General features: G+C 58.1%; 221 protein-coding genes, 2 tRNA genes and 1 pseudogene (2 of these 224 running past the window's edge). 138 read left to right on the top strand and 86 right to left on the bottom strand.

Annotation, left to right across the window (positions count from 1 at the left end; translation table 11 throughout):
* Nucleotides 1-162 carry the 5' end (the start) of a ribosome biogenesis GTPase YlqF gene (gene ylqF, locus DIT72_RS10855; RefSeq protein ID WP_135955268.1) on the bottom strand. Its footprint begins 726 nt before the window's first position, so the window shows 162 of its 888 coding nt (coding positions 1-162); its start codon is at nucleotides 160-162; its stop codon lies beyond the left edge, outside the window.
* A 218-nt stretch (nucleotides 163-380) separates the two neighbouring features.
* On the opposite strand from ylqF, the gene DIT72_RS10860 reads away from it, so the two are divergent.
* Nucleotides 381-830, top strand: coding sequence for a Spy/CpxP family protein refolding chaperone (locus DIT72_RS10860; protein ID WP_135955269.1), 450 nt, complete (start codon nucleotides 381-383; stop codon nucleotides 828-830).
* Between the two features lie 160 nt (nucleotides 831-990).
* Here DIT72_RS10860 and DIT72_RS10865 read toward each other — a convergent pair whose 3' ends face one another.
* The 14 genes from DIT72_RS10865 to DIT72_RS10930 form a co-directional block, all read right to left on the bottom strand.
* The gene (locus DIT72_RS10865) at nucleotides 991-3477 is read right to left on the bottom strand and encodes an efflux RND transporter permease subunit (protein ID WP_135955270.1); all 2487 of its coding nucleotides are present in this window, start codon (nucleotides 3475-3477) and stop codon (nucleotides 991-993) included.
* 52 nt (nucleotides 3478-3529) lie between these two features.
* Nucleotides 3530-4750: a methyl-accepting chemotaxis protein gene (locus DIT72_RS10870; protein WP_135955271.1), complete on the bottom strand. Its 1221-nt coding sequence runs from the start codon at nucleotides 4748-4750 to the stop codon at nucleotides 3530-3532.
* 8 nt (nucleotides 4751-4758) lie between these two features.
* Entirely contained in the window at nucleotides 4759-5808 is a 1050-nt protein-coding gene (gene lipA / locus DIT72_RS10875) for a lipoyl synthase (RefSeq protein WP_135955272.1), read from the bottom strand.
* Nucleotides 5809-5962: 154 nt separating this feature from the next.
* The gene (locus DIT72_RS10880; RefSeq protein ID WP_135955273.1) at nucleotides 5963-7240 is read right to left on the bottom strand and encodes an O-acetylhomoserine aminocarboxypropyltransferase/cysteine synthase family protein; all 1278 of its coding nucleotides are present in this window, start codon (nucleotides 7238-7240) and stop codon (nucleotides 5963-5965) included.
* 214 nt (nucleotides 7241-7454) lie between these two features.
* Nucleotides 7455-7531: transfer RNA gene (locus tag DIT72_RS10885), tRNA-Met, on the bottom strand.
* Between the two features lie 134 nt (nucleotides 7532-7665).
* Nucleotides 7666-8406, bottom strand: a complete 741-nt coding sequence (locus DIT72_RS10890) for a 4'-phosphopantetheinyl transferase family protein (RefSeq protein ID WP_135955274.1) — start codon at nucleotides 8404-8406, stop codon at nucleotides 7666-7668.
* A gap of 20 nt (nucleotides 8407-8426) precedes the next feature.
* The gene (ychF, locus tag DIT72_RS10895; protein WP_135955275.1) at nucleotides 8427-9518 is read right to left on the bottom strand and encodes a redox-regulated ATPase YchF; all 1092 of its coding nucleotides are present in this window, start codon (nucleotides 9516-9518) and stop codon (nucleotides 8427-8429) included.
* Between the two features lie 175 nt (nucleotides 9519-9693).
* Nucleotides 9694-10284, bottom strand: a complete 591-nt coding sequence (gene pth / locus DIT72_RS10900; RefSeq protein ID WP_135955276.1) for an aminoacyl-tRNA hydrolase — start codon at nucleotides 10282-10284, stop codon at nucleotides 9694-9696.
* Nucleotides 10285-10314: 30 nt separating this feature from the next.
* On the bottom strand, nucleotides 10315-10962 hold the full coding sequence (locus tag DIT72_RS10905) for a 50S ribosomal protein L25/general stress protein Ctc (RefSeq protein WP_135955277.1): 648 nt from the start codon (nucleotides 10960-10962) through the stop codon (nucleotides 10315-10317).
* Nucleotides 10963-11118: 156 nt separating this feature from the next.
* Nucleotides 11119-12069 (bottom strand): ribose-phosphate diphosphokinase, encoded by a 951-nt coding sequence (locus DIT72_RS10910; protein ID WP_135955278.1) that lies wholly within the window; start codon nucleotides 12067-12069, stop codon nucleotides 11119-11121.
* A gap of 52 nt (nucleotides 12070-12121) precedes the next feature.
* Nucleotides 12122-12196, bottom strand: a tRNA-Gln gene (locus DIT72_RS10915).
* Between the two features lie 19 nt (nucleotides 12197-12215).
* Nucleotides 12216-13076, bottom strand: coding sequence for a 4-(cytidine 5'-diphospho)-2-C-methyl-D-erythritol kinase (ispE, locus tag DIT72_RS10920; protein ID WP_135955486.1), 861 nt, complete (start codon nucleotides 13074-13076; stop codon nucleotides 12216-12218).
* Nucleotides 13070-13714 carry a lipoprotein insertase outer membrane protein LolB gene (lolB, locus tag DIT72_RS10925; RefSeq protein WP_407657978.1) on the bottom strand — a complete coding sequence of 215 codons (645 nt, stop codon included), beginning with the start codon at nucleotides 13712-13714 and terminating at the stop codon, nucleotides 13070-13072. The genes ispE and lolB overlap by 7 nt, the downstream gene beginning before the upstream one ends.
* Complete coding sequence (locus tag DIT72_RS10930; protein ID WP_135955280.1) at nucleotides 13705-15465, bottom strand: tetratricopeptide repeat protein; 1761 nt, start codon at nucleotides 15463-15465, stop codon at nucleotides 13705-13707. Before DIT72_RS10930 ends, lolB begins: the two co-directional genes overlap by 10 nt.
* Before the next feature lie 231 nt (nucleotides 15466-15696).
* Here DIT72_RS10930 and hemA point away from each other — a divergent pair, with 231 nt between their 5' ends.
* From hemA to DIT72_RS10950, 4 genes are read left to right on the top strand one after another with little or no spacing between them, the layout of a single operon-like run.
* Nucleotides 15697-16986: a glutamyl-tRNA reductase gene (gene hemA / locus DIT72_RS10935; protein ID WP_135955281.1), complete on the top strand. Its 1290-nt coding sequence runs from the start codon at nucleotides 15697-15699 to the stop codon at nucleotides 16984-16986.
* The gene (gene prfA / locus DIT72_RS10940) at nucleotides 16983-18068 is read left to right on the top strand and encodes a peptide chain release factor 1 (RefSeq protein ID WP_135955282.1); all 1086 of its coding nucleotides are present in this window, start codon (nucleotides 16983-16985) and stop codon (nucleotides 18066-18068) included. The genes hemA and prfA overlap by 4 nt, the downstream gene beginning before the upstream one ends.
* Nucleotides 18061-18909, top strand: coding sequence for a peptide chain release factor N(5)-glutamine methyltransferase (gene prmC / locus DIT72_RS10945; protein ID WP_169450011.1), 849 nt, complete (start codon nucleotides 18061-18063; stop codon nucleotides 18907-18909). Before prfA ends, prmC begins: the two co-directional genes overlap by 8 nt.
* Complete coding sequence (locus DIT72_RS10950; RefSeq protein ID WP_135955488.1) at nucleotides 18899-19648, top strand: HesA/MoeB/ThiF family protein; 750 nt, start codon at nucleotides 18899-18901, stop codon at nucleotides 19646-19648. Before prmC ends, DIT72_RS10950 begins: the two co-directional genes overlap by 11 nt.
* 121 nt (nucleotides 19649-19769) lie before the next feature.
* Here DIT72_RS10950 and phrB read toward each other — a convergent pair whose 3' ends face one another.
* Nucleotides 19770-21170, bottom strand: a complete 1401-nt coding sequence (gene phrB, locus DIT72_RS10955; RefSeq protein WP_135955283.1) for a deoxyribodipyrimidine photo-lyase — start codon at nucleotides 21168-21170, stop codon at nucleotides 19770-19772.
* A gap of 132 nt (nucleotides 21171-21302) precedes the next feature.
* Between phrB and DIT72_RS10960 the strand changes: the two genes are divergently transcribed.
* The 4 genes from DIT72_RS10960 to DIT72_RS10975 are packed head-to-tail and all read left to right on the top strand — an operon-like array spanning nucleotide 21303 to nucleotide 24210.
* The gene (locus DIT72_RS10960) at nucleotides 21303-21800 is read left to right on the top strand and encodes an ATP-dependent zinc protease family protein (RefSeq protein ID WP_135955284.1); all 498 of its coding nucleotides are present in this window, start codon (nucleotides 21303-21305) and stop codon (nucleotides 21798-21800) included.
* Nucleotides 21797-22702: a 30S ribosomal protein S6--L-glutamate ligase gene (rimK, locus tag DIT72_RS10965; protein WP_135955285.1), complete on the top strand. Its 906-nt coding sequence runs from the start codon at nucleotides 21797-21799 to the stop codon at nucleotides 22700-22702. Before DIT72_RS10960 ends, rimK begins: the two co-directional genes overlap by 4 nt.
* Before the next feature lies 1 nt (nucleotide 22703).
* Nucleotides 22704-23771 (top strand): succinylglutamate desuccinylase/aspartoacylase family protein, encoded by a 1068-nt coding sequence (locus DIT72_RS10970; RefSeq protein WP_135955286.1) that lies wholly within the window; start codon nucleotides 22704-22706, stop codon nucleotides 23769-23771.
* 16 nt (nucleotides 23772-23787) lie between these two features.
* Nucleotides 23788-24210, top strand: a complete 423-nt coding sequence (locus DIT72_RS10975; protein ID WP_135955287.1) for a secondary thiamine-phosphate synthase enzyme YjbQ — start codon at nucleotides 23788-23790, stop codon at nucleotides 24208-24210.
* A 36-nt stretch (nucleotides 24211-24246) separates the two neighbouring features.
* Here the strand turns inward: DIT72_RS10975 and DIT72_RS10980 are convergent, their stop codons facing one another.
* The 7 genes from DIT72_RS10980 to DIT72_RS11010 form a co-directional block, all read right to left on the bottom strand.
* Nucleotides 24247-25632 (bottom strand): PhoH family protein, encoded by a 1386-nt coding sequence (locus DIT72_RS10980; RefSeq protein ID WP_206081095.1) that lies wholly within the window; start codon nucleotides 25630-25632, stop codon nucleotides 24247-24249.
* A 20-nt stretch (nucleotides 25633-25652) separates the two neighbouring features.
* Nucleotides 25653-26144: a CBS domain-containing protein gene (locus tag DIT72_RS10985; protein WP_135955288.1), complete on the bottom strand. Its 492-nt coding sequence runs from the start codon at nucleotides 26142-26144 to the stop codon at nucleotides 25653-25655.
* Between the two features lie 163 nt (nucleotides 26145-26307).
* On the bottom strand, nucleotides 26308-26562 hold the full coding sequence (gene minE, locus DIT72_RS10990; RefSeq protein ID WP_114613454.1) for a cell division topological specificity factor MinE: 255 nt from the start codon (nucleotides 26560-26562) through the stop codon (nucleotides 26308-26310).
* A gap of 3 nt (nucleotides 26563-26565) precedes the next feature.
* Nucleotides 26566-27378: a septum site-determining protein MinD gene (minD, locus tag DIT72_RS10995; protein ID WP_135955289.1), complete on the bottom strand. Its 813-nt coding sequence runs from the start codon at nucleotides 27376-27378 to the stop codon at nucleotides 26566-26568.
* Nucleotides 27379-27443: 65 nt separating this feature from the next.
* Nucleotides 27444-28208, bottom strand: a complete 765-nt coding sequence (gene minC, locus DIT72_RS11000; RefSeq protein WP_135955290.1) for a septum site-determining protein MinC — start codon at nucleotides 28206-28208, stop codon at nucleotides 27444-27446.
* Nucleotides 28205-28594 (bottom strand): HopJ type III effector protein, encoded by a 390-nt coding sequence (locus DIT72_RS11005; RefSeq protein ID WP_135955291.1) that lies wholly within the window; start codon nucleotides 28592-28594, stop codon nucleotides 28205-28207. Before DIT72_RS11005 ends, minC begins: the two co-directional genes overlap by 4 nt.
* The gene (locus DIT72_RS11010) at nucleotides 28591-28872 is read right to left on the bottom strand and encodes a DUF1244 domain-containing protein (RefSeq protein ID WP_135955292.1); all 282 of its coding nucleotides are present in this window, start codon (nucleotides 28870-28872) and stop codon (nucleotides 28591-28593) included. Before DIT72_RS11010 ends, DIT72_RS11005 begins: the two co-directional genes overlap by 4 nt.
* Nucleotides 28873-29019: 147 nt before the next feature.
* Here DIT72_RS11010 and dinB point away from each other — a divergent pair, with 147 nt between their 5' ends.
* The 8 genes from dinB to glpK all read left to right on the top strand — a co-directional run bounded on the left by dinB (nucleotide 29020) and on the right by glpK (nucleotide 39095).
* Nucleotides 29020-30084, top strand: a complete 1065-nt coding sequence (dinB, locus tag DIT72_RS11015; RefSeq protein WP_135955293.1) for a DNA polymerase IV — start codon at nucleotides 29020-29022, stop codon at nucleotides 30082-30084.
* Between the two features lie 84 nt (nucleotides 30085-30168).
* The gene (locus DIT72_RS11020) at nucleotides 30169-31206 is read left to right on the top strand and encodes an NADP(H)-dependent aldo-keto reductase (RefSeq protein ID WP_135955294.1); all 1038 of its coding nucleotides are present in this window, start codon (nucleotides 30169-30171) and stop codon (nucleotides 31204-31206) included.
* 275 nt (nucleotides 31207-31481) lie between these two features.
* Nucleotides 31482-31796, top strand: coding sequence for a hypothetical protein (locus DIT72_RS11025; RefSeq protein ID WP_135955295.1), 315 nt, complete (start codon nucleotides 31482-31484; stop codon nucleotides 31794-31796).
* 168 nt (nucleotides 31797-31964) lie between these two features.
* Nucleotides 31965-34172 carry an acetyl-CoA hydrolase/transferase C-terminal domain-containing protein gene (locus DIT72_RS11030; protein ID WP_135955296.1) on the top strand — a complete coding sequence of 736 codons (2208 nt, stop codon included), beginning with the start codon at nucleotides 31965-31967 and terminating at the stop codon, nucleotides 34170-34172.
* Nucleotides 34172-34630, top strand: a complete 459-nt coding sequence (locus tag DIT72_RS11035) for an FKBP-type peptidyl-prolyl cis-trans isomerase (RefSeq protein WP_135955297.1) — start codon at nucleotides 34172-34174, stop codon at nucleotides 34628-34630. The genes DIT72_RS11030 and DIT72_RS11035 overlap by 1 nt, the downstream gene beginning before the upstream one ends.
* A 302-nt stretch (nucleotides 34631-34932) precedes the next feature.
* Nucleotides 34933-35670 (top strand): response regulator, encoded by a 738-nt coding sequence (locus tag DIT72_RS11040; protein WP_135955298.1) that lies wholly within the window; start codon nucleotides 34933-34935, stop codon nucleotides 35668-35670.
* Nucleotides 35671-35728: 58 nt separating this feature from the next.
* Complete coding sequence (locus DIT72_RS11045; RefSeq protein ID WP_135955299.1) at nucleotides 35729-37303, top strand: ATP-binding protein; 1575 nt, start codon at nucleotides 35729-35731, stop codon at nucleotides 37301-37303.
* Nucleotides 37304-37613: 310 nt separating this feature from the next.
* Nucleotides 37614-39095 (top strand): glycerol kinase GlpK, encoded by a 1482-nt coding sequence (glpK, locus tag DIT72_RS11050; RefSeq protein WP_135955300.1) that lies wholly within the window; start codon nucleotides 37614-37616, stop codon nucleotides 39093-39095.
* A gap of 20 nt (nucleotides 39096-39115) precedes the next feature.
* Here the strand turns inward: glpK and DIT72_RS11055 are convergent, their stop codons facing one another.
* Both DIT72_RS11055 and argF read right to left on the bottom strand, forming a co-directional pair.
* Entirely contained in the window at nucleotides 39116-40186 is a 1071-nt protein-coding gene (locus tag DIT72_RS11055; RefSeq protein ID WP_135955301.1) for an ABC transporter ATP-binding protein, read from the bottom strand.
* Nucleotides 40187-40190: 4 nt separating this feature from the next.
* Complete coding sequence (gene argF, locus DIT72_RS11060) at nucleotides 40191-41105, bottom strand: ornithine carbamoyltransferase (RefSeq protein WP_135955302.1); 915 nt, start codon at nucleotides 41103-41105, stop codon at nucleotides 40191-40193.
* A gap of 328 nt (nucleotides 41106-41433) precedes the next feature.
* Here argF and grxD point away from each other — a divergent pair, with 328 nt between their 5' ends.
* Nucleotides 41434-41760 carry a Grx4 family monothiol glutaredoxin gene (grxD, locus tag DIT72_RS11065; protein ID WP_135955303.1) on the top strand — a complete coding sequence of 109 codons (327 nt, stop codon included), beginning with the start codon at nucleotides 41434-41436 and terminating at the stop codon, nucleotides 41758-41760.
* 73 nt (nucleotides 41761-41833) lie between these two features.
* On the opposite strand, the gene DIT72_RS11070 is transcribed toward grxD, so the two are convergent.
* From DIT72_RS11070 to DIT72_RS11085, 4 genes are all read right to left on the bottom strand, one after another.
* Nucleotides 41834-44059: a DUF1631 domain-containing protein gene (locus DIT72_RS11070; protein ID WP_135955304.1), complete on the bottom strand. Its 2226-nt coding sequence runs from the start codon at nucleotides 44057-44059 to the stop codon at nucleotides 41834-41836.
* A 187-nt stretch (nucleotides 44060-44246) separates the two neighbouring features.
* Nucleotides 44247-44849: a Yip1 family protein gene (locus DIT72_RS11075; protein ID WP_135955305.1), complete on the bottom strand. Its 603-nt coding sequence runs from the start codon at nucleotides 44847-44849 to the stop codon at nucleotides 44247-44249.
* Between the two features lie 123 nt (nucleotides 44850-44972).
* Entirely contained in the window at nucleotides 44973-46250 is a 1278-nt protein-coding gene (locus DIT72_RS11080; RefSeq protein WP_135955306.1) for an HlyC/CorC family transporter, read from the bottom strand.
* Between the two features lie 90 nt (nucleotides 46251-46340).
* Nucleotides 46341-47147 (bottom strand): cytochrome C assembly family protein, encoded by an 807-nt coding sequence (locus tag DIT72_RS11085; protein WP_135955307.1) that lies wholly within the window; start codon nucleotides 47145-47147, stop codon nucleotides 46341-46343.
* A 179-nt stretch (nucleotides 47148-47326) separates the two neighbouring features.
* Here DIT72_RS11085 and ffh point away from each other — a divergent pair, with 179 nt between their 5' ends.
* The 13 genes from ffh to ung all read left to right on the top strand — a co-directional run bounded on the left by ffh (nucleotide 47327) and on the right by ung (nucleotide 61093).
* Complete coding sequence (ffh, locus tag DIT72_RS11090) at nucleotides 47327-48715, top strand: signal recognition particle protein (RefSeq protein WP_135955308.1); 1389 nt, start codon at nucleotides 47327-47329, stop codon at nucleotides 48713-48715.
* A gap of 143 nt (nucleotides 48716-48858) precedes the next feature.
* Entirely contained in the window at nucleotides 48859-49104 is a 246-nt protein-coding gene (rpsP, locus tag DIT72_RS11095; protein ID WP_135955309.1) for a 30S ribosomal protein S16, read from the top strand.
* Nucleotides 49105-49137: 33 nt separating this feature from the next.
* Entirely contained in the window at nucleotides 49138-49665 is a 528-nt protein-coding gene (gene rimM, locus DIT72_RS11100; RefSeq protein WP_135955310.1) for a ribosome maturation factor RimM, read from the top strand.
* 3 nt (nucleotides 49666-49668) lie between these two features.
* The gene (gene trmD / locus DIT72_RS11105; RefSeq protein ID WP_135955311.1) at nucleotides 49669-50427 is read left to right on the top strand and encodes a tRNA (guanosine(37)-N1)-methyltransferase TrmD; all 759 of its coding nucleotides are present in this window, start codon (nucleotides 49669-49671) and stop codon (nucleotides 50425-50427) included.
* A 26-nt stretch (nucleotides 50428-50453) separates the two neighbouring features.
* A complete protein-coding gene (gene rplS, locus DIT72_RS11110; protein ID WP_135955312.1) occupies nucleotides 50454-50810 on the top strand; it encodes a 50S ribosomal protein L19 in 357 nt (118 codons plus the stop codon).
* Nucleotides 50811-50918: 108 nt separating this feature from the next.
* Nucleotides 50919-51851: a site-specific tyrosine recombinase XerD gene (gene xerD / locus DIT72_RS11115; protein ID WP_135955313.1), complete on the top strand. Its 933-nt coding sequence runs from the start codon at nucleotides 50919-50921 to the stop codon at nucleotides 51849-51851.
* Nucleotides 51852-51989: 138 nt separating this feature from the next.
* Nucleotides 51990-52736, top strand: a complete 747-nt coding sequence (locus tag DIT72_RS11120) for a DsbC family protein (protein WP_135955314.1) — start codon at nucleotides 51990-51992, stop codon at nucleotides 52734-52736.
* A 113-nt stretch (nucleotides 52737-52849) separates the two neighbouring features.
* Nucleotides 52850-54151 carry a homoserine dehydrogenase gene (locus DIT72_RS11125; protein WP_135955315.1) on the top strand — a complete coding sequence of 434 codons (1302 nt, stop codon included), beginning with the start codon at nucleotides 52850-52852 and terminating at the stop codon, nucleotides 54149-54151.
* Between the two features lie 12 nt (nucleotides 54152-54163).
* Nucleotides 54164-55567 (top strand): threonine synthase, encoded by a 1404-nt coding sequence (gene thrC, locus DIT72_RS11130; RefSeq protein WP_135955316.1) that lies wholly within the window; start codon nucleotides 54164-54166, stop codon nucleotides 55565-55567.
* Nucleotides 55568-55572: 5 nt separating this feature from the next.
* Nucleotides 55573-57306, top strand: a complete 1734-nt coding sequence (recJ, locus tag DIT72_RS11135; protein ID WP_135955317.1) for a single-stranded-DNA-specific exonuclease RecJ — start codon at nucleotides 55573-55575, stop codon at nucleotides 57304-57306.
* A 354-nt stretch (nucleotides 57307-57660) separates the two neighbouring features.
* A protein-coding gene (prfB, locus tag DIT72_RS11140; protein WP_135955318.1) for a peptide chain release factor 2 occupies nucleotides 57661-58756 on the top strand; the annotation gives its coding sequence in 2 pieces (ribosomal slippage) (nucleotides 57661-57732 and nucleotides 57734-58756; 1095 coding nt in all).
* Nucleotides 58757-58810: 54 nt separating this feature from the next.
* Nucleotides 58811-60343 carry a lysine--tRNA ligase gene (lysS, locus tag DIT72_RS11145; RefSeq protein WP_135955319.1) on the top strand — a complete coding sequence of 511 codons (1533 nt, stop codon included), beginning with the start codon at nucleotides 58811-58813 and terminating at the stop codon, nucleotides 60341-60343.
* Nucleotides 60344-60346: 3 nt separating this feature from the next.
* Nucleotides 60347-61093, top strand: coding sequence for a uracil-DNA glycosylase (gene ung / locus DIT72_RS11150; RefSeq protein ID WP_135955320.1), 747 nt, complete (start codon nucleotides 60347-60349; stop codon nucleotides 61091-61093).
* Nucleotides 61094-61252: 159 nt separating this feature from the next.
* Here the strand turns inward: ung and DIT72_RS11155 are convergent, their stop codons facing one another.
* The 5 genes from DIT72_RS11155 to nadB form a co-directional block, all read right to left on the bottom strand.
* Complete coding sequence (locus DIT72_RS11155; protein WP_135955321.1) at nucleotides 61253-62086, bottom strand: HDOD domain-containing protein; 834 nt, start codon at nucleotides 62084-62086, stop codon at nucleotides 61253-61255.
* A 117-nt stretch (nucleotides 62087-62203) separates the two neighbouring features.
* Nucleotides 62204-63202, bottom strand: a complete 999-nt coding sequence (gene ygfZ, locus DIT72_RS11160; protein WP_135955322.1) for a CAF17-like 4Fe-4S cluster assembly/insertion protein YgfZ — start codon at nucleotides 63200-63202, stop codon at nucleotides 62204-62206.
* 14 nt (nucleotides 63203-63216) lie between these two features.
* The gene (locus DIT72_RS11165; protein WP_135955323.1) at nucleotides 63217-63717 is read right to left on the bottom strand and encodes a hypothetical protein; all 501 of its coding nucleotides are present in this window, start codon (nucleotides 63715-63717) and stop codon (nucleotides 63217-63219) included.
* Complete coding sequence (locus DIT72_RS11170; protein WP_135955324.1) at nucleotides 63701-63955, bottom strand: FAD assembly factor SdhE; 255 nt, start codon at nucleotides 63953-63955, stop codon at nucleotides 63701-63703. Before DIT72_RS11170 ends, DIT72_RS11165 begins: the two co-directional genes overlap by 17 nt.
* Before the next feature lie 44 nt (nucleotides 63956-63999).
* Entirely contained in the window at nucleotides 64000-65604 is a 1605-nt protein-coding gene (nadB, locus tag DIT72_RS11175) for an L-aspartate oxidase (protein WP_206081096.1), read from the bottom strand.
* Nucleotides 65605-65803: 199 nt separating this feature from the next.
* On the opposite strand from nadB, the gene rpoE reads away from it, so the two are divergent.
* The 14 genes from rpoE to pdxJ all read left to right on the top strand — a co-directional run bounded on the left by rpoE (nucleotide 65804) and on the right by pdxJ (nucleotide 79132).
* Nucleotides 65804-66421, top strand: coding sequence for an RNA polymerase sigma factor RpoE (gene rpoE, locus DIT72_RS11180; protein ID WP_135955326.1), 618 nt, complete (start codon nucleotides 65804-65806; stop codon nucleotides 66419-66421).
* Between the two features lie 14 nt (nucleotides 66422-66435).
* Complete coding sequence (locus DIT72_RS11185) at nucleotides 66436-67014, top strand: sigma-E factor negative regulatory protein (protein WP_135955327.1); 579 nt, start codon at nucleotides 66436-66438, stop codon at nucleotides 67012-67014.
* 40 nt (nucleotides 67015-67054) lie between these two features.
* Nucleotides 67055-68092, top strand: coding sequence for a MucB/RseB C-terminal domain-containing protein (locus DIT72_RS11190; protein WP_228283231.1), 1038 nt, complete (start codon nucleotides 67055-67057; stop codon nucleotides 68090-68092).
* Nucleotides 68089-68538 (top strand): SoxR reducing system RseC family protein, encoded by a 450-nt coding sequence (locus DIT72_RS11195; protein WP_135955328.1) that lies wholly within the window; start codon nucleotides 68089-68091, stop codon nucleotides 68536-68538. The genes DIT72_RS11190 and DIT72_RS11195 overlap by 4 nt, the downstream gene beginning before the upstream one ends.
* Nucleotides 68539-68670: 132 nt before the next feature.
* The gene (locus tag DIT72_RS11200; protein ID WP_135955491.1) at nucleotides 68671-70095 is read left to right on the top strand and encodes a DegQ family serine endoprotease; all 1425 of its coding nucleotides are present in this window, start codon (nucleotides 68671-68673) and stop codon (nucleotides 70093-70095) included.
* A gap of 108 nt (nucleotides 70096-70203) precedes the next feature.
* Nucleotides 70204-70848, top strand: a complete 645-nt coding sequence (locus tag DIT72_RS18430; RefSeq protein WP_228260791.1) for a CHASE domain-containing protein — start codon at nucleotides 70204-70206, stop codon at nucleotides 70846-70848.
* Nucleotides 70849-70857: 9 nt separating this feature from the next.
* Nucleotides 70858-72930 carry a bifunctional diguanylate cyclase/phosphodiesterase gene (locus DIT72_RS11205; RefSeq protein WP_228260792.1) on the top strand — a complete coding sequence of 691 codons (2073 nt, stop codon included), beginning with the start codon at nucleotides 70858-70860 and terminating at the stop codon, nucleotides 72928-72930.
* A gap of 105 nt (nucleotides 72931-73035) precedes the next feature.
* Complete coding sequence (gene lepA, locus DIT72_RS11210; protein WP_135955329.1) at nucleotides 73036-74838, top strand: translation elongation factor 4; 1803 nt, start codon at nucleotides 73036-73038, stop codon at nucleotides 74836-74838.
* A gap of 11 nt (nucleotides 74839-74849) precedes the next feature.
* Entirely contained in the window at nucleotides 74850-75635 is a 786-nt protein-coding gene (gene lepB / locus DIT72_RS11215) for a signal peptidase I (protein WP_135955330.1), read from the top strand.
* 29 nt (nucleotides 75636-75664) lie between these two features.
* Nucleotides 75665-76054 carry a DUF4845 domain-containing protein gene (locus DIT72_RS11220; RefSeq protein WP_135955331.1) on the top strand — a complete coding sequence of 130 codons (390 nt, stop codon included), beginning with the start codon at nucleotides 75665-75667 and terminating at the stop codon, nucleotides 76052-76054.
* Nucleotides 76051-76740 carry a ribonuclease III gene (rnc, locus tag DIT72_RS11225; protein ID WP_135955332.1) on the top strand — a complete coding sequence of 230 codons (690 nt, stop codon included), beginning with the start codon at nucleotides 76051-76053 and terminating at the stop codon, nucleotides 76738-76740. The genes DIT72_RS11220 and rnc overlap by 4 nt, the downstream gene beginning before the upstream one ends.
* Entirely contained in the window at nucleotides 76740-77657 is a 918-nt protein-coding gene (gene era / locus DIT72_RS11230; protein WP_135955333.1) for a GTPase Era, read from the top strand. Before rnc ends, era begins: the two co-directional genes overlap by 1 nt.
* A 7-nt stretch (nucleotides 77658-77664) precedes the next feature.
* Nucleotides 77665-78393, top strand: coding sequence for a DNA repair protein RecO (recO, locus tag DIT72_RS11235; RefSeq protein WP_135955334.1), 729 nt, complete (start codon nucleotides 77665-77667; stop codon nucleotides 78391-78393).
* Nucleotides 78383-79132, top strand: coding sequence for a pyridoxine 5'-phosphate synthase (gene pdxJ, locus DIT72_RS11240; protein WP_135955335.1), 750 nt, complete (start codon nucleotides 78383-78385; stop codon nucleotides 79130-79132). The genes recO and pdxJ overlap by 11 nt, the downstream gene beginning before the upstream one ends.
* A gap of 19 nt (nucleotides 79133-79151) precedes the next feature.
* Here pdxJ and DIT72_RS11245 read toward each other — a convergent pair whose 3' ends face one another.
* Nucleotides 79152-82034, bottom strand: a complete 2883-nt coding sequence (locus DIT72_RS11245) for an ATP-binding protein (RefSeq protein WP_135955336.1) — start codon at nucleotides 82032-82034, stop codon at nucleotides 79152-79154.
* A 247-nt stretch (nucleotides 82035-82281) separates the two neighbouring features.
* Between DIT72_RS11245 and cysM the strand changes: the two genes are divergently transcribed.
* The 5 genes from cysM (at nucleotide 82282) to DIT72_RS11270 (ending at nucleotide 88171) form a co-directional block, all read left to right on the top strand.
* Nucleotides 82282-83175 carry a cysteine synthase CysM gene (gene cysM, locus DIT72_RS11250; RefSeq protein ID WP_135955337.1) on the top strand — a complete coding sequence of 298 codons (894 nt, stop codon included), beginning with the start codon at nucleotides 82282-82284 and terminating at the stop codon, nucleotides 83173-83175.
* Nucleotides 83176-83210: 35 nt separating this feature from the next.
* A complete protein-coding gene (gene rlmD / locus DIT72_RS11255; protein ID WP_135955338.1) occupies nucleotides 83211-84548 on the top strand; it encodes a 23S rRNA (uracil(1939)-C(5))-methyltransferase RlmD in 1338 nt (445 codons plus the stop codon).
* Between the two features lie 58 nt (nucleotides 84549-84606).
* A complete protein-coding gene (gene relA / locus DIT72_RS11260; protein ID WP_135955339.1) occupies nucleotides 84607-86844 on the top strand; it encodes a GTP diphosphokinase in 2238 nt (745 codons plus the stop codon).
* Nucleotides 86841-87698: a nucleoside triphosphate pyrophosphohydrolase gene (mazG, locus tag DIT72_RS11265; protein ID WP_135955340.1), complete on the top strand. Its 858-nt coding sequence runs from the start codon at nucleotides 86841-86843 to the stop codon at nucleotides 87696-87698. Before relA ends, mazG begins: the two co-directional genes overlap by 4 nt.
* Before the next feature lie 128 nt (nucleotides 87699-87826).
* The gene (locus tag DIT72_RS11270) at nucleotides 87827-88171 is read left to right on the top strand and encodes a pilin assembly protein (RefSeq protein ID WP_135955341.1); all 345 of its coding nucleotides are present in this window, start codon (nucleotides 87827-87829) and stop codon (nucleotides 88169-88171) included.
* A gap of 78 nt (nucleotides 88172-88249) precedes the next feature.
* On the opposite strand, the gene DIT72_RS11275 is transcribed toward DIT72_RS11270, so the two are convergent.
* Nucleotides 88250-88483, bottom strand: coding sequence for a hypothetical protein (locus DIT72_RS11275; protein ID WP_135955342.1), 234 nt, complete (start codon nucleotides 88481-88483; stop codon nucleotides 88250-88252).
* Nucleotides 88484-88584: 101 nt separating this feature from the next.
* On the opposite strand from DIT72_RS11275, the gene ppc reads away from it, so the two are divergent.
* From ppc to DIT72_RS11310, 7 genes are all read left to right on the top strand, one after another.
* Entirely contained in the window at nucleotides 88585-91230 is a 2646-nt protein-coding gene (gene ppc, locus DIT72_RS11280) for a phosphoenolpyruvate carboxylase (RefSeq protein WP_135955343.1), read from the top strand.
* 61 nt (nucleotides 91231-91291) lie between these two features.
* Nucleotides 91292-92662 carry an HDOD domain-containing protein gene (locus DIT72_RS11285; protein ID WP_135955344.1) on the top strand — a complete coding sequence of 457 codons (1371 nt, stop codon included), beginning with the start codon at nucleotides 91292-91294 and terminating at the stop codon, nucleotides 92660-92662.
* A gap of 204 nt (nucleotides 92663-92866) precedes the next feature.
* Entirely contained in the window at nucleotides 92867-93520 is a 654-nt protein-coding gene (gene adk, locus DIT72_RS11290; RefSeq protein WP_135955345.1) for an adenylate kinase, read from the top strand.
* Nucleotides 93521-93524: 4 nt separating this feature from the next.
* Nucleotides 93525-94220: a tRNA (adenosine(37)-N6)-threonylcarbamoyltransferase complex dimerization subunit type 1 TsaB gene (tsaB, locus tag DIT72_RS11295; protein WP_135955346.1), complete on the top strand. Its 696-nt coding sequence runs from the start codon at nucleotides 93525-93527 to the stop codon at nucleotides 94218-94220.
* A gap of 35 nt (nucleotides 94221-94255) precedes the next feature.
* Nucleotides 94256-95053: an undecaprenyl-diphosphate phosphatase gene (locus DIT72_RS11300; RefSeq protein WP_135955347.1), complete on the top strand. Its 798-nt coding sequence runs from the start codon at nucleotides 94256-94258 to the stop codon at nucleotides 95051-95053.
* Nucleotides 95054-95161: 108 nt separating this feature from the next.
* Entirely contained in the window at nucleotides 95162-95524 is a 363-nt protein-coding gene (locus DIT72_RS11305; RefSeq protein ID WP_135955348.1) for a UDP pyrophosphate phosphatase, read from the top strand.
* Nucleotides 95524-96333, top strand: a complete 810-nt coding sequence (locus tag DIT72_RS11310) for a class I SAM-dependent methyltransferase (RefSeq protein WP_135955349.1) — start codon at nucleotides 95524-95526, stop codon at nucleotides 96331-96333. Before DIT72_RS11305 ends, DIT72_RS11310 begins: the two co-directional genes overlap by 1 nt.
* Nucleotides 96334-96354: 21 nt before the next feature.
* Here DIT72_RS11310 and plsB read toward each other — a convergent pair whose 3' ends face one another.
* Nucleotides 96355-98823 (bottom strand): glycerol-3-phosphate 1-O-acyltransferase PlsB, encoded by a 2469-nt coding sequence (gene plsB / locus DIT72_RS11315; RefSeq protein ID WP_135955350.1) that lies wholly within the window; start codon nucleotides 98821-98823, stop codon nucleotides 96355-96357.
* A gap of 143 nt (nucleotides 98824-98966) precedes the next feature.
* On the opposite strand from plsB, the gene nudC reads away from it, so the two are divergent.
* Nucleotides 98967-99791 carry an NAD(+) diphosphatase gene (gene nudC, locus DIT72_RS11320; RefSeq protein WP_135955351.1) on the top strand — a complete coding sequence of 275 codons (825 nt, stop codon included), beginning with the start codon at nucleotides 98967-98969 and terminating at the stop codon, nucleotides 99789-99791.
* On the top strand, nucleotides 99788-100636 hold the full coding sequence (gene murI, locus DIT72_RS11325; RefSeq protein ID WP_135955352.1) for a glutamate racemase: 849 nt from the start codon (nucleotides 99788-99790) through the stop codon (nucleotides 100634-100636). The genes nudC and murI overlap by 4 nt, the downstream gene beginning before the upstream one ends.
* 37 nt (nucleotides 100637-100673) lie before the next feature.
* On the opposite strand, the gene DIT72_RS11330 is transcribed toward murI, so the two are convergent.
* Both DIT72_RS11330 and DIT72_RS11335 read right to left on the bottom strand, forming a co-directional pair.
* On the bottom strand, nucleotides 100674-102848 hold the full coding sequence (locus DIT72_RS11330) for a putative bifunctional diguanylate cyclase/phosphodiesterase (protein WP_135955353.1): 2175 nt from the start codon (nucleotides 102846-102848) through the stop codon (nucleotides 100674-100676).
* 22 nt (nucleotides 102849-102870) lie between these two features.
* On the bottom strand, nucleotides 102871-104850 hold the full coding sequence (locus DIT72_RS11335; protein ID WP_135955354.1) for an HDOD domain-containing protein: 1980 nt from the start codon (nucleotides 104848-104850) through the stop codon (nucleotides 102871-102873).
* Between the two features lie 327 nt (nucleotides 104851-105177).
* On the opposite strand from DIT72_RS11335, the gene DIT72_RS11340 reads away from it, so the two are divergent.
* The 4 genes from DIT72_RS11340 (at nucleotide 105178) to DIT72_RS11355 (ending at nucleotide 111221) form a co-directional block, all read left to right on the top strand.
* Nucleotides 105178-106506 carry an AAA family ATPase gene (locus DIT72_RS11340; protein ID WP_135955355.1) on the top strand — a complete coding sequence of 443 codons (1329 nt, stop codon included), beginning with the start codon at nucleotides 105178-105180 and terminating at the stop codon, nucleotides 106504-106506.
* A 245-nt stretch (nucleotides 106507-106751) separates the two neighbouring features.
* Nucleotides 106752-108290 carry a fatty acyl-CoA reductase gene (locus tag DIT72_RS11345; RefSeq protein ID WP_135955356.1) on the top strand — a complete coding sequence of 513 codons (1539 nt, stop codon included), beginning with the start codon at nucleotides 106752-106754 and terminating at the stop codon, nucleotides 108288-108290.
* A 274-nt stretch (nucleotides 108291-108564) separates the two neighbouring features.
* Nucleotides 108565-110511, top strand: coding sequence for an acetate--CoA ligase (acs, locus tag DIT72_RS11350; RefSeq protein WP_135955357.1), 1947 nt, complete (start codon nucleotides 108565-108567; stop codon nucleotides 110509-110511).
* Nucleotides 110512-110555: 44 nt separating this feature from the next.
* Complete coding sequence (locus tag DIT72_RS11355; RefSeq protein ID WP_114613525.1) at nucleotides 110556-111221, top strand: response regulator transcription factor; 666 nt, start codon at nucleotides 110556-110558, stop codon at nucleotides 111219-111221.
* A gap of 201 nt (nucleotides 111222-111422) precedes the next feature.
* Here DIT72_RS11355 and DIT72_RS11360 read toward each other — a convergent pair whose 3' ends face one another.
* The gene (locus tag DIT72_RS11360; RefSeq protein WP_135955358.1) at nucleotides 111423-112403 is read right to left on the bottom strand and encodes a D-2-hydroxyacid dehydrogenase; all 981 of its coding nucleotides are present in this window, start codon (nucleotides 112401-112403) and stop codon (nucleotides 111423-111425) included.
* 258 nt (nucleotides 112404-112661) lie between these two features.
* On the opposite strand from DIT72_RS11360, the gene DIT72_RS11365 reads away from it, so the two are divergent.
* From DIT72_RS11365 to DIT72_RS11375, 3 genes are read left to right on the top strand one after another with little or no spacing between them, the layout of a single operon-like run.
* Nucleotides 112662-113888 carry a pyridoxal phosphate-dependent aminotransferase gene (locus tag DIT72_RS11365; protein ID WP_135955359.1) on the top strand — a complete coding sequence of 409 codons (1227 nt, stop codon included), beginning with the start codon at nucleotides 112662-112664 and terminating at the stop codon, nucleotides 113886-113888.
* Nucleotides 113889-113893: 5 nt separating this feature from the next.
* A complete protein-coding gene (locus DIT72_RS11370) occupies nucleotides 113894-114085 on the top strand; it encodes a CPXCG motif-containing cysteine-rich protein (protein ID WP_135955360.1) in 192 nt (63 codons plus the stop codon).
* 39 nt (nucleotides 114086-114124) lie between these two features.
* On the top strand, nucleotides 114125-114694 hold the full coding sequence (locus DIT72_RS11375; RefSeq protein WP_135955361.1) for a DUF1439 domain-containing protein: 570 nt from the start codon (nucleotides 114125-114127) through the stop codon (nucleotides 114692-114694).
* 1 nt (nucleotide 114695) lies between these two features.
* On the opposite strand, the gene DIT72_RS11380 is transcribed toward DIT72_RS11375, so the two are convergent.
* Nucleotides 114696-115847, bottom strand: a complete 1152-nt coding sequence (locus DIT72_RS11380) for an isocitrate/isopropylmalate dehydrogenase family protein (RefSeq protein WP_135955362.1) — start codon at nucleotides 115845-115847, stop codon at nucleotides 114696-114698.
* 193 nt (nucleotides 115848-116040) lie between these two features.
* On the opposite strand from DIT72_RS11380, the gene DIT72_RS11385 reads away from it, so the two are divergent.
* Nucleotides 116041-116823, top strand: a complete 783-nt coding sequence (locus DIT72_RS11385) for an EAL domain-containing protein (protein WP_135955363.1) — start codon at nucleotides 116041-116043, stop codon at nucleotides 116821-116823.
* Nucleotides 116824-116829: 6 nt separating this feature from the next.
* Complete coding sequence (locus DIT72_RS11390; protein WP_168355051.1) at nucleotides 116830-117186, top strand: hypothetical protein; 357 nt, start codon at nucleotides 116830-116832, stop codon at nucleotides 117184-117186.
* Here the strand turns inward: DIT72_RS11390 and DIT72_RS11395 are convergent, their stop codons facing one another.
* Complete coding sequence (locus DIT72_RS11395; RefSeq protein WP_135955364.1) at nucleotides 117187-118080, bottom strand: LysR family transcriptional regulator; 894 nt, start codon at nucleotides 118078-118080, stop codon at nucleotides 117187-117189.
* A gap of 121 nt (nucleotides 118081-118201) precedes the next feature.
* Here DIT72_RS11395 and DIT72_RS11400 point away from each other — a divergent pair, with 121 nt between their 5' ends.
* The 5 genes from DIT72_RS11400 to DIT72_RS11420 all read left to right on the top strand — a co-directional run bounded on the left by DIT72_RS11400 (nucleotide 118202) and on the right by DIT72_RS11420 (nucleotide 123180).
* Nucleotides 118202-119413, top strand: coding sequence for an acyl-CoA dehydrogenase family protein (locus DIT72_RS11400; RefSeq protein WP_135955365.1), 1212 nt, complete (start codon nucleotides 118202-118204; stop codon nucleotides 119411-119413).
* 369 nt (nucleotides 119414-119782) lie between these two features.
* Nucleotides 119783-120598 (top strand): SDR family oxidoreductase, encoded by an 816-nt coding sequence (locus DIT72_RS11405; protein WP_135955366.1) that lies wholly within the window; start codon nucleotides 119783-119785, stop codon nucleotides 120596-120598.
* A gap of 41 nt (nucleotides 120599-120639) precedes the next feature.
* Nucleotides 120640-121704 (top strand): phosphotransferase family protein, encoded by a 1065-nt coding sequence (locus DIT72_RS11410; protein ID WP_135955367.1) that lies wholly within the window; start codon nucleotides 120640-120642, stop codon nucleotides 121702-121704.
* Complete coding sequence (locus DIT72_RS11415) at nucleotides 121704-122393, top strand: histidine phosphatase family protein (RefSeq protein ID WP_135955368.1); 690 nt, start codon at nucleotides 121704-121706, stop codon at nucleotides 122391-122393. Before DIT72_RS11410 ends, DIT72_RS11415 begins: the two co-directional genes overlap by 1 nt.
* 16 nt (nucleotides 122394-122409) lie before the next feature.
* Entirely contained in the window at nucleotides 122410-123180 is a 771-nt protein-coding gene (locus DIT72_RS11420; RefSeq protein WP_135955369.1) for an SDR family oxidoreductase, read from the top strand.
* Nucleotides 123181-123182: 2 nt separating this feature from the next.
* Here DIT72_RS11420 and DIT72_RS11425 read toward each other — a convergent pair whose 3' ends face one another.
* From DIT72_RS11425 to dacB, 4 genes are all read right to left on the bottom strand, one after another.
* Entirely contained in the window at nucleotides 123183-124055 is an 873-nt protein-coding gene (locus DIT72_RS11425; protein ID WP_135955370.1) for a DUF6279 family lipoprotein, read from the bottom strand.
* Nucleotides 124056-124260: 205 nt separating this feature from the next.
* Nucleotides 124261-125070 (bottom strand): OmpA family protein, encoded by an 810-nt coding sequence (locus DIT72_RS11430; RefSeq protein WP_135955371.1) that lies wholly within the window; start codon nucleotides 125068-125070, stop codon nucleotides 124261-124263.
* A 26-nt stretch (nucleotides 125071-125096) separates the two neighbouring features.
* Nucleotides 125097-125471, bottom strand: a complete 375-nt coding sequence (locus tag DIT72_RS11435; protein WP_135955372.1) for a DUF4398 domain-containing protein — start codon at nucleotides 125469-125471, stop codon at nucleotides 125097-125099.
* A 265-nt stretch (nucleotides 125472-125736) separates the two neighbouring features.
* Complete coding sequence (gene dacB, locus DIT72_RS11440; protein WP_407657972.1) at nucleotides 125737-127320, bottom strand: D-alanyl-D-alanine carboxypeptidase/D-alanyl-D-alanine endopeptidase; 1584 nt, start codon at nucleotides 127318-127320, stop codon at nucleotides 125737-125739.
* Nucleotides 127321-127589: 269 nt separating this feature from the next.
* On the opposite strand from dacB, the gene DIT72_RS11445 reads away from it, so the two are divergent.
* Complete coding sequence (locus DIT72_RS11445) at nucleotides 127590-128513, top strand: aldo/keto reductase (RefSeq protein ID WP_135955373.1); 924 nt, start codon at nucleotides 127590-127592, stop codon at nucleotides 128511-128513.
* Nucleotides 128510-129196 (top strand): DUF6064 family protein, encoded by a 687-nt coding sequence (locus DIT72_RS11450; RefSeq protein ID WP_135955374.1) that lies wholly within the window; start codon nucleotides 128510-128512, stop codon nucleotides 129194-129196. The genes DIT72_RS11445 and DIT72_RS11450 overlap by 4 nt, the downstream gene beginning before the upstream one ends.
* Here the strand turns inward: DIT72_RS11450 and dkgB are convergent.
* The gene (gene dkgB, locus DIT72_RS11455; RefSeq protein WP_135955375.1) at nucleotides 129165-129974 is read right to left on the bottom strand and encodes a 2,5-didehydrogluconate reductase DkgB; all 810 of its coding nucleotides are present in this window, start codon (nucleotides 129972-129974) and stop codon (nucleotides 129165-129167) included. The two genes, DIT72_RS11450 and dkgB, sit on opposite strands and share 32 nt — an antisense overlap.
* Nucleotides 129975-130097: 123 nt before the next feature.
* Here dkgB and DIT72_RS11460 point away from each other — a divergent pair, with 123 nt between their 5' ends.
* A complete protein-coding gene (locus tag DIT72_RS11460; RefSeq protein ID WP_135955376.1) occupies nucleotides 130098-130511 on the top strand; it encodes a GFA family protein in 414 nt (137 codons plus the stop codon).
* A gap of 10 nt (nucleotides 130512-130521) precedes the next feature.
* Here DIT72_RS11460 and DIT72_RS11465 read toward each other — a convergent pair whose 3' ends face one another.
* Nucleotides 130522-131646: a PQQ-dependent sugar dehydrogenase gene (locus DIT72_RS11465; RefSeq protein WP_135955377.1), complete on the bottom strand. Its 1125-nt coding sequence runs from the start codon at nucleotides 131644-131646 to the stop codon at nucleotides 130522-130524.
* Between the two features lie 214 nt (nucleotides 131647-131860).
* Here DIT72_RS11465 and DIT72_RS11470 point away from each other — a divergent pair, with 214 nt between their 5' ends.
* Nucleotides 131861-134035: a TonB-dependent siderophore receptor gene (locus DIT72_RS11470; protein ID WP_135955378.1), complete on the top strand. Its 2175-nt coding sequence runs from the start codon at nucleotides 131861-131863 to the stop codon at nucleotides 134033-134035.
* A gap of 129 nt (nucleotides 134036-134164) precedes the next feature.
* Here the strand turns inward: DIT72_RS11470 and DIT72_RS11475 are convergent, their stop codons facing one another.
* The 6 genes from DIT72_RS11475 to DIT72_RS11500 all read right to left on the bottom strand — a co-directional run bounded on the left by DIT72_RS11475 (nucleotide 134165) and on the right by DIT72_RS11500 (nucleotide 141109).
* A complete protein-coding gene (locus tag DIT72_RS11475) occupies nucleotides 134165-134962 on the bottom strand; it encodes a (2Fe-2S)-binding protein (RefSeq protein WP_135955379.1) in 798 nt (265 codons plus the stop codon).
* Nucleotides 134959-137004 carry a Fe(3+)-hydroxamate ABC transporter permease FhuB gene (fhuB, locus tag DIT72_RS11480; protein WP_135955380.1) on the bottom strand — a complete coding sequence of 682 codons (2046 nt, stop codon included), beginning with the start codon at nucleotides 137002-137004 and terminating at the stop codon, nucleotides 134959-134961. Before fhuB ends, DIT72_RS11475 begins: the two co-directional genes overlap by 4 nt.
* The gene (locus tag DIT72_RS11485) at nucleotides 136994-137896 is read right to left on the bottom strand and encodes an ABC transporter substrate-binding protein (protein WP_228260793.1); all 903 of its coding nucleotides are present in this window, start codon (nucleotides 137894-137896) and stop codon (nucleotides 136994-136996) included. Before DIT72_RS11485 ends, fhuB begins: the two co-directional genes overlap by 11 nt.
* Before the next feature lie 19 nt (nucleotides 137897-137915).
* Complete coding sequence (locus tag DIT72_RS11490) at nucleotides 137916-138689, bottom strand: ABC transporter ATP-binding protein (protein ID WP_135955382.1); 774 nt, start codon at nucleotides 138687-138689, stop codon at nucleotides 137916-137918.
* 94 nt (nucleotides 138690-138783) lie between these two features.
* Nucleotides 138784-140574 (bottom strand): ABC transporter ATP-binding protein, encoded by a 1791-nt coding sequence (locus DIT72_RS11495; protein WP_135955383.1) that lies wholly within the window; start codon nucleotides 140572-140574, stop codon nucleotides 138784-138786.
* Between the two features lie 82 nt (nucleotides 140575-140656).
* On the bottom strand, nucleotides 140657-141109 hold the full coding sequence (locus DIT72_RS11500) for a YaiI/YqxD family protein (RefSeq protein WP_135955384.1): 453 nt from the start codon (nucleotides 141107-141109) through the stop codon (nucleotides 140657-140659).
* Nucleotides 141110-141390: 281 nt separating this feature from the next.
* Here DIT72_RS11500 and DIT72_RS11505 point away from each other — a divergent pair, with 281 nt between their 5' ends.
* The 6 genes from DIT72_RS11505 (at nucleotide 141391) to DIT72_RS11530 (ending at nucleotide 144463) form a co-directional block, all read left to right on the top strand.
* Nucleotides 141391-141975, top strand: a complete 585-nt coding sequence (locus tag DIT72_RS11505) for a histidine phosphatase family protein (RefSeq protein WP_135955385.1) — start codon at nucleotides 141391-141393, stop codon at nucleotides 141973-141975.
* A gap of 31 nt (nucleotides 141976-142006) precedes the next feature.
* Nucleotides 142007-142384 carry a phosphate-starvation-inducible PsiE family protein gene (locus tag DIT72_RS11510; RefSeq protein WP_228260794.1) on the top strand — a complete coding sequence of 126 codons (378 nt, stop codon included), beginning with the start codon at nucleotides 142007-142009 and terminating at the stop codon, nucleotides 142382-142384.
* Nucleotides 142385-142535: 151 nt separating this feature from the next.
* Entirely contained in the window at nucleotides 142536-143048 is a 513-nt protein-coding gene (locus DIT72_RS11515) for a copper chaperone PCu(A)C (RefSeq protein ID WP_169450012.1), read from the top strand.
* 6 nt (nucleotides 143049-143054) lie between these two features.
* Nucleotides 143055-143381 (top strand): YkgJ family cysteine cluster protein, encoded by a 327-nt coding sequence (locus DIT72_RS11520; protein ID WP_135955387.1) that lies wholly within the window; start codon nucleotides 143055-143057, stop codon nucleotides 143379-143381.
* A gap of 74 nt (nucleotides 143382-143455) precedes the next feature.
* Nucleotides 143456-143806 carry a DUF3147 family protein gene (locus tag DIT72_RS11525; RefSeq protein WP_135955388.1) on the top strand — a complete coding sequence of 117 codons (351 nt, stop codon included), beginning with the start codon at nucleotides 143456-143458 and terminating at the stop codon, nucleotides 143804-143806.
* 21 nt (nucleotides 143807-143827) lie between these two features.
* Nucleotides 143828-144463 (top strand): methylated-DNA--[protein]-cysteine S-methyltransferase, encoded by a 636-nt coding sequence (locus DIT72_RS11530; protein ID WP_135955389.1) that lies wholly within the window; start codon nucleotides 143828-143830, stop codon nucleotides 144461-144463.
* Nucleotides 144464-144499: 36 nt separating this feature from the next.
* Here the strand turns inward: DIT72_RS11530 and DIT72_RS11535 are convergent, their stop codons facing one another.
* Both DIT72_RS11535 and DIT72_RS11540 read right to left on the bottom strand, forming a co-directional pair.
* Nucleotides 144500-144940, bottom strand: coding sequence for a universal stress protein (locus DIT72_RS11535; RefSeq protein ID WP_135955390.1), 441 nt, complete (start codon nucleotides 144938-144940; stop codon nucleotides 144500-144502).
* A 135-nt stretch (nucleotides 144941-145075) separates the two neighbouring features.
* Entirely contained in the window at nucleotides 145076-145516 is a 441-nt protein-coding gene (locus DIT72_RS11540; RefSeq protein WP_135955391.1) for a universal stress protein, read from the bottom strand.
* A 202-nt stretch (nucleotides 145517-145718) separates the two neighbouring features.
* On the opposite strand from DIT72_RS11540, the gene ndhC reads away from it, so the two are divergent.
* From ndhC to nuoN, 13 genes are read left to right on the top strand one after another with little or no spacing between them, the layout of a single operon-like run.
* Nucleotides 145719-146120 carry an NADH-quinone oxidoreductase subunit A gene (gene ndhC / locus DIT72_RS11545; RefSeq protein WP_135955392.1) on the top strand — a complete coding sequence of 134 codons (402 nt, stop codon included), beginning with the start codon at nucleotides 145719-145721 and terminating at the stop codon, nucleotides 146118-146120.
* Nucleotides 146117-146794 carry a NuoB/complex I 20 kDa subunit family protein gene (locus DIT72_RS11550; RefSeq protein WP_135955393.1) on the top strand — a complete coding sequence of 226 codons (678 nt, stop codon included), beginning with the start codon at nucleotides 146117-146119 and terminating at the stop codon, nucleotides 146792-146794. The genes ndhC and DIT72_RS11550 overlap by 4 nt, the downstream gene beginning before the upstream one ends.
* 49 nt (nucleotides 146795-146843) lie before the next feature.
* Nucleotides 146844-148616 (top strand): NADH-quinone oxidoreductase subunit C/D, encoded by a 1773-nt coding sequence (gene nuoC, locus DIT72_RS11555; RefSeq protein ID WP_135955394.1) that lies wholly within the window; start codon nucleotides 146844-146846, stop codon nucleotides 148614-148616.
* Nucleotides 148616-149131, top strand: coding sequence for an NADH-quinone oxidoreductase subunit NuoE (gene nuoE, locus DIT72_RS11560; RefSeq protein ID WP_135955395.1), 516 nt, complete (start codon nucleotides 148616-148618; stop codon nucleotides 149129-149131). Before nuoC ends, nuoE begins: the two co-directional genes overlap by 1 nt.
* Nucleotides 149128-150489 carry an NADH-ubiquinone oxidoreductase-F iron-sulfur binding region domain-containing protein gene (locus DIT72_RS11565; protein ID WP_135955396.1) on the top strand — a complete coding sequence of 454 codons (1362 nt, stop codon included), beginning with the start codon at nucleotides 149128-149130 and terminating at the stop codon, nucleotides 150487-150489. Before nuoE ends, DIT72_RS11565 begins: the two co-directional genes overlap by 4 nt.
* Nucleotides 150490-150497: 8 nt before the next feature.
* Nucleotides 150498-153215, top strand: coding sequence for an NADH-quinone oxidoreductase subunit NuoG (gene nuoG / locus DIT72_RS11570; protein ID WP_135955397.1), 2718 nt, complete (start codon nucleotides 150498-150500; stop codon nucleotides 153213-153215).
* On the top strand, nucleotides 153212-154189 hold the full coding sequence (gene nuoH / locus DIT72_RS11575; protein ID WP_135955398.1) for an NADH-quinone oxidoreductase subunit NuoH: 978 nt from the start codon (nucleotides 153212-153214) through the stop codon (nucleotides 154187-154189). Before nuoG ends, nuoH begins: the two co-directional genes overlap by 4 nt.
* A 9-nt stretch (nucleotides 154190-154198) precedes the next feature.
* Nucleotides 154199-154801 (top strand): NADH-quinone oxidoreductase subunit NuoI, encoded by a 603-nt coding sequence (gene nuoI / locus DIT72_RS11580; protein ID WP_135955399.1) that lies wholly within the window; start codon nucleotides 154199-154201, stop codon nucleotides 154799-154801.
* A gap of 18 nt (nucleotides 154802-154819) precedes the next feature.
* Entirely contained in the window at nucleotides 154820-155338 is a 519-nt protein-coding gene (gene nuoJ, locus DIT72_RS11585; RefSeq protein ID WP_135955400.1) for an NADH-quinone oxidoreductase subunit J, read from the top strand.
* On the top strand, nucleotides 155335-155643 hold the full coding sequence (gene nuoK / locus DIT72_RS11590) for an NADH-quinone oxidoreductase subunit NuoK (protein ID WP_135955401.1): 309 nt from the start codon (nucleotides 155335-155337) through the stop codon (nucleotides 155641-155643). The genes nuoJ and nuoK overlap by 4 nt, the downstream gene beginning before the upstream one ends.
* Entirely contained in the window at nucleotides 155640-157508 is a 1869-nt protein-coding gene (nuoL, locus tag DIT72_RS11595; protein ID WP_135955402.1) for an NADH-quinone oxidoreductase subunit L, read from the top strand. Before nuoK ends, nuoL begins: the two co-directional genes overlap by 4 nt.
* The gene (gene nuoM / locus DIT72_RS11600) at nucleotides 157505-159037 is read left to right on the top strand and encodes an NADH-quinone oxidoreductase subunit M (protein ID WP_135955403.1); all 1533 of its coding nucleotides are present in this window, start codon (nucleotides 157505-157507) and stop codon (nucleotides 159035-159037) included. Before nuoL ends, nuoM begins: the two co-directional genes overlap by 4 nt.
* Complete coding sequence (gene nuoN / locus DIT72_RS11605; RefSeq protein ID WP_135955404.1) at nucleotides 159037-160476, top strand: NADH-quinone oxidoreductase subunit NuoN; 1440 nt, start codon at nucleotides 159037-159039, stop codon at nucleotides 160474-160476. Before nuoM ends, nuoN begins: the two co-directional genes overlap by 1 nt.
* A gap of 4 nt (nucleotides 160477-160480) precedes the next feature.
* On the opposite strand, the gene DIT72_RS11610 is transcribed toward nuoN, so the two are convergent.
* From DIT72_RS11610 to DIT72_RS11620, 3 genes are read right to left on the bottom strand one after another with little or no spacing between them, the layout of a single operon-like run.
* Nucleotides 160481-161689, bottom strand: a complete 1209-nt coding sequence (locus DIT72_RS11610; protein WP_135955405.1) for an efflux RND transporter periplasmic adaptor subunit — start codon at nucleotides 161687-161689, stop codon at nucleotides 160481-160483.
* Between the two features lie 19 nt (nucleotides 161690-161708).
* Nucleotides 161709-164087: an ABC transporter permease gene (locus DIT72_RS11615; protein ID WP_135955406.1), complete on the bottom strand. Its 2379-nt coding sequence runs from the start codon at nucleotides 164085-164087 to the stop codon at nucleotides 161709-161711.
* A 4-nt stretch (nucleotides 164088-164091) separates the two neighbouring features.
* Nucleotides 164092-164832 carry an ABC transporter ATP-binding protein gene (locus tag DIT72_RS11620; protein ID WP_228260795.1) on the bottom strand — a complete coding sequence of 247 codons (741 nt, stop codon included), beginning with the start codon at nucleotides 164830-164832 and terminating at the stop codon, nucleotides 164092-164094.
* 155 nt (nucleotides 164833-164987) lie between these two features.
* On the opposite strand from DIT72_RS11620, the gene DIT72_RS11625 reads away from it, so the two are divergent.
* Nucleotides 164988-165212, top strand: a complete 225-nt coding sequence (locus tag DIT72_RS11625; protein WP_135955407.1) for a hypothetical protein — start codon at nucleotides 164988-164990, stop codon at nucleotides 165210-165212.
* A gap of 44 nt (nucleotides 165213-165256) precedes the next feature.
* On the top strand, nucleotides 165257-165715 hold the full coding sequence (locus DIT72_RS11630) for an ion channel (RefSeq protein ID WP_135955408.1): 459 nt from the start codon (nucleotides 165257-165259) through the stop codon (nucleotides 165713-165715).
* Between the two features lie 27 nt (nucleotides 165716-165742).
* On the opposite strand, the gene DIT72_RS11635 is transcribed toward DIT72_RS11630, so the two are convergent.
* The gene (locus DIT72_RS11635; RefSeq protein WP_135955409.1) at nucleotides 165743-166561 is read right to left on the bottom strand and encodes a M90 family metallopeptidase; all 819 of its coding nucleotides are present in this window, start codon (nucleotides 166559-166561) and stop codon (nucleotides 165743-165745) included.
* A gap of 201 nt (nucleotides 166562-166762) precedes the next feature.
* On the opposite strand from DIT72_RS11635, the gene DIT72_RS11640 reads away from it, so the two are divergent.
* The 3 genes from DIT72_RS11640 to DIT72_RS11650 all read left to right on the top strand — a co-directional run bounded on the left by DIT72_RS11640 (nucleotide 166763) and on the right by DIT72_RS11650 (nucleotide 168212).
* A complete protein-coding gene (locus tag DIT72_RS11640) occupies nucleotides 166763-167221 on the top strand; it encodes an MgtC/SapB family protein (protein WP_135955410.1) in 459 nt (152 codons plus the stop codon).
* A 27-nt stretch (nucleotides 167222-167248) separates the two neighbouring features.
* Complete coding sequence (locus DIT72_RS11645; RefSeq protein ID WP_135955411.1) at nucleotides 167249-167920, top strand: SDR family oxidoreductase; 672 nt, start codon at nucleotides 167249-167251, stop codon at nucleotides 167918-167920.
* Between the two features lie 97 nt (nucleotides 167921-168017).
* Nucleotides 168018-168212 carry a hypothetical protein gene (locus DIT72_RS11650; RefSeq protein WP_135955412.1) on the top strand — a complete coding sequence of 65 codons (195 nt, stop codon included), beginning with the start codon at nucleotides 168018-168020 and terminating at the stop codon, nucleotides 168210-168212.
* 74 nt (nucleotides 168213-168286) lie between these two features.
* Here the strand turns inward: DIT72_RS11650 and DIT72_RS11655 are convergent, their stop codons facing one another.
* The 6 genes from DIT72_RS11655 to pdhA all read right to left on the bottom strand — a co-directional run bounded on the left by DIT72_RS11655 (nucleotide 168287) and on the right by pdhA (nucleotide 173304).
* Nucleotides 168287-168706, bottom strand: a complete 420-nt coding sequence (locus tag DIT72_RS11655) for a universal stress protein (protein ID WP_135955413.1) — start codon at nucleotides 168704-168706, stop codon at nucleotides 168287-168289.
* A gap of 175 nt (nucleotides 168707-168881) precedes the next feature.
* Nucleotides 168882-169088: a cold-shock protein gene (locus DIT72_RS11660; RefSeq protein ID WP_027831301.1), complete on the bottom strand. Its 207-nt coding sequence runs from the start codon at nucleotides 169086-169088 to the stop codon at nucleotides 168882-168884.
* A gap of 442 nt (nucleotides 169089-169530) precedes the next feature.
* Nucleotides 169531-169794 carry a hypothetical protein gene (locus tag DIT72_RS11665; RefSeq protein WP_135955414.1) on the bottom strand — a complete coding sequence of 88 codons (264 nt, stop codon included), beginning with the start codon at nucleotides 169792-169794 and terminating at the stop codon, nucleotides 169531-169533.
* A gap of 65 nt (nucleotides 169795-169859) precedes the next feature.
* Complete coding sequence (locus DIT72_RS11670) at nucleotides 169860-171227, bottom strand: dihydrolipoamide acetyltransferase family protein (protein ID WP_135955415.1); 1368 nt, start codon at nucleotides 171225-171227, stop codon at nucleotides 169860-169862.
* A gap of 12 nt (nucleotides 171228-171239) precedes the next feature.
* Entirely contained in the window at nucleotides 171240-172220 is a 981-nt protein-coding gene (locus tag DIT72_RS11675; protein ID WP_135955416.1) for an alpha-ketoacid dehydrogenase subunit beta, read from the bottom strand.
* Nucleotides 172213-173304: a pyruvate dehydrogenase (acetyl-transferring) E1 component subunit alpha gene (gene pdhA / locus DIT72_RS11680; RefSeq protein ID WP_135955417.1), complete on the bottom strand. Its 1092-nt coding sequence runs from the start codon at nucleotides 173302-173304 to the stop codon at nucleotides 172213-172215. Before pdhA ends, DIT72_RS11675 begins: the two co-directional genes overlap by 8 nt.
* A 291-nt stretch (nucleotides 173305-173595) precedes the next feature.
* On the opposite strand from pdhA, the gene DIT72_RS11685 reads away from it, so the two are divergent.
* Nucleotides 173596-173793, top strand: a complete 198-nt coding sequence (locus DIT72_RS11685; protein WP_135955418.1) for a hypothetical protein — start codon at nucleotides 173596-173598, stop codon at nucleotides 173791-173793.
* A 91-nt stretch (nucleotides 173794-173884) separates the two neighbouring features.
* On the opposite strand, the gene DIT72_RS11690 is transcribed toward DIT72_RS11685, so the two are convergent.
* On the bottom strand, nucleotides 173885-174091 hold the full coding sequence (locus DIT72_RS11690) for a cold-shock protein (protein WP_027831301.1): 207 nt from the start codon (nucleotides 174089-174091) through the stop codon (nucleotides 173885-173887).
* A 346-nt stretch (nucleotides 174092-174437) separates the two neighbouring features.
* On the opposite strand from DIT72_RS11690, the gene DIT72_RS11695 reads away from it, so the two are divergent.
* From DIT72_RS11695 to DIT72_RS11720, 6 genes are all read left to right on the top strand, one after another.
* Entirely contained in the window at nucleotides 174438-174761 is a 324-nt protein-coding gene (locus DIT72_RS11695) for an antibiotic biosynthesis monooxygenase family protein (RefSeq protein ID WP_135955419.1), read from the top strand.
* Nucleotides 174762-175352 (top strand): CPBP family intramembrane glutamic endopeptidase, encoded by a 591-nt coding sequence (locus DIT72_RS11700; RefSeq protein ID WP_228260796.1) that lies wholly within the window; start codon nucleotides 174762-174764, stop codon nucleotides 175350-175352.
* A complete protein-coding gene (gene thpR / locus DIT72_RS11705) occupies nucleotides 175345-175896 on the top strand; it encodes an RNA 2',3'-cyclic phosphodiesterase (protein WP_135955420.1) in 552 nt (183 codons plus the stop codon). Before DIT72_RS11700 ends, thpR begins: the two co-directional genes overlap by 8 nt.
* A gap of 72 nt (nucleotides 175897-175968) precedes the next feature.
* The gene (locus DIT72_RS11710; RefSeq protein WP_135955421.1) at nucleotides 175969-176364 is read left to right on the top strand and encodes an acyl-CoA thioesterase; all 396 of its coding nucleotides are present in this window, start codon (nucleotides 175969-175971) and stop codon (nucleotides 176362-176364) included.
* A 35-nt stretch (nucleotides 176365-176399) separates the two neighbouring features.
* Entirely contained in the window at nucleotides 176400-176846 is a 447-nt protein-coding gene (locus DIT72_RS11715; RefSeq protein WP_206081097.1) for a PaaI family thioesterase, read from the top strand.
* Nucleotides 176821-178113: a serine hydrolase domain-containing protein gene (locus DIT72_RS11720; RefSeq protein WP_228260797.1), complete on the top strand. Its 1293-nt coding sequence runs from the start codon at nucleotides 176821-176823 to the stop codon at nucleotides 178111-178113. Before DIT72_RS11715 ends, DIT72_RS11720 begins: the two co-directional genes overlap by 26 nt.
* Here DIT72_RS11720 and DIT72_RS11725 read toward each other — a convergent pair.
* Together DIT72_RS11725 and DIT72_RS11730 are read right to left on the bottom strand one after the other, a co-directional pair.
* Nucleotides 178052-178465, bottom strand: a complete 414-nt coding sequence (locus DIT72_RS11725; RefSeq protein WP_135955422.1) for a DUF2721 domain-containing protein — start codon at nucleotides 178463-178465, stop codon at nucleotides 178052-178054. The genes DIT72_RS11720 and DIT72_RS11725 overlap by 62 nt on opposite strands.
* A 50-nt stretch (nucleotides 178466-178515) precedes the next feature.
* Entirely contained in the window at nucleotides 178516-178869 is a 354-nt protein-coding gene (locus tag DIT72_RS11730) for a gamma-glutamylcyclotransferase family protein (protein WP_135955423.1), read from the bottom strand.
* Nucleotides 178870-179077: 208 nt separating this feature from the next.
* Here DIT72_RS11730 and DIT72_RS11735 point away from each other — a divergent pair, with 208 nt between their 5' ends.
* From DIT72_RS11735 to DIT72_RS11745, 3 genes are all read left to right on the top strand, one after another.
* Entirely contained in the window at nucleotides 179078-180439 is a 1362-nt protein-coding gene (locus DIT72_RS11735; protein WP_135955424.1) for a glycine cleavage T C-terminal barrel domain-containing protein, read from the top strand.
* A 77-nt stretch (nucleotides 180440-180516) separates the two neighbouring features.
* The gene (locus DIT72_RS11740; protein ID WP_135955425.1) at nucleotides 180517-181446 is read left to right on the top strand and encodes a methylenetetrahydrofolate reductase; all 930 of its coding nucleotides are present in this window, start codon (nucleotides 180517-180519) and stop codon (nucleotides 181444-181446) included.
* Nucleotides 181427-183163, top strand: coding sequence for a formate--tetrahydrofolate ligase (locus DIT72_RS11745; protein WP_135955426.1), 1737 nt, complete (start codon nucleotides 181427-181429; stop codon nucleotides 183161-183163). Before DIT72_RS11740 ends, DIT72_RS11745 begins: the two co-directional genes overlap by 20 nt.
* On the opposite strand, the gene gbdR is transcribed toward DIT72_RS11745, so the two are convergent.
* Nucleotides 183155-184294, bottom strand: a complete 1140-nt coding sequence (gbdR, locus tag DIT72_RS11750) for a choline metabolism transcriptional regulator GbdR (protein ID WP_211578803.1) — start codon at nucleotides 184292-184294, stop codon at nucleotides 183155-183157. The two genes, DIT72_RS11745 and gbdR, sit on opposite strands and share 9 nt — an antisense overlap.
* Nucleotides 184295-184574: 280 nt before the next feature.
* Between gbdR and DIT72_RS11755 the strand changes: the two genes are divergently transcribed.
* Nucleotides 184575-185957, top strand: a complete 1383-nt coding sequence (locus DIT72_RS11755) for an L-serine ammonia-lyase (protein ID WP_135955428.1) — start codon at nucleotides 184575-184577, stop codon at nucleotides 185955-185957.
* Between the two features lie 26 nt (nucleotides 185958-185983).
* Here the strand turns inward: DIT72_RS11755 and DIT72_RS11760 are convergent, their stop codons facing one another.
* Nucleotides 185984-188554, bottom strand: coding sequence for a GcvT family protein (locus tag DIT72_RS11760; RefSeq protein ID WP_135955429.1), 2571 nt, complete (start codon nucleotides 188552-188554; stop codon nucleotides 185984-185986).
* A gap of 145 nt (nucleotides 188555-188699) precedes the next feature.
* Complete coding sequence (locus DIT72_RS11765; RefSeq protein WP_135955430.1) at nucleotides 188700-189755, bottom strand: alpha/beta hydrolase; 1056 nt, start codon at nucleotides 189753-189755, stop codon at nucleotides 188700-188702.
* A gap of 177 nt (nucleotides 189756-189932) precedes the next feature.
* Between DIT72_RS11765 and DIT72_RS11770 the strand changes: the two genes are divergently transcribed.
* The gene (locus DIT72_RS11770) at nucleotides 189933-190334 is read left to right on the top strand and encodes a DUF2784 domain-containing protein (RefSeq protein WP_135955431.1); all 402 of its coding nucleotides are present in this window, start codon (nucleotides 189933-189935) and stop codon (nucleotides 190332-190334) included.
* 15 nt (nucleotides 190335-190349) lie between these two features.
* Here the strand turns inward: DIT72_RS11770 and ftsH are convergent, their stop codons facing one another.
* Nucleotides 190350-192236 (bottom strand): ATP-dependent zinc metalloprotease FtsH, encoded by a 1887-nt coding sequence (gene ftsH / locus DIT72_RS11775; protein ID WP_135955432.1) that lies wholly within the window; start codon nucleotides 192234-192236, stop codon nucleotides 190350-190352.
* An 81-nt stretch (nucleotides 192237-192317) separates the two neighbouring features.
* Between ftsH and DIT72_RS11780 the strand changes: the two genes are divergently transcribed.
* The 8 genes from DIT72_RS11780 to DIT72_RS11815 all read left to right on the top strand — a co-directional run bounded on the left by DIT72_RS11780 (nucleotide 192318) and on the right by DIT72_RS11815 (nucleotide 198230).
* A complete protein-coding gene (locus DIT72_RS11780) occupies nucleotides 192318-193358 on the top strand; it encodes a sodium:calcium antiporter (RefSeq protein ID WP_168355052.1) in 1041 nt (346 codons plus the stop codon).
* A gap of 106 nt (nucleotides 193359-193464) precedes the next feature.
* Nucleotides 193465-193938: a carbon-nitrogen hydrolase family protein gene (locus tag DIT72_RS11785; protein ID WP_228260798.1), complete on the top strand. Its 474-nt coding sequence runs from the start codon at nucleotides 193465-193467 to the stop codon at nucleotides 193936-193938.
* Between the two features lie 6 nt (nucleotides 193939-193944).
* Nucleotides 193945-195870, top strand: a complete 1926-nt coding sequence (locus tag DIT72_RS11790) for a YdbH domain-containing protein (RefSeq protein ID WP_135955433.1) — start codon at nucleotides 193945-193947, stop codon at nucleotides 195868-195870.
* Nucleotides 195871-195939: 69 nt separating this feature from the next.
* Nucleotides 195940-196104, top strand: coding sequence for a YnbE family lipoprotein (locus tag DIT72_RS11795; RefSeq protein ID WP_407657980.1), 165 nt, complete (start codon nucleotides 195940-195942; stop codon nucleotides 196102-196104).
* Between the two features lie 29 nt (nucleotides 196105-196133).
* On the top strand, nucleotides 196134-196478 hold the full coding sequence (locus DIT72_RS11800; protein WP_135955434.1) for a YdbL family protein: 345 nt from the start codon (nucleotides 196134-196136) through the stop codon (nucleotides 196476-196478).
* Complete coding sequence (locus DIT72_RS11805; protein WP_135955435.1) at nucleotides 196479-197153, top strand: spermidine synthase; 675 nt, start codon at nucleotides 196479-196481, stop codon at nucleotides 197151-197153. It abuts the gene before it with no gap.
* Nucleotides 197154-197274: 121 nt separating this feature from the next.
* Nucleotides 197275-197808, top strand: a complete 534-nt coding sequence (locus DIT72_RS11810) for a hypothetical protein (RefSeq protein ID WP_135955436.1) — start codon at nucleotides 197275-197277, stop codon at nucleotides 197806-197808.
* A gap of 26 nt (nucleotides 197809-197834) precedes the next feature.
* Nucleotides 197835-198230 carry a hypothetical protein gene (locus DIT72_RS11815; protein ID WP_135955437.1) on the top strand — a complete coding sequence of 132 codons (396 nt, stop codon included), beginning with the start codon at nucleotides 197835-197837 and terminating at the stop codon, nucleotides 198228-198230.
* On the opposite strand, the gene DIT72_RS11820 is transcribed toward DIT72_RS11815, so the two are convergent.
* A complete protein-coding gene (locus DIT72_RS11820) occupies nucleotides 198227-199087 on the bottom strand; it encodes a PA4780 family RIO1-like protein kinase (protein ID WP_135955438.1) in 861 nt (286 codons plus the stop codon). The two genes, DIT72_RS11815 and DIT72_RS11820, sit on opposite strands and share 4 nt — an antisense overlap.
* Before the next feature lie 174 nt (nucleotides 199088-199261).
* On the opposite strand from DIT72_RS11820, the gene DIT72_RS11825 reads away from it, so the two are divergent.
* From DIT72_RS11825 to DIT72_RS11845, 5 genes are all read left to right on the top strand, one after another.
* Nucleotides 199262-199954: an SDR family oxidoreductase gene (locus DIT72_RS11825; protein WP_135955439.1), complete on the top strand. Its 693-nt coding sequence runs from the start codon at nucleotides 199262-199264 to the stop codon at nucleotides 199952-199954.
* Between the two features lie 35 nt (nucleotides 199955-199989).
* Entirely contained in the window at nucleotides 199990-200403 is a 414-nt protein-coding gene (gene arfB, locus DIT72_RS11830; protein WP_135955440.1) for an alternative ribosome rescue aminoacyl-tRNA hydrolase ArfB, read from the top strand.
* Between the two features lie 55 nt (nucleotides 200404-200458).
* Complete coding sequence (locus DIT72_RS11835; RefSeq protein WP_135955441.1) at nucleotides 200459-200836, top strand: thiol-disulfide oxidoreductase DCC family protein; 378 nt, start codon at nucleotides 200459-200461, stop codon at nucleotides 200834-200836.
* Nucleotides 200837-200926: 90 nt separating this feature from the next.
* The gene (locus DIT72_RS11840) at nucleotides 200927-201244 is read left to right on the top strand and encodes a putative signal transducing protein (protein WP_135955442.1); all 318 of its coding nucleotides are present in this window, start codon (nucleotides 200927-200929) and stop codon (nucleotides 201242-201244) included.
* A gap of 24 nt (nucleotides 201245-201268) precedes the next feature.
* Nucleotides 201269-201907: a class I SAM-dependent methyltransferase gene (locus DIT72_RS11845; protein WP_228260799.1), complete on the top strand. Its 639-nt coding sequence runs from the start codon at nucleotides 201269-201271 to the stop codon at nucleotides 201905-201907.
* Here DIT72_RS11845 and DIT72_RS11850 read toward each other — a convergent pair.
* From DIT72_RS11850 to DIT72_RS11865, 4 genes are read right to left on the bottom strand one after another with little or no spacing between them, the layout of a single operon-like run.
* On the bottom strand, nucleotides 201895-202899 hold the full coding sequence (locus tag DIT72_RS11850) for a PA2778 family cysteine peptidase (RefSeq protein ID WP_228260800.1): 1005 nt from the start codon (nucleotides 202897-202899) through the stop codon (nucleotides 201895-201897). The genes DIT72_RS11845 and DIT72_RS11850 overlap by 13 nt on opposite strands.
* 12 nt (nucleotides 202900-202911) lie before the next feature.
* On the bottom strand, nucleotides 202912-203313 hold the full coding sequence (locus DIT72_RS11855; RefSeq protein ID WP_135955443.1) for a PA2779 family protein: 402 nt from the start codon (nucleotides 203311-203313) through the stop codon (nucleotides 202912-202914).
* A gap of 19 nt (nucleotides 203314-203332) precedes the next feature.
* On the bottom strand, nucleotides 203333-204430 hold the full coding sequence (locus tag DIT72_RS11860; RefSeq protein ID WP_135955444.1) for a carboxysome shell carbonic anhydrase domain-containg protein: 1098 nt from the start codon (nucleotides 204428-204430) through the stop codon (nucleotides 203333-203335).
* 20 nt (nucleotides 204431-204450) lie between these two features.
* On the bottom strand, nucleotides 204451-205887 hold the full coding sequence (locus DIT72_RS11865; RefSeq protein WP_135955445.1) for a phospholipase D-like domain-containing protein: 1437 nt from the start codon (nucleotides 205885-205887) through the stop codon (nucleotides 204451-204453).
* A gap of 216 nt (nucleotides 205888-206103) precedes the next feature.
* Here DIT72_RS11865 and DIT72_RS11870 point away from each other — a divergent pair, with 216 nt between their 5' ends.
* The 3 genes from DIT72_RS11870 to DIT72_RS11880 are packed head-to-tail and all read left to right on the top strand — an operon-like array spanning nucleotide 206104 to nucleotide 208870.
* The gene (locus DIT72_RS11870) at nucleotides 206104-207759 is read left to right on the top strand and encodes a serine/threonine-protein kinase (RefSeq protein ID WP_135955446.1); all 1656 of its coding nucleotides are present in this window, start codon (nucleotides 206104-206106) and stop codon (nucleotides 207757-207759) included.
* Nucleotides 207756-208505: a PP2C family protein-serine/threonine phosphatase gene (locus DIT72_RS11875; protein WP_228260801.1), complete on the top strand. Its 750-nt coding sequence runs from the start codon at nucleotides 207756-207758 to the stop codon at nucleotides 208503-208505. The genes DIT72_RS11870 and DIT72_RS11875 overlap by 4 nt, the downstream gene beginning before the upstream one ends.
* A gap of 14 nt (nucleotides 208506-208519) precedes the next feature.
* Nucleotides 208520-208870 (top strand): FHA domain-containing protein, encoded by a 351-nt coding sequence (locus tag DIT72_RS11880; protein ID WP_135955447.1) that lies wholly within the window; start codon nucleotides 208520-208522, stop codon nucleotides 208868-208870.
* A 3-nt stretch (nucleotides 208871-208873) separates the two neighbouring features.
* Here DIT72_RS11880 and DIT72_RS11885 read toward each other — a convergent pair whose 3' ends face one another.
* Together DIT72_RS11885 and DIT72_RS11890 are read right to left on the bottom strand one after the other, a co-directional pair.
* Nucleotides 208874-209587, bottom strand: coding sequence for a glutamine amidotransferase (locus tag DIT72_RS11885; protein WP_135955448.1), 714 nt, complete (start codon nucleotides 209585-209587; stop codon nucleotides 208874-208876).
* 1 nt (nucleotide 209588) lies between these two features.
* The gene (locus DIT72_RS11890; RefSeq protein ID WP_135955449.1) at nucleotides 209589-210323 is read right to left on the bottom strand and encodes a YebC/PmpR family DNA-binding transcriptional regulator; all 735 of its coding nucleotides are present in this window, start codon (nucleotides 210321-210323) and stop codon (nucleotides 209589-209591) included.
* A 180-nt stretch (nucleotides 210324-210503) separates the two neighbouring features.
* On the opposite strand from DIT72_RS11890, the gene DIT72_RS11895 reads away from it, so the two are divergent.
* Together DIT72_RS11895 and DIT72_RS11900 are read left to right on the top strand one after the other, a co-directional pair.
* Nucleotides 210504-210926, top strand: a complete 423-nt coding sequence (locus tag DIT72_RS11895; RefSeq protein WP_135955450.1) for a tetratricopeptide repeat protein — start codon at nucleotides 210504-210506, stop codon at nucleotides 210924-210926.
* A 154-nt stretch (nucleotides 210927-211080) separates the two neighbouring features.
* On the top strand, nucleotides 211081-211635 hold the full coding sequence (locus DIT72_RS11900; RefSeq protein WP_135955451.1) for a hypothetical protein: 555 nt from the start codon (nucleotides 211081-211083) through the stop codon (nucleotides 211633-211635).
* 3 nt (nucleotides 211636-211638) lie between these two features.
* Here DIT72_RS11900 and DIT72_RS11905 read toward each other — a convergent pair whose 3' ends face one another.
* Together DIT72_RS11905 and DIT72_RS11910 are read right to left on the bottom strand one after the other, a co-directional pair.
* Nucleotides 211639-212445, bottom strand: a complete 807-nt coding sequence (locus DIT72_RS11905; protein WP_135955452.1) for an oxygen-binding di-iron domain-containing protein — start codon at nucleotides 212443-212445, stop codon at nucleotides 211639-211641.
* 141 nt (nucleotides 212446-212586) lie between these two features.
* Nucleotides 212587-213015 (bottom strand): SRPBCC family protein, encoded by a 429-nt coding sequence (locus tag DIT72_RS11910; RefSeq protein WP_135955453.1) that lies wholly within the window; start codon nucleotides 213013-213015, stop codon nucleotides 212587-212589.
* 218 nt (nucleotides 213016-213233) lie between these two features.
* On the opposite strand from DIT72_RS11910, the gene DIT72_RS11915 reads away from it, so the two are divergent.
* Together DIT72_RS11915 and DIT72_RS11920 are read left to right on the top strand one after the other, a co-directional pair.
* Nucleotides 213234-214379: a zinc-binding dehydrogenase gene (locus DIT72_RS11915; protein ID WP_135955454.1), complete on the top strand. Its 1146-nt coding sequence runs from the start codon at nucleotides 213234-213236 to the stop codon at nucleotides 214377-214379.
* Between the two features lie 2 nt (nucleotides 214380-214381).
* Complete coding sequence (locus DIT72_RS11920) at nucleotides 214382-215425, top strand: proline racemase family protein (protein WP_135955504.1); 1044 nt, start codon at nucleotides 214382-214384, stop codon at nucleotides 215423-215425.
* A 359-nt stretch (nucleotides 215426-215784) separates the two neighbouring features.
* On the opposite strand, the gene DIT72_RS11925 is transcribed toward DIT72_RS11920, so the two are convergent.
* A complete protein-coding gene (locus DIT72_RS11925) occupies nucleotides 215785-216063 on the bottom strand; it encodes an ACT domain-containing protein (protein WP_135955455.1) in 279 nt (92 codons plus the stop codon).
* On the bottom strand, nucleotides 216060-217760 hold the full coding sequence (gene ilvG, locus DIT72_RS11930; RefSeq protein ID WP_135955456.1) for an acetolactate synthase 2 catalytic subunit: 1701 nt from the start codon (nucleotides 217758-217760) through the stop codon (nucleotides 216060-216062). The genes DIT72_RS11925 and ilvG overlap by 4 nt, the downstream gene beginning before the upstream one ends.
* Nucleotides 217761-218083: 323 nt before the next feature.
* Here ilvG and DIT72_RS11935 point away from each other — a divergent pair, with 323 nt between their 5' ends.
* From DIT72_RS11935 to DIT72_RS11945, 3 genes and pseudogenes are all read left to right on the top strand, one after another.
* Nucleotides 218084-219166 carry an efflux RND transporter periplasmic adaptor subunit gene (locus DIT72_RS11935; protein WP_135955457.1) on the top strand — a complete coding sequence of 361 codons (1083 nt, stop codon included), beginning with the start codon at nucleotides 218084-218086 and terminating at the stop codon, nucleotides 219164-219166.
* Nucleotides 219167-219171: 5 nt separating this feature from the next.
* Nucleotides 219172-222150 (top strand): annotated as a pseudogene (locus tag DIT72_RS11940) (efflux RND transporter permease subunit); the annotation flags it as partial.
* A gap of 258 nt (nucleotides 222151-222408) precedes the next feature.
* Nucleotides 222409-223035, top strand: coding sequence for a methyltransferase family protein (locus DIT72_RS11945; RefSeq protein WP_135955459.1), 627 nt, complete (start codon nucleotides 222409-222411; stop codon nucleotides 223033-223035).
* A 22-nt stretch (nucleotides 223036-223057) separates the two neighbouring features.
* Here the strand turns inward: DIT72_RS11945 and djlA are convergent, their stop codons facing one another.
* Nucleotides 223058-223828: a co-chaperone DjlA gene (gene djlA / locus DIT72_RS11950; protein WP_135955460.1), complete on the bottom strand. Its 771-nt coding sequence runs from the start codon at nucleotides 223826-223828 to the stop codon at nucleotides 223058-223060.
* A gap of 57 nt (nucleotides 223829-223885) precedes the next feature.
* Between djlA and alkB the strand changes: the two genes are divergently transcribed.
* Nucleotides 223886-224536 carry a DNA oxidative demethylase AlkB gene (gene alkB / locus DIT72_RS11955; protein WP_135955461.1) on the top strand — a complete coding sequence of 217 codons (651 nt, stop codon included), beginning with the start codon at nucleotides 223886-223888 and terminating at the stop codon, nucleotides 224534-224536.
* A 6-nt stretch (nucleotides 224537-224542) separates the two neighbouring features.
* On the opposite strand, the gene DIT72_RS11960 is transcribed toward alkB, so the two are convergent.
* The gene (locus DIT72_RS11960) at nucleotides 224543-225823 is read right to left on the bottom strand and encodes an MgtC/SapB family protein (protein WP_135955462.1); all 1281 of its coding nucleotides are present in this window, start codon (nucleotides 225821-225823) and stop codon (nucleotides 224543-224545) included.
* A 141-nt stretch (nucleotides 225824-225964) separates the two neighbouring features.
* On the opposite strand from DIT72_RS11960, the gene DIT72_RS11965 reads away from it, so the two are divergent.
* Nucleotides 225965-226151, top strand: the 5' portion of a protein-coding gene (locus DIT72_RS11965; protein ID WP_135955463.1) for a LysE/ArgO family amino acid transporter. Its footprint extends 425 nt past the window's final position; only the first 187 of its 612 coding nucleotides appear in the window; it begins with the start codon at nucleotides 225965-225967; its stop codon lies beyond the right edge, outside the window.

Raw genomic sequence — 226151 nt, forward strand, 5'->3', positions numbered from 1 at the left:
GATCACCGGCGTATCGCCCCTCAGGGAAGGAACCAGCGGATTCTCACTGCTGAACGGCAGGCGTGCATCCAGAACCTCGATGATGAGATCCATCTGGGGCATTACTTTTTTGATCTCCTTGCGGGCCTTGTGCATATGCCCTGGAAACCAGTTAATGGCCATGGTTGATACTCCGGAAATGGCTGAACGGCGCCATTATGGACGGGAATGACTAAATTTTCACATTTCTCTCAACCCGCCAGTGGCGGGAGCTGAGGGTTTTACTGGAGGGTAGTATGTACAAAAAGAAGGGGGTTCGGGATGAAATGTCCTGTTGTTTTGTTTTAGGGTGTAATGCTTGAAGACCCAAAGCGACCCAAAATCGATTAGTGGAGATATCTATGAAGCTCGTGAAACTGTTCGGAATTGCCCTGATTGCAGTTGGGCTGTCTTCTCCGGCGATGGCCCAGCAATCTGGCGGGCAGCCGGACCAGGTTGATCAACTGGCTCAGATGGTTGGCCTGAGCGATGACCAGCAGAAAGAAATCCGCAGCATCATCGAGGAGATGCAGCCTGAGATTCAGGAGCTTCAGGGCGAGGCCCAGCAACTGCAGCAGGAGATCCAGGCGCAGATCAAGCCGGATTACGATGAAGACGAGATTCGTGAAAAAGCGGAGGATTTTGGTGACATTACTGGCGAGATGACCGCCATGTCTACCCTGATGCAGGCGAAGGTTGATGCTGTGTTCACCGAAGCGCAGCGTGAAGAGCTGAACAAGCGCATGCAGCAAATGCAGCAGCAGATGCAGCAACAGCGTCAGATGCAGCAGCAACAGCAGGGCATGCAGTAAGCGCTGGTAGTTCGTTATACCTTCCGGGTTAACCCCCGGAGCCTGAAAAACCGCCTGGGCCGATGGCCTTGGCGGTTTTTTTGTGCCCGTAGCCTGCTGGTTGTGAGCCTGTCGCGGCGGAGCGATTACTCCAGATCTTGGAAGGCTTGGGGAGTAAGTCTCACAAGTTAGCCCCGAACGGTTTAACCAGAACAATAAGCCGAGGCAACAGGGTAAGGGCCCCAACCAGAGCCATAAACATGGCAAAACCGGTGAATAACCCGAAGTAGATGGTCGGGATGAAGTTCGACAGCACCAGTATCGAGAAGCCGGTAATGATCGTCAGCGAGGTGAAGAACATCGCCTGCCCGATACTGCGGTGGCAGCGGTGCATGGTGGCGACGTAATCGCCGTCTTTCGGGAACTCCGTTTTGAAGCGATGGATGTAATGGATGGTATCGTCCACCGCGATCCCTACGGTGATCGCCGCCACGGTAATCGTCATCATATCCAGCGGAATACCCAGCCAGCCCATCAGGCCCAGAACCGAGCCCGCCGCAATCAGGTTCGGCGCCATGCCAATCAGCGCCAGCTTTATCGAACGGAACAGAATCAGGAACATGATCATGATCGCCAGGAACACCACGCCCAGCGTCTTGATCTGTGAATCGAACAGGCTTTGCAGCATGTTGTTGTACATCACCGTCATGCCTGTGAGCTGAACCTGATCGTCTTCAAAGTCCATTTCCCCGGTCAGGTGATTGCGTATACCGTTCAGCAGTTCATCGCGGCGCAGGTCCGGAGAGGTTTCCAGGATGCGGATGCCGAAGCGCGCCTGGTCATGCTCCTCGTTGATATAGGGCGTCAGCAGAATGTCCTGCAGGTCGTCCGGTACCGCCGAGGGCACAAACGCCAGCTCTACGGCGTTGAGGGGTTCACCGCCGTTGACCTGGGCCAGAATGTCCAGCGTGGTGGCGATGGACTGCACCTTGCCGGTTTGCGGCAGGCTGTCGAGGTACTCGTGGACTTTGCGAAGGCGTTCCATTTTCTGGTAGGTGAACCAGGTGTCCCGGTACTCTTCCTCCTGCTCACAGTCTTCCACAAAGGGGTCGCAGTCGCTGGCAAAGGGGTCACCTCCGCCATCGCTCTCGGGGGGCCGGTCGTCGGTGATGATCACATCCAGCGGGGTGGTGCCTCCCAGGCGGTCGTCGATGGTGACCATGCCCTGATGAATTTCTGTGCTGGATTTGAAGTAGTCGATGAAGCTGTTCTCCACGCTCAGTCGGCTGATGCCGATGACGCAGAGCACGGCGATGACGGCTGAGCCGTACAGCACCGTTTTGCCGTAGTGCTCGGTAAAACGCGCGAACAGGTCGGTAAATGGTATCCGGTCAGAGCGGACCCGTTCATCCACTGGCGGTGGCAGCAATGTAAGCAGTGCCGGGAAAATCACGAAGGTGATGAGGAAAGCCACTGCCAGTCCAATGGTCATCATCCAGCCGAAATCGATCACCGGGCGGATGCCGCTGAATGTCAGAGAGCCAAAGGCGACGATGGTGGTGATCGCCATGTAGAAGCAGGGTTTGACCATCGCCAGCAGAGTGTTGCGAAGGATATCTTGCGATGCTGCTTCCGGGTCGTCATGCTGGAACTCCCGATAGCGGACGATCAGGTGAATCGTCAGCGACAGGGTCATGATCAGCAGCAGCGACACGAAGTTGGAGGAAATGACCGTCACCGGCCAGCGGGCCCAGCTCAGGTAACCGATCACCAGCCACACGGTAAAACTGCAGCACAACAGCGGCACCAGTACCCAGCGCCACTGGCGGAAGATAATCGCCAGGGTCAGCAGCAGGAACACCAGCACGCCTACGCCGAAGGTGGACAGGTCGTTCTCGATAAAGCGGATCATGTCCGCGACAATCATCGGCACGCCGCCGAGATGGATTTCTGCTCGGCCCCTGTAGCTGTCGAGAATGTTTCTCACCTGCGCGATGGTCCGGTCGCGCTCTTCGCCCTGGGCCTCAGTGAACTCAATGAACTCGCGGCTCACGCTCTCCAGTTGCTGCTCTTCTTCTGCGGTGGCCTTGCCCTCGTCAACCCTGTCCCGCAGTTTGTTGCGCTCACGAAGCAGTTCAAAATAGCGTTCCGGAGTGGGCAGATTGACCTGTATGGCGGTGGTGCGGGCGTCTTCGCTGATCAGAAGATTGGGATACAGAGGATTACTGAGAAGTGCCTCTCTGGCGGTGTCCGGGTCAACCTTGTCTTCGTCAATGGTCTTTATTTCGGAGTCCACGGTGTCCAGGGTAAGATCCGGGCTGTGGAGCAGGGGAACGTTGAGAATGCTGTTGGTGGAGCTCACCCTGTCCAGTGCTGCCAGCTCATCCCGTAGCGATCGCAGGAGTTTCAGGCCATCATCACTGAACAGTTCCTCCCGGGGTGTGAAAGTGACGATCAGGAAGTCGTCGGAATCGGTAAACCGCCGGTTTACCTCCCGATATTGCTCCAGTGAGCGGTCGTCTTCCAGGACCAGGGACTCGGCGGAGGCGTCCAGGCGGAACTGGTCCAGCCGCAGGCTGGCGACCACCAGTACGACGCCGAACAGCAGCAGTACCAGAACAGGATGGGGGAAAATCAACCGGTCGTAGAAGGATCGAAGCCAGGACATCGCAAGAATTACCCTACACAGTGAAAACGAGTGCGGAGTGTGCCACAAACCGTCAGCCGACGGTGACCCTGTTGGACGCTTCTTCCAGAGAATCGATCAACTGTTTCAGGCGTTTACTCATATCCGCGCTTTCGGTGAGTTGGGTGACCATGCTATCGGTGGTGTCGCGGATGCTCTGAACGTTGGCCAGGACTTCGTCGGTGGAGGCCGTCTGATCAGCGGATACATTGGCGATTTCCCGGTTGGTCTCGTCAATGCGCCCTACCACAGAGTTGATGGCATCCAGGGATTTGCGGGCCTCTTCCGATTCATCCACACACACAGAGGCGTCCTCCGAGCTTGCGGTCATCTGCGTGACCGCGTCGCCCATGGCGGTGAGCAGGCGGTCAATGGTGCCCTGGATCTGACCGGTGGAATCCTGTACCCGCTGGGCCAGGCTGCGCACTTCGTCCGCCACCACGGCAAATCCCCGGCCCTGCTCACCGGCACGGGCGGCCTCAATGGCGGCGTTCAGTGCCAGCAGGTTGGTCTGCTCTGCAATACCCCTGATCTCGGCAACGGAGTGGCTGATCTCGTGGCTGTTTTCAGCCAGCGCCTGTACGCTGTTCGCCGAGCTCTGGATCGCGGTCGCCAGTCGGCGGATAGAGTCCGCACTGCGGCCAACCCTTTGGCTGCCGTCAACGGTGGCATTTCTTGCCTCGTGGGACAGGGTTTTGGCGATGTCTGCCTGTTCGGCTATGCCGGTAAAGCTTTGCAGCATGTTTTCCACGACTTCGGCGCTGCGATCGGCGCCGGACTGTTGCCGCCCCAGGTCGTCCCGGCGCGACTCTGCGGCAATCGCCAGCTCTTGTACTTCACGATGCAGGTGGTCGATGGCCTGCTTCATGCTCTTGACCACGCCCATGGTGCGGTCCTGCATGGCATTAAAGGCCTGGCCCATTTCGCCAATTTCATCGGTGGAATCCACGTGGGCACGTTCACTCAGGTTGCCGGAAGCCTGCACGGAAACCATAGTCCGTTTCAGGCGATACACGTGCCGCTCTATGAAAGAGATCAGTAGCTGCGAACCGGCCATTTCCAGCACCATCAGACCGGCAACCACCAGCGCGAAACCGGCGGCGGTTTCGTTGAAAACCTCTGAAAACGGCCGCCCAGTCAATCCTGATATTGTGCTCATGGCATAGAGCACCAGCAGGCAGAGCACCACAAACACAACAATATTGAGCAGCCAGAATTTGTATTTAAGCCGGGCATTCCTGAGTAGTTGCAGCATGGAAGGTCTCAGTCAACCGCCTTGACGGGGATTTGCTGGGCTTTCGCGGAAGCAGCGGGCACTTCCGGCACCGCAAGGCCGAGGTTGTTCTTCTCGAAAACCCGGTCAGCACGGTAGCTGGAGCGAACCATGGGGCCTGATGGCACCTCCATGAAGCCTTTTTCCAGGCCGATCTCGCGATAGCGGTTAAAATCGTCCGGGGTCACGTACTTTTCGACCGGCAGGTGATTCTGCGTCGGGCGCAGGTACTGGCCCAGGGTCAGGATATCGACACCGACGGCCAGGAGATCGTCCATGGTTTCCAGAATTTCTTCTTCGCTTTCACCCAGTCCCAGCATAAGGCTGGTCTTGGTGAGTACATCCGGGCGGTGCTTCTTGGCGTGGGCAAGAACACTGAGGGTTTTTTGATAACCGGCGCGGGGATCCCGCACGCGGGTAGTCAGGCGCTTGACGGTTTCCACGTTCTGGGCGAACACATCCAGGCCGGAGTCCACCACCTTTTCCACGTGGTCCATTACCGCATCAAAATCCGGTGTCAGGGCCTCAACAGCAACGTGCGGCGTGCGCCGCTTGATAGCGGATACGCACGCGGCATAGTGCGCTGCACCGCCGTCGTCCAGATCGTCCCGGTCCACAGAGGTGAGAACAATATAGCGCAGCCCCATGAGTTCTACCGATTTGGCGGTATTTTCCGGCTCCTCTTGGTCGAGCCAGCCTTTGGGATTGCCGGTATCGACAGCGCAGAAACGACAGGCGCGGGTACACACCGATCCCATCACCATGATGGTGGCAGTGCCATTGGTCCAGCACTCACCGATATTGGGGCAGTGGGATTCCTGGCATACCGTGCTCAGACGGTGGTCGCTGACGTTCTTGCGAACAGATTCGTAACGCTCTCCACCGGGCATGCGGGCCCGCAGCCAGGAAGGTTTGCGCTGGGTGCCGGTGTCGATAATGCCGGAGCCCGAGCGCTTGATGCCGTCCTTGATGGCGGAAAAACCATGTTCATTGCGGAACTTGGAACCACTGGTGACACGGGGCTTGGCACTATCGCTCATTACAACGGGGCTCTCTGTCTGTTGGCTTCTGGACGGCTTACATGAAGTTTAGCTGACTCTAAAGAGTAATCCGCACCCGCCGAGGATACAAGACAGGTACGGATAATCACGGGGATTCCGGGCGCGACCCTGGTCGTGCCCGTTGGTTAATCCGTCAGGCTGTTGCTTTATCCAGCGCCTGCCTGATATCGGCAATAATGTCGTCCACATGTTCAATGCCGATCGACAGCCTCACAAGATCCTCGCTGACCCCTGCGCTTTTCAGCTCTTCCGGGTTGAGCTGACGGTGGGTGGTGGTGGCTGGATGGCAGGCCAGAGACTTGGCATCGCCAATGTTCACCAGGCGGTAAATCAGTTGCAGGGCATCGATAAATTTTGCACCGTTCTCGCGGCCACCGGTAATGCCGAAACTGAGGATACCGGATGCGCGACCACCACAGATCTTGTCACAGGTAGCCTTGTAGGGGCTGTCTGCCAGCACCGCGTAGTTGACCCATTCAACGGCCGGATGGTTCTGCAGGTAATCGGCCACTTTCTCCGCATTCTCGCAGTGGCGCTCCATGCGTAGTCCGAGGGTTTCCAGGCCCTGCATGATCAGAAACGCATTGAACGGTGAGAGAGCTGCACCGGTATTGCGCAGAGGAACGACGCGGCAGCGTCCAATGAAGGCAGCTTCACCAAGCGCTTCAGTGAAGACCACACCGTGGTAGGACGGGTCCGGCTCATTCAGCATGGGGAACTTCGCCTTGTTGGCAACCCAGTCGAACTTGCCGGAATCCACCACAACACCGGCAACCGTCGTGCCATGGCCACCGATGTACTTGGTGAGGGAGTGAACCACGATATCCGCACCATGCTCGAAGGGGCGGCACAGGAATGGTGTTGCCACTGTGTTGTCGACAATCAGCGGAATGCCGTGTTTGTGGGCAATCTCTGCCCAGCGCTGGATGTCCACCACGTTGCCGGCCGGATTGCCAATGGACTCGCAGAACAGGGCACGGGTATTGTCGTCAATCGCCTTATCCAGGGCGTCAAAGTCATCGTGTCTCACCATACGGCAGTCGATGCCCTGGTTCGGCAGCGAGTGGGCAAACAGGTTATAGGTGCCGCCATAGAGCTGGCCGGTACTGACAATGTTGTTGCCCACCTTGCAGATGGTCTGCAGGGCATAAAGGATAGCGGCCATACCGGAAGCGACCGCCAGTGCGCCCACCCCGCCTTCGAGCTGAGCCATGCGCTCTTCCAGAACGGCATTGGTGGGATTCATGATGCGGGTATAGATGTTGCCCTGTACCTTCAGGTCAAACAGATCGGCACCGTGCTGGGTGTCGTCAAAGGTATAAGAGGTAGTCTGGTAAATGGGCGTGGTGGCAGCGTTGGTTGTCGGGTCGCCGTTAAAGCCGGCGTGGAGGGCAAGAGTCTCCGGTTTCATGATTGGACATCCCTTTTTGTTGCGTTTTTGTTGCGTTGAGCGCTTCTGTTGAGATTGAAGTACGTGTTCGAGTATGCCACAGGCTCAGGAAAGTGGGCAGAGTTTCGTTTTGACAGGTCAGCTGTGGATGCTTTGCCATGGAGTAGCGGGATCAGAGCAGGCGGGAACCAGACAAAAAAGGGTCCCAGCTCAAGCGGGGACCCTTTCATAATACTGGTAGCAAGGGGCGGAGTCGAACCGCCGACCCCGGCATTATGAGTGCCGTGCTCTAACCAACTGAGCTACCTTGCCATATCCGTTCGGGCTGTGCTCCAAACGAGGCGCGTATTTTCTGGATTTTATCCGGTGCTGTCAACCCTTTTCCGGGTTTGCCTGGCCAAGAAAGTCCTGTTGTCCGGCAAGGTGCTCTGGAACAATCCCGCCAACTATGCTGAATGGTTGCTCGTAGTGTAGGCAGGGATGGCAATCAGGCTCATCAGGCGATCATCCTCCTGGACGAACCGGGCTTCCAGCCCGGTGTGGGAAGGCCATGCCGGAGAAAGGGTGGTCAGCAGGCGCAAGCTGGCGGTGCCATCCGGGTGCCAGGCCAGTAGTTCTGCATGTTCGAAGTAGAAACGCCGTTGCACCAGAGGGTAGAGAGCCTTGAACAGCGTTTCCTTGAGGCAAAAAACCAGGGTAACAAAGAATCCGGCCTGACTGGCGAGTTCGGAGCGAAACCGGGCCTGTTCCGATCGGGTCAGAATCTGGCGGGAAAGCGGCAGCGCCCGGTCATCGGTCATGATGATTTCAGCATCCAGGCCGAGTCCCGCGTAATGCTGTTGCTGGCCAACCACGGCCGCCGCCCGGCCCCGGGTGTGGGTGATTGACCCCACGCATCCGGTTGGCCATACCGGTGCCCGGTCACTGCCCTGCGCAGGCGTGTCAGGCCGCCCAGTGGCGCGCAGAACCCCCTCACGAGCGCAGAACCGACCGGCCAGATATTCCGCCTGGCGCTTGGAGACTGCCCGTTCCACGGAGGGCGGCGGAAGAATATCGCTGCGTGCGAAGTCGTCGGGTTCGAAGCGGCCTGATTCAAAATCCAGGGCGATCAGGTGGAGGCCCGGCACTGACTGCGACCAGGGCCACCGGTCCTCCGGGCGGCTGCAGCACGCTGGCAGAAAGTTCACCGTCAACGTCTCCGGTACACTCAGACATTGAACCGGAAGTGAATGACGTCACCGTCCTGGACGATGTAGTCCTTGCCTTCCAGGCGCCATTTTCCGGCATCCTTGGCCCCGGCTTCGCCGTTATATTTGACGAAGTCTTCGTAGCTCACCACTTCCGCGCGAATGAAGCCGCGCTCGAAGTCAGTGTGGATCACGCCTGCCGCCTGGGGAGCCGTGGCGCCGACACGGACGGTCCAGGCGCGGACCTCCTTGGGACCGGCGGTGAAATAGGTTTGCAGATCCAGCAGGCGGTAGCCGCCACGGATTACCCGGTCCAGGCCGGGCTCGTCCATGCCCATTTCTTCCAGGAACACAGCTTTTTCGTCGTCTTCCAGTTCTGCGATTTCCGCTTCCATCTTGTTGCAGATGGGCACGACAACCGCGTTCTCTGCCTCTGCAATCTCCCGTACCTGATCCAGGTAAGGGTTATTCTCGAAGCCGTCCTCGTCCACGTTGGCGATGTACATGGTGGGCTTGACGGTGAGCAGGCACAACTCGCGGATCAGTGCCATCTCATCCTTGTCGAGCCCCATACTGCGCACGGGCTTGCCTTCGTTCAGTACTGGCAGCAGGCGCTCAAATATCTCCAGCTGGGCCTTGGCGGTCTTGTCACCGCCTTTGGCAACGCGTTGAACCCGCTTGATGGCTTTTTCCACGGTGTCCATGTCTGCCAGGGCAAGCTCGGTGTTGATCACGTCTATGTCCGAGGCGGGGTGGATCTTGTTGGCCACGTGAATCACGTTGCTGTCGTCAAAGCAGCGTACCACGTGGGCGATGGCGTCGGTCTGGCGGATGTTGGCCAGGAACTGGTTACCCAGGCCCTCACCTTTCGAGGCGCCTGCTACAAGGCCGGCAATGTCGACGAATTCCATGGTGGTGGGCACCACGCGCTCGGGTTTTACGATTTCTGCGAGCTTGTTCAGGCGCGGGTCTGGCATACCCACCACACCAGCATTGGGCTCGATGGTGCAGAACGGGAAGTTTTCTGCACCGATGCCCGCTTTGGTCAGTGCGTTGAACAGGGTGGATTTGCCGACGTTGGGAAGGCCGACGATGCCGCAGTTAAATCCCATGGAATGCCTCTGCTGGTGCTGGAAAATTTGGCCGGATTATACCGGTGTCTGGTGGTGTAAGCGAATAAGGGGAAATCTTCAGCGGGTGTCGGATTACGCTGCGCTAATCCGACCTGCGGGCGTGCAGATATCCGCAGGTTGGATTAGCCGCAGGCGTAATCCAACAGCGCCCGGCTCAGGGGTTCGGTCTGAAACTGTGCAATCTGTTCATGGCCGCTGAGAGCTTGCCGCTGGCGGCGTCTGGCAGTACCCGGATAATTTCGTCGATCACGGCGTTGAGTTCTTCACTCTCCCGTTTGCCCAGGCGGCCAAGTACGTAGCCGGTTACCTGGCGGCTGTCGCCGGGGTGGCCGATACCGATGCGCAGTCTCTGGAAGTCGTTGGTGCCCAGGTGGGCGATGGTGTCCCGCAAGCCATTATGTCCGCCGTGGCCGCCGCCTTTCTTGAGCTTGGCAGTGCCGGGAGGCAGATCAAGGTCGTCGTGTGCAACCAGAATCTGTTGCGGTTGAATCTTGAAAAAGTCCGCCAGTGCCTTGATCGAGAGGCCGCTGCGGTTCATGTAGGTGGAGGGATTCAACAGGTGCAGGTCAAGACCCTGCATTTGAATACGGGCGTAGAGCCCGTGGTACTTCTTTTCAGGGCGAAGCGTCTGGCCCGCTTCCCGGGCCAGAGCTTCGACGAACAGGGCGCCGGCATTATGGCGGGTATTCGCATAGTCGGGGCCGGGGTTACCCAGCCCCACCACCATGAGAATATCCTGTGCCATCTGCCGTTGCCCTCGTCAGTACAGGAGCGATTACTCCTTGTTTTCGCCTTCTTCGCCTTCCTCACCTTCTTCGCCTTCGTCATCAACCTTGGCGCCGCGAGGCTTGTGGATGGCAACGACCGGCAGATCGTGATCTTCGCCCTGAAGCAGAGCGGCAACCTTGACGTCTTTCGGCAGTCTCAGGTCGCTCAGGTGAATGACCTGGTCCATTTCCACGGTAGCCATGTCCACTTCAATGAACTCTGGCAGGTTCTGCGGCAGACAGATCACTTCCACTTCGGTGATCTGGTGGTTGGCAACGCCGCCCTGCAGCTTGATAGCCGGTGCCGAATCTTCGTTCAGGAAGTGCAGCGGTACGTTAACGTGGATCTCGTGATCCTTGTCAACGCGCAGGAAGTCGGCGTGGGTCAGCAGCGGCTTGTACGGATGACGCTGCAGATCCTTGAGGATCACGCTTTCTTTCTTGCCTTCCAGTTCGATGGTCAGAACGTGAGAGAAAAAGGCTTCGTTTTCCAGAGCTTTTTTCAGCTCGTTGTGCCAGATGGAGATGGAAACGGCTTCCTTGTTACCGCCATAGACGATAGCCGGGATTTTCCGTTCCTCGCGACGCAGGCGGCGGCTCGCACCTCTCCCCTGATCGCCACGAGGAAATGCTTCAATAAGAAATTCCTGAGACATGGTTATAACCTCAATTTTCACCCGAGCGGCCCGCGACCAGGTCCTGAACAGGTGACATTTGCGAAATGCCGGAAGCTTTTCCGGCGGACTAGACAGACCGGGAGCCCACTGGGCTCCCGGTCCGGATTCTTCTCAGTAAATCAGGCGGTCAGCTGATCAGGCGTTCTCGAACATCGCGCTGATGGACTCTTCGTTGCTGACGCGACGAATGGATTCCGCCAGCAGTCCAGCCATACTGAGGACGCGGATCTTATCACAATTATGCGCTTTGTCACCCAACGGGATGGTGTCACAGACAACCAGTTCGTCCAGTTCGGAGGCATTGAGGTTGTCGACAGCCGGCCCGGACAGGACAGGATGCGTGATATAGGCGACCACTTTCGAGGCACCATGCTCTTTCAGGGCATTGGCGGCTTTACAGAGAGTGCCGGCGGTATCGATGATGTCATCCACCAGAATACAGGTCTTGTCTTTGACATCACCGATAATGTGCATGACCTGGGATACATTGGCCTTCGGGCGACGCTTGTCGATGATCGCCAGGTCAGCATCATCCAGGCGTTTGGCCACGGCGCGAGCCCGAACAACGCCGCCGACGTCAGGAGATACCACGACAAAGTTCTCAAAGCGCTGTTTCTCGATATCTTCGAGCATGACCGGGGTGGCGTAGATGTTGTCAACCGGGATATCGAAGAACCCCTGGATCTGGTCGGCATGCAGGTCCAGTGTCAAAACCCTGTCGACGCCGATGCTGGAGATCATGTCTGCAACCACTTTTGCGCTGATGGCAACGCGGGTGGAACGAACGCGGCGATCCTGGCGAGCATAGCCATAATAGGGAATAACCGCAGTAACCCGGGTAGCGGAGGCGCGACGAAGTGCGTCGGCCATCACAATCAGTTCCATCAAATTGTCGTTGGTGGGGTTGCAGGTAGGCTGGATGATAAAGACATCATGCCCGCGAACGTTCTCATTGATTTCAACAGTGGTTTCACCGTCGCTGAAGGTTCCAACGGTGGCCTGGCCCATGGGGATGTGGAGTTTCTGGGCGATGGCTTTGGCAAGCTCGGGATTGGCGTTGCCAGTAAAAATCATCAGTTTGGACACGACGGCATCCTTCTCGGTAACGGCGTTTGAATCAGAAGAAGCGGGAGAAAGGTGGCTGGGGTGGCAGGATTCGAACCTGCGCATGACGGGATCAAAACCCGTTGCCTTACCACTTGGCGACACCCCAATATCGTGCTTTTTTGGCATCATTTCAGCTCTGTCAGCTTTTTGTGAAGTGGTGAAATGTTCACCCCTTTAGCCACGAACCCCTTGATGCCGGAGGGTTTGCTTTCCCAGATAATCCGGGCTGCGGATTCTGTCGGGAAACGTCCAAATATGCAAGCCCCGGTTCCGGTTAATCTTGCAGGTCCGAATTGTGCAAGCCATTCCAGGCTTCGATGAACCTCAGGATACAGTCTTCGAACTACATCCTCACAGTCGTTTCGGTACCTCGAGGCGTCTCCCTCAAAAGCGGGCGCTATTTTGATTCCGGGGGTATCCCTTGTCAAGCCTTGCTGGGAAAAAATCTCTTTGGTGCTTATATCGCATGGTGGTTTTATAACCACAAACCAGTCTTCAGGGGGATTGGCGTCGGTCAGCCGTTCACCCACACCTTCGCCCCAGGCAGCATGCCCGTGCACGAAGACCGGCACGTCGGCACCCAGGGCCAGGCCCAGCTCTGCCAGCTGGTCGGATGAGCGGTTGAGCCGCCACAGGTGGTTCAGCCCCAGCAGTGTAGTGGCTGCATTGGAGCTGCCGCCGCCCAGGCCTCCCCCGAGGGGTAATTGTTTGTCGATGGTAATACTCACACCGGCAACTGTGTTGTTGGTGGTAGCCGCCAGTTGCCGGGCAGCGCGGACAACGAGGTTGTCCTCATCAGGCACGCCGGGCACGGGTTGCTCCAGCACTATCCGCCTGTCGGTGCGGGGCCTCAGGGTGATCGTGTCGCCATAATCAAGGAACTGAAACAGGGTTTGCAGTTCATGGTAGCCATCCGGGCGCTGGCCAAGGATGTGCAGGAACAGGTTCAGCTTTGCAGGGGAGGGCAGTACCAGGTCGTTCACCAGACTTCCCCGTTGCGCTCGTGCCAGTTGCTTACCACCAGCCTTACACGCTTTTCGCCCTTGACGGCTGTCAGTCGGGCAGGCAGCGGCGGGTAGCCTTCGATGAACGGTTGCCACCGGTCATAGCGGATTTCCCAGCCCTGCTGGCGGATCACGGCAAGCTGCTCCTGGTCATCGAAAAACAGGCGGAAATCACCGTCAGGACCGGGCAGCCCGCGAATCCACCAGGTCAGGCTGTTGATCGGTAGTTGCCAGCCAGTGGCAGCCTCAATCAGGGCTTCCGGATCACCGGACTGATACCGGTCGCCACCAGGGAGGGTGAGTTCTATGAAGCCGGGAACGCCTTCCAGAGTGGTGCGGCCCATGCCCAGGAACGACGAGGACAGGGCCAGTTCGTAGGCTTCCCCGTCCTGCTTCCAGTAATTGATCACGGCAGTACCGCTGTCTGACGGCTGCCTGACGGCAAGTTTCCCGCTGAGCTCCCACTGCTGGAATTGTTGCAGGCGCGCGCGTTCTTCACTCCAGCCCGAAGGGGGTTGCTCTGTCAGGCCTTCCGGCAAAGGATCGACCTGCAGGGAGGTGCAGCCGCCCATGATAAGGGCGGAGAACGTCAGGGCAATGGCCGCTGACCTCACAGGGATTGCTCCCCCGTCAGCCTCTCAACGGTCTCGATCAATATCGGGTGGTCCGGGTCCTGGTCAAAGCCTTCCTCCCAGACAATGCGGGCCTGTTCCTGTTCACCGGTCTTCCACAGTACTTCGCCGAAGTGGGCGGCCACTTCCGGATCGGTAAAGGCCTCCCAGGCGCGGGACAGGTACTCGAGCGCCTTTTCGATTTCGCCCTGTTGATAGAGTACCCAGCCCATGCTGTCGAGGATGGCAGGATTTTCCGGGTCGATCTCCAGTGCCCGCTCAATGTAATCCCGGGCTTCGGCGTAGCGGTCCGAGCGAGTAGTGATGATATAGCCCAGAGCGTTGAGAGCGACAGCATTCTGCGGTTGCTCGTCGATGATCTTTTTCAGGTCTGCCTCTGCCTGCTGTGGCTGGCCCATGGAATCCAGCAGCATGGCCCGTGCGTAGCGGATGCGGACATTGTCCGGGTAGTCTTCCAGCGCTTTGTTGGCGGCTTCCAGCGCCTGCTGGTTCTTTTCCTGGTCCAGCAGCAGGTTGATTTCCAGCAGATGGAAGTTCTCTTCCTGCGCGGGGTTGTTGTTTCGCAACTCACGGATTGCGGCCAGTGCTTTGTCAAGATCGCCCTGTTCCGCCATGAGTTCGCTGGCCCGCGCCAGGGCAGGGAAATAGTAATTACCTTGTTTTACATTGTTGTAGAAGCCGATAGCCTGCTCGGTGTTGTTTTCTTCGTCGGCAATCCGGCCCAGGTAGTAGTGGGCTTCATCAGTGTGATGGCCCTGCTCGATCAGCCGGGTCAGCTCTTCCTCGGCGAGATCGGTCTGGCCATTTTCAAGCGCCACCAGTGCGTGTGAAAGGCGCAGGCCGGGTACGTCGGGGAAACGCCTGACCAGCCTGCTGAATTCATCCTGGGCTGCCTGCAGCTCACCTTCGCCAATCAGCATGCGGCCATAGAGTGTGCCCATCTGGCGGTTGTCGGGAAAGCGCCGGGTGTTGCGCAACAGATGGTCCAGTGCCCGGTGCTTCTCGCCGACCTGGTATAGCAGGTCTCCCTTGAGAACCAGTGCTGGCTGGAAGTCGGGCTCCTCGTCGAGCAGGGGCGCTAGTTTGTCGAGAGCCTGCCGGGGTTCGCCGGTGACCTTCAACAGCAGCGCGATACTGTACTGGAGCTCGGGGTTGTCAGGATGCCGCTGCTCCATCTGCCGGTAGAGCTGCAGCAGTTCCTGTTGTTGCTCTGGTGGCAGGCTGCCGGCCATTGCGGCCAGACTGTCAAAGTCTGCATCGCCGCCCAGGTCCATGATGCGCTCCATATGGCCCAGGGCAGTTTCCAGGTCGTTGTTTTTCACCGCCTGGATAGCGGAGATCCGGTGCGCCTGCATGTTGTCTGGGTCCACGTCCAGCCATAACTCGGCCAGTTTTTGCTGGGCATTGTCGGCGTTGAGGGACTGGGCAATGCGCATGGTTCTCTCGATCACCGCCCTGTCTCGGGATTGCTGCGCCGCTTTCATGTAGTTGACAAGAGTGACATCAAAGCGGCCACGCTGGGCCGCAATCTCGCCCGAGAGGAGCAGATAGAGTTCCTCCGGCTCGAAATCGGCGTAGCGGATTTCCGGTTTCTGATCCTTTTGCGCCGCTGGTTCGGTGTTTGCGGTATCCGCCGGCGACGTGTCGGATTGCTGCTCCTGATCGCCCTGGAGAAAAGCGCAGCCGGACAGGGAAAGCCCGAACAGGCAGGTAACAAGCAGTAATGCAGACTTTTGCATGCAACATCCCATGATCTGTGTACAGTGCACCTGATCGGCCGGGAATGACTCTGGCGGCAGTCTCAGATGTGGCGTAAAGCAACGAGGTTCTATGATGGCACAAGCGCCTGATATTGCCCAACCTGTCAGCAGTTCCCGATATCACTGTGGTTTTGGGTGGCGACAGACGTCCGTGACCGTTAAAATGGCTTTAATACTCCGTCTTCAGGCATAAGGCAGTCTAATCCCGATATGGCACTGGTCACTCTCGGAATCAACCATCGTACCGCACCGGTCGAGTTACGTGAGCGCGTCGCGTTCACTCCCGAGCGAATGGCAGAGGCCTTTGCCGAACTGCGCGCCACTTCTGGTGCCAGCGAGGCTGCCATTCTGTCGACCTGCAACCGCACTGAACTTTACCTTGCCGGTGACGATGATTGTGCGCCCGCCGTGCTGCGTTGGCTTGCGGGATTTCACAGCATGGAGGCAGGGGACCTGGAAGAAGTGCTCTATGTTCACCGGGACTCGGACGCCGTACGCCATATGATGCGGGTTGCCGCCGGCCTGGACTCCATGGTGCTGGGTGAGCCGCAGATTCTGGGTCAGCTCAAGGATGCCTATGCCATGGCCCGCGAGCATGACGCCAGCGGCGCCTTCCTTTCGCGCCTGTTCGAGCATACCTTCTCCGTTGCCAAGCGGATACGCACCCAGACAGCGATCGGCGAGAACCCTGTGTCAGTGGCTTACGCTGCAGTCAGCATGGCTCATCATATTTTTGCAGACATGTCCCGCAACAAGGCGTTGCTGATTGGCGCCGGCAAAACCATTGAACTGGTTTCCCGGCATCTGGCGGATGCCGGCGTAAACAGTTTTCTGGTGGCTAACCGTACCCTGGAACGCGCTCAGGCGCTGGCGGAGCCCCGGGGTGGCAAAGGCATTCTGCTCTCGGAGATTCCCGAGCACCTGGCCGATGTGGATATCATTATTTCGTCCACCGCCAGCCCGTTGCCGATTCTGGGCAAGGGCGCGGTAGAGCGGGCACTGAAAAAGCGCAAGCATCGTCCCTATTTCATGGTGGATATCGCTGTTCCCAGAGATATCGAGCCGGAAGTCAGTTCGCTTGCAGATGTCTACCTCTATACCGTTGATGACCTGCGACAGGTCATTGAAGAGAATGTGCGCTCCCGTGAGGGGGCCGCCCGGGAAGCTGAAAACCTGGTAACTGATGGCGTACAGCAGTTTCTCAGCCAGCTGCGGGCACTTGATGCGGTGTCTACCCTCAAACAGTTCCGCCAGCGCGCAGAAACCCTGCGGGATGCGGAGACCGAGAAGGCGATCCGCGCCCTGCGTAACGGTGCCGACCCGGAGACCGTTTTGCGGGGCATGGCCCGGGGGCTGACCAACAAGCTGCTCCACGAACCCTCCATCCAGGTTCGCAAGGCGACAACGGAAGGCAGAATGGAAGTCACCCAATGGCTCAGAGAGTTGCACCAGCTTGATGCGCTGGATGCCGACGCGCCCATCATCCCGGAAAAACTATGAAGTCATCGATTCAGTCCCGCCTCGAGCAGCTCGCTGACCGCTTCGAGGAAGTCAGCGCGTTGCTGAGTGATCAGGATACTATTGCCAATCAGGATAAATTCCGCGATCTTTCCAGGGAGTTCGCCGAAATTGAGCCCATTGTTCACTGTTTCCAGGCCTGGCAGAAGTCGCGCGAGGATATAGAGGAAGCGACCGAGCTGGCCCGGGATGGCGATGCCGACATGCGGGCCATGGCAGAAGAAGAGTTAACCCTCGCGGAACAGAAAAGCGGGGAACTGGACGAAGAACTCCAGCGCCTGATGCTGCCAAAGGACCCCAATGACAGCAAGAACGTGTTCCTGGAAATTCGTGCCGGAACCGGCGGCGACGAAGCCGCCATCTTTGCCGGCGATCTGTTCAAGATGTACATGCGTTACGCCGAGCGCCGGCGCTGGCAGGTGGAAGTCATCAGTGAAAGTGAAGGCGAACACGGTGGCTACAAGGAAATCATCGTTCGCATTGCCGGTAGCGGCGTTTACGGCGCCCTGAAATTCGAGTCCGGTGCCCACCGCGTGCAACGGGTGCCGGAAACCGAGTCCCAGGGGCGTATCCATACGTCTGCCTGCACGGTGGCCGTAATGCCGGAGGCGGACGAAACCGAGGCCGTCGAGATTAACAAGTCCGACCTGCGGGTGGACACCTTTCGTGCCTCCGGTGCTGGCGGCCAGCATGTCAACAAGACCGACTCCGCCATTCGCATCACCCACATTCCCACGGGTATTGTAGTGGAGTGCCAGGAAGAGCGCTCCCAGCACAAAAACCGGGCCAAGGCGATGAGTTTTCTTGCTTCCCGGCTTCAGAATGAGGAAATCGAGCGGCAGCAGAAAACCATGGCGGCAACGCGCAAAAGCCTGGTGGGCAGTGGTGACCGCTCCGAGCGCATTCGTACCTACAATTTCCCCCAGGGCCGGGTGACTGACCACCGCATCAACCTGACCCTCTACAAGCTGGATGAGGTGATTTCCGGTGACCTGGATGCTGTCATCGCGCCCCTCCAGCAGGAACACCAGGCCGACCTTCTGGCCTCGCTGGCTGATGAGTGACTCAGCTTTATCCTGTGAGGCGCTGTTGAAAGACGCCGCTGCGCTTATCGGCGGCGAAACCCCGCGCCTTGATGCCGAGTTATTGCTCAGTCATGTGACCGGCTCGTCCCGGACCAGTTTCCGAGCCTGGCCCGACCGTGAGGTGGGTGTCGTTGAAGTAGCCCGCTTTTGTGCGCTTGTAGATCAGCGTTGTGAAGGCCATCCGGTGGCACACCTGCTGGGCGAACAGGAATTCTGGTCGCTGCCATTGAAGGTGACCCCCTTCACACTCATCCCCCGGCCCGACACCGAGTGCCTGGTAGAGGCCGCGCTGCTACTGGATTTGCCAGAGAGCGCCAAGGTGCTCGATCTGGGCACGGGCACGGGTGCCATCGCGCTGGCCCTGGCCAGTGAACGGCCGGGTTGGCAGGTTGCCGCCTGTGACGCCGTCACCGAAGCCGTGGACCTGGCAACCGAAAATGCCACCCGCCTGGGCCTGCCGGTGACGGTTGCGCGCAGCGACTGGTTTGCGGATTTGCCAGCCGGCTCTTTTGATCTGATCATTTCCAATCCCCCCTACATTGCTGGCAACGATGTCCACCTGGCCGAGGGCGACGTACGGTTTGAGCCAGAGTCGGCACTGGTGGCCGGCGACGACGGCCTGGATGATATCCGGCGGATTACAGCCGGGGCCCCAGCCAGGCTCTCAGCCGGTGGCTGGCTGATACTGGAACATGGCTATGAACAGGGCGAAGCAGTGCAGCGGCTTTTCAGTAATGCGGGATTGACCGATGTGGAAACCCGCCAGGACTACGGCCGCCGTGACCGACTTACCATTGGGAGAAAGCATCGTGCTGAATGATGAAGAACTGCTGCGTTACAGCCGCCAGATACTGATGCCCCGGTTCGACATTGCCGGTCAGGCCAGGTTGAAGTCCGCACAGGTTCTGGTCGTTGGCGCAGGTGGCCTGGGCTGCCCGGTAGCCCTGTATCTGGGCGCTGCCGGCGTTGGCCATCTGACTCTGGTCGATGATGACAAAGTAGAAGTAGCCAACCTGCAGCGCCAGATCGCGTTCGAGCAGTTTGATCTTGGCGAATCCAAGGCCGAACGTCTGGCAGACCGTGTACGACGGATTAATCCGGAGGTTTCCGTAACTGCATTGCCCCAGCGGCTTGAAGGAAACGAACTGCAGCGGCAGGTCAAGTCGGTAACCCTGGTCATCGACTGCACCGACAACTTCAGTACCCGCTTTGCCCTCAACCGCGCCTGTGTTTCGGCTCGCGTGCCGTTGATATCGGGTGCGGCCATCCGCGGCGAGGGGCAGTTGGCCGTTTACGACGTTCGGGATGCGGCAAGCCCCTGCTATCACTGCCTTTATTCCGAACAGGGAAACGAAGACCTCAGCTGTTCTGAAGCCGGGGTGATTGGCCCTCTGGTGGGCATGATCGGAGCCTCCCAGGCGATGGAAGCCATCAAGGTAATTACCGGTATTGGCAAGTCACTGACAGGCCGATTACTGATCCTTGATGCCTGGGAAATGGAATGGCGGGAAATGAAACTGACACGAGACCCGGGTTGTCCGGTCTGCTCAGGCCTTTAGCGTTGGGAGCTGGAGCCAGCGGGCAGGCCCTGCCAAAACACGCTGTGAATACATCCCTGTACGCTCGGCTCCGCCATCCATGGCTCCGCACGGTTTTGCAGAGCCTGCCCGCTGGTTCCCCCTAGCTCTTCAGTGCCTGAAACTTTGAAATTGCCTCCTTTCTGCTTTCTTTGAGGTCAACGATAGGTCGTGGATATCCTCCGGGAATAACACCGCCCGCCCAGGGCTGGTGAATCCGTTTGTTATCCAGCTTTGCCAGCTCATGAACGTATTCGCGGATAAACTCGCCGTCCGGATCGAACCGTTGGCTCTGGGTGGCCGGATTGAACACCCGGAAATAAGGCGCGGAATCAGTGCCGGTGGAAGCGCTCCACTGCCAGCCGCCGTTGTTGGAAGCCAGAAACCCGTCTACCAGTTTTGACATGAAATAGGCTTCACCGAGTCGCCAGTCGATAAACAGGTTTTTGGTGAGGAACATGGCCGTGATCATCCGCAGCCGGTTATGCATCCAGCCAGTCCGGTTTAACTGACGCATGGCTGCATCCACAATGGGGATGCCGGTATTGCCGGTTTTCCAGGCTTCGAAATTTTCTCCGGGGGTATTCCACTGCAGGGCCTCGGTCTCTGGCTTGAAGGCCCGGTGCATGCTTACCCTCGGGTAGTGGTAGAGAATATTGATGTAGAAGTCGCGCCAGGCGATTTCGTTGGTCCAGGTGGCCAGGCCCTCCTGGTTGCCGCCCATGCCCTGATGCTGGCGGGCGGCGATCAGGCATTGCCTGCCTGACAGTACACCGTTGGCGAGGTAGGGTGAGAGCAGGCTGGTGCCGTCCACTGAGGGCAGGTCGCGAAGATTCCTGTAGTCACCCGCGCGATTGTCCAGGAACGCCTGCAGCTGGTGATGGGCCGCGTCTTCGCCGGTCTTCACCAGCGGGGGTGGAGGGCTATCGAATCCTTCGGGGGGCTCGTCATAGCTGGCGGCCGCGACGACATCTCCGACGGGTTCTGGAACAGGGAGCAGGGTTGGCTGAGCCGCGTCTATCCAGCTGCGCCAGCGGCGGGAGAAGGGCGTGAACACGGAATAGGGCTCTTCCTGCTGGGTCAGGATGCTGCCAACGGGTGCCACGGTCTGATCGCGGTACTTGTTCACTGCGATGCCGTCGGTGTCGAAGGACTGTTTGAGGGTTTTGTCCCTGCGTCTTTCGTTAACTCCGTATTCCTCGTTGAAGTGAACATGCCGGATACTCTCGCGCCGGCAGAAATCCTTCAGCTTTTCAATGCTGTCCGTAAAGGTTGTGGCGGTGATAAACGACAGCGCAATGCCCAGTCCGGCCAGCTCCTCCGACAGCGCGTTGGCGTGATCCAGCACGAAACGGACACGCGCGGGTGACCAGTCGTGCGCGCGCCACTGCTGCGGAGTCACGATAAAGCAGGCGCGTACTGGTTGCTGCTGTTTACAGGCAGCGGTAAGCGCCGCGTTATCGGCTACGCGCAGGTCGTTTCGGAACCAGACGAGCTGAGTCATTGTGCTTCCTGTATCCGGTGTGGGTTTGATGGCGGCGGATGGATATTCGCTGGAACATGCTGATTGGATTATAGTTAATGACAGAAATCATGGACAAAGAGCCGGAAACCGCAACCAGCAAGGGAGAACCGGATGCCGACAAGAACGGATGAAGCCGCCAAAGCCGGCCGAGTACCGAATACCGACGGAAAACTGGCCCTGGGCTGGCGTGAATGGGTTGCCTTGCCGGAGTTTGACATTTCCCGCATCAAGGCAAAAGTAGATACTGGCGCCCGTACTTCGTGCCTCCACACTTTCCGGACGGAGCCCTATACCGAGAATGGCGAGCGCCGGGTCCGCTTCTGGGTTCATCCGGTGCAGAATGATCTGCAACATGTAGTGGAATGCGATGCGCTGGTGCTGGATGAACGCAACGTGTCGGACTCCGGAGGCCACAAAGAGCTGCGGCTGGTGATTGAAACCCGTCTGGTACTCGGCGATACCGAGTGGCCTATTGAAATGACCTTGACCAACCGTGACTCCATGCGTTTTCGTATGCTGCTTGGCCGCACGGCAATGGCCGGGCGCGCCATTGTACTTCCTGAATGCTCATATCTTGCCGGTGAACCGGCCCTAAGGACGAAAAAATGAAGATTGCGATTCTGTCGCGTAACCGTCATCTCTACTCGACACGTCGTCTGGTGGAAGAGGGCGTTAACCGGGGCCATGAAGTGAAGGTGATTGACTGCCTGCACTGCTCCATGAACATTACCTCCGCAGACCCGAGAATCCACTACCACGAAGAAGTACTGGAAGACTTTGATGTAGTGGTTCCCCGTATTGGTGCGTCGGTAACCTTCTACGGCACCGCGGTGTTGCGGCAATTCGAGATGATGGGCGTTTTCCCGGTCAACGAGTCTGTGGCCATTACCCGTTCCCGTGACAAGCTGCGTTCACTGCAGCTGCTGGCCCGGAAGGGCGTGGGCATGCCGGTGACCGGCTTCGCCAACAAACCGGATAACGTGCCGGAACTGCTGAAAATGGTGGGTGGTGCGCCGGTTGTGATCAAGTTGCTACAGGGCACCCAGGGCATCGGCGTGGTGCTGGCGGAAACCCGCAAGGCTGCCGAAAGCGTGATTGAGGCCTTTATGGGCCTGAAAGCCGACATTCTGGTGCAGGAGTTCATCAAGGAAGCCGGCGGCGCCGATATCCGCTGTTTTGTTATTGGTGACAAGGTGATTGCAGCCATGAAGCGCCAGGGTGGCGAAGGAGAATTCCGTTCCAACCTGCACCGGGGGGGCACTGCATCACTGATTCGCATCACACCGGAAGAGCGTCGCACAGCGATTACTGCGGCCAAGTCCATGGGGCTGAACGTGGCAGGTGTGGATCTGCTGCGCTCCAGCCGCGGCCCCCTGGTGATGGAGGTAAATTCCTCGCCGGGCCTGGAAGGTATTGAAAACGCCACCGGCAAGAACGTGGCTGGCATGATCATGACCTGGACCGAAAAGAACCAGCAGCCCTGGAAGACGCGCACCAAGGGGAGGGGCTGAGATGGCCGCCAGGGCGCCCTTTATCATGGCCGGCAACGAAATCGGGGCTGGCACCCGGCAGACGGTGGAAATACCGGTTGCCAAGCTGTATACCCATACGCCGCTCCATGTTCCTGTCGAAGTGGTACATGGTCGGCGCGGCGGCCCGGTACTGATGGTGTGCGGTGCGATTCACGGGGATGAAATCAACGGTGTAGAGATTGTGCGCCGGGTGCTGACCAATTCCGCCCTGCGTCACCTGCGGGGCACACTGGTGGCGGTGCCGATCGTCAATATCTTCGGCTTCGTGCAACGTACCCGCTACCTGCCGGACCGCCGTGATCTGAACCGCTGTTTCCCGGGAAGTGAATCCGGCTCCCTGGGCGGGCGCATCGCCTACCTGCTACGCACCCAGATCATGGAAAATGTCACCCATATTATCGACTTGCACACCGGAGCCATACACCGTTTCAATCTGCCGCAGATTCGCGCCGAGCTGAAGAACCCGGAAACCATCCGCATGGCGGAAGCGTTCGGGGCGCCGATTATCATCAATGCCAGCCTGCGGGAAGGCAGCCTGCGGGCCTACGCTGATTCCCAGGATATTCCGGTGGTGACCTTCGAGGGCGGTGAAGCCCTGCGGTTTGACGATGTAGTAATCTCAAGCGGCGTGAAAGGTGTGATCCGGGTGATGCGGGAACTGGAAATGATACCCGCAAAGAAAGGTCCCAAGGCACCAAGAAAGCGCTCGGAAACCGCTGCCAACTCTCAGTGGGTAAGGACAGATACAGACGGCATCATGCGCCCCGTGGCAAGCCTGGGCCAGAAGGTACGCAAAGGCCAGAAACTGGCCATGGTGGCAGACCCGTTTGGAGAGTCCGAAACCGCCGTACTTTCACCCTGCTCCGGCATTGTGATCTGTGTAAACAATCTGCCACTGGTTAACGAGGGTGAGGCGATCTATCACATCGCCCGGTTCGATGAACTGAGCGAGGCAGAAAAGGCCATGGATTATTTTCGCAGCAGCTACGAAGGGGATGTGGGCGACGATATGATTCCCGTTCACCCCTGGGACGACCGGCAGAGATAATGAAGGGACACTAACCATGATCTGGGATCAGACCTTTATCGAACTGGCGCCCCTGCCGAGGGGGTTCCACCTGGTCACCAACGAAATTCTGGCCCAGGCGCCCGCGCTGCAGAATTGTGAGGTGGGGCTGCTGCACCTGTTCATCCAGCATACCTCGGCCTCCCTGGCCATCAACGAAAATGCCGATCCGGACGTGCGCGGTGACCTGGAGCGGCATTTCAACGCGATGGTGCCGGAGAATGCCCCCCACTATGAGCACACCATGGAAGGCCCCGATGATATGCCTGCCCACATCAAGAGCGTTCTGGTAGGCCCGTCGCTCACCATTCCGGTGAATGACGGGCACCTGGCTCTGGGCACCTGGCAGGGAATCTATCTGTGCGAGCACCGTGATAACGCCGGTAGCCGACGCATTGTGGCGACACTCCAGGGGCGGTAATGAGCCCCCCTGTAAGGGTCGCCAGGAACCCTGAAATCAAAGATTGGCTTCGGCATACTCTGCCAGCACCGACCTTGGCACACCCTGCAAGTGGATATGCCCGCCATGACGGAAGGTCTTGAAGCGTTCGGTCATGTAGGTCAGGCCCGAGCTCAGGGCGCTCAGGTACGGCGTGTCGATCTGCGCGAGATTGCCCAGGCAGATCACTTTGGAGCCATTGCCGGCGCGGGTGATAATGGTCTTGATCTGGTGCGGTGTCAGGTTCTGGGATTCGTCGATGATGATCAGGCTGTGCTGGAAGCTGCGACCGCGGATGTAATTCATGGACTTGAAGTGCAGAGGCACCTTGCTGAGGATGTAATCCACACTTGCGGTCATGTTCTCGTCATCTTCGTGGAGAGCTTCCAGGTTGTCCACGATGGCGCCCAGCCAGGGTTCCATTTTCTCGGCCTCGGTGCCGGGCAGGAAGCCGATATCCTCGTCAAGACCCTGGGTACTGCGGGTGGCAATAATCCGTTTGTAGATCTTGCTGGCAACCGTCATCTCGATACAGGCGGCCAGTGCCAGTATGGTTTTGCCGGAACCGGCGGAACCGGTAAGGTTTACAAGGTGGATGTCCGGGTCCAGCAGCAGGTTCAGGGCGATGGCCTGGTAGATATCCCGTGGCACCAGGCCCCAGACTTCCTCGTTCATCAGGTCATGCTGGTACAGGTCACGAATAATAATCCGGTCGTCGCTGACATCGGACACCTTGCCGACAAAGCCCTGTTCGTCAATCACAAACTCGTTGATGGTCAGTTTGGCCAGGTCGCCCTCTCGGCGCAGAAGGTGCTCGGTGATGCCTTCCCGCTGGACGGTTTCCACTTTCTCGATAGTATCCCAGAAAGAGTTGGGGAATTCCTTGTAGCCCTTGGGCAGCAGGTCGATGTCGTCCAGCAGCATGTCGTTGTGGTAGTCCTGGGCTTCCACGCCGAAGCCGCGGGCTTTCAGCCGCATGTTGATGTCTTTGCTGACAAGGATGATATCCCGGGACTTGTGACGGGACTGCAGAGCCGCCAGGGTGTTGATAATCTTGTTGTCGTTGAGATGCTCCGGCAGGCCGTGGTTATCCTGGTGTTCGGTGCTCATCAGTATTGACAGGGCCCCCAGGGGTTCTGCCTTTTTTGCGCGCACGATGGGAACGCCTTTCTCGATTTCTCCCGGGCTGGCGTCGCCCAGCAATTTATCAATATTGCGAATCGCCTGGCGGCAGTCAGCGGCGACCGCCTGCTTGCCGGATTTAAGGCTGTCGAGTTCTTCGAGGACCGTCATCGGGATGATGACATCGTGTTCTTCAAAATTCAGGAGGGCGTTCGGGTCGTGGATGAGGACGTTGGTGTCGAGGACATACATCTTTCTGCGAGCCTGCGGTGCTCTTGGCATAGGGTGCGATACCTCTCTGGTCAGCCGTTACCGGCACAGCGGTTGGTGAGCTCCTGGTCGGAGATCAGTTTGAGCATGTCGTACGTGGTCACAATTCCGGTGATCTTCTGATCTCTGGTAATGAAAATCCGGTGAAGGTGTTCACGCATCATGATATCGGCAATGTCGCGCACAGGCGTTTGCTCGTCAACCGATAAAACGATGGGGGTCATGATATCCCGAACTTCCACCGGCACCTTGCCCATTTCCTCAAAGAGGACCATGCGCAGACGCCTGGCTTCCTGTTCCTCTTCCGGGGTCATACGGGTATCGGTTTCAGGCCGGCTGGCGTTCCAGCGGAATTCGGTGATGTCCTTGAGGGTAGCAATGCCGACTATCTGACCGGATTCATCAGTAACCGGGCTGCCGGTGATCTCGTTGTCGGTGAGGAATCTTGCCAGCCGGTCCATCGTCCATGACTGGGGCACGGCCTTTATGTTCGGGGTCATGATCTCGTAAGCGAGAACGGTCATTGACGATTCGGCTCCGTTAACAGGTCCTTTGTAAAGAGCTTAACTGTTACTGCCTGGCTAGTCATCCTCTCATTGGGTTTTGACGACCACATCCGCCAACCCGGCATTGTGATCAACGCCTGCAGCCAGTGAGCCGGGATTGATCACCGAATGCCGGGGCCGGTTACTTCTCCGGCAGCGTGACGTTCAGCTCCAGCACCGAGCAACTGTCGTTACGGTCGACTTCCACCTGAACCATATCGTCACTGATCTGGACATACTTGCGGATAACCTCAAGCAGCTCTTTCTGCAGTGCCGGCAGGTAGTCGGGCTGTTCACGCTGGCCCCGCTCATGGGCAACGATGATCTGAAGCCGTTCTTTGGCAACGCTGGCGGTCCGGTTGTCCTTCTTGCTCTTGAAATAATCGAAGAAACTCATCCGTCAGCCCCCCTTGAACATCCGTGAGAAGAAACCCTTTTTCTGGGACGACATAAAGCGGTGCTCGCGCTCTTCACCCAGCAGACGGGCGACGGCATCTTCATAGGCCTGTCCGGCGTCACTGTCTTCCTCGAGAATCACCGGAAGCCCCTGGTTGGAAGCGTTCAGTACAATCTGGGATTCCGGAATCACGCCCAGCAGGGGAATGGCGAGGATTTCCTCCACGTCCGCCACGGACAGCATCTCGCCCCTGTTTACCCGGTCCGGGTTGTAGCGGGTAAGCAACAGGTGTTCCTTGACCGGGTCCTGGCCCATTTCTGCGCGCCGGGACTTGCTTTGAAGAATGCCAAGAATCCGGTCCGAGTCCCGCACCGAGGACACTTCCGGGTTGGTGACCACCACGGCTTCGTCGGCATAGTAGAGCGCCATCAGGGCACCGTGCTCAATGCCGGCGGGCGAATCGCAGACAATGTAGTCAAACCGCTCGGACAGTTCGTTGATCACCTTTTCAACGCCCTCTTTGGTGAGGGCTTCCTTCTCCCGGGTCTGGGAGGCCGGCAGGATATAGAGGGTATCAACGCGCTTGTCCCGGATCAGGGCCTGGTTGAGTGTGGCTTCGCCCTGGATCACGTTTACGAAGTCGTACACCACCCTGCGCTCGCAGTTCATGATGAGATCCAGGTTGCGCAGGCCCACATCAAAATCGATGACCACGGTCTTGTGGCCACGTTTGGCCAGCCCGGTGCTGATAGAGGCGCTGGTTGTGGTTTTACCTACGCCACCTTTTCCTGAGGTAACGACAATGATTCTAGCCAAGGTTGCATTCCTGTTTTGCGGTGGATTCGTCGTTTTCCCCGCCTGGACGGGTAGTTACGTTCTGATCAGGCCTTTTCCAGTGGCGTTACCACCAGCAGGTCATCCCTGAGCTGGATCTGTACGGCCGTTTTCCAGCCGTTGTCCTGAAGATCTTCAGAGATTTTATAGTGTCCGGCGATGGACACAAGCTCTGCTTCAAGAGACTGGCAGAATACTCTTGCGTGTTCGGAACCGTGAATACCCGCCAGAGCCCGTCCACGTAGTGGTCCATAGACATGGACGTTGCCCGCTGCCAGCACTTCGGCACCGGCCTGTACCGGCGCCAATACAATCAGGTCACCAGCGGGGGCGTAAACCTGCTGGCCGGAGCGTACCGGCTGGTTGATGATTTTTGCCGGTGCCGGTTCGCGATGGCTTTCGACCCTTGCCGGTGTCGGGCTGTCTGCGGCCCCGGTTGTCTCAGCCTCCGGCACGGTGTCTATTTCCCGGTCGCGCTGGTTGCCGCCGGGAAGCAGCGCCAGGGAGGCTCCCCGTGCCAGCCGCCGCTGGTCGTCGTTACCGCCGCGCACGCCAATCACGTGGATACTGTAACGGCGGCAGGTGCCGATAATCTTGAAAAAATCCAGTTCGCTGCTCAGGCCCTCGTATTTCTCAAGGCTGATGATCAGTGGAATATCCTTGAAGAAACCGGGCGCCTGGCTGATCTTGTCCCGCAGGGTACTTTCAAATTCCCCGTCGTCAAAAAAATAGAGTTCCAGTGCAGTCATCGACACGCTGGCACTCTTGAGCTGGAAACAGTGTTTTACCCCGGGTATGGCGGTTTCGCTCATGGCTGGGTCTCTTCCGTGGTGTCGTCCTGGGTGGTGGTCGGGCGCTTGCGAAGCGCCGGACCTTCAAAGCGGATGCCGGACCAGCCGGTTCCCATGAACTGGCGGATGTTGCCGTGGCTGTCGCCTGCCGGCTCATCCAGAACCTGCCGGTAATGCTGCGCAAACAGCCGCAACGTATCGGCCTCGGTCAGACTGCAATACTGTGCCAGGGAAAAAACCCGGCAGGAGCCGGCATTCTCGCCAGCGCTGTTGTACAGGGGGCCATTGTGGAACCCGGTAGGCTCGTATTCAAAAAAACGGTCGATCAGGGCCAGGGTATCCTCAAAGTCGCCATGGCCCGCGTCTACAGACGCCAGATGTATGCGAACCGCATCACCGGGGTTCATGCGCCGTGATCCTTTTTGGGCCCTTGCTGATACCGGGCTTTCCACTGCTCGTAAGGCATTCCGTAAATGATCTCGCGAGCCTGTGGATCTGACAGCTCGAATCCTCTTTCGGTTGCTTCCGCGCGATACCACTTGGAGAGACAGTTGCGGCAGAATCCTGCCAGGTCCATCAGGTCAATGTTCTGCACCTCGGTGTGTTCCCGCAGGTGACTGACCAGTTTTCGGAATGCGGCGGCTTCGATTTCCGTCTGTGTTTGTGCTGGTATAGGGTTTGTCATGATCGCTTGCACCGGTTTCTGGAGTTGCGGTTGAAAATTCTTGTGTAGAGTTCCTGCTCCTGCCTGAGAGCTCCTGACATTCTCGGCATGTTACCGTAAGATACAAGGCTGTACATATGTACAGATAATTTACCTGATTGAAGAGACATGGCCCAGCGCAAGATTATCCATGTAGATTGCGACTGCTTTTACGCCGCCGTGGAAATGCGGGACGACCCCTCATTGAGTGAGGTTCCGTTAGCGGTGGGCGGTGAAGGTGGACGCGGTGTGGTGACTACCTGCAATTACAGGGCGAGGGCTTTCGGGGTGCGTTCCGCCATGCCGGGTGGTGAGGCCCGGCGCCTGTGCCCGGGGCTGGTTACAGTGCCGACGGATATGGCCCGATACCGGGCAGTGTCGAAACAGGTCATGGCCATATTGCGGGAGCTGACCGAACTGGTAGAGCCGCTGTCCCTGGACGAAGCATTTCTCGACGTCAGCGAAGTGAGCGAGCACAAGGGCAGTGCCACCCTGATGGCACAGCATCTGCGGCAGCGGGTTAAGGAGGAAGTGGGCATCACCATTTCCGCCGGTGTGGCCCCGAACAAGTTCCTGGCAAAGATTGCCAGCGACTGGAAAAAACCCGACGGCCTGTTTGTGATTCGCCCGGAGGACGTCGACAGCTTCGTTAAGGATCTCAGGATTGAAAAGCTGTTCGGGGTGGGGCAGGTAACTGCCGGCAAGCTTCACGCGCTGGGCGCTGCGACTTGCGGCGACCTGCAGAACATTCCTGCCGATGTCCTGCTGGAAAAATTTGGCAAACAGGGATATCGGCTGCGGGAAATGGCTTACGGCCGGGACGACCGCGATGTGGTGGTGTCTCGCATTGCCAAGTCCGTCAGCGTGGAGCGTACCTTTTCCCAGGATCTGCCGGACAAGCGTGCCTGCGAGTCGGTGATGGCATCACTGGTGGCCGACCTGAACCTGAGGCTGAGCCGCAAGGCCGCCCGCAAACCCATTCACAAGCTGTTTATCAAGATCCGCTACAGCGACTTTTCCACCCATACCCTGGAGCGGGTTCGTGAACAGATCCGGGAGCCGGCCATGGACGATTACCAGCCTTTACTGGATGAGCTGGTCAGCAATACCGAGCGTCCCGTGCGCTTGCTGGGACTGGGAGTGAGGTTTCGCAGTGATGAATCGCCGGTTATGCAGTTGCGGCTATTTGACTGAAGACACCGTACAGTATGAAAAATCCGGCGTGACACCGTCCGTGGCAGTCCCTTTACCTTTTCAGCAGCAACACTGGGAGCAAACATGAAAACCCGCAAACTGGGCAGGACCGATATCGATGTCAGTGAAATCTGTCTGGGCACTATGACCTGGGGACAGCAGAACACTGAGCAACAGGCCTTTGAACAACTGGAGCTGGCTACCGCTGAAGGTGTCAATTTCATTGATGCGGCGGAGATGTACCCGGTGCCGCCGCGGCCCGAGACCCAGGGGCTGACTGAAACCTATCTGGGAAACTGGCTGGCGAAGCGTGGGCGCAGGGACGATCTGGTCATTGCATCCAAGGTGGCGGGGCCCGGCAATGGCCTGAGCTATCTGCGTAATGGTCCCCGCCTGACCCGGGATCATATTCGCCAGGCTTGTGAAGACAGCCTGCGCCGGCTCCAGACGGACTATATTGACCTTTACCAGGTGCACTGGCCGGACCGTAATGCCAACTTTTTTGGCAAGCTCGGTTACAGGCATTGCGCAGATGAGCAGGCTACACCCATTGAAGAGACGCTCGGGGCGTTGGCCGAACTGGTGAATGAGGGCAAGATCCGCCATATCGGCCTTTCCAATGAAACCCCCTGGGGCACCAATGAATACCTGCGGCTGTCGCGGGAGCGCAACTGGCCCCGCATTGTCAGCGTGCAGAACCCGTACAATCTGCTCAATCGCACCTTTGAAGTGGGAATGGCGGAAATCGCCTGCCGCGAGCAGGTGGGGCTGCTGGCTTATTCACCGCTGGCGTTCGGCACGCTTTCCGGCAAATACCTGGGTGGCACGCACCCGGAAGGTGCCCGGATGACCCTGTTTGAACGGTTCACCCGTTACACCGGCCGCCGTGGTGAAGAGGCTACCCGTGCCTATGTAGACCTGGCCGCCAGCCACGGATTGTCGCCGGTGCAGATGGCGCTCGCGTATGTTACCAGCCGTGATTTTGTCACCAGCAATATTATTGGTGCCACCACGGTGGCGCAGCTTCGTGAAAATCTGGGATCCACATCCGTGTCTCTGGGTGACGATGTGCTTGAGGCGATTGAAGATCTTAACCGGGACTACACCTATCCCTGCCCATAGGTAACTGGGGGAACAGGTGCCCGGGAAGGGTTACGATTTTTTAATACCTTGGGTGGGGGGTGAATCGTCGCTTCACAGGCTGTGATTACGCGCAACAACAGTCTCAACTACAATCTGCAATAAAAATTGCTATATTTTTGACAAAAAACGGTGACATGGTGACGAAAAATCGGCGCCAATGTGTGGAAGGTCACATCTTTCCGGCGGTTAATCATTAGACTTAAGCATTACGTGACAGTAGACTTCCGTTTCGCTGAAAGGTCGCCAGAAAACTCATGATTATTCGTCTCTTCGTCGCACTCCTTGCCCTCAACATGATCGCTTTCGTGGTTCGTGCCGAAGCCAGTGAGCACGTATTCGCCGATGACAGGCCTGTGGAAGACATCTATCAGTTGCAGGATCAGATGTCGGGCGATTTTGAAAGTGATGAAGTGGATATGTATGCCAATCTCGGTTCACGTTTGCTGAGCCTCGGTTTCAGTGGCTCGGACGCCCGCACAAGAGCTTACGCCTCTGATCCTGCCCGCGCGGATCACGGCATAGCGTTGCTCGAAGAGGGCGCCTGTCTCAATCTCAAGTGGAATTTCTGAATCCGCTATCGATACCTCTCCGGCAACCCCGGAGCCGACTTTGATTTTCCCTCTCCGCACTGAACTTCCTGAATTGCCGTTTATATGACCGGGTGGATTGCCTGCAGCGTTTTTGCATGTGATTATCCATGTCAAATGTTGGTTGACGCATAGAAACGGAGTAAGGCCATGTCAAAGGAACAACCGGTAACGCTGGGAACTGGCGCTGAGTGTGTTGATGAGTTGATCCGCCGGCTGGGGAAGAACATCACGCTCGGTTTGCCGCTTGGCCTTGGCAAGCCTGTTCGCTTCGTGAATGCCCTTTATCAGCGTGCCAGGGATGACTCATCCATTCAGCTCCATATCGTGACCGCATTGTCCCTGACGGCCCCGGGAGGAAGTTCGTCGCTGGAGAAACGTTTCATGGGGCCTTTCGTTGAACGGCTCTACGGGCAGATTCCGGAACTTGAGTATGCCCGGGACGTGATTCGGCAGACGCTGCCGGAGAATGTGAAAGTGTCGGAATTCTTCTTCAAAGCGGGGTCCTTCCTCCACAATGAGACCCAGCAGCGAAATTATGTCTGTACCAACTATACCCACGCGGTCCGTGATCTGCTGGCGATTGGTGTCAATGTGGTGGCGCAAATGGTGGCACCGCCCACAGAGCCGGAGCATCAGGGGAAATTCAGTCTGAGTTGTAACCCGGACCTGACCCTCGACCTGATTCCCCTGCTGAGGGAAAAAGAAGAAGCGGGGACACCGGTAGCGATCATCGGCGAAACCAATAGCCACTTGCCCTACATGGGCAACGACGCGGTGGTGGAACCGGGTAGTTTCGATATTGTTCTTGAGCACGCGCCGTCAGACTATCCCCTGTTCTCGGCCCCGCAGATGTCGGTTAGCCCGGAAGATCATCTGATTGGCTTTTACGCCAGTGCCTTGCTGAAGGACGGGGGCACCCTCCAGGTGGGGATAGGATCGCTGGGCGCGGCACTGGTGCACAGTGCGATCCTGCGGCACGTCGACAATGACCACTGGAAAAAGGTGTTTGATCACCTGAAAATTGCCGAGCGCTTTCCGGTTGTAAGCGAGTATGGCGGCACCGACAGGTTTACTGAGGGCCTTTATGGCTGTAGTGAGATGATGGTTGACGGGTTCATCTATCTCATGGAAGCCGGTGTGCTGAGCAGGGAAGTGTTTGACCACGCGGGCCTGCAGACGCTGATTAACCGTGGAGAGCTGTCTGACAGTATCTCGCTGGATACACTGGACGTGTTGCGGCGGGAAAAACTGATTGACTCGCCGTTGCGCGCCCGCGACGTGGAGTGGCTTTGCCGCTACGGCATCTTCCACCCGGGGGTGGAATTCAAGGGAGGGCGCCTGCGAATCGGCGACCAGTCGCTTGAGCCGGAACTGGATAGAGAAGACGCCAGGCAGGCAATTGCTTCCCTGGCACTGGGTGAGCGACTGGCCGGGGGTACTGTTCTCCACGGTGGTTTCTATGTCGGGCCGGAGCAGTTCTACCAGCGCTTGCGTGACCTGTCGCCACAGGATCGACAGCGTATCTGTCTGACCAGCGTGAATTACATCAACCACCTTTACGATCACGCGTTCGGCGATCAGCGCCTGAAAGTCGCACAAAGAATCCATAGCCGTTTCGTCAATTCGGCGATGATGTACACCCTCAGCGGAGCAGCGGTGTCTGACGGTCTGGATGACGGCCGTGTCGTCAGCGGCGTGGGTGGCCAGTACAATTTTGTAGCCATGGCTCATGAGCTGCCCGGTGCGCGTTCGGTGATGACATTGAGCAGTACCCGTAGCTCCGCCGGTAAGACCCTGTCCAACATCGTGTTCAGTTACGGCCACTGCACCATTCCTCGCCATCTGCGGGATATCGTGGTCACCGAATATGGCATTGCGGACCTGCGTGGTCAGTCAGATGAGCAGGTATATCTGCGTCTGATCCGCATTGCCGATTCCCGCTTCCAGCAAGACCTGCTGAAGCAGGCCCAGAATGCCGGAAAAGTGGATGCGACGTTCCGTCTGCCACCAGAGTGGTGCAACAATACGCCGGAGGCAATCGAGGCTGCCATCCAGGCGGCGGGTGACAGGGAGGTATTTCCTCCCTTCCCGTTTGGCAGGGATTTTACCGATGAAGAGCTGAGGCTGGGCAAGGCATTACAGACCCTGAAGGCCGCGACGGCCACTGGCCGTGGTAAACTGGCAACCTTATGGCATGCAATGAAGGCAAAAGACGATCAGGGCCGGTACCGGTCGTTGCTGGAACGCATGAGCCTGGAGAAACCCAGGGGGCTGAAAGCCAGGCTGGAGCAGCGTCTGGTGATTCATGCACTGAACCTGACTGACACACCGGACACAGGAAATCGTACTGCCTGATGCAAAAACCTGCTGTATTAACCGTTCATTATGTGCTCAAGAACAAGCTGGGAGAGCTGGTCGACACTTCCGAGGGCAGCGAACCGCTGCACTTCCTGGAGGGCAGCCCGGAAATCATTGAAGGCATCCAGAAAGCAGTCAAGGATCGTAACGTTGGCGATTGCCTGGAAGTCACCGTGCCGCCTGCCATGGCCTATGGCGAGCACAAACCCGAGCTTATCCGCAAGGTGCCCCGCTCCATGTTCGAGGGGATCGAGAACCTGCATGTGGGGATGAAGTTCCAGACCAACACCGGTGATGCCGCCCAGGTAGTTCAGGTGGTGGGTATTGACGGCAATCTGGTGCGGGTGGATGCCAATCACCCGCTGGCGGGCTTCACCCTCTATTTTGACCTTGAAATCATCGGCAAGCGCGAAGCCACGGAAGAAGAAATCAACGCCGGTCATCCGCTGAGCTGAGACCACACCTCGGGCCTGGCGACAGCCGTCTGCCCGGCCTTCTGCAATTCTCTGTGTGTCTTTCATAAGTCGCAGCCCTCCCGAAGCGCTGCCAGGGCGCTGGTGTTGGGTTGCGATCTTTGTCACGGGCTGTAACGAACAGGCGGTTCCATGTATATTTCTGAATAGCATGTATAATTGCTGTTACAGGAGGTAGCCTGTATTGTCGGTCACAAGGCAGGCTTTATGACAGACGACTTCTCCCCGACCAGAAGGGGTGACCGTGGCGGGAAGCTTCAGAAACCGGAAAAACAAAATCAGAGATGGATGGCGTGGAACAGACGAACGAAAGTTGGCGGATTCTTATAGTCGAAGATGATGAGAGGTTGGCGGAGCTGACCAGGGAGTATCTGGAAAGTAACGGTCTGACGGTCGCTCTCGAAACCCATGGTGGCAACGCAGTAGAGCGTATCCGCAAGGAACAGCCTGATCTGGTTGTACTTGACCTGATGTTGCCCGGCGAAGACGGACTATCCATCTGCAGACGTGCCAGGCCTTTCTATTCCGGCCCCATCATCATGCTGACGGCCCGTACAGATGATCTGGACCAGGTGCTTGGCCTGGAAATGGGTGCCGATGACTACATTGGCAAGCCGGTTCAGCCCAGGGTTCTGCTGGCAAGAATACGCGCTTTGCTGCGGCGGATCACCGATAACAGCTCGGCGGCTGCGGAAGAGGGTGGTGGCGAAGAGCCTGTCAGGCTGCAGTTCAACGATCTGGTGGTGGATCGTTCCATGCGCGAGGCGTGGCTGAGCGATGACAGTATTGACCTGACCAGTGCCGAATTCGACCTGCTTTGGCTGCTGGCGAGTAACGCCGGCCGTGTTCTCAGCCGTGAAGAGATTTTTACCGCGCTGAGGGGCATTGAATACGATGGCCAGGACCGTTCGATCGATGTTCGGGTTTCGCGGATACGGCCAAAAATCGGCGATGATCCCATCCATCCGAGGCGCATAAAAACCGTACGCAGCAAAGGCTACCTGTTTGTAAAGGAAGCCTGACCGTTCAGTCTCTGGCGCTGGCCCCTCCGGGCCGGCGTTCAATGCCAGGGTTATCGCAATGCCCCTCAAGTTTTTTCTCAAGCTCTATGCCCGCCTGATTGGCCTGACCTTTCTGATTCTCCTGCTTTGTGCAGCACTTTTTCTGGGTGTGAATTCGGTGCGGGAGCAGTTCTGGCAGGAGCGGTTTTCCGCGCCACTGCTGCGCTGGATTGCGGCAACCCCCCATCCTCAGCAACAGTACCACTGGCTTGTGTCTTTCTATGATTTTGGAGTGGCCTCTCCCGGAGACCTGCCATTCTCCGATGTCATCACGGAGCGTCTGTCCTATGGCCAGGTCGTGGTGCTGGAAACCAGTATCGGTCAACAGGTGATGATTCGGGATGGTCAGGGCCGCATTCTCAACCTGCGATTCGGCGACATCTACACTGACGTTGCCGAAGCAACTGCGCTGATTGCCCGTATCCATCTGGACAACATACCGGTAGAGGGGCGCAACGAAATGATGGAACAGGTTTCGGGTGCTCTCGGGGTGGAAATGGCTCCGGTCCAGGACCAGTCAGCCCTCCCTGGCCCGGACGTTCTGGAACGGGTGTCAGAGCGCGGCATCTCGCTTTATCATCCTCCATCAGCGGATCGCGCCCATGTGTTGCTTCGCCTGGATGATGGCACTCTGGTGGATCTGGCGATGCCGCCGCCTTTCAATCCCTGGGCCTGGCCGGTGGTCATGTTGCTGCTGACAGTGGCCGGAGGTGTACTGGCACTGGCGCTCTATCTCGCTTTGAGAGGCGTCGACAGTAATTTGCGCGCTGTGGAATCCGTTGCTATCCGCATTGCCCGCGGAGAGATGGGAGCTCGAGTCGATGCCGGTGACAGCCGGCTGGTGTCGCGGCTCGCCGTCGCCTTTAATAGCATGGCAGAACACATTCAGAGGCTTGTGGGCGTGCAGCGGGAAATGATCCATGCGGTGTCTCACGAACTGAGAACCCCGGTTGCCCGTATTCGCTTTGGCATCCAGATGATCGAGAGCGCCAGCAGCCCGGAAGCATTGCAGAAGCAGCTTGACGGCATCGATGGCGATATCCAGGAACTGGACGAACTGATCGACGAGATACTGACTTACGCCCGGCTCGAGCAGGGAGGCCCGGTGTTTGCGCTGCAGGAAACCTCGGTTTCCGACATTGTCCGACAGGTAGTCAGCGAGCAGCAGATGACCCGCCCCCGGCACAGTATTGAGGCGGATATTGATGAAGAGTCCGAGCGCTGGTCGCTGTCGGATGTGGAACCGCGATACCTGCACCGGGCTATCCAGAACCTGGTGGGGAACGCCGCTCGCTACGCCGACCACAGAGTCCGGGTCCGTTGCCGGTTTGATGAGGATAATTGCCGCATCGACGTAGAGGATGACGGTCCGGGCATTCCCGAGGAGGACTGGGAGAAAGTGTTTACGGCCTTTGCCAGGCTTGATGACAGCCGTACCCGGACTTCCGGCGGCTACGGTCTTGGTCTGTCCATTGTGAGAAGAATTCTTTACTGGCATGGCGGTCAGGCGTTTGTCAGCCGCAGTGAGGAACTGGGCGGCGCACGGTTCAGCCTGGTATGGCCCCGGAAGAAGCCGACAGAACCTGCTCTGTGACTGATTTTGTGACGGCTTTCTCGATCCCTCACCGGATGTAACAAACAGGCAACACGACTGCAACTGAAGACAGGGGCGACCCGCAGGATACTGAGGTTGTAAGGGATGACTTTTTGAGGTTGTAGTTCTTACGAACTTTCCTTGTTTCATTCGTCATTTGAGGGCCGGTTTTCCGGTCCTTTTTTTTGTTGCTTTTCCGAATATTTCCCTCCATCTCTCCGGCACCTTGCCCATGGCCTTCTCCGCAATGCTTTGAGAAGATTGCAGTGCCAACAAAAACGATACTGACCTATCTGAAAGGACGTCTGCAATGACCCAGTACCTGCTCGCCATCGATCAGGGCACCACCAGCTCCCGTGCCATTGTCTTCAACGCTTCCGGTAACTCTGTCGCGACCGCACAACGGGAATTTCACCAGTATTTTCCCGGAGACGGTCGAATTGAACATGATGCCCGGGAAATCTGGAACAGTACTCTGGCGGTCTGCAGGGAAGCGCTGCAAGAATCGGGCGTCAGTGCTTCAGAGCTGGCGGCTATCGGTATCGCTAACCAGCGTGAAACCACGGTTATCTGGGATAGGAAAACCGGCGAGCCCATTCATCAGGCTATCGTCTGGCAGGATCGGCGGACGGCGTCGGTTTGCGCGAAGCTTAAGGCCGATGGCCATGAAAATACGGTTATTGAGCGTACGGGTCTGCTGATTGACCCCTACTTTTCAGCCACCAAGATTGCCTGGATTCTGGATTACGTTGAGGAAGCCAGGGCCAGAGCCGAGGCCGGGGAGCTTGCCTTCGGCACTGTAGACAGCTGGCTGCTCTGGAACCTCACCGGTGGCCGCTGTCATCGCACCGATGCCACTAACGCCTCCCGTACAGCCCTGTTTAATATCCACCAGCAGCAGTGGGACGATGAATTGCTGGCCCTGTTCCGGATTCCCTCGACGTTGCTTCCGGAGGTGCTTGATTCGGCGGCGGACTTTGGCGTCGCTGAAGCGCACTGGCTTGGCGCTCCCGTGCCGGTGGCGGGTATCGCGGGCGACCAGCATGCGGCTCTTGTTGGTCAGGCATGCTTTGAACCGGGCATGGCGAAGAGCACTTACGGAACCGGTTGCTTTGTGATGCTGAACACCGGCGACAAAGCGCTGCGCTCGGAGAACAGGCTGCTGACTACCATGGCCTATCGCCTCAATGGTAAGCCTTGCTACGCCATGGAGGGCAGCATATTTGTCGCCGGTGCAGCCATGCAGTGGTTGCGTGACGGGCTCCGGCTGATTGGCCACGCCGGCGAGTCGTCTGCCTATGCCACTGAGGTGGGTGTCGACAATCCCGTATACCTGGTGCCGGCGTTTACCGGGCTTGGTGCCCCCCATTGGGATCCCCATGCCCGCGGGGCGATTATGGGATTGACCCGGGATACCGGAATCGGTGAAATCGTCACCGCCGGCCTGCAATCCGTCTGCTACCAGACCAAGGATCTGATCAGGGCTATCCTGAACGATGGTGGGTCGGTCCAGGAGTTACGGGTGGATGGCGGGATGGTGGTGAATGACTGGTTGGTGCAGTTTCTGGCGGACATTCTCAACGTTCCGGTGGACCGTCCCCGGGTAACGGAGACTGCGGCGCTAGGGGTAGCCTACCTGGCCGGCCTGCAAACCGGTGTTTATCAAAGCCTGGAAGAGATAGCCCGGTTATGGGAGCGCGAACGCAGGTTTGAGCCGGTGATGCGTCCGGCCCTGAGGGAAAAACTCTATGCCGGATGGCTGGATTCTGTTGAGCGAGTCTGTAATAACTGAAGAAGAACAGATTGCCCGGTTCAGATCCGCTCAAACGCGATCAGATGGTCGGCTTCCACCCGCACCGGTACATGTTCGCCCAGGTGGAAGTCCAGGTGGCTGCGGAACAGCGCCTCGAACTCGGTTTCCTCCGAGCAGCGGAAACGGTACAGCGTTGAGGTGCCGGCAAAGGTCTTTTCCACGACCCGGGGTTTCAGGTCCGACTCTGCGTCGTAAACAATGTCATCCGGCCGGATCAGAACATCCACCAGTGTGCCAGGCTTCCATCGGTAGGCCCGGTTGCCATGGATAACTCCCAGCTCTGATTCAATCGTATCCGGGCCCAGTGTTTTGCCGGGTATGAACCCGCCCTGGCCAACAAAACCTGCCACAAAACGATTGGCGGGCTCATGATAAAGGTTGTAGGGCACATCCCACTGCTGGATGCCGCCATCCTTCAGCACTGCCACCTGATCACACATGGCAAAAGCTTCCTGCTGGTCGTGGGTGACCAGGATGGCGCTGATGCCCAGGGTCTTCAGGATTTCCCTGACATCGAGACTGAGCCTGCGCCGAAGGTCCGTGTCCAGATTCGAGAAGGGCTCGTCCAGAAGGATCAGTGTCGGCTCGGGGGCGAGCGCCCGGGCAAGCGCGACCCGCTGCTGCTGGCCGCCGGACAGTTCATGGGGGTAGTTCCTGGCAAGATCCTGCAGGTGGACAAGCTGCAGCAGTTCCATCACCTTCTGGCGCTTCTCTTTACGGTCTTCGTTGCGCAGGCCGAAGCCGACGTTTTCGGCAATCGTCAGGTGAGGAAACAGTGCGTAGTCCTGGAAGACCATGCCGATACGCCGCTTTTCCGGGGCCAGGGTGCGGCCCGGGAGGCTTATGGAACTGGATTGCAGGCGGATCTCACCGGTGTTGATGGGCAGAAACCCCGCCAGGGCGCGCAGAATGGTGCTTTTGCCACAGCCGCTGGGGCCAAGCAGGCAGCCGATATCGCCGTGGCTGAGGGCAAAACTGACGTCTTTTACCACGGAGCCGTCGCCATAACCGCAGGACAGATTGTTTACTTCCAGCAGCCAGTCGGCGGATTGAATCAGGCTTTCAGTCATCCAGTCAGTCCAGTCGGTTGAGTATCAGGAACTCAAGCAATGCTTTCTGTGCATGCAGCCGGTTCTCGGCTTCTTCCCAGACCACGGAGCGTGAATGTTCCATCATCTCTGCAGAGATTTCCTCACCGCGATGGGCCGGCAGGCAGTGCATGAACAGGGCATCCTTGTCTGCAAGGTCCATCAGTTCAGAATTGATCTGATAATTGCGGAAGGCCTTTTCACGGGCTTTTTGCTCATCTTCCTGACCCATGGAAGCCCAGACATCGGTGACCAGCAGGTCCGCGCCTCTGGCAGCCTCGGCCGGGTCGCGAACAATGGCAACATGGTCTTCCAGGCCGTCAACCAGTTTCTTGTCCGGTTCGTAACCTTGCGGGCAGGCCACGCGAAGGTTGAATCCGAATTGCGCGGCTGCATTGATATAGGATTGGCACATGTTGTTGCCGTCGCCAATCCAGGCCACAGTGCCACCGCGGATGCTGCCCCGATGTTCGCGATAGGTCTGCATGTCGGCCAGCAACTGGCAGGGATGGAAATCGTCTGTAAGGGCATTGATAACAGGTGCTCTTGATGCCGCAGCAAAGCGTTCGACCGTGGAGTGGGCGAAGGTGCGGATCATCACGGCGTCCACCATGCTGGAAATCACGATGGCAGAATCTTCAATGGGCTCTCCGCGGCCGAGCTGGGTATCGCGGGGAGACAGGAACAGGGCTGCGCCGCCAAGTTGTGTCATGCCCGCTTCAAAGGACACGCGGGTGCGGGTCGAGGATTTCTCGAAGATCATGGCCAGGACACGGTTTTTCAGGGTTTCCCGCACCGTGCCCTGATGCCACTCTTTGCGCAGCCTGGTACCGTGATCCAGCAGTTGCTCAAGCTCATCTGAGCTCAAATCGTTGAGTGTGAGAAAATGTCGTGCTGCCATGCTGCGGCCCTTAGTTGATCGATAACCCTGTCTCTGAGTGTCGGGGCATATTCGTGGTTACAACCGGCCCGCAGCAGTCATTGCCCTGAAACGACAACACGCCAGCGCGCGGCGGAGGCCACGATGGCGGGATACGAATACGGGGATTGCCTGGCTGCCTGAGAGACAGGGGCCCAAGTCTAGCTCCTCAGTGGTCTGAAGACAACGCTACGCACCATGCGGTTGCTCTGGATCAATGCCGGTGTTTGGTGGCAGTGTCCGTACGTGTACAATAGAAGGAGTAAGGTTGCCGCAAGGCGATCCCGTTTTCAATGAGAGGTACGTGCCCATGGATATCAACGAAACCATCAAGAGCCAGCTTGAAGAAAACCCCATTATCCTCTACATGAAGGGTACACCGCAGGCACCACAGTGTGGCTTTTCCGCAAAAACCGTCCAGGCCCTGATGGCCTGTGGTGAGCGGTTTGCCTTCGTGAACATCCTTGATAATCAGGAATTGCGTGAGGGCCTGAAAAACTATTCAAGCTGGCCAACCTACCCACAACTGTATATTGGCGGCGAGCTTGTCGGTGGTTGCGATATTATTCTGGAAATGTCCGAGAGCGGAGAGCTGGCCGAGCAGGTCAAGGCTGCTGCCAAGCAGGCTGAAGCCTGAGAAGCCGTTTTTTTAAAGCGCTCCGGGGTGAGGTCAGTTCAACCCCGAAGCGCTTCCTCGCGGGGATTACCGCTCATCCCGCCTTGCTCCGCAAGTTCCCCACAACAGCGTCCAGTGCCCGGTCAATCAGCGCGCCCTGTTCAAGAACGGTGAGGCGCCCGCGCCGCATTTCATGGGCGAGGTCGGTACGGGACTTCTCTATAACCTTGAGTCCCATCCGGTTAACGAATACGAAACTGTCAGCCTCTTCGATAATTGCAGACAGTTTGCAGCGGAAGCTGGCGCCGTTTACCAGATTGAATTCCACCCAGTTGCCAATCTCAATGGCATCAATCTGTGCCACGTGCTCCGCAATTGCTGCATCCTCCAGTTCCTGTTGCCGGTGTATCGCTGTCTGGTGGCCGACAGAGTCTTCCTCCTCGGGTTCCGGGCCGGGAACGTCTTCCATGGCTTCTGCAAGTGCATTGGCGCGGAACGCTTCGGTTAGCTCATGCTTGAGCTCCGTCATCATCTCATCCAGTCTGGATGAGTTGTAGGACACTTCCTCAAGGCCGGCTCTGAGTGATTTCAGCAGCCCGGGAACTACCCTGACCCACTGGTCCCGTTCATCATCGTCCTGGTGCGGATGCAGGCACCATATCAGATCGTCCACAACCCGGACCGTTTGAAGCCAGCGATGCTCTACGTCGTCCCGGAGGTAGGCCAGAAACATGACCCGGCTCCAGCCGTTCAGCAGAATGTTGCGCACCGGTTCCCGGAGCCTGTACCGGGACAGCTTTTTCTGCAGTAACTGATCAACAGTTTCCTGGGCTTTCTGCGATTTGATGCGGCCCCGCTCGGATTCCCGGGTGCGTTGCTCCACCAGGGAAGATTTGCGGTTCTCTCTGGCGAGAAACTGTTCAAATTCCTCATTCAGGGTTTCAAAGAGCGTCACGTCACCGTCAAATTCGTTCAGGATGCGGGCAACAGCGGCATGAATCTGCTCATAAAGTTTGTCCCGGGCTTTCTCGTCACTTTCGCTCCAGCCTATGCCGGCACGGGCAAGTGAGTTAAGCAGGCGCCGGGCTGGATGGTTAGCTTTGCTGAAAAACGTCTTGTCCTTGATAACCACTTTGAGAATGGGTATCTGCAGGCGGCTGATCAGCACCTGTACCGGCGCTGACAGGTTGTAATCGTCCAGAATGAATTCAAACAGCATGGACACGAGGTTGATCAGGTCCTCGTCCATTTCGTTCAGTGCCGGCTTTTTGCCATCGCTGGTGGTTTCGGCTTGGACGAGCAGCTGTTGGACCACCTGGTACAGATCAACCATCACGGGCTCGCCAGCACTGAGATTACCGCTGACCTGCTCGCCCCTGGGTTGCTGGGGGAGAGACCCGAGAAGGTTGGCGAGCTCTGCGCCACCTATGACATGGATGTTCGGATCGGATGCCTGGGGCGCAATGCCGTTATTGGTGCGCTGATGGGCGAGCATCTGCCTGATCTGCTCGAACATTGCACCTTCGTGATGTCCCTGCTGGTCGCCGGCTGTCGGTGCCATTTCGCCAGCCGGTTGCTCGGCAGTGATGCCCGGCTCCCCGCTGCCGTGTTGTTTGCCCGCCTTGCCGTGGTAACGGAAGTTTGGAATGACACCGGCCTGGATCAGTATCCGGTTGGCTTCATCCAGTAACATGCCAAGGTTGGATACCACGTAACGGTCAAACTGCTTGAGCAGGATCAGGCGCTCGCGAATCTGTATCTCGAGGGCCTGAATGGCCTCGACAAAGGCACTGCACAGGTGCTCGGGGGCCATGGGGTTGACAGGTATTTCTTCACTTGCGTCAGGGTAAACAACACTGAATCGGGTTTGCAGCTGAAGCAGCGGGCCCTGAAAGTGAACCCTGGACTTGGTAATCATGGCGTTGAGAGCAACCTGTTCTTCCAGGTCGTCATCACCTACCAGCGAGAGGCTGTCGGAGTTGCTCTGGCTGGCCAGGCTTTCACCAGAGGCCACGTCACCACTTCTGGGCGGGTTGGCGAACAATTGCGCAACCGCATTCTGAAAATGGCGTTCCACGCCCTTCCGTTTGATGCGGATTTCGCGCATGGCTTCGAAATAGCGGTTCTGCTCGTTGTTGCTTCTGGCGTTGTTTGCCAGCTCGAACAGCGAGTCATCAACTGCGTCAAATGCGCCCTGTAGCAAATCGCCCAGTCCGGCGACGACAGTGTCACGGATACGGACCACCTGTGCAGGTACGGGGTTTGTGCTCCCAGCCTCCCGATGCTCGCGGAGATAATGTATGCCGGACTGCTTATTCATGGCCGACTCCTGTGTACGCCTCAACCGGATACATGACCGAGCTTACAACTGTCTTTATTATTTATAAGTTAAATTTACCTCATTTTAACACTCGGTAACATGACCAAATGCTAATAGAGTCCTTAAATAAAAAAATACCGGGAGACCCGAAGGTCTCCCGGTATTCAGATAGTGGAGCTCGCTGGTGTCAGCTTACATACACCGGGCCGATGCCCACGCTCCAGATCACGACGGAAATGGCGAGAAGGCCAACAAACATTACCAGACCGACGGTCAGTACCGCGGTGGCGAACATGAAACCCCGGTCCTCCGGTATTTTCATCAGTATCGGCAGCCCTTCATAGAGCAGGTAGACTGCATAGGCAACGGCGATCAGCCCCACTATCATGTTGATCCAGATGTTGGGGTATACGGCGGTAATTCCCAGCATAAACACCGGTGTTGCCGTGTAGGCTGCCAGTGTAATCCCTCTCGGGGTGCTGTCCTTGACCTCATAGGTTGCGGCAAAAAAGTCGATGAAGCGCCCGATGATATAAATGCCTGCCAGCATGGCAGCATAAAAGAGAACAGAGAGCTGCAGGGCGCTGGTGGATGTCAGCCTGATTATCTGGCCGTCTCCAATCTGCCAGCCAACCTGGGTGCTGCCGTAGAAACCGGCAATAGCGGGGATCAGCGCCAGCAGCAAAACGTGGCCGAAGTAAAGCTTGCCTAAGGATTCGGGTTCGTTGCGAATGGCTTCCCATTCGCGGTCCGGATGCGTAAGCAGACCCAAAGTATGGGTTAGACTCATGGACGTACTCCTGATAATTATTGTTGTGTTGTACATCTTCAGTCTTGGCGGGAACGGCTGTTGGGTCAAGGGAAAGATTAAATTTTGATCTTTCTAAAGGAATCTCTTTTATAACCGCACGGTCTAACTTGCTGTGCGCTTTTTCCGCTTCCGGGGATGAACAATGGCAGCCTTGACCACATTATCCTTGATCTGCAGGACTTCAACCCTGTGGCCTCCCACTTTCAGGCAGACGTTGGTTTCGGGAATGTTTTCCAGGGTTTCGGTGATCAGGCCGTTGAGCGTTTTGGGGCCGTCAGTCGGAAGCTTCCAGCCCAGGGTCTTGTTGATGGTCCGGACAGCAGAGGTGCCATCGATAATAAAAGTGCCGTCTTCCTGGGGAATGATGTCCGGGCTCGTGGCGGCGTAATCGGTGGTAAACTCGCCGACAATCTCTTCCAGTATGTCTTCCAGGGTGGCAAGCCCAAGAACCTCTCCGTACTCGTCCACGACGATACCGAAGCGTCGTTTTTCCTTCTGGAAGTTGATCAGTTGCGTGTTCAGGGGCGTGCTTTCCGGAATGAAGTAGGGCTCCCTGCATAGCTGCATCAGCATGGCCTTGCTGATGTCGTCCTGCAGCAGCAGTTTCGAGACATTACGCAGGTGAAGCACGCCCTGTATGTTGTTGATGTCCCCCTCGAAGACCGGCAGCCGGGTGTGCTGACTGCTTCTGAGTTGGCGCAGGATGGTGTCAAGATCGTCTTCCAGGTCGATGCCTACCACTTCATTCCGTGGCACCATAATGTCATTTACGGTGACCTTCTCAAGATCCAGAATGCTGACCAGCATGTCCTTGTGCTTCGCCGGGATCAGCGCGCCCGCCTCGTTAACAAGGGTTCTGAGTTCTTCACGACTGAGATGCTCGTTGGCAACGTCGTTGGCAGATACGCCGATGATCTTCAGTATGGCCCCGGTGAACAGATTGACAGCCCAGACAACCGGGTAAAGGATCTTCAGTAGCGGGCCCAGCACGTGACTGGCCGGGAAAGCGATTTTTTCCGGAAACAGTGCCGCGAGGGTCTTTGGTGTGACTTCCGCAAATATCAGAATGACAATGGTCAGTAGCACTGTGGCAATGGCAATGCCGGCATCGCCCCATATGCGAATCGCTATGACGGTCGCAATTGCGGAAGCAAAAATATTGACGAAATTGTTGCCGATCAGGATGACGCCGATCAGCTGGTCTGTGCGATTCAGCAGGGCCTGTGCCCGCTTGGCACCCTTGTGTCCGGTCTTGGCCATGTGCTTCAACCGGTATCGGTTAAGCGACATCATGCCGGTTTCCGAACTAGAGAAAAATCCGGAGAGTACGATCAGCCCTACCAGGATGATGAACAGCGCTGTAAGCGATGTCTCGTTCAAGACGGGGTGTCCTTATATTGCTGACAATTAGCGAAAATAGGTGGTCAGGGTCTGGGGTGTCAAGCGTCGGCCTCACCGGTGCAGGGCTTTTTAGCCGCCTCGATGGAATACCAGTTCGAGCACAAATTTGCTGCCGTAAAAAGCGATCATCAGCAACGCGCAGCCGGCGAGAGTCCAGCGGCTGGCAGTTATGCCACGCCACCCGCGCGTGTATCGCCCCGTCAGTAACGCCAGGAATACAATCAGGGACAGTAGCGAGAACACGGTTTTGTGAGCCAGGTCCTGGGCAAAGATATCGTCTATGAAGATTGCTCCGGTGACAATGGCCAGCACCAGCATCACCACGCCTGCCCAGACCATTTCAAACAGCAGGGACTCCATGGTCTGCAGGGGTGGCAGGTTTCTGATCAGTATACTGTTGTAATTGTGCTTGAGCTGACGGTTCTGGAGGTAGAGTAACGCTGCCTGTATGGCCGCCAGGGTGAACAGGCTGTACGCTGTAACCGAAAGAGCGATATGCGAGAGCATGCCGTAGCTGTATTCTGGAGCCATCTGGGAGGGGGAATGGGTAATCAGTCCCATTATGATGGTCAGCGCCGCGATGGGATAAACGCCAAGAAAGAGACTCTGGACCGGCTTGCGAAGGTTGAGCCCTAACAACAGGAAGACAATCAGCCAGGAAATCAGCACTGAACTCTGGAAGAATCCGAAATCGAATCCGCCCTCCCGATGAACGGTCTGGGCGATCAGAAGGCCGTGAGCAGTCAGTGCCAGCATGCCGATGAGGGTGGTAATTGCAATGTTGGTATGCACCTGGCCCCTGAAGCTGAGCGCCTGCAGGGCGGTACCGATGCTGTACAGTAATAATGAAGTGACCGCGAGAATCAGCGTTCCCATGACTTCCTTTTAACCACTCTCTGACTGGGGGTCGGCGGGGTTTGACGCCGATTTGACCGGGCTGGTCGTTTCAGGGCGATAGTCTGGTTATAATGTCGCGATTATGCAACAGGAATCAAGGAACCAGATCGGGTTCCCGTGTTTCATGCACTCAATTAATCCGGGTACGGAAGATCAACATGTTTGAAAACCTCCAGGACCGACTTTCCGGCAGTCTGCGCAAGATCTCGGGTCAGGCGCGACTGACCGACGACAATATAAAGGAAACGCTGCGTGAAGTTCGCATGGCGCTTTTGGAGGCAGACGTTGCCCTGCCAGTGGTCAAGGCGTTTATAGAGGGCGTTCGTCAGCGGGCCATTGGCCAGGAAGTCCAGCGTAGCCTCAGCCCGGGGCAGGTATTCGTGAAAGTGGTCCAGCAGGAGCTGGAGCGCGTGATGGGGGATGGCAACGAGTCCCTCAATCTTGCGGTGGCCCCCCCGGCGGTGATCATGATGGCCGGTTTGCAGGGTGCGGGTAAGACCACCACCGTTGCCAAGCTTGCCAGATTCCTGAAGGAACGGCACAAAAAGTCCGTCATGGTTGTGAGCGCAGACGTGTATCGTCCGGCAGCGATACGCCAGCTGGAAACCCTGGCCGGGGAAGTCGGTGTCGAGTTTTTCCCCAGCTCTGCGGATCAGGACCCTGTCGACATTGCCAATGGCGCGATGGACGCCGCCCGCAGGAAGCATATAGACGTGGTGATCCTGGATACTGCAGGCCGTCTCCATGTCGATGAGCAGATGATGGGCGAGATAGGCCGCCTGCACAAGGCAGTGAATCCGGTTGAGACCCTTTTCGTGGTGGATGCCATGACCGGTCAGGACGCTGCCAACACCGCCAAGGCCTTTAACGATGCGCTGCCGCTGACGGGTGTGGTTCTTACCAAGACCGATGGTGATGCCCGCGGTGGTGCTGCGCTGTCGGTGCGCCACATCACCGGCAAGCCTATCAAGTTTCTGGGTGTGGGGGAGAAAACCGACGCCCTGGAGCCGTTCCATCCTGACCGGGTGGCGTCACGGATTCTGGGGATGGGGGATGTGCTTTCCCTGATCGAGGAAGCCGAACGCAAGATTGACCAGCAGAAAGCCCAGAAACTGACCAAGAAGATCAAGAAGGGCAAGAGCTTTGACCTGGAAGATTTCCGCGACCAGTTGCAACAGATGAAAAACATGGGTGGTATCGGCGGCCTGATGGACAAGCTGCCGGGCATGGGGCAGATGGCGCAAATGGCCCAGCAGCAGGTGAACGACAAGTCCATGGGGCAGATGGAGGCTATCATCTGCTCGATGACGCCGAAGGAGCGTCGTTATCCGGACGTGATCAATAATTCCCGCAAGCGCCGCATTGCAACTGGTTCCGGTACGCAGATCCAGGATGTCAACCGACTGCTGAAACAGCACAAGCAAATGCAGAAAATGATGAAGAAAATGGGCAAGAAGGGCGGAATGGCTAACATGATGCGCGGTCTTGGCGGTATGATGCCGCCGGGCGGAGGTGGCGGTGGAATGCCGCCCCGTGGGCGTATGTAGAAACCGGGATGTATTGCCTGTTTTCTTTGGCGTTGATTTAGCATAGAATAGCGCCCCTTTCGAGTATGGGTCTTCGCGCCGGCCTTGGTTTGGCGGGTGTGAATCGTACAAAGTTCGTTCAACAGAACAGGATATTGGTCGAAATGGTAATAATCCGTTTGGCTCGCGGCGGCTCCAAGAAGCGCCCGTTCTACCATCTGACAGTGACAGACAGCCGCAAATCCCGCGACGGTCGTTTTATCGAGCGCGTTGGTTTCTTTAATCCGATCGCGCGCGGTCAGGAAGAGCGTCTGCGTATCGATCGCGATCGCATTCAGCACTGGCTGGGCCAGGGCGCTCAGACCAGCGAGCGCGTTGCACAGCTGCTGAAAGGCGCTGCGGCAGAGTAACAAAGAGTCATGTTTCATCACCGGGGTTAGGTTATGGCGCAGCATTCGCAGGAAACTGTGATTGGTCAGATCACCTCGGTATTTGGGGTTAAAGGGTGGCTCAAGGTTTACTCTTACACTGACCCCAAAGAAGGGATACTGAACTACCGTGACTGGACGCTGGTCCGCGACGGCAAGCGTATCCCGGCAAAGCTTGAGGAAGGTCGCCGGCAAGGCCAGGGGATCGTTGTCAGGCTCAAAGGCATTGATGATCGTGAAGTGGCGCTCGGTTACAGCGGCGCCGATGTCGTTGTGTCTACCGAAGAGCTGCCGGAGTTGCCCGAAGGGGAATACTACTGGCAGCAACTGGAGGGCCTTGACGTGTTCACGACAGAGGATGAATGCCTGGGCAGGGTGCATCATCTGATAGAGACAGGCTCCAACGATGTTCTGGTGGTGAGGGCAACCGATGCCTCCATTGACCAGCGCGAGCGGCTGATTCCCTATCGTCCGGACGCGGTTGTCCTGAGCGTGGATCTGGCCGGCTCGCGGATGGTGGTTGACTGGGATCCGGAGTTCTGACGGGTGTGGATTGGCGCAGTCAGTCTGTTCCCGGAGATGTTTGCGGCGGTGACAGATTACGGGATTACCGGCAGGGCGGTCAGGGATGGTTTGCTGACTTTCAGTGCGTGGAATCCCCGGGAATTTACCCATGATCGTCACCGCACCGTTGACGACCGGCCTTATGGTGGTGGCCCGGGCATGCTGATGAAAATCCAGCCACTGCGGGACGCCATTCATGCGGCAAGGGCGTCGGCACCCGGTGAAGCCTGCGTGGTCTATCTGTCTCCCCAGGGAGAACCGTTGGACCAGGGCGTGGTTGAGTCACTGGCGGCAGAACAGAACCTCATTCTGGTAGCCGGGCGGTACGAAGGCGTCGATGAGCGCCTGATATCGGCCGAAGTCGACCGGGAGGTGTCACTGGGTGACTTCGTGCTCTCCGGTGGCGAACTGGCAGCCATGGCTGTTATTGATGCGGTCACACGCCTCATCCCCGGAGCGCTGGGTCATGCGCAGTCGGCAGAGCAGGATTCCTTTGCTGACGGTTTGCTGGATTGTCCGCACTACACCCGGCCCGAGGTTTATGAGGGTCAGGCGGTGCCGGATGTTTTATTGGGCGGTCACCATGATCAGATCCGGCGTTGGCGGCTTAAACAGTCGTTGAGGCGAACCCGGGAGCGACGCCCCGACCTGCTGGAAAAGCGGGTGTTTACGGACGAAGAGCGTGAGCTGCTGGAAGAGATTTTGAATGAACCGGGTGCCTCTGAATCATCAGGGCATTAAAAGATTGGGTATCAGGAGCACAAACGATGAGTGGCAAGAACAACATCATCAGTCAGATTGAATCAGAACAGATGACCAAGGAAATCCCTGCCTTCGCGCCGGGTGACACCGTGGTTATTCAGGTGCGCGTAACTGAAGGCAACCGCGAGCGACTGCAGGCGTTTGAAGGCGTTGTTATCGGCAAGCGCAGCCGTGGCATGAACTCTTCCTTCACCGTGCGGAAAATCTCCTACGGCGTTGGTGTTGAGCGTACTTTCCAGACTTTCTCCAAGCTGATCGACAGCATCAGCGTGAAGCGGCGCGGTGACGTACGTCAGGCCAAGCTTTATTACCTCCGCGACCTGTCTGGCAAGGCAGCCCGGATCAAGGAAAAGCTGGGCTGAGCAGCACCGGTTGCTGGTCACAGTTCGTCAGAAAAAGGCAGCCCTCGGCTGCCTTTTTTGCATCCGCCCCCGGCACTGCTCTGTGCGTTGTGTTTCGAGTAAACGGCCATGATCCGGAAAACCACATCCAGAGCTGAACTGCGGCCGCAGGACGAAGTGGTTATTGTCCGCTTCAGCGATGCCGTATGGCTCGAGGACGGGCTGGGTGAGAAGACCCGGCAGGCATATCGCAGTGATCTCGAACGCCTGGCGGCCTGGTTGCAGGAGCAACCGGGAAAGCCTCTGCTGACAGAAGTGCGTCGCAGCGATCTGCTGGCCTGGATATCCCGCGGGCTGGCGGATGGCTTCAAGACTTCCACCGCCGCCCGTCGCCTGTCCGGTTTACGGCGCTTCTTCCGCTATCTGCTGCGGGAGGGCGTGATCGCGGAAGACCCCACGCTTCGCATTGACAGCCCCCGGCTTCCGCGGCGATTGCCAGACTCCCTGTCTGAGGAAGACGTGGACAACCTGCTGTCAGAGCCCGACCCGGCCGTCCCCATCGAGCTTCGCGACAAGGCCATGATGGAAATTCTGTATGGCTGCGGTTTACGGGTCTCGGAGCTGGTAGAGCTTACCGTTGACGAGGTTAATCTGCGCCAGGGTGTGGTCAGGATTGTGGGAAAAGGGAACAGGGAGCGTCTGGTTCCCCTTGGGGAGGAAGGCATCGACTGGTTGCTGCGCTACATGAAGGAAGCGCGAAGCGAGCTTCTCAGAGGACGACCCTGTGACGCCCTGTTTCCCGGTAACCGCCCGGCCGCCATGACCCGGCAAACCTTCTGGCATCGGATCAAACACTATGCCGCCCGGGCAGGAATCCACAAACATCTGTCGCCCCACACCCTGCGTCATGCCTTCGCGACCCATTTGCTGAATAACGGTGCCGACCTGAGGGTAGTGCAGATGCTACTCGGTCATTCGGATCTGTCCACTACACAGATATACACCCATGTGGCACGTCAGCGGTTGCAGTCACTGCACCAGTCCCACCATCCACGGGGTTAGTGTGCAGTCTGGTTAGGCGCCAGCGACGCGCCTTGCTACACTGAACTTTTTGAGGCGGCCGGTGTCGCAACATCGCGGCGGGAAACCCGTCGACCTGATAACCGAATATCCTGTGAGCCCTGGAAACTGGAAGCCTATATGTTGATCAAGAGCCTGTTCAAGTCCTGTCTGCTGTTTGTCACCGCCGTCCTCGCCATGGCCGGAGCATCAACCCTTCAAGCGGGTGAGATCGAGGATAACATTACCGAAAAGCTGACGGCAGCGGTTCCGGGTCTGAAAATTTCCGAGGTTCGCAAGTCGGAAGCCGGGGGCCTGTACGAGGTGTACACCAGTAATGGGGATACTATTTATACCACCGCTGATGGCCAGTACCTCCTGACCGGTGACCTCCTGAAGATTACCAGCGGTGGCATCGCCAACGTTTCCGAGCAGGAAAGAGCCTCGCAACGGGCCCGGACGATGGACGATTTTGGTGACAAAGGGACAATCACTTATGCTGCCAGGGGCACGGAGAAGGCCTCCATTTCCGTGTTTACCGATATTGACTGCCCATATTGCCGCAAGATGCATGACGAAGTGCCAAAGCTCAATGAAATGGGGATTACGGTTCACTATTATGGGTTCCCCCGCTCCGGGCCCAACACGCCCTCATTCCGCAAATACATTTCAGTCTGGTGTGCGGATGACCAGCAGGCAGCCATGGATGCCGCCAAACAGGGCCGTAGCGTGCAAGAGCAGAGCTGTGACAACCCGGTCAGGGAGCAGTTCCAACTGGGTGGTCGCGTCGGTGTGACAGGTACCCCGGCGATTGTGCTCGAAGACGGCAACATGGTGCCTGGTTACGTACCGGCAGAAAAACTGGCTGAAGGCCTTGGGCTGCTCTGATAGTCTACCGAACTGATGCTCGGGCTGTTGTGTTGCTCGGGGCTTATTCGGGCGCACGTTAACCGTTATACTGTCGCTCCCCACAGCAACCCATCGGGAACAGAGGTGAAAGCTTGAAAGACGTTAATGTCGGAATCTGCGGACTGGGAACAGTCGGTGGTGGTACGTTCAACGTACTGACCCGGAATGCCGGACTGATCAAGGGCCGGACAGGTTTCAATATCCGGATTGCCAGGGTGGCGACACGCACACCCCGCACGGATATTGACCTTGGTGATATTCCGTTCAGCACCGACGTATTTGACGTGGTGAATGATCCGTCCGTGGATATTGTGGTGGAACTGATTGGCGGCTACGAAACTGCCCGGGAACTGGTGCTGGCAGCTATCCACAATGGCAAGCACGTGGTGACGGCCAACAAGGCCCTGATTGCGGTTCATGGCAACGAGATCTTTGAGGCTGCGGCAAAGAAAAACGTGATTGTTTCCTACGAAGCGGGTGTTGCTGGCGGGATTCCTGTCATCAAGGCGGTTCGTGAGGGTATGGCGGCCAATCGGGTCGACTGGATTGCCGGCATCATCAACGGAACCGGTAACTACATCCTGACCGAAATGCGCGCCGGCCGTGAATTCGCTGAAGTGCTCAAAGAGGCCCAGGATCTGGGTTATGCCGAAGCCGATCCCACCTTTGACGTCGAGGGCATTGACGCCGCTCACAAGCTGACCATCCTGGCCTCGGCCGGTTTCGGTGTGCCACTTCAGTTCGAGAAAGCCTATACCGAAGGAATTTCCGAGATCACCCCTTACGACATCGCCCATGCCGAGGTTCTGGGGTATCGCATCAAACATCTGGGTATCGCCCGTCGTCGCGATGACGGCATCGAGCTGCGCGTCCATCCTACACTGGTTCCCCGCAGCCACCTGATTGCTCAGGTCGACGGTGTGCTGAACGCGGTACTGGTGGATGGCGATGCCGTTGGCCAGACCATGTATTACGGCCCCGGCGCGGGCGATGAGGCCACTGCTTCTGCGGTGATTGCCGATATCATCGATGCGGCCCGTTCCGTCGCGGCTGAAAGCACCCAGCGTGTGCCTTATCTCGGCTTTGAACCGTCGGCCATGGAAGATCTTCCGGTGCTGCCTATGGAAGACGTCCAGTCAGCCTATTATCTGCGTATCCAGGCACTGGATCGCCCCGGGGTGCTGGCGAAAGTAGCCTCCACCCTCAGCGAGCACGGCATCAACATCGAGTCCATCATGCAGAAGGAATCGGAGCTCAAGGATGGCCGTATTCCGGTGATCATCCTGACCCACACGGTTCAGGAGCGCCAGATCAACCGCGCCATTGAAGAACTCGAAGCCCTCAGTGACATCGACGGAAAGGTCGTTCGCATCCGTGCCGAAAACTTTAACTGACAGGAACGCAAGGTGAGATACATCAGTACACGGGGCGAAGCTCCCGCCCTGGGCTTTGAAGATGTCCTGCTGACAGGCCTGGCCACCGACGGTGGCCTCTATGTCCCGGAATCCCTGCCACATTTCAGCCTCGAAGAAATCCGCAGTTGGCGTGGGCTTTCCTACAGTGAGCTTGCCTTCAAGGTAATGCATCCGTTCGTGGACGATGCCATTCCGGCGGAAGATTTCCGCAAAATGCTTGATGAGACCTACGGTGATGTGTTCGCCCACAAGGCGGTTGCGCCACTGGTTCAGCTGGATACCAACGAATGGGTCATGGAACTTTTCCGTGGCCCCACACTGGCGTTCAAGGATTTCGCCCTGCAACTGCTGGGACGCCTGCTGGACTACGTTCTTGAGAAACGCCAGCAGCATGTGGTGATCATGGGGGCAACCTCCGGCGATACCGGTTCCGCTGCAATCGAAGGTTGCCGTCGCTGCAAGCACGTGGATATCTTCATCCTGCATCCCCACGAGCGTGTCTCCGAGGTGCAGCGCCGCCAGATGACCACCGTGAAGGGTGACAACATCCACAATATCGCGGTACGTGGCAACTTTGACGACTGCCAGCGCATGGTCAAGGCAAGCTTCGGTGATCAGTCGTTCCTCGGCGGAAAAACCCAGCTTGCTGCAGTGAATTCCATCAACTGGGCCCGGATCATGGCTCAGATTGTCTACTATTTTCATGCCTCCCTGGCCCTTGGCGGCCCGGACCGCAGCATGGCCTTCTCTGTGCCAACGGGTAACTTCGGCGACATCTTTGCCGGTTACCTGGCCAGAAAAATGGGGTTGCCGGTCTCCCAACTGGTGATTGCCACCAACCGCAATGACATCCTGCACCGGTTCATGAGCGGCAACCGGTACGAGCAGCTGAAGCTGGAGCATACGCTGTCGCCGAGCATGGACATTATGGTGTCCAGTAATTTCGAGCGCCTGCTGTTTGATCTGCACGGCCGCGATGGCATTGCTGTAAAAGAGTTGCTGGAGAATGCCTCGAGGGGGCCGGTGAGCATCGAAGACTACCGCTGGAAGCATGCCCGCAAACTTTTTGACAGCCACGCCGTGAGCGACGAAGACACCACGAACACCATCCGTGAAATCTTCGGGCAGAATGAATACCTGCTGGATCCCCACACCGCCATCGGTGTGCGAGCAGCCCGTAACTGCCGTCGGGACCCGGCCATTCCGATGATAACCCTCGGCACCGCGCACCCTGCCAAGTTCCCGGATGCGGTGTTGCGATCCGGCGTCAAGGCAGAGCCGGCACTGCCGGCGCACATGTCTGATCTGTTCGAGCGGGAAGAGCAATATACCGTGCTGGATAATGACTTGCCTGCGGTGCAGGACTTCATCGCCAGACACTGGAAGAATACCTGACCTGTATGGCACCAAAAAAGATCCTGCGTCGCTCTGGTCCGGAAACCACCCCGGACTGGGGTAAAAGCTTGCCGCCTCTACTCCGCCGCCTCTACGCCGCCCGTGGCGTCAGCTCGGATGAACAATTGAGCTACACCCTGAAGCATCTGGCATCACCCATGGATCTTCAGGGTATCGAGGGGGCTGTGGCACTACTGGCGGAGGCGATTACCGGCCAGCAACGGGTTCTGATCCTGGGTGACTTCGATGCCGACGGTGCCACCAGTACGGCGGTGGCCATGCTGGGCCTGGGTATGCTGGGGCTGAACGATATCGACTTCCGCGTGCCCAGCCGATTTTCCGATGGCTATGGCCTGACGCCCGGAATTATTCACCGGCTCCAGGAAGAAGATTCCCTGCCGGACCTGCTGGTAACTGTGGACAATGGCATTTCTGCGATTGACGGTGTCCAGGCCGCCCGGGATCTTGGCATAAAGGTGGTTGTGACCGACCATCACCTGGCGGGGGAAACCCTTCCCGATGCCGATGCTATCGTGAACCCCAATCAGCCCGGATGTCCCTTCCTGAGCAAGAACGCGGCAGGTGTGGGCGTGATGTTCTACGTGCTGACAGCTTTGCGCAAGCATCTGCGGGAACAGGGTTTACTGCCGGATCCCCAGCCCAACCTTGGCAACCTGTTGGATCTTGTCGCCCTGGGCACCGTGGCTGACGTGGTGCCGCTGGACCATAACAATCGCATCTTCGTGGAGCAGGGACTGCGCCGCATCCGCCAGGGCGAAGCCCGTCCGGGAATCCTGGCACTGCTGGAAGTGGCGGGGCGCGACCACAGCGAAATCAGCTCCACCGACCTCGGATTCGTGGTTGGCCCCCGCCTCAACGCAGCCGGGCGCCTGGATGACATGAGCGTTGGTATTGCCTGCCTGCTGGCTGACAGCCGCGATGAGGCCCTGCGCCTGGCCCGTGAGCTGGACACATTCAACCGCGAAAGGCGGACTATCGAAAAAGACATGAAAACCCAGGCCCAGGACCTGTTGGCGTCGATGTCGCTGGATATTGAGGGCCTTCCGTGGGGCCTGGCTCTGTTCGACACTGACTGGCACCAGGGCGTGATCGGCATACTGGCCGCCCGCATCCGCGAACAGACCCACCGCCCGACCATCGCTTTTGCTCCGGACGACAACGGCGAGGACATCAAGGGCTCTGCCCGCTCCATCCCCGGACTTCATGTCCGGGACGTACTTGCGGTGGTCGACGCCCGCCATCCCGGCATGATGAAAAAATACGGCGGCCACGCTATGGCGGCCGGCATGACGCTGTCCCGAACCGATCTGGACGCTTTCAGCAAGGCCTTTGACAGGGCCGTGCGCGAGACCGTCCGGGCGGAAGACCTGGAAGCTGCCATCACCACTGACGGCCCCCTGAGTCCGGACGAACTCCACCTGGACACCGCCACCCTGCTCAAACGGGCCGGCCCCTGGGGTCAGCATTTTCCTGAGCCACTGTTCGACGGCAACTTCCGCGTGGTCAGCCAGCGCATTGTCGGTGAGAACCACCTGAAGCTGGTTCTCCAGCCGGAAGAGGGCGGCGCCATCATCGACGGTATCGCCTTTAATACGGGTCCGGAAGTGCCCGACTACACCAGGACCGGGGCCCGGCTGGTTTACAAGCCTGATGCCAATACCTTTCGTGGGCGTACCAACTTGCAGCTTCTGGTGGATTATCTGGAGCCTTTGGTCTGATTCTTCGGGACCTCGGCAATGGTGGGCTGGGCCTGGAGTGGGGGTATCTTTTCTGTGGAAAAAGAACTCGCTTCGCTCAGACACCTTTTTCTGGCAGAAAATATACCCCCCCCAGGCCCGATCAAACCTGAGAGTTAACGCCGTATAACGTAGGTACGGATTAGGCCTGAAAGGCCGTAATCCGACAAAAAGCCAGAGAGCCAACGCCAAAGGCATAATTAACGAAACAAACCGAAGCCGACCAATGCATGCACCCAACTAAAAACCCACCGGCTGATTTAGAAACAGATTTCCGGTAGAATCTCGCGTCTGATTTTTGATCGCATCCATTTTCCGAGAGTGAGTAAGGATTTCATGGAAATCAATCCCATTGTTACGAAGATAAAAGACCTTCGTGAGCGCACTGAAGCGCTCAGGGGGTATCTTTGACTACGATCAGCGTAGTGAGAGACTGACCGAAGTAGAACGCGAGCTGGAAGTACCCTCGGTATGGGAAGACCCTGACCGGGCCCAGGCGCTGGGCAAGGAGCGGTCCGATCTTGAGTTGATTGTACGTACCATCGACAACCTCACCACCGGCCTGGACGATGCCGAAGGGCTGCTGGAAATTGCGGCTGAGGAAGAGGATGAAGGTACGGTTGCAGAGATTGAGGCCGACCTGGAAAGTCTCGACAAAGAACTTGAAAAACTCGAGTTCCGCCGTATGTTCTCGGGCGAGATGGACGCCAATAACGCCTACCTGGACATCCAGGCCGGCTCCGGCGGTACTGAGGCCCAGGACTGGGCGAATATGCTGCTGCGCATGTACCTGCGCTGGGCCGAGCACCGTGGGTTCAAGGCCGAGATCGTCGAGTTGCAGGAAGGCGATGTGGCGGGTATCAAAAGTGCCACCGTCCACATCCAGGGTGAGTATGCCTTCGGCTGGTTGCGTACGGAAACCGGGGTTCACCGGCTGGTGCGCAAATCGCCGTTTGATTCCGGCAACCGTCGCCACACCTCATTCTCGTCGGTGTTTGTATCGCCGGAAGTGGATGACAGCTTCGAAATCGAGATTGACCCGTCTGATCTGCGGGTGGATGTTTACCGCGCCTCGGGCGCTGGTGGCCAGCACGTTAACCGGACCGAGTCCGCAGTGCGTCTGACCCATAATCCCACCGGTATTGTTGTGGCCTGTCAGGCTGGTCGAAGCCAGCACCAGAACAAGGATCAGGCCATGAAACAGCTCAAGGCCAAGCTGTTCGAGCGTGAGATGCAGGAGCGTAACGCCGAGAAGCAGAGGGCAGAAGACGCCAAGGCCGACATTGGCTGGGGCAGTCAGATTCGGTCCTATGTCCTGGATGACGGCCGGATCAAGGATCTTCGCACCAGGGTGGAAACCAGCAATATCCAGGCGGTACTGGATGGTGATATCGACAAGTTTATCGAAGCCAGCCTGAAGATGGCGCTGTGACCGTCGCCTTCGCCATGCTGACCCGGACCATTCCCGATTTTTTTGTGAGCCAACATGACTGACCACACACAGAATGCACACCCAGAGGACAACAAGCTGATTGCCGAGCGCCGCGCCAAACTGGCCGAGATGCGCGAGCAGGGCAACGCTTTTCCCAACGACTTCCGTCGCGATGCTACCGCTGCCGAGCTTCAGGCCAAATACGGCGACAAGAGCAAGGAAGAACTGGCGGAGATGGGTGTCCGGGTGGCCATTGCCGGCCGCATGATGCTGGATCGCAAGGCGTTCAAAGTGGTCCAGGACATGACCGGGCGCATCCAGATCTATGCCTCAAAAGATGTCCAGAAAGACACCAGACACTGGGATCTGGGTGACATCGTGGGCGTGCGTGGCATCCTGTGCAAATCCGGCAAAGGCGATCTGTACGTGAGCATGGATGAGTATGTGTTGCTCACCAAGTCCCTGCGGCCACTGCCCGAGAAGCACAAGGGTCTGACCGACACGGAGGCGCGTTATCGCCATCGTTACGTCGATCTTATGGTGAATGAAGACAGCCGCCGGGTGTTCTACGCCCGCTCGAAAATCATCAGTGTCATGCGTCAGTACTTCACCGACCGGGACTTCATGGAGGTGGAAACCCCGATGCTGCAGGTGATCCCCGGTGGTGCCACGGCGCGCCCGTTCGTGACCCATCACAACGCCCTGGGCATCGACATGTACCTGCGCATCGCCCCGGAACTCTTTCTCAAGCGTCTGGTGGTGGGTGGTTTCGAGCGGGTGTTCGAGATCAACCGTAACTTCCGCAATGAAGGGCTGTCTACCCGCCACAATCCGGAATTCACCATGGTTGAGTTCTATCAGGCCTACGCCGACCACAATGACCTGATGGACCTGACCGAAGACATGATCCGCACCATCACCGAGAAGGTGTTGGGAACCACGACCGTGGTGAATACCCGCATGCTGGCGAACGGTGAGCAGGAAACCGTTGAATACGATTTCGGCAAGCCGTTCGAGCGCCTGACCGTGGTGGATGCCATCCTGCGCCATAATCCCGACATCAAGGCCGAACAGCTGGCCGATGAAGCCGGGGCCCGCGGGTTGGCCAAGGAGCTCGGCATTTACATCAAGAATGGCTGGGGACTTGGCAAGGTCCAGATCGAGATTTTCGAGGCAACCGCCGAGCACCGCCTGATGCAGCCGATCTTTATTACCGATTATCCGAAAGAAGTGTCCCCGCTGGCCCGCTGCAAGGACAACGATCCGTTTGTTACCGAGCGCTTCGAATTTTTTGTCGGCGGCCGCGAAATTGCCAACGGCTTTTCGGAGCTCAACGACGCCGAAGACCAGGCCGAACGCTTCCAGGAGCAGGTGGCGGAAAAGGACGCCGGCGACGACGAGGCCATGTTCTACGACGAAGACTTTATCATGGCACTGGAGTATGGCCTGCCGCCAACGGCTGGCGAAGGCATCGGCATCGACCGCCTGGCCATGTTGCTGACCGATTCCGCATCCATTCGCGACGTTATCCTGTTCCCCGCCATGCGTCCGGAACAGAAAGCCGAAATGAAGAAAGACGAGGGCTGAGCCATGCATCCGGTGGAGATGCTGGCCAGCCAGCTCAAAGCCGGGCGGGGCTGGCGCGAGCACCTTGGCAACGAATTCAGCCAGCCCTACATGCAGCGGTTGGCTGACTTTCTGGTGGCGGAGCAGCAGGCCGGAAAAACCATCTTCCCCCCCAGCCACCTCTGGTTCAATTCCCTGAACAGCACCCCGCTGAACCAGGTCCGTGTAGTCATCCTCGGCCAGGACCCCTACCACGGTCCCGGCCAGGCCCACGGCCTGTGTTTCTCCGTGCGCCCTCATGTAGCCGTCCCGCCATCCCTGATCAACATCTTCAAGGAAATCCGCGACGACCTCGGCATCCAGCCACCAGACCACGGCTGCCTCCAACCCTGGGCCGAACGCGGCGTGCTGTTGCTCAACAGCGTCCTCACCGTCGTCCAGGGCCAGGCCGGCGCCCACCGCGGCAAAGGCTGGGAAACCTTCACCGACCGGGTCATCGAAACCATCAACCGGGAGCGGCAGGGTGTGGTGTTTCTACTCTGGGGAAGTTACGCAAAAAAGAAGTGCCAGCACATCGACCGCAGCAAACACCTGATACTGGACGGCCCGCACCCGTCCCCGTTAAGCGCCTACCGCGGCTTCTTCGGCTGCCGGCACTTCTCCCGGGCCAACGAGTGGTTACAACAAAACGGTCTACCGACCGTTGATTGGTCTTTACCAAACAAATCAGAGTTACTGGAACAATACGGGAAAAGTCAGCCCAGCTCTTGAAGGAACCGCAAAGGGCGGCGGCCTGCAACGGGTATAATCGGCCGGAGGTGGGGGTATTTTCTCTGACAGGAAAAGGTGTCTGAGCGCAGCGAGTTCTTTTCCCGAAGAAAAATACCTCCACCTCCGGCCAGCCACCCGAATTACGAGGCCAGGAAGGAGCTATTTAAGAAGCGCCATAGCCGCTTCCATCTGCGCATTCAGGTCCTCTTCCTCATTCATGTCCACCTCCGGATCCAGCCCCAGCCGATCAAACGCCGAAATCGTCTTCCAGTCCACCTCTGTCCAGGGATGATCCGTACCCGCAATCAACTGCAGATTCGCCACCAATACCAGATCCGCATAGTCGGCAGCAGGCACCTCACGGTGCAGATTTGCGTATTCCAGAGGCACATTCTGCAACTCCTTCGGGAACTCCCACTTCTGCAGAATCATCGCCCCGATGCGTGGATGGATCTCATCAATCACATTATCCAGCATGATACTGCTGATCTGGATATCACGGTCTTCCACATAACGCAGAATCGGCAGCACTCCGATACGATGCACCAGCCCGGCCAGTGTAGCCTGATCCGGCTTCAGTCTGGTGTAATGCTGCGCCAGCACATGGCACACACCCGCCACCTCGGTGCTTTTCTGCCAGGTGGCACGCAGGCGTTTGTCAATCATGTCGGATGTGGCCTGGAACATCTGCTCCATGGCCAGGCCCATCGCCAGATTGCTGGTGTAAGCCATTCCAAGGCGGCTGACTGCCATGTTCAGGTTTTCAATGGCGCGGCTGCCACGGAAAAGCGGGCTGTTGCAAACCCGGATGATACGCGCAGAAAGCGCGGTGTCATTACTGATGACCTTTACCAGATCCATAATCGCTGAATCCTCATTTTCAGCAATTTCCCGTACCTGCAACGCAACTTCCGGAAGCGTCGGGAGTACAAGTTTGTCGTTTTCAATGGCATCAGTGAGATCGGTTTTTATGGTTTCGACAATGTTCGACATGGTCAGCTGTGGTCCGCCTGTTGAGTGTTATCTGGCCGGCAGGAGAGTCCGGAAAGGCCAAATTGTTCAGGTATATTAGGTACTTTATAGCAAACTTTCCGGGTCCTTCCTGTCAACTTATGTATCAGACGTCCCTGTTTGTTCACGTTCCGAAACCGAATAGGGTAGCGGGCGCAGGGAAAGGGAGTTGTCCGGGGCACTCTCCGGGGCAAGGCTGAGCTCCGCCGCATCGTGCCGGACCACCGCAAGAATTTCGGCAGTGCCATCAGGCAGAACCACGGAATTGATCACGGTACCCACAGCGCGGTCACCATTTACAATAGCTTCTCCGGGAGCCGGTGGGTTTTCGGTCCGGCCGGCTGAATACCGGAAAAGACTTTTTTTCAGTTGCCCCAGAAAATGCATTCGGGCAATGACTTCCTGCCCGGTGTAGCAACCCTTTTTAAAGTGAATCCCCCCTACGTGCTGCCAGTTCAGCATTTGCGGCACAAAGCCTTCTTTTGTGGCCGGGGTGAGCACAGCCACTCCGGCCGCAATCTCGGAAGCATACCAGTCCGCCAGGGTTGCCTCCTGAATGTTACTGAGTGCGCGCTGAATCGACTCGTCCAGAACCCCGGTCTGCCAGAGTTCATAGCGGGCCACACCTTCCCCGGTGTTCATTGTGCGTATCAGGTGCCCCCCCTGGATGACGACCGAATCGCCCGCTGCTGCCAGTCTGTCGGTGGCATCAGTCAGCAATTGTTCTGCCGTGGACGCTCCTATCAACCCGATTATCCTGGCGTCCGGTTCCACCTCCATGGACGCGCCACGAAAAAGCATCAGGTATTTGCGCAGATGGCCAAGGGTGTCGTCTGCAAGTTCCCTGGGCAGCTCCATCAGCACGTCTTCACCATCCCTGACGAGTCTGGTCAGACAATAGGCGCGACCTTTCGGGGTGCAGGCTGCAGCCCTGGGGGAGTGGGCCGGGATGACATCATCAATCTGCTGACTGAATTGCCCCTGCAGGAACTTGTCAGTCCCCGGGCCGGCTATTCGCACAATTATCCGGTCGGGCAGGGTAATGCGGGACGGATGAAGCAGTGGATGGTTGGCAGCCGGATTTTCGATGTCTGACATGGAGCGCTCCAGAATCAGTGGATTTCCTGAACATTGGATGGTTGCTGGTCGCCGGCCTCGCTGGCACGGGGACCTGGTCCCAGGCGAAGCCAGACCCGCAATTGCCGGAATGCTTCCGGTGAGGTGTTGGAGAGCCCCGGCGAGAACGCAACCAGAACAACAGGATATCGGCGATATATGGAGCCGTTGCATCGCAGTTTCAAGATCGCGAACCTGGCGCTCATGCGGCTTTCATCAGCGGGCACTACGGCAACGTCCGCACCGGAGCGGAGGCGAGCGTACAGATGCCGGTTCTCAATCCTTAGCCCGACGACGGCGTCCGGACCCGCCAGCAAACCGCCGCGACGATACTGGAAGATGGCCCCGCAAAGAGTGACGGCAACGAGAGTCACCAGGACCAGACCATGATCGCTGGCGATAAGCGCCACCAGCGCCGTCAGCAACAACCAGGGCAGTGCGCACAGAAACGCCACCGGGTGCGATGGCGAAATCCTCAGGTCAATCCGGCTGGACACGTTTCAGCATGATATCGACGATGCGTTGCAGATCGGGGTCTTGCGGACGGCTGCGCTGCATGAACCACTCAAACAAGTCGCTGTCTTCGCAGGTGATCAGTTTCCGGTAGCGGGCCTGGTCTTCTGCCGGCAAATCCCGGTAGGCCTCTTCCAGGAACGGGATCAGTAATACGTCCAGCTCAAGCATGCCGCGACGGCTGTGCCACCACAGGCGGTTAAACTCGGTGTTATCAGACATGAATACTCTCAGTTGCCCAGTGGGATCGGTGTGAACCGCCCCGGTCAGGGGGCGGGTCGTCTATAGGTTGTCGGAACCAGTACGGTATCTTTTGCTTCGGCGAGCAGTCCCGGGAAATCCAGTGTGTAGTGGAGACCACGGCTTTCCCTGCGCTGCAGGGCAGAGCAGATAATCAGGTCGGCAACGGTAACCAGATTCCGCAGTTCCAGCAGGTCGTTGGACACCCGGTAGTTGCTGTAGAACTCGCCAATTTCGCGCTCCAGCAGATCAATACGGTGTTTGGCTCTCTGCAGACGTTTGGTAGTGCGAACAATACCTACATAATCCCACATGAAATGCCGGAGCTCGTCCCAGTTGTGGGAGATTACCACGTCCTCATCGGAATCCCGCACCTGACTTTCATCCCAGTCAGGTGCCTGTGGCGGGGCCGGGATGTCCGATTCACGCCGCGCGATATCGGCCGCGGCGGCCCGGCCATAGACCAGGCACTCCAGCAGGGAGTTGCTGGCCATGCGATTGGCGCCATGGAGGCCGGTAAACGCAGCCTCGCCTACAACATAAAGCTGGTTGATGTCGGTGCGTGCCCGTTCATCGCTGAGCACGCCACCACAGGTGTAGTGCGCCGCAGGCACCACCGGAATGGGTTCGCTGGTGATATCGATGCCAAAGGTCAGGCATTTCTCGTAGATGGTGGGAAAATGATGCCTGACGAAATCGGCCGGCTTGTGACTGATGTCCAGGTATAGATGATCCGCACCCAGGCGTTTCATCTCATGGTCAATGGCGCGGGCAACGATGTCCCTGGGAGCCAGTTCGCCCCGCTCATCGAATCTGTCCATAAACCGCGTGCCATCCGGAAGCAACAGCGTGCCCCCTTCGCCCCGAACCGCCTCGGTGATCAGGAACGACTTGGCATGTGGGTGATACAGGCAGGTGGGATGGAACTGGTTGAACTCCATGTTGCCTACCCGGCAACCTGCCCGCCACGCCATGGCGATGCCGTCCCCGGATGCGCCGTCGGGATTGGTGGTGTAGCGGTAGGCCTTGCTGGCGCCACCGGTCGCAATAATGGTGAAGCGCGCGCGGAATAATTCCACATGGTTGTCTTCGAGGTTGAGGATATAAGCGCCTACACAGGCATTGCCCGGCAGCGACAGCTTGCGGTTGGTAATCAGGTCAACCGCAACCCGACCCGACATCAGGGCAATATTCGTGCGCGCCTGGGCTTGCGACGTCAGGGTTGTGGAAACCGCATGGCCGGTGGCATCGGCGGCGTGGATAATGCGCCGGTGACTGTGTCCACCTTCCCGTGTCAGATGGTAGTGTGACTCATCATCACGGGTAAAGGTGACGCCGCTGTCAATCAGCCAGTCAATGCTCTCGCGGCCATGCTCCACGGTGAACCGGACGGCGTCCTCGTGGCAGAGGCCACCACCTGCGCTCAGGGTGTCGCTGATGTGGTTTTCAAGGGAGTCATCGTCGTCCAGTACCGCTGCGATGCCGCCCTGAGCCCACAGTGTTGCGCCGCTGCTGATGTCAGCCTTGCTGACCACAGCAACCTGAAGGTGTTCAGGCAGATTGAGGGCAACAGTCAGACCGGCTGCGCCGCTGCCGATTATCAGAACATCGAATTCGTAGGATTGTGGCATCGGGTTGTTATCGCAGGCCATAATGTGGAAGTGTATTGAACTAAACTTTGTGCCTGCTGTCTATTTGGCCTGACGGGGTGCACCCATTGAAGCGGGAGCACCAGGGTCTCATCGGACACCGGACAGCAGCATGAATCCACCGAAGTATAGGCAAGCTGACCGAATGGTCGCTCTCTATGGGAACTCCGGCACTCCGTCCATGACTGTGGAAACAGAACACCACAAGGAAGAAAACAGTGAAAGCCAGACAGACCTTCAACTGGTAAGGAAGGTCCGTCAGGGTGATCGGCCTGCCTTTGATCTTCTGGTGGTCAAGTACCAGTCACGGGTAGCGTCAATCATCAGTCGGTATGTCTACGACAGTCAGGAAGTGATGGACCTGACCCAGGAAACTTTCGTCAAGGCCTATCGTGCAATTGACCGTTTCCGGGGTGACAGTGCTTTTTATACCTGGCTTTACCGCATTGCAGTGAACACGGCCAAGAATTTCCTGGAGTCCCGCAGTCGCCGTCCGCAGGGGAGTGCCGACGCCATCGAGGCCGAGAACTTCGATAATGGTTCAAGGCTGAGAGACAACGCCTCACCGGAAAAGCTGTTGCAACGGGACCAGTTGCAGGAAGCGCTCAGGGAGGCCATCGGCAATCTTCCGGAAGAGCTTCGGTCAGCGTTTCTGCTCAGGGAGTATGACGGGCTCAGTTACGAAGATATCGCCGGTATTCTCGAGTGCCCGATCGGTACAGTCAGGTCGCGGATTTTCAGGGCGCGGGACGCGGTGGATCGTCACCTTGGCCCATTATTAAACGATTCCCGGACATAATGAGGTTGCGTCCTATGGATGATCGTCTCAAAGAAACCCTGTCGGCAATGATGGATGACGAGGCGGATGAACTGTCTGTCCGCAGGCTGTTGTCTCACGCCCGGCAGGATGAAGTTCGTTCGCAGTGGCAGCGCTGGCAGCAGGTGCGCGACCTGATGCATCAGGGAAGCCTGGCTGATGACCGGGTGGATATCAGCGCCGGCGTCAGGAATGCGCTGGATGGTGGCCTGCAGAAGGCCTCCGGTCCGGTAGCTCTGCCCGAGATTGGCAGGCAGCGTAACTGGCATTGGCCCGCGGTCGCCATGGTGACCCTGGCACTGGTCGTGGGTTTTGGCGCAGGCGCTGGCTGGGAATCCGTGGAGAGTCCCGCCACGATCGCCGGTACCGGCGTTGCCGCCGGACAGTCTGAAGGTCTGCAGGCCGACACTATGGGCGAACCGGTGCAGGAGGTTGCCTTACAGGGGCTGGATGAAGAGCAATGGGAGCAGGTCAGCCGCTACCTTCTGGAGCATGCACAGCATAACAGCGTTGGGGCAGGCCGTGGGTCGGTTGGCTACGCACGGCTGGTAAGTGCATCCGGGCCGGGCTACTAGGCCTGCGATTTCATCGTGAATAACAGCCGGAGTTGAATAATTGATTCGCAAAACGGTAACCGGAGTCCGGGCTCAGTGGTTGAACCAGGGCAGGCGTCTGTCGGCGCTGCTTGTGGTTCTTTGTGTTTTCCTCGTGGGCCAGGCGGTTGCCGACACCGGTCCGAGGAATGCAGAGTACTGGCTGGACCGCCTGGGACCCGCCCTGAACATGACGTCTTACCGTGGCGTGTTCGTTTACGCGCGTGGTGATCAGGTGAGCTCGATGCAGATTGCCCATCGTTACCGGAACGGCATCGTTGAAGAACGCCTTGTTCCCCAGGATGGTGCCAGTGGTGAAATTGTCCGCAAGGGAATGCGTGTCGTCTGCGTGCTTCCGGATCACGGGCGCATCCAGCTCGATCAGGTCATCCCTTCCGGTCCGTTTGCAGAAGCATTTTCCAGTCAGCTTATGCCGGTCAGCCGCTGGTATCAGCCAGAGCTGGTGGGCGACGATCGAATAGCCGGTTACGAGGTGGTCAAGCTTGCCCTCAGGTCCAAAGATGAACTTCGTTACAGCCACCAGTTGTGGCTGGAAAAGTCCACTGGCCTGCTGGTAAAAAGCCATGTGCGTTCTTCTGACGGCAAGGTTCTCGAACATTTCCAGTTCACCAGTCTTGAGATTACCGACAGCCTGTCAGACAGCGAATTCGTGATCCGTACCGAGGGGAAAGAGATTGCCAGGGAACTGGCACCGACCAAAACCTCTTCCCCGGCCCCGCGAATGGACGGCTGGACTCTGGAGTGGCGGCCGGATGGATTCATTCCTGCGGCGGCTCCACGTTCCGGAAAAGGCCAGGCTGTGGCTTTTTCAGATGGTTTGGCGGCATTTTCCGTGTTCGTCGAACCTGCCCGCAAGATTATGTTGCCCACAGGGGCCTCACGCATCGGCGCTACCACCGTTTACATGAAGCAGCTTGAAGTCGATGACATGGACTTTTTTGTGACGGTGGTTGGCGAAATTCCTCCCACAACGGCGCGCAAGGTTGCTGAATCCATTAACGTAGACGATACGCTGGCGTTCGGAGCTATCGGGGAATGATTACGGAAACTGGCAGAGTGGTTGCCGTGAGTGGCGACCGGGTGTGGGTCCAGACAATCCGGACCAGTGCCTGCGAAAGCTGCTCGGCGCGCAATGGCTGTGGTCAGCGGGCGCTGGCCGGTGTGTCTGGCGGGCGTGCCAACCAGGTACTGGTCGCCAACAGTCTGGATGCCAGGGTTGGCGATGAAGTCACAGTCGCCATTGAAGAGTCGGCCCTGGTGGGCGCCTCTCTGCTGGTGTATGCACTACCGCTGGCGTTGCTGGTGGTTGGCGCTGTAGCCGGGCATCAGCTGTCAGGCGGGCACGATGCAGCAGCCATGCTTGGAGCCGCCACGGGAATGGCAACCGGTTTTATGGTGGCCAGGCGGATCGGCTCGAACCCTGCGCGGGGTTATGAGCCACGTCTGGTAAAAGTCAGACAGGAATTGTCCGGCCCCGGCTCTTGAATCAACGCCGGCTGGTTGAAAATATCGGTTATTGACCAAACAATAATCCAAAGTGAATTGCTGATCAGGGGGTCCTGAATGCTTGAAATAAAGAATGGTGGTCAAACGTCGTCCCGCCCAAGAAGCCGGCGTATGGTAGCGGCCGGGCTGTATCTGCTGTGCCTGTTGCTGCCGCTGTCACTGGCTCAGTCGGCCTCGGCCGGCAGCTTGCCGGATTTTACCGAACTGGTTGAAGACAACTCTTCGGCCGTGGTCAACATCAGCACCACGACGGAGCCAAAGGCGGGGCAGAATCGCTCCCGTGGTCTGCCGTTCGATGAACGCCAGCTTGAGCAGTTGCCTGATTTCTTCAGGGACTTTTTCGGTGGCCCCCAGTCGCCTTTCGGGGGAGGTCCCGGGGGTTCAGCCCCTCGTCAGTCCATGGGGTCCGGGTTTATCGTTTCCAGTGACGGCTATGTACTGACCAACAACCACGTTGTGGAAGGCGCGGATGAGATCATTGTGCGGCTGAACGACCGCCGGGAATTGCCGGCGAAACTGGTGGGAACCGATCCGCGTTCGGACATGGCGGTGCTGAAAATTGAAAACGAAAAGGACCTGCCCGTCGTTCAGGTGGGAAGTTCCAAAGAGCTGAAAGTGGGCGAGTGGGTATTGGCCATCGGCTCTCCCTTCGGTTTTGATTATACGGTGACTGCCGGCATAGTGAGTGCCATCGGCCGTTCCCTGCCGTCTGAAAACTATGTTCCGTTCATCCAGACCGATGTGGCAATCAACCCCGGCAATTCCGGCGGACCCTTGTTCAACCTTGACGGTGAGGTTGTCGGCATCAATTCCCAGATCTATACCCGCTCCGGTGGTTTTATGGGGGTATCGTTTGCCATTCCCATCGATGACGCCATGAACGTATTCCGGCAGCTCAGGGACAAGGGAACGGTTTCCCGTGGCTGGCTTGGTGTGTTGATCCAGGAAGTGAACCGGGATCTGGCGGAGTCTTTCGGCCTGAAACGTCCACGTGGTGCTCTCGTTGCGGAGGTGATGTCAGGCTCACCGGCGGAAGAGGCAGGGCTCAAAGCCGGCGATATCGTGCTTGAATATGACGGCGAGGATATAATCCTGTCATCTGATCTGCCGCCTATGGTTGGCCGCACGCCTATCGGCGAAACCGCCACCCTGGAGATCATGCGGGAAGGCAAGCAGATCAGCCTGGACGTTGAAATCGGCAAGCTGCCGGAGGAAGGTCAGGAGCGTGCATCCGCACCGGCCTCCGGGGACAGCGGTCCGTCATCCGCGCCATTGGGGATGACCGTTGAACCTCTTCCCGACGACGTCAGGGACTCGCTGGGGGTTTCCGGCGGTGTGTTGGTGTCGGATATCGCGCAGGGGCCTGCGATGGATGCCGGCATCCGTCCGCGGGATGTGATCACCGAGCTTAACCGTCGTCCCATCAACTCTGTCGAGGATTTCCGGGAAACGGTCGCGTCATTGCCGGAGGACAGTGCGGTATCGGTTCGTGTTGTACGGCAGGGGCGGGCTATTTACCTGGTCATGAAACCCTGAGGAAAGACAAAATGCCCCGCTGGTTGTCGGTTAAAGGACAACCAGCGGGGCATTTTGTTATAGTCCGGCAAATAATCAGATAAATGGCCATGGACCGGACCTGCCCGAATGGTGAACAAAAAGGATCTTCCTCTCCGGAAACTGCTTCAGCCCCGTTACTCATGGGCGGCATGGTTGTTATTGGTTGCCTCTCTTGCGGCAACGGTATTGTTGTGGCAGGTGTCCATTCGCCTGGTTGATGATCGCACTGAAGCACGTTTCAAAACCCAGTCACTGCAGCTTAAAACCGCTATTGAAGAGCGGCTGCTGAACTATGAACAAGTGCTGGCCGGCAGTGCTGGCCTGTTCGCTGTTGCCGGCGACGTCACCAGGGAAGACTGGCGCGAATACATCGACAGTGTCGATATAAACCGCTATTACCCCGGCCTCCAGGGGATCGGTTATATCAGGAAAATTGGTGTTCGCCAGATGGCGGAACATATCGCATCGGTGCGACGGAATGGCGTTCACAACTATCTGGTTGCGCCATTGGGCACCGGGCCGTATTACTACCCGATGGTGTACCTGGAGCCGGGTACCGAAAGAAATCGTAAGGCGCTGGGTTACGATGCGTTCAGCGATCCGGTCCATCGCCGTGCCATGGTGCGCGCCAGGGACCATGCCGAGCCCAGGGTAACTGGCAAGGTGGTGCTGGTACAGGAAGAAGTGGCTGAAGACCAGGCGGGTTTTTTGATGTACTACCCGGTCTTTTAGGGTGGTGCTGTGCCGGAAAGCCGGGTGGAGCGCCAGATGATGCTGGCAGGCTACGTCTTCAGCGCATTCAGGATGAATCATCTGCTGGATGGCATCGTCGGTCTGATCTCTCCGTTTCTGGATGTGAAGCTCTACGACAACGGCGAAATCTCCCGGGATTCACTGATGTACGGCTCCAATCTTGGCTCCCTGGACGAGAACTTCAGTTTTGAAATGAGCCAGACGATTACCCATGGTGGCCGGGACTGGCTGCTACAGACCCGTTCCACACCGGCCTTTGATTTTCTTGCGTCTGACCCGCGCCCGCCTATTGTCCTCGGGTCCGGCATTCTGATCAGCCTGCTGATGTTCCTGTTCGTCCTTGCCATGATCCGCAGCCGTATCCAGGCGCAGTTCAGCGCTGGCCGCTATCGCGCTATCACCGAAGGGGCTGCCAATGTCACTCTGGTGCTGGAACCCAGCGGCAATCCCCGTTACGCGAGCCCGTCCAGTCGTGACATTCTCGGTTTTGATCCGGAACAGGTTTACCGCCTGGATCTCAACTCTCTCGTTCATGCAGAAGACCGACCCCAGTTGAAGGCCGGTTTTGACGAGGCGATCAAATCGCCTGGCAAACAGATTCCGGTTACCCGTGCCCGCATACGGGATTCGGAAGGGCAATGGCGGGACATGGAGGGCACCTGCACAGCCATGCTCAACGTACCGGGTGTAAATGGCGTGGTTGTCAGTCTGCGCGACCTGACCCAGCTCAAGGCGGCGGAGTCGGAACTTCATCGGCTGGCATTCTACGACCCCCTGACAGGTCTGGCCAACCGGCAGCTGTTCAAGGATCGCCTGAACAATGTGGTGCGCCGTAGCCGCCGCAGCGAAGAGCCTGCCGCCCTTATGTTCCTGGATCTGGATGGTTTCAAGCGCATCAACGATACCCTTGGTCATGATAGCGGCGATGAGCTTCTGAAGCAGGTGTCCCAGTGGCTGACGGGATGTGTAAGGGAAGACGACTCGGTTGCCAGGCTGGGCGGAGATGAATTTGTCGTGCTGTTGTCACGTATCAGTGGTCCGGATGCCGCTGGCAAGGTTGCCGAGACCATCCTCCGGCGCCTGTGTCAGCGCATTCGCCTGAATGATCATGAAGTGGGCATTACAGTCAGTATCGGTATCACCATGATTCCCTGCGACAGCCAGGATCCGGGCACCCTTATGAAATACGCGGACCTTGCCATGTATCGGGCCAAGGAGTTGGGGCGAAATACCTATCAGTTCTTTACTCCCGCAATGAACATCAAGGCAGCCCGGCGCCTGCTGCAGCAGGAGGAACTGGCAGCGGCACTGGATAATGACCGCTTTGTGCTCCATTACCAGCCCAAGATCAACCTGGAGAGTGAAAGGGTGATCGGGGTTGAGGCTTTCCTGCGGTGGCACCATCCGGAAAAGGGACTGGTCAGCGCCCAGCAGTTTATCTCCCTGGCAGAGGAAACCGGGCTGATTGTCCGCCTCGGTGAAATGGCGCTGCGCCAGGCCTGCATCCAGGTGCAGGCGCTCGAGCGTGCCGGATTCGAATCGCTGAAAATGGCGGTTAACCTGTCGGTGCGTCAGCTGACAGATCCCGGTTTTCTGGACATGATGCGCCAGGTGATCACCGAAACCGGCGTGTCGCCGGAGTGCCTGGAACTGGAGATGCCGGCGGAGCTGCTGAACGAGGATCCCCGCATGCTCAGGGAACGTCTGGTGTCCCTGCACGATATGGGTGTCTGTCTGATCCTGGATGATTTCGGAACCGGTTCCTGCTCGCTGGTTGCCCTGCAACAGCTGCCGCTGGATGTGATCAAGATTGACCACCGCTTCATCCGCGACATCCCCTACAACGTCAGCGCAACGGATGTGGCTTCGGCTGTTATTGCACTGGCGCGAAAATTACACCTCACCGTTGTTGCCGAAGGAGTGGAAACTCCCCAGCAGCTGAGCTTTCTCAAAAGCGCCGGCTGCGCCCAGTGCCAGGGCAACCTGTTCAGCTATCCGCTGGACGAGGATGCCCTCATTGGCTTCCTGATTCGCCAATATGAGCACCCGCTAACTTCCTGATCATGGCAATGGTGACCGGTAACCGGTAAAATCACGCGGTCGCCGGATTCCGGCAACGGCCCATCCGGGCTCAATCCTTCGTATTTTTATGAGTATTCATTGTCTGTGACTGAACTGAGCCGAATCCGAAATTTTTCGATCATCGCCCACATTGACCACGGTAAATCCACTCTGGCAGATCGCTTTATCCAGATCTGCGGCGGCCTCACGGAACGTGAGATGGCCGAGCAGGTGCTTGATTCCATGGACCTGGAGCGCGAGCGCGGCATAACCATCAAGGCCCAGAGTGTGACGCTGAACTACACGGCCCGGGATGGTAAAGAATACAAACTGAACTTTATCGATACCCCCGGCCACGTGGATTTCTCTTACGAAGTGTCGCGATCGCTCTACGCCTGCGAAGGCGCGCTACTGGTGGTGGATGCCGGCCAGGGTGTTGAGGCACAGTCCGTGGCCAACTGCTACACCGCCATTGAGCAGGGCCTGGAAGTGGTTCCGGTGCTGAACAAGATGGATCTTCCTCAGGCAGAGCCCGAGCGAGTCGCACAGGAAATCGAGGATATCATCGGTATTGCCGCCACCGAGGCGGTTCGGTGCAGTGCCAAGAGCGGCATTGGTGTAGAAGATGTACTGGAAGACCTGATCGCCAGGATTCCGCCACCCAAGGGCGATCGCAGTGCTCCCCTGCAGGCGCTGATTATCGACTCCTGGTTTGACAATTACCTGGGTGTTGTTTCCCTCGTGCGAGTGACCGAGGGCACGCTGAAAAAGGGCGACAAGATTGTCATAAAGTCCACCGGCAAGGCCTGGAATGCCGACAAGGTGGGCATTTTCAATCCCAAACCCAAAGATACGGATATTCTGGAAGCCGGGGATGTCGGCTTCGTGGTGGCCGGGATCAAGGACATCCATGGAGCGCCAGTGGGCGACACCATCGTGCAGCAGAAAGGCTCGGACGATATTCCGATGCTGCCCGGTTTCAAGAAAGTGAAGCCCCAGGTCTACGCTGGCCTGTTTCCGGTCAGTGCCGATGACTACAACGATTTCCGTGATGCGCTGGAAAAACTGACCCTGAACGATGCCTCGCTGTTTTTCGAGCCGGAAAGCTCGGATGCGCTGGGCTTCGGTTTCCGTTGTGGCTTCCTCGGCATGCTCCACATGGAAATTGTTCAGGAGCGTCTGGAGCGTGAATACGACATTGACCTGATTACCACTGCGCCAACGGTAATCTATGAAGTCGTTACCAAACAGGGTGAGACGCTGTCGGTGGACAACCCTTCCAGTCTTCCGGATATTGGTTCCATAGAGGAAATGCGTGAGCCGATCGTGGAGGCCAGCATCCTGGTACCCCAGGAACACCTGGGCAATGTCATCAAGCTCTGTGAGGAAAAGCGCGGCATCCAGAAAAACATGCACTTCATGTCGACCCAGGTGCAGGTGACCTACGAACTGCCGATGGCGGAAGTGGTTCTGGACTTTTTCGACCGGATCAAGTCTGCCAGCCGGGGCTTTGCCTCGCTCGACTACCAGTTCGTGCGTTTCCAGACTGCGAACCTGGTGAGGCTGGACGTGCTGATCAATGCGGAGCGCGTGGATGCGCTGGCGCTGATTGTGCATAAGGATCAGGCCCACTATAAGGGGCGCGCCCTGGTCGAGAAAATGAAAGAGCTGATCCCGCGGCAGATGTTTGATATTGCCATTCAGGCGGCCATCGGGAACCAGGTGGTATCGCGGGTCACCGTCAAGGCGCTTCGCAAGAACGTCACCGCCAAGTGTTATGGCGGCGATGTCAGCCGCAAGAAAAAACTGCTGCAGAAGCAGAAAGAAGGTAAAAAACGCATGAAGCAGCTGGGCAATGTTGAAGTGCCTCAGGAAGCGTTCCTTGCCGTACTGAAAGTGGATAACTAAAAGGCACCTGAATGGATATTGATTTTCCCCTGGTTCTGGTAGTTCTGACGTTTGTAACCGGGCTGATCTGGCTGTTGGACAGGCTCTTTCTCCGCAAACGCCGGCTGGAAGCGGCCGGGTTGGAGCCGGGGAAGGTCGAGGGCGGTAAAGAGCCGAAGGAACCTTACCTGGTTGATCTCAGCCGATCGTTCTTCCCGGTTCTGGCGGTAGTACTGGTACTGCGTTCATTCCTGGTGGAGCCGTTTCAGATTCCTTCCGGCTCCATGTTGCCCACCCTGGAGGTCGGGGACTTTATTCTGGTCAACAAGTACGCCTACGGCCTGAGGCTGCCGGTTGCCGGCACCAAGATTCTGGAAGTGGATGACCCGGAACGGGGCGATGTCATTGTTTTCCGTTATCCGGACGATGGCAGTACCAATTACATCAAGCGGGTTGTGGGCCTTCCCGGCGACTATGTCCGCTATCAGGACCGCAAGCTGTTCATTAATGGCGAGGAAGTCGAGACCCGCTTTATTGCACGATTGCCGCCGGTAGAGCTGTGGCGTGAAACCCTCGGTGATACAACACATGATCTGTTGCTGACCATCGGGCGTTCCGGCCGCTCAGGTGAGGGAGAATGGCTGGTGCCGGAAGGCGAGTATTTCGTAATGGGTGACAACCGCGATAACAGCAATGACAGCCGTTACTGGGGTACGGTTCCGGATGAGATGGTGGTCGGCAAGGCATTTGCGATCTGGATGCACTGGCAGTCGCTGACCAGCCTGCCGTCTTTCGATCGTGTGGGTGGCATAGAATAAATGCAGTGTAATTCAGGGGTGTCTTTATAATGAAGAAAAACAGTTTTTCATCCATGCGGCAGCAGGCAGGTGCCTCGTCACTGGTGATCCTGATCATGGTGCTCTTCTTCGGTGGCCTGCTGACACTGGTGATCAAGCTTGGGCCGGCGTATCTGGATGATATTACCATCCAGGAAGCACTGGAAAGCCTGGATGGCACCGAGGATCTCTCTACCATGGGGCCGCCCCAGGTCAGAAGTCTTATCAACAAGCGACTGAGTGTCAACAATGTGAGAGGCTTTGACGCCAAGAACATCACTGTTGAGAAAAACGGCGAGTTCGTGGTTATCAATGTGGATTACGAAGTCCGCAACAACCTTTTCCGCAATGTGGATACGGTTATCCACTTCCAACACGAGTATGAGATGAAGGGCAAGTGAGTTCGCAACCGGATCTGGAGCAGTTACAACAGCGCATTGGTTATCGGTTCAAGGCTCCAGAGCGTCTGCTGCTGGCCCTTACCCATCGCAGTTATGGTAACCAGAACAATGAGCGCCTGGAATTTCTGGGTGATTCCATTGTCAATATGGTTATAGCCGAATATCTGTACCTGCACTTCGAGAAGGCCAGGGAGGGGCAGTTGAGCCGTCTGCGCGCACGGATGGTCAAGGGGGTCACACTGGCGGAAATCGGTCGCGAATTCGAGCTGGGAAAATACCTTCGTCTGGGTTCCGGGGAGTTGAAAAGCGGTGGGTTCCGCCGGGAGTCGATTCTTGCGGATGCCGTCGAATCCATTATCGGCGCTATTTACCTGGACAGTGATTTCCATACCTGCCGGGAGCAGGTCCTGCGCTGGTTCGACGTGCGCCTGAAGCAGCTCGATCTGCAGGATACCCAGAAAGATCCGAAAACCCGGCTGCAGGAATATTTACAGTCGCGGCAGTTTCCACTGCCGCTCTATGACGTCATTTCCGTGGATGGTGAAGCCCACGCCCAGACGTTCCATGTTTCCTGTGCTCTGCCGTCGCTGGACCGGAAAACGACCGGTACCGGCAACAGCCGCCGGATTGCCGAGCAGCAGGCCGCCCGCAATGCCCTCAAGCAACTGGGCGTGGAGAATGATTGATGAATGATGTAACCCGTCCAGAAAACCCTGACAGCCGTTGTGGCTTTGTGGCGATTGTTGGCCGCCCCAACGTGGGCAAGTCTACATTGCTGAACCATATACTTGGCCAGAAGCTGAGCATTACCTCCCGCAAGCCCCAGACCACGCGTCATCAGGTTCTGGGGATCAAGACCGAAGGCCCGGTACAGGCCATTTACGTGGATACGCCGGGCATGCACGAGGAAGAGCCTCGTGCCATCAACCGGTACATGAACAAGGCGGCCACCTCGGCACTGAAGGGCGTTGACGTGGCGGTGTTTGTGGTTGACCAGATGGCCTGGACCACCGCCGACGAGATGGTGCTGGAAAAACTGGGCAGCCTGAAATGTCCGGTGATTCTGGCAGTGAACAAGGTCGACCGCATCGAGAATCGTGAAGCGCTGCTGCCTCATCTGGACATGCTGTCAAGAAAGCGGGATTTTGCCGAAATTATCCCGCTGTCGGCCCTGAAAGGCATGAACCTGGCACCTCTGGAAGAAGCTGTGGCTCGTTTCCTGCCCCAGAGCGTTCACTTCTATCCGGACGATCAGATCACCGATCGCAGCGAGCGGTTTATGGCCTCCGAGATGGTGCGGGAGAAAATCACCCGGCAACTGGGAGCTGAGCTGCCCTATTCGGTTGCGGTGGAGATCGAGGAATTTCGCAAGGATGGCAAAACCCTGCACATTTCCGCGTTGATTCTGGTGGAGCGCGAAGGCCAGAAGAAAATCATGATTGGCGACAAGGGCGAGCGTCTGCGCCGTATTGGCCAGGAAGCCCGGGCTGATATGGAGCGCCTGTTCGACAGTAAGGTCATGCTGAGACTCTGGGTCAAGGTCAAGCGAGGCTGGGCTGACAGTGACCGGGCACTGAAAAGTCTTGGTATGAACGACTTCTGAGGCCTTTATGACAGGCCCAGCACATCAGGAGCCGGCGTACGTCCTCCACCGCCGGCCGTGGCGGGAAACCAGCCTGATGGTGGATATTTTCTCACTCAATGCCGGCCGGATAACCATTATTGCCCGCGGCGGCAATAGTGCAAAAAGCCCGTTGAAGGCACAACTGCAGCCTTTCCAGCCATTGCTGCTGGACTGGACCGGCCGCAGTGACCTGAAGACACTGACCCAGGCGGAAGTCCGTGGCGGGCCGGTGCTGAAACACACTCTGGCCCTGTACAGCGGGCTTTACGTGAACGAACTGTTGCAGCGCCTGTTGCCTCTGGCTGATCCACATCCCCAGCTTTTTGCCTCCTACATCGACGTGATTGCCGAGCTGTCTGCAGCCAGTGATATCGAGCCGGTACTGCGGCATTTCGAACAGTCCCTGGCGGCAGAACTGGGTTATGACTTCGCGTGGGATATGGCTACCGACACCGGTTCTATGGTCGAGACCAATGGGCATTATTGCTATGATCCCGAGCAGGGGATTCTGGCCATGCCTTCAGCTGGCGCCAGGCTTCAGAACCTTTCCGGTGCCACCCTTCTGGCCCTGGCTGCCGGTAACCTGGAGTCAATAGAATGCCGGCGTGTCGCCAAGCGGGTAACCCGTGTCCTGGTGGATTACCTTCTTCAGGGCCGGCCTCTCAACAGCCGAAGCCTGTTCAGTCATCATCGAGGAGATCGCAATGAATCCTAGCCTGACAAATCCCAGAGTGCTGCTGGGCGTCAATATCGACCATGTCGCAACACTGCGCCAGGCCAGGGGCACGCGCTATCCGGATCCGGTTCAGGCTGCCATTCTTGCGGAAGAGGCGGGTGCCGACGGCATTACCATTCATCCCCGGGAGGACCGTCGTCACATCCAGGACCGGGATGTACTTCTGCTCAAGGAAATCCTGACCACCAAGATGAATCTGGAAATGGCGGTTACCGACGCCATGCTGGCTTTTGCTGAACAGGTGCGCCCGGAGTGCGTGTGCCTGGTACCTGAAAAGCGTGAAGAGCTGACGACAGAAGGCGGGCTTGACGTGGATGGCCAAGAAGCCCGTGTCGCCAGGGCTTGTGAGCGGTTGACCAGGATCGGCGCGGAAGTATCCCTGTTTATCGACCCTGACATCGCGCAGATTGATGCCGCGGTCCGATGTGGCGCGCCGGTAGTGGAACTTCACACGGGGGAATACGCCGAAGCCGATACCCCGCAAGCGGAAGACGCCGCATTCGCTACTCTGGTGACAGCCGTTGAGCATGCCCGCAAAAGAGGGCTGATCGTGAATGCAGGCCATGGTCTGCATTATCACAACACTGAGCGGGTGGCTGCCATCGGGGGTATCAATGAGCTCAACATCGGCCATGCCATCATTGCGCGGGCCGTCTTCTCTGGTCTCAAGGAGGCGGTCAGGGATATGAAGGCCATCCTGGCTGGCGCCCGCGGCTGATTGGCCGCCACCAACAGGGTCAATCCGCAGCGGCCTGCTGGTTATGCTGGCGGAACAGTTGCTGCCAGTCTGTCTGTTCACTCCAGGCTTGCAGGCGTTCCATGGCGGCAAGCAGCTGATCTTTCAGATACTCAGCATCCGGTGCGGTGCGCTTCAGCGCCGTTTCCAGCTGGCTTGCGGCGCCGCGCAGTTCCGGTACCCCGCAGTAGCGGGTCGCACCATGCAGTTTGTGTACGCATTCCAGTAACTCCTCCCGCTCTCCGTTGTCCCAGAGCTGGTTCACACGGTCCAGGTCGATACGGATCTGTTCAACCAGCATGCTGAACAATTCCTCTGCCAGGTCTGCTTTACCGGCGGCTAACTGAATACTTTCAGTGACGCTGATACAGTCCGGTTGTCTGTTGCGGGTAGATGGCCGCGGGGCTCGCCGGGTATCGCGAATCTCAGGCATCGGCGGGTAGCCGCTTTCTGTTCCCCCATCGCAGCTATAACCGGTGTAGTCGTAAATGATGTCAACCAGCTGGCTGTTACTGATCGGCTTGGCAAGATACCCGTCGAAGCCCTGGCCAACCAGCCGATCATGCTCTTCTGCCAGGGCATGGGCGGTCAGGGCGATGATGCGGGTGCGGCGGCTGTTACCATCCAGGGCCCTCAGTCTTTCGGTGGTTTCAACGCCATCCATGCCCGGCATCTGCAGGTCCATGAACACCAGATCAAATGACTTCTGTCGAGCCTTGCTGAGAGCTTCGAAGCCGCTGCTGGCGCCCTCGGCTTCAATCAGACAATCCTTTAACAGGGTCAGTACCAGTTTCAGGTTGGCATCATTGTCATCCACAGCCAGTACCCGTGGCACCCTGGCGGATGGTTTTGCCGTCTCTCGTGCTGCAGCCGGGGAATGGAGCTGTCGTTGTCCGCTACTGATGCCGTGGACCAGCAAAAGCAGCTCGTCGTACAGGGCGTCACGGCGCACCGGTTTGGTGAGATGGCCGCTGGCCAGACCCGAGAGCGGTGTGTCATGGGTGTCCAGGGTGGGAGTCAGCAGAAGCGTACGGCAGTCTCTTTCCAGTTCGAGGATCCGTACCAGCGAACAGTACTGGCTTGAGTTGAGCAGATGACGGGTTATACCCAGCAGCGCAACAGCATAGCCGGACTGCGCTTTCTGGGCCTCCTCGATCTGTTCCTGCATAACGCCCGGAGATGAAACCCTGTCCACCGTCATGCCCCATTCCCGCAGCATGTGCTCAACTGCCAGGCCGGTAGTCTTCTGTTGTTCCAGGTAGATCACCCGTTCTCCGCGCAGGGCATCTTTGGGCGCAATAGCCTCGCCGGCGGATGACAGCTCTGAGGTGAGAGTAAACCAGAAGGTGGAACCCTTGCCGAGTTCGCTTTCCAGGCCTATCTTGCCGCCCATCTCCTCAACCAGGCGTTTGGAGATGGCCAGGCCAAGTCCGGTGCCGCCGTATTGCCTGGCGGTAGAGGCATCCGCCTGGCTGAAGGCATTGAACAGGGACTGTTGTTGGGCGCGGGACAACCCGACACCGGAGTCGGTAATGCTCAGCCGAAGGGTGATCCGGTTGTCTTCTTTGTCTTCCTCTTCAAGGCTGGCGCGCAAAACCACTTCACCGGTCTGGGTAAACTTGATGGCGTTGTTCACCAGGTTGGTGATTACCTGCTTCACCCGGAGCGGGTCGCCCATGATGTTGTCGGGGACATCGTTATAAACCAGTGGTACCAGGTCCAGATTCTTGCTGTGGGCTGCCGGGGCAAGCATGACCATGACTTCTTCGACAATGTCCCGGAGCTGGAACGGAATGCGGTCCAGAATCAGCTTGCCGGCCTCGATCTTGGAGAAGTCCAGGATGTCGTTGATGATAGTCAGCAGGATTTCCGAGGACTTGCGGATGGTGCTCAGGTGGTCCCGTTGCTGCCGGGGCAGGGGGCTTTTCAGCAGGAGCTCGGTAAAGCCGATAATGCCGTTCAGCGGTGTGCGGATCTCATGGGACATGTTGGCCAGGAATTCCGACTTGATGCGGCTGGCTTCGAGCGCTTCCTTGCGGGCAAAATCCAGCTCGATATTCTGGATTTCGATGGTTTCCAGGGTTTCCCGCAGGTCTTCCGTGGCCTGGTCAACGTTTTGTTGCATTTCCGCCTGGGCTTTGCTCAGCTCTCCGGCCATTTCGTTAAGCCCGGATTCCAGTTGCTCGAATTCCGGGCCGGCGCCGGTGTGGACACGGGTATCCAGCTTGCCTTCCTTGAGCCTCGCAACAGCTTCATTGAGTTCAAAAACCGGGTCTGTAAACGCGCGGCTCAGGCGCAGTGCGATAGCCAGACTCAGAAGAACCCCGCCAAGAACCAGAAGTAATGAAATCAGCAGCGCCTTGTAGGTTTCCTTCTCGGTGCGAATATGGGACATCTCCACCGAGACCCAGCCAATCGGCTTCTTGTTACCATTACCCGCCTCCGGTCGGGAGCCCGGCTCGAGCGTGCTTTGACTCATCAGGTCCCGCAGGTAAACCGGAGTGACGAACACGGTGCTGTCCGGTCTGTTGATCTGTCGGGGGTCCTCGCCGTTCAGGGCTTCTTTGCCGACGTCGTCGGAGCTGCCGGGGCCGGTGTGAAGAATCCGGTCGTGCTCGCCGTCAAAGAAGGTAATGGAGCGCACGTCCTGTTCTTCCAGAAGTGCATTGGAAAGGCTGCTCAGGAGGCTGCGATTGGCAGTAAAAAGGCCATACTCGGAGCCGGCGGATAATTGCCGCGAGAGAGATTCGCCCCGGTCTTTCAGCAGGTTTTCAATATTGGTGACCCAGCTGTAGGTAAAGAAAAGTCCCAGCAACAGTGTGGTCACAAGGGTGGGGACGAGTGTCACCACAAGTACTTTTTTGCGTATGCCCCAGCGCCGCATAACTAATTCCCGATAGACTTCGCAGGCCGGATATCCGGCATTCCTCCCTGTCAGAATAGACGACCCCATCCAGTCTGGCCGCGATGGAACTCCCGGATATAGCCCGCAGTCATGGAGATAGCGAGAAGCTGTATTGGGAGACAGCGGGTATTCCGCGTATCATGCAAATCCGGAGTGTATCACACGCTTGTGTTGCTGGCGTTAATGGCTGGCCGCGGGTTGCGGAAGATTTGAGGAAGGTAAAAGCATGCATTTCCCGACCATAGAAGACTACGTAGGGCATACGCCCCTGGTAAGATTGCAACGGCTTCCGGGTGAGACCAGCAACGTGATTCTGGCAAAGCTGGAGGGCAACAATCCGGCGGGTTCAGTGAAAGACCGTCCGGCTATCAGCATGATTCAGGAAGCGGAGCGGCGCGGCGAAATCAGGCCGGGTGATACGCTGATCGAGGCAACCAGTGGCAATACCGGTATTGCCCTGGCAATGGCGGCGGCCATCAAGGGCTATCGGATGGTTCTGATCATGCCTGCAAATGCCAGCGAGGAGCGCCGGGCCTCCATGCGGGCCTATGGCGCCGAGATCGTCAATGTCACTAAAGAGGAAGGTATGGAAACTGCCCGTGACCGGGCTCAGCAAATGGAGGCGGAAGGCAGGGGCAAGGTGCTGGACCAGTTTGCCAATCAGGACAACCCACTGGCGCACTACCGCACCACGGGTCCTGAAATCTGGGAGCAGACCGGCGGCAGCATTACCCATTTTGTCAGTTCCATGGGCACCACCGGCACCATTATGGGTGTTTCCAGGTATCTCAAGGAACGTAACCCGGGCGTTGAGATTGTGGGGCTGCAGCCGCAAGAAGGCGCCTCCATACCAGGGATCCGGCGCTGGCCGGAACCCTACCTGCCCAAAATCTATGAAGCCTCCCGTGTCGACACGGTGCTGGATATCGGCCAACAGGAGGCCGAAGACACCATGCGGACACTGGCCAGTAAGGAAGGTATCTTCTGCGGTGTGTCTTCCGGTGGATCCATTGCCGCTGCACTGAAATTGTCGGCCCAGGTTGAAAACGCGGTGATCGTGGCCATTATCTGTGACCGTGGCGACCGCTACCTGTCTACTGGCGTGTTTCCAGGCGCCTGAATGTATCAAGACCAGATCCCAACAAGAGACGCCCTATGAGCAGAAGACGCAGGAAAGTCCTGCCCACCGAGCCGGTGCGCTGTGTTATTGAAACCCTCAGTCACGATGGCCGTGGCATCGCCCGGGACAATGGCAAGACCCAGTTCGTTGACGGCGCGCTGCCCGGTGAGACGGTGATGGCAAAGGTGGTCAGCTCCCGCAGCAGGTTTGACGAGCTGCGGGCGGTCGAGGTGGTGAATGCCGCTGATGCCCGGATCACGCCACCCTGCGAGTTCGCGGACCTGTGCGGAGGCTGCAGTCTGCAGCACATGGACAGTGATGCCCAGATCCGGTTCAAGGAAGACACATTGCGGGAACACTTTGCCCATTTCGGGGGCATTGAGCCGCAGGAATGGGTCCCCCCGATGCGCTCACCTGCGCTCGGTTACCGTCGCAAGGCGAGGCTGGGGGTGAAATATGTCCCTGCACGGGAATCGGTACTGGTCGGCTTCCGCGAGAAGCGCAACAGCTTTCTGACTGACATTGACCGGTGTGTGGTTCTTGATCCGCGTATTGGTGAGTGCATCACCCCACTGCGGGAAATGCTTCATGGCCTGGAAGCCTATCGCCGCATTCCCCAGGTGGAAGTGGCCTGTGGAGATCAGGAGGCGGCCATGGTTTTCCGCAACATGGATCCGTTGAGTGAGGCAGACACTGCAGCGCTGATCCGTTTCGGTCAGGACCATCAATTGCATATCTACCTGCAGCCGAAAGGGCCGGACACGGTTTACAGGATCTGGCCCGAGTCTGGTGAAGAGCGGTTGTCCTATTACATGGAAGAGTTCGACCTGACCATGAAATTTCATCCCATGGATTTTACCCAGGTCAATGCAGGGATCAATCGCACCATGGTACACAGGGCAGTGGAGTGGCTGGACATCCAGCCCGGTGAGCGAGTACTGGACCTTTTCTGCGGGCTGGGGAATTTTACCCTGCCGCTGGCACGTGGTGCTGCGCAGGTCGTCGGTGTTGAAGGTGATGAGTCCATGGTGGTTCGGGGCCGGGAAAATGCGGAACTCAACGGGTTATCGAATGTCGCATTCCACGGCGCTGACCTGCAGGCTGATTTCACTGCGCAGCCGTGGGCAGCTGAAGGGTTCGACAAAATTCTGATCGATCCGCCCCGCTCCGGGGCCCAGGAGGTGTGCGAATACCTGACCGCTTTCGGGGCAAGGCGAATTGTGTATGTATCCTGTAACCCTGCCACTCTGGCCAGGGATGCGGGGGCCATGGTGCGCAACGGTTACCGTCTGGTGAGGTCGGGGGTTATGGACATGTTTCCCCATACCACGCACGTTGAGTCCATGGCAATGTTCGAGCGCGTGGATAACTGATCAATCTCGGTGCCGGTCACGGATGGCCGGGTAAGCGACCAGGAAGAATAAGAGCGATATGGTAAAAGTTCGCGAAGATTATGCAGTGACGGGCGACGGTCAGGTCGACATCGAACGCTGGGTTCGCCAGATCGAGTCACAGACTCACCTGGAAAATGCCGAACAGTTCCGGCGGGCCTGCGAAAAAGCCGCAGCGATCGATTTCCAGGCTGTGCGTGAAGACCGGGTGTGGGCCCCCGGCGCCAGCAGCTTCCGCACCGGTATAGAAATGGCCCAGGTGCTGGTGGAATTGCACCTGGACCAGGCCAGCCTTGTCGCTGCGATTCTTTACCGGGCCGTGCGGGAAGAGCGCATCCCCCTGGAGGAAATCCGCAAAGAGTTCGGTGAGGAAGTGGCCGGGCTGATTGACGGCGTGCAGCAGATGGCAGCCATATCCTCCATCCATCATCCGCTCAAGGGCAATGTGCTTGGCCAGACCGAAGGCCAGCTCGACAATGTCCGCAAGATGCTCGTCACCATGATTGACGATGTCCGGGTAGCGTTGATCAAGCTTGCCGAACGGACCTGCGCCATCCGTGCGGTGAAAAATGCGCCCGAAGAAAAACGCATGCGCGTAGCTCGCGAGGTTTTTGACATCTACGCACCGCTGGCGCACCGCCTGGGTATCGGCCATATCAAGTGGGAGCTGGAAGACCTGTCTTTTCGCTACCTTCATGAATCGGCGTATAAAAAGATTGCCAGGCTTCTGGACGAGAAGCGCCTGGACCGCGAAAGTTACATCAAGCGTGTGATTACCTCCCTCAAGGATGAGTTGAGTGCTTCCGGCATCGAGGGGGAACTGGCGGGACGCGCCAAGCACATCTACAGCATCTGGCGGAAGATGCGCCGCAAGGGTATCGATTTCTCCCAGGTCTATGATGTGCGCGCGGTGCGGATACTGGTTCCGGCTGTGCGTGACTGCTACGCCGCACTGGGCATTGTGCATACGCTGTGGCGCCATATCCCCAACGAATTCGATGATTACATTGCCAATCCCAAGGAAAACGGCTACCAGTCCCTCCACACTGCTGTGATCGGTCCCGAAGGCAAGGTGATGGAAGTGCAGATCCGTACCCATGCCATGCATGAGGAGGCCGAGCTGGGTGTGTGTGCCCACTGGCTGTACAAGGGTATGGACAAGGGCAACCGCTCGGTGGGTTATAATGCCAAGATCAACTGGCTGCGGCAGGTCCTGGAATGGCAGGAAGAGCTCGGTGACCTGTCCGGGCTGGCGGATCATCTCAAATCGGATATCGCTTCGGACCGTGTGTATGTGTTTACCCCGGAAGGCCATGTCGTGGATCTTCCACAGGGCGCCACGCCGGTTGATTTTGCCTACCGGGTACACACCGAAATCGGCCATGCCTGCCGTGGCGCCAAGGTCAACAACCGCATCGTACCGTTGATCTATCCACTGAAAACCGGGGATCAGGTTTCCATCCTTACCTCCAATACCCAGGCGCCAAGCCGTGACTGGCTTAACCCCAGTCTGGGCTATATCCAGACCTCGCGCGCTCGCGCGAAAGTGACCCACTGGTTCAAACAGCAGGACCGCGACCGCAATATCACTGATGGCCGCGCGATCCTGGAAGATGAGTTCAGGCGGCTGTCACTTTTTGGCGTCGACTTCGATGAACTGGCCGGAAAGGTCAATTATCAGGAGGCGGATGATATGTTTGCGGCAGTGGGAGCGGGCGACCTCCGTCCCACCCATGTGGCCAACATCGCCCAGCAGATGCTGGAGCCGAAATCCGAGCAACTGAACCTGAAGCTCAGCGGACTGAGGCGCCAGCCCTACGACACCGAAGCGGATATCCAGATCCGCGGTGTCGGCAAACTCAAGACCCAGGTGGCGAAGTGTTGCAAACCACTGCCCGGTGATCCAATCGGTGGCTACATCACCGTTGGCCGTGGCGTGACGGTGCACCGGCAGGACTGCATCACTTTCCTCAATCTCAGGGAAAAGGAGCCCAACCGCATTATCGAGGTGAGTTGGGGCGGGCGGCCCGTTGCCGTTTATCCAGTGGATATCGAGATCGACGCGTACGATCGTTCCGGGCTGTTGCGGGACATCACGCAGGTGCTGTCCTCGTCCAAAAGTGATGTCCTGTCACTGAACACCAGGTCCAATAAGGACGAGAACACCGCTACCATGATAGTGACGGTGGAAATTTCCAGCCTTGATCAATTGGCAAAGCTGCTGGCCCAGATTCGTAACCTGCCCAACATCATCGAAGTCAGGCGCAAGCGCTCATGAGCTATACTATCGACGATCTGAAAACCCTGATGGCGCGGCTGAGGGATCCGGATACCGGGTGCCCCTGGGATACCCGTCAGACCTTCAGAACCATTGTGCCCCATACCCTGGAAGAAGCCTACGAGGTTGCTGACGCCATCGACCGGGAGGACTATCCGCACTTGGAAGATGAGCTTGGTGATCTGTTGTTCCAGGTGATTTTTTACAGTCAGATGGGGAAAGAGCAGAGCCATTTCGATTTCGACTCGGTGGTGGATAACCTGGTGCACAAACTGGTCCGGCGCCATCCCCACGTGTTTCCGGATGGCACGCTGGAGAGTCGGATTGATCCGGATAATCGCCCCGGAGAAGCTGAAATCAAGGCCAGCTGGGAACGTATCAAGGCGGAAGAAAGGGCCGCGAAACCGGAGATGCCGGCAGACTCCGGGCCTGCCGGCCGGCTGGATGGTATTGCCCGCACACTCCCTGCAATGGTGCGTGCTGAGAAACTTCAGCGCAGGGCGGCCAATCACGGCTTTGACTGGCAGGATGTGGAACCGGTGTTCGACAAACTCCATGAAGAGCTTGATGAGCTCAAGGAAGCCTGGTATGCCGCGCGATCCGGGGCAGGTCCGGTAGACGCGGTGGAGGATGAACTGGGGGATCTGCTGTTTGTCTGCGTTAACCTGGCACGCTTTATGAAGGTCAATCCCGAGCAGGCCCTCAATAGCACCAACCATAAATTTGAAACGCGATTCCGTGCTATCGAGGAACACCTGGAACGCGAAGGCCGTGATCTGGACAGTGAATCGCTGGAGGCGCTGGACGCTGTCTGGCAAATCGTCAAAGGGGTTGAAAAGCAGCGAAAAAAGTAACGGATAAGTACAATCCGTTACCAATATTTCCGCCCCCGGTGCGGTTGCTTCGTCTACACTTCCGCCTACGGAAGCACACTTCGTGTGCGTATCGTGGGCCACCAAGAAGATGCAGGAGTGAAGGCACCATGAAAATCAAAGATCTGGTCAATTACTGGGATAAACATGCTCGTGGTCGGCTGACCCGGGATGTGTATTTTGCCAACCTGTCCGACCAGCATCACAAGCGACTGGAAAAGCTGGCAGCGCTTTATCCGATGAAGTCGTCACAGGATCTTCTCCGCGACCTGATCTCTGCCGCCATTGATGAACTGGAAACCAGTTTCCCCTATGTCCAGGGCTCGAGAGTGGTTGCTTTCGATGAGGATGGCTTCGAGATCTATGAAGACAAGGGCATGACGCCTCGCTTCATCAGTCTGAGCCAGAAGCATATCCAGAAGCTGAAGGCTCGCCAGCTGGACTCGGTTGCCTGATCACGTCAATTGCCTGATCAGGACATACCCGCAATAACCACGGGGTGGTCCCGCCACCCCGCAGTAAGCTGACCCCCTCTATTTTTCCTTGCCTTCGAGCTTGTCTTTCAATGGGCTGAGCCTGACAAGATCGTCGAGCGCAGCACCAATCATGTCATTGAGAATGTCGCTTTCCGAGCGGTCCGGATAGAGTTCTGCCAGCGCAGCTATGCGCGCAGCATCTTCCAGCGGTAAACGGAGGTTATAATCGTGGCTCCGTTCGACCATTTCTTTTTTGCCTTCCCAGTGTTTGGGCAGATCGGTAACTTTCATGAATACTCCTTGCGGCGACAGGCTTTAACCGTTAGACAGGCTTTAAGAGTAAATAGTATCGTAAGTTTACTTCATCTCCGTCAATTTAAAAGGACGTCAATGTGACCGAGCTACACCCTGAACTCCGAGAAAATGTCCGCATGCTGGGGGAGTTGCTGGGACAGAGTATCCAGCGCCATCCCGGTCAGGACTGTTACGAGCGGATTGAAGAAGTGCGCGCGGCCGCCAAGGCTGATCGCCGACAGGAGAGTGGTTCCGGTCAGCGCCTGGTTAGCCTGCTGGGCAAGCTGAGTGATGACGAACTGTTGCCGGTAACCCGTGCCTTTAACCAGTTCCTGAACCTGGCGAATCTGGCCGAGCAGTACCACGGTATCCGTCGCAAGCGTGGCCATCAGTCGGACCTGATGGTGGAATCACTCAGTGACGTGTTCGGTCGCCTCAAGAGCGGTGGTATCAGCGCGGAGGATCTGCATCAGCGGGTCGCCGATCTGCGTATTGAATACGTTCTCACCGCCCATCCCACAGAAGTGGCGCGTCGGACACTGATCATGAAATACGATGAGATGTCAGACTGCCTGGCTCGTCTGGACCATGATGATCTCATGACTGCAGAGCGGGAGGAAATCGTTGATCGGTTGCGGCAACTGGTCACCGAAGCCTGGCACACGGATGAAATCCGCCACGAGCGCCCCACCGCTGTGGATGAAGCCAAGTGGGGGTTTGCGGTTATCGAGAACAGTTTGTGGCAGGCGCTGCCGCGCTTCCTTCGCAGCCTTGACGTGTCACTTTCCGAAGCCACAGGCAAGGGCCTGCCGCTGAACGCATCGCCGATTCGTATCGCCTCCTGGATGGGGGGCGACCGTGACGGCAACCCTAATGTGACTCACAAAGTAACCCGCAAGGTGTTCCTGCTTGGCCGCTGGATGGCCGCCGATCTTTATCTGCGAGACATCCAGGCTTTGCGTGCCGAGCTCTCCATGTGGCAGGCCAGTGACGAGTTGCTTGCAGTCACCGGTGATTCCCGCGAGCCCTATCGCATGGTGCTGGCAGGACTGCGGGAAAAGCTGATTAAAACCAGGGATTGGGCAGAGGCCAGCGTGGCGGGTGAATCGGCAGACACCACCGATACCCTGTTTGCCAACGAGGATTTTACCGGTCCGTTGGAGCTGTGTTATCGCTCGCTGATCGACAGTGGTCTGGAAACCATTGCCAATGGCCCGCTGCTGGATACCATTCGCCGGGCCCACACCTTTGGCCTGCCGTTGATCCGCCTGGATATCCGTCAGGAGGCCTCCCGCCATGCGGGAGCAGTTGCCGAGATGGTGGATTACCTGGGTATGGGCGACTATCTGTCGTGGTCAGAACAGGAACGGCAGGATTTTCTGGTGCGTGAGCTTAAAGGCAGGCGGCCACTGGTGCCCAGAAACTGGCAGCCTTCGGAGGAGGTCGCGGAAGTGCTTGCGACCTGTGAAGTGGTGGCGGAACAGACACCGGAGGCGCTGGGTTCCTACGTTATCTCTATGGCCAGCAAACCGTCAGACGTGCTGAACGTGATTCTGTTGCTGCGCGAAGCGGGCATGGAAAACCCCATGCGCGTGGTGCCGCTGTTCGAGACCCTGGATGATCTGCGGAGTGCTCCCGACAGCATGGCGGCGCTCTATAACGTGGACTGGTATCGGCACTACTGCGAGGGCCGCCAGGAAGTCATGATCGGCTACTCCGATTCTTCCAAGGATGCCGGCCAGATGATGGCTGCCTGGGCCCAGTACCAGGCCCAGGAAAGACTCACGGAAGTTGCCGGCAAGTACGGTGTTCACCTGACCCTGTTCCACGGTCGCGGGGGTACTGTCGGCCGTGGCGGCGGACCCGCCAACCGCGCCATCCTGTCCCAGCCCCCCGGATCGGTCAACGGCAGCTTCCGGATCACCGAGCAGGGCGAAATGATTCGTTTCAAGTTCGGCCTGCCGCGGCTGGCGGAACAGAGTCTCACGCTCTATACCACCGCCGTGGTGGAAGCCACCCTGGCGCCGCCCCGCGGGCCTGAGCCGGAGTGGCGCGAGGTCATGGACTGGCTTACCGAGAGGTCACTGAAAGCCTACCGCGACGTGGTTCGGGACAACCCCGATTTCGTCCCCTATTTCCGCCAGGTCACCCCGGAACAGGCACTCGGCAAGCTGGCTCTGGGCAGTCGCCCGGCGCGACGCAAACCTGGCGGTGGCGTGGAAAGCCTGCGGGCGATTCCCTGGATTTTCGCCTGGACCCAGATGCGCCTGATGCTGCCCAGCTGGCTGGGCAGCGACGTGGCCCTGCAAGAAGCTTTCCGCAACGATCGGGTGCCGGTGCTGCGGGAAATGATGCAGAAATGGCCATTTTTCAAGACCTACGTGGACATGCTGGAGATGGTACTGGCAAAATCCGACCTGCGGATTGCCAGCTATTATGAACAGACTCTGGTGGATGATCCGAAACTCCTGGAGCTGGGTAAAGACCTGCGTGAGCGTCTGCAGGGGTGCATCCGCCACTTGCTGGAGTTGAAAGAGCAGGACACATTGCTTGAGCAGGAACCGGTGTTTGCCCATTCCATGCGGGTACGTAATCCGTATACTGACCCGCTACACTATCTGCAGGCCGAACTGCTGAAGCGCGACCGTGAGAGTGAAGGCAAGGGCGAAGTGCCCGACATGGTAGAGCGCGCGCTGAAAGTGACGATGGCAGGGATCTCGGCAGGCATGCGTAATACTGGCTGATCTGGGCCTCAGGCCTGAGGGCTGCAGAAGTCCACCAGACAACAAAAACAGGAGTAACGCCGTGGCGTTAGCGGCAAGACTGGCAGGTTTTCTGACTCGCAAGGGCATCGCCTACCGGGAACTGGCAATCGATCAGGTACTCAACTTTGATGCCGCGGTTATGGCTTCCGGTCGGCCCCAGGACGAGTTTATCCGGGCTACGCCGCTGATCGATATCAATGGCGTGGTCATGGCAGTTCACGGTTATAACACCAGCCTGGATATGGATCTGGTTCACCGGCTCACGGGCCGGCGCCTTCAGCCACTCACCGCCCGTCAGAGTGCGCGGCTGTTTGCTGACTGTGATCCCGGTTTTCAGCCTCCCGTCGGGGCTGCCTATGACATACCGGTACTGGTGGATGAGGACGTTCTGGGCTATCCCCGCACGCTGATGTGTGGCGGTACTGACAATACTCTCCTGGAACTGGATCGAACCTCTCTGGCGAGGGCATTGGCGGAGGCAGATCAGGGACACCTGGTAATCCGCGGGCAGAACACCGGCGAACGCGAGGCGCTGACGCTGGAAGAGGTGGCGGATAAACTCCAGAAACTGTACCGTCTGCCGCCGATGCCGGCACTGGCCTTGCGCATTCTCAGGCTGACCGCCAACACCGACGCCTCTGCCCGGGAACTGGCCGAGTTGATCGAGTTTGACCCCAGCCTGACGGCCCAGGTCATGCGCTACGCGCGTTCAGCGCTCTTCAACTACCCCGGCCAGATCAACTCTGTTCAGGAAGCGGTTACCCGTGTCCTGGGCTTTGACAGAGTAGCTCACATAGCCCTGGGCATCGCCTCGGTACGTGCCTTTGATGTGCCCCGCCAGGGTATGCTGGGGATGGACCAGTTCTGGCGGCATTCCCTGTATTGTGCCTTCCTGTGTCAGCGCATGGCGCCCAGATGCAATGCCGACAAGGGGCTGGCCTACCTCTGCGGCTTGCTGCACAATTTTGGCCTGTTACTGATCGGACACCTCTTTCCACAGGAGTTCAAAGAACTCAACACCCTTCGCGAAGCCAATCCGGAAGCCAGCATGCACTCACTGGAGCAGCAGGTATTCGGTGCCGATGACAACCAGCAGATGCTGGCTGTTGGTCATGGGGCTATTGGCGGTATTCTGCACCGTTTATGGGAATTGCCGGATCCGGTCGTCAAGGCTGCAGGCATGCACCAGCAGCAGGGATATCAGGGCGAGCATGAAAATTACGTGCTCATGGTTCAGCTTGCCAACGCTTTGCTCAAGGAGAAAGGTATCGGAGATGAGTTCAATCCGGATGATCTTACAGCCCTGGCATTGCCACTCGGGCTTTCCGACAGCGATATCACGATTCTGAGTGAGGAGATCGGGAGGGTTTCCGGTGATCTGGACGCACTGGCACTTTCCCTGTCATCCTGATAGTTGCATGATCGCAGATCAGAACGTGATGCAGCCTTCAGGCGCATGCTACAGAGGTCCACTTTCTCTGCCGTGACTGAGTTCGTATAATGCGTCTTACCTGGCATGGCTCATCGGGCCGGGGCCGGCGAGAGGCTGTCGCAAAGCCGCAGGATTTTGCCACAGCTTTTCAAATGATAAAGACTACAATGGGAGCACAGCGTTATGAGAATCATCATGTTAGGCGCGCCAGGCGCGGGTAAGGGAACTCAGGCCCAGTTCATAACCGAGCGGTTTGGCATCCCCCAGATATCCACCGGTGATATGCTGCGTGCTGCGGTCAAGGCCGAGTCAGAGCTTGGCAAACAGGTCAAGGAAGTGATGGCCTCCGGTGGCCTGGTGTCTGATGACATCATCATTGCGTTGATTGAAGAGCGGGTCAAGCAGCCGGACTGCAGGAATGGCTTCCTGCTGGACGGTTTCCCCCGCACGATTCCGCAGGCCGAAGCCCTGAAAAACCAGGGTATCGACATCGACTACGTGGTCGAGATCGCCGTTGACGATGAGGAAATCGTCAGTCGTTTGTCCGGTCGTCGCGTACACGAGGACAGTGGCCGCGTCTATCACGTGAAGTATGACCCGCCCAAAATCGAAGGTAAGGATGACAAAACCGGTGACCCCCTTGTTCAGCGCGACGACGACAAGGAAGAAACGGTTCGCAAACGCCTGAAGATCTATCATGAGCAGACTGCACCGCTGGTCAACTATTATCAGGAGTGGGCGAAGAAAGACCCTGCCACTGCCCCCAAGTACGTGCGTGTTGAAGGCGTCGGGAGTCTGGATGATATCCGCGACCAGATCCTTGCCAAGCTGAAGTAATGGCGTGAAATTACTGGCAATGGATACATCGTCTGAGGGCTGCTCCGCAGCTCTTCTGATCGATGGCAGTATCAGTGAACGTTTTGAGCTTGCGCCCCGTGCCCATACCCGCCTGCTGATGCCAATGATCAGAGACCTTCTTGCGGAACAGGGCATGGTGCCTGCCGAACTTGATGCCCTGGCGTTTGCCTGTGGTCCGGGATCGTTTACCGGCCTTCGAATTGCCACCGGTGTTGTCCAGGGCCTGGCTTATGGACTGGACGTGCCCGTTATTCCGGTATCGTCGCTGTCGGCCGTTGCTGCGGATGGCATTGCCCGTTTCTCGCTCTCGGAAGGAGAGGGCATCGCTGTCGCATTCGATGCGCGGATGGGCGAGATTTACTGGGGGTGCTTCGTATGTCGGGCGGGCCAGCCGGAGCTGATTGGTGACGAGCAGGTTTGTGTACCGGAATCGCTTACCCTGGCGTCCGGCATTTCCAGTTGGTTCGGTGTTGGCCAGGGCTGGGGATTACGGGACGGCTTCCCGGCCAATGTAACTGGCGCCATGAAAAAGATCGACGATTCCCTGGTTCCCAGAGCGTCCCGGGTCGCTGAGTTGGCTGGCCTTGCCCTCCGGGAGGGTACCGGTGTCTCGGCCGCGCAGGCGCAGCCAGTCTATATTCGTGATGAAGTGGCCTGGAAGAAACTCCCCGGCCGCTGATCACCCCTCCCTGCTACCATCCGGAAACACCGTCCATGGAACTGTGGCACATTGTTGTATTGGCTGTTATTCAGGGGCTGACGGAATTTCTTCCGATCAGCAGCTCTGCCCACCTGATTCTGCCGTCACAGATTCTGGGCTGGCCCGACCAGGGCCTGGCTTTTGATGTGGCGGTCCATGTGGGTACCCTGGCGGCGGTGGTCTGGTATTTTCGCAAGGAAGTTTACAGACTCACTGTTGCCTGGGCAGGAGACACGGCCCGTGGTCGGGTGGGGCAGGACAGTGGGCTGGCCTGGGCGGTGATTGCCGGTACCATTCCGGCCGGCCTGGCAGGGCTTCTGCTCAACGATTTTATCGAGTCTACCCTGCGCTCGGGCCTGGTTATTGCCGCTTCTACCATCGGTTTTGGCCTGGTGCTCTGGTGGTCGGATGCGGTAGGCCGCCGCTCTCGCGATTTGCCGACCCTGACCATGAAAGACGCAGTGATTATCGGGTTGGCCCAGGCGCTGGCGCTGATTCCCGGTACTTCCCGTTCCGGTATAACCATAACGGCTGCACTGTTCCTGGGCTTTGGCCGCGAGGCAGCGGCACGTTTCTCGTTTCTGCTATCCATCCCGTTGATTCTCGCCGCCGGCCTGTTGAAAACTCTCGAACTGGTAGAGCAGGGTGGCGCAACCGACTGGACGGCTATTGCTCTGGGTGCCGCACTGTCGTTTGTCAGCGCGGTGATCTGTATCCATCTGTTCCTGAAATTCCTCGAGCGGCTCGGTCTGATGCCGTTTGTCGTCTATCGCATGGTGCTTGGTCTGTTGCTGATTGTCATGCTGTGGTAGATCTTGCTGTGATAGAGGGCAGAGCAGAATGTGAACAGCCAGCTTTTAAAACCTCGATAAATCTTCCATAATTGCTGTCAAGCTGTAATCAAAAGCGGTGGGCCTGAAATGATTGGCGGTGTAAATCCAAACAGCGGTCTTCCTTTCCAGTCCGGTAACAACAGCCCGGTCAGGGAGCGCAGTGATGTGGCCCGGGCCCCTGCGACGACCCCCGATAACAACAGCGATGCGGTCCGGCGGGATCTGACGGAAACCCGGTCCCGAAATGCTGACGAACGGCCGATACCCTCGACAGAGTCTCTTGAGCGTCGCATTGAAGCACGGCAGGCTGCGGAGGACGTAAGGCTGGAGCGTTTTCGCGCCGATGAAGTACCTTTGAATACCTCACGAGCCCTATCCACCTTTGCCGATGTGGCCGCCCGCGGCGATGTCTCCGATACCGGCCTGTCCGGCATTGATATTCTGGTTTGATGACCTCCCGAAACAACGCTTCCGGACTTGCCGTTGCCTGCAGCCCTCTGGGTGATGGTCTTGTTGCACGAAATCTGGCCGAACAGCTGGAGCTGCCTTTTCTGGGCACGGTGAGGCCTCGTGATATCCGGGATTATCCGGTTCTGTTGTTTTCTGACGAAAACGGTCTTGGCCTGCAGGTGACCGGCAAGGGCGCTCCGGGCCCGGTCAGGGCTGAGTTCGTGACGGGTAAGGCGGGATACCGCCGAGAGCACGGAGGTGGGACCGGCCAGCTGATAGCAAAGGCTGTCGGCCTGCAGAAAACCCGGCAACCGCTGCATGTTCTGGACGCGACCGCGGGCCTTGGCCAGGATGCGTTTGTACTGGCCTGCCTTGGCTGCCGGGTTACGCTTTTTGAGCGCTCACCGGTCGTCCATGCCTTGCTCAGTGATGGTCTTGCCAGGGCTGCGCTGAACGAGCAGAGCGCGCCGCTGGTCAGCCACATGGTTTTGCAGCCAGGCAACAGTATTGACTGGTTGCGGCGGGCCGGGAAAGGGGCCGCGGATGTGATTTACCTGGACCCGATGTTCCCTCACCGGGACAAATCCGCTCTGGTAAAAAAGGAAATGCAGGTCTTCCGCACGGTGGTGGGGGATGACGATGATTCCCCCGAGCTGCTGGCAGCGGCGTTGGGTGTGGCAACCTATCGGGTGGTAGTCAAGCGCCCGCGCAGGGCCGAGCCGGTCAGCGGCCCGGAACCCACCACCCGCATCGAGGGCAAAAGCAGCCGCTATGATGTCTATTCGATCAGGGCGTTCCCGGCCGGATAACAGCGTATGATGCCGGGCCGGTCAGGCTCCCAGCATGGTCACCTGCTGAATGGCCTGACGTTTTTCCACGCTCAGAACCAGCCGTGCGTCTTCGGCAACCTCATCCAGACCCTCGCTGTAACACAGCAGTCCGTTTTCGTCGGTGGTGATAACGCCGTTTTCCTGCATGTTGGCGATAAAGTTGCGGAACAGGGTTTTGTCGAAAAATTCCGGAGCATTGAGTCCGAACAGGATAGACATGCGTTCAGCCAGCAGGGTGCTCTGTTCCTCGAGTTCGCTGGCAGTAATTTTTCCCGATCCGTATTTGCGCAGAATGCCGATGACAATATGGTAACGCTCAAGAGTCTGGATAATGAGCCGTGACAGCATCCGCAAACGGAGCATGGACTCGGTGCCCGCTTCGGGACGGCTGATTCTGTCGCCTTCCTCCTCGAAAAGCAGGCCTCTGGACACCAGTACTTCAATCCACTGGTTGATGACCCCGGGGATCTCATTCTCGTGGTATTTCAGGAACAGTTCCGATTTCAGGTAAGGGTAGGCGACACCGGCAAGGAACTCGATCTTGTTCCTGCGCAGGGATTGTTTGTTCTCGAACAGGCTGGCGATCAGTGACGGCAGCGCAAACAGGTGCTGTATGTTGTTACGGTAGTAAGTCATCAGAATGGCATTGCTACCTTCCAGGGCAATGATATCGCCGAGCTTCTGGGGCTGGCGAGTGATCAGGCCCATGCTTTCACAGTAGGCAACCCAGTCCCTGCCACTGCCTTCGGGCAGTGTGACGGTCTCCGCGTAAGGGAAAGCCTTGAGCAGGTCTGCGTACTGATCCATCAGGCGGGTCAGTTGGCCTTCATCCATGGCGAGACGTTCTGTGCCCAGCAGCGCCGTGGCGGTAATGCCAATGGGATTGACGGCCACTGAGGCGTTGATGTGGGAGGCGACGCGAGTGGCCAGATCGGATACTGCGCGATTCAGCCATTTGGGCCGGTAGTTGGAATCATAGGCCTGTTCCCGCCAGCTGGGCTCGACTTCGTCCAGCACGTCGGCGAGGGGAATGGCTTCTCCAAAATTCACCGCCACTTTGCCGAAGGAGTTGTTCAGCTTGCGCACGGTCCTGGCCAGGGCGAATACGTTTTCCTTCTGTTTTTTCTTGCCACGCAGTTCACCAAGGTAGGACCGGCCTTCCATCACCTTCTCGTACCCGAAGTAGACCGGTACAAACACGATGGGCTTGCGATGGTCCCGCAGAAAGCTGCGCACGGTCATGGACAGCATGCCCGGGCGCGGTTGCAGCATTCGCCCGGTGCGGCTGCGCCCGCCCTCCACGAAGTACTCAACGGAATAGCCGCGGGAGAACATCACGTGCATGTATTCATTGAACACCGTGGCGTATAGCGGGTTGTCACGGAAGCTCCTGCGCATGAAAAAAGCGCCGCCACGGCGCAGGATGGGGCCGACAAGAGGCATGTTCAGGTTGATGCCGGCAGCGACATGCGGTGGCATCAGGCCATTTTTATAGAGCACATAAGACAGCAGCAGGTAATCAATGTGGGAACGGTGGCAGGGAACATAGACCACGGCATTATCCTGGGCCACTTCCTTGGCCACCTGGATGTTGTTGATGGAAATACCGTTATAGATGCGGTTCCAAAGCCAGGACAGCAGCACTTCCATCACGCGGATGGTGACAACCGACATGTTGGCGGCGATTTCATCCGCGTACTTGTAGGCTTTGGCGCGGACCTTCGCCGGCGGGATGTCGTCTTTACGGGCGGCTTCCCGTATGGCTTCCTTGACTGCCTGGGTGCGTATCAGGCCGCCGACCAGGGTGCGGCGATGGGACAGATCAGGGCCGAGGACAGCCTGGCGCACACCACGGAAATGGGTGCGAAGAATACGGGCCAGTTTGCGGTTCGCGCGTTCTTCACTGTCACGGTACTCATCAATGACCTGTTTCAGGGACAGGGGCTGGTTAAACTGCACATAAGTGCTGCGCCCGTGAACCAGGATGATCAGAAACTTCTGCAAACGGCCGGCGACAGACCAGGTATCCGATAGCACCAGCTTGACGAGTGACTTTTCCTTGTCCGGTGAACGCCCCCAGAACAGTGACACCGGGACTATCTGCACGTCCTGTTCGGGATGCTCAAGCCCGTGGCGAACGAGCGCCCGGAATTCGCTGGTGGGCACGGGTGCCCGGCGTCGCCGGAACAGTCCTCCAATCCTCCGGTACAGGAAGAAAAACGAATGGTTTTGCCCGTTCTTGACTGGCAGTGAGGATTCAGCACCGGGCAGGCCGGCACTCAGCACTTCCTGCTCCAGCACCAGGCGGCTGGACAGCGAACTGTACTGCAGTACGTAACAGACGGGTTTTTCGGGGTCCAGTCCCAGGGCTTCGGAGCTGTTGCCGCTTACATCCGTCCGGACCCACAAAAACAGAATCTTGCGGAAAAGGGTCAGGATCAGGCTGCGAAGGCCCAGGAAAAAACGCATGAATGGTTGCTCCGGTTCACAGGAAGAGGCGCTAAGTTTACTTGGTTGCGCGCAGTGCCGAAAGACATGGTGTCGTTCAGTTGTGTCGTATCGGTATGATACATTCCCAGTTCTGACCTCATAATAGCTGCAGGATCCGGATTATGGCGATATGGACACCCGGTTGGTCGAAAAAAGCTCCCCAGGGCAATGACCTTGTGCTGGCCATTGCCGGCAATGCGGTTCTTAAGCCTGAAACCGGGTGGCTGAATCCATGGCAGACGGTATCGCCGTTTGCCCTGGATGAGGCGGGGGCAATTTACGTTGGCCAGTATGATGGCCAGGCCGTGTACGTTGCCGGGGTAGATGCCGACGCTCTTCCGGACACGCCGGAGCCTGTGCCTTTGAGGGACGCAATACTGATGATGGAGGACGCGCCGGCAGACATGCTGAGTACGGCCTTCCAGGTCCACCAGTGGTGGCGGGACCATCGGTTTTGTGGCCGCTGTGGCGGGGCGACCGGACTTCACCCCCGGGAACGGGCGAAATGGTGCGAGGCTTGCAGCATTCCCTGGTATCCACGGCTGGCGCCCTGCGTGATTGTTGTCATTCGCCGGGGAGATCGTATGCTGCTGGCCCGTTCATCACGGGTGAAGCGCCACTTTTTCAGCCTGATTGCAGGCTTTGTGGAGCCGGGTGAAAACATTGAAGCAGCGGTGGCCAGGGAAGTGAAAGAGGAAACCGGCCTGGATGTTAGCGGTGTCCGCTATCAGGCGTCCCAGCCATGGCCATTTCCCCATCAGCTGATGTTGGGATTTTTTGCAGACTATGCTGGCGGTGACCTGGTATTGCAGGAAGACGAAATCGCCGAGGCAGGCTGGTACCGGCCGGATGAACTGCCACCTGTGCCACCTTTGACCACCATTTCCGGCCAATTGATTGATGCCATGGCACGAAACATCGTCGCGAAGGAGGGAGCACAAGGGTGACAACGCCGAGAGTGCTGGTTTTCGATTCCGGTGTCGGTGGCCTGAGTATTGCCGCCTGTATCCATCAGCAGTTGCCGGCAGTGAAATTGGTGTATCTTGCCGATAACGCCGCCTTCCCCTATGGCAATAAGGCGGAATCGGTGGTTGTTGAACGCAGTCAGGCCCTGATTGCAGCCGCATTGGGCGAATTCCCCTGTGACGTCATCGTTGTAGCCTGCAATACGGCAAGCACTGTCGTGCTTCCATATTTGCGTGCCATGACGTCCATCCCGGTAATCGGCGTTGTCCCCGCCGTCAAACCTGCGGTGGTTTTGTCAGTCAATCGCCGTATTGGTGTGTTGGCAACGCCGGCAACGGTGCGGCGTCCTTACCTGGTGGACCTGATCAGTGAATTTGCCGATGGCTGCAAGGTTGAGCGCCTGGGGCATCCGGATCTGGTTTACTGGATTGAGCGCCTTGTCACCGGCATTCCGATCCCCGGAGAGTCATTGTCCGGGGCGTTACAGCCGTTTCGTGATGCGGGTGTGGATACGGTGGTGCTGGGCTGTACCCATTATCCGTTGATCACTGAGCTGCTACGGGCACAGTTACCCGGAGTGAAATACTGGGTGGATTCCGGCGATGCCATTGCGCGCCGCACGGCCTGGCTGCTGGAACAGCAGGGGAGCCCGGCCGACAGTCTGAAACGCCCGATTGATCACAGGCCTGTTGAAGTAGCCCTGTTCACGGGTGCCGCGCCGCGCGGGCTGGGGGCCTTCCTGAGCCGGTTAGGGCTGGGGGATGCGAAAATCCGGGGGGGCTGGCCCGCAGCCGTCGAGTCGATTGCAGCAGCCGGAGCGGTTTGAATATTGCCAGCAATTCCAGGGCCGGTTTTGCGGCAGGTCAGAACGCGACGGCGCGGGCTGGTACGTGGCCGAGGATCTTCTCGATAACATCAGCGGGCCGGGCCGGGCCGTAGAAGAAACCCTGAACCTGATGGCAGCCAAGGCTTTTGAGGTAAACCAGTTGTTCGTCGGTTTCCACGCCTTCAGCCACGATTTCCAGTTTCAGGCCATGGGCCATGGCGACAATGGCGTTGACGATGCAGGCGCCCTCCTCGCCACTGCGAATGGCCTTGACGAAGGACTGGTCCACTTTCAGGGTGTGGATGGGCAGGCGGTGTATGTAGTTCAGGGAAGAGTAGCCGGTGCCAAAATCATCAATTGCAATTCTTACACCTAATGCGGCCAGTTCCCGGAGTTTCTGACTGATCTGCTCAAGATCGTTCATAATGACGTTTTCTGTAATCTCGATCTCCAGGTTATGCGGCGGGAAACCATGGGCGTGAATCTGCTCCATGAGGGTCTCGACAAACCGGGGATGCTCCACCTGTACCGGTGACAGGTTGACCGCCAGCCGCAGGTCACTGTGGCCATCACGGATCCATTGCCCGACATCGTGACAGGCCCGGTCCAGTACGCATTCGCTGAGTTTGGCTATCAGTTTGGTTTCTTCCGCCAGTGGCAGGAAGTCGCGGGGATACAGCAGGCCCCGCTCAGGGTGTTGCCAGCGCACAAGTGCTTCCAGACCTACTATCCGGTTACTGGTGGAACAGACCTGGGGTTGGTAGAACACCCGTAGCTCGTCCCTGTCCAGTGCCAGTCTCAGGTCCCGCTCCAGGTTCAGGCGGTTGGCGGTGTCGATGCTCATGCTCTCGGAATAGAAACGATAGCCATCCTTGCCGCGGGCCTTGACATGGTACATGGCGATGTCGGCATTCTGGATCAGGTGGTCCATCGACTCACCCGCCTCCGGATAGATGGCAATACCGATACTCACGCCCACGAACACTTCGTGATCACCCAGCTGGAACGGCGCTCTCAGGGCCTTGATCAGCTTCTTGGAAATCTGCCGCGCATCCTCGTGGCTGTGGATAGAGGGTAGCAGCAGTGTGAACTCATCGCCGCCAAAGCGGGAGAGGGTGTCCCCCTTGCGGAGGCACCGCTCCAGTCTCTGGGTAACCGCCTGCAGCAAACGGTCGCCCATGGCATGACCCAGGGTGTCATTGATGACCTTGAAACGGTCCAGATCAAGGAACATAACCGCCAGTTTCTGCTTACTGCGGCGGGCGTGGGTAATGGCCAGATCAAGCCGGTCCTTGAACAGGGCACGGTTGGGCAACCGGGTCAGCAGGTCGTGATAGGCCTGGAAATTGATAAAGGCTTCTGCTTCCTTGCGCTCGGTGACATCGCGGGCAGTGCCGTAATAGCGGGCTTCCCGGCTGTGCCGTCGGTCGCTTTCGTTATTGGCGTGGGGCCAGGTTTCCGGATCGATGGGAAAAGCCGTGATCTCGAAGTGCCGGTTGGCCTTGCTGCTACCCCGGGTTTTCAGGCGTACTTCCAGAGTGCGGGGATTATCTGCGGTTACGTTGGGGCCTTTCAGGGCGTAGGTGCCCCTGGCGATGTCCCGGTCATCGAGGATGTGACGAAAGTGCCTGCCGACAAGTTCAGCGGGCCTGTAACCAAGCAGGCTCTCAATCTTGCTGTTCACAAAGCAGAAATGGCCACCGCCATCAAGCATGAAAACGATATCGGGAGAACTGTTGACGATGTAACGGTGAAGCTCTTCCGACTTCTGTAGACGGCTGCTCACGTGCTCGTGGGCACGGATCAGCGAACGTTTGCCGAGCACGCTGTTCACCGTGGTCAGCAGTTCTTCCGGGTCAAAGGGCTTGCGGATATAATCCAGTGCGCCTCTGCGCAGGGCCCGGCTGACAGAGCTGAACGAACTTTCTCCGCTGACCACGATGACACCACAGTCAGGCTGGCGCGATGATAACCGTTCCATGACATCGAATCCGTCCACATCGGGCATTCGCAGATCCAGCATTGCCAGGTCAAAGGATTCAGTCTCGAGGATCCGGTAAGCCATACGGCCGCCTTCCGCCTCGGCGACCTCATAGTCTTTACCCCTGAGCAGGGATGCCAGGCCGGACAGCAGTCTCGGATCATCATCGACGACGAGAATGCGTGCCTTTGCGCCGCTGCCGGAGGTCCACTCGGTGCTTGAAGGTTTCATTTTTTAAGCCCGTCGCTTTTCATCATTCGTCATCGTTTTTGTTATTTGCCGCCGAGGGGAACAGTATTCGGAATGCTGTCCCGCCACGCCCTGTGCGGCAATTAATGATGCCCTCCATGTCATCAATCAACTGTTTCACCACGCTCAGGCCGAGACCGCTGTGGCCCTTGCCCTTGGTGGATTGAACCGGAGAAAACAGGTTCTTGCGGATATCGGCAGGAATTCCGTTGCCGGTATCCGCTATCTCCAGTTCAACCCAGGTCTTGCCGTTCTGCCATACAGGAGCGAGTGTGTGAACAGACACTTTGCCGCCCTCAGGCAAGCTCTCTACGGCATTGCGGACCAGGTTGATCACCACTTGCCGGATGACCGCGCCCGGCACAGTAACGTCAGTGGATTCGTCGCAAAGATCCAGCGTCAATGCCTTTTCGTTGTCGCTGAAAAGGCTGTCCTCCAGCAGGTCCCGCAGTATTCGTAGTTCGTCGTTCAGGTTGCACGCGCCCGCCAACTCCGCTTTTCCATGGTCCGGAGCGCGGCTGATCTGGAGCAGGAGGTCGCTGGCCCGGTCGAGTTCATCCCGTATGACGTCAAGCTCTTCCTGAATTTCGTCATCTTCAAGCCGGTTTCTCAGCTGATAGATATACTGCCGGATGATTGTCAGTGGATTGCTGACCTCGTGAACCTGGCGCCGGATAGTGTCGCGGGCCAGTTCGGCTTTGATGCTGTCCTGGCTATCGTTGCTGTCAGCCTGCATGGCAGCAACCGCCTGCGACAGCTTCTCGCTGAACAGCAGCCCGAGCTCTTCCGTCTGGCCCGAGTTGTCCCTGTCCGTACCGACGGCAAATACTCCGGTGCACTGGTCATTACCACTAACAGGAATGGCGACCAGTGACGGGGTTTTGAGCAGGGATAGCAGTTGCCGGTCCAGCACCGTTGGCGGGCGGTCGCCGAGGCACAGGGCTACTCCACTGGCGAATGCTTCGGTCAGAACACTGATGGCTGGCCCACTGGCAATCGTGAGGTCGGGGATGTCGCCATTGCTGGCAGAAAGCAGCGTCAGGCCATCTCCAGCAGAGCTGAAATACAGTGCTGGCAGGCCGGTAATCAGTGTCAGGCTGTTGACCGTTGCTGCCAGATGCTCGTGGGCGTTGCCGTGAATGGACGACAGCTCCAGTGCCTGGTTGGCCATGGCCTGCTTCAGTATTGTCTGCTTGAGCTTGTCGTTGGAGTGGCTGGCATCGTACCCATCAGACAACGGTATTCCGAGAGATTCGGCCATCCCGCCGACTTCCTGGTCAATGCGCCGGTTGATCTCCCGGGTCAACTCTTCGTTCAGGCCGAATATGGTGCCGGCGGCGGCAATACCGGCGGCATCGGATAGCGCCAGCCTTGTGGAAAGGCCTATAAGTTTGACCAGGTGGCCGGCATCACGGATTTCTGTTGGCACTGCCTGCTGGTAACGCATGGCATCGGCAGCCATGGGGCCGAGCCCCCAGGAACTGACCAGCTCTGCAGCGATGTCGGCATGGTGGTCAAAATAGTACTGTTGTATATCCCCTGGCGGCGTCTTGAGGGCGATCAGTTCGCCCACATTATGCAGCATGCCCAGCATGAAGGCCTGGTCAGGTTCAGGGTAGCGAGTCAGTGTTGCCAGTGCCCGGGCAGTGAGCGCCGTGGTCAGTGAATGGCGCCAGAAATCCCTGAGTTGTTGCCACTGGTCTGCCGCCAGTTCATAAAGGATCTGGCGCAGCGCAGCCGTCAGTACCAGCGTTCGGAAACGGTGTGTTCCAAGCCGGAGCAGCGCCTGGTCGATTGAACGGATTTCCGCAGCAGGACCATAAAGTGCCGAATTAGCGAGGGCAAGTACGCGGGACACCAGCGCGGTATCTGCTGAGACAATGTCACTGATGCTGCGGTAGCTCTTGTCCTGATTACAGGCTTCCAGCGCCCTGAGGGTCACTTCCGGGAGACTCGGTAACTGTATGTCAGGGGCAATCTGCATAAGCCTGCCTGTGATCAATACCGGGGATTAGTCGTCAGTTTCTGTTTCTGACAGTTTGTTCATAAATGCACGTGGCTTCCGAGCTTAGACAATAAGTCGGAGTTATTAAACAGTTAATGTCCCTTTTCTTGAAAGAGTATTACCCGCCTTCGGGTATGTGTAAACTTTTTACAGATAAAATGTAGCCGATTATTCCAGGTTTTGCTGATTGGACAGTACCTTTTTGGCTACAGTTCGAACTTTGATCGGGTTACACTTGAACCAGTTCACAAATTTCCTCCCGGAATTGTGCCAGTCAACGGATCAGGCAGCGCCTATCAGCAACACATGACAGACTCCCTTGCTCCCAAGCAAAATCAGAGCCAACCCAGAACGCTGGCGATTACCGGTGGCAAGGGCGGTGTGGGCAAAACATCGGTTGCGCTGAATCTCTCCCTTACTCTTGCCCGTGAGGGTCACAGGGTTCTGTTGCTGGACGGAGACACAGACCTTGCGAATGTCAGCATTATGCTGGGTCGCTATCCCACCCGGACCCTGGCCAACGTAATGGCCGGAGAGTGTCATCTGCGCGATGTGATCATGGAGGCAGAGTGGGGGCTTCACATTATTCCCGGGGCGTCCGGTGTGGAACAATGCGTGGAGATGGCCGCCGACGAGAGCCTGCGGATACTGAAGGCCCTCTCCCGACTCGAGAAAGCTTACGATTATGTGATTATCGATACCGCTTCCGGATTGCAGAAAACCGGTATGCATATGATTGCAGCGGCGGAACTGGCCTGCGTCGTGGTCACTCCCGACCCCGCCTCGCTGACGGATGCTTTTTCACTGATCAAACTGCTGCTGCGTCGCGGTTACAGGCGGACGCCCAGTGTGCTGGTGAATATGGCCCAGGGCGCCAGCCAGGCAAGATCAGTATTTCAGCGCCTCGAGGCTGCGGCCCAGCGTCACCTCGGGGTAAAGCTGCATTATCTGGGGGCTATCTGGCGGGATGAAACGCTGCGTCAGTCTGTGCTGAATCAACGACCGGTAGCGTTGATGCCGACGTCGGACCCTTCCTGTCGCCAGTTTCGTACCCTGGCGGATATGCTCAATGTGCGACTGCGCCAGCTCACTCCACGAAAAGCCGGAATTGCGGCCTATTGGCATCGCGTGTCTTCGGCGCCTGCGGCACCTGTCCCCTCCATCCGGCCTGATGAGCAACGCCCGCCCCCGGATCCGGCTTCGGAATGCAAACGGTTGATCAATGATATCGGGAAATTGCTGGCGGATAACAGCGATGCAACTCTGCTGCGTGATGAAGCGTTTACCGGTTTTTTTGCACTGTTGGGGCGCACAATGGATGCAGACACTATCGAAATTCTCCAGAAGGGTCTGGCGGCTCTTGACTGGGAGCGGCTGGGTAAGGATCAGCGGATCCATCTGGCGACCCACCTTCGCCACATCGCCGCTGAGATCGACCCGGGCCCGGATCAGTCCGGTTCAGGTCAGGACAGCGCGCAACGGGAGGCGCCCGGGACAGAGCGGATTCCCTATTATGACCGTATCAGCTTTGGCGACCAGAGCCGGCTTGTGAGAGCGCTCAGAGAACAGCCCTCCGATATTTCCCTGGATCAGTTATTACGGTCTCTCACAGATACTGACGGGAAGGGATCCTGACCCTTATTTCTGTCGCCTTTTTTTCCTGGAAATCACCTTATTAAATCGTCATGTTGTTTACTCTTTTTGTAGGGTAACTTTGCTGTGTCACCGCACTGTAATGTCCTCTGTGCAACGATCGATTTTATTTTCCGGAATCGTGGCCCGCAAAATGCAATGTGCAAGGGTCGGGAAAACAATCTTTCCTGCTCTGAAACCCACTGCACTTGATGGCCGCACAGCCAGAACGAGAAGGAGTTCAAGCCATGGCAAAACAGCAACCAAAAACCGGAACCTCTGTGTCCGGTGTTCTGGAGCAGCTACGAGGCAGAGATGTACTGATTACCGGCACTACCGGGTTTCTCGGTAAGGTGGTGCTGGAAAAACTGATCCGTACGGTGCCCGATATCGGCGGCATTCATCTTCTTATCAGGGGCAACAAACGCTATCCGGATGCCCGCGAGCGTTTCCTCAACGAAATCGCCAGCTCATCGGTATTCGAGCGTTTACGGCAGCAGGATAACGAGGCCTTCGAGCGTTTTATCGACGCTCGTGTTCACTGCATTACCGGTGAAGTCACGGAGTCGCGTTTCGGCCTGACACCCAACCGCTTCCAGGCGCTTGCGGGCCAGGTAGATGCGTTCATTAATTCCGCCGCCAGTGTCAACTTTCGTGAAGAGCTCGACAAGGCTCTGAAGATCAACACCCTGTGCCTGGAGAACATAGCTGCTCTGGCGCGGCTGAACAGCAAAATGGCCGTCATCCAGGTATCGACCTGTTATGTGAATGGCAAGAACTCCGGGCAGGTGACCGAGTCTGTTATCAAGCCGGCAGGCGAAGCCATTCCCCGTAGTAACGGCGGTTATTATGAAATTGATGAGCTGGTGCACCTGCTGCAGGACAAGATTGCCGATGTCCGTTCCCGTTATTCCGGCAAACTGCTCGAGAAAAAACTCGTCGACCTCGGAATTCGCGAAGCCAATATCTATGGCTGGAGTGATACATACACCTTTACCAAATGGCTCGGTGAGCAACTGTTGATGAAGGCCCTGTCAGGTCGCTCACTCACTATCGTGCGTCCATCTATCATCGAGAGTGCGCTTGAGGAACCATCGCCCGGCTGGATTGAGGGTGTGAAGGTTGCCGATGCCATCATTCTGGCCTACGCCCGCGGAAAGGTGTCCCTTTTTCCGGGAAAGCGCAGTGGAATCATCGACGTGATTCCGGTGGATCTGGTTGCCAACAGCATCATTCTGTCGCTGGCAGAAGCGATTGCCGAGCCAGGCCAGCGCAGGATTTACCAGTGTTGCAGCGGCAGTTGCAATCCGGTTTCACTGGGTGAGTTCATTGATCACCTGATGGCCGAGGCGAAATCCAGCTATGCCGATTACAGCCAGCTGTTCTATCGCAAGCCCACCAAACCGTTTATTGCCGTAAACCGCAAACTGTTTGATGTCGTAGTAGGTGGTATGCGCTTGCCATTGTCCTTCGCCGGCAAGGCGCTCAGGCTGGCAGGCCAGAACCGGGAGCTGAAGGTTCTTAAAAATCTGGATACAACACGGTCGCTGGCAACCATCTTCGGGTTCTATACCGCGCCGGACTATATTTTCCATAATGACGGGCTGCTGGCACTGGCCTCCCGCACGGCGGAAGTGGACCGGGTCCTGTTTCCGGTGGATGCCCGGCAGATCGACTGGCAACTGTACCTGCGCAAGATTCATCTTGGCGGTCTCAATCGCTATGCGCTCAGTGAACGCAGGCTCTACAGTCTTCGCGCGGCCCAGCCTCGCAGGAAGGCAGCCTGAAACCCGCAGGCCCGGAGGTCCCTGTCCCCCGGGTCGCTGTACTTGTTGTTTCTGCCAGTGGGTCTATCCTTTAAAGGCCGGCTTCAGAACAACGGGGTCACCCCTGGTCAAGTCGTCATTCTGGCTAAAAGTGCTGGCGCATTAGGACGTTAGTCTAATTCATTGTTCACTGGCACGCATGTTGAACTATGGGTATCCGTCTTCAGGGCTTGTTTGCCCGCACGCTCTATATTACATAACCGATAATGACAACAGACTCTAAAAGGGGAGCACAATGACTGATAAACAGGTTTATCCGGTAACTCCGGACATGGCCAAAGAGGCTTTGCTGAACCGCGATCAGTACGAAAAAATGTACCGCCAGTCGGTGGAGGACCCGGAAACCTTCTGGGCCGAACATGGCAAACGCCTCGAATGGATCAAGCCTTTCTCGAAAGTGAAAAACACCACGTATGATTACGACAACCTTTCCATCAAGTGGTTTGAAGATGGCCAGTTGAACGCTGCCGCCAACTGCCTGGACCGTCACCTGGAAAAGCGTGGCGACCAGACGGCGATTATTTTCGAGGGTGACGACCCCGCCGATTCCCGTCATGTGACCTATCGTGAACTGTATGAAGAAACCTGTAAGTTCGCCAATGTCCTGAAAGATCAGGGTGTGAAAAAAGGCGATGTGGTCACCATTTACATGCCCATGATTGTTGAAACCGGTGTTGCCATGCTGGCCTGCGCCCGCATTGGTGCCATCCACTCGGTTGTTTTCGGGGGTTTCTCTCCGGAAGCCCTCGGTGCACGCATAGCCAATGGCAAGTCCCGTTTTGTAGTAACTGCTGACGAAGGTGTTCGCGGTGGCCGCAAGATTCCGCTGAAAAAGAACGTGGATGCGGCACTCAACAACGAAGCCGGTGCCGATGTCGACAAGGTGATTGTGGTCAAGCGTACCGGTGGTGATGTGGCCTGGACAGACGGCCGTGACCAGAGCTATGAAGAACTGATGAAGGACGCATCGACCGACTGCCCCGCAGAGCCGATGAACGCGGAGGATCCGTTGTTCATGCTGTACACGTCCGGCTCCACCGGCGCTCCGAAAGGCGTGCTGCACACCACCGGTGGCTACATGGTCTACACCTCCATGACCCAGCAATACGTGTTCGACTACCACGATGGTGACGTTTACTGGTGTACAGCAGACTTTGGCTGGGTCACCGGCCACAGCTATATCCTGTATGGCCCGCTGGCCAACGGTGCAATCACTGTGCTGTTCGAGGGCGTGCCCAACTACCCGGATAGCTCCCGCATGGGGCAGGTTGTGGACAAGCACAAGGTGAACATCCTGTATACCGCACCAACAGCGATTCGCGCCCTGATGGCGGAAGGTGAATCCTGCATGAATGGCACCACCCGTGAAAGCCTGCGCATTCTGGGCTCGGTCGGTGAACCCATCAACCCCGAAGCCTGGGAGTGGTACCACCGCGTTATTGGTAACGGCAAGTGCCCGATCGTGGACACCTGGTGGCAGACCGAGACCGGCGGCATCCTGATCTCGCCGCTGCCCGGTGCCATTGATCTGAAGCCCGGGTCAGCTACAGTGCCGTTCTTCGGCGTGAAACCGGCGCTGGTAGACAATGATGGCAATATCCTGGAGGGCAAGGCCGAGGGTAACCTCGTTATCCTGGACAGCTGGCCAGGCCAGATGCGCACCATCTACGGTGACCATGAGCGCTTCAAGCAGACCTACTTCAGCACCTATAAGGGTATGTACTTTACCGGTGACGGTGCGCGCCGCGATGAGGACGGTTATTACTGGATTACCGGCCGTGTGGACGATGTTCTGAACGTATCCGGTCACCGCTTGGGTACCGCTGAGGTAGAAAGCGCGCTGGTGGCTCATGACAAGGTTGCTGAGGCCGCGGTGGTTGGCTATCCACATGACATCAAGGGGCAGGGCATTTATGTCTACGTGACTCTGGTTCATGGCGAAGAGCCTTCGGACGAGCTCAAGAAGGAACTGGTTCAGTGGGTGCGCAAGGAAATTGGTCCGATTGCGTCTCCGGACATCATCCAGTGGGCGTCTGGGCTGCCCAAAACCCGTTCTGGCAAGATTATGCGGCGGATTTTGCGTAAGATTGCGGCAAATGAGCACGACCAGCTGGGTGATACCTCCACACTGGCAGATCCGGGTGTAGTGGATGACCTGATCAGCGGTCGTAGTAACAAGTAAGGCCTGCTTGTGATCAGGCTGTTTACCTGTGAGGAATCTGTTGAATGACACAAACCATTATCGTCGCCGATGATCACCCGCTGTTTCGGGCAGCCCTGAAGCAGGCGGTCAGTCAGGCGGTACCTGATGCCAAAACCGTGGAAGTTGACAGCATCAAGGCACTGCAGGCGGCGGTAGAGTCGCACCCGGATGCGGATCTGGTATTGCTTGATCTGAACATGCCGGGCGCCCATGGCTTTTCGGGGCTCGTGTTCATGCGGGGTCAGTATCCGGGGTTGCCGGTAGTGGTTGTGTCAGGATCGGAAGAGATGCAGGTGATGCGCCGTTCGATCGATTACGGGGCGTCTGGCTTCATTCCGAAGTCCGCCCCTTTGCCGACTATTACCGAGGCAATTCAGGCGGTCCTGGAAGGGGATGTCTGGTTGCCGGTAGGTGTGGCGGACAAGATCGAGCGGATGCATTCGGACATGACCGATTTCTCCGAGAAACTGGCATCACTGACGCCGCAGCAGTTCCGTGTCCTGGGTATGTTGGCCGAGGGGCTTCTGAACAAGCAGATCGCCTATGATCTGGATGTATCGGAGGCAACCATCAAGGCGCATATCACAGCAGTTTTCCGGAAGCTGGGAGTGCGTAACCGGACCCAGGCGGTGATTGCCATTCAGCAGATGGAAATTGATCCTTCGGATACGTCGTTGTCTGGTAGCTGAATAGCGCAGGCAGTTTTAGTTTTTATGGAGACAGAAAAGCGGGAGGCCTCCAGTGGTTTTGTCGGATTACGCCTTTGGCTAATCCGACCTACATGTGAAGCAGGCCCCGGAAAGTAGGTCGGATTAGCGAAAGGCGTAATCCGACGACTCTGCCACGACTACCGGTATCACCCACACACCGACGGCACCCCCCCCGGCAAATCACTTGCTGGCGTACCCCAACTTCTTGTCCACCAGATTAAATAATTCTTCACCTCTGCTCCACCGGTCCAGGTTTTCCAGAAACTGGTCAGTAAGCGCCCGTTTCCAGCCGATGAAATCCCCCGACATGTGTGCAGTCATGATCACGTTGTCCATGTCCCAGAGTGGGTGATCCGCCGGCAGGGGTTCTTCTTCAAACACGTCCAGGGCGGCGCCGGCGATGTCGCCGTTGTTCAGGGCGGCTATCAGGTCGTCGGTCTTTACCACCGGGCCGCGGCCGATGTTGATCAGGCGCGCAGAGGTGCGCATGGCCCTGAATGCCTTCTCGTCAAACAGACCTTCGGTCTGGGGGGTCAGCGGGGCGGCGATGACCACGAAATCCGCGAGGTCCAGCTGCTCCGTGAGGTCGTCATTGCCGTGTACAGCAATAAAATCGGGATCGTCATGACGTGGCTTGCGGGCAATGCCATGGGGTTTCAGGCCGGCAGCTTTGCAAAGCCGGGCGATCTGGCCGCCAATGGAGCCGGCGCCGACGATCAGCACCTGCTTGCCTTCGGCTCTCTCGGTATCCCGGTGCTGCCATTTGTGCTCAGCCTGCAGTCGCAATGAACGAGGGAAATCCTTGGCGAACATCAGAATGGTGCACAGCACATATTCGGCAATGGTGCGGTCAAAAATGCCCCGGGCGTTGGTAACCACCACATCGCCTTCGGTCAGATCAGGGAACATCAGTGCATCAACGCCGGCACTGGTGGCGTGGATCCACTTCAGCTTGTCGGCCGAAGGCCATGCGGCGGCAAGCGCTTCGGTTCGAAAATCCGTTACCATCATCACGTCCGTACCCGGCAGGGTATCCCGGAGGGTGGGCTCATCTGAAGCAAAGCGGACCTCCGCCCGGGCCCGCAGCGCATCCATTCCTGGTGGTTCTTTTTCTCCGGGTGCTGTCAGAACGGTCACAACCGGTTTTTTGTGTTGGGTCATCTGTCCTCCGCCAATACAGTTTGTCCGCGTCCGGTCGCGGGAATCGACAGTCCGGATGTCAGCAATACAGTCTGGTATCTGTGTGTGGGCTGGTCAACCTGAGCCGTTACAGGATAAAGGTCGTAATCCCTTTAGCGCCAGCGCTGGCAGCCTTTCAGTCCGACCGCTGAATCTTTCTGTTTTATCTCTTGTACGCCCCCTGTTTACTGTCTAACCTGCAGGGGTATCTATTGTTTGCCCCGTCCCCAGGAGGTGTTTATGGCAGAAGCCGCCAACAAAGAAACCGGCCAGACCAAACCGCGTAAAGTGAAATACCGGAAGAACAAGGCCAGTTGGAATCCGGCGATGCAGGCGGTACCGGTGCCGGGCATCCGTCGCATGGTGAATATGGCGGCCACCATGAAGGATGTCATTCATCTTTCCATCGGTCAGCCTGATTTGCCGACACCAAAACATGTTATCGATGCCTATATCGATGCCCTGAATGCCGGGCAGACGGGTTACACCATGGATGCGGGCCTGCCGGAGTTACTGGTGGCGCTGCGGGACTATTACGGCGCCCGCTACGACCGCAAGCTGACCCGGGATAACATCCTGGTTACCAGCGGTGCCACCGAGGCCATGTACCTGGCGATTTCAGCCACCTCAGCGCCGGGGCGGCAGTTTATCGTAACGGATCCGTCGTTCCTGCTTTATGCGCCTCTGATACGCATGAACGGCGGTGAAGTGAAATTTGTTCCCACCCGCGCGGAAAACGATCACCAGCTGGACCCGGATGAAGTCATCCGGGCGATGGGATCACGTACTTTTGCACTGATTCTCAACAATCCGAATAACCCCACGGGCGCCGTGTATCCCCGCAGTACCATAGAGACAATCCTGGAGGAGTGTGCCTACCGTGGTATTCAGGTTTATGCAGATGAAGTCTATGACCACCTGATTTTTGATGATGATGACTTTGCCAGCGTGCTCAACTGCTCGATGGACCTGGATAACATCATGTGCATCAGCAGCTTCTCAAAGACCTACAGTATGGCCGGGTTGCGGGTAGGCTGGGTGATTTCGAGCCAGGCCGCTATCAAGTCCCTCCGCCGGCTGCACATGTTCACCACCTCGGTGGCAAACACCCCATCGCAGTTCGCCGGCGTGGCTGCCCTGACCGGCGACCAGCAGTGCGTCACGAACATGGTGAACATCTACCGGGAACGTCGCGACAAGGTGGTGGAGCTGATTGATCAGACACCTTATATGACCGGTTACAAACCCGGTGGTGCCTTCTTCGCGTTCCCGGACCTGCCGCCGCATGTGGATGGCTCAGATTTGGCGCTGCGGATGCTCAAAGAGACCGGGGTCTGCCTCGTACCCGGTGACGCGTTCGGTGAAGGTTGCACCAATGCCGTCCGGATCAGCTTCTCGACAACCTGTGAAAAGCTGGAAGAGGCGTTCGACAGGATCATTCCCTGGATGGCCAAGCAGCAGTTCTGACGATCATGTCAGCTCTGGATTGGGTGTTTGTGCAATGCCCCTACTGTTGGGAGACGCTGGAAATCAGCGTCGATCCCTCAGTGACCGATCAGGAATATGTGGAAGATTGCCAGGTTTGCTGCCAGCCAATCGTGGTTCATGTGGTTCTTGACGAAAACCTGACACCCTCAGTGGATGTCCGGCCCGAGAATGAATAAGGCGAGCACGAATAAGGCACCAATAAGGAGAGTCCCCTGATGTTCACAACACCGCAGCGTCTGTTATCGACGTTTGCCCTGATTTCCCTGGCGTTACTGGCGGGCTGCGCCAGCCTGTCCCCCTATTCCATATCCGAGGCAACACTGGAGCGACACCTCCAGGACACCGTCAGTGACTTTGACCAGCAACAACTGCAAAGCGGCTCACCTCTCAGCCTGAGCCTGAGCAATGCGGATATCACCCTGGGGCCGGACGGCCGTGACGTGGCGGTGATTGATCTGCGGGGCCAGGTATCCCTCAACGCTCTTCTGGCAAAGCTGCCGGTGGACATTGCCCTGAAAGTGGAAGGGGCCCCGGTCTACGACAGCGAGGAAAAAGCAATTTACATCCGCCGTCTGCAATTACTCGAGAGCAGCATTGATTCGCCATATTTCAAGGGCGACCTGCAGCCGGTAACCGACACCGTGATGCGAGCTGTTGCCCAGATGCTGGAGACCATGCCTGTGTACCGGCTGGATGAGACAGACTTTGCCCAGCGTATGTTCGGAATGGTCCCCATGGGTGTGAGGGTGGCCCCGGGCCGGCTGGAGTTTGTGATGGCCGAGTAGGCTATTTCAGGCGGTCACGGACGGCCTTGCCGATTTCCTGGGTGCCTCGCCTGGTACCGGCATTTTCTGCCAGATCCGCGGCAACGGCATCGAATAATTCCCGTCCGGCATCGGCTACTGCCGGGTTATTCCGCCCCAGCCATTCCAGCATGCGTGCCGTGGTAAAGAGCATGGCAGTCGGGTCGGCCAGCCCTTGTCCGGCGATGTCTGGCGCACTTCCGTGGGTTGGCTCGAACATGGATGGCATGTCCGGGTCGTCCGGGTTCAGGTTGCAGGAGGGTGCCACTCCCATGCCGCCGGACAGCACCGCCGCCAGGTCGGTCAGGATGTCGCCCTGCAGGTTGCTGGCAACCACCACATCAAAAGCCCAGGGCGCCTGAACAAACTTCATGCAGGCAGCGTCGACCAGCTCATGGTGCGTTGCCACATCCGGGTATTGCTTTGCCATTTCCTCGAAGGCTTCGGTGTACATGTCACCCCAATAACGCAGTGCATTGCGTTTGGTGACGATACAGACCTGGCTTTCGCAGGTTTTGCCGTCCAGTGTCTGGAAATGGCGGGTTCTGCCCTCTTCGGCGCGGGCTGCGGCCCGCAGGCGAGCCTGTTCAAAACCGTAGCGGATAATCCTGTCGGTGGCCCGGCGGGTGAACACCTCCATCTGGGTTGCTACTTCGTCCGGCAATCCTTTGCGGAGCCGCCCACCCTGGCCCACGTACTCGCCTTCGCTGTTCTCGCGAATCACCAGCATGTCGATGTCTTTGGCGCGCTCGTCGGCCAGGTACTGGCGGGCGCCGGGGAGAAGCCTGGCCGGCCGCTCGCAGACCCACTGGTCGAACCCCTTGCGCATATCCAGCAGCGGTGCCAGGGAGATGCTGTCCGGTAACAGGTAGCGGTCAGGATCGTCTACCGGCCCGGGATCCCCGAGAGCGCCAAGGAGGATGGCGTCATACTTTTTGAGCTGGTCCAGGGCATCCGCTGGCATGGATTCGCCTTTCTCTTCGTGCCAGGCATGGGAGGGCCAGGGAAACCGTGTCCACTCGAGTGGAAGGTTGTGGCTGGATCTCAGTGCTTCCAGGCAGTGCACTGCCTCGGCAACCACTTCAGGGCCTATGCCATCACCGGGTGTGACGGCAATACGGATTTTCTGGACCATTCCGGATACTCCTTTGGGGTCGCTTTGTTGGTAACGAAAGATGTGTGGTTCAGTGTAGTCATGTGACACGGGGAATCCACACGATTTAACAATACTTGGTTTTACCGGCAATGACTGGATGGCTATAGTTGATTGTATTGCTTTAAGATGTCGGGTCCTGTTTATTGAGCTGTTACGTTGTTCAGGAGTTTGAGTGGATAAGCCAACCGAATTGTTTGATGAGTCTCATTGTGAGCAATGTGCTTGCGGAGAGGGCCTCGATTTTTCATTCACCTTCGCGTTCCAGCCGATTGTTGATATTACTGACGAAAGTGTCTATGCGTACGAAGCCCTGGTTCGCGGGCCTGAGGGTGAAGGCGCGTTCAGTGTGCTGTCAAAGGTCAACGAGGTAAATCGCTATTCCTTTGACCAGATCTGCCGGGTAAAAGCGGTGAAACTGGCGGCCCGTTTGGGCATGAAAACCATGCTCAGCATCAACTTTATGCCCAATGCCGTCTACAACCCCGAGTACTGCATCAGAACCACGCTGGCCGCGGCACAAAATTACAACTTTGATACCCGCAAGATCATCTTTGAGTTGATTGAGACTGAAGATCTGTCTTCACTGGATCATCTTGTAAATATCATCAACTCCTATAAGGAGATGGGCTTTCACACCGCCCTGGACGACTTTGGTGCCGGCTATTCACGTTACAACATCCTGATAGCAAGCCCACCCGATCTGCTCAAGCTTGATATGGCCCTGGTACGGGATATTCATCAAGAACCCAACAAACAGGCGGTTGTTGCCGGTATCATCACAATGATGACGCAGCTTGGCGGTCGAATTGTGGCCGAGGGCGTGGAAGTTGAAGAAGAATACTTCTGGTTGCGGTCACAGGGCATTACCCTGTTTCAGGGCTACCTCTTTGCCAAACCGGGGTTCGAGTGTCTGCCGGAGCCTTACTTTCCCTGCCAGAAAAACTATCGAGGATAATAAACTTTGTTCTATCGCCTGATTACCATCGTTGGCGGACTCATTTTCGTCATTGTCCTGTTCGCCCTGATCTGGTTCCTCTGCAAGCAGTTCCTGCTTCGTCACGGCGTAAAGGAACAGGTGCCGGAACGCTCTACCGAGCTGGCGACATGGACATTTGCCGGTGTGGCGGTGGGCCTTGTCTTCGCGGTGTTGGGCGCTTTTGTTCTTGGCCCCTGGGCTTTTTACCGCACGCTGCGTGGGCATGAGATGCCGGTGTCTGATGCTGCTGCTATCTGGTGGGGCTTCGGTATTGTCGCAGCGTCGCTGGGCATTACCGCGGCCGGGTTTCTGGGTTTCCTGAAGCTCGTAGGCGCCTTCTAGTCAGGCAATACTGTTCAGTTGTTCCCGGAACCAGAGCAGCGCCGGCTCCCGTTCATAGGCCTTGTGCCAGTATAAATGGACATCAATAGCGGGGAGATCCGCCGGCGCGGACAGAATGTCGATATCCGCGCGTTCGGCAATGATCCGGGCGTAGTTTTCCGGCATGGTCAACAGCAGGTCGGTTCCTTCCGTTACCCGGCAGGCAGCGTAATAATGCTGGCATCTCAACCGAATGCTCCGCTGCACCCCGAACCGTGACAGCTCGAAATCCTCGATGCCCGGCCCTTCGGAACGGGATGATACCAGTACGTGTTTTGCCTCCAGGTAATTTTCCATGGTCAGCCCCTCGCGGGTCAGCGGGTGTCCCTTTCTGGCAAGAACCACCAGCCGGTCTCTTCGCAGCAACTCATGGGCGGTCTGGTTGCTCACCGGCAACAGCACGTCAACGGCAAAATCAAGCTTGCCTGCCGCCAGCTGGGTCTCCATATCCCGCCGGGGCACTCTCTGGCTGATAATCTCCAGCTCCGGATAGCTCTCCAGCCTGCCCATCAGCTTTGGCAAAAAGGTGGACTCCAGAATGTCCCGTAACGCCAGCGAATAGGTTTTACGCTGGTTGGCGGGGTCGAATGCGTGAAACTGGTTAACTGCACTCTGTATCTGGGTAAGCCCGGGCCGCATGGATTCCAGGAAACGGCGTGCCAGCGGCGTCGGCACCATCTTGTTGCCCTGACGGCTGAACAGTGGGTCGTCGAAATGCTCCCGCAACCGTGACAGGGAATGGCTGACTGCCGGCTGGGTAAGATGCAGGGCCCTGGCGGCACGGGTCAGACTGCCTTCCCGGTAGATGGTGTCGAATACATGCAGCAGGTTCAGATCCAGCCGGTTGAGTGCCATAGGGTGCCTCCTGGTGGTGAATAAACGGCTCTTATGATAAAGGATAAGAATAATTCAGTCGCGTAATAGTTCGGGGAAATCTAGACTGGTCCCATATCGGTCAAACCACGAGGATACGGCGATGGATTTCACGATTTCCGAAAAAGGTCAGGACTATCTCGAGCGCGTCAAAACCTTCATGAAGCAAGAAATCTTCCCCATTGAAGAGCAGTACCACAAGGAATTGATGGCGCAGGAAGACCGCTGGGTCGTGCTGCCTGTGATCAGGGAACTGAAGGAAAAGGCCAGGGCCGAAGGCCTCTGGAACATGTTCTTTCCGGACGAGAAAAACGGTTGCGGCCTGCTTAACTCTGACTATGCACTGATTGCCGAAGAAACCGGCCGCAGCTTTATCGCGCCGGAAATCTTCAACTGCAATGCGCCGGACACCGGCAATATGGAAGTGTTGATCCACTACGGCTCTGACGAACAGAAAGCCGAATGGCTGCCGCGCCTGCAAAGTGGCGAAGTACGTTCCGCGTTCTGCATGACAGAGCCGGGCGTCGCTTCGTCCGACGCTACCAACATGGAAGCCACAGCCATCGTGGAAGGGGACGAAGTTGTCCTCAACGGCCGCAAATGGTGGAGTACCGGTGTCGGCCACCCGGACTGCAAGGTTGCCATCTTCATGGGCCTAACCGATCCCGATGCCCACAAACACCGCCGCCACTCCATGGTGCTGGTGCCGCTTGATGCCCCGGGTGTACAAATCGAACGCATGCTGCCCGTTTTCGGCGCCTACGACGAGCCCTACGGCCACGGTGTGGTTTCCTTCGAGAACGTGCGTCTGCCCAAAAGCGCCTTTATCGCCGGCCCCGGCCGCGGCTTCGAAATCGCCCAGGGCCGTCTGGGTCCGGGCCGTGTTCACCACTGCATGCGAGCCATTGGTGCGGCGGAACGTACCCTTGAACTGCTGATCAGGCGCGCCACCAGCCGCGAGGCTTTTGGTCGTCCCATTGCCAAACTGGGCGGCAATCCGGACATCATCGCCAATGCCCGCATGTCGATTGAGCAGGCGCGGTTGCTGACGCTGAAGTGTGCCTGGGCCCTGGATACCAAGGGTATCGCCGGTGCCTTGCAGGAAGTCTCCATGATCAAGGCGGTGATTCCGCAGATGCTTCAGCAGATTGTGGACGATGCGATCCAGATTCACGGCGGTGCCGGCGTCAGCGACGACGACTTCCCACTGACCCAGCTGTTCGCCTATGCTCGGGTGCTGCGCCTGGCTGATGGCCCTGATGAGGTTCACCGGGCGATGGTTGCCCGGTTGGAGTTGGCTAAATACCGGAAGTGAGGCCACTAACTTCGGAGTGTGAGCGGACGGACGGGGCGTTCTGAAACACGCTCAAGCACATCCATGTGGCGCTTGAGCTCCGCCATCCCTGGCTCCGCACAGTTTCAGAACGCCCCGTCCGTCCGCTCAGTCGAATTTTGGGAGTCGGACTTCAGTGCGTTTCAGTGTCGAGCGGGGATCAAGCAGTTCACTGACATGTTGGGGAGCTGGAGCCGGATTACTCTTCCAAAACCCTGCGGAGCCATGGATGGCGGAGCGGAGCGTACAGGGACGTATTCACAGCGTGTTTTGGAAGAGTAATCCGGCTCCAGCTCTTGCACGGATTCAGATAAAACGAACTCAGATAACTAAGACAACGGTGAAACACAGATGACACAGCGAGTATTTATAACCGGCGGGGCCAGTGGTCTGGGCCGGGCGATTGCGTTGAAGTATGCCAGGAAAGGCGCCAGAGTCTGCATTGGTGACATTAATCGGGAACAGGGTGTTGCTGTTGAGCGGGAAATCAACAATTCTGGTGGCGAAGGTTACTTCGTTGAGTGCGATGTGCGCCGGCTGACGGATCTGGAGAAAATCTGTGAGGATCTTACCGGTAAGTGGGGTGGGGTGGACGTCGTTGTGAACAATGCCGGTGTTGCCTCCGCAGGCTCCATTGAAGACACCACCATGGCCGACTGGGAATGGATCATGGACATCAACGTGCTGGGTGTTGTTCGGGGCTGCAAGGCCTTTACCCCCCAGTTCAAGAAACAGGGCACCGGCGCATTTGTGAACATTGCCTCCATGGCAGGGCTTATGCTCGCGCCGCTGATGGACAGCTACAATGTATCCAAGGCCGGTGTGATTGCGCTCTCGGAAACCCTTAGCCAGGAACTGAGAGATTCCGGTATTCACGTCAGCTGTGTGTGCCCGGCGTTTTTCCAGACCAACCTGACCAGCAGCATGCGGTCGGATATTCCCGGCATACAGCAGAACGTGAACAAGCTGATGAAACGCTCCACCATCACTGCGGGGGATGTGGCTGACGATATCATCCGCTCAGTGGAGAAGGGTGATTTCTGGGTGCTGCCCCACGCGAAAGAACGCCGGATGTGGATGGTCAAGCGCCACGCGCCCAAAGCATTTGACTGGCTGATGCACCAGGAAAGCAGGCGCTGGATGAAGAAAATGGGCGGCAAGACCTGAACGCGGCCGGCTGCCATATTGGAAACAGAGGAGAGCCCTGAATGACCCAGATCGACCAGGCTGTTGATATCCGCGAAGGCGAAGAGCTGGATGTCGCGGCTGTTGACCGCTTCATGAAGCAGGCCGTTCCGGACCTGGAAGGCGTGCCTGCGATCAGGCAGTACCCCGGTGGTGCGTCCAACCTCACCTACCAGGTGGATTACGGTGACCGTTCCTACGTATTGCGCCGGCCGCCGTTCGGAAAGATCGCCAAATCCGCCCACGACATGCTGCGGGAAGCGAAAGTGATGCGGGCCCTCAAGCCCGAATTTCCCTATGTTCCCGACATCGTTGCCATCTGCGACGACCATGACGTACTGGGCTGCGATTTTTACGTCATGGAGCGCCTGAAAGGCATCATCCTGCGCCAGGATTTCCCCGCAGATTTTGAGCTCAGCGAGGCGGATACCCGCAAGCTGTGCCTGAATGTGATCGACAAGCTGGTGGACCTGCACAGTGTCGATGCCAGAGCCACGGGTCTGGATAAGCTGGGCAAAGGCCCCGGTTATGTTCAGCGCCAGATTGGCGGCTGGAGTGACCGTTTCCGCAAGGCCAGAACCGACGACGTGGGCGATTTTGAAGCCGTCATGGGCTGGCTCAGTGACAAGATGCCGGAGGACATTGCCCAGGTGGTCATTCATAACGACTACCGCTTCGATAACGTGGTGCTGAACCCGGACAACCCGTTTGAAGTGATTGGTGTGCTGGACTGGGAAATGGCCACCATTGGCGATCCACTGATGGATCTGGGCAACAGCCTGGCGTACTGGGTTGAAGCAGACGATGAAGGTGCTTTCCAGATGCTGCGTCGGCAACCCACCCATCGGCCAGGTATGCTGACTCGCAACGAAATGGTCGCTTACTATGCGGAAAAATCCGGCGTTGAAATCGACAACTTCGACTTTTATGAAATCTACGGCCTTTTCCGGCTGGCGGTGATTGTCCAGCAGATCTATTACCGCTATTACCATGGCCAGACCAGAGACAAGCGTTTTGCGGCGTTCGGCCATGCCGCCAATTACCTGGAAAAGCGCTGCCAGAGGCTGATTGAGGCGAGTGAACTGTAATGGCAACGATCTATCTGATTCGCCATGGCCAGGCCAGTTTCGGCGAGGAAAACTACGACCAGTTGTCGCCCCGTGGCTGGGAGCAGAGTCATGTTCTTGGCCGTTGGCTGGCGGGCAAAGTGACGCCCAGTGCGGTATTCGGCGGCAATATGAAGCGCCACCGGGAAACCGTGGAAGCCCTTGCCAGTGGTTACGGCGATGCGCTGCCGGATATGCAGGTGGTTGAGGGCTTCAACGAGTTCGACCATCTCCAGGTGGTCGAGCGTCTGCGTCCGGAATGGCAGGACCGTGAGCGTATGACGCGGGATCTCGCCGCCTTTCCCAAACCCGCGAGAGCTTTCCAGCAGGTATTCGAGGAAGCCATGGCCCGATGGGTCGGTGGTGAGCACGATGGCGAGTACGCCGAAACCTGGGGCGATTTCCGCGAACGGGTGATCACGGCACTGGAGCAACTGATTGAATACGCAGACGGCGGCGACACCCTGGTGTCCACTTCCGGCGGCCCCATTGCCGTTATCGCCCAACATCTGCTGCAACTGAGTGACCGTAAAGCCCTGGACATAAATTCTGTCATTGCCAATACCAGCGTTACCCGGATTCTGCACTCAGGGCCCCGCCGCAGCCTCGCGGTTTTTAACAACTACAGTCATCTGGAAGCTGAAGACGCCTCCCTGGTGACCTTCCGATAACGAATTGAGGTGAAGAATGAGCAAGCAAGACCTGTTTGACCTGAGCGGTAAAGTTGCCCTGATCACCGGTGCCAGCCGCGGTATTGGTGAAAGCATCGCCCGCACCCTGGCCAGCTATGGCGCCCATGTGATTGTCAGCAGCCGCAAGATCGACGGTTGCGAAGCCGTGGCCGGCAGCATTCGCGAGGCTGGTGGCAGTGCCGAGGCCTATGCCTGCCACATCGGTGAAATGGACCAGATAGAAGACATCTGGCAGCACATCGAATCAAGACACGGCAAGCTGGATATCCTCGTCAACAACGCGGCGGCCAATCCCTATTTCGGCCCGATTGAGGACACGGACCTGGGCGCCTATCACAAGACAGTTGACGTCAATATTCGCGGTTATTTCTTTATGTGTGCCCGTGGTGCGCAGATAATGAAGAAAAATGGCGGGGGCTCTATCATCAATGTGGCATCCGTCAACGGTGTTAATCCTGGCCATTACCAGGGTATCTACTCGGTAACCAAGGCAGCGGTCATCTCCATGACCAAATCCTTCGCCATGGAGCTGGGTCAGCAGAATGTGCGGGTGAATGCCCTGTTGCCGGGCCTGACCGACACCAAATTCGCCAGTGCGCTGACCAGCAACGAAGCCATCAAGAAGCAGGCCATGGCCCACATCCCCATGAAGCGGGTGGCCGATCCTGATGAAATGGCGGGGACAGTGCTTTATCTGGCCTCTGGTGCCTCCAGTTACACCACAGGCACCTGCATCAATGTGGACGGTGGCTATCTGACGATCTGACGTCAGCCATTACCGCTTTCGGTATCCTCGCTGGCACAGGCGAGGGTATCGAAATCTCTTTCCAGTTCCGCCGCGCGTTCCGCCAGGTGATCCAGGTGGCGTTGATCCGCCTGCTGTAACAGTTCGGTCATCAGTTCCGACAGCGCTGTCCGGCTTTCGGAAATCATCTGCTGATACCTTTTCCCGCGTACCGCTTCGTTGTTGTCGATCAGGTAACTGATCCGGTCGGCAAAGCTATCGCTATCCCTTCTTTCCTTCAGGGCCTCCAGCAAGGCCTGTTGCCAGTTGCGCCGGCCTTCCAGCCAGATTTCGGTCTGTTCACCACGGGCGCCGGACCAGGCGCTGACAGTTTCCCGCTGGCGCTTGTTCAGTGAGCCCAGCCAACGCTCAATCCGCTCAATGGTGCGCTCCGCCCGGGCCGCCCTGGTTTTCTCGGGACTGTCCGCCAGGAATTCGGCTTCCAGCTCTTCCTGGCTGTCCTCCATATTGGCGGCCAGCTGCTGCACCTGGTCATCACTCAGACTTGCCAGAAGGCGGGTAGCTGCAGGCTTCGCCCGATTGACCAAGGGCTGGAAGAAAGAAAACAGCGTTTCCTGATGGCCGGCAACTGTCGCCTGGTCCAGGTCACCAGCGTGAACATCGCTATGCAGCTGAGTCAGCCACCGGGAATAGAGAGGTAGTTCAGTGCTGCAGTGCCACTGGCGGAGCTCCCGTATGTCCTGCTCAAGCCGGGATTCCTGCTCCGCTGTCATGGGAATATAGTCGTCCACCCACCAGATAATGCCCCAGTCCGCATAGCGGTAGGCCAGTTTGGTGGAGCTGCATCCTGCCAGCAGCAGCAAACCGATTAATGCAATACACACGGGGCGCAACATGGAATTCAACCCTGATACGTTGTCCGGATGATACGTTGATGGAAAGTTTTCAGATGGAATTCTATTGCGTAGTCGGTATTCAATTGATAGCCAAACTGATCCGGTCAAGGGGCTCAACACGTAATCAGGTATAACTATTCAAAGCGTTGATAGTTCAGCCCCGGATCATCCGGGGCTTTTTTTAGCTTACATCTCCGGAATCCCATTACCGCGTATCGATATTGCCTTCCTGGTCGGAGATGACAATTTCTACCCGGCGGTTCTGTTGTCGTCCGCCAGAAGTCTCATTGCTTGCTACCGGGTATTGTTCGCCAAATCCTTTGGTTTCTACCCGGTCGGGGCTGATGCCCATCGCCACCAGTGCATCACGCACACTTTCCGCACGGCGCTCAGACAGCGCCTGGTTGTAGGATGCCTCGCCGGTGCTGTCTGTGTAGCCCTCCACACGCACACGGCGCTCCTCATACTCTTTCATGAACTCTGCCAGCCGCTCAACAGTCTCTTCACCGGAAGGCTTCAGTTCTGCCCGGTTGAGGTCGAACAGCACATCACCCAATGTCAGCACCATTCCCCGGTCTGTTTGCTCGGCCTGCATTTCTTCCATCTGACGGCGGAGTTCTTCAGCCTCCCGTCTCGCTTCTTCAGCGGCGCTGGAGCTCATCTGCAATTCAAGTTCCTTGCGACGTTCTTCGGCAGAAGTGATCTGTTGCTGCAATTCGGCCCGCTGGCCCTGCTCTCTGGCAATCTGGGCGTGGCGCTTGGCAAGGTAGGCAGCGTGCTCAATCTCGGCCACGTCTTCGCCTTCTTCGAGCAGGGTTTCGGCGCGGGACAACTGGTTCCTGGCGCTTCTTAACTGGCGATCTCCACTGCGGGCGACGTTCGGATCATCCCTGATCTCTTCGTAGACGGTCCTGGCCTCATCGACCTTTTCGTTGTCCTGGGGTGTGCTGGCACATCCGGCCACCAGCACAGAAAAGCTTACCGCCATGCCCAAAGTCATGTTGCGCTTGTTCATAACAATCTCCTTTTTCCGCTGAGGCCTTACTGGCGATTTTCAATTCGTTGGCGCAGAGACTCGATGCTTCTATTGATCTCTTCTACCGCCTGCTTTGCCTTCGTGGTGTCTGAGCGGGCACCGGCCAGCTGCGCATCCACGGTTGCCTGCTCAAGAAGCCGGCCAGCTTGCCGATAGTTTTCCTTTTCGATCAGTTCTTCGGCATCGGCTACTTTGTTTTGTGCCTGGTTAAGCAATACCGGCTCAAATTCCCTGGCATCCGAGGACACCGCCTGCTGGATAGCAGACTCTGCGGTTTGCAGCTTTCCATCCGGCCGTTCGGCGGAACTGGCACAGCCACCTACAATGACCGCGATGCCGAGAATACTGGCAGCGCCTAACATCGAAGTATGCTTGTTCATGCACTATCTCCTTACAGTGAAGGGCAGGGACGGTAGCCCTGCCTGAACTTGATCAGACACCCTGTATTTCGAACCCCGGCTTCAGGGAATGCGTTCCACAATCAGGATATCTGCTGCGGTTACGATTAAGGTTAGCAGCCAGTTCAGCATCTGGCCTGATGGAATGGCAATAAACTTCGCCAGTCACGGAGTGAGGCGGTGAGATTCGACCCCGATGACTCGCTGGATGCAGGTATCCGGAGTCAGTCACTTGGGAGTGTTGGGATCAGCGAATCCCGGTGCCACCGGACGGCGCCCGGGAAAGGGTTGTTCCGGTAGGTGGACGATGGTGGAGAGAATAGATAATCCGGTCCAGTACCGCCTGACCGTTCCAGGCCGGGTCATTGTTGACCATGCCGACAACGGCCCAGGTAGTCTCTGTATCATCCCGGGTAAAGCCGGCAATAGAGCGTACGTTTTCCAGATATCCGGTCTTGATGCGGCCTTTGCCGTCAAGACCGGCATTTCTAAGCCGTCTGGCCATTGTGCCGTCCATTGCAATCAGCGGCATGGAAGCCATCAGATCGGCTGAGTAATCGCTGTTCCAGGCGTGCTGAAGAATCTGTGCGCCCTGGCGGGCAGTGATGCGGCCGTGACGGGTCAGGCCGGCGCCATTATCGATAACCATGCCAGCAGTATTGATGCCCTTGTCCTGAAGCCACTTGTAGATCACGCGGATGCCGGCAACCCGGTCATCTTCATCGCTGTCCAGCCGGTACTCGGCGCCAATGGTCAGTAACAGCTGACGGGCCATGACATTACTGCTCCACTTGTTGATGTCCCGCACCATCGTCACCAGGTCAGGCGAGGTGGTTTTCAGTAACAGCCGGGCATCTTCCGGTGTGCTGGCCAGCAGACTCTTGCCGCTGATCTCGATGCCCATATCGGTAAGCAGCGAGCGTATCAGGGAAGCGGTGTACTGCTCGTGAGGCAACACAGACAGATACGCGGTTGTGCGACAGCCCCGGGGTAATTCACCGGTGACCCTGACGGTTACCCGGTGGTCCTCGTGGAAGATCGGTTTCCAGTCAAAGCGTCTGCGGGCAGGGCAGGGCCCTTCGGCTACTGCGGTTACCCTGTTGTCGATCACAACATCGTTCAGCGAGGGCGCACTCCAGGCCTGGGTGCCGCGTTCGTCGGCCCGTACCTGGAAGTGCACCAGGTTAAGATTGGTGAGGTAGGGTGACGGTTGGACCAGGAACGGCGCATGGGGGTTGTCACCATTGTCGTCGAAGCCGGGCAGTCCGTCAGCCAGCCTGAACACGTCGCCATCCAGTACCAGGTTGCCATGGATGGCGCTGATGCCCATGCCGCGAAGCTCGATCAGGGTGCTCCAGAGGCGCTCGATGGTCAGTTTCGGATCTCCGCCCAAATCAACATAGAAGTTGCCGTTGAGCGTGTCGCCCACGAGGTCACCATCGGTATAAAAGCTGGTGTTCCAGTGATAGGTTGGACCCAGAGTTTCCAGCGCGGCATAGGTGGTAATCAGCTTGATAATGGATCCGGGGCTCATCAGCGCGTCGGCGTTAATATACTGCTCAATGCCCGGGCCGTTGAGGGGAATCGCAGCCATGCTCAACGCCTGCTCGTCATTCAGCGACCGAAAGGCGTAATCGCGCATCTGGCCGCTCCAGGTTTTCTTGGATGGGGTGGCTGTTTCGGTGGTGGTCGATGAATCGGAAGCGGATGCGGTGCCCAATGAGAGTAAGAGCACCATGGCAGAAACGAGCAGGCGCGGCACTGCCCGACTTTGCTGGCGGCCTGTTCCGTTATGGGTCTTGTAACAATGGCTTCGTGCCGTCAGCAGCATGGTGCAACGCTCGTTGATTCTCGATCTACCTACAATAGCCCAAAATTCCTGCCCGTACTATGTGGAGAGACTATATATGACGTTAAAAAATGCCAGTAGTGTCGTTGTTTATACTGGCTTTTTGTTAATAGTTGTAAGTGCTCCATTTAATCAACAGGTTAGCGCACGAGCATCCTCAGCGTTAGGATATCAACAAGGGCAGAACCTGAACTGAAGTTGTGCGGGTACGTAATGCAATCATGAGCGCAATGGATACCGGAGACTGAGCTATGGCAACACAATGGACCCGAAGGCAGTTCCTGGCCACACTGGCGGCCGCCGGCCTTTCAGTTCGCATGTCGGCGCTGATGGCTGCGCCCGGCGCAGAAGCTATCACGCGGCCGATTCCGTCTTCGGGAGAACCACTTCCCGTGATTGGCATGGGCACCTGGCGCACCTTCAATGTGGGTGGCGATCAGCATCTTGTGAGTGAGCGTACGCAGGTGTTGAAGACGTTCTTCGAATGGGGGGGCACGCTGGTGGACTCGTCGCCCATGTATGGCTCGGCCGACGACGTGATGGGCGAGGCACTGGATGCTCTCAATGCCCATGAGCGGGTATTCGGCGCCAACAAGATCTGGACCCGCGACGGTGGCGCCACACGGGAACAGGACAGGGCATCGCGCCGGAAGTGGGGTATCGATCGTTTCGATCTGCAGCAGGTACATAACCTGTTGGCCTGGGAACCTCACCTTGAGACCCTCAAACAGATGAAGGCGGACGGGGATATCCGTTATCTGGGTATCACCACCTCCCACGGGCGCCGCCACCGGGATTTCGCACGAATAATGGAGCAGGAGCCGCTGGATTTTGTGCAGCTCACCTACAATGTGCTGGACCGGGAAGCCGAACAGCGGCTGCTGCCTCTGGCCAGAGAGCGGGGCATTGCCGTCATCGCCAACCGCCCGTTCCAGGGGGGCAGCCTGTTCCGTCGCTACCAGTCCGAACCATTGCCCGGATGGGCGGCAGAGGCAGGGTGCGGCAACTGGGCAGAGTTTTTCCTCAAGTTCATCGTGTCCCATCCCGCCGTTACCTGTGCCATTCCGGCGACAACCAAAGTGAAACACATGGAAGAGAACATGGGAGCGCAGTACGGGAACCTTCCGGATGAGCAACAGCGCCGGCAAATGGCCGACTACGTGGCGGGGTTATGACTGACGTATTCTGGTTCAGCTACTCGCTGTCGGATTTCCTGATGTTCGGGCCGGAGGTGTTTCTCCGGCTCTTTGTTCGTATCAATCAGGATTTCTGGCCCTGGCAGGGCGGCGCGGTTGCCATGATGGTGCTGGTTGCGGGGCTGCTGGTGCGCGGCGACAAGCCTGCGAAACGGGCCGTTCTGTTGCTGCTGGCGGCAGCATGGATATGGAGTGGTGCCGGGTTCCTGATGGAGTATTACGGCCCCATCAACATACCAGCCACCTGGTTTGGCTGGGCTTTTATTCTGCAGGCCGCGCTGCTGACGGTAGCGGCCCTGGTTTGGCCGTGGGATGGAAGCCCTGAAAAGCCTGCACGCCAATGGCATGCCGGCACCGCCTGGTTGGCGATGACAGCGCTGCTGTCTCTGCTGGCCGTGGCCCAGTCCGGCAACTGGCAGGCCATTGCGCTGTTCGGGATTGCGCCCGATGTGACAATTGCTGCATCAGTGCCTTGCCTGCTGCTGTTACCGAGGCGGGTTCGCTGGCTGTTTCTGCTGCTGCCGTTGCTGTGGTCTGTGTTCAGTGCAGCAACTCTGTGGACCCTCGGCACCCGGCTGATGTTTGTCCTCCCGCTTTTCACGCTGGTGCTGACGGTCATGAGCTTCTGGTTCAGTCCCAGGCCGGTGCAAAATCGGGATTAGCAATACGCTCGCCCCGGTCCAGCTTGTCGATCCCGGCAATTTCCTCTGCACTGAGGGGTATGTCGAGCGCATCCAGGTTGGCCTTCTGGTGCTGGGGCCGGGTCGATGAAGGAATTGGCACCACGCCACGAGAGGCAATCCAGGCAATGGCAATCTGCGCCGGTGACGCATTGTGCTCACGGCCGATGCGGATCAGGGTTTCATCTTCCATCACTTTGCCCACGGCAAGAGGCATATAGCCCGTCACAGTGATGCCCAGCTTCTGGGCATGGCCGACTACCTTGCGATTGGCGAAGAAGGGGTGTACCTCTACCTGGTTGGTGAAGATGGGCGTCTCTCCCAGAATAGCCTTCGCCTGGTCCATCTGGGCGCAGGTAAAGTTCGAAATGCCGATGTGTGTTGTCAGCCCCTCCCGCTGTGCGTCGCGCAAGGCACCGAGATATTCTTCCATGGGCACCTCGTCGTCCGGTGACGGCCAGTGGATCAGGGTCAGGTCCACGTGGTCCGTTTTAAGTCGTGCCAGGCTATCGTGGAGGCTGTTGATCAGGTCACTGCGGCGAAGCTGGTCGTACCAGATTTTGGTGGTCAGGAAAATCTCGCGACGCGGAATGCCACTGGAGGTAATGCCATCGCCCACTTCAGACTCGTTTTCATACATCTGGGCGGTATCGATATGCCGGTAACCGAGTGAGAGGGCGCTTTTCACCGCGTCTCTCGCATCATTACCCTTCAGACGGAACGTACCCATTCCGATTTTCGGAAGTGTGCTGAATGCCATGGTGTCCTCCTTTGTGAACGCTGTGACCTGTATCTGGTGTTCGCCCGCTGGTTCTTCAAGTGCCGGGTGGTTATCATACCGGCCCTGAAACACGGCAAGCCGATTAACGATCGAGGTCAAATCATGCTGACAGGGCAATGCCTTTGCGGCGATATCAAACTGGAATACGATGGCCCGCTGGGACCGATTGCTCTGTGCCACTGCAGCCAGTGCCGGCGCGCCCACGGCAGCGCGTTTTCCGCCAGTGCGCCGATACAGAAAATCCGTGCCCGATTTACGGCGGGTGAGGAACTGATCCGCGAATACGAATCCCGCCCCGGCAAGTACCGGGGTTTCTGTCCACGCTGTGGCAGCCAGCTCTACAGCCGGGTTGATGCCATTCCCGGTATCCTGCGTCTGCGGGTCGGTATGATCAACGAGCCTCTGGGCAAAGGGCCGGCATCACACGTTTATGTCGGCTCCAAGTCGGACTGGTTTGCCATTACCGATGATATTCCCCAGTACGACAAAACCGAAAGAAGCTATGATCCGAACTGACGGTGCCGGATCATTCCGCAGGTACTATCCGGTAAACCTTGCCATCGGAATGGTCTGTCAGTAACCAGAGGGCGCCGTCAGGCCCCATCCGTACGTCGCGGATGCGCTCCCCCAGGCCTTCCAGAAGATCCTCTTCCTCTTTGACATCCTCGTTTTCGATGCTCAGCCGCACCAGTTTCTGCATTTTCAGCGCCCCCACGAACAGGTCCCCCTGCCATTCGGGAAACTCGTCACCAGTGTAAAAGGCCATGCCGGAGGGGGCGATGGAGGGGTCCCAGTAATGCAGTGGGTCGGTTACGCCCTCCATGGTGGTCCTGTCAGTAATCGGTACCCCTGAATAGTCGATGCCGTAGGTGACGTCGGGCCAGCCATAATTGTTGCCGGCACGAATGATATTGATTTCGTCACCACCCCTGGGCCCATGCTCATGGCTCCAGATTTCGCCGGTGTCCGGGTGAATGGTCATGCCCTGGATGTTGCGGTTGCCGTAGGTAAAGAAGGTGTCGTTTACGGAAGGGTCGTCGGTGAACGGATTGCCGGGTGCGGGTTTTCCGTCAGTGGTCAGGCGATGAACGCCACCGGCGTCGTCGTCGGTTTTCTGTGCGCGGTCCATCTCACCACGGTCCCCCACGGCAACGTACAGGTAACCATCCCGGTCAAATTCCATTCGGCCTGCGAAGTGGCGGCTTGTGTTACCCCGCGGCAATGCCTCGAAAATAACCTCGACATCGGATAACCGATCGCCTTCGAGCTTCGCCCTTGCCACCCGTGTGGTCATGCCTTCGCCGCTGATCTTGTGGGCATAACTGAGAAACAGGGTCCGGTTGTCGTCAAATTCCGGGTGCAGGATGACATCCAGCAGTCCGCCCTGGCCTGAAACCACCAGATCAGGCACGCCGCTGACGGGCTCTTCTTGCAGTTTGCCATCCCGAATGCGCCGCAATCGGCCCTCACGCTCGGTGACCAGTTGGGAGCCGTCTGGCAGAAACGCCAGGCTCCAGGGATGTTCAAGATTCTGTGCCACCGTTTCCAGCCGGAATTCCGCTTTGTCGGAAGAGAATGTCTGTTCCGACAGGGCCGGTGCTGAAGCAAGCACAAAACTGAGGCCAAGGATCAGGCGTTTACAAGTTCGCATGGGAACCTCCGTTTCTGTTGGCGCCGTTCAATACCTGTTGATATTTGAGGATAGCAGTTGGAGCGCTCCTGCGAGGAGCCTTGTCTGCAGAGAAAACAGGTCGGGCCCTAAAAAATCAGGGAATCAGTGATTCTTTGTTTTAAACGATAATGATTCGTATTAAGATAAGCAAATAAGACTTGAGCCCACACTGAACCCTGCAACGGAGAAAAAGATGCCCCGAATTCCGGAACCCCTGTTCCGCCGCAAGGCGCTGTTCACCGCGATCGTTTGTACAACCCTGCCCGCTTTCGCTTCTGCCCAGGAAAATCAGCCCATAACACTGGAGGCACTGGATGTATCCGCCGAGCGCGGCGAGGTGTCGTCAGAGTCCACCGGCAGTTACACCAGTGGCACTACCACAACAACCATGAAGATGGAGCTCGGCCACCGGGAAACACCGCAGGCAATAACGGTGGTGACCCGCGAGCAGATGGACGATTTTGCACAGAACGATATCAACGATGTTCTCGAAGGCACCACCGGCGTGACGGTAGAATCGGTTGAGACTGATCGCACCTATTACACCTCCCGCGGTTTTGACATCAACAACTTCCAGTATGATGGCGTCGGCCTGCCGGCGGTCTACGATAACGTCCAGGGCGAACTGGACACCGCATTTTTTGACCGGGTCGAGGTGGTGCGGGGCGCCAATGGCCTGATGACCGGCTCCGGTAATCCATCGGCAACCGTTAACTTCATCCGCAAACGTCCGACGGCAGAGACCAATGCCTCGGTTGCTGTCACCGGCGGATCCTGGGACCAGAAGCGTATCGTCGGGGATGTATCTGGCGCGGTTTCAGAATCCGGCGCCATCCGTGGCCGGGTAGTAGCCGGTTACGAGGACAAGGATTCGTACCTGGACCGTTATAGCAATGAGAAACAGATGTTCTACGGCGTGCTTGAGGCAGATCTGACGGACACCACGCTGCTGACACTGGGCCACTCCATCCAGACCTCCGATACCGACAGCCCGCTGTGGGGCGCTTTGCCGCTGTTCTACACCGACGGCACCGCAACAGATTTCGCCCGCTCAACCAGCACCGCTTCGGACTGGGCCTACTGGGATAACACCCAGCACAACAGTTTCGTGGAGTTGCAGCAGGAACTGGCTGGTGGCTGGCAGGCCAAGGGCACTGTATTCCGGCTGGAGAATGACAGCGAATCAGAACTCTTCTACTGGTGGGGCGCGCCAGCTCCCGATGGCACGGGGGTTACTCCTTTTCCTAGCGAATATACATTGAATACTGAACAGTTGATGGTGGATATTTATGCAACCGGCCCCTTCAGCCTTGCAGATCGTACTCACGAGCTCGTTCTAGGTGCCAGCTGGTCGCGTTCAGAGACGACAGACAAGTCTTTGTTTACCTCGGAAACGTTGCCTCCTCTTCCACCACTGGAGCAATGGACTGGAGATTATCCGAAACCCGCATTTGATAGCGATGGCGGTGGATCGGACTGGACAGACCGAGAGACCTCAACCTACGCCGCTGCGCGCTGGACCCTGACTGACAGGCTGACGGCCATTACCGGGCTTCGTCTCACCTGGCTCGATAGCGAAGGCACCAGCTACGGCCTCACAAAAACAACCAGTTATGAAGCGGTTGAAACACCTTACGCCGGGCTGATCTATGATCTGAACGACGACCATTCCGTTTACGCCAGTTACACCGAAATCTTCACCCCACAAGCCGAACTGGACATCAACCGCGACCGGCTGGACCCGATTGATGGCGTGAACTATGAGCTGGGGCTCAAGAGTGAGTTCGCGGATGACCGCGTGAACACCACTATTGCCCTGTTCCAGACTGAGCAGCAGAACGTGGCAGAGGCCGCCGGCACATTTCCCGGCACCGCAGACCCCTACTACCGTGGCATCGACGGTCTTCAGAACGAGGGTGTCGAGCTTGAATTTGTTGGTGACGTTACCGACCGCATCCAGCTGTTCGCTGGCTACACCTACGTGAACATCGAAGACGCGGATGGCAACTCTGCCAGATCCTTTGTGCCGGAGCACCTGGCACAGCTACGGGGAACGTGGAAAGTACCAGGCGTCGAAGGCCTGGAGGTCGGAAGCCAGGTGCGCTGGCAGTCGTCCATCAGCCAGGAGCAGGGCGAGGCCACAACCGGTCCCAACGCTGGAGCGAAGATCGTTACCGAGCAGGAAAGCTACGCGGTGGTGGATCTGATGGCCAGCTACGACTTCGCCCGTGACTGGAACGCCACGCTGAACGTCAACAACGTGACCGATGAGAAATACATCGAGAGCCTCAAGAAGTTTGGCGCTTCTGCCCAGGGTTTCTACGGAGCCCCGGCGAACGCCAGCCTGACGGTCTCCTGGGTTTACTGACCGGAAAGCCGGGGGCGGGGAATCATTTTCGCCCCCTCCTTTTGACTTAGCGACAGAAGGAAGGAAAAGGAATGACGCCCGAACAGGAAATGATTGAAGGATTAAAGCTTGCTGCCGGTGCCGGCGCGGTTATCGGCCTGGTTGCCATTGGCCTGGCCCTGGGTTCGGCTGTTGGTGCCTGAGGGCTGCCAGTCGCGGCTTGCGATAGACACCACAGGTGCCGCAATAATCACCTTCGGGTAACAGATACTTCAGGCAACACCCCTTCCGCTGCGGGATAGCCGTCGTCTGCCCACCAAACACGGCGGGAATCCAGTCGATGAACCGGTTGGCGTCGTTGCTGAACTCTCCGAGCCAGCGCTGGGCCAGATCACAGATTTCATAAGGCTCTGCCAGGTTCCACACCATCGAAAATGGCGCCCCCAGTCCAAGGCCGATACTGCTCCAGTAGGCTCCGGGGCTCACCTCCAGTTGCTGCCTGAACACGGGATACCACGCTCTTGTCTGCCTCCCGACCGAGCGGACAAAATGTGCTTCATCCACGGCCGGCGCACCTGGCGTCTGGAACCATCGTGAGGTGGTCGTCTCTCCATCCTCCGCAGGAGCGAGAAAAATGCGCTCGGGATCGGGCAGGGCAGCCTGGCCGTACCGGAACAGGGATATGGTGAGTGGGGCAATCACATTCAACGCCAGATCCTGTTGAAGTACGGAAACCCGGGCCCGGACTGCGCGAGTATCGGAGGCCTGCGGGCAGTCAGCTTTGACCTGATCAACCAGCAGCGCCGGCTGCTCCAGGCACTGCGCAAGAGAAAAAAGACCACGACGTTCAATGGGAGAAGGTTGAAGAGCCTGGGCGAAGATGGATTCCCGGTTCAGCCTGGCTGACACCAGCAGCCGGGCGTAACGCTCGACCCATGTGGCCGTCATTCTGGCGTTGTCAGGTGCGGCCCATGGCGGCTTAATCCCCACAGGAAATAGACACCGCCTACCAGCGCAGCCAGCAAGCCGGCCGGCAACTGGTTGGGAAAGACCACGATCCGTGACAGGTAATCCGCCACGGCAAGCAGGAGGCCGCCCACCAAAGCTGCCACGATTAACTGCCTGCCAACCGTCTGTTGGCCCAGCACCCTTGCCAGGTGCGGTGCGATCAGCCCCACAAAACTCAGTGGGCCGATAACGACCGTCGCCGAGGCCGTCAACACCGCCGCCAGTAACAGCAGCAGCAGCCGTGCACGCGCCACCGAAAGTCCGAGGGAGGATGCCGCCGTATCGCCGAGGGGCAGAATCGTCAGTGGGCGCACAATCAACAGCAGTAAACCGCTGACCAGCACCATAAAGCCCAGTAGTCCCAAAGCCTCGCTCTCAGAAATCAGCCAGGTGGAACCGTACATCCAGTTCAGCAGTTGCGAGGCAACAGTCCCCCCAGAAGCCATAACCAGCCGCAGGCCGGCGTCCATGAACACATACAGGGCCAGCCCGCCAAGCAGCAACTGATTACCTGCAAACCGGTGTCTGCGGGCGAGCAGAATCAACAGGCCAAGGGCGCCAGCGGCACCCAGTGTGGCCGCGCCAAGCTGGCCAGGCCGGCTGACTTCCGCGCCCGAGAGTACAATCAATACCATGACCAGTGCGGCGCCACCGCTGATGCCCAGCATTTCCGGGCTGCCCATGGGATTGCCCGTCATCCTCTGGATCAGCGTGCCGGCCAGTCCCAGCGCCACGCCGGCAAGCATGGCTGCCAGCAGCCTCGGGCCGCGCCATACCCAGGCCTGGTCCCATTGCGGGATCGCCGTCCAGTTCCAGCCGTCCAGGCCCGGAGCCCAGCCCATGGACACAATCACGGTGATGAAAAGCAGTGCGGTAATAATGCCGGTAACCAGAACGGGTGAACGGCGTCTGGGCAGGAAACCCGCCGGACCGGATTCCTGTCCCGGCATGTGATGGGTGTTCCGAAAACTCTGCAGGGCCAGCAGAATGACAGGGCCGCCAATCAGGGCGGTGGTAGTGCCCGTGGGGACGAGAGAACCGTCACCCCAGGTGGAAGCCCAGTGTGCGAGGGTGTCTGCCAGAAGCAGCAGGCCTCCCCCCATGAGAGTACCCCAAAGCAGCCTGTTGCCCAGTGTACGGGCACCCAGCAAACGGGCCAGCACCGGTGCGGCCAGTCCCACAAAGGCCACTACGCCAACCCGGCTGACAATCGTGGCTGTCATCAATACCACCAGCAATAATGCCAGAGCACGAATCAGCCCGACCCTGGCACCCAGGGCACTGGCGGAAGTCTGCCCCAGTTGCAGCAATTGCAGAGGGCGCATCAGGAGCAACATCAGAATGGCAAGGAGGGTCACTCGAGGCCAGAGCTCCATGAACGGGCCCCAGTTATTCTGTACCAGGGACCCGGCTCCCCAGATAAACAGGTTACCCAGCCATTCACCCTTGAGCAGCAGGAACGCCATATTCATGGCGCCGAGGAAGAAGGTGATCACCAGCCCCGCCAGGATAACGGTAACGGGTGAGAATCCGAGCCGCCAGGTAAGCGCAATGACCATGCCTATGGCCAGCAAACCTCCGGCAATGGCTGCCAGGTCGGGGCTGAAGGCCAGTAAGCCCGGCGCGAACAGTGTTGCGACGGTAATGCCAAACTGGCCACCGGCCTCCACGCCAAGGGTGGTGGGAGAGGCCAGGGGGTTGCCCAGTATCTGTTGGGTAACGGCTCCGGCCAGACCCAGCCCGCAGCCGATCAGGATGGCGATGGACACCCGGGGAGCCCAACTGTAGTGCGCCAGTACCGACGAATAATTATTGGGATCAAAGGTCCAGAAGGCAGACAGCAGCGCCCCGATGTCCAGTTCGTTAAACCAGGGCGCAGAGCTGGCAATCAGGGCGCCGAACCACAGTACAACCGCCGCCACTGGCAGCTTTGCGGGGATGGCAGGGCGCGACGCGGGCAGCCCGGAAGCTTCAGCGTACATTGTCCGAGCCTCCTTCCAGCAGGGCATCCGTGAGCATGATTGCCAGCCGCTTGACCGGGAAAACACCGCCGAATGGCCACACGGCGTCTACCTGGTACACCTCGTTGCGTGCGATCGGGGGCAGGTAGGTCCAGAATGGGCTGTTGGCCAGGGTGCCGGCGAGCCCGGGCAAAACCGGGGAAATCACCACAATGCGGCTGTTCCGGTAGGGAGCGATGGCTTCCAGCCCGACAACGGAAAAACCCCAGAAATTGCCTTGCCGGGGCCAGGCATTTTCAAGCCCGAGGGCGCTCAGCGTGCTCTGATACAGGCCGTTGGGTGCGTATATGCGCACGTGGCGGTCATCCAGGAAGTTGACCAGGGCAACCGGCCTGTCTGTCATCCCGGACTCTTCGAGCCGTCGGCGCTGGGCTTCCAGGGTCTGCTCGATGTCCGCCAGAATGGCGTTGGCGCGGTCTTCACGGCCAAGCATTTCGGCGAGTGTTATCAGCATCTCGGTAGCTTTTTCGAACGGTCTGTTGTCTTCACTGTACACACTGATTGCGTAAGTCGGTGCGATGCTTGCCAGCAGACCGGAGGCGGGCGCCATTTCCGAACTGGTAACGATCAGGTCCGGGTTGAGTTCCGCGATGGCCTCCAGGCTCGGCGCCACGCGGGTTCCGATATTGGGAACTCCGGCTGGAAGCGCCGGCTGATTCACCCATACGTCATAGCCATCACGGTCTGCCACGCCCACGGGCGTTACGCCCAGCAACAGGAGGGCTTCCGTCGCTGCCCAGTTCAGGGCAACGATCCGTTCCGGTGCTTTGTCCAGGGTGATGGTACCGTGCTCGTGTTGCCAGGTTCCGGCGCTGGCCGGTAACGACAACAGGCCGGTGAGCAGCAGAGCCATAAAGGCTCTGACAGACGACTCAGTGAACATAGGAGACCCACTGGCCCGGCGCACGCTCCATCACGCCCATGGGTACACCGTAGATGGTTTCCAGCACCCTCGGGTCCATAATGTCCCGGGGGTTGCCGTCAGCGATCAACTGCCCGGTTTCAAGGGCCACCAGCCGGTCACAGAAACGGGCGGCCAGGTCCACGTCGTGCAGCACCACAATCACTGTAAGTTCCCGTTCTTCCGCCAGTCGGTGCACCAGGCGCAGGGTTTCCACCTGATGTTTTACATCCAGAGCAGAGATGGGTTCATCCAGCAGCAGACAACGGGTTTGCTGGGCCAGCAGCATGGCTATCCATGCCCGTTGGCGCTCGCCCCCGGACAGGGTATCAACAGAACGGTGCTGAAAGTGGTCAAGCCCAGTGTCGGCTATGGCCTGGTCGATCAGCCCGTGGTCCTCATCGTTGTATCGGCCCAGAGGCCCGCGCCACGGATAGCGGCCCAGGGCGACGAGCTCCCGCACTGTCAGGCCATCAGTGCCCGGCGGATGCTGGGGCAGGTAACCAACCATGCGGGCAAATGCCCGTGCGCCGGTGGTGCGCACAGACGTGCCAAGCAGGCTGACCTGGCCCGCAGTGGGTGACATCTGCCGGGCCAGGACTTTCAGCAGTGTGGACTTGCCTGAGCCATTGTGCCCGAGCAGCGCGGTAACCTCACTTTCCCGGAACTCAATACTGATGTTCCGAAGGATGGAGGTATCGCCGATGTTCACATCCAGGCTGGATACTTCGAAGAACGCAGACATGCAGGCTCCCGTGTTTCTGAGGCCTGCAGAATAATCTAAATGCGAATCACTATCAATCTAGTATTATGTATTCAGTGGCACCACTGGCCTGGATTCATGCCTGGCCAGTCTGCACCCGCCATTGGGCAGCGTAGGGGCCATCAGTGTTCAGTAGCTCCTCATGGCGGCCTGACTCCACAATCTGCCCCCCATCCACGACAGCGATGGTGTCAGCCTCCACAATGGTGGAGAGCCGGTGGGCGATCATGATCACCGTGCGGTTGTGGCCGATGCGCTTGAGAGATCGCTGGATGGCAGCTTCGGTTTCGTTGTCGACGGCGCTGGTAGCTTCGTCCAGTACCAGGACAGGCGGGTCTTTCAGCAGCGCCCGGGCCAGGGAAAGTCGCTGGCGCTGACCGCCTGAAAGGCGCACTCCGCGTTCGCCCACAGCCGTGGACAACCCTTCTGGCAGTGTTTCGATGAAAGACCAGGCTTCAGCGGTTTTTGCCGCTTCAATGATCTGTTCATCACTGGCGTCGGGGAACCCATAGGCAAGATTGTCACGGATACTGCCCTCGAACAGGTAAACATCCTGGCTGACCAATCCGATGGCCTGGCGCAGAGATTTGAGGCTGACGGACTGAATGGGTTGCCCGTCGATGCGAATCTGCCCTGCGGCGGGGTCGTAGAAGCGCAACAGCAGTTTGATCAGGGTCGACTTGCCGGAACCGGTAGCACCAACCAGTGCCAGAGTGTTCCCGGCGGGAACCTGAACCGATACGTTGTTGATGCCAGCACCGCTGGACGGGTAGTGAAAGCTGACGTTCTCGAAGGTGACTTCGCCCTTTACCGGCTGCAGAAGAGCTTTGTCAGCATCGTCCCGGACATGCACCGGCTCAGCCAGCAGGTCGAGGATGCGGCGGGTACTGGCCATGGCCCGTTCAAACAGGTCAATCACTTCGGCAAGACCGGTGAGGGGCCACAGCAGGCGCTGGGTCAGGAACACCAGTACCCCGTAGGCGCCAACATTCAGGGTACCTTCCAGCGCCATCATGCCACCCACGGTAAAGGTGGCAAGGAAGCCCGCCAGGATGGCCATGCGGATCACCGGGATAAACGCTGAACTGATACGAATGGCCCTGCGATTGGCCTCCACGTAGGCCTCGCTGCTGGCCTTCAGGCGTTCCGCTTCACGCTGTTCCGCGGTAAAGCTCTTGATGGTGGCAATGCCACCCAGATTGTTGGCGAGGCGGCTGGACAGGTCGCCCACCTTTTCCCGCACATCCGCGTACAGCGGGCCGGCCTTGCGCTGGAAGTAGAAAGCGCCCCAGACGATTAGCGGAATGGGTGTGAAGGCCAGCAGGGCAATCAGTGGTGACAGCACAAAGAACACCGCTCCCACCGCAACAACAGTTACCACTACCTGAATCATGGCGTTGGCGCCACCGTCCAGGAACCGCTCCAGCTGGTTGACGTCATCGTTCATGGTGGCAACCAGCTGGCCGGAGCTGCGGGCCTCGAAGAAGCTCATGTCCAGTTTCTGGGCGTGTTCGTAGGCATCCTGTCGCAGGTCCGACTGCAGGCGCTGGGCCAGATTGCGCCACAGAATCTGGAACAGGTACTCGAATATGGATTCCCCGGCCCAGATAAAAAAGGTGAGCACGGCAAGGATGGTGATCTGTTCCTGTGCGGTGTCGAAACCGAGGCCGGCGACAAAACTCTCTTCCTTGTTCACCACCACATCGATGGCAATACCGATCAGAATCTCGGGGGCAATATCGAACAGCTTGTTGATGATGGAGCAGGTGGTCGCAGCGATAATCTGCCTGCGGTAACCCCGGGCGTACTTCAGCAGGCGGCCGAGGGCGGCAAAGCTGCTGGTGGCGTGATGACTGTGTGCGGACATACTACGCTCGTCTCCCGTGAATCTGCAGACAAAAGGGCGGCAAGGGTAGCGGATTTTCCGGGATTTTAAAACAGAATCATTATCACTTGCGGGTGTTGCGTTGCAGCCAGCGGTCCAGCTTGTCAGCAAATTCCTTGCGGTCAGTCTGGGCGAGTGGCGGCGGGCCGCCGGTGACCTGGCCGGCGTTTCGCATTTCTTCCATGAAGTTGCGCATGGCCAGGCGCTGGCGGATATTCTCCCTGGTGAATGCCTGTCCGCGGGGATTGAAGACGTCCGCACCCTTTTCGATGGCTTCGGCGGCCAGGGGTATGTCCTGAGTAATAACAAGGTCGCCCTGGTGCATCTGGTCCATGATTTCGTTGTCGGCGACATCAAACCCCTGGGGGACCTGCCGGCGTTTGATGTAGGGGCTCGGCGGCAGGTTGATGGCGTGGTTGGCGATGAAGGTCGTCTCAACCTGCCAGCGGGTGGCGGCGCGGCAGAGAATTTCCCTGATGGGGACGGGGCAGGCGTCGGCATCGACCCAGATTGGCATGGCTGGTTCCTTCTTGGTTCAGTTCTGGGTGGAGTTTACCTTTTGTTGTTGTGAGCCTGGTAGTTGTGTTCCGCGTATTATTTGCCAGGTCTGCAGGTTTGGCGGGCTGCACTATTGAGAGGGGCTGTCCAAAAAACGCTACAAGCACTTCCCTGTGCGCTTGATTCCGGCCATCCATGGCCTCCAACATTTTTGGACAGCCCCTCTCAATTGTGCTTATAAACTTCAGAGGTATATCCGCGATAGCCGGGATAATGCCACGCTAAAGGACTGGGATCCCGATGAAAACGCATAGTATTTTTACTTTGTATCTTGCTGTAGTGCTTGGTCTTATTCTCATACCGGCGGGTACTGCACAGGCTGACGAATCAGAAGCCTGGGAAGCCCTCCGAGAGGGCCGGGCTGTTTTGATGTTGAGGCATGCACTGGCGCCGGGTACCGGGGATCCGGGTAACTTTGAGGTTGATGACTGCAGTACCCAGCGCAATCTGAACGACAGGGGCCGGGAGCAGGCAAGGGCCTGGAAGCCTTTGTTGGCAGAGCATGGCATCACCGAAGCGCGGGTGTTCAGCAGCCAGTGGTGCCGTTGTCTTGAAACGGCCCGGGAAATGGATGTGGGGCCGGTGGAGGAGATGACATCGCTGAATTCTTTTTTCCGCAACCGCGGAAATGGGCCGATGCAGACTGAGCAGACGATTGCGATTGTGAACGAGCTGGAACCCGGGTTGCCGGTGGTACTGGTTTCGCACCAGGTGAACGTGACGGCGTTGACGGATGTGTTTCCCTCATCCAATGAGGGAGTGATTATTGCCTTACCACTGTCCGGGAATCCGACGGTGCTGGCGAAGGTTTCGCCGGGAAGGTAGTCTGCACCGGATCATTGGCTTTGCGAGTCGGGTGCTTGCGGTACTGATGGTTGCTGTAATTCTCTGGGGCGTTGGCGATGTTATCTACATCATCTATGACAGGCTGATCACACCACCTTTCCTGCTGTTGAACATTAACGATATTTTCTACACCTTCGGCGCCTTCATGGCAGTGCTGATTGCCGTGGAAATCTTCATTAATATCCGGCTCTACCTTGGCACCAATGTCTTCCCGGTTCAGCTGGTTGTTGCTACCGCCCTCATGGCCATCGCCCGGAAAGTCATCGTGCTGGATTTCGATACCCTGACACCTATGTACCTGATTGGTATTGCCGCAACCACGCTGGCGCTTGGCATTACCTACTGGCTGTTGAGGCAGGGCAATCAGTATCACGATTGGGATGACTGATTGCCCTCCTGCGTCGGTATCGGCCTGGTTGCCGGAATACGGCACCGGACTGAATACGAGATTACGGGAAACACTTGTCATCAGGGACGACGAAAGTGAAACTGGTGACTTGCTGCTAACCTGCTCATACAAACTCCTAAAGCGAGGCTCCATGAAAACACTCACTGCGCTGGTCGCCAATGTGCTGTTAGGCTTCAGCATCCTTGCTGGCATGCTTTCCACCACTGCATTAGCCGATGAATACACCACAGGCACGGTCACCATCAATAATCCCTGGAGCCGCCCGACACCGCCGGGTGTTCCCATGGGTGTCGGCTATATGGCTATTACCAACCACGGTGACAGTGACGTGACCCTCACCGGTGCGGCCACTCCCAGAGCAAAAGATGTTTCCATCCACGAAAGCACCATGAAAGACGGCACCATGAGCATGCGCCCGTTAAAAGACGGCCTGAACATCCCTGCCGGCGAAACCGTGAAACTCAAACCCCACGGTTATCACCTTATGCTGGAAAAACTGGATGCGCCGTTGCAAGAAGGGCAGAGCATACCGATGACGGTGAACTTCTCCGGTGCCGAAACCATGGCGATTGAGCTTGACGTGGCGCCTCTGGATGGTGACATGCAGAGGAAAGAGCAGGAAATGGATCATTCAGGGCATTGACGGACCATGAGCGGAAATATAATACCAACGCGTTCGTATGATAGCGGTTTAATCGACCCCGGGATTTCCTGCTCCAATTGTCAGGCCTGTTGCTGCCGGCTGGAAGTTATGATTATCAGTGACACCGGTGTGCCTGACCGCCATATTGCGTTTGATGAATGGGGCGGTGAAACCATGCTGCGGCTGGCGGATGGCTGGTGCTCTGCGTTAGACCGGGAAACGTTCATGTGTACCATTTATGAAAATCGCCCCTGGATCTGTCGTGAGTTTGAAATGGGTTCCTATGAATGCCGTGAAGAGAGAACAGCAGTGATGGGAGTCCAGATTTCATGATTGAATTTCTAAATCAATGGCTTGTAATTCAGTAGGCTGGATATTATGCCATTGGACGCAAGGGGTAGGGACAGTTGACCTATTACATTCTAAAAGTTGCGATTACTGCTGTTCTGGTCGTCCTGATCTCGGAAATCTCCAAGCGTAGTTCCTTTATCGGAGCTGTTCTTGCCTCAGTACCTCTGACTTCAGTCCTGGCAATGCTCTGGCTTTATGTAGATACGGGAGACGTTGGCAAAGTCAGTGACCTTGCAAGCAGTGTATTCTGGCTGGTACTGCCGTCGCTGGCGCTGTTTGTTGCGCTGCCGGTTCTGTTGGCGCAGGGCGTCAATTTCTATCTTGCCCTGGTGGTATCTATCGGAATCACAGCAATCTGCTACTGGGTAATGGTGATTGTTCTTCGCTATTATGGGGTAGAGCTTTGAATTGTAGACGAGGTGCAGGTGATGTCTGTCCACAGCCGAATTGAAAAGGCGATGTCCTTTATGTCGGAGCACGCATCCGGTCAGTCAACGCTGGAGGCGGTAACGCCCGGTGAGTACAGGCGCCGCGGCCAGGGCGTTGCTATTCAGTACGGACTTCATGACACGCCTTTGGGTAAAATGTTTGTAGCGGTCACCCGGCGTGGTGTTTGTCGAATGGAGTTTCTGGAAGACAGATCCGCCGATGAGGTATCCGTCGAACTCCGCAACGCCTGGCCTGAGGGAGAATTGGCAAGGAATGACAATGCCACGAGCCATGTCATCGATATGCTGTTCAACGAACAGGGGGCTTGTCGACATGGTTCCTGGTCGTTGCATGTGGTGGGCACTGATTTCCAGGTCGCGGTATGGCGAGCGCTGCTGAAGATTCCACCCGCAAAATTGGCGAGTTACTCTGAAATTGCCAGCGCATTGGGTCGTCCCAAAGCCTCAAGAGCAGTGGGCAATGCGGTTGCAGCGAATCCGGTTGCGCTGCTGATTCCATGCCACCGCGTTATCCAGAAAAGCGGTGCCATCGGCGGATACCGCTGGGGAACAAACAAGAAACAGAGGGTGCAGATGTGGGAGAACCTGCGCCGGGAACAAACTGAGCTTCTTTAATACGCTGAGCTCCCACAGCAACCCTGAGGCATGAGGTTATTCGCTTACCACGGTAACCGGCCCGTTGGCATGCCGGACAACCTTCTCGCTGGTGCTGCCCAGGGTAAGGCTGCGCACCATTGAGTGTCCACGTCTTCCCAGAACCATGTGTGTCCCCGGATGGTTTTCCAGGTATTCAATGATTTCTTTGGCAGGTTCGCCCTGCAGAAGGACATCCTCCTTTGGCTCGACTATCCCGCTCACAGACTCTCTCACCGTCTTGAATACTTTGCGCCCATAATCTTTGGCCTCTTCCTCCAACTCAGTGGGCCACACGCCGGTAACAACCAGTTGCTCTACCTTTGTACCCGGAAACACGGCTAACAGCTTCAGCGGCTGGCCGGTCGCTTTGGCAAGATCGGCTGCCATTTTTGCGGCGTGTAACGAATGCTCTGAACCGTCACAAGCAACCACAATGCTCTGAGTATCTGTGGGCATGGTATTCTCCGTTTCTGTCAGATGTATTTTCAACATAACATTGCAGCGAGCCGCCAGCGGTTGACTCAGGTCAGCACCGCCGGACAGGTCCGGCGGTTGTGATGGAAACCGTCTCCCCCGGCAGCTCAGACAATATTATTCGCTTACAACAGTAACCGGCCCGTTGGCATGCCTGACAACCTTTTCGCTGATGCTGCCCAACGTAAGGCTGCGTACCAGTGAATGGCCACGCCTACCCATAACCAGGTGAGCGCCGGGGTTTTCATCGAGATACTCGATAATTTCCTGGGCAGGATCACCTTTGAGCAGGACGACTTCCGAGGGATCGGCTGTCTCACTTACCGCTTCTCTCACGTCATCGAATACGTCGCGCGCATACTGCGCTTCTTTTTCCTCAAGCTCATCCGGCCTTAGGCCGGCGATTATGAGCTTCTGCGCTTTTGAACCCGGAAACACGGATAACAGTCTCAGTGGGTGCCCGGTGGCTTTAGCCAGGTCGGCTGCCATTTTTGCCGCATGTATCGACTGCTCTGAACCGTCACACGCGACCACAATGCAAGGAGTAGCTTTAGCCATGTAGGCCTCCACGTCTTTATTGAGTGCTTTAATAACGTAGCATCAATTTGCATACCATTCGAGTGCCGGGCTCCTGAACCGGTCCGGGACCAGTATTTGCGCAAACGTTAATCCGCTGTTAGGTTTTTAAATAGGGCTTTACCTGAAGCTTCCCCGTTTTCCCGACGGCAGCCGCCGCTACGCAGCTATGGATGGAGAGTGTATGGCAGATACTGTCACCGAATTGCTGGCCCGCTATTGGGCCACCGGCTTCTTTATCGTTGCCACGATGGGCCTGTGTGCCTTTATGGTGGGCGTTTCCAGTCTGCTGGGCGGGCGCAGCCAGGGCGTCAGCAAATCCCTTCCTTTCGAGTCAGGCATTGTCGGTACCGGCGATGCCCGCCAGCGGTTTTCCGTCAAATTCTACCTGGTGGCAATGTTGTTCGTGATCTTCGATATTGAGGCCGTGTTCCTGTTTGCCTGGGCCATTGTCATCCCCGACGTGGGCTGGCCCGGATTCTGGGGCGCAGCGGTCTTTATTCTGATCCTGCTGGCCGGCCTGCTGTATGACAGTCGTACTGGTGCCCTGGACTGGGCGCCCGAACCATCTGGAGACGAAGTATGACCTACACCCTGACAAGGGCAGAGCAACCGGCAGAAGGTAGCAGCCGCTATCCGGTGCACCACCAGCAGCCGGCAGAAGACCCGGTCAAACGCCAGCTTGAGCGCAACGTGTTCACGGGCAAACTCAGTGAAGTGCTCAATTCTGCAGTCAACTGGGGGCGCAAAAACTCCCTTTGGCCCTACAACTTCGGGTTGTCATGCTGCTACGTGGAGATGACCACCGCCTTCACCGCGCCCCATGACATCGGGCGCTTTGGCTCCGAAGTCATCCGGGCCTCGCCGCGACAGGCGGATTTCATGGTCATCGCCGGTACCTGCTTTATCAAGATGGCGCCGGTGATCCAGCAACTCTACGACCAGATGCTGGAGCCCAAATGGGTGATCTCCATGGGTTCCTGCGCCAATTCCGGTGGCATGTACGACATCTATTCGGTGGTGCAGGGCGTGGACAGGTTCCTGCCTGTGGATGTCTACGTACCCGGCTGTCCGCCCCGGCCCGAGGCTTTCCTGCAGGGGCTGCAGTTGCTGCAGGACTCGATCCAGGAAGAACGCCGGCCATTGTCCTGGGTGGTCGGAGACCAGGGCGTCTACAAGGCGGATATGCCCTCCCAGCGGGAAAAATGGCGGGATCAGCGCATCCAGGCCACGGAACTGCGGACGCCTGACAAGCTTTGACCCGTTGACCTTTGTTTTATCATTAATTTTCACGAGCCGGACTGTGATCATGGACACGGATACTGTCAGTAACGCGGACAACGCCGGTGACGATCTGGTTGAAATCCTGAGACGGGATTTCGGCGATGCGGTGCTCCATGAGCAGCATACCCTCACCGGTATGCCGGTGCTCTGGGTGACACCGGCTGCGCTGACAGACGTGCTCGGTTACCTGAAAGGCCTGAGCGCGCCCTTCGACCTGCTCTACGACCTCTCCGCGGTTGACGAGCGCCTGCGCAGTGATCGTCGCGGCTTGCCGCCGGCTGACTTCACGGTGTTCTACCAGCTGCTTTCCGTCACCCGTAACGCGGACGTCATGCTTAAAGTGGCCCTTTCAGCCGATGACCTGAGCCTGCCCACTGTGACCGGGATTTTCCCGGCGGCTAACTGGTACGAACGGGAAGTCTGGGACATGTTCGGCATCAGCTTTGCCGGTCATCCCCACCTGACACGCATCCTCATGCCGCCGACCTGGTCCGGCCACCCGCTACGCAAGGACTACCCGGCCCGGGCCACGGAGTTCGACCCCTACACCCTGACCGTGGAAGGCCAGGACAGGGAGCAGGAGGCCATGCGGTTCGATCCGGAAGCCTGGGGGATGAAGCGGGAGCGGAATGGCGCCGAGTTCATGTTTCTTAATCTGGGCCCCAATCACCCGTCTGCCCATGGCGCTTTCCGCATCGTACTGCAGCTGGATGGCGAAGAGGTTGTCGACTGCGTGCCGGACATCGGCTACCACCACCGGGGCGCCGAGAAGATGGCTGAACGCCAGTCCTGGCACAGCTTCATTCCCTACACCGACCGCATCGACTACACCGGGGGAGTGATGAACAACCTGCCGTACGTACTGGCGGCGGAAAAGCTGGCGGGTATAGAAGTGCCGGAGCGGGTAAAGGTGATACGGGTGATGATGGCAGAGATGTTCCGTGTCACCAGCCATCTTCTGTTTCTGGGTACCTTCCTGCAGGACCTGGGCGCCATGACGCCGGTGTTCTACACCTTCAGTGACCGGCAGCGGGGCTATGAGGTGATCGAGGGTATAACCGGCTTTCGCATGCACCCGGCCTGGTATCGTATTGGCGGTGTCATGCAGGATCTTCCCCAGGGCTGGGAGAAACTGGTGCAGGGGTTCGTTGACTGGATGCCGCCGCGGCTGCGGGAGTATGAACGGGCGATGATGGAAAACGCGATCGTGCGCGACCGGACCCGTCATGTGGCCGCCTTCAATACAGCAGAAGCGCTTGAGTGGGGCGTGACCGGGCCCAACCTGCGGGCTACCGGCTGCAATTTTGATCTGCGTAAACAGCGCCCCTACTCGGGCTATGAACAGTTCGATTTTGAAGTGCCACTGGGCCACAACGGCGATGTGTTCGACCGGGGCCAGTTGCGCATCGAGGAAATGCGCCAGAGCCTGAGAATTATCCAGCAGTGTGTTGACCACATGCCCGCCGGCGACTACAAGGCGGACCATCCGCTGACCACGCCGCCGCCGCGGGAGCGCATGCTGGAGCATATTGAAACCCTGATCACACATTTCCTGCAGGTGTCCTGGGGCCCGGTTCTCAAGCCCCAGGAATCCCTGCAGATGGTGGAAGCCACCAAGGGTATCAACAGTTACTACCTGACCAGTGACGGCAACACCATGAGTTACCGCACCCGCATCCGCACCCCGAGTTTTCCGCACCTGCAGCAGATACCGTCGGTGATGCGCGGTGGTTTTGTACCGGACCTGATTGCCCATCTGGGCAGTATTGATTTCGTGATGGCAGACGTGGACCGCTGATGATGGCAGACACACCACAGACAACTGTGCTGATTGGCAGTGATGTTTTCGATCTCGATCCGGCCGATGAGGCCGCGATCGTTGACGAAATGGCGCATTACGAGCACCCCCGGGCGGCCTGTATCGAAGCATTGAAAATTGTCCAGCGCCGTTATGGCTGGGTGCCGGATGGCGCTATTGCTGCCGTTGCCAGGGTACTTGGTATTGGTCCGGGCGAGGTCGAAGGTGTGGCTACGTTCTACAGCCTGATTTTCCGTCAGCCGGTGGGCCGGCACGTAGTGCTTGTGTGCGACAGCAGTGCCTGTTTCCTCACTGGCTTCCAGGAGTTAAGGCAGGCCCTGGTGGCCCAACTGGGTATTGATTACGGCCAGACCACCGCAGACGGTCGTTTTACGCTGTTGCCGGTCTGCTGCCTGGGCGCCTGCGATGGCGCGCCGGCGCTGATGATCGATGGTGACACCTACGGCCCGGTGTCTCCCGGTGACCTGCCTGGCCTGCTGGAGGATTACCGATGAGTCATTCCATCGCCAGACAGCGTGACTCGGTTCGCTACCGTAGCCGGCTGATGCAGCCCGAGGCAGAACGCCGGCCGGATACTCATCCACTGACATGGCGGTTGCGGGACGATGGCGGGGTGGTATGGCTCGAAGAGTATCTGCGCAAGGACGGCTACCAGTCCGTGCGCAAGGCGCTGGCCGAGAGTGATCCACAGGCCATTATCTCCACCATGAAGGACGCCAATGTGGGTGGTCGGGGTGGTGGCGGTTTTTCCGCCGGCCTCAAGTGGAGCCTCACCCTGCAGGGCGGCGACATCCCCCGGGGCTACCTGATCTGCAATGCCGATGAGATGGAACCGGGTACCTTCAAGGACCGGTTGCTGATGGAGCAACAGCCGCACCTTGTCATCGAAGGCATGATTCTCGCCGCCCTGGCCAACAACTCTTTTTATGGCTACATCTTTCTACGGGGTGAATATGTGACGGCCGCCCGGGTACTGAGTCGGGCGTTGGACGAGGCGCGGGCCGGGGGCTGGCTGGGCAGGGATATCGACGGCAGCAGCTTCGATTTTGACATTGCCCTGCACACCGGTGCCGGTCGTTACATCTGCGGCGAGGAAACCGCCCTGATCAATTCACTGGAGGGCAAGCGCGCCAACCCCAGAGCCAAGCCGCCGTTTCCCGGACAGTCCGGGGCCTGGGGCAAGCCCTCCGTGGTGAACAATGTGGAAACCCTGTGCAATGCACCGGGGGTGATCCTCAATGGTGCCGAGTGGTATCAGGGCCTCTCGGGGGACCGGACTGACGATGGTGGCAGCAAGCTTTACGGTATTTCCGGCCTGGTCGAAAATCCGGGATTGTGGGAATTGCCTATGGGTACGACAGGCGCCGAGATCCTTGATCGGGCCGGGGGCATGCGTAACGGTCGTCAGCTCAAGGCCTGGCTGCCCGGTGGTGCCAGTACCGGCTTTCTGCTGCCGCAGCATCTGGAGCTTGCCCTGGATTTCGACACCGTGGGCAAGGAGGGCAGTCGCCTTGGTACCGGCCTGATGACGATGGTGACCCAGGAGCAGAGCATGGTGGCGCTGGTACGCAACCTGGAGGAATTCTTCGCCCGGGAATCCTGTGGCTGGTGTACCCCGTGTCGCGACGGCCTGCCCTGGACGGTCAGGGTGCTGCGGGCCCTGGCGCTGGGGCAGGGTGAAATCGGCGATATTGAACTGCTGGAGAAGCTCGCGGCCGACTGCGGCCCGGCGCAGACCTTCTGTGCCCATGCGCCCGGAGCAGCAATGCCCCTGCAGACGGCGTTGAGGCATTTTCGGAGTGAGTTCGCGCAGGGGATCAGCGAGCCCCGCATTAAAGCGGAAGAGGGATAGGCAGAGTCATGGCGACGATTCACGTGGATGGACAAAGTTACCAGGTCAACGGAGCTCATAATCTGCTGCAGGCGTGCCTGTCCCTGGGCCTGGATATTCCCTATTTCTGCTGGCATCCGGCCATGGGCAGCGTGGGAGCCTGCCGCCAGTGCGCTGTGCGGCAGTATAAGGATAAGAACGACGACAAGGGCATGCTGGTGATGTCCTGTATGGCCCCGGCAGCCGATCAGACCCGCATTGACATCGAGGACGAAGAAGCAAAAGCGTTCCGTGCCAGCGTGGTGGAGTGGCTGATGATCAATCACCCCCACGACTGCCCGGTCTGTGAGGAGGGCGGCCACTGTCACCTGCAGGACATGACGGTCATGACCGGCCATGACCGTCGCCGTTACCGGTTCGGCAAACGCACCCGCCGCAACCAGTTTCTGGGGCCGTTCATCGGTCATGAGATGAACCGCTGCATCACCTGCTACCGTTGTGTGCGCTTTTACAATGACTATGCCGGTGGCAGCGATCTCGGCACCTTTGGCAGCAAGGACAATGTCTATTTCGGTCGTTACCAGGAAGGTACCCTGGAAAGCCCCTTTGCGGGCAACCTTACCGAGGTGTGTCCTACCGGCGTATTCACCGACCAGAGCCATTCCGATCACTACGCCCGCAAGTGGGACATGCAGTTTGCCCCCGGCATCTGCCATCAGTGCTCCATGGGCTGCAACATCAGCCCGGGGGAACGCTATGGTGACATTCGCCGGATTGAGAACCGCTATCATGGTGAGGTAAACAGTTATTTCCTCTGTGATCGCGGTCGTTTTGGCTATGGCTACGTCAACCGCTCCGACCGTCCACGTCTGCCGGAGCGGCGGGAGGGCCCGGACAGCGAACCGGTGAGTATTGGTGTGGCTGATGTCCTCGCCCAGGCAAGTGACGCCCTGCGTCACGCTCGCCGGGTTATCGGCATTGGCTCGCCAAGGGCCAGCCTGGAGAGTAATCACCAGTTGCAGGCATTAGTCGGAGAGAGCAACTTTTCCACCGGCATTGAAGCCCGGGAACAGGCCTGCCTGGAGCTGATGATTCAGCTCCAGCGCCACGCTGGCCTGCCGACTCCGACGCCCCGCGGGATTGAAAACCATGACGCCGTGTTCGTGCTCGGGGAAGACCCGGTGCAGAGCGCCGGTCGTCTGGGTCTGAACCTGCGCCAGGCGGCGCTTTCCCGTTGTAAGGCACTGGGAGGGACCATTGGCATACCCGAGTGGAATGCTGAAGCTCTCAAAACCCTGGCACAGGACCGTTACTACCCGCTGTTTATCGCCTGGCCCGCACCAACAGACCTTGATGACGTGGCCGAAGCCCGTTATGCCATGGACCCGGATGGTATTGCCCGGCTCGGGTTTGCCGTGGCCCACGCCATTGATCCGGCGGCGCCGGCTGTGGAGGGCCTGGCTTCCGCCGAAGACCAGGCGGCGCGACGAATAGCCTCGGCACTGATGGCAGCGGAGCAGCCGCTGGTGGTCAGTGGTGGCTCGCTGGTTTCTGAAGCCGTGCTCGAGGCTGCAGGCAGTGTCGCCAGGGCCCTGTCCCGGCGAGCCAAAAAAGGTGGGCTGGTGCTGATCCGGCGCGAGGCCAATAGCACGGGATTGTCCCTGTTGGGCGGCCAGCCCCTGGACTGGGCGTTGGGGGAACTGGCCCGGGGGAATGCTGATGCAGTGGTGGTGCTGGAAAATGACCTTTATCAACGTCTGCCCGCAGGGAGAGTGGATGCAGCACTGTCGCGGGCGGAAATTCGCATAGTGCTGGATCACCAGCGCACGGCCACAGCCGAGCGTGCAAACTTTCTGTTATCCGCTGCCAGCTTCGCCGAGTCCGGCGGCACCCTGGTAAACCTGGAAGGTCGCGCCCAGCGCTTTTTCCAGGTCTACGATCCCGGCTATATGCGGCCGGAGACCCGCATCCATGAAAGCTGGCGCTGGTTATACGTGCTGGGGGCAACTCTGCGGGGCGAAACCGCCGGCGATATCAATCTGGATACCGTTGTTCATGCCTGCGCCGGCGCCCATCCCGCCCTGGCTGGCATGGTTGATGCAGCACCGGATTCGAACTACCGCATCGATGGCCAGAAGCTGGCACGGGAGCCGCACCGGTACAGCGGCCGCACCTCCATGCGGGCCAACCAGAATGTCAGCGAGCCGCGGGTACCCCAGGACCCGGATTCGGCTTTTGCTCATTCCATGGAGGGCTACAGCGGCTACCAGCAGCCCCGGCAACAGGTGCCGTTTGCCTGGGCGCCGGGCTGGAACTCGCCCCAGGCCTGGAACAAATTCACCGATGAGGTGGGTGGCCACGTGCGCGGCGGTGACCCCGGGGCGTGCCTGATTCACCCCGTGCCCGGGCAGGGTAGCTACAGTCAGCCGGTTCAGGGGGCCGGGGACACCGATACCCTGAGAGCCCTGATCCTGCCGCGGCTATTCGGAGGAGAAGAGACTTCTGCCCGGGCCACGCCCATCCAGCAACGGACGGAATTACCCTGTATCACTCTGAGCCCTGAGGATGCCCTTGGTCTGGCGGTGAAGCACGGAAACGTCGTGACCGTCAATGAGGTGACCAGGCTGCCGGTATACGAGCAGGAGAGCTGGCCCAATGGCTGGGCGGGCCTGCCGGCCGGACTCATTGCCGGATTATTGCCGGGGGAATCCCTGACACTGCGCAAGGTAGAGGAAGGTCAGCGATGAGTTGGTGGACGCCGCAAGTGGCAGCCGTTGCATGGTCCATGTTCCAGGCACTGGTGATTCTTCTGGGCGCCGTGCTGCTGGGTGCCGTGCTGACAGTGGTGGAACGCCGCCTGCTGGGGCTCTGGCAGGACCGTTACGGACCCAATCGGGTAGGGCCGTTCGGCACTCTTCAGCTGATTGCCGACATGATCAAGATCTTCTTCAAGGAAGACTGGATACCGCCTTTCGCCGACCGGCCATTGTTTGTTCTGGCTCCGGTTATTGCCTTTGCTTCTTTGCTGCTGTCGTTCGTGATCATTCCCATCACCCCTGGCTGGGGCGTGGCGGACATGCACATCGGCCTGCTTTTCTTCCTGGCCATGGCGGGCATCAGTGTGTACGCGGTGTTGCTCGGCGGCTGGGCCAGTGGCAACAAATACGCCTTGCTGGGCGCCTTGCGGGCCTCGGCACAGACCCTCTCCTACGAGGTGTTTATGGGGCTGTCGCTGATGGGGGTAGTGGCCCTCGCCGGGTCCTTCAATATGCGCGACATCGTCAACGCCCAGGAAGGCCTCTGGTTCATCATTCCCCAGTTTTTCGGATTCGCCACCTTTTTCATTGCCGGCGTCGCGGTGACCCATCGCCATCCCTTTGATCAGCCGGAGGCCGAACAGGAGCTTGCAGACGGCTACCACATCGAATACTCCGGCATGAAATTCGGCCTGTTTTTCATTGGCGAGTATGTGGGCATGGTGCTGGTATCGGCGCTGATCGTTACCCTGTTTTTTGGCGGCTGGCATGGCCCCTGGCTGCCACCGATCCTGTGGTTCGCGCTCAAAACCGGCTTCTTCCTGATGCTGTTTATGCTGCTGCGGGCTTCCCTGCCACGGCCGCGCTACGACCGCGTAATGAGTTTTGGCTGGAAGGTCTGCCTGCCACTGACGCTGATTAACTTACTGGCCACCGGAGCGGTGATGCTTCTGGCAGGTGCATAGGGAGGTTTTATGGAGAACGAGGAAAAACGGGAAAAAGAAAAGGTCCCACTGATCCGGTCATTGTCCTCGACCTCTTTCCTGAGGCTGGTGCCGGCGACCTGGTCCCAGATACGAACCCTGGGCATGGTGTTCATGCACAGTTTCCGCAAGCGTGAAACGGTGAATTATCCGGAACAGGAAGTGTACCTGCCCCCACGTTACCGGGGCCGCATCGTGCTGACCCGCGACCCTGATGGTGAAGAACGCTGTGTGGCCTGCAACCTGTGCGCCGTTGCCTGCCCGGTGGACTGCATTTCCTTGCAGAAAGGAGAACAGGAAGACGGTCGCTGGTACCCGGAGTTCTTCCGCATCAATTTTTCCCGCTGCATTTTCTGCGGCATGTGCGAGGAGGCGTGCCCGACGTCCGCCATCCAGTTGACTCCGGATTTCGAGATGGGCGAGTACGATCGCCAGCAACTGGTGTATGAGAAAGAAGACCTGCTGATCAATGGCCCCGGCAAGGATCACGACTATCACTTCTACAAGGTGGCGGGCCTGGCCATCGGCGGCAAGGACAAGGGTGAGGCGAAGAACGAGAAGGCACCGGAAGATGTACGTACGCTTCTCCCCTGACTCGACAAGGAGGCATTGATGGAACTGGCTTTCTACCTCAGCGGCCTGGTGGCGATTCTGGCCACAGTGGGCGTGATTACTGGCACCAACGCAGTGCACTCAGTGGTTTACCTGATTGTATCGCTGATTGCGGTAGCCCTGGTTTTCTTTGCGCTCGGGGCACCCTTTGCCGGTGCGCTGGAGATCATTGTCTACGCCGGTGCGATCATGGTGCTGTTTGTGTTCGTTGTGATGATGCTCAACCTGAGTCCGGAGGAGGAGCGCGAACAGACCTTGACGCACCCCCGTTACTGGGCGGGGCCATCGTTGCTGGTTCTGGTTTTGCTGGTGGCGGTGCTGGCACTGATCGGCCAGGGAACTGCAGGCGGGACCATTGACGGCGAACTTCTCACCGCCCGGACGGTGGCGCTGCTGCTGTTCGGCCCCTGGCTGATAGTGGTGGAGCTGTCGGCCATTCTGCTTCTGGCGGCTCTGGTTACGGCCTCTCACGTGGGTCGCCACCGCAATTCCCCTGGTAAACGTGGAGACGCCTCATGACGGGCATTCCCATGGAACACGGGCTGGTCCTGGCGGCCATATTGTTCAGCCTCGGGCTGTTGGGGCTGATGTTGCGCCGCAATATGCTGTTTGTGCTGATGAGCCTGGAAGTGATGCTCAATGCAGCGGCACTGGCGTTCGTGGTCGGTGCCACTGCCTGGAATCAGCCGGATGGGCAGGCCATGTTCCTGCTGGTGATCACCCTGGCCGCTGCGGAGGCCAGCGTGGGCCTGGCGCTGATGATCCAGCTGTATCAGCGTTTCCGCACCCTTGATCTGAATGCAGTCAGCAGGATGCGCGGATGATGGCAGCAGCAGTAACACTCTCGTTTCTTATGCCCCTGGCGGGCACTCTGATCCTGGCGTTGTCGGGTGGCCGGCTGCGGACCCGGGCCAGCGTCATTATCGGCGTGGGCAGCATAGGTCTGGCGGCCCTGGCGACACTGTCGGCGGTGCTCGGCCATAACGGCGCCACCCAGAGCGTGACCCTCTGGACCTGGATTGCAGTGGGGGAGTTCCGGCCCACCATCGGACTGGCGGTGGATGGCCTGGCGCTGGTGATGATGTCGGTAGTCACCGGAGTGGGCTTGCTGATCCACCTGTTTGCCGCCTGGTACATGGCGGGCGAGGAAGGCATTACCCGTTTCTATGCCTGGATGAACCTGTTCGTGTTCAGCATGTTGCTGCTGGTGCTGGGTGACAATCTGCTGTTGCTGTTCCTGGGCTGGGAAGGCGTCGGTTTATGCAGCTACGGGCTTATTGGCTACTACTACAGCAACAGCGCGAACGGGCAGGCTGCAGTGAAGGCCTTTGTGGTTACCCGCATCGGCGATGTGTTCCTCGCCCTGGGGATGTTCCTGATCTTCATGGAACTGGGTACTCTGGACATTGCCACGGTGCTGGCCCGGGCGCCGGAACTCTGGCAACAGGGGAGTGCCACCGCCAACCTTGCTGCCCTGCTGGTACTTGGCGGCGCCCTGGGCAAGTCCGCGCAGGTGCCGCTGCACACCTGGCTGCCGGACGCCATGGCCGGCCCGACCCCGGTGTCGGCACTGATTCATGCCGCTACCATGGTGACCGCCGGCGTCTACCTGATTGCCCGCCTGAACGGGCTGTTCCTGCTGGCGCCGGATGTAATGCTGCTGGTGGGGGTGATCGGGGCCGTCTCCCTGCTGCTGGCAGCCTTCGCGGCCCTGGCCCAGACCGATATCAAGCGTGTGCTGGCCTATTCCACCATGAGCCAGATCGGCTATATGTTCCTGGCGCTCGGTGTCGGGGCTTTCGATGCCGCCATCTTTCACCTGGTCACCCACGCTTTTTTCAAGGCGCTGCTGTTCCTGTCCGCCGGGGCGGTGATCATCAGCTGCCACCACGAACAGGATATGCGCCGCCTGGGCGGCCTCTGGCGCAGGCTGCCGGTGGCGTATGGTGGCTTTATCGTGGGCGGCGCGGCACTGGTGGCACTGCCGCTGGTGACTGCGGGCTTTTTCAGCAAGGACGAGATTCTGTGGCAGGCCATGGCGGCAGATCAGACCGGCCTGCTGGTAGCAGGTCTTCTGGGGGCGGTGCTCACCGGTGTTTACACGGTGCGATTGATCCTGGGAACCTTCCATGGTGAGGCTGGCAGCGATCACGCCCGCGATTCCGAAGCGGGAACCAGCCTGTTCACCCATCACCTGCCATTGGTGGTGCTGGCAATTCTGTCCACCTTTATCGGCGCGTGGCTCTACCCGGGCCTTGGCGAGCTGTTTCCGGAAGCCCCGGGAGCCAGCGCCGACACAGGCCACACCCTGTTACAGGTGCTGGCGATGGGTGCGGCGATCGCCGGTGTGGTGTTGGCGGCATGGCTTTTTCTGTGGCAGCGGGAATGGCTTGCCGAAAAGGTCCGCGATGGCGCCGGTGCGCGCCTGTGGATGCTGTGGCACAGGGCCTGGGGCTTTGATGCCCTGTTCGACCGGGTTCTGGTCCGGCCCTGGCAGTTGATGGTGAAGTACCTGCGGGTTGATCTGGTAAACCTTGTGATGAACCTGCCGGCACTGGCGGCGCGGGCGCTGAACGCCGGCCTGGTGCGAAGCCAGAACGGCCGGGTGCGCAGCTACGCCGTGGTGATGGTGCTCGGTGCCACGTTGATACTGGTCGCACTGTCGCTGGCACCGGGAGGTGGCGCATGATCCTGGTGTGGCTGATCCTGATTCCCTTCCTGGGGGGGTTGCTGTGCTGGCAGGCGGAACGCTGGAGTGATCAGGCGCCCCGCTGGATTGCCCTGGGCACCATGCTGTTCGTGCTGGTGATCAGTGTTGTGCTCTGGTGGGGTGTGGATTTCAGCCTGCCCGGCGGTGCCGGGAGTCAGTGGCTTCTGGAATGGCGGGTGCCCTGGATTCCCCGCTTTGGCATCGAGATTCACCTGGCCCTGGACGGCCTGTCGTTGATTCTTGTGGCGCTGACCGGTTTCCTGGGGGCATTGGCGGTGCTCTGTTCCTGGCACGAGATCGCCGATCGGATCGGCTTCTTTCACCTGAACCTGCTGTTTATCCTTGGCGGTGTGGTAGGCGTGTTCCTGGCCCTGGACCTGTTCCTGTTCTTCCTGTTCTGGGAGATGATGCTGGTGCCCATGTATTTCCTGATTGCGCTTTGGGGCCACAGTGGCTCTCCGGGGCAGACCCGTATCCGCGCCGCCACCCGCTTCTTTATTTATACCCAGGCCAGCGGCCTGTTGATGTTGGTGGCGATTATTGCACTGGTGTTCGTAAACTTCAGCAACACCGGCGAACTGTCCTTCAGCTATGACGTGCTGCGCAAGGCTGATGTACCGGAGCCCCTGGCTTTCTGGCTGATGCTGGGATTCTTCATCGCTTTTGCGGTCAAGCTGCCGGTGGTGCCCTTCCACGGCTGGCTTCCGGACGCCCACGCCCAGGCGCCCACGGCCGGCAGTGTTGACCTCGCCGGCATCCTGCTGAAAACGGCTGCCTATGGCATCCTGCGGTTCGCACTGCCGCTGTTCCCGGAGCAGTCCCAGGCATTTGCGCCTGTCGCCATGACGCTGGGGCTGGTGGGTATTATCTATGGCGCTGTGCTGGCGTGTGGGCAGCAGGACATCAAGCGGCTGATTGCCTACACCAGTATTTCCCACATGGGCTTTGTGCTGATTGCGCTCTATTCCGGCTCGGAACTGGCAATCCAGGGCGCCATCGTGCTCATGGTGGCTCACGCGTTTTCCAGCGCCGGCCTGTTCATTCTCAGCGGCCAGCTCTATGAGCGCATCCATACCCGTGACATGCGCATGATGGGCGGACTCTGGGGACGCATTCCGGTGTTGCCGGGGTTCACCGTGTGTTTGGTGGCAGCGTCACTGGGAATGCCTGCCACTGCAAACTTCGTGGGGGAATTCATGGTGCTGTTCGGTACCTTTCCCAGTGCGCCGGTGACGGTGGTGATCGCCAGCATCGGGCTGGTGCTGGCGGCGATCTATTCGCTGTTGCTGATGCAACGGGTGCACCATGGTCCCGCATACCGCGCCGGCCCGCTGGCCGGGCCTGACGCCAGGGAGTACGGCATAATGCTGGCGCTGCTGGTACTCACGCTGGCGGTGGGGCTTTACCCGCAACCCCTGCTGGACACCACCGCTGATGTTGCCGCGCCGATTGCAGAACTTTTCACTGGCAGTACGGAACTGGCAGTCAGGTCAGGGGAGGTGAACTGATGCTGACTCTGGCGAATCTGATGGCGATTCTGCCGCTGATTATCGTTGCCGCCACCGCAATCCTTGTGATGTTGGGCATCGCCTGGCAGCGGCACCATGGCGGAACGGTAATGGTGTCTGCCTCCGGACTGGTGCTGGCCCTGATAAGCATGCCGCTGGCGATATCGGCCCTGTCGTCACCACCGCTGTTGACTGTGGATGGCCTGGCGATCATGGGCAGCGTGCTGGTGCTGCTGTGCGCACTGGTAACCGTGGCCCTGAGCCATCATTACCTGGCTGGCTATACCGGCCCAAAGGAAGAGTTCTACCTGTTGCTGCTGTGTGCGGTGACTGGCGCGCTGGGGCTGGTGGCCAGCAGTCACCTGGCCACCCTGTTTATCAGTCTGGAGCTGCTTTCCATGCCCCTTTACGGCATGCTGGCCTACAGCTTCCGGACGGAGCGGTCCCTGGAAGCCGGTATCAAGTACCTGATCCTGTCAGCCGCAGCCACCGGTTTCATGCTGTTCGGCATGGCGTTGATCTACGCCCGCACCGGCCAGCTCGACCTTGCCGGGCTGGCTGCGGGTATGACAGCCGGCCCTGACGCCTGGGCTCTGGCCGGAGCCTCAATGATGGTGGTAGGACTGGGGTTCAAACTGTCGATTGTACCCTTCCATCTGTGGACGCCGGATGTATACCAGGGCGGTCCGGCGCCGGCGACCATCTTCCTGGCCACGGTCAGTAAACTGGCAGTGTTTGTGCTCCTGCTGCGTCTGACGATGACCGCGCCGGTGTTCAATAATGACTGGCTGAATTCCCTGTTCACCTTGCTGGCGCTGATCACCATGCTGGGCGGCAACCTGTTGGCGTTGTTCCAGTCCGATATCAAGCGCCTGTTGGGATACTCATCCATTGCCCATTTTGGTTACCTGTTGGTGGCGATTGTGGCGGGAGGATCGTTGGCGGCGGAAACGGTTGGGGTTTACCTTATTACTTACCTGCTTGCCACCCTCGCGGCTTTTGGTGTTGTTACCCGGCTTTCCAGTCCTTCCGTGGGTGAAGACGCGGCCGGCCTGCACCATTACCGCGGCCTGTTCTGGCGCCGGCCCTGGCTGGCGGCGGTGATGACGGTGAGTTTCCTCTCCCTGGCCGGAATTCCGCTTACCGCCGGCTTTATAGGCAAGTTCTACGTGCTGGCCCTGGGTGTTGCCGATAGCCGCTGGTGGCTGGTGGGCGGTATCGTGGCAGGCAGTGCCATCGGGTTGTTCTATTACTTGCGGGTGATGGTCACACTCTATCTGCCCGCGCCCGGAATGCGACGAATGGACGCCACCAACGACTGGGGTAACCGGATAGGCGGCCTGACGCTGCTGGTTGTTGCTGTGTCGATCCTGGTGTTAGGGGTGTACCCTATGCCCATCATCCTGTGGGTATCAGAACTATCAACGATCGCTTTTTGAGCGGTTACCTGAAACGGATACTGTCGCCGTCACTCAATTCCCGGCCGGGATGTCGTACCACCTCGTCGCCTTCGGCCAGCCCGCTCTCCACCGCAGTCACCAGGCCGTTGCTGCGGCCTGTTTTCACGGTTTGCATCACTGCCTGCCCGTCTTTCGCCAGAAAGACGGCGGGTCCGTTGTCGTGTTGGAAAACGGCGGATGCCGGCACCTGGAGCACATCCGCTGACTGCCATAGGATGAACTCTGCATCCACGCGGTAACCGTCTCCCAGCATTTCCCAGTTCTCACGGCCAGTGACCATATCGGCGATCACCCTGACGCGCTGCTCCTCCACGCCGAGGGCGGAGATGTCTTCAAACCCGACGGGTTCTACTCGTCGAACCACGGCCTCCAGGGGGGTTCCGCCCCAGCCATTGAGCCGCGTTTGTACGCCGGGCTGCAGTTTGACCGCATCAAAACTGAGGACATCGACCACCACTTCCAGGGCACCCGGGTCACCCAGTTCGAGGATGGGCTCGCCCGCCTGGATGACGCCCGCGCTTTTGCGCAGCATGCCCAGAACGCTGCCGTTGACCGGCGAGCGCACTGCCAACCTTTCTGCGGGCTTTTCCCCTTCGGTCCGCGCTGCGGAAACTTCCAGGCGGGTCCTGGCTGCGGTCAGTTCGTGGGCAGCGACTTCCTCATCAAAGCGGGCGGATCGCAGAATCGCCTGGGTGCGGGCGGCATTAGACTGGGCCTGTTGCAGGCGCTCATCCGACACGAAGTCGGAACGATCAAGATTGAGTAATCGCTGATACTCCGCTTTCGCCAGTTCGGCGTCGGCCGCGGCTGCCTGGGTTTTCTGACGGAGGGAGTTCAGCGCTGAACGTGCAGCCTCCACTTTTGCTTCTGCTTCCGCCCGGCTGCGGGCGTCCAGGGCACTGGCCGGCATCGGGTCCACCTCGGTCAACAACTCGCCGGGAATGACCTGGTCACCCACATCCAGCTCCACACGGTGCAGATAGCCTGCGACGGGGGAGGACACCACGTAGCGGTCTTTTACCCGGCTTTTTCCTTCTTCCAGAATGGTGATCTCCATGGGGCCCCGTTGTACTGTCGCCAGGTCTACCCAGACCGGCTCGGGCCGCAGGACATAAATCACAACAACGATTGCCACAACGCCGAGAGCAGACCAGAAGAGCCATTTACCCGTTATACGCTTTCCTTCCGTCATTAATGAGTTCCCTGTCTGTCTATTCCCGGGTTTTCAGCACCGCCACCAGATCCAGTTTACTCAATCGCCACCAGGTAATGCATCCGGATGCCAGGGCAGACACGATTACCACATTGGCTGCCAGGGCCAAGGTTCTGCCGGTGATGATCAACGGTACCCGGTACAGCTCGGTCTGCATCATGGCGACCACCAGGCTTGCCAGTCCGTGGCCTATGGCCCAGCCCAGAGGAATGCCCAGTATCAGCAGGATGGCCAGCTCACCCAGCAGGATATGAGCGACTTCATTGTGGCTGTAGCCCAGTACTCGCAGGCTTGCCAGATCCCGCCCGCGCTCTGCCAGTGAGATGCGCACGGTATTGTAGATGACGCCAAAGGCGATGACACCGCCCAGCAGGCTGATCACCAGAGTATAGGTGAGAAAGGTTTTTGCCAGTGTTTCGAAGAAACTGTCCAGCATTGCCTGGCGTATATTGATGGCCATGACACGTGGTGTGTCCCGCAGGTCGCGATAAACGGTTTCCGCCTGCCCTGGTTCCAGGTTCATCAGTACCTGGTTGATAACTGGCCCTTCCTTCAGTGCGCGGTTCATTGCGGCCAGGTTCATGTAGGCTCCCACGCCGAGAAACTCGCTGGTGACTCCGCTGACCTGCAGGTTGAGCACTGGTCGATGGCCTTCCAGAACCTGCACCTGAACCGGGTCGCCGGCGGCAAGCCCCAGCTCTGCTGCCAGGAAATCAGTCAACAGCAGCCCGGCAGGAGGTATGGCCACTCTGTTAAGGTGCTCGTCCACCACGAACTGCAACCGGGCGTCGTCAGGAATGCCGGTCAGGGCGGTTCGCCACTGCCGATGACCATTGACCAGCTCAACCGCTACAACGCGTCGGCCCTCGGTGTAACGCACACCCGGCTGGCGCGTCATACCGTACATGGCAGACTGATTGACCGGGTCGGTCAGGCTGACGGTCAGGTCCTGTTGCTGAACCCGGGCAAACTGCGTGTGTACCATCAGAGACACGGAGCTGAACTGGAAGTTGCCCACCATCACAATGGCCGTTGCCATGGCGATGCCAGTTACAGACATTGCAGCGCGGGCCGGGCGCCGTGCCAGTTGCCGCACAATCATGCGCGATGGCTGGCTGAAGCGAATCCACGACAGCATGCGTTCGGTGATGGTTACCCGGTAACTGGCAGGCGCCTCCGGTCTCATGGCTTCGGCCGGGGGCAGGGCAGCGGCACTGCCAATGGCGCGCCAGCCCCCGAGCAAGGCCACCAGAAGAGTCAGCAAGCCCAGCAGTAATACCCACAAGGGGCTGATGCTGAACAGCAGTTCCGGAAACCGGTAGTAGTCCATGTAGAGCTCACCCAGAGCCCGCCCCAGCCAGACACCTGCAACCGTTCCGATCAGCAGACCGATGAAGGCGATGGACAGCACCAGCTGGCTGTAGTGCCAGCCAATCTGCCAGTTGCTGTATCCAAAGGCCTTCAATACCGCAATGATGTCCCGCTGGGTGCTGATCAGCCGGGTGATCACGACATTAAGCAGGAACATGGCTACCGCCATGAAGATGGTTGGGAATATCACTGCCATGGTTTTCAGCTGGTTCAGTTCGTCGCTCAGGAAACGGTGGGAAAACTGTTCTTCCCGGGCGTAGGCGCCTGTGCTGCCGTAAGGGGCCAGCAAGCGGTCAAGCCGATCTATCACACCGGCAACCGGCAACGCCGGGTCCACCTGCAGCACCAGGCTATTGAAGGCGCCGCGCATGTCCATGGCCGACGCCAGTGCCTCCCGGGCCATCCAGAGCACTCCGTAGCGCTCGTAGTCAGGCAACATTCCGCCCGGGGGAATGACATAAATGAATTCCGGTGATTCAACAATGCCCACGACAGTCAGGCTCTGGCGCCGGCCATTGATGATGGCCCCCAGGCGGTCACCCAGCAGCAGGTCGTGGGCTTCGGCAAAGCTGCCAATCACGGCTACTTCGTCGTTGCGCGCTGCATGGGGCAGGCGCCCGTGGCGAAGGTAAACCCGGTTGACGTCCGGTTGGCCTTGCGGCGGCAATGAAACCAGGCGTGCAGACGCCGGATCATTGAAGCCGGGCACTTCAAGTTTGGCGACGCCTTCCACCCTGCCACTTATGCGGGTTACGCCAGGGATGTCCGCCACCCGCGGGAGTACATGCCTGGGGGCACGTTTCAACGAGGTGAACACATCCGCAAACTGGCGTTCCTGGTAGTACTGGGTGCGGGTGGCTGTCAGCGACGAGTAATTCACCAGTGACAGCAGGCACACTGCGATGCCACCGGCGATTACCAGGGCGATGGCCAGGGTCTGGCCGCGCATCTGCCATAGTTCCCGGCGTAGTTTGGTGTGCAGAGCACTGGCGCGAAAGAGTAGCATGGCGTTACCAGCTCAGGGTCCGCGGGTCCTGCCGCGTTGCGTTGCGGTATTCGCCACTGATGGTTCCGTCAGACAGCGTAATTACCCGGTCTGCCATCTGTGCGATGGAAGCGTTGTGGGTGATGATCACGGTGGTGGTGCCGGTTTCGCGGTTGGCGGTATCCAGTGCCGCCAGAACCAGTGCGCCAGTGGCAGAGTCAAGGGCGCCAGTAGGCTCATCACACAGCAACACTTTTGGGCGCTTGGCAATGGCCCTGGCGATAGCTACCCTTTGTTGTTCACCTCCCGAAAGCTGGGCGGGAAAGTGGTCCATACGCTTCCCCAGCCCCACCAGTTCCAGCGCCGCCTCAGGACTCATGGGGTCGCGAGCGATTTCGGTGACGGCGATAACGTTTTCCCGCGCGGTTAGGCTGGGGATCAGGTTGTAGAACTGGAACACGAAACCGACATAGTTCCGGCGATAACGTGTCAGCTCCCGGTCTTTGGCCCGCGTCAGGTCGATGTCCTGGTATTTCACCTCGCCGCTGGTAGGCACATCCAGCCCGCCAAGAATATTGAGCAGGGTGGACTTTCCGGATCCGGAGGCGCCCAGCATCACCACAAGTTCACCTGAAAACAGGTCCAGGCTTACTCCTCGCAGGGCGTGCACCTCGACCTCCCCCTGCTGGTACGTCTTCGTCAGCTCCGAAGTGTGGAAAACCGGTAGGCAGGAGGTTGCTTTGTCCATGTAATAGGCCTTTGCCATAAATTGGCTCGTGTCCATGGACATCGACCGGGTGGTTCGACCGATGGAGGTACAACACAATCTATTCCGATAGACTTCTCTATAGTAGAACAGACTGAGACCTTTTAATATTCAGGGGGTAAGCCATAAACCGAAAGGCGTGTGCTGAATTGACTTTGAGCCCTCAAGAACTTGAAACCCTGTTGGAAACCATCCCCGATGCACGGGATGGCCTTACCCGCACCGAGCGGATCATCTTGTATGTGTTGCAGGAAACCCGGCGCGAGCTGAACGGGCGCAATGTGCCCACGGTGATGCTCTACGGCCGGGTGGTGGAGCACGTTAATATCAGCGAGGCAGAGCTTCACGTTTACCTCGATCGGTTGGGCGTGAGGGGCTGAAGATCATGCCTGAGCACTGGATTTAGTAATTAAGGAGATTTTTCGTGGAGGGCGAACTGGTTGTTGTATCGGTCACGGCTCTGGTGGTCAGCCTGGTGGTCGTCTTTCATTTTGAGGTCACTCAGCTGCTGAACCGTTATTGCCCCAGCCGGCATATTTCGTCACCAAACCGGTTTCGAAACCGGCCGATCATACTTCTCAACATGTTCGTACTGTTGCTCGCCCATATCGTAGAGATCTGGATGTTTGGCGTGGCTTTCTGGTATCTGCTGGACCTGGGGGGGCTTGGGGCTATCAATGGTTATGGCTCAGTCAGCTTGCTCGACTGTGTCTATTTTTCCGCGGCCAATTACACCACCGTGGGGTGGGGAGATCTGGCGGCAACCGGTCATATCCGGTTCCTGGCCGGCACCGAGGCATTGGTGGGCTTCATGATGATAACCTGGTCAGCCTCATTCAGTTACCTGATCATGGCCCGTGCCTGGGGTAGCGAAAATGATTGATAATGGTGGTCAGTGGCCAACGCCCGGTTATGCTTTGGTCAGGGTGGCCGGATCCAGTCGATAGAACCCGCAGAGTACTTCGTATACCTCTGGTTGCTCCTCTTTCAGGTGGCGGGGATGCTGAAAGAAGGCTTCGGTCAGCACGGCAAAAAACTCGGCCGGCTCCGTCGCGCCATAAGGGTCCAGCCAGGGCTTCCTGTGATGACGGAGCGAGTGACGCAGGTGTTCGTAGGCCCGCGTCATGGTCTGCTGCCAGTGCCTTGCCTGTTCACCGCTGAGCGGGGGTGCGCCGTCAGCAGTGCCGTCCAGGTAATCCAGCTGGTGGGCAAATTCGTGAAGGATCACGTTGTGCTGCCCGGCCGGATTGACGGCACCTTGTTCGCACTGGGTCCATGCCAGCACTACCTGGCCGTGGCTTGAAGCTTCGCCGGAGCGGATCTGATTGCTTTCGCTCACGACAATCCCGTCACTCTCCACATTTCTGACATGATAGGCGTCCGGATACACCAGAATGCTGCTTATCTCGTCGAAATCGGAGAAGCTGCGGGCAACGATCAACAGGCAGGCGTGCCCGGCAATGGTGAGTCGCACGGTATCGTCCACTTCGAACCCGTCGCAGCCGTAAAAGGATTTTTCCGCGAGAAAAAGTTGTATGTGCTGTTCAAGCTGTTGCCTCAGGTCCGTGGGCAGCCTGTTATACACAGGCACACGGGACTGGAGAATTTCCCGCCAGTACTTCGGAAACGGCCGCTGCAGCTGACGTTCCCGTCGCCACCCCCGATAGAAAAAAAGATAGAAAACCGAGAACCCGATAATGGCCAACATACAAAGGGTGTAAATCAGCATTGGCGGGGCTCCGGTTGAGGATTCTGTTGAAGGGCTGACAGTGTAATTCCTATCCGTAGTCGTCACCAGGTTCCCCACTGCCACTAACAATTTGGGGTGAAATCCGTTCAGATATTTTGGCTTGAAAGTCATAACGCCTGCGATGCTATCCTTGAAACACGTTGACGCCGGTTTTTAACCTGATCTTCTTTAAGGAAAGCCATGGAAACCGAGATCGCTCCTCTGGACATGCTGCTCCGCCTCTCTGTTGCTGCCGGCCTGGCATTGTTTCTCGGCCTTGAGCGGGAGCTGCGTGGCAAGCCCGCCGGATTGCGCTCCCACATGCTGGTATCGCTGGGCTCGGCAACGTTCATTATTATCGGTATGAGCGTCCTGTTTGCCACAGCGCAGGGTGATCCCTCCGCCCGCATAGATCCAACCCGTGTCGTCCAGGGTGTGATAGGCGGTATCGGTTTTCTGGGTGCTGGCAGCATCATCCGTAGTGGCGGGCATATTCAGGGTATTACCACGGGTGCCTCAATCTGGCTTGCAGGCGCCATTGGCGTTTCTGCCGGAATTAATAACTTCTACCTGGCAGGGATGGTAACTGCTCTTGCACTGGTGATCATGGTGGTTCTTGGCCACTTTGAGCGTGGGCTGGTTTCCGAACACAAACAGTAAATTTTTGACACAGAACAGGAGATTTCCATGTCCGATAACAGAACCGTTGTCATTACCGGTGCCAATCGTGGCATCGGCCTTGAACTTGCCCGTCATTATTCCAGCCAGGGGTGCAATGTAATCGGTGTTTGCCGGGAGGTGTCTGCAGAGCTGAAAGAGGTGGCAGCCCGCAGCATTGATGGTGTCGAAGTCACGACCGACAACGGCATCCGGAAGCTGACGGACGGGCTCATGGGGCAGTCGATCGACCTGCTGATCAATAATGCCGGCCTGCTGCAGGACGAGAAGCTGGGCAGTATCGACTTTGACTCCATCCGCACCCAGATGGAGGTCAACGCCTATGCACCGCTGCGTGTGGCAGAAGCGTTGGTGCCACAGATCCCTTCCGGCGGTAAAATCGCCAATATCACCAGCCGCATGGGCTCGATTGCCGATAACGATTCCGGCGGCCGCTATGGTTATCGCGCCTCCAAGGCAGCGCTGAACGCTTTCGGAAAATCGCTGGCTTTGGATCTGAAGCCAAAGGGTATTGCGGTGGCTCAGCTTCACCCAGGCTATGTACAAACCCGAATGGTGAACTTTGGCGGGCTGATCACTCCGAAAGAGTCGGCTAAAGGCCTGGCAGCGAGGATTGACGGGCTGAACCTGGAGAATACCGGTTCATTCTGGCATAGCAACGGCGAGGCGTTGCCGTGGTAAGAATAGAGTCATTGTAAGTCTTTGTTTCGTTGATTTACAGGTGTCCGATCCTCTTCTATCCTTAAAAGTGGAAATTAACTACTTGGAGAATAGTCTGATGAGCAAAGCGTTGAATGGAAATTTTACGTCAAAGGACCAGGCCAAGAACGTTTGGGATGATCTGGTTGGGTCAGGAATTCCTCAGGACAATATTTATATCGATAATGACGAGCAAGTGATCAAGGTGATGATCCCGACGGAAGAACGTAAAGAGATAGAGGAAATTTTTGATCGTCACGGTTTGACCTATTAGGTCCTGCCGTAAAGATCTGGGTCAACAGGAAAGGCAGCGGAAGCTGCCTTTTTTATGTTTGAAACGTCCTGACCCTAGCGCACCACAAAAACAGAGATGTCACTGTGTTTGACAATATTGGCGCCATTGGAGTGCAGAATATGCAGTTTATCGCCGATGCCGGGTGCGTGGGAGGCCATAACGACCAGATCGGCTCCGCAATCCTCGATGACTTCGAGGAGTTTTTTGTCGAGCTCAACCGCGGTATCGGCAGTTGTTATGACCTTGCTCTCAGTTTTCAGGCCATGTGATCGGCCCTGCTCAGAGGCAAAGGTTGCCAGCTTTTCGGCGAGTTCTTCAGGATTGTGGGCGGCTTCTGAGGGCGTCGTGTTTGTGACGGTTACATAGTAGAGACTTGCCTGGTAGTGCTTGGCTATGTCGATAGCGGTGTTCAATGCCTTTGACATTTTTTCTTCATGTGCCAGATCTACCGGCACCAGTATTTTGCTGTACATGGTCATCTCCAGAAATGTTCAGGACAGGATTATTCCAAATCTACACTTTTAGAGTCTCAACGCATAGTGTCAGCTGTCAAAGCCAAAGCAGTGATTATTGATCCACAACAAGGCGTTAGATTGCCCATAAAAAAAGGCAGCCGAAGCTGCCTTTTTCAAACGTGCTGGCTGTTATTTAAACAGCAACTACGTTTTCTGCCTGAGGACCTTTCTGGCCTTCAGTAACGGTGAAGTCGACTTGCTGGCCTTCAGCCAGAGTCTTGAAACCGCCACCCTGAATTGCGCTGTAGTGAACGAAGACGTCCGGGCCGCTTTCGCGAGTGATAAAGCCGAAACCTTTTGCTTCGTTGAAGAACTTGACAGTACCGGTAGTAGTAGACATATAAACTTATCCTGGATTAAACATCAGATGTGCCGCCATTCCACCACAGTGGTGGTTGATCAGCTATGCGCGGAAAAAAAATGAGGAATCAAAACCAGGACGGTGCACTTACCAGTAACAACTGAGGAACGTCTTATTCTGAAATTCTTTGCCAGATCTTTTCTACCCCTGCACTTTAACACAAAAGAGGCTTTTGCCAAGGACTGTTTCGTAGGTAAAAACCTCTGGCCTTGAAAAACTGTGCCGAGACCAAGGTTCAGGATAGAGACCGGCAATCGCAGTACCCAGGGGAGGCTACCGTCCGGGACGCATCTGGTACCCGAAACCGGAGATAGCCATGTATGATATTTCGAGTGGAAAGCGAAGGGAGTTTGATTCTGAAGATACTGACTCCTAACACCCACAAGGGCCTTAGTCATTTCAATCGCCGGTTTCTCCTGCCTCAACTGCGGGATGCAGTGTTCATCTGGGCCTGCGTGAAAACCATCGTCAACGGCAACTCGCGATGCTCTGCGACCTGGTGGAGTCCATTCCCGAGAGCGAGCCAATAACTGTCGCCAGTGACTTCAACGACTGGCGTGGTAAGGCCCGTAGGGTAATGGAGGAATGCGGACTCATCGACGTTTTCGCAGCTGACCATGGCGTCCCTCCCAAAACCTTCCCGGCTGCCTTTCTGCTGCTGGTAGCCTGGCTGCTGTTCACCCATGGCGGGCCTGGCGCATCCTTTTCTCCAGTTTATTTCTCCAACCTCCCTCCACCGCATCGTTCCGTTCAGGACGAGAGCATAAGGGCCTCCGGATCCTCCAGAATATCGACGATGGTTTTCAGGAACTCGGCGGCATCGGCGCCGTCGTTGACCCGGTGGTCATAGCCCAGGCAAAGGGGCATGCGCAGGCGGGCTTCCAGCCTGTAATTGTCGATATCTCCCGTCGCCACCGGCTCCAGTTGCGCACTTCCCATGCCCAGAATACCCACTTCGGGGTGGTTGATAATGGGGGTGAAGCTGGTCGCACCGATAGGACCGGGATTGGTGAGGCTGAAGGTGGCGCCCGCCATTTCCTGCTTCGTCAGTTTTCCCTCCCGTGCCTTGTCCGCCAGCCGGGCCAGATCGGTGGCGAGCTCGATGGCGTCCTTGCGGTCCGCCCCGCGAACCACCGGTACCAGCAGCCCGGCGTCGGTGGCCACGGCAACGCCGATGTCGTAGTAGTCCTTGTAGACCAGCTCGTCGTTGTCCACATCAAGACTCGAGTTGAACCTCGGGAACTGCTTCAGCGCCACCACCAGGGCCTTGATTGCCAGCACCGTCATGGTCAGCTTGCCCCCGCGCTTTGCCACCTCGTCCTGGTGGCGGCCGCGGAAACGTTCCAGCTCTGTGATATCGGCAACGCTCTGGTGTAGGACATGGGGAATCTCCTGCCAGGAAAGGCTCATGTTGCGGGCGATGGCCTTGCGGATGGCTCCCAGGGGCTCCCGCCGGGTTGCGCCCCATTGGCTGAAGTCCGGCAGTTCCGGCGACTCGCCGCCGGCTTTGGAGGATTCCTTCGAGGCCGCCTCCTCTGAAAACTCCTCAATGTCTTCCTTGGTTACCCGGCCGTCGGGGCCGGAGCCTTCCACCTCGTGGAGGTTAACGTGAAGCTCTCTTGCGAGCTTGCGGGTGGCGGGAGCGGCGGGCACCGGCTGGTCGGATGACTTCTCCCGGTCTTTCGATCCAGCCTTTTGCTGCTTCTTGTCGTGCTTCTTCCGATCGCCGGACTTTTCACGGGGCTCTTCATGGGACTCTTCATGGGACTCTTCATGGGACTTGCTGTCGTCCTTTTTCCTGTCCGACTTTTTGCTTTTGTGGTCTTCCTTGCCGGACTCATCGTCCTCCTCGTCGGAGGAGGCCTTCCCTTCGTCGCCTTCACCATCACTGTAGGTGACCAGCACCTGGCCCACCTTGATGGTGTCTCCCTCGCTGACCTCGACGGACTCGATCGTGCCATCGAAGTCGGCTGGAATTTCATTGGCGGCCTTGTCGGTTTCCACGGTGAGCAGCGGGTCACCGTCCCTGACCTTGTCGCCTTCGCTCACCACGATCTCGACAACATCCGCTTCGGTAATGCCCTCGCCGGGGTCTTCAAGCCTGTACTCTTTTGACATGAACAATGACTCCTAGTCGGCCATGGCCTGGCGTGCGCCTGTGATAATGCGGGCGACATCGGGAATGTAATCCTGCTCCCGGGCAAAATACGGGGTGATCACGTCGTAACCGGTGACCCGCTGGATCGGCGCTTCCAGGTAATAAAAAGATTTTTCGTTGATACGGGCGATGATTTCCGCGCCCGGGCCAAAGCTGCGATGGGCTTCATGAACAATGACCACGCGGCCCGTCTTACGGACCGACTCGCTCAGCTTTTCATCGTCCAGGGGCGAAATGGATAGCAGGTCGATGACCTCCGCCTCGATGCCGTCTTCCTCCGCCAGCTTCTCCGCGGCCTCCAGGGTGCGGTGGGTCATGGCGCCGTAGGTGATCATGGTCAGATCACCGCCCTCCCGCGCGATCTGTGACTCTCCGAGGGGGATGGTCTCCTCCTCGTCGGGCACTTCCTCCCGGAACGCCCGGTAGATCGCCTTGCCCTCAAAGAAAATCACCGGGTCGGGGTCGCGCATGGCGCTTACCAGCAGGGCGCGGGCATTGCGGGGTCCGGAGGGAATCACCATTTTCAGGCCGGGGGTGTGGGCGTAGTAGGCCTCCCGGCTCTCCGAGTGGTGCTCCAGTGCCCGTACACCGCCGCCATAGGGTATGCGGCACACCATGGGCACGTTATAGCGTCCCCGGGTACGCCAGCGCATCCTCGCGGCCTGGCCTTCAAGCTGGTGAAAGGCAAAGTAGCTGAACCCGGAGAACTGGAGTTCACACACCGGTTTCAGGCCCGCGATGGCCATACCAACCGACATGCCCACGATGGCGGACTCCGCCAGTGGTGTGTCCATGACACGGTCTTCGCCGAATTTCTTCAGGAGGCCATCGGTCACCCGGAAGACACCGCCGTCGACCCCGACGTCCTCGCCCAGCACGTGGACGCTGTCGTCCTTTTCCATTTCCTGTTCCAGCGCCAGGTTTATGGCCTGCACCATCGTCAACTCAGCCATCGTTGTCCTCCCGGTACTGCTTCATGGTCTGCCGCTGCTCCTCCAGGTAGGCAGGTCGCTCTTCAAACAGATGATCGAACATAACCAGTGGATCATCCAGGGATTCTATCTGCTCCTCGACCTCGTCCCAGGCGGATTTCACTTCGTCGTCGATTTCCTTCTCAAGGGCATCGATGTCCTTCTTGCGTAATATCCTGCGGTCCTTCAGATATTGCTGGAAGCGGGGAATCGGATCCCGCTCCTCCCACTTTTCCTCCTCCTCTTCGTCCCGATACTTGCCGGGGTCATCCGCGGTGGTATGAACGGAGAGACGGTAGGTGACGCACTCGATCAGCGTCGGACCATCGCCCTTGCGGGCCCGTTCGGCCGCCTCGCGGGTGGCCGTATAGACCGCCAGCGGATCGTTACCATCTACCTGGATTCCAGGCATGCCATAGGCCAGTGCCTTCTGGGCCAGAGTCCGGGATTCGGTCTGTTGCTCCCGGGGAACGGAAATCGCCCATTGATTGTTCTGGCAGATGAAGATGTTGGGGGTGTTGAAGACCTGGGAAAAGTTCAGAGCTTCGTGGAAGTCCCCTTCCGAGGTGGCGCCATCGCCGAAGTAGGACACCACCAGCCGGTCCTTCTTCTGCATTTTCATGGCATAGGCAATGCCCACGGCCTCGGTGATCTGGGAGGCCACGGGAATGGAGATGGGCAGGTCGTTCTGGCCTTCCGGGATTTCGCCGCCTTCGTTGTAGCCGGCATTGAACAGCAGCAGACCGCTCATGGGCGTACCGCGCCAGAGTGCCACCGAGGTCTCCCGGAAACTGGGCACCATCCAGTCGTCGTCTTCCACCGCGGCGATGGAGCCGATCTGGCTGGCCTCCTGGCCCTTGGCCGGGGCGAAGGTGCCGATGCGGCCCTGCTTTTGCCATCGCAACTGGTATTCGTCGAAGCGCCTGCTCAGCAGCATGGTCCGATGCATGCGAAGCAGGGTGTCCTTGTCGATTTTGGGGTCAAGGTCCTTGTCGGGTTTGCCCTTTTCGTCAAGAATCGAAAGATACTCGACGGAATGCTCAAGCTTGATTTTCTTTCGTGGCATATCGATCCCTTTCGCTGATTGTCACCTATAGGTGTAGGCCTTATCGGCGGTTTTTCCAAGTGTCATTCGACCTGTGCCAGGTCTCGAAGCCCGAGTGCCATTCAAAGCCGTTGCTGAATGTGCCAACAACGCTATCACAGGCCGTATTGGCAAGAAATAACTCAGGTTACGGGGCACAACATGGGAAACATTTTCAGTGTCCGGGGGGCATGGCAATAATGCTGTGCGCTGTTAAGGAAAGGAAGCTGGCCCATTTTCTTGTGGGGATTTCACGCCGTCTGCAGCGTACCAATGCCCGGGTGGAGGATTACCTGGTTCTGCCCTTGCTCAGACGTGGTGGCGGGTGCCCTGGAGCTCAGCTCCGTTCGTGTGAGCCGCACGTTCCATGATTTCCGCAACGAAGAGTTGCTGGGCATCAGGGGCCTGGAAGAAATTTCGGGTTTCGACGGTGATTACATGGAGCAGGGGGGGCAAGCTGCACTAAGGTGATCTGAAAGGCCTGGTGGCAGCTGCTCTTTTCGGGCCTCAGCAACAAAAAAAGGCAGCCGAAGCTGCCTTTTTCAAACGTGCTGGCTGTTATTTAAACAGCAACTACGTTTTCTGCCTGAGGACCTTTCTGGCCTTCAGTAACGGTGAAGTCGACTTGCTGGCCTTCAGCCAGAGTCTTGAAACCGCCACCCTGAATTGCGCTGTAGTGAACGAAGACATCCGGGCCGCTTTCGCGAGTGATAAAGCCGAAACCTTTTGCTTCGTTGAAAAACTTAACAGTACCGGTAGTTGTAGACATAATCATAATCCTGAATTCGATAATTTAATGTGCAGCCAGACCATCCGAAATGATGACTGGTCAGCGTTGTGCGGAAACAAAAAACGCGCGGAATCAAAAACAGGACAGACAACTACTTAAATCAATCGAGATGCGTCTTATTCGTGAACTGCTGTGCTAAATCTTTCCTACGAGAGGCACTGTACTCCTATATTCCCGGGAGTAGCAAGTTTATTTTGACAGGCATTTATCACCATGGTCCAGAATATGAATAATTTGCCGGCCACAGTCACTGGTTTTGCGGTAGCCGGGCGACAAGGTAAAGTCAGGCTTTGACAACACGATAAGTCCACGTGGGAGGCAATTGATGAAATACATCTTTGAGGTTCGCATCCGTGAGGGGCACACCGCTGAGGAATACGCCGACGCCTGGGTTCGCGCCAGCGAGATCATCCAGCAGGCACCGGGTGCGCGTGGAACGGAGTTGCACCGCAAGATTGACGACCCGAACGTGCTGGTTGCCATTGCCAGTTGGGACAGCAAGGCCGACCGGGACGCAATGGAAGGGCAGCATAACCCGGAGGTTGCCCGCATCATCCGCAGTGCCGCGCCGTTTTGCGAGATTACCCCGATCGGAGAATTTGAAGACCCCGAATGGGTGGTGATGCCACAAAACAGGCGAGGTGGCTGAGTGACAAAGACTGGAAAGCGTCCTCAGATTTCGCCGGCTGCGGCGTTGCTGTTCCAGGGTGGTATCGGCGCGGTGGGCCTGGCGGCCATCGTTCTTTTCGGCATTCCTGTCCATTACCACGGCGTCAGCATCGGTACTACTGTTGTCTGGGGCGTGGCCGGCAGTGTGGCGACGTATGGCGTGATCATGATGCTTACCCGGCTGCCTGGCTTGCTTCAGGATTCACTGGAATCCCAACTGGAGAAATTGCACCGGTTTGCGTGCGATTATTCCTGGCCGGTGCTGATTGCGCTGGCAGCCCTGGCGGGTGCCGGGGAAGAACTGCTATTCCGGGGTGCGATACAGGGCTGGCTGGCCCAGCACGTGCACGGTTCGGTCGCAATTGTGGCCGCCTCCTTGCTGTTCGGACTGGTGCATTATCTCTCTTTAATCTATTTCATAGTGGCGACCGGGTTGGGTCTGGTGTTGGGGGTGGCCTATGCACTGACAGACAGTCTGGTCCTGGTGATGATCTGGCATGGGGTATACGACATGATTGCGCTGTTTTGTCTGCGCCGGTTTCCGGAATGGTTTGGGGTGCGGGTTGGATAAAGAAGCAACACGTCGTCTGTTCTTCGGGCTGGAAATCCCGACATCGGTCAAGCAGCGGCTGCTGTCGATTCAGCAGCCGGTCGCCGGTGCGCGCTGGCAGCGCGCTGATCAATTGCACCTGACCCTGGTATTTCTCGGCAGGGTAGAAGCTCAACAGCTCCCGGCTATTCGTGAGGCGGCCCGGAATCTGCCCGTGAAACCGTTTGATCTGACTGTGACGGGGCTTGGTTGCTTTGGCAGTCCTGATCATCCCAGAAATCTCTGGGCCGGGGTGCAGCCAGTGGGAAAGCTGGCCGAGATGCAAAGCGCACTGAGTAAACGTCTGGCGTCATCCGGGTTCGGGCAGGAGGGGCGCAGCTTCCAGCCACATATCACCTTGGCCCGCTTCAAGCGTGATGCGGGTTCGGTTGCCGAACTGCTCCAGACCCATGAAAGGCGACATGCAGGGTCCTTTTTGGTGGGCTGGCTCACCCTGTTTGAGAGCCTCCCGCGACAGGGAGGTTCCGTCTACCATGTGGTCGACAGGTTCCCCCTCGCGGGATGAGAGTGAGATCGACCACCCACGCAAGGCGAATTTTCGGTAAGATTCGAGTTTAAACCGTTTTGGGGTGCACGAATGTTCTACCACGAAGTCGAACCACGATTCAGCGATACCGACGCGCTCGGACACATCAACAACACCGTCTACCCTGTCTGGTTTGAGCAGGCAAGAACGCCGGTTTTCCGGATTTTTCATCCCTCCCTGACCCCTGCGGGCTGGCCGCTGATTCTCGCCAGGATGGAAATAGACCTCAAGGCACAGTGCTACTGGGCCACTCCGGTGGAAATACGTACCGGTTTTGGCAAGATCGGTAATTCATCCTTTGAGGTTATCCAGGAAGCGTGGCAGGACGGTGCACTGGTGGCGCGTGGGGTGACGGTACTGATTCATTTCGACTATGAGACTCAGAAATCCGTCGCTGTTCCTGATGAGATTCGCAGCCAGCTTGCCGCCCACAACTTTGAAGAATAAAGGTGGATTTTCAGTAAACAAAGCCAGGAGGTGCTGTGAACAGCTTTAACAGGAACGAAGTGGAGCGGATTTTTTCGTCAGCGCCATTTACTGCCGACATGGGCCTGGAACTCGTTGCTATCGAAGCGGGTGAATGCCGCTCCAGATTGGTGCTGGCAAGCAGGCACCTGCAGCAGGATGGTTTTGTTCACTTCGGGGTTCAGGCCACATTGGCGGATCACACGGCTGGAGCGGCGGGTGCCTCCATGGCAAAACCCGGGCAGATTGTGCTGACGTCAGATTTCTCCCTGAAGCTGTTAAGGTCCGCCAGAGGCACCCGGCTTGAGTGCATTGCCACCGTGCTCAAGGCCGGTTCATCCTTGACCGTGGTGGAGTCCGAGGTATTTTGCGGCATCGATGAGGACATGCGGCTGGTCTCCAAGGCAACGGTAACACTGGCTGTTGTGAGCCCCCGTGATGCTGCTGATACCCGGCCGGTTTGATGTCAGCTCCCGCCCCGACATGATGACATCAGCCATCCCCCCAGAGAGCTTTATCGACCTGCTGCTGGACGCAGTCTGTGTGGTTGGCCGACTCATTCCCGATTTTGTTTATCCCGCGGACACGGGGAAAACACAGCTGGCGATCACGGAGACCCTGCAGGGCGCCGGCGTCGGAAGCCATGAAGGCGGCGCCATGTACCTTGTGAAAAAAAGGGGAAAATTGAGCAGGCTGTTGCGCGGTTTGACCCTTGCCCTGCTGGTGACGCCCTTGACGGTTTTCACCTCACCTGCCGCGGCGGAGAAATCAGCTCCCCTGTTTCCCGGGCTTGTGGAACAGGCTGCCGGACTTGAACGTCTGCATAGCCTGGTGATCGCTGTGGAGGGTGAACCTGTGTTTTCCAGGGCCTTCCGGGGCCCCGGAACCGATGAGCCAGCCAATATAAAATCCCTGTCCAAGACAGTACTCTCTGCGGTGGTCGGCATCGCTATCGACCGTGGGGTTTTCGCAAGTGTGGATCAGCCCATCGCCGACATTCTGGCTGTGCCGGCCAGTGCCAGTGACCGTGTCGACGAAGTGACCATTGGCCATCTTTTATCCATGCAGGCCGGCCTGCAGCGAACGTCCGGCCGATATTACGGGGAGTGGGTCAACAGCCGGAACTGGGTGGATTACGCCCTCAGCCGTCCCTTTGTGGCGGAACCCGGTGCTGAAATGCTCTATTCCACCGGCAGTTACCATCTGCTGTCGGCGGCACTTACGGCAAGTACCGGGCGCAGCACTCTCGATATTACCCGTGACTGGCTGGGCGATCCGCTTGGCATACAGATTTACCCATGGCTAAGGGACCCCCAGGGGATCTACTTTGGTGGCAACGACATGCGTCTGTCTCCGATGGCGCTGCTTGAAATCGGTGAACTGTATCGCAACGACGGTGTGCATGAGGGCGAGCAGATACTTTCAGAGGAGTGGATCGACCAGTCCTGGACACAACGCGGCACGTCCCGATACACCGACGACCGTTATGGCTATGGCTGGTTTGTCACCGACCTGGGAGGACATCGCGCCTATTACGGCCGGGGTTACGGTGGACAGATGCTGTATGTCTTTCCCGACCTGGCGATGACGGTGGTAATGACGTCCGACCCAAAACCGCCGGCGTCCCCCTCGTTCATGCAGAAACAGAATGCGCTTCTGGAGCAATTTGTCATACCCGCTTTTCCGCTTGCCCCTGCTTCCTCGCCTCAAAGCTCTCAAGCTCAACGTTGATGGCATTGGTCGAGATCACGATTTCGTAAAGCGAATACAGCAAGGATACTGAAAGTAATATCAGGCTGATGCCAAACGCTATGGCGCCGGCAAGCTGAGCCCCGAGAAACACAACGAACATCGACATGGTGCACACGAAAAAGCTCAGTACGCCATAAGTTTGCATGCGTTTGGTCAGCACAATGCGTTTGCGCAGCATGCTGATCTGCCGTGCGATAAGAGCATGGTCCTCTTCGGTATCCATCTGCCTGAGCTGGCGGATCAGCTGGGCAAGTACAAGAAAGCGATTGGTGTAGGCAAGCAGCAGTAACGAAATGGCAGGGAATAGAAGGGCGGGGGTGGTGAGTGTCAATGTCTGCTCCTTGGTTTGCAGGGGACCGGCTGATCGGATCCGGTAAGGAACTACCAGTTGCCGTCCGTGATGTACTGGCCACTCCGGACTGGTCTGTTGTACAGATAGACCCAGGCGAGACCATGACTGGTCTGAATCTTTCTGCGCACATACAGGCTTGTTTTTTCCGCCCCTGAATCGTAACCCTCCAGTTCATCCAGCATCGCCAGTAGCGGGTCGTTTACGGCGTATACCTCCACCGTCACTCCGTCAGACGGTTTTGCCAGTGCGCCGGGGTAGGGGCCAAGGTTATACAGGCTCAGGCTGGTGAGCGTGTCCGAACCAATATAGCAGGCTTTGTCCAGCAGGTGATGGTTGCCGTAACCGCGCTTCAGCGAACCGTAGACCGCAACAAAATGTTTCATTGGTCCCCCTGAAGAAGGCAAAAACAACCGAGAGTCTAAAATGTCGGAAGGCATTGATCCAGTCGGCCTGCAACTGATTGGTATAGTCAGGCCATGACGGCGCTCTCATTGACGTTTTTGGTTGTGCCAGTGTCGTATTGGTTCAACCCGATAACCGCAAACAGGGCCACATTAGAGCTATCAACAACCCCGTAAGGGAGAGATAGCAATGGCCGTTAAATTCGAACAAGCACTTCTGGAATATCCGCAACAACGGGCGGGCGCCGCACGCCAGCCTGACAGCGTCGATCAGTCCGACCGTCGCGTTCCCATCAACCTGCGCCAGTCCGGCCCGACACCGGTAGAGATGCTGATTTCCACACGGGTGCGTAAATCACCCTACTGGCACCTTGCCTACGAGGCTGGCTGCTGGCGGGCGACCGTATACAACCGGATGTACCATCCGCGGGGCTACGTTCGCCCGGAAGACGGGGGTGCCATGGTCGAATACGAGTCCCTGATCAATGACGTCACCATGTGGAACGTGGCGGTGGAACGCCAGATCCAGGTCAAGGGTCCGGATGCGGAACGGTTCGTGAACTACGTGATCACCCGGGATGCCACCAAAATCAAGCCCATGCGCGGCAAGTACGTCATCCTCTGCAACGAGGAGGGCGGTATCATCAATGATCCGGTATTGCTGCGGATTGCCGAGGATGAATTCTGGTTCTCACTGTCCGACAGTGACCTGGAACTCTGGATGCGGGGCGTGAACATGGGTATGGGCTTCGACGTCAGCATCGCGGAAATCGATGTGGCACCGGTCCAGATCCAGGGTCCCAAGTCAGAGGCGCTCATGACCGATCTGTTCGGTGAGGGGGTAAAAGACATCCCCTATTATGGCCTGATGGAAGGCCAGGTTGCCGGCCACGACGTGATCATTTCCCAGACCGGTTTCACCGGTGAAAAGGGCTACGAGATCTACCTCAAGGAAGCCACCAGGTACGCCGAGGATCTCTGGTACACCGTGCTTGCCGCAGGCGAACCACATAATCTGAAGGTAATTGCCCCGGCGCATCACCGTCGCATTGCCGCGGGCATTCTCTCCTGGGGTCAGGATGTGGACCAGGAAACCCTGCCGTTCCAGTGCGCCCTGGCCTACCAGGTACCGCGCAACAAGGACGCGGATTACATCGGCAAGCAGAAGCTTGAGAAAGTCCGCGAGCAGATTGATGCCGGCCGTCCTCCCTTCAGCCATATCATGGTGGGCATCCGCTTCGGTGGTGGCAAGGTGACTGACTATGCCAACGATTTCTGGCTGATCAGTGGGCCTGATGGTGGCGAACCGGAGGGCTACGTCACATCGCCCTGGTACTCGCCGGAGCTGGAGACCAACATCGCGCTGGCTTATGTGCCGTTTGACCTGCGCAGTGTGGGCACTTGTCTGACCGTGCATCTGCCGGTGGAGTATGCGGCAGCGGACGGTTCAACTGCGGTGGAGGCAGAAGTGGTGGAAGTTCCGTTCCGGCCATCGGTGAACCCCAACGCCCGCGAGCGGGCCAGGGCAAAGGGTATTGACTTCGCCGACTAGCAGAAGTGGCAGGGCAGGTGCTGGCAGCTGCCTGATCCCTGCCTGGTCCACACGGGTAGCAATGGGGTGCGCAGCTTATGAAACTGGTGAGCGAAAAACAGGCAGCCAATCCCCGGGGCAAGGAAGCGGCAGCACGGCTCCGTGCTCTGGTGCGCTCGGCCTCCATCGAGGCGACACCGCGGCAGATACTGACAACGGAGCACCTGACGGACCTTCTGCCCGCGGGCACCTGTGTCTACGTTCCGTTCCTGCCAAAGGGCCGGTTCAGCGACACTCTTGATGCCTGCCGGCATCTCCTCAGCATAGGTATGCAGCCGGTCCCGCACATACCGGCGCGAATGGCGGAAAGCCGTGGGCAACTACGGGACTGGTTGGCACAACTGGATGAAAACCGCATCGACCGGTTGTTGCTGATTGCCGGTGACAGCGATGCGGTTGCCGGTCCTTTTCCGGACACGCTTGCAGTGCTCGAATCCGGCCTGCTGGCCCAGTTCCGGTTTCATGGTATCGGTGTCGCAGCACATCCTGACGGACACCCCATGGCAGACCGGGCCACCCTGGGCCAGGCCCTCAGCATCAAGCGCGAATATGCCCGCACTACCTCAACGCGATTGTGGGTGGTGACCCAGTTCACCTTCGATGCCGATGTGGTGATCGACTGGCTGCAGAGCCTGGGCGACATCCTGGAAGAGGTGCCTGTCTATATTGGCATGGCCGGGCCTACTCGGGTGAAAACTCTCATCGCCTACGCTGCCCAGTGCGGCGTAGGAGCCTCTGCCCGAACAATGTTGCGACGCCCGGGCAGCGCCAGACTGCTGCGCGCCTGGACACCGGACGGCATGGTGCGTGCACTGGTCCAGTATTGCCTGGATAACCCGGAGACCCTGCTGCGGGGTATCCATCTATTTCCGTTCGGCGGTCTGCGCCAGTCGGCGCAATGGATTCAAGAACATAGCGGGTCCGTCGAGGACCAGAGGGGACAGCTCCATGAGCCTTCAGTACAATAAGCTGACATCCGCAACACCGGCGCCAGCGGAGTTTCTGCCGCCAGGCACCCCGGATATCGAGATTGCCCGCTCGGTACAGCCTCAGTCCATGCTGCTGTTGGCCCAGCAGCGTTTTGGCTTGCCGGCTGAGAGCCTGGTGCCTTTTGGCCACTATAAGGCCAAGCTGGACATGGCCTATGTGGATACTTCCGACACCGCCCCCCGCGGCAAGCTGGTACTGGTGACCGCCATTACGCCAACGCCGGCGGGGGAGGGCAAGACCACCACCAGCGTTGGCCTGAACGATGGCTTTAATCGGCTGGGGGTACGCTCTTCGGTGTGCCTGCGTGAGCCATCCCTGGGTCCCTGTTTTGGCATGAAGGGGGGTGCTGCCGGCGGAGGCCGCGCCCAGGTGATTCCGATGGAGGATATCAACCTGCATTTCAATGGTGACTTTCACGCCATTACCACGGCCCACAATCTGCTGGCATCGCTGATCGACAACCACATCCACTGGGGTAATGAAGCAGGCCTGGACCCGCGCCATGTAAGCTGGCGAAGAGTTCTGGACATCACCGACCGTTCCCTGCGCAACATGGTGTGTGGCCTGGGTGGCGCGGCCCATGGCGTGCCCCGAGAGACCGGCTTCGATATCACTGTCTCATCGGAGATCATGGCGATCCTGTGCCTCGCAGACGGACGCGAGGACCTGAAGCAGCGGCTGGGTAATATCATCGTCGGCAGACGTCCCGACATGTCTCCGGTCACTGTTCGTGACCTGGGCGTGGAGGGCTCACTGACCGTTCTGCTGAAAGAAGCACTGCAGCCGAACCTGGTGCAGAGCCTGGAGCACAACCCGGTATTCATCCATGGCGGACCCTTTGCCAATATCGCCCATGGCTGCAATTCCGTCACTGCCACCCGCGCTGCCCTGGCCCTGAACGATGTGGTGGTGACCGAGGCTGGTTTTGGTGCCGATCTTGGCGCCGAGAAGTTCATCAATATCAAGTGCCGGCACACCGGCCTGCGGCCCGACGCCGCCGTGGTTGTCTGTACCATCCGGGCCCTCAAGATGCAGGGCGGTGTTGCCCGCAGCCAACTGGGTATTCCCGACCTGGCGGCATTGCGTAAGGGCGCTGCCAATCTGGAGCGACACATTCGCAATCTGCAACAGTTCGGTCTGACACCGGTGGTGTGTATCAATCGCTTCCCGGACGATGCTGAAGAGGAAATGGCACTGGTTCAGTCCATCAGCGAAGGCCTGGGAGTAAGGGCAGTGCCCGCCGACCACTGGGCAACCGGAGGTGAAGGCGCCACGGAACTGGCCCAGGCGGTGCTTGATCAGATGGACGAGGGCACGCCGGAGATCAGATTTCTCTATGAGGACAGCCTGCCCCTGGCGGACAAGATTCGCACCATTGCCACCCGCATCTACCATGCCGGTAGTGTGGAATTCACAACCGTGGCCAAGCGACAGCTGGAAGAATACGAGAGCCTGGGCTTTGGCCATCTGCCGGTGTGCATCGCCAAGACTCAATACAGCTTTTCGGCGGATTCCGCGGTCAGGGGAGCACCGTCCGGGCATACGCTGCCGGTGAGGGAAGTGCGCCTGGCCGCCGGAGCCGGATTCGTGGTGGCGATCTGTGGCGATATCATGACCATGCCGGGCCTGCCCAGGCGCCCGGCCGCCATGGATATTGCCCTGGATGATAATGGTCTGGTGGTGGGATTAACCTGAGTCGCTGCTCTCGAATGTGCCGTAGGTGGGCTCGGTGCGGGCGCGCTTCAGGGCCTGTCGGGAGGACGATGGCAGGCTGGCCATGGTGTCCGGCAGGGTGTCATTGGCCTCGGCCGGAGGGCAGAATTCCATCCGTTCATATTTGGGAGCCCGACCCATGAGTTTGCGATAGCAGCGGCTGAAGTGGGTGGCGGAGACAAAACCGCACATGGAGGCAATCTCCACGATAGAGCAGGAGGTCTGCTTGATCAGCCGGCGTGCGCGGTTCAGTCGCACCCGCAGGTAATAACGCGAGGGCGTGCAGCCCATGTGTTTGAGGAATAGCCGTTCCAGTTGTCGGCGCGATATTCCGGCCAGTGCCGCCAGTTCCTGCAGCTCGATGGGTTCTTCGATATTGGCTTCCATCAGCTGAGCGGCTTCCGCCAGCTTGGGTTGCGCGCAGGCCAGTCCCGGATGCATGGGCATGGGCTGCTGTTCCCTTTCCTCGCGCACCCGGTCGCAGACAAACATGTGGGCGATCGCATTGCTGAGCTCCTGGCCATGACGCCGTGCCAGGAAGCTGAGCATCATGTGCATGGGCACGGTGCCGCCGGTGCAGGTCATGCGTTCCCGCTCAACGGTGAACAGGCGGTTGTTGGTCTGGACCCGGGGAAAGCCTTCCTGCATGGCTTCCAGGCATTCCCAGTGGGCACTGCAGGCATGGCCGTCAAGCAGGCCTGCGCTGGCCAGGACATAAGGCCCGGTGCAGACAGCGCCCATCAGCACATGCCGTCGGGCCATCAGTTTCAGCCAGTTGACTTCCTTGCGGGAAAAGCTGCGGGTGACATCAATGCCGGCAACCACAATCACCAGGTCGAAGCTGTGTTCTTCCTGAATGGAGGCGTCCGGTACCATGGTGATGCCGTCACTGGCGCGGGCATAGTCGCCCGTTGCGGTGAGCAGTTTCCAGGAATAGAGCTCGGTGCCTGCCAACTGGTTGGCCATACGCAGGGGCTCGACAGCGGTGGCCAGAGCAATCAGGGTAAAGTTTTCGATCAGCAGAAAGCCGACCCGGTAGGGCTCTTGCGTGGGCCTGTTTGTGAACGGGCCTGTATCAGTGGTCACGATTAACCCCCTTGCCCGCCTGGGCATGGTGCGGCAGTCAGTACCCGGGACGTCCGTGTCAGCCACCACAACCTGAACACTAGTTGTTGCACTTGGATAGTGCAATGAGTGATCAGTTCCATTGTGAATTCATTCTAGGGCGGCGGTCAGACTGTCAATGGTCCACATGCGACATCATGGGCTTCAGGATGGTCCTGGCGCGACTTGCCGGCTGTCGTAAATTATCGTTCCGGTGTCGTCCGCGAGCATGCGGTCGGGCAGCGGTGGCGATATCGTTGAAGCGGATCCCCCGACAGGAGTCAGCAAATTGGCGATCAGTCTGTTCGAGCTGTTCAAGGTAGGCATTGGTCCTTCCAGTTCCCATACCGTCGGCCCCATGAGGGCGGCAGGACGGTTTGTTGCAGCGCTTGAGGCAGAAGGCCTGGTGGTATCGGTAAATCGGCTCAAGGTGTCGCTTTACGGCTCTCTGGGCGCTACCGGCAAGGGCCATGGTACCGGCCCTGCGGTGATGATGGGGCTGGAAGGGGAACTGCCTGACCGTATCGACCCCGAGCAGATGCCGGCCCGCCTGGGGCGAATCAGGAGCACCGGGATGCTGTCACTGTCAGGGCAACAGCCGGTTCGCTTCCGCGAGACCAGCGACCTGGTGTACTACCGCCGGAAATCATTACCGGACCATCCCAATGGCATGATCTGCCTGGCGTTTGATCCGGAGGGACGGTGCCTGTGCGAAAAGACCTACTATTCAGTGGGCGGTGGATTTGTAATGGATGCAGCGGCCGACGGCACTGCGGGTATTCGCGAGGATGACACGCCACAGCCATATCCCTTCGGCAGCGGCAAGGCATTGCTGGCGCTTTGCCGGCAGCACGATCTGACCATCGCCGAGATCATGTATGCCAACGAGCAGGCCTGGCGCACGCCGACTGAGATTCGCTGTGGCATCCTGGAACTCTGGCGGGTAATGCGGGCCTGCGTACAGAACGGTATCCGGCATGAGGGAGAGCTGCCAGGCGGTCTCAGGGTCCGGCGCCGGGCCGCGCTGCTATATCGGTCATTGATGGACAAGCAGCGGGTGGATCTGATCTCACCATCCCTGAGCGCGCTGGACTGGGTCAATCTCTATGCCCTGGCCGTCAACGAAGAAAACGCCGCCGGCGGGCGGATTGTAACGGCGCCCACCAATGGTGCGGCGGGCATTATTCCGGCGGTGCTCCATTACTACTGGGAGTTCTGCCCGCACGCAAACGAAGACGGCATTGTGCGTTTCATGCTGACCGCGGCCGCCATAGGCCTGCTGTTCAAGAAAAATGCATCCATTTCCGGAGCCGAAGTAGGGTGCCAGGGCGAGGTTGGTTCGGCCTGCGCCATGGCAGCGGCCGGTCTTGCAGCGGCGACTGGCGGCTCCCCGGAGCAGGTGGAAAATGCTGCGGAAATCGGCATGGAGCATCACCTGGGCATGACCTGTGACCCCATTGGCGGGCTGGTGCAGATTCCCTGCATTGAACGCAACGCCATGGCCTCGGTGAAAGCCATCGATGCCGCCATCATGGCCCTGCGGGGTGATGGCAAACACTTCGTGTCGCTGGACAAGGTGCTGCACACCATGAGGGAGACCGGCCGCGACATGCTGGACAAGTACAAGGAAACCGCAAGGGGAGGGCTGGCGGTCAACATCATTGAATGCTGATCGCCAGCCTCATTCGGGAAAGCCGGTCAGGACCTGACCCGTTCGTTGTCCGGATCAAACAGCGCCCGGTAACCTACCGCCTCGATACGGACGGGATAGTGCTCCTGGAAGTATTCCAGGGTCAGTTCCCGGCCTTCCTGGGCATACTCTGCCGGAATATAGCCCAACAGGATGATCCTGCCGACAGACGGCCCCCAGGCTGCGCTGGTGTTATAGGAACGCCGGCCCTGGCTGTCCACCAGTACGTCGCCGGTTTGCGGGTCCAGGATCGGCCACTGACCCACCGGATAACGAAGCACGCCACTGGCGTCCCGGTGCTCGGTCATGGTCATGGTGCACAGGTAGGCCGCCTGGTGTGGCCATTCCCGCTGTTCCAGGTAAGCGGCCTTGCCGTGGAAGTCCGCGTCTTTGACCTTGGGCCGCTGTAATCCGGCTTCATACAGATTGTATTCCGTTTCCAGGTCCACGTTCTGCAGCCGCAGGCTCTTCTCCAGGCGCCGGGTGTTGGCGTAGGTTTCGATGCCTACCGGGGTAACGCCGGCCTCAAATAAAAGATCCCAGATCCGCAGGCCATAACTGAACGGGAAGTAGAGTTCCCAACCCTGCTCGCCCACGTAGGAAATCCGGAAAGCCCAGACCGGAACGCCCTGAACGTTCAGCTCCCGCGCGGTGGCAAAGGGGAAGTTCTCTGCCGACAGTTCGTCCGGATCAGAGACGAACTGTGCCAGGGTTTCCCGGGCCTTCGGGCCCCAGAGCCCCAGGGTCGCCAGCTCATCGGTGCGATCCTGCACGCGGATTTCGCCCAGGCCTTTCTCCCTGGCCATGCGGGTGATCCAGCAGTAGTCCCGGTGGCCGGTATCGCCACCGCAGATCACCCGATAATCGTTGTCACTGCGGCGAATGATGGTCAGGTCGGAGCGGATGCCGCCACGGCCATCGAGAAAGTGGGTGTAGACGCCTTTGCCGTGGGGCGTGGTTCCGCCAACTTTGGCCACTGACAGGTATTCCAGCAGCGCCTCCGCATCCTTCCCGGATATGTCGAAGATTGCAAAGTGGGAGAGATTGATCATGCCCACCGATTCGCTCATCTCCAGTTGCTCGGCATTCGATACCTCCCAGAAATGCCGCGCGTCCCACTCGTGTTCCCGCACCGGGATAAGGTCACGGTGTTTCGCCAGCAATGTGGACTCGTTGGCGGCATAGCCGTGGGCGCGCTCCCAGCCTGCGGCTTCCATGAAATAGGCACCCAGTTCAACCTCCCGCAGGTAGAAGGGGCTGGTTCGCATCTTGCGGCTGGTGAGGTAGGGCTCCCGGGGATGAACCGCCGGTGTATAGATCTTTTTTGCAGTCTCGTAGCAGCGGTCGTAGACATAATCCGGGGTTTTCTGCAGCGGGTAGTGGCGGGCAATATCGATACTGTGAGGATCCATCTCCGGCGAGCCATGGGTCATCCAGTCCGCCAGAATTTTGCCCGCGCCCGGACCGTCTTTGACCCAGACTGCCTCACAGAACCACAGGTTGCGTACTTCCGGGGATTCGCCCATCAACGAGCCACCATCAGGCGTTACCGACAGCAGGCCGTTGAAGGAATGCTTTTCCTCCCAGCCCAGTTCACCCAGGATCGGAGTCATTTCGATGGCTTTTTCATAGGCATCCATAACCTGTTCCAGGGAAAGATCCCGCATCGACGGCGACATCCGTGCCTCGCCGGGCTCGGCAATGGCGCCGGGATAGACCAGCCGGGGGTTTTCTGACTCGTAATAGCCCCACTCGATCCGGCCACCCTCAGTGGTGGTAGGGTCACCGGTGTCACGAACATAGGCGGAGTTGCCCTGATCGCGGAACAGCGGATAGACAATCTGTTTGCCGGTGCCGGCCAGTTCTTCGTAGGGGCCGAAGAACAGCAGCGGGTGCTCCAGCGGCATCAGCGGCAGCGGTGAATTGGCGGTGTTGGCCATTAATGGCCCCCAGATGCCCATGGAGAGCACCACGTAATCGGTTTCGATGTAGCCCTTGTGGGTTTCAACGCCACGTACCTGGCCGTCCTGGACATCGATGCGGATAGCCGGTGTGTAGGCGAAGGCCTGCAGTTTGCCGGTAGCGACCGCTTCTTCCACCAGATCGCCGGCGACTTTCTGGGAGCGGGGCACCACCAGGCCGGCATCCGGGTCCCACATGGCCCCCTGGATCTGGCTTTCCTCCAGCAGGGGGAAGAGTTCTTTCGCCTGGCCCGGCGAAATCATGCTGACGTTGGTGCCGAAGGCCTTCCCGGAACCCACCTTGCGGCGGAGCTCATCCATGCGCTCGTCATCGTCGATACGGGCCACTTCCATCCCGCCGCACTTCACATAATTGCCACGCTTTGCATAGAAGGCCTGGCTGTATTTGGTGGTGTAGATGTTCAGCTTGTCATGGGAGGTGGTGAAGCAAAAATCCGATGCGTGGGACGTGGAGCTGATGTCCGAGGGAATGGCAGACTTTTCCAACCCTACGATGTCATCCCAGCCCAGCTCAATCAGGTGGTGGGCTACCGAGGACCCGACGATACCGCCCTGACCGATGATGACGACTTTTGCACGTTTCGGTAATTGTGCCATCTTGATTTCCCCCTTTACCCACATTGAACGTCCGCGTGCATGGCGGCACGACCCTGATTCAATGTGGCCCTGATTGTTCGGGGGCGGTAAATCCAATACGACATCAAGCCGTCCAAAAACGGCAGGGAGAGTGGGGGTGTAGCCCTCAATCCTGCTCAACCCTTTGCAGAAATTCTCCAATATGATCAAAGGCTTCTTCTGCCTCTGGCAGCATGTCAGGAAACATGTGCCATACGTGCACCATGCCGGGCCAGGTTTCCAGCTCTGCCGGTGAGCCCGAGTCTTTTGCCTTGTTGACGTAACGTCGGGCGTTGTCCAGCAGCATTTCCGAGTCGCTGGCATGGATCAGCACTGGCGGCAGATTTTGCAGATTGCCCCGCAGTGGCGACGCCAGCGGACTGGAGGGTGACAGGCGCATGCCAAAAAAACTCAGCCACCAGAGCACCGGCAGCGGCACCCGCATCAGGCTGCCAAAGGTAGGTCCAAGCAATGGATCCGTCTTAACGTTCAGGCGGTTGCTGGGGGCGGTCAGCGTGAGATCGGTGGATGGTGACAGGGCGATGGCGGCGTCTGCCTGGCGCAGGCCGTGGTCGCGAATCCACGCGATCAGCACCAGGGCATGGCTGCCGCCCGCGGAGTCACCGGCCACCACAGTGAATTCGGCTGCCCCGGGGCCGTCAGGCCCGTGTTCGAGTATCCACTGATAGGCCTCCTGGCAGTCCCGCAGTCCTTCCCGGTAGCGGTGCTCCGGCAATAGCCGGTAATCCACGGCAAAAACAGCGGCATTGGCCACCCTGGACAACTGGTCGGTGATGGTGCGGTGGCTGCGGGGGCTGCCGGCAACCCAGGCCCCACCATGAATATAAAGCACGCGCCGCCGGATATTTACTCCGGGCGCCAATACCCATTCCCCTTTCGGCGCACCGGCACCGGACGGGCGGAATTGCGAAACGAATTTCCTGCCTTCGCTGAGGCCGTCCATGTGTCTGCGCAGGGCCATCAGACGGGCCTTGCCCTTGAGTTCCCTGGCAGAGCGACTCATTTCCCTGATGGTTTCCAGTACCTGCTTATGGCCCGGACTGGGGGTGTAGTCACGTTTCGGGAAATCGTCTCTGTCCAGGTGCGCTAGATTTTCACCACGAAGTACCAGCACCGTCATCAGAACAATTAATAGCATTAATGCCAGCACAAACCAGATCATGAATCAGCCTTTTGGCAATCGACGTACTGTGATAACGGAGTTTTCACCTATTTGGAGGTCAAAGTAAACATCTGCAATCAGGTGAGTTCGCAGGCGCGTGAAAACGGGAAAAAATTGCCAAACGATGTCGTTGAGCGGGATCATGGTGGCAAATCAAATACAGGCTGAAGGTTAGCCATGGCTGATGTTTATCAGATTCTCGCCGACATTGTTCTGACCCTTCACATATTGGTGGTGGTCTTTGTTGTTCTCGGACTGATGCTGGTGCTGGCCGGGAATCGACTGGGCTGGCGCTGGGTGAACAATGCCTGGTTCCGGCTCGCGCATCTCGGCGCTATTGGCGTGGTGGTTGCGCAAGCCTGGCTGGGCGCCATCTGCCCGTTGACCACTCTGGAGATGTGGCTGCGCTCGAATGCGGGTGCGGAAGCTTATGGCGGCAGCTTTGTCGAACATTGGCTGCAGCAGGTTCTCTACTATGAGGCACCGGCCTGGGTATTTGTCACCGCCTACACCCTGTTCGGCCTGCTGGTAGCGGCAGCCTGGTGGCGCTTTCCGCCAAGGTTCAGGAAACGGCAGTAAGGCCGGAGTGGGCGGTCAGGCGGATTGCTTCTCGCTGCCTTCCAGAATCTGCCTGATTTCCGTGGCTGAGAGCGTTTCTTTTGCCAGAACGGCGCTGGCCAGAGCCTCCAGTTGCTGGCGATGGTCAGAAAGGAAGCTTACCGTGGCCGTTTCCAGTTCAATCAGTTTGGCCTGAACCTCCATATCGATCAGTTCTGCCATGTGTTCGCTGTATTCCCGGGGCTGTCCCAGTTCCCGGCCCAGGAAGACGTGTTCCTCACCAATACCCAATCCCAACGGTCCGATTTTCTCGCTCATGCCCCATTGCCCGAACATGCGCCGCAACAGCCTGGTTGCCTCCTTCAGATCGTTCTGGGCACCGGTGCTTACCTCACCGTAAATCAGCTTCTCCGAGGAGCGGCCACCCAGCATGACCTTGATGCGATCGGTCAGGTAGCTTTCAGTGTAGTTATAGCGGTCTTCTTTGGGGGTCTGTTCGGTCACACCCATCGACATGCCATGGGGGATAATGGTCACTCTGGTGAGCGGGTCAGCCTTGGGCATGAAATAGGCCATGATGGCGTGCCCGCACTCGTGATAGGCCACAACTTCTTTTTCTTCGTGAGTCAGTTCGGCATCGCGTTCCTCTCCCAGCACGATGCGGTCGCGGGCACGCTCGAAGCAGTCATTATTGACCTTTTTCAGGTTCAGCCTTGCAGCCGTCAGTGCTGCCTCGTTAACGAGGTTTTTCAGGTCGGCACCGGAAAAGCCGATGGTGCGGGCGGCAATTTCCCCGAGCTCAACACTGCTGTCGAGGGGGACTTTCCTGACGTGGACTTCAAGGATGGCCTTGCGGGCTTCCTTGTGGGGCATGTCCAGCGTTACCTTGCGATCAAAGCGGCCCGGGCGCAACAGGGCGCTGTCGAGTACGTCCGGGCGGTTGGTCGCCGCCAGAACAACGACACTCTCATGGCCTTCAAAGCCGTCCATTTCCGTGAGGATCTGGTTGAGAGTCTGTTCCCGTTCATCGTGGCCACCACCGAAGCCGGCGCCACGGGAGCGCCCAATGGCATCCAGTTCATCAATAAAGATCAGCGCAGGCGCTTCTTTGCGGGCTGTGTCGAACATGTCCCGAACCCGCGCTGCGCCAACGCCAACAAACATTTCGATAAACTCGGAGGCACTGATGTTGAAAAAGGGCACGTCGGCTTCGCCGGCAATGGCCTTGGCCAGCAGCGTTTTGCCGGTTCCTGGTGGGCCTACCAGCAGGATGCCAGTGGGCATATCCGCGCCCAGGGCCCTGTATTTCTCCGGATTGGTCAGGAAATCAATGATCTCGGTGATGTCGCGCTTTGCGGATTCGATTCCTGCCACGTCCGAAAGGCGGGTTCTGGAGAACTGCTTCTCCACCCGGTGGGCCTTGGAGCGGTTGAAGCCCAGAGCACCACCACCCTGCATCATGCGACGCTGGGCGTAAGACCAGAACCAGAACATCAGCCCAAGAAACAGTAACCACGGCAGGACGCTGGTCAGCACCTGTTGCCACGCCGGAGGTTCCGCCGGTTGGGCGCTGATGGTGACGGCATGGGATTCGAGCAGCGGAAGCAGGTCCGGGTCTTCAAGCGGCGGGCGGACGCTGTGGAAGCGGAGGGAATCGCTGTTTTCGGTCCAGGCGTTACCGCCCTCTTCAGTCAACCGGCCTTCAATATGATCGGCCCGAAGGGTAATTTCTTCCACGTGGTCGTTGGCGACGGCTTGCTTGAATTGCGAGTAGGGTAATTCGGCAATCGTTGGCTGTTGTCTTTCCTGGAACCAGAAAAACATCAGAATGATTGCAGCGCTCAGCCATAAAAACGAGTATTGAGACGGTATCTGTGGATTTTGCGGTTGTTCCGGCTGCTGGGGCTTTTGTGTCTGGGTCATGGTGTTCCGTCTTTATGGCTGTAAAATCTCCTGCCAATGGTGTTTTACACCGCGACTGGTCAGGTGGCAAGGGATAGAAACATGATTCCATTGGATCCGGAAAACTGGAGTCTACTGCAAGGTATTATCGTTTTTTGCGTGTGCGCGGCGGTCATTGCAGTGGCCGGCACGCGCATTACCCGGATCGTGGACCAGCTGGCTGATCGAACGGGAATAGGCGAAGCGGCGGCCGGTGCGGTTCTGTTGGGTGGTTCCACCTCCATCGGCGGTGTTGTGCTCTCGGTGACAGCGGCCTGGCATGGTCATGCTGAACTGGCCGTGAGCAACGCCTTGGGCGGTATTGCGGTGCAGACGTTTTTCCTCGCGGTTGCGGACATGGTTTACCGTCGCGCCAATCTTGAACACGCTGCCGCCTCAGTGCCGAACATGATGCAGAACGGGCTGCTGATCTGCCTGTTGTCGCTGATTCTCTTCGCTCCCTATCTGCCCGAGTTTACGATTGCCGGCATTCATCCAATAACGCCGGTCCTGTTGGCGGTCTATATCTACGGTATCTACCTGGTGCGGGGTGCGACGGAGTCCCCCATGTGGCGGCCTTCCGTTACCAGGGAAACGCGGGAGGACGAGCCCGACGACGTAAATACCATGCCTTCGCTGCCTCGGCTTTCGACTGAGTTTCTTATATTAATGGCAGTGCTGGGTACTGCAGGCTGGTCACTGGAGCCGGCCGCAACAGTGATCGCGGCCAAGACCAACCTGACCCAGACCGTTGTCGGGGTCATGTTGACAGCAATCAGTACCTCTATACCCGAATTGGTGACATCCATTGCCGCCGTTCGGCGCGGCGCGCTGACGCTCGCGGTTGGCGGCATCATCGGAGGTAACGCCTTCGATACCCTGTTTACCGCCGCCTCTGACATCGCTTACCGGGAGGGCTCGATTTACCATGCCATACCGGAGGATTCCAAATTCTGGGCGGTGCTGACCCTGCTGATGTCCGGTGTGCTGATGATGGGGCTGATTCGCCGTGAGCGCGAGGGCATCGGCATGATCGGTATGGAAAGCGTCGTCATTACCGTTCTTTATGTGCTGGGCGTGGTGCTGTTGCTGACCGGTGGCTGACCTGTCCGGTTAAAGTCTGAGCCGATTACTGTTGCCGGATACGCCACTTGACGCCTTGAGGCTGTTTCGCGAACTATGGATAGTCGCTTTCAGCCTCGAGGTTTCAATGAGCCCTCCCTTTTCCGACCAGACCCGGCGCCTTTACAATGAGCGCAAGAACCTGTGCCAGTCTTTGGAGCTCCAGGGTGTGGTGTTCGCAGGCAGGTTGCCGACGCTGGCCAGGCGCCTGGACAAGTTCGAGTCGGTGGAAGCATACGTAGAGGCGATCAAAGCCAAGAAGCAGCGCGACCCGGTGCTGTTCACGCTGCAGTTGCTGTCAATTGAAAGTCGCGAGGGCACGCCTGCGGAGGCCATGGAAGCGGTTACCGAGTATGCCGAGCCCTTTCGCAACCTGATGCGGGACCTGGCACTGCGGCACAATGTCAACATCATTGGCGGTTCCACACCGGTGAAGGAGGAAGATGGCCAGAGCTGTATTCTGACGCCCTGTGATTTTCCCTTTGCCCGTAATAGCGGTACGGTCAGGAACCTGAAGGATCGACGGCATGACCTCTACACGGTGAACTGGCGTGGACAGTAAGCCATCATGACCCGTTCGGTAACGCGCTTCAGGACGTTCGGTCGTTTATTGCTCGGGCTGCTGGTTCTGCTTTTGCTGCTCCTGATTGCGGGGGGATGGTACGCCCGGGTTGCCTGGGAGGAGTGGCGACAGGCACACGGCATCCGCAACCCGGAATGGCAGGGAGTTGATGTGTCTCTGGCCGCGGTCCGGCTTCAGGATTTCAGCGTGAGCCAGATGCGGGATGGCGAGGTCTATCGCGCCGAGGGCAGGGAGCTGTCATTGGGCTGGAGCTGGCACTGGCATGGGCCGATGCTGGACGTAGTGCGAGTGGGACAGTTGACGGTGGAGATCCCGGAATGGCCCGCTAACGAAGGGCAGGACGGGCCGTCTGCAGGTATGCCTGCTGATTTGCCGCTCTGGCTGCCGGAAACGGTTACCATTGATCAACTTGTTCTCATGCTTCCCGATGGTATACGTGCCCGGGGCGATCTGGCTGTGTCACAGCTTTCGGTGCCCGACGAGCGGGAACTTGTCACCAATGGCATGAACGTAGAGCTTCCGGTTGCCCCGGTGACCCTGGCGGACTGGCAGCTCCGGGCAGGGCAGGCAAATCTGATGTTTGCCGGCAAGGCCAGCGAGCAATCCGCTTCCCTGGAGTTTAACGATGGCACGCGTATCGAGCTGGCCCGGGTCGATGCCCCTGACAACGCCGCGCAGTTGGATAACGTCAGGGTCAATCTGGCCGGGACAAGACTGAATGCCCGGTATCACCTTCAGTCAATGGCACTGGAGGAACTGACTTTTGAGGGCCCTGTGGACGCAACTACAGCCACTATCCGTCACCCACAACTACTCCTGCAACCCTGGCGCCTTGCTGGCCGGCTGGAGGTCAGCCTTGAAGCGTTCAGCCTTGATGGCAGGCTCACGTCGGACGCAGGTGCCGGCGCCGATATTGCTTTCAGCCTTCCGTTCGCTGGCGTCCCGGATCTGGATGCTGAAATGACGGCCAGCGGCGCAAAGGCAAGTCGGGCACTGTCAAAAACCTTCACCGCGTGGCCGGCGGGACTTGAGATCGACGAGGGCAGCGTCGGGGCGACTCTGGGGGCAAGCTTGCCATCCCGGGGTGTCCAGATGCAGGGTGAAATCGTCTTTGATGGCGCCGGTGGGTTGTTTGCCAGAACGGCCTGGACCGGTCTCGAAGGCAAGCTCGCCATTGATCTTTCCGGAGAGCGGCTGGAGATCGACATGCCCGGCCTGGTTCTCGATACCGTCAATCCGGGCATTGCTTTGAAGAATATCGAGGTTTCCGGTGGCTATCGCTCTGCCACGGCGCAGTTGGGTACGGGCACGCTGACCCTGGAGCACGCCTCCGCACAACTTCTGGGTGGCCGGGTTTACATCGAACCGACGCAGTGGCAGCTTTCGGAGCTGCCTCTGCGGGTTCCTCTTGAGCTCAATGGCATCGAGCTGTCGGAACTGATGCAGGTGTATCCGGCGCAAGGCCTGGCAGGCAGTGGTGTGCTTGAGGGCACTATGCCGGTGTGGATCAGCGAGGAGGGGGTCAGCGTTGAGTCGGGACGGATTGAAGCATTGGCCCCCGGGGGCACGCTGAAACTGCCGGCAGACCGGCTCAGAGCGATGGCGCAGGACAATGAGGTGATGGCGCTGGTGGTGCAGGCTATGCAAAACTTTAACTACTCGGTTCTCAACAGCACGGTAGACTATGACCGGGATGGTAAGCTTGTTCTGGGATTGCGTCTCGAGGGCAGCAGCCCGGATGTGCGCGACGGTCATCCGATCGTCCTCAATATCAACCTGGAAGAAGACATTCCGGCGTTGCTGACCAGCCTGCAGCTCAGTGGCCGGGTCAATGAAGCGGTGACAGAAAAGGTGCGCAAGCTGATGCAGGAGCGGGAAGCACAGAGCGAGTCTGCCGGATCGGGGAACTAATCAGGAGTGTGGTATATGGATAGGTACAGGCCAGGCATGTTATCCGGTAAGGGGCTGGGCACGCCGGTGATGCTGGCGCTTGCTCTGAGTGCGGCGGCATGCACGCCCACGGTACGGATGGAGGCGCCCAGGGAACCCATCACGGTGAATCTTAACGTCAAGATCCAGCACGAAATCTACGTAAAGGTGGATAAAGACGTGGATGAACTTTTCGGCGAAAAGGGCTTGTTCTGATGATCAATTCTGAATTCAGGGAGTCACTCATGAAACGGTTTGTTCAACTTGGTGCGCTCATCCTTGTGCTTTGCCTGGCCGTGCCCGCGCTTTCGATGGAACTGGACGAGGCCAAAAGCCGTTTGGATGCAGCCAAGCAGCAGGGCCTGGTGGGGGAAACGCCAACCGGTTATCTGGAGGTGGTCAGGGCTGAGGGCAATGCCCAGGGCATCGTTGATGCGATCAATAAGGCCCGGCGGGACGAATACGCCCGCATCGCAGAAAAATATGATATTCCCGTGACCCAGGTGGAAACGGTGGCCGGCCAGAAAGCGCTGAACAAAACACCGCCGGGACAGCTCATCCTGGTGGATGGTGAGTGGGTCAAAAAATAGATGGCTCGCTTTGAGGAAATTGGCACCGCAACCATTCCCGGCAATGGAACCCGTTTGCGCCTGCTGCAACGCAATGATGAATTCTCGATAAAGATCGCCGGTACCAGCGGAGAACTGATGAACAGCCGGTTACACGGCTCGGAAGATGCCCTGGCGACACTTGCCTGCGAGCGGATAGCCAGCCAGCCGGAACCTCGCGTGCTGATTGGCGGGTTGGGAATGGGGTTTACCCTGGCTGCGGCGCTATCGGCACTGGGGGAAGATGCCCGCGTAACTGTTGCTGAACTGGTTCCCGAGGTTGAGGCGTGGAACCGCGGCGCGCTCGGTAGCGCGGCCGGGCATCCGTTGCATGATACCAGGGCCAGTGTTCACATCGGTGACGTGGCGGAGCTGCTCAGGGAGGGCGATGGCAACTGCGATGCCATCCTGCTGGATGTGGACAATGGGCCGGAAGGGCTTACCCGTAAGGAAAATAACTGGATCTACTCGCCTGCCGGTATTGCGGCGGCACAGAAATCTTTGAGCCCTGACGGCGTACTGGCGTACTGGTCGGCAGGGCCGGAGCACGCGTTTACCGAGCGGCTGCGCCGCGCCGGATTGTCCGTTGAGCCGGTCACAGTGCGCGCCCTGCGCCCGGGCAAAGGTGCCCGTCACGTGATCTGGCTGGCGTGGTAAACCCTCCCCGTTGCCGGATGGCCATTCGAAATACCGCTAGTCGGGTTGTATTTTCGGAGTTAATGGCCAAGTCTTTACAGTAAGATCTGATTAATTCTCTGGGATATCGGGAGGCATTTTCATGAAACCTTCAGCGAGTTTGATCGGCGAGCAGGAAGACCACAAGGTGGCTGCGGTTTTTGACACCGAATCGGACGCCAGGGGAACGGCGAAAGCGATATGTGAGGAAACAAGCCTGACGGATGAACAGGTGACGGTCCTCAGCCCGGACGACCGGCATCAGGGTAAGCAACTGGAGCCCGAAGATCGCGGAATCTGGAAGACACTGGTTCGTTCCCATATCGGTCTGGCTATCGTCGGTGCGGTAGCCGGATTTGTGCTGTTTCTGATACTGAGCACCGTCGGCGTCGGTTTCATAGCCCGTAATGCGGTTGTTGCCGTTTCAGTAATGACCGCCTTTGGGGCGGTATTCGGCATGCTGGCCGCAGGGGCAGTGACACTCCGTCCGGATCACACGCCGTATCTGGCCAAGGCGCAGTCTGCCCTGAGCGAGGGGAAGTACGTTCTGGCGGTGCACGCTTCCAGCCTTGAACAGCTTCAGGAGGTAAAGTCGCTTCTCAACGCCCGGAATATTAAAATAATGCCAACCATCTGATTTAACAACCAAGCGGGATTCTGTGTATGCAAGATCTGAAGCGCTCGCGGGTAACCATCATTGCCGTCAGTGCGATGGTTCTGTTTTTTCTCACCAACTATCTGGCGCGCTTCCTGTTCGGACTGACGGGCGTGGTGGTGTCGGTGGTGATCGCGGCGTTGATTGCAGCCTATATCAGCTGGTCGGTAGCCCGCATATTGAAGCGGGTGCCGACCAGTGATGAACGTGCACGGGTACTGTGGTCCTACGGTGGTTTCCTGGGTGCACTGTTCCTGGCCTGGGCAGCTTACGTCGGACTCTCTGGCGGACTGAATGCGGGCGCCGTTATATTGCTTCTCAGCCACTACCTGCCATACCCTGCACTTGCCCACCTGATGCTGTCCGATCGCGTAGTGAACAGGCTTGTGGGTGAGCCGGGCTAGTCGTCGCCTTCCTCGGCATCCCGGGCGCGCTCCTGGCGTTCGCGTTCTTCTTCCTTGGCGGCGTCGATAACCGCCATAAGTTCGTCCACATCGGCGCTTTCGGTATCGTGCTCGAAGCACCCGGTCAGCCGGCTGTCCGGATGCAGGTCGCCGGTCTCGTAGAGCGCCCAGATTTCCTTGCCGTAATCGGTATTCAGCAGTTCCGGTGCGAAACGGCCGAAATACCGGCGCATGTTGTCCACGTCCCGCTCCAGCATTTGCTCGGCGCTGTTGTTTCCGGATGCGTTGACCGCCTGGGGCAGGTCGATAATCACCGGGCCGGTAGCGTCCACCAGCACATTGAATTCTGAAAGGTCACCGTGGATAAGCCCGACGCTGAGCATGCGCACTACATCAGCAATCACCTTGCCATGGTAATCCCGCGCCTGTTCAGGGGTCAGTGATACCTCGCCCAGCTGCGGTGCGGCCTTGCCGTCTTCATCGGCAATCATTTCCATCAACAGCACGCCATCCACAAACCCGAACGGTTCCGGCACGCGCACACCGGCGCCTGCCAACTGGTAAAGGGCGTCGACCTCGGCGTTCAGCCAGGCGTCTTCCTGTTCTTTCTGGCCATAACGGGTTTTCTTGCCCATGGCCCGGGCGCGGCGGCTGTTGCGAACCTTGCGCCCCTCCTGATATTGCACGGCCTGCTTGAAGCTGCGTTTCTGCGCCTCCTTGTAGACCTTGGCACAGCGCACACTGTCGCCGCAGCGCACAACGAATACCTGCGCTTCTTTGCCACTCATTAACTGGTACAACACTTCGTCCACCATGCCGTCGTCGACAAGGGGCTGTAATCGTTTCGGTATCTTCATAAATCTGTCGGTTGCCTGGTTCGCCTGGCCGGCAATTCATTTTGGCCGGCACGTCTGGCCGTATACTACCTGATATTGGCGCCGGAACCCTCATGCACGGAGTGATCTGTAAAAGCTTCAGCTCTCGTAGCTAATCTGCAACACTGGCAGAAACATCTGGCAAGGGAGAAAACCATGAACAATGATCCGGTCATGCTTATAACCGGTGCTTCATCCGGAATTGGCGAGGCAACGGCCCGGGAAGCACACAAGGCGGGTTACCGACTCGTTCTGGCAGCCCGATCGGAGGACAGGCTGAAACACCTGCAAGCCGAACTGGGAGGCAGCGACCGGGTAATGATCGCCCGGTGTGATGTCCAGAGCATGGAGGACCAGCAGGCAGTTGTGGATAACGCGCTTGCCACCTTCGGGCAGATTGATGCGGTGTTTGCGAATGCCGGTCGTGGCGGTAAGCCCGGCGGGTTCAGTGGTGCCGACCATGAGGTGTGGAAGGATATGATCCTGACCAACATTTATGGTGCCGGGTTGACGGTCCAGTGCTGCCTGCCGGCGCTGCGAAAAAGCCGTGGCCATTTGCTGCTTACGGGCTCTGCTGCCGGAAGGACAACCATACCGGGCTCCATGTACAGCGCCACAAAATGGGCGGTCTCGGCCATCGGTTACGGGGTGAGAGAAGAGCTGCGGGGCTCCGGTATTCGAGTCACGCTGATTGAGCCGGGGATGGTGGATACGCCGTTCTTTGACGAACGCCCGGGAAATGCCCTCAAACCGGACGACATTGCCCAGGCCGTTATGTACGCCGTATCGCAACCGGCGCATGTGGACGTCAACGAACTTCTGGTACGGCCAACGCCTCCCGTGGAATGAGTCTGCCATAGGGTCCGGTGCAAAACGGTGCTTTAATGCTGAAAATTTCCAACACAGTGGAACTGGGTGAGTGGGAAATCGAACTGACCCAGATCCGCGCCCAGGGAGCAGGGGGCCAGAACGTCAACAAGGTGGCGTCCGCGGTCCATTTGCGCTTCGACATACTCAACTCCAGCCTGCCGCCGTTCTACAAGGAACGGTTGATGTCGCTCTCTGACCAGCGCATCAGCAAGGAAGGCATTATTGTTATCAAGGCGCAGAAATACCGCACCCTCGAGCTGAACAAGGAAGACGCCCTTGAGCGTCTGAAGGAGCTGATTCAGGAGGCAGTGAAGCAGCAGAAAGCACGGCGGCCCACCCGGCCGACCAGAAGCTCCCAGCGCCGGCGCGTTGATAAAAAGACCAAAAAGGGCAAAACCAAGTCCCTGCGGGGCAAGGTTCAGGTGTGATCTCCATTGCTTTAGACTGTAATAGGTACATGCAATGCAAGAAATGGAGAGTGCTATGACCACCCCAAAAGATCAACTTCGCGTGTTCTACGATGGCGCCTGTCCAAGCTGTGTCAAGGACCGCAAACTCTATGAGCGGCTGGCGGGCAAGGCCGGCGAATCGGTAGAGTGGGTTGACATCACCGGCCGTGACGATGAGTTGAGGCAGCGTGGAATCGAGCCGGAAGCCGCGCTTCAGGAGCTTCATGTCGAAGACAGCGAGGGCAGGATACATCGGGAACTGGATGCCTATATTCTGCTGATGTCACGGGTGTGGCTGCTGAAACCTCTCGCCTGGCTGATCGGCCTGCCGGTGATCCGCCCGATGTTGGCAAAGCTCTACCACAAATGGGTTGGAGAACGGCTTGAGAAAACCGGGCGTATGCCCAGGTAATAGGTCAGACAGAGTCAGGCACGGATCGACGGATCGCGGTATTCAGGCTAGGGTTCAGTTAAGGATTTCCCGAAACTGCGGAGCCCACCAATGCAAATAGCCTATCGTGCCCGTGACCTGGCAGAAGCCCATATTGTAGCCGGCCTGCTGCAATCAAGAGGTATTGAGACGCATGTTGGTGGCCATTACCTGCAGGGTGCCATGGGTGAGATCGGTGCTGCGGGATTTACCAACGTTCACGTCGAAGATGAAGACTACCCCCAGGCTCGAACGTTGGTCGCCGAGTACGAGGCCGCGAGGCCTCCCGAAACCGAACCGGCTGAGGAGGAGGACCGGGCCAACCGCTACGCCACCTGGTTTCTGTTGTTTTTGGCAGTTCTGATGGTGGTGCTGTTTGGGGCGTTGTGAGAATCGGCTGAGGAGTTGAAGCCATTGGAAGCCCGCTGTCCGGTTTGTGAAACGCCCGCGCTGGCGCCGTTTCAGACAATCAATGAAACCCGCTATCATCGCTGTGAGGCCTGCGAAGCAACAGTCATGGATGAGTCGGGCTGGCTGGATGAGCGTGAAGAAAAGTCAGTCTATGATCTTCACAACAATGATCCGCAGGACGAAGGCTACCGCCGTTTTCTCTCAAAACTGACCGGCCCTTTACTTGAACGACTGCAGCCCGGAGCACTTGGCCTGGATTTCGGCTGTGGTCCCGGGCCGGCACTGGCGGGGATGTTACGTGAGGCGGGAATGAACATGGCGCTCTATGATCCTTTCTTCTACCCGGAGGCGTCCGCGCTGGGGCGGCAGTATGACTTTATTACCTGCACCGAAGTTGTGGAGCATCTGCATCGTCCGGCGGAGATCTTCCATCAGCTGGATGCGCTGCTGGTCTCCGGTGGCTGGCTGGGCGTAATGACCTGTTTCCAGACCGACGACGAGCGCTTTGCCAACTGGCACTATCGCCGCGACCCGACCCATATCGTGTTCTACCGTCAAGCCACCCTGGAGTGGCTGGCCAGAGCCCATGGCTGGACTCTGGATATTCCTGCCAAGGATGTCGCGTTATTTCACAAGGTCTGATCTGAGGGGACGGGGCACTGCAGTACCGGGCAGGTATCCGGATTGTCGGTGCACGCTATTTCCGGGATTGCGCCGTCAAAGCGTTCAGGATTGATGGCAGCGGCACAGCTGGCGGCGGTTTCAGCAGCGGTGGTGCAGCCCTGGGCTGCCAGGGAATGGGCCAGGTTATTCCAGCCGGCGGCGACTCGTGGAAATTTCCGGGTCAGGCGCTGGTAATGGTCTGTGGCCAGCTTTGGTTGTCCCTGTTCCCAGGCGATATTGCCCTGTCCCATAATGGCGGCCGGCTGGTCCGGCCAGTTCTTCTCGGCGGTCTGGTAGGCGGTTGCTGCAGCCAGGGTTCGGCCAGTGGTTTCCAGGTCATTGGCCGACACCAGGAAACGTAGAGGTTCGGCAGTTGCCGGTAACTGGTCCGGGGGTAACATGACAGCTGCCCAGTTTTCCGCGCGTTCCCAGGTCGCCATGAAGACTTCCACGGTTTCCTCGTGGTGACCACGGGTATCAGTGTGAAGAATAAGGTTCCGTTCTTCCGCATCGAACCCCATAACCACAGCGAAATGCCACTGCGGCCACCAGCCGAATCTGAGATTCTGCATCACCAGCACGGGATTGCCGGCAGCTACTTCGTCCAGGAGGCTTTTCAGGGAACCATCCAGCGGATAGACCAGCAGCCCATGGGCACGGGCCGCGGCTACCAGCTCCACTTTCAGGCTGCCGTGTCGCTCAGGGAGATAGACCAGCTCCTTCAACACCTCAGGATTGGTATTCAGGCCCTGGCTGTTCAGCATCATGGCCAGGGAAGCAGGGCCGCACTGATAGCGCTCCTGCGGGTAAAAGGGGACGTCATCCAGCACCAGGCGTTGCTCGCCATCGGGGGCGGTATTCAGGGTCTCTGATTCAGGCCACTGGGGCCGGCTGGCGCAGCCCGCCACAATCGTCGCCAGTACAATACTGACAGCGATTCGCAGCAGGCGCGGATTGATGGAGATAGTCACGAAGTCAGCGCGCTACCGGATACAGTTGATGAAGGGGTAGATATTGGTGGCACACAGCATGTCGGTAACGACGAATACCAGCAGGAACAGAACGATGATGCCGACAACGTCTTCACCCACCGGCGCTTCTGCCAGTTGTTGCTCGAACGACGACAACTCTGCCGGTGTCAGGCTCTGGATGCGTTTTTCAACCTGATCCTGGCTGACGCCCATTTGCGCAAGTCTTTCTTTCACTTCGTCGCGCTCAAGCATATTCATCAGGGACTGGCGGTCAAGATCGGCTCGCTGTTCGGTCAGCAGTTCGCCGGTGCCAACCATACCCGCCGTGGCAGACGATGCCCAGACGGTGCCGAATGCCATCACGAGGGCCATAAAAAACGATACGTACCGCAGGTGCTTTCTTATAGTTTGCATTCCATTCTCCTTGCTTCGATTATGAAACACGATTCCCGTGTTCCGACTCTGGTTTTGCTGGCTGTATTTCAAGACGTCGTTCCGGCCAGTTCAGGATAGCTGAACGAGCGACCATAAGCTCTGCCAGTTCGGGAAATTCCCGTTGAATAACGTTTGCCGCAAATTCCAGTAAAAAAGCGGACTTGAGAGTAGCACGCGCTTTCTGGGTTCCAGGTTCCTGATAGGGGGCAGATGAGAGCAAAAGAAAGCCGTCATCCGGTATCCGAGCGCTTTCCATGTTGGCTTTTATGATACCGGCAGCCTGGCGTATGGGGTGTGACAGATCGGGGCTGAAGGGGCCGATTATCAGCGCCAGATTGGGCGCGTGCAGAAAGTCGAATCCCCGGCCGATGCAGATGACCCACTCCCGGTGCTCAATGTTCAGTTCCCGGTCGCTTTTCCTGATTCTGGCAATGTGCTGGATGTTGCCGTGAACCAGCGGTATCAGATCCCGCTGCACGGCCGGCGGCATATCGGGATACAGCGCTGCGATTTGTGAACCGGTTTCGTTGGCACTGGTGGCCGCGATCGCCGACAGGTCAAGGCACAGCCCGTCGTGGCCATGCAGCAGCAGGGCATCTTCGTCGGTTTCAAAGCCGCAAACCAGGGGGTATACCGTCTGGTGCCCCCTGCCAAACAATGCTTCAACCTGACCGCGGATACTGAAGGCGTGTGCCCGGGCCGCCTCACGGTCGCAGTTGAAGCCGGCACACCCCCGTTCCCTGGCGCCCTTCGAATAGTGATAGGTAATGATGATAAGCACCCTTCTGCCGGCACTGACCGCGTTCTGCACCGCGTCTGCCAGCAGGTCTCCGAGATAGGGCCAGCCCAGATCAAAGATGCCGCCGAGGTTGCGGAAGGGCTGGATGATGCCCATCGGCGTCCGGGTCACATGGGGTAGATGAATGCGGCCATCCATGCACTTCATGGCGATAATAAGGGTGTTGTGTTCCGCCAGGTATCGCTGTCTGGCCAGATGGTTCTCCGGGCTGCAGAAACTGGCCGAGTGGTTTCGGCTCAGTTCCATCAGCCAGTCAAGCCGCTCATTGATTGGCCGTGAATGAACAGGTGTGCTCATTGGGAATCACCTCTTGAAACCTAAAACGTAGACAGCCCTGTCGCCTCCATCAACCTGTATTGCCAGTATCGTAACCGGGATTCGTCCGCCCAGGCTTCGTAGGGCAGGCTCATTACCGGTACGTCGCCCGGGCCGTGACGCCACTGTTCCTCAAAAAACCCCGACGCTTTGAGCACGGTGTCGGAGTTGCTGTCTGACCTTACATGGGCGCTGGTTTCGAGATTCAGGTCGTCCAGGTTGCGGCGGCTGAAATTGGCGGAGCCCAGCAGCAGTTGTGCGCTGCCATTGCTGTCGCGCCGAACAAGAAGCTTGGTGTGGCATTGTTCGCCTTCGGTGTGACACCAGCGCACTGTTATACCGGCCCTGTTGAGTTCCATCGCAGCCTGGCGATTGGGGATTCCGCTCTTCTTGAGGCCGAAAGCGTCGTTATTGGCGTCAAGCAGAACACGGATATCGACGCCCCTTTCATGGGCTTCTTTCAACGCGTTCAGCAGGCTGCGGTGAGACAGGTAGAAAATGGCCAGATCCAGGCGGTCTCCGGGCGCTGCAGTGCCAATGATATCCCTGGCAGCCGCGCGTATAGCCGACTCGGTGATAATTCTGATGGTGTCCGGTGAACCGGACCCGGAATCGGGCAGGCTGCCCAGCGCATTGTCCACAGCGGCTGTGTCCGCGCCGGACATCGCGAGCACAGCCCTCTCCGTTCTGAGCAGGTCTGCGACAGCGGGCCCGCCAAAGCGCAGGCCGATGTTACTGTGACGGCTGCTGCCGTCGTGGGGATTGGCAGAGGTTACCAGCCCAGTGAAACCGTCAGCACTATCCACTACCAGCGTTTTGCGATGGTTGGCCTTGAAGTTGGGCAGTGCCAGATAGCTGCGCAGGGTGACCGGCTTTTCGCCCAGAGCGTTGGGCAGCCAGCCGGCGGATGCGGAGTTGCCCGTCCACTGGCAGCAGACACGCCATAGTCCCGACCAGGCAGGGTTGCTGTCACGCAGCGGCCCGAGCCGGGTTTCCACCACTGGTATGCCAGCCTGCCGGAGTTGCTGGAAATGAAGAGATGTTGTACCGCCATACACCGTATTGATGGGGTCGGATATCACGATGATGTCCATCCCGGGATGGGCCCCTTTGCGTGCGATCAGGGCATCGGTAAGCTGGCGGGCCAACGGTATCTGGCGGCTGCCATCAGCACGGGAGTCATTAAAGAGGAACATATCCACCAACACAAAGTGCTGTGCATTGGCGATCATGTCGAAAATTTCAGCAAAGATTTCCTGGTCCAGACGTGGCTCTTCATTGCCGAAGTGCAGGGTTCTGTCGATGAGCAGCCTGGGGTTGATAAGGGGCTGTTCTTTGCCGTCGAAAGCGAGACCCTGGGGCAGAGCTTTGAGCGAGTGGTAAAGGCTGGTTGTGGTGATCGCCAGAACAATCAGGGCAATCAGTAACTTGAATGTCATTGTTATGCTTCCCGGCGGAGACGTCCAAAGGGTAAACTATACGCAGAAAGCTGGTTGGCGTCTTTTACACCCCTGTCATCCCTGGTTAATTGCCGTGGGGGCGTGATCGTGGTCCCAGCTAAACAAACCTTTACAAAAAAACAGCCCTGGTAACCTATCGCCGCCTGCCTTCGCTTTCTAAACTTGCACGATCAATTACTTACCTTAACGGTTACCGTGAATTCACTGGCTTTTGTATTGTCCCGACTTTTCAGTCTGCGCCTGCTCATTATTGCGCTGGCGCTGATCTTTGCCTTCATGGATGAAGCGATTCCGTTGCTTGGATGGGTGGATCGCCTTCTGTTCGGCTTGCTTGGAAATCCTGCCGGCATGGATGATGCTGGCACGTTGGTGAACATGTCGCCAGAGGCATTCGGCTCGGCCCTGGGGGTGAGGGGGCTTTCCGAACCTCCCTGGTCCGCGGTCGCCATTCGTACCGGGCTGATGGCGTCTGCACTGTTCCTGGTACTGGCGGTTCCCCGGCTGGGCGGTGGAGTGGCCCTGCCGGTGATTCTGCTGGCGGCCGGATCACTGGTGGTGCTGCAGGCAGCTTTGATGTTTTACAGGAATGCCTGGTTGCCGCTTGGGGAAGTGGTCACGCTGCTGGTGGCAGGGTACCTCATCATGCTTTTCTGGCTGCAACCCCGGCGTGATATCGAAGCGCTCTCCAGAAATGTACAGGGCGCGCGTACCCGGCTGGGCAGACTGTTATTGCAGCAGGGCCACCCGGATGAGGCGCTGGAGGCGCTTTCTGAGTGCCCTGTCGGCGAGGACACTCTTGCCCTGCAGTACGATATTGCTATCCAGCAGGAGCGTAAGCGTCAGTACGACAGGGCCTGCGCCACCTATCGGCAGATTCTTGATCACAAGCGCAGGTACCGGGATGCGGACAAGCGGCTGGCAGCCCTGGAAAACCTGGGTGCTGAAGGTGCCACTGCGGGTGCGGGAAGCTTCGACAGTACACGAACGTTGGTGATGCCAGAGCACAATGTCAGCCGGCCGACACTGGGCCGCTATGAAATCGAGCGTGAAATCGGGCGAGGCGCCATGGGTGTGGTCTATCTCGGCAAGGACCCGAAAATTGCGCGCACGGTGGCCATCAAGACACTGAGCTACCAGGCGTTCGATGATAATGAACTGCGGGATCTGAAGTCCCGGTTCTTCCGCGAAGCAGAAGCGGCCGGGCGCCTCAGTCATCCGGCCATTGTCACCGTGTATGATGTGGGAGAGGAGGCGGACCTGGCCTTTATCGCCATGGACTACGCCAAAGGACGTCCGCTCAGCGAGTTTGGCAGGGTGGGCCGCTTGCTGCCCCTGGCAACGGTGCTGGACATTGTCGCCAGAGTGGCAGATGCCCTGGATTACGCCCATCGCCAGAAGATCATTCACCGTGACATAAAACCTGGCAATATTATTTTTAATCCGGACAGTGGCGAAATAAAAATCACCGATTTCGGGATTGCCAAGATTTCGGATGACTCCCGGACCCGTACCGGTAATGTCATGGGAAGCCCTCTCTATATGTCCCCCGAGCAACTCAAGGGCCAGAAGGTAACCGGTGCTTCCGATATCTACAGCCTGGGCATCACACTGTACAAACTGGTATCCGGAGAAACCCCCTATCAGGGGGACACTCTGGCGAATCTGACCTACCAGATTCTCAACAAACGCCCGAAGAGTGTCCGCGAGTTCAATCCGGAACTGCCTAACGGTGTTGTTCGTCTTATCAATAAAGCCATACAGCGGGAGCCGGATAAACGTTTCCTCAGTGCCTCCACCATGGCAGAGGCACTGCGGCGGCAGGCATCCCGCGAGGCGAGGGAGGAGGCATGATGATTCCCCGGGTAGCCGGCCTTACCGACGTCGGGGCTGTGCGCGCAGCCAATCAGGATGCCATTGACTGGCGAATCAGTGATGATAACCGTCAGGCATTGCTGGTGGTTGCTGATGGTATGGGCGGCTATCAGGGCGGAGAAATTGCCAGCCGGATTGCTGTAGATACAATCATGGAGGCTCTGGGTGGGCATCTGATGCCCGCAAACCGCTGTCATTCAGACGCGCTCCCGGACGCGATGCAGGCAGCCATTACCCTTGCCAGCGAACGCATACAGACGCGCAGGGACTCAGATGCAGCCCTTGCCAAAATGGGCACGACTGTGGTGCTAGCCTGGGTCATCGACGGCGACGCTCATATCGCTCACCTGGGGGATTCCCGCTGTTACCTTGTTCGCAACGCCGAGCTCCAGTGCCTGACCCGGGACGATACGGTGGTTCAGAATATGCTGGAAGATGGCAGCATCCAGCCGGATGATGTGCCTCACGTGCCTTTCAGAAACGTACTGACCCGCGCTCTGGGCGCGTCGTCCCCGCTCGCCAGCTTCCGGCAGGTAGCGCTGGAGCCGGGCGATGGCCTGCTGCTGTGCTCTGACGGGCTTACCGGGGCGCTACCGGAAGCGGACTGGCTGCCACTGATATCAGGCCAGGAATCCCCGGAAGCCAAAGTCCGGGCACTGGTGAATGCAAGCCTGGATAACAAAGCCGCGGATAACGTGTCCGTTGTTTTTTTGATGCTCAATTAAAGAAGGAGCCCTGTATGGCGTCACTTTCCCAACTGGTGGACAACGTTGTGGTGACCACGTTTGAACTGGACCAGCCCACGATCCATGTTGGCAGGAGCCCGGGCAACGATATTCGCATCGACGAAATTTCCGTGAGCGGTCATCACGCGGTTATCGAGTCGGTAGCAAATGCCTACCTGGAAGATACGCTGGACTACTACATCACGGACAGCAACAGCACCAACGGGACTTTTGTGAATGATATCCGTATCAGCGGACGCCAGCGCCTGAACAGCAATGACATAGTGCGGATTGCCTGGAACGAGTTCCGGTTTGTGGACGAGGATGAGAGTGCAATGGAAAAAACCGCCTATATTCTTGACTAGCGGTCAAGGATTCATGACGATCCGGGAGAAGCGGTCCAGCAGGGAAGAAGCCTCCGGCGCGCTTCTCACGCCTGCCAGCAGGGCGCCGGCATCAAGCCCTTCTTTGACAAGGTCCGGTGCCTGGACCTCAAGATAAGCCCGCATGATGTCCGCTGAAAACTCCGGATGGAACTGAACACCCCAGGCGCAGGGACCAACCCGGAACGCCTGATGGGCCTCAAAGTCATTGCGGCCCAGCAGGATAGCGTTTTCCGGCAGCCGGAGAACGGATTGCCGATGAGTCAGCTGGGCAGGGAACTGGCGGGGCAGGCCCTTGAACAGGGGGTCATGCTCAGCGGTAGCCAGCAGTTCTACCTGGTGGGTGCCAGTCTCCCGGCCCGCTGGATGGAAGCCCGCTTCACCGCCCAGGGCATGGGCCAGTAACTGATGGCCATAGCACACACCCAGAACCGGTATTTCAGCCGTGACCGCCTCTGCAAGCCACCTTGCCGTCTGCTCGCTCCAGGGAGCCCGGTCACTGACCATGGCTGGCGAGCCGGTCACGACAATACCATCCCAGTCCCGGGGCTGGCCCGGAAGGTCATCAACGGTCACGTCAACCACATGGAGGTTGAGTTCCGGTGCCAGACCGGCCACAAACCAGCTGTCGAAATCCCCGAAGACATCACGGATAGCCGGGTAGGTGGTACCGGTTTTCAGTAGGACGACCCTTGGCAAGTTACCGCTCCTGTTCGTCTGCGATCACGGCGTTATGGTAGACGTTCTGTACGTCATCAAGATCGTTCAGCATATCCATGAATTTTTCGAACAGCTCGATATCGTCGCCTTCAATGGTTGTGGTGGTCTGGGGCAGGAACTGGATTTCGTCCACTTCGAATTCCAGACCCTCAAAGGCTTCCTGTAGTGCCTGGCGGGCCTTGGCGTATTCAGTGTGGGGTGCGAACACGGTAATCATGCCGTCTTCCTGTTCAATGTCGGTGACATCCACATCTGCCATCATCAGCGCTTCGAGGGCCGCCTCTTCGTCATCGCCCCGGAAACCGAATATGGCACAGTGATCGAACATGTGGCTGACACTGCCCTGGGTGCCAATCTTGCACTTGGTTTTGGTAAAGGCCAGGCGAACGTCACCAAAGGTGCGGTTGGGGTTATCGGTCAGGCAATCCACGATGGCCATGCAGTTACCCGGCCCGAAGCCCTCATAGCGGGCAGCGGAGAAGTCCTCGCCGGCTCCGCCCTGGGCTTTCTCGATGGCTTTTTCAATAACATGCGCGGGCACCTGGTCTTTCTTGGCGCGGTCGATCAGGCCACGCAGTGACAGATTGCTTTCCGGGTCCGGGCCGCCAGACTTGGCGCACACGTAGATTTCGCGACCGTATTTGCTGTAAACCTTGGTTTTGGCGGCGGCCGTTTTGGCCATGGAGTCTTTGCGGTTCTGATAGGCTCTGCCCATTTCGCTGCCTCAATGTGGTTTCAAAAGTGCGGATTTTACTCGACAAAACAGACCGGTGACAGAGTTATTTCCCGGTTGCCTGCTGCACCCAAAGTTGTAAACCTTTGCCACTTTAGGGTCAAAGACGTTGTGTTTTCCAGCTGATAGCGTGGGAGTGTCCCTTGATCCCCGGAGGTTTTCATGCCACGCCGATACGCTGCCAGATGGATAGCCATGGCCGTGAGTCTACCGATATTGCTGTCGCCTGTAGCGCAGGGCGACGAATCGGACCAGCAACTGGGCGTCGCGCGTGAGATGGTCAAGGTGCTTGAAGCCTATGCCGTCTACAAGATGGGGCAGTACGATCTGGCTTTCGAGCGTTACCAGGCTCTGGCCGAATCGGGCAGTCATCAGGGCATGTACAATCTGGCGAACATGTACGCTGCTGGCCAAGGCGTAACGCAAAGTGATGTCAGGGCGTTTGAGTGGTATCTGAAAGCGGCGGAAGCCGGCAACAGGCTGAGCATGGCGGAGGTTGCAAGAGCTTATGCCGAAGGTGCCGGTACTGAGGCAAGCCCGGTCCAGGCTCACCACTGGCAGGCCATGGCGGCCGAGGAGCCATGACAGGGCGTACGCTGGCCATGTCAGGCGCATGGTTAATGGAGTATTACCATGTCGTCATTTATTCACTGGGTAAAGGTAAGTATGCTCGGGTCAATAGTTAACTGATATGGTCGCAGGTAACCCACTGCAGATCGGCAGACCCGGGAGTCACATGATGAAACGCGCAACAGTTCTGTCTTTGAATCTGGCCCTTGTATTGGCGTTGCCAGGCCTGGCTTCAGCCCAGCAGCCATCGCAGCAGCAGGGACAAAACCGGGCGCAAGGCCATAATCAGGGTCAGATGCAGGGGCAAGAGATGCGGGGCCAGCACCGCGGTCAGATGCGTGGCCAGGGCAGGCAGCCGATGACCGGCTCCGGCCTCATGACACCGGAAGAGCGGGAACAGTTACAGGAGCGGGTCCGTTCGGCTGACAGCCAGGAAGAGCGCCAGGCCATCCTGGACGAGCACCGTCGGAAAATGGCTGATCGTGCGCGGGCCCAGGGCATGAACCCGGAGAACATCGAGGGCTTGCCGTCGTCTTCCGGCGATGATCCCCGAAGCCGCCAGATTCGTGGCCAGCCAACTGGGTCACCCCGCAGTGGCGGGGCCGGCCCCGCCACTGCTCCCGGCCAGGGAACCGGAATGAATACGGGCCCGGCAACGGGCACCGGCCGCGGTTCAGAGCTGCCTGTTCCGGGGCAACAGGACCGTGCCGGTGTTATTCGCTAATCCCTATGCGGAAAGATAGTCCACCGGCCGCCGGTAATTTTCCTGGCTGACCAGATCGATACCGCAGTCGACACTGGATACCCAGTTCAGGAACTGTTCTACCATTTCCGGGCCCTCAAAGCGCTTACCGTGCTGTGGCACGATGGCGCTTACGTCCATCTGTCTTACCATATTGGCCCATAACTCACATACCTTTCGTGACGCAATATAGCGCCGGTGGAAACCGATCATGTTGGGTATGTGCCTGTCGAAGTCGGTCACCGGCTTGTGGTCGTCTTCCCCGCCCATGGACGCTCCCAGGTCCCCGGAAAACAGAATTTTCGAGACCGGATCGTAGAACTGCAGATTGCCCACAGAGTGCATGAAATGGGCGGGCAGGCACTGGATATACGATTCCCCGAAAGGCACGTTAATGCCGCCGTCCGGGACGCTCAGAATGCGGTCATAGACGCTTCCGCTGAGTTGCCCGGTTACATAGCCGGAGACCAGGTGCGGCAGGAAACGGGCCCAGAGGCGAGAAGTGACGATTTTGGCGCGGGTATGAACGATCCAGCGGTCAATGGCGCCGATAATATCCGGGTCCTGGTGGGAAGCAAACACGTAGTCCATTTCGCGGATGTTCATGTACCGCGATGCCGCAACAGACAGCGGGGTGTAGGTCAGATCGCCGCCCGGATCAATCAGCGCCTCGTGCTTGCCATCAACAATCAGGAACTGGTTGGACTGTACGCCCTCGCCGGTTACCAGTGAATCGAACATCAGGCATTTGTGTTGACCGTTATCAAACAGGACGATGGGTTCCGCTGCCATTCTTGTCTCCCGGTAGGCTGACTATCCGGCCAGGATGGCCGGATACTGCAAAATTTTCGGGAGAATACAGAATGGTTAAAGGTGACCTATTGCGTCAGGTCAAGAAACTGATATCAATCAAGAAAGGCTTTGAGGCATGACTCAGGCAAGCCTGGGAACGCGTCGAATGCTCTTGCGGATACCCTGGTCCAGTGCCGAACTCATCAGTTTTCCGGTGTAGGGCACAATGTCATCGAAACAGATGGTGTACAGAATGCGGGTCCTGCCGTCAGCAACGTCCTCGAAGCGAATCCTGCCCAGATGATTGCGAATGGGGCTCATGCTGGTAATGGTGTACTCGATCAGCAAACCCGGTTCAAAGGTAATCACCGTTTCCCTGAGGCTGACGGGGCCGATTCCGATTTTCCGGATAGACCCGACGCCGTTGGGATCGGCCTGGTCACTGTCGCGAATTCGCTTTACCGGGGCGCCAATCAGTTGACCGAAGCGCTCATGGTCCGCAAACAGGGCAAATACCCGGTTTCGCGGCACATCAAAGGTTTCGTCAATTTCAATCCTGTAAGTTGCCATAGCCGCACTCGTGAGAGACCATTTCACACAGAGTATCCGGTTACGTGATACAACAAAAGTCGTAGAACTCCGATGACCGGATCGCTGGTTATGCTCCTGATGACCATCATTCCGGCTGTTCCCGGACAAATCCCCGAGGCCGCGCCCCCGATTTACAAAGTTATTGCGCGCCAGTGCTATGCTGGACAGATACCCAGCGAAAAAGGAGCAGAAAGCCCATGATCCCAAAGACCATGAAAGCCATGCTGCTCACCGGCCACGGTGGCATCGACAGACTGGAGTACACCGAAGACGTACCCACTCCTGAACCCGCCTCGGGAGAAGTTCTTGTTCAGGTAACCGCCACTGCCAAGAACAACACCGATCGCAAGGCCCGTGAAGGCCTCTATCCCACCCGGGAAAAGGGCGAAGTCACCTCCTTTCAGATGGGCGGCTCAGCCACGCTGACCTTCCCTCGAATCCAGGGCGCTGACGTCGTCGGCCATGTCGTCGCCGTTGGCAAGGGCGTTGACGAAGGCAGAATCGGACAGCGGGGACTGCTGGACTTCAATCTTTACCCCGACGAGCGCCGGGACATCAACCTTGTCCCGGACTACTACGGCCATGGTGCCGATGGCGGTTTTGCCGAATACATTGCTGTTCCCTCCGACCAGTTTCACCATATCGATAATGCCGATCTCGCGGATGCCGAACTGGCGTCCATGGGCATGTGCTCCTATCAGACCGCCCTGCACATGCTCACTTCCGCCAGGGTCAAGTCGGGTGAGCACATACTTGTCACTGGGGCCAGTGGCGGGGTTGGCACCGCGCTGATCCAGCTGTGCCGGATCATGGGTGCGATTCCCTATGCACTGAGCCAGCAGGACAAGTCAGAGGCACTCCTGAAACTCGGAGCCGAAGCCGTACTGGATCGCTCGGACATGACCGACTTTGCAGACAAGGTTCGCGCTGTGACCGGTGGTCGCCCGATTGATGCGGTGATGGACCTGGCCGGTGGCGAGATGACTGACCAGTTTATCGACACCATGATCTTCGACATGAACCGCCGCGGCGACTACCCCCGCCTGAGCATTGCCGGTGCCAGCGCGGGCAATGTCAGCGAAATCATGTGGACCCGGATCTACCTTTACCAGGTGCAGGTGTTCGGTGTGTCCCACGGCACCCGGGATGAAGCCGCGCAACTGGTTGAGTGGATCCGCAGCGGCCAGTTAAAACCGGTGCTGCATGCGGCCTTCAAGCTTTCTGATCTGCACGACGCGGAACGCTACTTCGTCAACCGCGACAGCAATTATCTGGGCAAGATCGTGATTGTCCCCGATGCCCAATGGGCGGAGCATGGCGCGCCTTTTGCCCTGGAGAAGTGATGATGCATCCTGAGCTGAATCTGCAATTGATGGATACCCATGCCGGCGGTGATGTGAGCCGGATTGTGACTGGCGGGATCTGCCCGCTGCCGGGTGCCACCGTACGTGCCCAGATGGAATATCTTCGGGATGAGGCGGATGGCCTGCGTAAACTGCTTCTGAACGAGCCCTATGGCATTCCGGAGATGTCCGTGGACCTGCTGGTGCCACCGAGCAACCCCGAGGCAGTTATCGGCTATATCATCATGGAGGTGATGGGGTACCCGATTTATTCCGGCTCGAACACCATTTGCACGGCCACAGCGGTGCTTGAGGCAGGAATCGTCCCTAAACGCGAGGGCTGGCAAAGCTTCATGCTGGAGGCTCCGGCGGGTCTTGCCAAGATTGACGCCCTGGTGCGTGATGGTGTCGTGGAGGCTATCACTTGCGGGGGGCTCCCCAGTTATATCGACACCTATCAGACCAGCATTCATGTTCCGGCAATCGGCGACGTAACCTTCAGTATCGCCTACAGTGGTGGCTTTTACGCCCTGGTGGACGCGACAAGCCTGGGATTTTCCCTGAACATGGACGAGGAGCGCAGGCTCAGCGAATGTGCCTATCACATCATCGAAGCGATCCAGACGGAGCGCGGTTTTTCCCACTACACGCTGGGGGATGTGGGTCCGGTACCTTTCCTGCACTTCATGGGGCCGGTCGAGCAGCTTTCGGACCATTTCTACCGTTCCCGTTCCGCCACTTATGTGCACCCCGGCGTGATCTGCCGCAGCACCACAGGCACCGGAACCTCGGCACGGCTCGCGCTTATGAACTACGAGGGCACGATCAGCCCCGGCGACCGGCTGGAAACCGTCTCGCTGCGGGAAACCGGGTTTATCGGTGAGTTCACCGGTGTGCGCCAGGAAGGGCCGCACGAGGTGGTTGAGAACACCATTACCGGCAAGAGCTATGTGCTGAGCCGCGGCGACATCATCGTGAACTGTGACGACCCACTGATCGACTGCCGCGGGCTTACGCACATTCTGACCAGTGCGCATCCGGAATGAGTGGCAGTGTTTTCTTTTGGTAGCCTGCCGGTTTTGGGGCGGGCTTGCGGGGTGGCATCTGTATTTTTTTTGAAAAAGAACTCGCTTCGCTCAGACATCTTTTTCTGGCAAAAAATCCAGATACCACCCCGCGCCGAGCAGACACCGGCGGGTTCGCAAAAAAAACCGCACAACAAGGTCAACTCGATCCGGGCATCCCTGTGCTGCACGTCGATAGGGGGGTGGGGGTATCTTTTCTGGCAAGGAAAAAGATGTCTGAGCGAAGCGAGTTCTTTTTCCAGAAGAAAAGATACCCCCACCCCCCGGATCCGCCCGCAAAACATCAGGCTACCAAAAGAAGAAAACTCCCAACCAACGCCTCAGACACTCTGAACCCGAACTCCCGAAGCCTGAGCAGGGATGACCTCTGCCACTGTATGCAGTTTTTCCAGTTGGGACTGGAGCATGGTGATCGGGCGGGCGCCTTCCAGCGTCAGGGCGATATCAATGTGGTCCCCGGCAGACTCTACTGCCATTCTGGCAATGCGGAAGCCGCGAATACGGACTACCTGGCACAGGCGCTCCAGAGCGGCGGCTTCCCGGAACATTCGGCAGTGGAGGGTGTAACTGGGCATTGGGATATCCGTTTGCGGGGTCATGCTACGTGCTCCTTGTTGGCAGGGCTGGTGCGTCGGGTTTCATCGAGCATTTCGCGGTTGCCGGCGCCGGGTTTGACAATGGGCCAGACGTTTTCTTCCCGGCTGATGGCAACGTGAAGCAACATCGGGCCATTGAAAGCCAGGATGGTTTCGATGCCGCGGCGAATCTGGTCGGTGCGCTCGATGTACAGCGCCGGCATGTCGAAGGCGCGGGCCATGGCCACGAAGTCGGGGTTGTCGTCCAGGTTTATCTGGCTTTCCCGGTTGTTGTAGAACAGCTCCTGCTGCTGGCGCACCATGCCCAGGCACTGATTGTCCATGATGATCAGTTTTACCGGCAGGTTGTAGCGGCGGATGGTGGCCAACTCCTGGGCGTTCATCATGAACGATCCGTCGCCGGTGACGTTGATCACTGTGCTGTTGCGGTCGGCAAACTGGGCGCCGATTGCAGCGGGCAGACCAAATCCCATGGTGCCAAGGCCACCACTGGTGAGGTGGTGGCGCGGATGGTCGAACTCATAGTGCTGGGCCACCCACATCTGGTGCTGGCCGACGTCGCAGGCAATCACGGTATCGTCTGCGGCGATGCGGGAGAGCTGGCGGATAAACGCGGGACCGGTAATCGGGGCCAGGGGCTCTTCGTTGTCAGCAGCCTGGAAGCCGCCGGTAGTGTGCCAGGTGCGGCACTGTTTCTGCCAGTTGCTGATGGTCAGTGATTTTTTCGTCAACTCTGCGGTCAGTGCCGCAAGAATTGTGTTCAGGTCACCGCGTATGGCCAGGTCGGCGGGGCGCAGTTTGTTGATTTCAGCGGCGTCGGCGTCGATGTGAATCATCTTTGCATCGGGGGCGAAGCCGTCGAGTTTGCCGGTGGCCCGATCATCCAGGCGGGCGCCGATGACCAGCAACAGATCGCACTCATCCACGGCCCGGTTCGCGGCGCGGGAGCCGTGCATCCCCAACATGCCCAGGTTGTAGGGATTGCACTTGCCGGCGTTGCCAATGCCCTTGAGGGTAACTACTGCCGGCAGGGCAGAGGACTCGGCAAACGTCCGGAAGCTGTCTTCGGCATTGGCCAGGCTGATGCCGCCGCCACTGTACAGCAGTGGCTTGCGGGCGGAGCGCAGCAGCGACAGTGCTTTGGCCAGGTCCGGGCAACCGGTTTCCCGTGGCTCTGGCGTGGGGAAGGGCGCATCGGTGACTTCGGCAAGCAGCAGATCTTTGGGTATGTCTATCCACACAGGCCCCGGTCGACCGCTGCGGGCCAGTTCAATGGCTTCCTCCATGATACCGGGCAGGGCGTCAGCGTCGTCAACCAGGTAGCTGTGTTTGACAATACCCAGGGTCATGCCCAGTACGTCGGTTTCCTGGAAGGCATCGGTGCCGATCAGGCCGGAAGGGACCTGGCCGGTGATGACCAGCATCGGGATGGAATCACGGTGGGCGTTGGCAACGCCGGTAATCAGGTTGGTGGCGCCGGGGCCGGAGGTGGCAATGCACACGCCCGGTTTGCCGCTCGCCCGGGCATAGCCATCGGCGGCGAGGGCACAGCCCTGTTCGTGGCGGCACAGCACGTGTTCCACGCCCACATCGTCCACCAGCGCGTCGTATAGCGGCATGATGCAGCCGCCCGGATAACCGAATACCGTGCTGATGTGGTGGCGGTGAAACGCTTCGAGAATATGCTGTGCGCCGTTCATGGTTGTTTTCCTTTTTTGCTGCAAAAAAAAAGCCCCCGGGACCTTTCGGTGCCGGGGGCTTCTGGTGTCTTGTCAGGTTGTTGCTATCTCACCCGCTTGTCCACGCAAAAGCCCCCGGACGGTACCACGACCACCAGGACCAGCTTCACAAGGACAACCACTGCGTTGAGATTCATAAAATCAGGATCTGCTCTGAATCTGTAAGAGATTTAAGTGTAGAATCTAACCCACGAAAATAACCGGACGCAACTGTTTTCTGGTAGTTTTTCAAACACGCACCCGGGTTAAAACCGACACCATCCGTTTCAATCTGTGAGCAGGCAATGACCAAAGCAAAACTGGGATCTATCGGCTTGTCCCTTCTGGTACTGGTTTTACTGGTTGTCTGGATGGTCACCGGAGAGGTCAAAGTGGCCCGTGAAGAGGTGCCGGAGCAGGCGCCCGGGGACAGAGCTGCTGCGCCCTCGGTACAGGTGGACCTGTTGCAGGCGAGGCTTTATGAGCCGGCATTGATGGTGCAGGGTCAACTGGAGCCCTGGCGAACGGTGTCTGTTGGAGCGCGGATTTCGGGTACCGTGGAAGAACTGATGGTGGAGCAGGGAGACCGGGTCAGGGAAGGAGATGTTCTGTTACGCCTGTCCGAGGATGGTCGCGGCACAGCGGTGGAACAATGGCGGTCCCGCATCCGTAAGCTGGAGGCAGATCTTTCCGCCGCCGAGCGGCTCCGCGCCCGCGATCTTGCATCTGAATCCGAGGTGCTGACCCTGCAAAGTGAGCTTGCTGTTGCCAAAGCGGAACTGGCGCGGGCACGCCTGGCGATGGATCATCTGACCCCGCGCGCGCCTTTTGTCGGCACGGTTAATCGTCGCGATGTGGATCTGGGTGATCTGGTTCAGGTGGGCTCGCCGCTACTGGAACTGGTCCGGGTTGACCGGCTGAAAGCAACGGGCCAGATTCCGCAGCAGTCTGTGGGCAATGTTGAGGAGGGCCAGAAAGTGTCGGTCCGCTCTCTGGATGGCGACACACTGGAAGGCCGGGTGAGTTTTGTTGCCACTGCGGCAGACCGGGAAACCCGCAGCTTTGCGGTGGAAGTAACGGTGGAAAATCCCGAGCGCAAGCGGGTGGCTGGTGGAAGCGCAACCTTGCGGATTTCACTGCCCGAGGTCAGGGCCATGTTTATTTCACCCGCCTATCTCAGCCTTGATGACGATGGTCGTCCCGGTGTTCGCCACGTGGGCGAGAACAACGAGGTTGTTTTTTCCAACGTCAGATTGCTGAACGTTACAACCGACGGCGCCTGGGTCACCGGTTTGCCGGAGGAAATCCGGCTGATAACCCGTGGTGCCGGGTTTGTGTCGGTCGGGCAGCAGGTGCGCCCGGTGAATCGTGATGCGGACCGGGGCTGACCGGTATGCGAACCCTGATATTCGCCGCACTTGACCGCAGTCGAACAACCTTTATTGCGCTGGTGTTCCTTATTCTGGGCGGGATAGCTGCCTTCCAGGCCATACCCAAGGAAGCCAATCCGGACGTCACCATTCCCATGATCTACGTGTCCATGACGCTCGAAGGCATCAGCCCGGAAGATGCCGAGCGCCTGCTGATCCGGCCCATGGAGCAGGAGTTGCGTTCCCTGGAAGGGATCAAGGAAATGCGCAGTACCGCGTCCGAAGGCCATGCCTCGGTGATGCTGGAGTTCGACGCCGGCTTCGACCCGGATGTGGCGCTTCAGGATGTGCGGGAGAAAGTGGACACGGCCCGCAGCGATCTGCCCCGGGAGGCGGATGAACCGAGGGTGAACGAGATCAACGTGGCGCTGTTTCCGGTGCTGTCGGTTGGTCTGTCCGGACCATTGTCCGAGCGTGAACTGGTCACCCTCGCCCGGCGTTTGCAGGATGCCATCGAAGGAATTCCGGAAGTGCTGGAAGTGGAGATCGGCGGCGACCGGGAAGACCTGCTGGAAGTTGTCGTCGACCCCCAGGTGCTGGAAAGCTACGGCATAGATTTTGACCGGTTGGCATCGCTGGTCTCCCGCAACAACCAGCTGGTAGCTGCCGGCAGCCTCGATACCGGCGCCGGCCGGATGACCATGAAGGTGCCCGGCGTAATTGAGTCGGTGGAAGATGTGATGGCCATGCCCATCAAGGTGGATGGCGATACCGTGGTCACGTTCGCGGACGTTGCCATGCTGCAGCGTACCTTCAAGGATCCCACCGGGTTTGCAAGGATCAACGGCGAGCCCGCCCTGGTGCTGGAAATTTCCAAGCGTACCGGCGCCAACATTATTGAAACCGTGGGCCAGGTAAAAGAATTGATCAGGGCGGCAGAGTCCGAGTTGCCGGACGAGCTGGAGGTCCGTTATATCATGGACCAGTCCGGTGATGTGCGGGATATCCTCAGTGACCTGCTCAACAACGTGCTCACCGCCATTGTGCTGGTGATTATCCTGATCCTTGCCGCCATGGGGCCCCGCTCGGCCCTGCTGGTCGGCCTGACAATTCCGGGGGCCTTCCTCACAGCCATTCTGGTGATTTGGGGGATGGGCCTGACTCTCAACATTGTGGTCCTGTTCAGCCTGATACTAGTGGCGGGAATGCTGGTGGACGGGGCCATCGTGGTGTCGGAACTGGCCGACAGGAACCTCTCCGAGGGACAGACTGTGCGATCCGCATGGGGCGAGGCTGCCAGTCGCATGGCCTGGCCCATTATTGCCTCCACCGCAACAACTCTGGCGGTTTTTGTTCCATTACTGTTCTGGCCAGGTGTGGTGGGTGAGTTCATGAAATTCCTGCCCATCACCGTGATCATCGCGCTGACCGCTTCCCTGGCCATGGCGCTGGTGTTTCTGCCGGTGCTGGGCAGTCTCAGTGGTGGCAGGCGCAAGCCCCAGGCCTCGCCGGACGGGCGGATAACCGGACTGTACCGGAGCCTGCTGGCGCGCTTACTGGCGGTACCGGGCTTCACTTTACTGGGTGTACTGGCCGCGGTTGTGGTGATCTACGCAGCGTATGGCAAATTCAATCATGGTGTAGAATTTTTTCCCACTGTCGAGCCTGATTCGGCTCAGGTCCAGGTGAGGGCGAGAGGTGACCTGTCGGTGGAAGAGCGGGATGTCATTGTGCGGCAGGTGGAGCAGAGACTGCAGGGAATGCCTGAAGTACAGGCACTGTACGCCCGCTCCATGGTCAGCCCCGGCAACCAGATGGCACCGGATGTTATCGGTGTGCTTCAGTTCCAGTTTACCGACTGGTTTGAGCGCCGGTCCGCCACCAGGATTCTGGAGGATTTCCGCGAGCTCACGGCGGACATTCCCGGCGTTGCGCTGGAGTTTCGTAAACAGGAAGGCGGACCGGCTGCTGGCAAACCCATCGAGCTGATGGTCAGCAGCTTCGACCCGGACAGGCTGGACGAGTACGTCAGTCTTATCCAGGACCGAATGGAGACTATAGGCGGATTCGTCGATATCGAGGATGACCGCAGCCTGCCCGGTATCGAGTGGCGCCTGAGTGTGGACCGGTCAGCGGCGGCCCGCTTCGGCTCCGACGTGTTGAGTGTGGGTAGTGCCGTGCGGCTGATTACCAATGGACTGGTGCTGGCCACCTATCGTCCCGAAGATGTGCGCGACGAGGTGGATATTGCAGTGCGGGTGCCCAACAACTGGCGTGAGCTGGATCAGTTCCAGCGCCAGACCATTCATACCCGGCGTGGGCAGGTTCCTCTTTCCGAGTTCGTGGAACTGGAACCGGGCGAAAAGACAGGAACTATTGTGCGGGTGGATGGCCAGCGGACAGTGACCATCAAGTCAGACGTGGAGTCTGGCCGCACGGTCGATGAACTGCTGAGGACCCTGCAGCAGCAAATGCCCGAAACCCCGGAGGGTGTATCGGTTCGTTTTGCCGGTGAAAATGAAGACCAGCGGCAGGCAGCCAACTTCCTCACTTCCGCCTTCCTTGTAGCCATTGCGTTGATGCTGCTGATTCTGGTTACCCAGTTCAATTCCCTGTACCAGACCCTGCTGATTCTGTCGGCCATTGTGCTTTCCACAGCCGGAGTGCTGCTGGGGCTGCTGCTCAATGGTCAGGCCTTTGGCATCGTGATGGTGGGTATGGGTATCATTGCTCTGGCGGGCATTGTGGTGAACAACAACATCATTCTGATAGACACCTATAACCAGATGCGCAAAAGTGGCATGGAAGCCTTTGAGGCGGCGCTGGAAACCGGCTGTCTGCGTCTGCGTCCGGTACTGTTGACTGCCATCACTACTATCCTGGGATTGACGCCAATGGTGCTGGGGGTGAATGTGGATCTGACAACGCCGTCTCTGGGTATTGGTTCACCCTCAACCCAGTGGTGGACGCAGCTGTCCAGTGCCATCGCCGGGGGGCTGGCGTTTGCGACCATACTGACTCTGTTACTGACACCGACGATGCTGGTTCTGGGTGATAAATCCGGGCGTAAAATGAAGCGGCTGTCCTCTTTGCTGGCAAAGAAACAGTCGGCCAGCTGACCGAAGAGCAGAGGTTTGTTATGCAGATAGTCCGGTCCTTTCGCGGGTCCGTTGTGCATGAAAGCTGTAAATGCGGTTTTCAGTCGCCAATACAGGCTTTAAGCTTGTGGTTGGTAACAATCATTACAAATAGTGAATTTAATGATTTTTCTGGATAGTTTCCACACGTTCGCTGAGCCACTGGTCCGTTATTTCCTCGGTATTTTCTTTCTGATGATTGGCCTCCAGTTCACCAGCCGTAGCCTCGGCCTTGATGCAAGGATGGGCTTTTCGTTTATCCATTATGGTAAACGGGCGTCAGCCGGCTGGTGGCACCGGAATATCTTCAACGTGTTCCGCGCGCTGATTCTGGCAGTGGTTGTGGGGCGTATCTTCGTGGATATCGACCCCTGGCTTGGGGTGTTCGGCTGGCTGTATCGCGGCCCGGTCCTGGTGACCGGGATGGTGTTGCTTCTGGTGTCTTTCAGCCTGGTCAATTACCTGCAAGCGTACATGCATGATGACTGGCGCTCAGGGGTGGACCCGAAACAGAACCGTCATCTGATCACCGGCGGCCCCTTTAGCCGCAGCCGTAACCCTGTGTTCATGTCGGTCATGCTGGGCCAGTCGGGCTTTTTCCTGGCGCTGCCCTCGGTGTTTTCCCTGGTGTGCCTGATTGCTGGTGTGACTGTGTTGATCCGGCAGGCGAGAGTAGAGGAGCAAGCTCTCACCGACGTCTTCGGAGATGCCTACGAGGCGTATCGCAGGCAGGTTCCCCGCTGGCTCTGATCCGGTTTCGGTCGCGCTCTGATTATTTGCGCGCTTCCTTGATAACGTCGTAGGCATGGCTGATCTCCCGGGTACGTTCTTCCGCCATTTCCCGCATGCTCTCAGGCATGCCGCGGCCAGCCAGTTTGTCGGGATGGTTTTCACTCATCAATTTGCGATAGGCTTTCTTGATTTCCGCATCACTTGCCGAGGGGGAGACGCCGAGAGCCTTGTAGGCATCGTCGATCTGGCTGGCGGAGGACGCCTGGCCGGAGGCACCGGCCTTGCCTGTGTGAGCACCACGCAACATGGCTTCCAGCTGGTCCACCTGGGCCTCCGGCAGCCCCAGGCCGCGGGCAATACGCACCAGCATTTCATGTTCAGCCGGATGCACCACGCCGTCGGCCGCAACGGCGGACACCTGAACCTGCAGGAACATCTGTAGCAGCGAAGGCTGACGACCACTCACTCTGAGGAAATGCTGCAGTTCCGCATCCAGATCGAAATCGTCGGCCTTGCCCCGGTTGAAAGCGTCCTTGGCGCGTTTCCGATGTTCGCCGGAGAGCCGGAAACGGTCAAACAGGCCTTCCGCGACCTTTATTTCATCACGGGTAACAACGCCATCGGCCTTGCACAGTGCGCCCATCACTGCAAACACGGATTCCAGAAAATCTGTCTGTACATTGCGCAGTTTCTGAAACAGGCGGCTCTTGATATAACGGGTGAGCAGAGCACCCGCAACTGCACCAATCAGTAATCCGGGAAAGCGGCCAAACAGGTAGCCGATCAAACCGCCGATAAACAGGCCGAACATGACAGTGTCCTTTTCAAAAGTTTAAAACTGCGCAAAGTATACGGGGGTGACAACATCATGACCATGGACCTTTTCGACCAATCATTATCGGAACCAAGGGCCGAGCCGCTTTGCGAGGGCGCGGTTGTTCTGCGCCGGTTTGCCAGCGCCAACGATGCCGGACTATTGAAGAAAATCGGGCAAGTGGCGGACCAGGCGCCGTTCCGGCAGATGAAAACACCGGGCGGTCATACCATGTCGGTCGCCATGACCTGTTGCGGTGACTGGGGCTGGGTAACCCATGCCAGGGGGTATCGTTATCAGCAGCAGGACCCGGTTTCCGGCGACCGCTGGCCGGCAATGCCGGACCTGTTTCGTTCCCTGGCAGTCGAAGCCGCGGCGAAGGCGGGTTATGCCGGCTTTGAGCCGGATTCCTGCCTGGTGAACCGGTATTCACCGGGTGCAAAGATGGGGCTCCATCAGGACAGGGACGAGGAGGATTTTGGTCAGCCCATTGTTTCTGTGTCCCTGGGTACACCGGTGACCTTCCAGTTCGGCGGCATGCGGCGCAGCGACCGGCCGCAGCGGGTGTCTCTGGAGCACGGAGATGTGATTGTCTGGGGTGGCCCGGCGCGGCTGCGATATCACGGGGTATTGACGCTTAAGGCCAGCGACCATCCGTTAACCGGCGCCTACCGATACAATCTCACTTTCAGGCGGGCACACTGACCCGTATTATTGCAGCCAGGCGACCGTCAGCCCGGCAATCAGGGAGAGTATCATCGGGCCTGCGACCCGGGTGCCCAGCTCTTTCCGGCCGATTGCACCGGCAATGCCCGATTTCACCAGGTTGTTGGTGGCGGCGGCAATCACAATGCCAATGACAGCCGTTTGTAATGCAATAGACTCTTCGGACATTCGTGTCAGGGACAGGGTGATGGCGTCTACGTCTGCAATACCGGAAGTGGCAGCCAGCACGAAGATGCCCAGCTCGCCCAGCCACTCCTGCAGAAACTCTCCCAGCAGGAGAATGATCACCAGCAACAGCCCGAAGACCAGGGCTGATTTCAGATCCAGCGGGTTCTGGGTGAGTTCCGGCCGGCTTATTTCCAGCTGTTTCCGGTTGCGTTTCCAGATGATGATGGCAGGCACATACAGCAACAGCGTCATCACCATGACCGGCCATACCAGTCTGGGTAACAGCGCAGGGTTTATCAGTGCGCAGTAGATCAGAATACGGGGAAACATGGTGCCGCAGGCGATGAGAATGCCACTGGCAAATTGTGGGCTGACGTCCGGGGACAGTTTGGATTGTCTTGCGTAGTGGAGTGTCAGTGCCGTTGAAGAGCTTAGTCCCGCGAACAGGCTGGTAAACAGGATGCCTTTGCTGGTGCCAGCCAGGCGGATGGCAAAGTAGCCTACAAAGGAAATGGCCGCGATCAGTACCACCATCCACCAGATTTCCCGGGGGTTGAGCACGTCGCCAGGGCCCAGATCCTGATTGGGCAGCAGCGGCAGCATGACCACTGAAATAACCAGCAGTTTCAGAGCCGCATCCAGCTCGTGCGACTGCAGTTTGTCGACCAGCCCGTGAATTTCCTTCTTGTTATCCAGGATCAGCGCCGTGACCACCGCAGCACCGGTAGCAATGGCCGGGTCCACGGCCACGGCTATCGCGCCATAACAGAAGGTGAGCACTATGCCGATGGTGCCGGTGATGCTGAAGTTGCGGATATGGGTAAGGCGCTCACTGAAAGCCACCAGGGCAATCGCCACCACACTGACCAGCAATACCGGAAATGCCCATTCGGTGACTTCCTCCGCCAACAATGCAGCGACGCCCCCCAGAAGACCAATCAGCGCAAAGGTGCGAATGCCGGCAATGCGCTCGCCGGACGCCTGGTCCCTGGCATCCCAGCCACGCTCCAGACCAATGATGGCACCCAGTAACAGGGCAATGGCAAGGTTCAGGGTGATCTGATTGTTGGCGATAAACTGGCTGGTTACTTCATCCATGGAGCAATTCGCTCTCCGGTTTGGCGGCTCTTGGAGGTTTTTGCTGGCTGTTGCCGTGCAGAGGCAGGACGGCAATATAAGATTTTGATTTTCAAGTATAGCTGGACCCCGTTAAGCTTTCAGCTTATTAGGGAGGACGGGATGCTGACAAGCTATCTGACCGGGTTGATCGTGTGTGGCGGAATCATAGTTGCCATCGGTGCCCAGAATGCCTACATCCTGGGCCAGGCGATACGCCGGGAACATCACTGGTATTGTGCGGGAATCTGCATGACTGCAGACATACTGCTGTTCACGGCGGGTATGTTCGGGGTCAATGCGGCACTGA

The organism is Marinobacter orientalis (genome assembly GCF_004792665.1).
In the GTDB taxonomy this organism is placed as follows: domain Bacteria; phylum Pseudomonadota; class Gammaproteobacteria; order Pseudomonadales; family Oleiphilaceae; genus Marinobacter; species Marinobacter orientalis.

Excerpts from the sequence above, each read along its gene's own strand:
- DIT72_RS11550 (WP_135955393.1), top strand. The coding sequence starts at position 146,117 with ATGACCTACACCCTGACAAGGGCAGAGCAACCGGCAGAAGGTAGCAGC.
- DIT72_RS11045 (WP_135955299.1), top strand. The coding sequence starts at position 35,729 with ATGCCCCTCAAGTTTTTTCTCAAGCTCTATGCCCGCCTGATTGGCCTG.
- DIT72_RS11690 (WP_027831301.1), bottom strand. The coding sequence starts at position 174,091 with ATGTCTACAACTACCGGTACTGTTAAGTTTTTCAACGAAGCAAAAGGT.
- DIT72_RS11795 (WP_407657980.1), top strand. The coding sequence starts at position 195,940 with ATGCTGGCGCTTGCTCTGAGTGCGGCGGCATGCACGCCCACGGTACGG.
- DIT72_RS11935 (WP_135955457.1), top strand. The coding sequence starts at position 218,084 with ATGACCAAAGCAAAACTGGGATCTATCGGCTTGTCCCTTCTGGTACTG.
- DIT72_RS11305 (WP_135955348.1), top strand. The coding sequence starts at position 95,162 with ATGATTGGCGGTGTAAATCCAAACAGCGGTCTTCCTTTCCAGTCCGGT.
- prmC (WP_169450011.1), top strand. The coding sequence starts at position 18,061 with ATGAGTGACTCAGCTTTATCCTGTGAGGCGCTGTTGAAAGACGCCGCT.
- DIT72_RS11220 (WP_135955331.1), top strand. The coding sequence starts at position 75,665 with ATGAAGAAAAACAGTTTTTCATCCATGCGGCAGCAGGCAGGTGCCTCG.
- xerD (WP_135955313.1), top strand. The coding sequence starts at position 50,919 with ATGATCCGGAAAACCACATCCAGAGCTGAACTGCGGCCGCAGGACGAA.
- nadB (WP_206081096.1), bottom strand. The coding sequence starts at position 65,604 with ATGCCACAATCCTACGAATTCGATGTTCTGATAATCGGCAGCGGCGCA.
- DIT72_RS11460 (WP_135955376.1), top strand. The coding sequence starts at position 130,098 with ATGCTGACAGGGCAATGCCTTTGCGGCGATATCAAACTGGAATACGAT.
- DIT72_RS10860 (WP_135955269.1), top strand. The coding sequence starts at position 381 with ATGAAGCTCGTGAAACTGTTCGGAATTGCCCTGATTGCAGTTGGGCTG.
- nudC (WP_135955351.1), top strand. The coding sequence starts at position 98,967 with ATGGCGATATGGACACCCGGTTGGTCGAAAAAAGCTCCCCAGGGCAAT.
- argF (WP_135955302.1), bottom strand. The coding sequence starts at position 41,105 with ATGGCAGCACGACATTTTCTCACACTCAACGATTTGAGCTCAGATGAG.
- ilvG (WP_135955456.1), bottom strand. The coding sequence starts at position 217,760 with ATGAACGGCGCACAGCATATTCTCGAAGCGTTTCACCGCCACCACATC.
- DIT72_RS11765 (WP_135955430.1), bottom strand. The coding sequence starts at position 189,755 with ATGATCTGGTTTGTGCTGGCATTAATGCTATTAATTGTTCTGATGACG.
- DIT72_RS11170 (WP_135955324.1), bottom strand. The coding sequence starts at position 63,955 with ATGTCTGATAACACCGAGTTTAACCGCCTGTGGTGGCACAGCCGTCGC.
- DIT72_RS11925 (WP_135955455.1), bottom strand. The coding sequence starts at position 216,063 with ATGACCCCGCAAACGGATATCCCAATGCCCAGTTACACCCTCCACTGC.
- DIT72_RS11500 (WP_135955384.1), bottom strand. The coding sequence starts at position 141,109 with ATGCCAATCTGGGTCGATGCCGACGCCTGCCCCGTCCCCATCAGGGAA.
- DIT72_RS11730 (WP_135955423.1), bottom strand. The coding sequence starts at position 178,869 with ATGAAACATTTTGTTGCGGTCTACGGTTCGCTGAAGCGCGGTTACGGC.
- prfA (WP_135955282.1), top strand. The coding sequence starts at position 16,983 with ATGAAGTCATCGATTCAGTCCCGCCTCGAGCAGCTCGCTGACCGCTTC.
- DIT72_RS10975 (WP_135955287.1), top strand. The coding sequence starts at position 23,788 with ATGATCTGGGATCAGACCTTTATCGAACTGGCGCCCCTGCCGAGGGGG.
- DIT72_RS11835 (WP_135955441.1), top strand. The coding sequence starts at position 200,459 with ATGACCACCCCAAAAGATCAACTTCGCGTGTTCTACGATGGCGCCTGT.
- phrB (WP_135955283.1), bottom strand. The coding sequence starts at position 21,170 with ATGACTCAGCTCGTCTGGTTCCGAAACGACCTGCGCGTAGCCGATAAC.
- alkB (WP_135955461.1), top strand. The coding sequence starts at position 223,886 with ATGACCATGGACCTTTTCGACCAATCATTATCGGAACCAAGGGCCGAG.
- recJ (WP_135955317.1), top strand. The coding sequence starts at position 55,573 with ATGGCACCAAAAAAGATCCTGCGTCGCTCTGGTCCGGAAACCACCCCG.
- hemA (WP_135955281.1), top strand. The coding sequence starts at position 15,697 with ATGGCACTGGTCACTCTCGGAATCAACCATCGTACCGCACCGGTCGAG.
- DIT72_RS11660 (WP_027831301.1), bottom strand. The coding sequence starts at position 169,088 with ATGTCTACTACTACCGGTACTGTCAAGTTCTTCAACGAAGCAAAAGGT.
- DIT72_RS11120 (WP_135955314.1), top strand. The coding sequence starts at position 51,990 with ATGTTGATCAAGAGCCTGTTCAAGTCCTGTCTGCTGTTTGTCACCGCC.
- DIT72_RS11355 (WP_114613525.1), top strand. The coding sequence starts at position 110,556 with ATGACACAAACCATTATCGTCGCCGATGATCACCCGCTGTTTCGGGCA.
- DIT72_RS11300 (WP_135955347.1), top strand. The coding sequence starts at position 94,256 with ATGGAACTGTGGCACATTGTTGTATTGGCTGTTATTCAGGGGCTGACG.
- DIT72_RS11720 (WP_228260797.1), top strand. The coding sequence starts at position 176,821 with ATGCTGCTGATACCCGGCCGGTTTGATGTCAGCTCCCGCCCCGACATG.
- DIT72_RS11365 (WP_135955359.1), top strand. The coding sequence starts at position 112,662 with ATGGCAGAAGCCGCCAACAAAGAAACCGGCCAGACCAAACCGCGTAAA.
- DIT72_RS11790 (WP_135955433.1), top strand. The coding sequence starts at position 193,945 with ATGACCCGTTCGGTAACGCGCTTCAGGACGTTCGGTCGTTTATTGCTC.
- DIT72_RS11960 (WP_135955462.1), bottom strand. The coding sequence starts at position 225,823 with ATGGATGAAGTAACCAGCCAGTTTATCGCCAACAATCAGATCACCCTG.
- DIT72_RS10865 (WP_135955270.1), bottom strand. The coding sequence starts at position 3,477 with ATGTCCTGGCTTCGATCCTTCTACGACCGGTTGATTTTCCCCCATCCT.
- nuoH (WP_135955398.1), top strand. The coding sequence starts at position 153,212 with ATGAGTTGGTGGACGCCGCAAGTGGCAGCCGTTGCATGGTCCATGTTC.
- nuoL (WP_135955402.1), top strand. The coding sequence starts at position 155,640 with ATGATGGCAGCAGCAGTAACACTCTCGTTTCTTATGCCCCTGGCGGGC.
- djlA (WP_135955460.1), bottom strand. The coding sequence starts at position 223,828 with ATGTTCGGCCTGTTTATCGGCGGTTTGATCGGCTACCTGTTTGGCCGC.
- DIT72_RS11335 (WP_135955354.1), bottom strand. The coding sequence starts at position 104,850 with ATGCAGATTGCCCCTGACATACAGTTACCGAGTCTCCCGGAAGTGACC.
- rpoE (WP_135955326.1), top strand. The coding sequence starts at position 65,804 with ATGACTGTGGAAACAGAACACCACAAGGAAGAAAACAGTGAAAGCCAG.
- DIT72_RS11810 (WP_135955436.1), top strand. The coding sequence starts at position 197,275 with ATGAAACCTTCAGCGAGTTTGATCGGCGAGCAGGAAGACCACAAGGTG.
- ftsH (WP_135955432.1), bottom strand. The coding sequence starts at position 192,236 with ATGACCCAGACACAAAAGCCCCAGCAGCCGGAACAACCGCAAAATCCA.
- DIT72_RS11380 (WP_135955362.1), bottom strand. The coding sequence starts at position 115,847 with ATGGTCCAGAAAATCCGTATTGCCGTCACACCCGGTGATGGCATAGGC.
- rpsP (WP_135955309.1), top strand. The coding sequence starts at position 48,859 with ATGGTAATAATCCGTTTGGCTCGCGGCGGCTCCAAGAAGCGCCCGTTC.
- DIT72_RS11415 (WP_135955368.1), top strand. The coding sequence starts at position 121,704 with ATGGCAACGATCTATCTGATTCGCCATGGCCAGGCCAGTTTCGGCGAG.
- DIT72_RS10870 (WP_135955271.1), bottom strand. The coding sequence starts at position 4,750 with ATGCTGCAACTACTCAGGAATGCCCGGCTTAAATACAAATTCTGGCTG.
- cysM (WP_135955337.1), top strand. The coding sequence starts at position 82,282 with ATGCATTTCCCGACCATAGAAGACTACGTAGGGCATACGCCCCTGGTA.
- DIT72_RS11655 (WP_135955413.1), bottom strand. The coding sequence starts at position 168,706 with ATGTACAGCAAAATACTGGTGCCGGTAGATCTGGCACATGAAGAAAAA.
- rlmD (WP_135955338.1), top strand. The coding sequence starts at position 83,211 with ATGAGCAGAAGACGCAGGAAAGTCCTGCCCACCGAGCCGGTGCGCTGT.
- DIT72_RS11665 (WP_135955414.1), bottom strand. The coding sequence starts at position 169,794 with ATGGGTGAACAGCAGCCAGGCTACCAGCAGCAGAAAGGCAGCCGGGAA.
- DIT72_RS11375 (WP_135955361.1), top strand. The coding sequence starts at position 114,125 with ATGTTCACAACACCGCAGCGTCTGTTATCGACGTTTGCCCTGATTTCC.
- gbdR (WP_211578803.1), bottom strand. The coding sequence starts at position 184,294 with ATGCCCAGGCGGGCAAGGGGGTTAATCGTGACCACTGATACAGGCCCG.
- DIT72_RS11895 (WP_135955450.1), top strand. The coding sequence starts at position 210,504 with ATGCCACGCCGATACGCTGCCAGATGGATAGCCATGGCCGTGAGTCTA.
- DIT72_RS11360 (WP_135955358.1), bottom strand. The coding sequence starts at position 112,403 with ATGACCCAACACAAAAAACCGGTTGTGACCGTTCTGACAGCACCCGGA.
- lipA (WP_135955272.1), bottom strand. The coding sequence starts at position 5,808 with ATGAGCGATAGTGCCAAGCCCCGTGTCACCAGTGGTTCCAAGTTCCGC.
- lepB (WP_135955330.1), top strand. The coding sequence starts at position 74,850 with ATGGATATTGATTTTCCCCTGGTTCTGGTAGTTCTGACGTTTGTAACC.
- DIT72_RS11860 (WP_135955444.1), bottom strand. The coding sequence starts at position 204,430 with ATGAGCACACCTGTTCATTCACGGCCAATCAATGAGCGGCTTGACTGG.
- DIT72_RS11470 (WP_135955378.1), top strand. The coding sequence starts at position 131,861 with ATGCCCCGAATTCCGGAACCCCTGTTCCGCCGCAAGGCGCTGTTCACC.
- DIT72_RS11030 (WP_135955296.1), top strand. The coding sequence starts at position 31,965 with ATGTCAAAGGAACAACCGGTAACGCTGGGAACTGGCGCTGAGTGTGTT.
- DIT72_RS11025 (WP_135955295.1), top strand. The coding sequence starts at position 31,482 with ATGATTATTCGTCTCTTCGTCGCACTCCTTGCCCTCAACATGATCGCT.
- nuoN (WP_135955404.1), top strand. The coding sequence starts at position 159,037 with ATGCTGACTCTGGCGAATCTGATGGCGATTCTGCCGCTGATTATCGTT.
- DIT72_RS11760 (WP_135955429.1), bottom strand. The coding sequence starts at position 188,554 with ATGGCACAATTACCGAAACGTGCAAAAGTCGTCATCATCGGTCAGGGC.
- DIT72_RS11490 (WP_135955382.1), bottom strand. The coding sequence starts at position 138,689 with ATGTCTGCGTTCTTCGAAGTATCCAGCCTGGATGTGAACATCGGCGAT.
- DIT72_RS11675 (WP_135955416.1), bottom strand. The coding sequence starts at position 172,220 with ATGGCTGAGTTGACGATGGTGCAGGCCATAAACCTGGCGCTGGAACAG.
- DIT72_RS11880 (WP_135955447.1), top strand. The coding sequence starts at position 208,520 with ATGGCGTCACTTTCCCAACTGGTGGACAACGTTGTGGTGACCACGTTT.
- DIT72_RS11785 (WP_228260798.1), top strand. The coding sequence starts at position 193,465 with ATGAGCCCTCCCTTTTCCGACCAGACCCGGCGCCTTTACAATGAGCGC.
- ffh (WP_135955308.1), top strand. The coding sequence starts at position 47,327 with ATGTTTGAAAACCTCCAGGACCGACTTTCCGGCAGTCTGCGCAAGATC.
- nuoJ (WP_135955400.1), top strand. The coding sequence starts at position 154,820 with ATGGAACTGGCTTTCTACCTCAGCGGCCTGGTGGCGATTCTGGCCACA.
- DIT72_RS11445 (WP_135955373.1), top strand. The coding sequence starts at position 127,590 with ATGGCAACACAATGGACCCGAAGGCAGTTCCTGGCCACACTGGCGGCC.
- DIT72_RS11915 (WP_135955454.1), top strand. The coding sequence starts at position 213,234 with ATGATCCCAAAGACCATGAAAGCCATGCTGCTCACCGGCCACGGTGGC.
- DIT72_RS11640 (WP_135955410.1), top strand. The coding sequence starts at position 166,763 with ATGGAAACCGAGATCGCTCCTCTGGACATGCTGCTCCGCCTCTCTGTT.
- DIT72_RS10985 (WP_135955288.1), bottom strand. The coding sequence starts at position 26,144 with ATGACCGTTCTCGCTTACGAGATCATGACCCCGAACATAAAGGCCGTG.
- plsB (WP_135955350.1), bottom strand. The coding sequence starts at position 98,823 with ATGCGTTTTTTCCTGGGCCTTCGCAGCCTGATCCTGACCCTTTTCCGC.
- DIT72_RS11740 (WP_135955425.1), top strand. The coding sequence starts at position 180,517 with ATGAAACTGGTGAGCGAAAAACAGGCAGCCAATCCCCGGGGCAAGGAA.
- grxD (WP_135955303.1), top strand. The coding sequence starts at position 41,434 with ATGGATATCAACGAAACCATCAAGAGCCAGCTTGAAGAAAACCCCATT.
- DIT72_RS11650 (WP_135955412.1), top strand. The coding sequence starts at position 168,018 with ATGAGCAAAGCGTTGAATGGAAATTTTACGTCAAAGGACCAGGCCAAG.
- DIT72_RS11820 (WP_135955438.1), bottom strand. The coding sequence starts at position 199,087 with ATGAAGATACCGAAACGATTACAGCCCCTTGTCGACGACGGCATGGTG.
- DIT72_RS11275 (WP_135955342.1), bottom strand. The coding sequence starts at position 88,483 with ATGAAAGTTACCGATCTGCCCAAACACTGGGAAGGCAAAAAAGAAATG.
- DIT72_RS18430 (WP_228260791.1), top strand. The coding sequence starts at position 70,204 with ATGGTGAACAAAAAGGATCTTCCTCTCCGGAAACTGCTTCAGCCCCGT.
- DIT72_RS11530 (WP_135955389.1), top strand. The coding sequence starts at position 143,828 with ATGTCTGTCCACAGCCGAATTGAAAAGGCGATGTCCTTTATGTCGGAG.
- DIT72_RS11535 (WP_135955390.1), bottom strand. The coding sequence starts at position 144,940 with ATGCCCACAGATACTCAGAGCATTGTGGTTGCTTGTGACGGTTCAGAG.
- DIT72_RS10930 (WP_135955280.1), bottom strand. The coding sequence starts at position 15,465 with ATGCAAAAGTCTGCATTACTGCTTGTTACCTGCCTGTTCGGGCTTTCC.
- DIT72_RS11890 (WP_135955449.1), bottom strand. The coding sequence starts at position 210,323 with ATGGGCAGAGCCTATCAGAACCGCAAAGACTCCATGGCCAAAACGGCC.
- acs (WP_135955357.1), top strand. The coding sequence starts at position 108,565 with ATGACTGATAAACAGGTTTATCCGGTAACTCCGGACATGGCCAAAGAG.
- adk (WP_135955345.1), top strand. The coding sequence starts at position 92,867 with ATGAGAATCATCATGTTAGGCGCGCCAGGCGCGGGTAAGGGAACTCAG.
- fhuB (WP_135955380.1), bottom strand. The coding sequence starts at position 137,004 with ATGTACGCTGAAGCTTCCGGGCTGCCCGCGTCGCGCCCTGCCATCCCC.
- era (WP_135955333.1), top strand. The coding sequence starts at position 76,740 with ATGAATGATGTAACCCGTCCAGAAAACCCTGACAGCCGTTGTGGCTTT.
- nuoC (WP_135955394.1), top strand. The coding sequence starts at position 146,844 with ATGGACACGGATACTGTCAGTAACGCGGACAACGCCGGTGACGATCTG.
- DIT72_RS11270 (WP_135955341.1), top strand. The coding sequence starts at position 87,827 with ATGAAAATCAAAGATCTGGTCAATTACTGGGATAAACATGCTCGTGGT.
- DIT72_RS11840 (WP_135955442.1), top strand. The coding sequence starts at position 200,927 with ATGCAAATAGCCTATCGTGCCCGTGACCTGGCAGAAGCCCATATTGTA.
- DIT72_RS11855 (WP_135955443.1), bottom strand. The coding sequence starts at position 203,313 with ATGCAAACTATAAGAAAGCACCTGCGGTACGTATCGTTTTTTATGGCC.
- DIT72_RS10880 (WP_135955273.1), bottom strand. The coding sequence starts at position 7,240 with ATGAAACCGGAGACTCTTGCCCTCCACGCCGGCTTTAACGGCGACCCG.
- DIT72_RS10905 (WP_135955277.1), bottom strand. The coding sequence starts at position 10,962 with ATGTCTCAGGAATTTCTTATTGAAGCATTTCCTCGTGGCGATCAGGGG.
- DIT72_RS11945 (WP_135955459.1), top strand. The coding sequence starts at position 222,409 with ATGATTTTTCTGGATAGTTTCCACACGTTCGCTGAGCCACTGGTCCGT.
- DIT72_RS11195 (WP_135955328.1), top strand. The coding sequence starts at position 68,089 with ATGATTACGGAAACTGGCAGAGTGGTTGCCGTGAGTGGCGACCGGGTG.
- DIT72_RS11910 (WP_135955453.1), bottom strand. The coding sequence starts at position 213,015 with ATGGCAACTTACAGGATTGAAATTGACGAAACCTTTGATGTGCCGCGA.
- DIT72_RS11565 (WP_135955396.1), top strand. The coding sequence starts at position 149,128 with ATGAGTCATTCCATCGCCAGACAGCGTGACTCGGTTCGCTACCGTAGC.
- DIT72_RS11020 (WP_135955294.1), top strand. The coding sequence starts at position 30,169 with ATGAAAACCCGCAAACTGGGCAGGACCGATATCGATGTCAGTGAAATC.
- DIT72_RS11485 (WP_228260793.1), bottom strand. The coding sequence starts at position 137,896 with ATGGCTCTGCTGCTCACCGGCCTGTTGTCGTTACCGGCCAGCGCCGGA.
- DIT72_RS11670 (WP_135955415.1), bottom strand. The coding sequence starts at position 171,227 with ATGTCAAAAGAGTACAGGCTTGAAGACCCCGGCGAGGGCATTACCGAA.
- DIT72_RS11610 (WP_135955405.1), bottom strand. The coding sequence starts at position 161,689 with ATGACGGAAGGAAAGCGTATAACGGGTAAATGGCTCTTCTGGTCTGCT.
- nuoI (WP_135955399.1), top strand. The coding sequence starts at position 154,199 with ATGGAGAACGAGGAAAAACGGGAAAAAGAAAAGGTCCCACTGATCCGG.
- pth (WP_135955276.1), bottom strand. The coding sequence starts at position 10,284 with ATGGCACAGGATATTCTCATGGTGGTGGGGCTGGGTAACCCCGGCCCC.
- DIT72_RS11200 (WP_135955491.1), top strand. The coding sequence starts at position 68,671 with ATGGTAGCGGCCGGGCTGTATCTGCTGTGCCTGTTGCTGCCGCTGTCA.
- rplS (WP_135955312.1), top strand. The coding sequence starts at position 50,454 with ATGAGTGGCAAGAACAACATCATCAGTCAGATTGAATCAGAACAGATG.
- DIT72_RS11505 (WP_135955385.1), top strand. The coding sequence starts at position 141,391 with ATGAAAACGCATAGTATTTTTACTTTGTATCTTGCTGTAGTGCTTGGT.
- nuoG (WP_135955397.1), top strand. The coding sequence starts at position 150,498 with ATGGCGACGATTCACGTGGATGGACAAAGTTACCAGGTCAACGGAGCT.
- DIT72_RS11010 (WP_135955292.1), bottom strand. The coding sequence starts at position 28,872 with ATGACAAACCCTATACCAGCACAAACACAGACGGAAATCGAAGCCGCC.
- DIT72_RS11430 (WP_135955371.1), bottom strand. The coding sequence starts at position 125,070 with ATGAACAAGCGCAACATGACTTTGGGCATGGCGGTAAGCTTTTCTGTG.
- DIT72_RS11635 (WP_135955409.1), bottom strand. The coding sequence starts at position 166,561 with ATGCTGATTTACACCCTTTGTATGTTGGCCATTATCGGGTTCTCGGTT.
- DIT72_RS11075 (WP_135955305.1), bottom strand. The coding sequence starts at position 44,849 with ATGAGTCTAACCCATACTTTGGGTCTGCTTACGCATCCGGACCGCGAA.
- DIT72_RS11875 (WP_228260801.1), top strand. The coding sequence starts at position 207,756 with ATGATGATTCCCCGGGTAGCCGGCCTTACCGACGTCGGGGCTGTGCGC.
- DIT72_RS11310 (WP_135955349.1), top strand. The coding sequence starts at position 95,524 with ATGACCTCCCGAAACAACGCTTCCGGACTTGCCGTTGCCTGCAGCCCT.
- DIT72_RS11070 (WP_135955304.1), bottom strand. The coding sequence starts at position 44,059 with ATGAATAAGCAGTCCGGCATACATTATCTCCGCGAGCATCGGGAGGCT.
- DIT72_RS11770 (WP_135955431.1), top strand. The coding sequence starts at position 189,933 with ATGGCTGATGTTTATCAGATTCTCGCCGACATTGTTCTGACCCTTCAC.
- DIT72_RS11345 (WP_135955356.1), top strand. The coding sequence starts at position 106,752 with ATGGCAAAACAGCAACCAAAAACCGGAACCTCTGTGTCCGGTGTTCTG.
- DIT72_RS10980 (WP_206081095.1), bottom strand. The coding sequence starts at position 25,632 with ATGCCAAGAGCACCGCAGGCTCGCAGAAAGATGTATGTCCTCGACACC.
- DIT72_RS11465 (WP_135955377.1), bottom strand. The coding sequence starts at position 131,646 with ATGCGAACTTGTAAACGCCTGATCCTTGGCCTCAGTTTTGTGCTTGCT.
- ndhC (WP_135955392.1), top strand. The coding sequence starts at position 145,719 with ATGGCAGATACTGTCACCGAATTGCTGGCCCGCTATTGGGCCACCGGC.
- DIT72_RS11815 (WP_135955437.1), top strand. The coding sequence starts at position 197,835 with ATGCAAGATCTGAAGCGCTCGCGGGTAACCATCATTGCCGTCAGTGCG.
- nuoM (WP_135955403.1), top strand. The coding sequence starts at position 157,505 with ATGATCCTGGTGTGGCTGATCCTGATTCCCTTCCTGGGGGGGTTGCTG.
- DIT72_RS11370 (WP_135955360.1), top strand. The coding sequence starts at position 113,894 with ATGTCAGCTCTGGATTGGGTGTTTGTGCAATGCCCCTACTGTTGGGAG.
- DIT72_RS11245 (WP_135955336.1), bottom strand. The coding sequence starts at position 82,034 with ATGCGGCGCTGGGGCATACGCAAAAAAGTACTTGTGGTGACACTCGTC.
- DIT72_RS11520 (WP_135955387.1), top strand. The coding sequence starts at position 143,055 with ATGAGCGGAAATATAATACCAACGCGTTCGTATGATAGCGGTTTAATC.
- DIT72_RS11040 (WP_135955298.1), top strand. The coding sequence starts at position 34,933 with ATGGATGGCGTGGAACAGACGAACGAAAGTTGGCGGATTCTTATAGTC.
- DIT72_RS11735 (WP_135955424.1), top strand. The coding sequence starts at position 179,078 with ATGGCCGTTAAATTCGAACAAGCACTTCTGGAATATCCGCAACAACGG.
- DIT72_RS11900 (WP_135955451.1), top strand. The coding sequence starts at position 211,081 with ATGAAACGCGCAACAGTTCTGTCTTTGAATCTGGCCCTTGTATTGGCG.
- DIT72_RS11805 (WP_135955435.1), top strand. The coding sequence starts at position 196,479 with ATGGCTCGCTTTGAGGAAATTGGCACCGCAACCATTCCCGGCAATGGA.
- minC (WP_135955290.1), bottom strand. The coding sequence starts at position 28,208 with ATGAGCGAAACCGCCATACCCGGGGTAAAACACTGTTTCCAGCTCAAG.
- relA (WP_135955339.1), top strand. The coding sequence starts at position 84,607 with ATGGTAAAAGTTCGCGAAGATTATGCAGTGACGGGCGACGGTCAGGTC.
- DIT72_RS11035 (WP_135955297.1), top strand. The coding sequence starts at position 34,172 with ATGCAAAAACCTGCTGTATTAACCGTTCATTATGTGCTCAAGAACAAG.
- DIT72_RS11085 (WP_135955307.1), bottom strand. The coding sequence starts at position 47,147 with ATGGGAACGCTGATTCTCGCGGTCACTTCATTATTACTGTACAGCATC.
- dinB (WP_135955293.1), top strand. The coding sequence starts at position 29,020 with ATGGCCCAGCGCAAGATTATCCATGTAGATTGCGACTGCTTTTACGCC.
- lysS (WP_135955319.1), top strand. The coding sequence starts at position 58,811 with ATGACTGACCACACACAGAATGCACACCCAGAGGACAACAAGCTGATT.
- DIT72_RS11540 (WP_135955391.1), bottom strand. The coding sequence starts at position 145,516 with ATGGCTAAAGCTACTCCTTGCATTGTGGTCGCGTGTGACGGTTCAGAG.
- DIT72_RS11055 (WP_135955301.1), bottom strand. The coding sequence starts at position 40,186 with ATGACTGAAAGCCTGATTCAATCCGCCGACTGGCTGCTGGAAGTAAAC.
- DIT72_RS11425 (WP_135955370.1), bottom strand. The coding sequence starts at position 124,055 with ATGTTGCGCCCCGTGTGTATTGCATTAATCGGTTTGCTGCTGCTGGCA.
- DIT72_RS11410 (WP_135955367.1), top strand. The coding sequence starts at position 120,640 with ATGACCCAGATCGACCAGGCTGTTGATATCCGCGAAGGCGAAGAGCTG.
- DIT72_RS11620 (WP_228260795.1), bottom strand. The coding sequence starts at position 164,832 with ATGGCAAAGGCCTATTACATGGACAAAGCAACCTCCTGCCTACCGGTT.
- DIT72_RS11745 (WP_135955426.1), top strand. The coding sequence starts at position 181,427 with ATGAGCCTTCAGTACAATAAGCTGACATCCGCAACACCGGCGCCAGCG.
- DIT72_RS11515 (WP_169450012.1), top strand. The coding sequence starts at position 142,536 with ATGAAAACACTCACTGCGCTGGTCGCCAATGTGCTGTTAGGCTTCAGC.
- DIT72_RS11330 (WP_135955353.1), bottom strand. The coding sequence starts at position 102,848 with ATGAAACCTTCAAGCACCGAGTGGACCTCCGGCAGCGGCGCAAAGGCA.
- DIT72_RS11865 (WP_135955445.1), bottom strand. The coding sequence starts at position 205,887 with ATGACATTCAAGTTACTGATTGCCCTGATTGTTCTGGCGATCACCACA.
- mazG (WP_135955340.1), top strand. The coding sequence starts at position 86,841 with ATGAGCTATACTATCGACGATCTGAAAACCCTGATGGCGCGGCTGAGG.
- glpK (WP_135955300.1), top strand. The coding sequence starts at position 37,614 with ATGACCCAGTACCTGCTCGCCATCGATCAGGGCACCACCAGCTCCCGT.
- DIT72_RS11340 (WP_135955355.1), top strand. The coding sequence starts at position 105,178 with ATGACAGACTCCCTTGCTCCCAAGCAAAATCAGAGCCAACCCAGAACG.
- DIT72_RS11400 (WP_135955365.1), top strand. The coding sequence starts at position 118,202 with ATGGATTTCACGATTTCCGAAAAAGGTCAGGACTATCTCGAGCGCGTC.
- minE (WP_114613454.1), bottom strand. The coding sequence starts at position 26,562 with ATGAGTTTCTTCGATTATTTCAAGAGCAAGAAGGACAACCGGACCGCC.
- DIT72_RS10960 (WP_135955284.1), top strand. The coding sequence starts at position 21,303 with ATGCCGACAAGAACGGATGAAGCCGCCAAAGCCGGCCGAGTACCGAAT.
- nuoE (WP_135955395.1), top strand. The coding sequence starts at position 148,616 with ATGATGGCAGACACACCACAGACAACTGTGCTGATTGGCAGTGATGTT.
- pdxJ (WP_135955335.1), top strand. The coding sequence starts at position 78,383 with ATGAATCCTAGCCTGACAAATCCCAGAGTGCTGCTGGGCGTCAATATC.
- arfB (WP_135955440.1), top strand. The coding sequence starts at position 199,990 with ATGCTGAAAATTTCCAACACAGTGGAACTGGGTGAGTGGGAAATCGAA.
- DIT72_RS11825 (WP_135955439.1), top strand. The coding sequence starts at position 199,262 with ATGAACAATGATCCGGTCATGCTTATAACCGGTGCTTCATCCGGAATT.
- rimM (WP_135955310.1), top strand. The coding sequence starts at position 49,138 with ATGGCGCAGCATTCGCAGGAAACTGTGATTGGTCAGATCACCTCGGTA.
- nuoK (WP_135955401.1), top strand. The coding sequence starts at position 155,335 with ATGACGGGCATTCCCATGGAACACGGGCTGGTCCTGGCGGCCATATTG.
- DIT72_RS11685 (WP_135955418.1), top strand. The coding sequence starts at position 173,596 with ATGCCCGGGTGGAGGATTACCTGGTTCTGCCCTTGCTCAGACGTGGTG.
- DIT72_RS11905 (WP_135955452.1), bottom strand. The coding sequence starts at position 212,445 with ATGGCAGCGGAACCCATCGTCCTGTTTGATAACGGTCAACACAAATGC.
- DIT72_RS10970 (WP_135955286.1), top strand. The coding sequence starts at position 22,704 with ATGGCCGCCAGGGCGCCCTTTATCATGGCCGGCAACGAAATCGGGGCT.
- dkgB (WP_135955375.1), bottom strand. The coding sequence starts at position 129,974 with ATGGCATTCAGCACACTTCCGAAAATCGGAATGGGTACGTTCCGTCTG.
- ygfZ (WP_135955322.1), bottom strand. The coding sequence starts at position 63,202 with ATGTCAGACATCGAAAATCCGGCTGCCAACCATCCACTGCTTCATCCG.
- DIT72_RS11405 (WP_135955366.1), top strand. The coding sequence starts at position 119,783 with ATGACACAGCGAGTATTTATAACCGGCGGGGCCAGTGGTCTGGGCCGG.
- ychF (WP_135955275.1), bottom strand. The coding sequence starts at position 9,518 with ATGGGATTTAACTGCGGCATCGTCGGCCTTCCCAACGTCGGCAAATCC.
- pdhA (WP_135955417.1), bottom strand. The coding sequence starts at position 173,304 with ATGCCACGAAAGAAAATCAAGCTTGAGCATTCCGTCGAGTATCTTTCG.
- DIT72_RS11780 (WP_168355052.1), top strand. The coding sequence starts at position 192,318 with ATGATTCCATTGGATCCGGAAAACTGGAGTCTACTGCAAGGTATTATC.
- DIT72_RS11185 (WP_135955327.1), top strand. The coding sequence starts at position 66,436 with ATGGATGATCGTCTCAAAGAAACCCTGTCGGCAATGATGGATGACGAG.
- DIT72_RS11420 (WP_135955369.1), top strand. The coding sequence starts at position 122,410 with ATGAGCAAGCAAGACCTGTTTGACCTGAGCGGTAAAGTTGCCCTGATC.
- DIT72_RS11710 (WP_135955421.1), top strand. The coding sequence starts at position 175,969 with ATGTTCTACCACGAAGTCGAACCACGATTCAGCGATACCGACGCGCTC.
- DIT72_RS11005 (WP_135955291.1), bottom strand. The coding sequence starts at position 28,594 with ATGAACCCCGGTGATGCGGTTCGCATACATCTGGCGTCTGTAGACGCG.
- DIT72_RS11395 (WP_135955364.1), bottom strand. The coding sequence starts at position 118,080 with ATGGCACTCAACCGGCTGGATCTGAACCTGCTGCATGTATTCGACACC.
- rimK (WP_135955285.1), top strand. The coding sequence starts at position 21,797 with ATGAAGATTGCGATTCTGTCGCGTAACCGTCATCTCTACTCGACACGT.
- dacB (WP_407657972.1), bottom strand. The coding sequence starts at position 127,320 with ATGCTGCTGACGGCACGAAGCCATTGTTACAAGACCCATAACGGAACA.
- DIT72_RS11450 (WP_135955374.1), top strand. The coding sequence starts at position 128,510 with ATGACTGACGTATTCTGGTTCAGCTACTCGCTGTCGGATTTCCTGATG.
- DIT72_RS11920 (WP_135955504.1), top strand. The coding sequence starts at position 214,382 with ATGCATCCTGAGCTGAATCTGCAATTGATGGATACCCATGCCGGCGGT.
- DIT72_RS11800 (WP_135955434.1), top strand. The coding sequence starts at position 196,134 with ATGAAACGGTTTGTTCAACTTGGTGCGCTCATCCTTGTGCTTTGCCTG.
- recO (WP_135955334.1), top strand. The coding sequence starts at position 77,665 with ATGACAGGCCCAGCACATCAGGAGCCGGCGTACGTCCTCCACCGCCGG.
- ung (WP_135955320.1), top strand. The coding sequence starts at position 60,347 with ATGCATCCGGTGGAGATGCTGGCCAGCCAGCTCAAAGCCGGGCGGGGC.
- DIT72_RS11435 (WP_135955372.1), bottom strand. The coding sequence starts at position 125,471 with ATGAACAAGCATACTTCGATGTTAGGCGCTGCCAGTATTCTCGGCATC.
- DIT72_RS11615 (WP_135955406.1), bottom strand. The coding sequence starts at position 164,087 with ATGCTACTCTTTCGCGCCAGTGCTCTGCACACCAAACTACGCCGGGAA.
- DIT72_RS11695 (WP_135955419.1), top strand. The coding sequence starts at position 174,438 with ATGAAATACATCTTTGAGGTTCGCATCCGTGAGGGGCACACCGCTGAG.
- DIT72_RS11495 (WP_135955383.1), bottom strand. The coding sequence starts at position 140,574 with ATGTCCGCACACAGTCATCACGCCACCAGCAGCTTTGCCGCCCTCGGC.
- DIT72_RS11475 (WP_135955379.1), bottom strand. The coding sequence starts at position 134,962 with ATGACGGCCACATGGGTCGAGCGTTACGCCCGGCTGCTGGTGTCAGCC.
- DIT72_RS11155 (WP_135955321.1), bottom strand. The coding sequence starts at position 62,086 with ATGTCGAACATTGTCGAAACCATAAAAACCGATCTCACTGATGCCATT.
- DIT72_RS11645 (WP_135955411.1), top strand. The coding sequence starts at position 167,249 with ATGTCCGATAACAGAACCGTTGTCATTACCGGTGCCAATCGTGGCATC.